The following is a 215,094-nucleotide window of genomic DNA, read 5'->3' on the forward strand; positions in this document are numbered from 1 at the left end:
CGAGGTCACCGTCACCCTCAACTGGGTGCCCTACGGCGAGCACGCGCCGTTCTACTACGGCGTCGAGCAGGGGATCTTCGAGGAGGAGGGGATCGACCTCACGATCCAGCCGGGCAACGGCTCGGGGAACACGGTCCAGCAGGTCGCGCAGCGCAACACCGACTTCGGCTGGGCCGACACCCCGCCGCTCGCGAACGCCATCAGCTCGGGCATGCCGGTGCGCAGCGTCGGTGTGTTCCTCCAGACCGGGCCGAGCTCGGTGGAGTTCTTCGCCGAGCAGGGCATCACCGAGCCCGCCGACCTGGTGGGCAAGACGGTCGGCGGCACGCCGGGAGACGCGATGTACGGGACGTTCCCGGCCTGGCTGGAGCTCAACGGCGTCGACCCGGCGGACGTGACCGTGGTCAACGTGGACGCGGCGGGCAAGATCGCCGCGCTCATCGAGGGCAAGGTCGACGCGATCCAGGGCTTCCACCACGACCAGGCGCCGACGATCGAGAACCAGACCGGCGAGGAGGTCGACGCGCTGCCCTTCGCGGACTTCGGCATGAACCTGCTCGGCACCGGGCTGGTGGCCAACGAGAAGCTCATCGCGGACGACCCCGAGCTCGTCGAGGCGATGGTGCGCGCGACGTCCCGCTCGTTCCTCGCCGCGTCCGAGGACCCGGACGCCGCCGTCGCGGCGATGGCCGCGGGTGCCGAGCAGGCGCCCGACGAGGCGGTCCTGGCGGCCCAGCTCGCCGCGACGATCGAGCTGCTCAACCTCGCGGACGCGCCCGCCCCCGGCGTGAACACCGAGGAGCAGTGGACGGACACCCTGACGTTCCTGTCTGAGAACACGGACTTCGACGGCGGCACGAACCCCGCCGACTTCTGGGACGGCGCGTTCGGGGCGGACCTGTGACCGCGACCGAGCTCGCGGCCCCCGCCGACGCGGTCGCCACGGAACCCATCATCGAGGTCCGGGACCTCACGATGCGCTTCACGTCGAAGCGGTCGGAGACCGTGGCGCTCGACGACGTCTCCCTGAGCGTCCAGCCGGGCGAGTTCGTCACGATCGTCGGGCCGTCCGGCTGCGGCAAGTCGACGCTGCTGAAGATCGTCGCGGGCCTCACGGCCTACACCGAGGGCGAGGTGCGCCTGTACGGGCAGCCCGTCACGCGGCCGCAGCGCGACATCGGGTTCGCGTTCCAGCGCTCGGCGCTGCTGGAGTGGCGCGGGGTGCGCAAGAACATCCTGCTCCAGGCGGAGATGCGGGGCATGGACAAGCGCCGGGCGCAGGAGCGCGCGGACGCGCTCATCGCGCTGACCGGGCTCACCGGCTTCGAGAAGGCCCTGCCGCACGAGCTGTCCGGCGGCATGCAGCAGCGCGTCGCGCTGTGCCGGGCCCTGCTGCACGAGCCGCGCGTCCTGCTCATGGACGAGCCGTTCGGAGCGCTCGACGCGCTCACGCGCGAGCAGATGAACATCGAGATGAACCGCATCTGGCGCGAGACCGGCACGACGATCGTGCTCGTCACGCACTCCGTGCCCGAGGCGGTGTTCCTGGGGAGCCGGATCGTCGTCATGAGCCCGCGCCCCGGACGGATCGTCGAGACCCTCGAGCCCGGGCTGCCCGACGAGCGCGACTACGGCACGACGCTCGTCGACCCCCGGTTCACGGGTGCCGCCGAGCGGCTGCGCGACCTGCTCGGCGCCAGCCACGTCGCCGAGTGAGCGCGTCCGTGCGGTCGGCCCCGGGGGGCACCGGTCCCGGCGTCGGCGTCGGGATCGTCGGGATGGGCAGCATCGGCGTGCTGCACGCGCGGGCGCTGCGCGACCTGGCGCCGCGGGCGCGGCTCGTCGCGTACAGCGGGGGCGCGGGCCTCGACGACGACGTGACGCCGTCGGGACCCGCGGCGCACCTGGCGCCGGACGAGGTGGTGCGCCATGAGGACGTCGACGTCGTGGCGGTCTGCACGCCGAGCGGGAGCCACGCGCGCCTCGCGCTCGCGGCGCTCGAGGCGGGCAAGCACGTGGTCGTGGAGAAGCCGCTCGCGGTGACCGTCGAGGACGCGCTCCGCGTCGAGCGCGCGGCGCGCGAGCGGGGCCTGGTGGTCTCGATGGTCTCGCAGCGCCGCTTCGAGCCCCAGCACCAGGCGCTCCGGCGCGCGCTCGACGACGGCGCCCTCGGCGAGCTGCGCCTCGTCGCGACGCACGTGCCATGGTACCGCGACGACGGCTACTACGCCGCGGCACGGTGGCGGTCGTCCACCGCGGAGGGCGGCGGGTCGCTCATGAACCAGGGCGTGCACAACGTCGACCTCCTGCGCTGGCTGTGCGGGCCGGTCGAGTCGGTCACCGCCCAGGCGGGGACGCTCGCGCGTGCGTCGGACCCCGGGCCGGGCGCCGCCGGCGACACCGCCGAGGACACCACGGTCGCGACGCTGCGCCTCGCGTCGGGTGCGCTCGGCGTCGTCACGACGACGACGGCCACGCCCCCGGGGTTCCCCGCCACCCTCGCGCTCCACGGGTCGCACGGGTCGGTGGAGCTCGCGCAGGACGAGGTGCTCCGCTGGGACGTGCCGGGCGTCCCGGCGCCCACGTCGGGGACCTCGACGGGCGGCGCGGCCGACCCGCTCGCGATCGGTCACGCCGGTCATCGCGTGCAGTGGGAGCAGGTGCTCGCGGCCCTGGACGGCACGGCACCGCCCCCGGTCGACGCCGCCGACGCGGTGGAGACGGTCCGGCTCCTGTGCGCGATCCGCGAGGCCGCCGCGACCGGCCGGGCCGTCCGCCCGAGCGACCTCGCGGTGCGAGGGGCGGCGACGCCGGCGCGGTGACGCCGTCGGCACGCCCACGATCGGTGCGCTCGGGTCTGCGAACGTTTGCACCCCCATCCTCCTTGACTCATGGACACCAGTAATCCAATGGTTACAATCGTTCGCACAACCAGTTCGGGGCCCAGTCCCCAGCCGACCGCCGGCGACCCCGTCGCCGACCGACACCCGCAGGAGGTCGCGTGACCGCCCCGACCGACGTCCCGAGCCGACCCGGCCCGACGTCATCCGCCGCGACGCCGGCCGACGCCGCACGGTCGGCGCGACCGCGCCTGCGCCGCGACGCCCACCCCGCGTTCCCGCCGGCGCCCGTCCGCCCGACGCAGGTCGGGATCGTCCACCTCGGGATCGGCGCGTTCCACCGTGCGCACCAGGCGGTCGTCACCGAGGACGCCGCGCGCGCCACGGGCGAGACGCGCTGGGGCATCCTCGGCGTGACGCAGCGTTCCGCGTCGGTGCGCGACCACCTCCGGCCGCAGGGCGGGGTCTACACCGTGCTGACGGTCGGGCCGGACGGGGCGTCCCCGCGCGTCGTGGGGTCGGTGACCGACGTCGCGTGGCCGGCCGAGGAGACGGCGCGCGTCCTCGCGGCGCTCGCCGCGCCGACGACGCACGTCGTGACGCTCACCGTCACGGAGAAGGGGTACGCGCGTCGCGCCGAGGGGCACCTCGACGTCGACGCCGTCGCGGGCGACCTCGACCTGCTGCGCCGCGAGGAGGCGGCCACGGGCTCTCCGGGCGCGGACGCGCCGGACGCGGGCCTCCCGGCCGGCGCGGAGGACGTCGCCGACGCCGACGCGGCGACCAGCGCCGTCGGGCTCCTCGTGCGCGGCCTCGCGGCACGCCGTCGGGCCGGGGGAGCGCCCCTGACCGTGCTGAGCTGCGACAACCTCGCCGACAACGGGCACGTGCTCGCGCGGCTCGTGAGCGAGGCGGTCGACGCCGCGCTCCCGGGCGCCGAGGGTGACGCGCTGCGCGCCTGGCTCGCCGCGTCGGTGACCTTCCCGTGCAGCATGGTCGACCGCATCGTGCCCGCGACCACGCCCGCGCAGCGCGACGAGGTCGAGACGCTGCTCGGCGCGCGCGACGAGGGCCTGGTGGTGGCGGAGCCGTTCCTGCAGTGGGTGATCGAGGACCGCTTCGCCGGGCCGCGCCCCGCGTGGGAGCGGGGCGGGGCGACCCTCACGAGCGACGTCGCTCCGTACGAGCGCGCGAAGCTGCGCCTGCTCAACGGCGCGCACTCCTACCTCGCCTATGCGGGCTCGCTCGCGGGGCACGCGACGATCGCCGCGGCCGTCGCGGACCCGGCGCTCGCCGCGGGGGCGCGGGCCCTGCAGGCCGACGCGCTCGCGACGCTGGACGCGCCCGACGGCGTCGACCTCGCCGCGTACGCCGAGACGCTGCTCGCGCGGTTCGCGAACCCCGCGACGGGGCACACGACGCGCCAGGTCGCGATGGACGGGACGCAGAAGATCCCGTTCCGCTGGGGTGCGACGCTCGCCGACCTCCTCGCGGCTCGGCCGGAGGCCCCGGCCCCGCAGGGCGTCGTGGCGGCGCTCGCCGCGTGGGCCGGGTACGTCGTCGCGGAGGCCCGGGCGGGGCGCACGGTGGACGACCCGCGCGGCGACGAGCTGCGCGCGGTCGTCGGGGGTGCCCCCGACGACGACTCGGCCGTCCGCGCGCTCGTCTTCCTCCCCGGCCTGCTGCCCGGGGTCCCGGACGGGCGGCTGGACGAGGTCGCCGACGGGGCCGTCGCCGCGGCCGTCGGCGCGAGCGCGACGGGCACGACCGGCACGACGAACGAGGAGGCTGCGCCGTGAAGATGGGGTTCCGCTGGTACGGGGAGGGGAACGACACGGTCACGCTCGACCACGTCCGCCAGGTCCCCGGCGTCGAGACGATCGTGTGGAGCCTGCACGACAAGCAGGCGGGCGAGGTGTGGGAGCAGGCGGAGATCGACGCCGAGGTCGCGAAGATCACCGGCCTGAGCGACGAGGCGAGGGCGCGCGGGATCACCCGGACGTTCGACGCGGAGGTGGTCGAGTCCGTCAACGTGCACGAGTCGATCAAGCTCGGCAAGACCGTCCTCGGGCGCAGCCGCGACGAGGCGATCGAGAACTACGTGACGACGATCCGCCGGCTCGGTCGGGCCGGGGTGAAGGTCGTCTGCTACAACTTCATGCCCGTCTTCGACTGGCTGCGCACCGACCTGTGGCACCCGCTGCCCGACGGCTCGACCGCGCTGTTCTTCGAGCGCGCCGTCGTGGACGCGACGTCGCCGCAGAGCCTCATCGCGGACATGGAGGCGAACACGCACGGGCTCACGCTGCCCGGCTGGGAGCCCGAGCGGCTCGCGAGCTTCGCCGAGCTCGACGCCGCCTACGAGGGCGTGACGCGCGAGGACATGTACGCCCACTACCGGTACTTCCTCGACGCGGTGATCCCCGCGTGCGAGGAGGCCGACGTCAAGCTGGGCGTGCACCCCGACGACCCGCCCTACGACGTCTTCGGCTGGCCGCGCGTCGTCTCGACCAAGGACGACCTGGCGCGCGTTCTGTCCCTCCACGACAGCCCGTACCACGGCCTGACCCTGTGCCTCGGCAGCTTCTCCGCGAACCCCGAGCAGGACGCGGTCGACGCCGTGCGCACGTTCATGGACCGCATCCACTTCACGCACGTGCGCAACATCAAGCACCTGGGGAACGGCGACTTCACCGAGGTCGCGCACCGCGCGTGCGAGGGCAGCGTGGACACGACGGGCATCATGCGCGCGTACGCCGAGGCGGGCTACCAGGGCTACGTGCGCCCCGACCACGGCCGGCACCTGTGGGACGAGAACACGACCAACAAGCCCCGCCCCGGCTACGGCCTGTACGACCGCGCGCTCGGCATCCAGTACCTGCTCGGCGCCTGGGACGCGTTCCGCTACGACGCCTGACGGCGGGCCGCTGCCCGGGGGTGCAAGCTACGCGTCCCCGGCGGCGGCCTTCGCCTCGCCCCAGCCGTACCAGCGCTCGACCTCGATCCACGCGCTGACGCGCGGGCTGTGCCGGTTCGCGTACTCGTGCCCCGTGTAGTGGCGCGAGATCCGGTCGATGTCGGCCAGGCCCTCGTCGGCGCGCAGCTCCGCGACGCGCCCGATGAGCGTCACGTGCGTGTACCAGTTCTCGTCGAGCACGGTGAGCGAGACGCGCGGGTCGTTCCGCAGGTGCTGGAGCCGCACGCGGGACTCGTCGAGGTTGACGAGCACGCGACCGTCGTCCTCCCAGACGTACCAGGTCGCCGCGGTGACGGGGGCGCCGTCGGACCGCACGGTCGCCATGACGGCGGCGTTCGGGCGGCGCAGCAGCTCGACGAGACGGGACGGCAGCGGGGGTCGGGACATGACGGTTCCTCCAGGCGCAGGACGGCGGGACGTCCCGACGCTACGTCACCCGGGCTCGGCGCGCCGACCGGGCCGCGACGGTTCAGCGCGTCCAGGGCGCGCCGAGCTCGGTGAACGTCCGGGCCGTGCGCGCGGCCTCCTCGCACCACCGCGCGACGTCGGCGACGACGGGGCGGCGGTCGTCGCCCTCGCCCGTCCACGTCACGGCCGCCGGGTCGAGGGGCCGCGGGTCCGCGGCCGTCCGCACGGCCTCCATGACGCGCATGAACGCGCCGGTGTCGCGCACGTCGCACGCGAGCCGGCGCTCGGGGTCGCGGCGTGCGGCGAGGAGGTCCTCCAGGAGCCCGGTGCGGCCGTACGTCTTCTCCACGTGCGCCCGGGGGGTGCGGACCAGCACGCGGTCGTGCTCGTACTCGAGCGTGACCTCACCGTCCGTCCCGAGCACGAGCACGCGGGCCGGGGTGCGCTCGGGCGCGCAGAGCGTGAGCCCGAACCCGTAGGGCAGGCCGTCGCGCGCGACCACGCGCAGCGAGGACGTGTCGTCCGCCTCGATCGGGTTGGCGCGCCAGAGGTCGGTCACGACGTGGGCCACGTCGTCGGACGTGCGGGCGCCGCCGATGCGCAGCGCGGTCGCGACCGCGTGGGCGAGCGGGTTGGTGACCACGCCGTCCACGACGTCGCGCCCGTCGAGCCGGCGTCGGCCCGCCCACGGCGCGCGCCGCCAGTAGCCGGTGGTCCGCACCCACGTGCCGACGGCGCCGATGCCCACGACGTCGCCGATCTCGCCGTCCGCGACGAGCTCGGCGACCGCGTCCACCGCGTGCGAGCCGAAGGTCTGGAAGCCCACCTGGCACCGGCGGCGCGTGCGCTCGGCCACCTCCACGAGCGCGAGGTGCTCCGCGAGGGACGCGGCGGTCGGCTTCTCGAGCAGGACGTCGGCGCCCGCCTCCATCGCGGCGCGCGCGAGCGGGAGGTGGGTCGGGATCGGGGTCGAGATCACGACGACCTCGGGTCGGACGGCCGCGTCGGACGACGAGAGCAGGTCGCCCAGCGTGGGGAACCAGGGCGCGGGGGCGTCGTCGGGGCGGCGCGGGTCGACGACCGCGCTCAGCCGGACGCGGCCCTGCTCCGCGAGCGCGGCGACCGTGCGCAGGTGGGACCCGCCGTGGCCGTGGACCCCGACGACGGCGACCGGGACGGCCGCCTGCGCCCGGTCGAGCACGTGGTTCGTCCCGGAGGCCGCCCGGGGCGAACCGGTCACCGGACCCGCTCCGCGAGCGCCGCGGCCTCGTCGAGGTCGAGCCCGCGGTCGACGAGCACGGCGCGCGCGCCCGTCTCGAGCGTGCCGCCCGCCGGGATGGTCCGGGGCGCGTCCCAGGCCAGGGCCGGGCCGGCCCCGGGGTACTCGGCGGCACGGAGGAACCACGGCACCGTCTCGCCCTGCTGGACCAGGAGCAGCGTCGTCGTGTGGGAGGGGTGCTCCTGCACGAACGCGACCCACGGGGACGTGCTGCCGTGAGCGCTCTCCTCGCCACGCCCGTGCGCGCTGAGCACGCTCGTCGAGGCGGCGGTGCGCAGGCGCCAGAAGAAGCCGCCGTACCCGGCGCCGGGGCGGCCGTTGGTCGCGGGCGACCCGAGGACGAGCGCCCCGCGCTCGGCGCGCAGGGTCGAGCGCCAGTCGAGGACCCAGGTCTCGTCGTCGAGCACCCACGCGTCGAGGCGGCGGTCCTCCTCGAGCTGGGGGACGCCCTGCTCGTCGTGCCAGCGGACGCCGTCGTGCAGGAGGTGCTGCTCCACGGGGTCGACGGCGAGCGCGTGGCTCACCTGGCGGCCGTGGTTGGGCAGGAGGGTCGGACCGACGTCGGCGACGAACGTGCGGCCGCCCCAGTAGGAGGTGCCGTTGACGTCGGCGACGGCCATGGAGGCGCCGTAGTGGTGGCGGTGGTCGACGGGGCCGGCGTCGGTGAGCGGGACGCCCGCGAGGGTGTGGACCGGGTGCAGGTAGGACCGCGGCGCGTGCACGGCCGGGATGCGGTCGCCCTGCTGGTAGCGGGCCAGGCGCAGGTCGCCGGCGCGCAGGACGACGGCCTCCCCGTCGGGGGCCCAGCGGACCTCCCGAGGCACGGGCTGGTCGGCGGGTCCGGCTCCGGCGCTCTCGACGACGACAGTGCCGGCGGGCTCGGCCGACGGGACCGCGCGGGCCCGGGCCACCTGGCGCGGGACGGGCCCCGTCGTGGCGCGGACCTCGAGCCGCGGCTCGAAGCGGGTCGTGCGGGACGCGGACGCGGAGTCGTCGATCAGGGCGGAGAGCTCCTTCCAGGCGTGCCGGCCGAGCTCGGCCTGCGGCACGGCGACCGTCGTGAGCGACGGTGTCGCGTAGCGCGCGAGGTCGATGTCGTCGAAGCCGACGACCGACATGTCCTTGGGCACCGCGACGCCCGCCTCGTTGAGCCCGGCGAGCAGGCCGAACGCGACGAGGTCGTTGAACGCGACGACGGCGGTCGGCCGGGCGGTGAGGACCTCGTCGACGGCGGCGTGGCCGGCGGCGATGTCGGGCCCGGCGGGGAGCTCGACGAGCTCGAGGTCGGGCGTGCGGTCGAGCACGCGCCGCAGCCCGGTGCGCCGGAGCGCGTCGGACGCGCTGCCGGGCGGGCCGGCGAGGTAGGCGACCCGGCGGTGGCCGAGGGAGAGCAGGTGCTCGAGCACCTGGGCCGCGGCGTCGGCGTAGTCGACGACGAGCGACGGCACGGCCGTCTCGCCCGGGTGCGCGAGCTCGCGGTTGACGAGCACGACGGGGGAGACGTCGGGGACGAGCAGCGCGAGCTCGGCCGCGGGCATGCGCGGGGAGACGAGCACGAGCGCGTCGCAGCGCAGCCGGGCCTCGAGCGCGATCGCGGCCTCCTCTGTGGGGTCCTCGGCGGTGTCCGCGACCAGGACGCGGTACCCGGCCGGGGCGGCGGCCGAGGTGACGCCGCGCAGGATCTGCTGGAAGACCGGGTTGCCCAGGTCCGGGACGACGAGCGCGACCGTGTTGGTCCGTCCGAGCGACAGGCTCCGCGCGACGTTGCTGGGCCGGTAGCTCAGGTCGGCGGCCGCCTGGCGGACGCGCGCGCTGATCTCCGGATCGACCGTCGCGCGGCCGTTCATGACGCGCGACACCGTCGCCCGGGAGACGCCCGCGGCGGTCGCCACGTCGGCGATCGTCACCCCGCCTCGCCGTGTGCTCACGCTTGCCATCGTTCTCCCTCGAGTCGTGGTTCGCGCGCCGCGGGCACGCACGACTGCGTGGTGCCTGCGCTCGCCGGGGTCGGCCGGTGCCGCGCGATGACCTGACCGTACACCATGGGAAACCGGTTCCACATGTGCTACGGTCCTCACCCAGCAACCGGTTTCCCCGCGACGGAGGAACGCCGGACTACCGATCGACGACGACCGGAGGGTGACGGATGACCGGCACGAGGTGCGAGGAGGGTCTCGCATGGCGGTGACCGAGCTCGCGCGAGGGACCGCCGCGCGGCGGCCCGCACGCAAGAAGGGGGACGGCAGGGCGGCGGCGCTCTTCCTCGCCCCCTGGTTCGTGGGCCTCGCGCTCATCACGGCGGGACCCATGGTCGCGTCGCTGTACCTGTCCTTCACGGACTACAACCTGCTCCAGGCGCCGAGCTGGATCGGGTGGGACAACTACGAGCGGATGTTCGCCGACCCGCGGCTGCTCAACTCGCTCCAGGTGACGTTCACGTACGTGTTCGTCTCCGTGCCGCTCCAGCTCGCCGCGGCGCTCGGTCTGGCGCTCCTGCTCGACAAGGGCCTGCGCGGGCTCGCGGTCTACCGCTCGATCTACTACCTGCCCTCCCTGCTCGGCGGGAGCGTGGCGATCGCGATCCTGTGGCGCCAGGTCTTCGGCGCCGACGGGCTCATCAACCAGGTCCTCGCGCTCGTCGGGATCGAGGGGCAGGGCTGGGTCTCGCACCCGGACTACGCGCTGGGCACGCTCGTCGCCCTCAACGTGTGGACGTTCGGGGCACCGATGATCATCTTCCTCGCCGGGCTGCGCCAGATCCCGCGCATGTACTACGAGGCGGCCTCGATCGACGGTGCGGGCCGGTGGCGCCAGTTCCGCTCGATCACGGTGCCGATGCTCACGCCGATCATCTTCTTCAACCTCGTGCTGCAGCTCATCAACGCGTTCCAGTCGTTCACGCAGGCGTTCGTCGTGAGCGGCGGGACCGGCGGGCCGGCGGACTCGACGATGTTCTACACGCTCTACCTCTACCTCAAGGGCTTCGGCTCCCTCGAGATGGGCTACGCGTCGGCGATGGCCTGGTTCCTGCTCCTGATCATCGGCGGGATGACGTTCGTCAACTTCCTCGCCTCGAAGTACTGGGTCTTCTACGATGACTGACACCACGCACCCCGCCACGGGGACCCCCACCGACGCCGTCGTCACCGAGGACGCGGCCCCCGGGACCCGCTCCCGGTCGACGCTCTCCCAGCTCGCGGCCGACGCGCCGCCCACCGCTCCGCGACCCCGGCGTCGGGCGCAGTCCGCGCGGGTCCGGTCCGTGCTCAAGCACGTGCTGCTCATCGCGTTCGGGCTCGTCATGCTGTACCCGCTGCTGTGGATGCTCGCGAGCTCGTTCAAGCCCTCGGCGCTGATCTTCCGCGAGCCGGGCCTCATCCCGTCCGCGGTCGACCTCGGCAACTACACCGACGGGTGGAACGCCCTCACGCACCCGTTCGGCCACTACCTGCTCAACTCCGCGATCGTGGTGCTCGGGTCGGTGCTCGGCAACCTCGTCTCGTGCTCGCTCGCGGCCTACGCGTTCGCCCGCCTGCAGTTCCGGGGCCGCGGGGTCTGGTTCGCGATCATGCTCATGTCGATCATGCTGCCGATCCACGTCGTGATCGTGCCGCAGTACGTGCTGTTCTCCTCCCTGGAGTGGATCAACACGTTCCTGCCGCTCATCGTGCCGAAGCTGCTCGCGACGGACGCGTTCTTCATCTTCCTCATGGTCCAGTTCTTCCGCGGGATCCCCAAGGAGCTCGACGAGGCCGCGCGGCTCGACGGCTGCGGGCACGGGCGGATCTACCTGCGCATCATGATGCCGCTCGCGCTGCCGGCGCTCGCGACCACCGCGATCTTCACCTTCATCTGGACCTGGAACGACTTCTTCAGCCAGCTCATCTTCCTGACCAAGCCGGACATGTACACGGTCCCGATCGCGCTGCGCACGTTCGTCGACGCCACGGGCCAGAGCTCGTGGGGGCCGATGTTCGCCATGTCGATCGTCTCCCTGGTCCCCGTGTTCCTCGTCTTCCTCTTCGGTCAGAAGTACCTCGTCAAGGGCATCGCCACGACGGGGATCAAGTAGCTCCTCCCGCTCGCGGGCGCCGCCCGCGGGTCTCCCGGTGCCGTCCGGCACCGCTCCGCACGACAGAACGACGACGTCCCGTCACGCACAAGGAGAGTCATGAACACCTCGATCCACCGCTCGCGTCGGCCCGGCACGCGCCGCGCGGCGCTGGCTGCCGCACTGACCGTCGGTGCCCTCGCCCTGACCGCCTGCAGCGGCGACGGCGGCGTCGCGAACCCGGGCGGCGACGACGAGTCGTCCGCCGCGGAGTCCGGGCCCGTCGAGATCCGCTTCTCGTGGTGGGGGTCGGACACCCGCCACCAGACGACGCAGCAGATCATCGACCTCTTCGAGGAGGAGAACCCCGACATCCAGGTCGTCCCCGACTACACCGACTGGGGCGGGTACTGGGACAAGCTCGCGACGTCGGTCGCCGCCGGCGACGCGCCCGACGTCATCACGCAGGAGGAGCGCTACCTCGCGGACTACGCCTCGCGCGGCGTCCTCGCGGACCTCGGGTCGCTCGACATCGACACGAGCACGATCGACGAGTCGGTCGTGGGCTCCGGCGAGACGGGCGGCGCGCTCTACGGCATCCCCACCGGCGTGAACGCCTACGCGGTGCTCGCCGACCCGCAGGTGTTCGCCGACGCGGGCGTCGAGGTCCCGGACGACTCCACGTGGACCTGGGAGGACTACGTCGCGGTCTCGAACGCGGTGAGCGCGGGCGCGACGGACGGCATCTACGGCACGCAGGACTACGGCTTCAACGAGGCCGGCCTGTCGATCCTCGCGCGGCAGCGCGGCGAGGCGCTGTACACGCCCGAGGGCGAGCTCGGCGTCTCCGCGGAGACCGTCGCGGACTTCTTCCAGCTCTCCCTCGACCTCCAGGCGGGCGGTGGCCAGCCCGACGCCGCGCGGTCCGTCGAGCTGGAGGGTGCCGGTCCGGAGGGCTCGCTCCTCGGGACGAACCAGGGCGCGATGGGCATGTGGTGGACCAACCAGCTCGGCGCCATCAGCACGGCGTCGGGTCGCGACCTGCAGCTCCTGCGCCTCCCGGGCGAGTCCGAGGGCGAGCGCACGGGCATGTACTTCAAGCCCGCGATGTACTACTCGGTCGCCAAGACGTCCGAGCACCCCGAGGCGGCCGCCAAGTTCGTGGACTTCCTGCTCAACGACCCCGAGGCCGGCGCCCTCATGCTCTCCGACCGCGGCCTGCCCGCGAACACCGAGGTGCGCGCGGCCGTGAAGGACAGCCTGTCCCCGGCCGACAAGCAGGCCGCGGACTTCCTCGAGGCGCTCGGCTCCGAGATCGTCGACGGCCCTCCGGTCCCGCCGCAGGGCGCCGGGGACGTCGTCGAGATCCTCAAGCGCATCAACACCGAGGTGCTCTTCGAGCAGAAGTCGCCGCAGGACGCCGCGACGCAGTTCCTCGACGAGGTGGGCGCGGCCATCGGGCAGTAGCCCCGCCGTGGTCTCCCGCCACCCCTGACCGGCCGGGCCGGCCCGTCGCCCCACGGGCCGGCCCGGCCGCACCTCCGCAGCTCTCCACCGCGCCGCCCACCCCGCCCTGACCCAGGACCCCGAGAGGACCGCAGACCCGTGCACCACCCCGGCACCATCCCGACCGAGCCCGCGCCGACCCACCGTCCGCGCCGCTACGCCCTCGCCGGCACCGGGCACCGCGCGCGCATGTTCGTCGACGCGCTGCTCGGCGAGCACCGCCCGGACGGGCACCTGGTCGCGTGGTGCGAGCCGAACCCCGTGCGCGCCGCCTGGTACGACCGTCGCCTGGAGGCCGCGGGCCTCGCGCCGCTGCCCCGCTACGAGCCGTCCGACCTCGGCCGGATGCTCGCGGAGCAGGCGGTGGACGCGCTGATCGTGACGACGCCCGATCACGCCCACGCGGACTACGTCGTCGCGGCGCTCGGGGCCGGCGTCGACGTCGTGTGCGAGAAGCCGCTCACGACCGACGCCGCCGGGATGGCGCGCATCCGTGCCGCGGCCGAGCGCTCGTCGGCCACGCTCACCGTGACGTTCAACTACCGGTACTCGCCGCGCAACACCGCGCTGCGGCGCGTCATCGCGTCGGGCGAGATCGGCGACGTCGTCTCCGTGCACTTCGAGTGGCTGCTGGACACCGTGCACGGGGCCGACTACTTCCGCCGCTGGCACCGCGACAAGGCCGCCTCGGGCGGGCTCGCCGTGCACAAGGCGAGCCACCACTTCGACCTCGTCAACTGGTGGCTCGACGACATCCCCGAGACCGTCGTCGCACGCGGCGGGCTCCGCTTCTACGGGGACGACGGCGCGGGGCGGCCCGCCGGAGAGCGACCCGGCCTGGGCCGCGACGCCGGTCCCGACGACCCGTTCGGGATCGACCTCGCCGCGGACGACACGTTGCGCGCGCTCTACCTCGACGCGGAGGCCGAGGACGGCTACGTCCGCGACCGCGACGTGTTCGCGCCGGGCGTCACCATCGAGGACACGATCGGCGCGCTCGTCGGCTACCGGCGCGGCGCGACCCTCACCTACTCCCTGACCGCGCACAGCCCGTGGGAGGGGTACCGCGTCGCGGTCAACGGGACGCGCGGCCGGGCCGAGCTCGACGTCGTCGAGCGGGCCCACGTCGAGTCCGGACGCGCGGCGGAGGACCTGGGCCCGGACGGCAAGCGCCGCCCCGCCGTCGACCCGAGCGCCGTGCACGACCCCCGGGCGAGCGACGTCCGACCCTACGGCGCGCGCCTCGTCGTGCAGCGGCACTGGGAGCCAGCGCGCGAGGTCGTCATCGAGGAGGGCGAGGGCTCCCACGGCGGCGGCGACCGCCTCCTCCTCGCCGACGTGTTCCGCGGTCCGGGCGAGGACCCGCTCGGGCGGGCCGCGGGCTACGTCGACGGCCTGCGCAGCGTCGCCGTCGGCGTGGCCGCGAACCGCTCGCTCGAGACGGGGCAGGTCGTGCGCACCGCCGACCTCGGGGTGTCGCTCGAGCGTCCCGGGGCGGCGACCGCCACCCCGACGTCGGCGGTGCGGTCGTGACCGCGACGGCGCGCGCGGCCGACGTGCTCGTCCTGCGGCCCGAGGACGACGTCGCCGTCGCGACGCGCGACCTCGCGCCGGGCGACGCCGTCGACCTCCCCGCGGGCGGCACGGTCACGGTGGCCGACGCCGTCCCGCGCGGGCACAAGGTCGCGCTGCGGGACGTCCCCGCGGGCGACCCCGTGCACAAGTACGGGCAGGTGATCGGCGTCGCGACGCGCGACGTCCGCGCCGGCCAGCACGTGCACACGCAGAACCTCGGGTACGCACCGGGGGAGCGCGAGCACGAGCTCGCCACCGTGCGCACCGCGCTGGACGTGCCGCCCGGACCGCGCCCGACCTTCCGCGGCTACCGGCGTGCGAACGGGAGGACCGGCACGCGCAGCTACGTCGCGATCCTCACGTCGGTCAACTGCTCCGCGAGCACGGCGCGCATGATCGCGGACCAGTTCCGCGGGCCCGCGCTCGACGCGTACGAGGACGTCGACGGCGTCGTCGCCCTCACGCACCAGTCGGGGTGCGGCCTCGTGCCGACCAGCGAGGGCGCGCAGGTGCTCCTGCGCACGCTGCGCGGGTACGCCGCCCACCCCAACGTCACGGGAGTGCTCGTGCTCGGGCTCGGCTGCGAGATGATCGCCGTCGACACGGTCCTCGCGGGGGCGGACCTGTCGCCGGACACGGTGGTGCGCACGCTGACCATCCAGGAGACGGGCGGCGTGCGGGCCACCGTCCGTGCGGGCGTCGCGGCGGTGCGCGAGATGGTGGCGGAGATCGACGCACGCTGGGAGCGCACCGACCGCGACGTGTCCGAGCTCGTGCTCGGCCTCAACTGCGGCGGCTCCGACGGGTACTCCGGCATCACCGCGAACCCGGCGCTCGGCATCGCGTCCGACCGCCTCGTCGCCTACGGCGGGACGTCGGCGCTCGCGGAGACGCCCGAGGTGTTCGGCGCCGAGCACCTGCTCACGCGCCGGGCGGTCACGCCGGAGGTCGGGCAGCGCCTGCTCGACCGGCTCGAGTGGTGGCAGGGCTACGCCGAGGCCGGGGGAGGCACGCTCGACAACAACCCCTCGCCCGGCAACAAGGCCGGTGGCCTGACGACGATCCTCGAGAAGTCGCTCGGCGCCGTCGCCAAGGGCGGGCAGGCCGACCTCGCCGCCGTGCACGAGTACGCCGAGCCGCTCGACACCCCGGGCTTCGTGTTCATGGACACCCCCGGCTACGACCCCGTCTCCGTCACCGGGCTCGTCGCGGGCGGGGCGACGGTCGTGTGCTTCACGACGGGTCGCGGGTCGGTGTTCGGCTGCAAGCCCACCCCGAGCATCAAGCTCGGGACCAACAGCGAGCTCTACGCGCGCATGGGCGACGACGTGGACATCGACTGCGGGCGGGTCGTCGACGGCGTCGCGACCCTCGAGGAGGTGGGCGACGAGATCTTCGCGCGCATCCTCGCGGTCGCCTCGGGGGAGGAGACGGCGAGCGAGGAGCTCGACCTCGGCGGCGAGGAGTTCGTCCCGTGGCAGCTCGGCACGGTCACCTGACCCCGCGAGGTAGAGCTCCGCCAGGCCGAGGTAGAGCCCTGGTCGCGGCTCAGGAGCCGCTCGCGGACTCCTCCCGCGCGAACGCCGCGGCGTCGGGGTCGTAGGCCACGGGACGGGACTGGTCGAGCTCGACGAGCACGAGGTCGAGGATCCAGCGGTTCGGGCCCCGCTCGCGGCCCCGGGTCGAGGGACCGGGGGGCGCGGCGTCCGCGTCGTCGCGCACCTCGTGCACGACGACGACCGGCGCACCGGGCAGGGGCACGCGGTCCTGCGGCGCGACGAGCAGGACCTCGACCGGTCGCTCGGCCCCGGGCGGGCCGTAGGTGACGCTCGCGTCGAACCGGGGCCGCCCGTCGTCGGTCCACGCACCCTGGTACCGCCGGTCCACCAGCGTGCCCGGGGTGCGGACCCCGTCCCGGCGCAGCGCGCGCAGGCGCTCCTGGACGGCTCGAGCCTCGAGCTGCGCCTCGGCCGTCGCGAGGACGGCGACCACGCCGCACGCCAGCGCCCCGACGGCGACGCCGGCGAGCGCGAGGAGCGGCTCGAGCTCGAGGTCCCGGGCGAGCGGGTGAGCGACGCCGGCCAGGTCCAGCCCGACGACGGTCCCCGTCCCCAGCGCGAGCGCGAGGAGCGCGGTGGCCCACGTCAGGCGCGAGGCCACGCGCGCCGAGCCGCTCGCACCGTGGGAGACGGTGTGGACGCCCAGCAGGAGGACGCACGCGGGGAGCGCGACGACGGCGAGCGCGACCACGAGCCACCACGGCGCGGGGCGGCCGCCCTGCAGCGCGCCCGGGCCGAGCAGGTGACCGGCGAGCAGAGCCACGGCGACCCCGCCGACGACCGCCACGAGCACGCCGGAGCCGAGGACCAGCCGGGTCAGGTAGCGCGTCTGGGCGCGCGGCGAGAGCGGGGTCTCGACGACGGCCCGGCCGCGCCGGTCGCGCACGGCGAACGCCGGGACGCCGGGGCTGAGGAACCCCGGGTTGCCGGGCAGGCCCGTCAGCCCGGCGGCCGGCTCCGAGGCCGACCCCCAGCCCGGGTCGTCCACCGGCGGGGCGGCGGTCGGTCCGTCGAGGTCGTCGCGCGATGCGGTCATGACGACCCTCCCCTCTGGTCAAGAGAACGTCAAGTGCAGGGTAGGGGATGGCGGGCGTGATGTCACCGGTCCGGTGCGCGGCGGGGTCCTTCCGCGACGCGTGACGAGGTCGTTCGGGCGCGGCGACGCGTGACATGATCGACCTCATGCTCACTCCCGCCACCGGCGCGGCCGGGTCGCGCATCGCCGGCCTCGGTCACTTCCAGCCCGAGAAGACGCTGACGAACGACGACATCGCGCAGCTCGTCGAGACCAACGACGAGTGGATCCGCTCGCGCACCGGGATCGTCACGCGGCACGTCGCCGACGACGACACGACGGTCGCCGACATGGCCACCGCGGCCGCGCGCCACGCGCTCACCGACGCCGGGGTCGACCCCGCCGAGGTCGACCTCGTGATCGTCGCCACCGCCACCGCGACCGACCGCTCGCCCAATACCGCGGGCCGCGTCGCCTACCACCTGCGCACCGGCGTCATGCCCGGGCAGTCCACGCCCGAGGAGGCGTCCGAGCTCGACCTGCGCGGCGTCGTCGGGCCCGCCGTGCTCGACGTCAACGTCGCGTGCTCCGGGTTCGCCCACTCCGTCGGCCTCGCCGACCAGGCGATCCGCGCCGGCTCCGCCCGCACCGCCGTCGTCATCGGCGCGGAGAAGCTCACCGCGTTCACCGACTGGACCGACCGCAGCACGTGCATCCTCACCGCCGACGGCGCGGGCGCGGCCGTGCTGCGCGCGACGGACGAACCCGGCGTCGGGCCCGTCACCTGGGGCTCCGAACCCGACCTCACGCCCGCCGTGCTCATCGAGTCGCCCGCGGACAAGTTCGCCCAGGACGGCCGCGCCGTCTTCAAGTGGGCCATCACGCGCGCCGCCGACCGCGCGCGCTCCGTCGTGGAACGGTCCGGCGTCTCGCTCGACGACATCGAGGTCCTCGTCGCGCACCAGGCGAACCTGCGCATCATCGAGCCGCTCGCGAAGTCGCTCGGGCTCGAGTCCAAGATCGTCGTCACCGACATCGTCGAGTCCGGCAACACGTCCGCCGCGTCCATCCCGCTCGGGCTCTCCAAGTGGTGGCACGCCGGCAAGATCCCCGCCGGCGTCCCGGCGCTGCTCTTCGGCTTCGGCGGCGGGTTCGCCTGGGCCGGCCAGGTCGTGGAGACCCCGACCCGCTGACACCGGTTCGCGCCGCACCTGGCCCGGCCCGACGACGAGATGCGAGTCGTTGCCCTCTCCTCCGTCCGTGGAGGGGCAACGACTCGCATCTCGTCAGCCGTCGGCGGTGACAGTCCGGTGAGGTCGCCGTCGACCCGGCCCCTGCACCGGGTGGAGGGTGACTGCCGTGACTGCCCGATACCGGCTGCGCGGCTTTCCCTACGGGTAGCTGACGACCTTCGCCGGGACGGTCTCGACGCCGCTGGCGCGGGGGCCGACGCCGTTGATGACGTGCTCGTACGTGCCCACCCCGCCGAGCGAGACGGTCAGCAGCGAGTGCATCTTGACGCCCGGGGTGATCGGGACCTCGAACCCGTTGTCGGACACGATCGACGCGTCGGACGTGAACACGCAGTAGGAGCCCAGGCCCCAGGCCTCGTGGTTGCGCACGTGGTCCGCGACCTTGTACGCGGCCCACCCGCGGATGCCGTCGTGGTTCCACGCGGCCTGGTTCGGCGGGTCGTACGGGAGCTCGTTCTGGTAGAAGATCGTGCGCCCCCGCTCGCCGTTCCACAGGGTGTTGTACTTCTGGTAGTGCTCGACGAAGAGCCCGTAGCCGTCGACGTCGTCGCCGTTGACCACGAGGCCGTAGTCGGCGGTGTTGACGTCCCAGCCGATGCCCTCGCCGTGGTCGCCGCGCCAGGACCAGATGTGGTCGACGATCGTGTCGTCCGCGTTGATGACGATCGCGCTGTCCACCTTGCCCGCGTGCGCGCCGCCGACGCGCACGAACACGTCGTGGATCGAGATCGGGTCGTCGGCGTGGTCCGCGCTCGAGCCCTCCGTGCCCACGGTGAGCATGCTCGGGGACTCGGCCGCTCCGGCGTCGAACAGGACGCTGGCGACCCGGACGCCGTCGACGTCGCCGACCTGCAGCGCGGTCTGCCCGGCGGTCGGCACGATGGTCGCGTAGCCGAGCCCCAGCACGACCGTGTCGGCGCGGTTCACCTCGATCGTCTCGTCGAGGTTGTAGACGCCGGGCGTGAGCAGGAGGTGGAGCCCCTGGTCCAGCGCGGCGTTGATGTGCTCGGCGGTGTCGCCCGGGTGCGCGACGTAGAAGTCGTCGAGCGGGATCGACGTGCCGGGCGTGGAGCCGTTCTTCCAGGTCGCGCCCCGCGTCCCCTCGCGCAGCGACGGGACGAAGACGGCGTAGTCGTCGCCGTCGAGGTAAAGGTACGGCTTCTCCCGGATCGTGCCCGTGGTGTCGAGCGTGGTGACCGCGGGCTCGGGGAACGTCGTCGGCGGGGCGTTCTCGGTGCCGGAGAACACCATGTTCCACAGCGTGCCGTCCCAGCCGCCCGTGAGCGTCGAGTCGCGCGTGTACCACTGCTGCTGCGTGTAGCCGCGGACCTGGCCGTCGACGATGGAGTCGGCCGTGAAGCCGCCCGACGCCCAGCCGTAGCGCGACGAGTGCAGCATGAGGTTGCCCTTGACGTGGATGCGCCGCATCGGGGCCGCCTGCGAGACGGCCCAGCGCATGTCACCGCCGGTCGGGGTGACGGCGAGGTTCTCGATGGAGCGCCAGAAGTTCTGCGTCGCGTTCCCCTCGAACCACTCCGCGTCGGCCCAGACGCCGCCCGTGATGTTCACGTCGTCGGGGTTCTTGCCGAGGCCGTTGACCGCGGTGTTGAAGCCGACGTTGACGTGCACCGGGTACGTGCCGGGCTCGAAGAGGAACTGGTCGCGGCGCAGGCCGAACTGGCTCTCCTCCTGCGCGGCGTACGCCGCGTCGACGGCGGACTGGATGTCGGCGACCGGGGTGCTGGGGCCGAACACGTGCACGTTCGGCCCGAGGTCCCCGCCCCCCTCGATCGGCTCGCCCGTGCCTGGGTTCCCGGTCCCGTCGCCCGTGGTCAGCACGCGCAGCTCCCAGATCGAGTAGCCCCAGCCGGTCCCGCGCTCGGTCCCGACGAGCCGGACGTAGCGGCCCGAGCCGGTGACGTCGAGGGCCTGCTTCCCGCCCGTCCCGTCGGTCACGGTGCGCAGCGTGCGCCACAGGGCGCCGTCGTCGGACGTCTCGACGCGGAAGCCCTTGCCGTAGGCGCCCTCCCAGTCGATCTCGATCCCGCAGACGGGCTTGATCGCGCCCAGGTCGACCTGGAGCCACTGCGCGTCGGAGAAGTCGCTGCTCCAGCGCGTGTCGGCCTTGCCGTCCACCGCGAGGCCCGCGGCGTACGCGCCCTCGGCGGACGACGCCGTCGCCGCCTTCCCGAGCGCGGCGTTCGCCGCGCAGTCGTCGGCCGGGTCGCCGGGGCCGCCCGGGTCGACCGGGCCGCCGTCGGTCCCGGGTGTGCCGAACACCTGGAGCTCCCACAGCGAGTAGCCGTAGCCGGTGCCGCGCTCGGTGCCGAGCAGGCGCACGTAGCGCCCGGTCCCGGACACGGGCAGCGTCTGCTGCCCGCCCGCGCCGTCGGTGACGGTCCGCAGCGTGCGCCAGGTCGTGCCGTCGTCGGACGCCTCGATGCGGAAGCCCTTGCCGTACGCGCCCTCCCAGCTCAGGGCGACGGACGAGAGCGTCGAGACCTGGCCGAGGTCGACCTGGAGCCACTGGCCCTCGGCGAACTCGCTGCCCCAGCGGGTGTTCAGGTCGCCGTCGACGGCCCGTGCGGCGGCGTAGTCGCCCTGCACGCTCGACGCGGTCGCGGGCTTGCCCTGGGAGAGGTTGACGGGTTCCGCCGCGGCCGCGGCGGGCGCCGCGGCGGCGACGAGCGGCGCCGCGACGCACGTCGCGGTCAGCCCCGCGGCGAGGGAGGCCAGGCGGAGCCTGGCCGTGGGTCGGAGATGCATGGTCCTGCCTTCTTCGGGTCGGTGGGTCGTGCCACGGGCACGACCGTGCCCCGGGTGCGGCGCCGTCGTGGTCGACGACGCCGCACCCGTCGGGCGGTGGGGTGTCAGCCGACGAGCTGGTAGTTCTCGTCGAGGACGGTGCCGCGGTGCGGCTTGTAGAGGTCGTACCCGCGCGGGTTGCACTGGAGCCCGCCGTTGATGCAGTGCTCCACGAGGCGCTCCAGCACCTCGGGCTCCCAGCCGTTGATGAAGTCGTAGTGCCACGACTGGTCGGAGCCGCTCACGAGTCTCACGTCGGACATGTCACCGCTCACGGGCCACGCGATCTTGAACTCGATCATCGGGACCGCGATCGGGTTCGTCATGGGGCACTGCCCGTCCACGGGGTACGCCATGTGCTTGCCGTGACCCATGTGCGACGCCGCGTCGGGAGACAGGTGCATGCCGTCCCAGCAGCTCGGGGCCTGGTAGCGGATGTTCAGCTCGGTGCCCTCGGGGCAGTAGGCCGGGATGTCCCAGCTCTTCGAGATGTCGCCGCACTCCCAGCCCTCGACGGCGCCCGGCGCGGTCCGGAACTCGTCGTACGTCGCCATCATGTCGCCCGCGACGAACCGCAGTCCCGGCGGGAACGGCTGGACCTTCGTGTAGTCGTCGATCCCCGACTTGTAGTAGATCGTCATGGGGATGTCGGGCTCGATCGGCACGCCGTTCTTCTCGATCGCCGGGAACCAGTACGACGAGTGGTCCTGCGGCACCGTGCACGTGGACTCGGTGTCCTCGAACAGGTCCTCCGGCACCGTGAACGCGTCCGTCACGCGGTTGCCGACGAACGTGTGCAGGTGCGACTTCCCGGGCTGACCGGGAAAGACGATCGGGTCGTCGGGCAGGAAGTGCGAGAACGAGCAGTTCGCCTGGAACTCGTGGTGCGTGACCTCGTCGTCCCACTCCGGCGGCTCCTCGGGGTCCGGCGCGTCGCCGTCGCCGAACACCTGGAGCTCGTACAGCGAGTAGCCGTACTGGGTGCCGCGCTCCGTGCCGACGACCTGGACGTAGCGTCCCGCCACGTCGACGTCGAACGACTGCACGCCGCCCGTCCCGTCGGCGACGGTCGCGACGGTCGTCCAGGACTGGCCATCCTGCGACACCTGGACCGTGAAGTCCTTGCCGTACGCCGCCTCCCAGTCGAGGACGACGCGGTCGAGGTCGTGCGCCGCACCGAGGTCGACGCGGAACCACTGGTCGTCGCTCGGCTGGCTCGCCCAGCGGGTGGCCCGGTCGCCGTCGACCGCGAACCGGGGCCCGAGGCCGCCGGACTCGGAGCTCGACGCCGAGGTGAGCGCGCCCTGGGAGAGCAGGGTGTCCGGGGCGGCCGCGGCGCTCGTCGTGACGACCACCGAGGTCGACGCGACGAGGACGCCCGTCATCGTCGCGGCGATCCGACGTCGGCGTGTCCCGGCGCGGCGTCTGCCGTGCCGGGGAGGCGATAGCGTGGTGGTGCGTGTCGTGCCGTGCATGCTTCCTCCTTCGAGGGTCGTCGCGCGCTGCGGAGCCTCTCGGGCAGGAGCGCGCGACGCTGCGCGGATGATGGGCACGCCCGGCGTCTGTCACCGGGCGCCGTGCCGGGTGGGGGCGGTTGCCGCCGCCCCCACCCGGACGTCTGTGGTGTCAGCGCTGGTAGACGCCGAGCTCGAACAGCGAGTAGCCCCACGCGGTGCCGCGCGCGTCGAGCTGGAGCCGCACGTAGCGGCCGGTGCCCGCGACGTCGAGGCTGTCGACCCCGCCGTCGCCGTCCGTCACCGTGCGGACCGTCGTCCAGGACTGGCCGTCGTTCGAGGTCTGGATCCGGTAGGCCTTGCCGAACGCCGCCTCCCAGACGAGCTGGACGTGCTGGAACGCCTGGACCGAGCCGAGGTCGACCGTCAGCCACTCGTCGTCGTTCCAGTTGCTCGCCCAGCGCGTGCCCTGGTCGCCGTCGGTCGCCTGGCCGGGCGACCAGTTGCCGTTCCAGGGGTCGAAGCTCGACGCGGTCGTGGTCTTGCCCTGCGCGATGTTCGTCCCGGCGACCGGCGGTGCGACGACGCGGAACGACCGCGTCTCGACCCCGACGTTCCCCTTCCCGTCCTCGGCCCAGACGTAGAGCTTCCACACGCCGAGCCGCGACGGGGCGGTGACCGAGAACTTCCCCTGGCCCTTGCTCGTGAGCTCGGTCCAGGCGAGGCCCCCGGCGCCGTCGACGTACTTGCTGTTGAAGAACGCGACGTAGTTGATCGGGTCGCCGTCGGGGTCCGTCGCGGCGAGGTCGAAGTCCAGCGTGGCGCCGGCGGTCTCGGCCGTCGAGCCCGGGATCGCCATGCCGGTGATGCGCGGGGCGGTGTTCACGCCCGCGAGGTCGACGCCCCACGTCTTGGCGATCGCGTGGTAGCCGAGGCGCTTGTTGTTGCCGGGCGTGATGTTGAACCACACGCCGCCGAAGTCGCCCTCGACGCCGTAGTGGAAGAACGTCGCGCCGAGCGCCTTGCCCTCGTGCTCCATGAGGCACTTCCACGACAGCGGCAGCGCGCGGCTCTTCTCGATGTCGGTGGGCTCGTCCGGGACGCCGTTCACGTCGTCCGGCACCTCCCACTCGCCGGCCGCGCCACCCTCGGTGAGGACGTACGGCTTGCCGTAGTTCCCGGCCTCCCACGCGCTCGCGATGCTGCACACGTCGCCGTAGGCGTTGATGGAGAGCAGGTCCAGGTCGGGCGCGTTGTCGCGGATGTACGGCCAGGCGCCGGTCCACGCGTCGGTGTTCGACGTCGGGTGGTTCGGGTCGATCGCGTGGATCGCGACGCTCACCTCGTTGACGAACGACGCGTACGCCTTGCGGATCTCCTCCAGGTCGGTGCCCGAGTAGCAGTTCTGCAGGCCGAGGATCGCCTCGTTGCCGATGTTCCACATGAGGACCGCGGGGTGGTTCTTGTACTCCTGGACCCAGCGCAGGATGTCGGCCTTGGTGTCGTTCTTGTAGGTCGTGTCGGTGCGGTAGTCGATGCAGCCTCCCGACCCCGGCCCGCCGCCGGGCATGAGCCAGAAGCCCGCGATGACGCGGACGTCGTGCTCGGCCGCGGCGTCGAAGATCGCGCGCGAGTCGGCGCCCGTGCCCCAGGTGCGGGTCGTGTTGCCGTTGATGTCGGCGAGGCCCTGCATGCGCGGGCCGGTCTCCTCGGCGCTCGTGCCGCCCCACGTGAACCCGCGCACGGTGTACGGCTGCCCGTCCACCTGGAGGTCCCAGTCGCCGTTGCCGCCGACGACCTTCACGACGCTCGGGCCCGAGTCCTTGACCGGGACCGTCGGGTGGCCCGGGTGCACGTAGTCGGGGAACGGGTCGGTCGGGTCACCGGGGTCGGTCGGGTCGACCGGCCCCGAGCCGCCCGCCTCGCCAAAGACGCGGAACTCGTAGAGCGAGTGCCCGTACCCGCCCGGGCGCGCGGTCGAGAGCACGCGCACGTAGCGACCCTCGCCGTCCACGTCGAGCACGTCGGTGCCGCCGTCGCCCTGGGTCGTGGAGTAGAGCGTGCGCCACGTGGAGGCGTCGTCGGAGGCCTGGACCTGGTACGCGGACGAGTAGGCGCCCTCCCAGACGAGCTCGACGCGGTCGACGCTCGCGTCCTGCTGGAGGTCGACCTGGAGCCACTGGGGGTCGCTCCAGGCGCTGGACCAGCGCGTGCCGAGGTCGCCGTCGACGGCGTTGCTCGCGGCGTACCCGGCCCAGTCGTCCTGGACGGACGACGCGGTGGCGGGCTTGCCCTGGGACAGGAGCGCCGGCTCGGCGCTCGCGGTCGCCGCCGGCACGACCAGCGCCGCTCCCGCGAGCGCGCCGGAGGCCAGCGTCGCGAGCGCGGCGCGGGCCGCTCGGCGTCTGCGGGGTCGCCCGGGGGCGGTGGGGGATGTGGTGCGCATCGTGTTCGTCTACCTCTCCGTCCGCCCCAGGTCTGCGTCGACCCGGGGCACAGTTCGTCGTCGAGCCGTGCCCTCAGCCGCGGCGCCGCGGCTGAGGTGTGAAGCAGGGGAGAGCGCTCTTACCCGCGGCCCGAGTTTTCACCCGCTCATGGGGGCTGTCAAGCGCACCGGCGGTTCGATCTGCGGGGAATATAGGTCTAAACACGTCTAAAACGGGCACTAACTCTGACGAACTGGTCAGTAAGAATTGGGTCCGAGCGCTTGGGTCGATGGCGTCCCGGGTGTCACCGGGAAAGCGCTCTTACCCCTGCTATCGTCGGACGTGTGAGCGAAGACGTGCAGCACCGGGCGCCGACGCTCGACGACGTCGCCCGGGTGGCAGGCGTCTCGCGCGCGACGGTCTCGCGCGTCGTCAACGGCAAGCGCAAGGTCGCCCCCGCGGTCCAGGAGGTCGTCCTCGAGGCCGTGGCGACGACCGGATACGTGCCCAACCGGGCCGCCCGATCGCTCGTCACGCGGCGGACCGGGACGGTCGCGGTCGTCGTCTCCGGTGCCGAGCCCGTTCCCGACGACGGCCTGCACCTCCCGCGCCTGCTGGCCGACCCGTTCTTCGGCCGCGTCGTGGGGTCGTTCGTGCGGTCGCTGCGGCCGCACGACGTCCACCCCGTGCTCATGCTCGCCGACGGTGACGAGGCGAGGCGGCAGGTCGTGTCCTACCTGCGGTTCGGCAACGCCGACGGCGCGCTCCTGGTCTCCACCCACGCCGACGACCCGCTCCCCGAGCAGCTCCTCGCGACGGGCCGCCCCACCGTGCTCTTCGCCCGACCACCGCACCCGATGCCGGTGAGCTACGTCGACGTCGCGAACGCCGACGGGGCGCGCCTCGCCGCGCACCACCTGCTGGACCGCGGCTGTCGGTCGGTCGGCGTCGTCTCGGGCCCGCTCGACGTGCTCGCCGCCCGGGACCGCCTCGACGGCTTCCGCGACGCGATGGCTCGGCGGGGCCACGCCTACGTCCCGAGCGTCGAGGGCAACTTCACGGTGGAGAGCGGCGAGGCCGCGATGCTCGAGCTGCTGCGTACCGCACCCGGGCTCGACGGCGTCTTCGTCTCGAACGACGTCATGGCGCAGGGGGCGGTCCACGCGCTGCGCGAGCAGGGGCGCCGGGTGCCCGACGACGTCGCCGTCGTGGGGTTCGACGACAGCCCCGCCGGCACGCTGACCCGCCCGGCCCTCACCACGGTGCGGCAGCCCGTGGAGGAGATGGCGGCCGAGATGGCGCGCCTCCTGCTGGAGCAGGTGGAGACCGGCGAGCCGCGGGTCACGTCGCGGATCTTCGACCCCGTGCTCGTCGTGCGCGACTCGGCGTAGCCCCACGGCGCCGGAGGGGCAGAATGGGGCCATGCCTCTCGCCCCGCGCTACGTCGCCGCCGACGACCGTTACGACACCATGACCTACCGCCGGACGGGGCGCAGCGGCCTCGACCTGCCCGCGATCTCGCTCGGGCTGTGGCACAACTTCGGCGACGTCAACCCGTTCGAGACGCAGCGCGCCGTGCTGCGCCGCGCCTTCGACCTCGGGATCACGCACTTCGACCTGGCCAACAACTACGGCCCGCCGTACGGCTCCGCGGAGGAGAACTTCGGCCGCCACCTCGCCCGAGACCTCGGCGCCTACCGCGACGAGCTCGTCATCTCCTCCAAGGCGGGGTACGACATGTGGCCCGGCCCGTACGGCGACGGCGGCTCGCGCAAGTACCTCCTGTCGTCGCTCGACCAGTCGCTGACGCGCATGGGCCTCGACTACGTCGACGTCTTCTACCACCACCGCCCGGACCCGAGCACGCCGCTCGAGGAGTCCATGCGGGCGTTGCACGACGCCGTCCAGCAGGGCAAGGCGCTCTACGTCGGCGTCTCGAACTACTCGCCGTCCCGCACGCGCGAGGCCGCCGCGATCCTCGCCGACCTCGGCACCCCGCTGCTCATCCACCAGCCCAGCTACTCGATGCTCAACCGCCACGTCGAGGACCCGGCGCACGAGGACCCGTACGACGGCGTCCAGAGCGAGTCGCTGCTCGACGTCGTCGGCGACCTCGGTGTCGGCACCATCGTGTTCTCGCCGCTCCAGCAGGGCCTGCTCACCGACCGCTACCTCTCCGGCTCCGCGCCCGAGGGGTCGCGCGCCGCACGCCCCGACTCCCCGTTCCTGTCCGAGCAGAACCTCGACGAGTCCTACCTCGAGAAGGCTCGCGCGCTGAACGAGATCGCCGCAGGCCGCGGCCAGACCCTCGCCCAGCTCGCCCTCGCCTGGGTGCTCCGCGACGACCGCGTCACGTCCGCGCTCATCGGCGCGAGCAGCGTGCGCCAGCTCGAGAACAACGTCGCGGCGCTCTCGGCGCCCCCGCTCACCCCCGACGAGACGGACGCGATCGAGTCCGTCCTCGCGAGGTAGAACCGCCGGTCGCGAGGTAGAGCTCGCGGGGCTCTACCTCGGGTCCGGAGGTTCTACCTCGCGACCAGGGGCGGGGTGCGGGTCGGCGGACGACGACGCGGCGGCGGACCGCTCCAGGAGGAGCTGGCGCTCGTGGCGGGTCGGGGCCAGGGCCGCGGCACGTTCGAGGACGTCGGCGGCCTCGGCGTGGCGGCCGAGCCGGGTGAGGAGGTCGCCGCGCACCGCGCCGTAGAGGTGGTGGCGGGCGAGGCGCGGGTCGTCCGCGACGGCGTCGAGCACGACGAGCGCGGCCTCGGGGCCGTCCGCGTAGCCCACGGCCACGGCGCGGTTGAGCTCGACCACGGGGGAGGGGGCGACCGACGCCAGCGCGTCGTAGAGCGCGACGATCGCCTCCCAGTCGGTGTCCGCCCAGGTCGTGGCGCGTGCGTGGCACGCGGCGATCGCGGCCTGGAGCGAGTAGGGGCCGAGCGCCTTCCCGGCGCGGGTGCCGAGCGCGAGCGCGCGGTCGAGCGCGGCGAGGCCGTGCCGGACCAGGAGCCGGTCCCAGCGGGCACGGTCCTGGTCCTGGAGCAGCACCGGCTCGCCGTCGGGTCCGGACCGGGCCGCGAACCGGGACGCCTGGAGCTCCATGAGCGCGACGAGACCGTGCACCTCCGGCTCTCCCGGCAGCAGCCCGGCGAGCACGCGGCCGAGCCGCATGGCGTCCTCCGCGAGCTCGCGCCGCACCCACGTGTCACCCGACGTCGCGGCGTACCCCTCGGTGAAGACGAGGTACACGACCTCGAGCGCGGCGGGCACGCGGGCGGCGAGCTCGTCGGCCTGCGGGACGTCGAACGGGACGTTCGCCTCGGCGAGCGTCCGCTTGGCGCGGGAGATGCGCTGCCCGACGGTCGCGGACGGGACGAGGAACGCGCGCGCGATCTCGTCCGTCGTCAGGCCTCCCACGAGCCGCAGGGTGAGCGCGACGCGGGAGTCGCGCGGGAGCACGGGGTGACAGGCGACGAGGACGAGCGCGAGCAGGTCGTCGCCGACGGGGTCCTCGACGATCGCGTCGGGGGACGGGACCGACCCCACGAGGACCGCGCCGCCGTCGCCGGGGTGCGCGACCGCCGTCGTGGCCCCGCCGGACCCCGTACCGGGCGCGGCGAGGTCCGCCGCGAGCCGCGCGTACTTCTCGTCGCGCGTGCGCTCGCGGCGGACCAGGTCGACGGCGCGGCGGCGCGCGACGGTCGTCAGCCACGCGCCGGGGTTGTCCGGGACGCCCTGCTCGGGCCACTGCTCGAGCGCGGCGACGAACGCCTCCTGGGCGACCTCCTCGGCGAGGCCGACGTCCCGCAGGGTCCGGGCCAGGCCCGCGACGAGCCGTGGCGACTCGATGCGCCACACCGCCTCGACGGTGCGGGAGACGTCGGTCATCGTCGTACCCCTGTCATACCCCTGCCGGAGCAGGGGCTCAGGAGCCCTGCTGCGCGCGGATCTGCTCGGCGAGGCGCTCGTCCTTCTCGCGCTGCTCGGGCGTGTACTCGGCGCCGAAGTCCTCGACCTCGAAGATCGGCCGGATCTCGAGGACCTCCTCGAGCTCGGAGCTCGGGTCGCTGGGGCACCTGCGCGCCCACTCGACGGCCTCCTCGAGCGAGGAGACCTGCCAGATCCAGTACCCGGCGACGATCTCCTTGGACTCGGTGAACGGCCCGTCGACGACCGACGTCTCGCCCCCGCTGAACACGACGCGCGCGGCCTTGGCGGTGGGCTGCAGGCCCTGCCCGTCGAGCATGATGCCCGCCTTGACGAGCTCCTCGTTGTACGCGCCCATCTGGGCGAGCATCTCCTGCGTGGGGGCGATCTTGTCCTCGTCGGCCCCGTTGCCCGTGATCATGACCATGACTCGCATGACTGCCTCCTCGGTGAGTGCCTCCTCGACCCTAGTGTCGTGGAGGCGCGTTCACCTTCACGTCGGACGGCGAACGCGGTTTTCGACACGCGCCGCCGACGAGTCTTCGGAGAGCGTCAGCGGAAGCGCTGGGCGGCGAGCGGGGCGGCCTCGGCGAGCCCACGCACCGAGGGGTGGTCGGCGCCGGGGGCGGTCCCGGCGAAGACGTCGCGCAGCGCCCCGGAGGCGACGAACGTCCCGTCGGCGAGCACGTGCACGGTGGGGCACAGGCGCTCGACGAGCTCCAGGTCGTGCGAGACGAGCAGCACCGCGGTGCCGAGCTCGGCCGTCGCGTCGCTGAGGCGTCGCACGACGTCGCCGCGCATCGCCGGGTCGACGGCGGTGAGCGGCTCGTCGAGGAGCAGGGCGCGCGGGCGCGTGGCGAGCGCTACGGCGAGCGCGACCCGCTGCTTCTCGCCCCCGGAGAGGGAGTGGATCGTGCGCGGCGCGTACCGGGCATCGAGCGCGACGTCGCCGAGCAGGTCCTCGACGGACCGTCCGCTCGGGCGACCGGCGCGTCGCGCGTCCTTGAGCGCGGCGGACAGCGTGCGGTCGACGGTCCAGCGCGGGTCGATGCCGATCCCGGCGAGGCCGTCCTGGGAGACGCGGCGGACGTCGGCGGTGAACTGCTTCTTGTCGCGGCGCGAGAGCTTGGTGACCGTGCGACCGGCGTAGGTGACGTGCCCCGCGGTAGGGCGCACGAGCCCGACGAGCGCCCGCACGACCGTGGACTTGCCGGCCCCCGACTCGCCGACGATCCCGACCGGCGGGGCGCCGGGCACGACGTCGAGGTCGATGCCGTGCACGACGTCGGGCCCTCCGTAGCCGGCCGCGAGGCCGGTGGCGCGCAGGATCGGGGTCGTCGTCGTGCTCATGGGTCACCTTCTGGTCGTCGGGGCCGGGCGGGCGGTCCGGGGCCCCGCTCGTCCGACGAACGACGCTACCGCGGAGTTCCGTGGCGTCGCTCACGCAGGGCGTCCTGGCCGATCTCGCCCGGACGGAACGGCCGGGCCGGGGCACCGGGCGCGGTAGCCTGGGGCACTCGACCCGGATCCTCGAGCCCAGGTGGTCCGTCGACCCGCACGCGGCATCCTGCCTGAGTGCGGCGACCCGGACGGAGGACCACGTGACCAGGACGGTCGACGAACCGGAGCTGCTGGCGCCCGGCGAGGCGGTGGACCTCGACAACTGCGCGCGCGAGCCCATCCACGTGCCCGGCATGATCCAACCTCGCGGCGTGCTGCTCGTCGTGCGGGAGCACGACGGCGTGCTGCTCCAGTCGTCGGCGAACGTCGCGCGGCACCTGGGCGTCACCGCCGAGGAGCTGGTCGGCCGGCCGCTCTCGGACGCGCTGGGCGCCGACCCGGCACGCCGGGTGCTCGACCACGCCGCGAACGTCGGTGACCTCGCCACGCGCAACCCGGTCACGCTGACCCTCGAGCGCTGGGACGGGGCGCCCCTCGCCGTGGACGCGGTGCTCCACCGCCCCCCGCTGCCCGCGGACGGGCCGGAGACCGAGGCGGTGCTCGTCGTCGAGCTCGAGACCGCGGCGGGGGCACGACCCCTGACGTTCCCCAACACGTATCTCGCCGTGCGGCACGCGCTGCGGGACCTCGAGCGCGCCGCGACCCTCGACGAGCTCTACGACGACGCGGCCCGGCACGTGCGCGAGCTCACCGGGTTCGACCGCGTGATGATCTACCGCTTCGACGCCGCGTACAACGGCGAGGTGGTCGCGGAGGCGCGCCGCGAGGACCTCAACGCGTTCCTCGGTCTGCACTACCCGGCGTCGGACATCCCGCCGCAGGCCCGGGCGCTGTACGAGAAGAACTGGATCCGGCTCATCGCGGACGTGGACTACGCGCCGCAGCCGATCGTGCCGACGCTGCTGCCGACGACGGGCGCGCCCCTCGACCTCACGTACTCCACGCTGCGCAGCGTCTCGCCGATCCACCTCGAGTACCTGCGCAACATGGGCGTGCGCGCGTCGATGTCGATCTCGCTGCTGCGCGAGGGCAGGCTGTGGGGGCTCATCGCGTGCCACCACTACGCCGGACCGCACGAGCCGCCGTACGAGGTGCGCACGGCCGCGGAGTTCCTCGGGTCGGCGCTCTCGGTCCGCCTCGTCGCGCAGGCGGAGGACGAGCGCGAGGCCGAGGTGCGGCGCGCGGAGGGCGTCCTCGCCCACCTCGCCGCCGACAGCCGCGACGAGAGCGTCCCGATCGGCACCGCGCTCACCCGCTCGGGGTGGCTGCGCCGCCTCGTCCAGGCCGACGGCGCGGTCGTCGTCGCGGAGGGCGGCCTCATCAAGGTCGGCAACGTGCCCGACGAGGACGGGTGCCGCGCGCTCGTGGCGTGGGTGCTGGGCCACGGCGAGGACCTCGTCGCGACCGAGGCGCTGAGCCGCGACGCGCCCGAGGTGGCGGCGCTCGCGCCCGACGTCGCCGGGGTGCTGGGCATCGTGCTCCCCGAGGGGCAGGTCGTCGTGTGGGTTCGCGACGAGGTGCTGCGGCACGTCGACTGGGGCGGCGACCCGTACAACAAGGCGATCGCGCAGCGCGAGGGCGAGACGGTCCGGCTCAGCCCGCGCAAGTCCTTCGAGCGTTGGCGCGAGGTCGTGCGCGGCCACAGCGCGCCGTGGACGTCGGACCAGACCGACGCCGCGACGTCGTTGCGCGGCCATCTCGTGGAGGCGCTGTACCTGCGCGGGCGCAAGGCCGTGCGGGCGACGGAGGAGCTCCAGCGCAGCCTCCTGCCGGCGCTCCTGCCCGACGTCCCGGGCTGGGCCCTCCAGTCGCGCTACGAGTCCGCCGGCACGGGCCTGGTGGGCGGCGACTGGTACGACGCCCTCGTGCTCCCCTCGGGCCGGCTCGCGCTCGTGGTCGGCGACGTCACGGGGCACGGGCTCCAGGCGGCCGCGACGATGGGCCAGCTCGGCACGACGCTGCGCGCGGCGCTCGTGAGCACGGGATCGGCGGTCGAGGCGGTGGCGCGGCTGGGCGAGGTCGCCCGCTGGACGCTCCCGGGCGAGGTCGCGACGCTCGCGGTCGCGCTCCTGGACCCGGAGAGCGGCGTCGTCGAGCACGTGTCGGTGGGTCACCCGCCGCTGCTCGTCGTCGGGCCGGACGGCACGACGACGTGGGCCGAGCGCGCGAGCGCACCCCCGTTGGGGATCGTGGACCGCGCCCCGACCGCGCACGTGCTCCAGGTGCCGCGCGGGGGAGCGCTCGTGCTCTACAGCGACGGGCTCGTCGAGCGGCGCGGCGAGTCGATCCGGGACGGGCTGAGGCGCCTCGCCGGGGTCTTCAGGGCGGGACCGGACGTGGACGTCGACGGCATCGTCACCGCGGCGCGCGACCCGCGCTCCGCCGACGACGCGACGCTGCTCCTGGTGCGTCGCGACGCCTGAGGCGGTCCGGTCGGGTCGGCGGTCAGCCGACCGGGAGGAGCGCGCTGCGCACCGAGGCCCCGGCGCGGAAGACCGGGACGTCGAACCGCGCCCACACGTGCTTCTCGCCGGTGCCGGTCCGGCACCAGCCGACCGCCGTCGACGCCCGCTGCGCGAGCACGAGGCCGAACCCGCCCGCGCCCGGCGAGCGCCGCCCGGCGACCACCGGCGCGTCCGGCGAGTGGTCGACGACGTCGACGACGAGCTCGCGCCCGTCGCTGAGCAGCCGGACGCGCGTGGGCGGCAGGCCGTGGCGCAGGGCGTTGGTGGCGAGCTCGCTCGCGACGAGGACGACGCGCTCCGGCGTCGCCTCGAGCGCGCGGTCGGGTGGGAGCGGACTGCCGGTGAGCAGGCGGTGCAGACCCTCGCGCAGCGTCGCGAGGTCGCCCAGGCCCCGCAGCGGCCAGGAGCCGATCTCGACGAAGCCGACGGGGACCGCGGCGTGCTCGACGCTCACGCGCCGTCCTCGTCGGTCGGGTCGTCCGCGAGCTCGAAGAGGTCGACGACCCCGCTGAGCTCCAGCAGGTCGCGGACGCGACGCGGGACGCGTTCCAGGACGGGGGCTCCCGAGCCCGCGGTCGCGGCGTGGTAGAGCAGCCGCAGGCCGCCCGAGTCCATGAAGGTCACGTCGCCGAGGTCGACGTGGATGCGCTCGTTCGCGGACTGTGCCAGCCGCAGCAGCTCGTCCTCGCGCCGCGCCTGGACCGCGGCGTCGATCTCGCCCCGCATCGTCCAGCGTGTGCCGCCGCTCGTCGTCAGGACGTCGCCGCTCGTCGTCGGGGTCACCGTGGTGCGCTCCTCCTCGTCCCGGCACGGTGCCGGGCACCCGGGACACGGTACGCGGACCTGCCGACGCTCGCCCTGCGATCCGCCGCGTGGCGCGGATCTCTCGTGGCCGGACCCGGACCGGGCGTCGGCCCGTCGGACGGCGACGGGCCCGGTCGACGTCGCGGACGACGTCGACCGGGCCCGTGGTGGGGCCGGACGGCTCAGCAGGTGCGCGCGTCGAACGCGACCTCGACGGGCTCGAACCCGTCGACCGTCACGACGGCCGTCCCGTCCGGGACGGACGCCGCACGCGACGCGAACGATTGGTACGCGCTCGCGCCCGGGGCGACGCCGGCGAACGTGCGCGAGCCGTACGGCGTCGCGAGCGTCACGTCGAGCGGCGCATCGCCGTCGTTCGTGGCGCGGACCGCGACGTAGACCTTGCCGGCGAGGCACCGCGTCTCGGCGACGGCCGTCACGGGTGCCGTCCCGGCGTGGGCCGTCCAGCGCAGGTCGTACGCCTGCTCCGTGCCGTCCTCGGCGGTGACGCGCACCGTCGTCGTCCCCGGGACGCCGTCGGCGGCCTCGACCGCGACCGTCGCGTACGGATCGTGCGCGACCGCCACGACGGAGGGCACCGCGCCGGTGACGGGCACGTCGTACGCCGGCACCGCGGGGTCGAACCCGGCGAGGGGCTCGCCGTCCACGGTGATGCCCGACGCCGTGGCGTCGGTCCCCGTGCCCGGCACCTTGGCGAGGACCTCGATCTCGGAGACCACCAGGTGGGTGTTCGCCCGCGCCGTGAGGACGACGCGCACGGACGACGTCCGCACGTCCGCGGGGACATCGACCGCCGGCGCGGGGCCGTCGGGCGAGGCGTCCACCGCGACCGGTGCGCCGACGTCGGTCCACGTGCCGCCCACGAGGGCCTGGAGCCGGACGGACTGCGCCCAGCTCGCGCTGGACCCGTCCTTCCAGAACCGCGTCACGACGCCCGTGACGTCCCGGTCGGCGGGGAGCGTGACCGTGAGCGTGTCGGACGTCCGCTTGGTGCCGGACACCCAGTTCGACCACGCCTTGTCCGTGAGGTTGCCGTTCACGACGCCCCCGACGGCGTAGCCCGGCTCGGTGAACGTCGCGCTCGCGGTCGTGCCCGCGGCGAGCGCGCCGTTGGCGGACGAGGCCTCGGTGACCTGGACGCGGACGGTGGCCGGGAGCGTGGCGCCCGCCCCGGCGTCGGCCGTGCCCGTGAGCTCGACGACCCCGACGGCGTCGTATGCGCCCGCGGGGGCGTCGTCCCAGACCACCGGGCGCTGCACCTCCGCGCCGCGCGCGGCGACCGCCGTGACGGTCGCGGGCAGGGCCGGGCCACCGCCCGCGTACGCCTTGGCGCGCGCGGGGAGCGTGGAGGTGAGCTCGTCGACGACGACGGTCGCCGTCGCGGGAACCTCGCCGCCGGTCGGCGTCGCCACCGTCCCCGCCACCTCGACGGTGCCGGGCTCGGCCCACGCGCCGTCGCCCGGGACGTCCCAGGTCACGGGGAGCGACCCCCGCGCGCCGTCGCGGTAGACCGGCGTGACGGCCGAGGGCAGCTCCGGAGCGGTGCCCGGGGTCGTGAACGCCTGGACCGGCTCGGTGCCCAGGACCGTCTCGTCGACGATCCGCCAGCGCTGGTTCACGCCGGAGTTCGCGAGGTAGGTGCCCACGGGGGACCCGTCGGCCGTGGCCTGGCCGCCGACCTCGAGGAGGGTCTTCGAGGACGCGTTGACGAGCGTGAAGGTGCCGTCGCCGGTCGTCGAGAGGATCCACTGCGCGGCGAGCGGGGTGTCGGCGACGTCGGCCGGGGCGGCCTGGAGGACGGCGGACGTGTCGGCCGCGACGGCGAGCTGGCGGCCCGTCGCCGCGTTCGTCACGGCGTAGCGCTCGCGGTGCGTGCCGGAGCCCTCGGGGGCGCCGAGCGCCGTGAGCTCCCACGCCTGCTCCGCGACCGGCGCGTCGGTGCGGATCACGACGCCCGTGCCCGACGCCGACGGTGCGAGCGAGCGGTCCGCCTGCACGCCGTCGAGACGGTAGGCGTGACCGTCCTGGACGAGCGCGGCGTCGTCCGCGACGCCGGAGACGCCGTCGACGACGAACGTCGTCACGGACTCGGCGGGCACGACGAGAGTGGCGCTGGGGCCGGCGTCGGCGCTCGCGGGCGTGACGGCGACCGGCTCGCCCTCGACGAGGTACCCGGCCGTGCTCGTGACCACGGGGGTGACGGTCGCATCGGACCCGACCGCACCGAACCTCGACAGGTCGAGCGTCACGGCGCGCTCGGCCTTCGTGGCATTGACGTGCACGACCGTCGCGGACGTGCCGTCGGCCGACACCGCGGCCGTGCTGCTCGCGTCGTCCGAGCGGATCAGCGAGTCGCCCGGCTCGATGTAGTGCGTGAAGTTCTGGGTCGCCCAGTACTTCGTGTTCGTGTAGATCGGGCACGTCTCGAGCGTGTCCTCGGCCGTGCAGTCGAACGGGATCTGGATCTCGCCCCAGTTCATGCCGTTCGCGCTCTCGCCGCCGGGCGCCATGTTGGCGTAGTCCTCGACCGGCTGCCAGAACACCCACGCGCTCGGCTCGAGCTCGCGCAGGTCGTCGACGATGTGCTGGGCGCTGCCCAGGCCGGACTCCATGGTCTCGAAGTCCTGGCCGGTCGAGCTCCAGTTGCCGCCGACCTCGCTCATCCACAGCGGCTTGTCCTCGCCCTTGGCGATGTCGCGGACCGTCGTGCGCTGGCCCGTGCCGTAGGTGTGGACGTTGAGCTGCGAGACCTGGTCGCGGACAGCCTGGGGGTACGCGTTCCAGTTGGTCGCGAACGTGCCGGGGTTCGTCTCGTCCATCGCCGAGATCACGGCGTCGGTCGAGGAGCCGTCGAGCGCCGCGGCGAGCGCCGGGACGACCTTCGCCTGGAGCGCCGGGCCCATGTGGGCGCCCTCCTGGCGGCCCCCGGTCGGGTTGCCGTCGCCACCGAGCTGCGTGCCCCAGTAGTTGGTGTTGGGCTCGTTGAACGGGTCGATCGTGTCGACCTCGATGCCGTGCGCGTCCTCGAGGCGCTCGGTCACGCCGACCAGGTAGGCCGCGAAGTCGTCGATGCTCTCCGTCTTGAGCTGGTCCGCGGTCGAGCTGAAGCCGCCGGAGACGTATCCGCTCACGGTCATGAACCAGGGCGGGGAGTTGCTGAAGGTCTCCCAGTGCGTGACGTCGTCCTTGATGCGGTCGACCCACCAGCGCTGCGTCGCGTCGGCGTCCGCGTCCCAGTGGTCCGGGTTCTCGGGGTCCCACCAGTCGACGTCGGTGCGCGTCGTGCCCTCGGGCGCCTTCCACCAGCCGTCGACGGCGCCGCCGGCGCGCAGGTAGTCCGGCACGTCGGGCGCGTTGCCGCCGCCGACGTTGTAGCGCGCGATGTTGAGGTTGAGGCCCTCGCCGCCGAACACCATGTCCGCGAGCCGGTCGCGGATCTCGTCCGGGTAGCCGCCCGTGGCGTTGGCGAACCACACGAGGCTCGTCCCCCAGCCCTCGAACGGCGCGCCCGCGTACGACGGGTCGGGCGTCACGGTGACGCCCGCGACGTCGGCCGCGGCCGACGCCGTGCCGCTCGTCGCCGCGCCGAGCGGCGAGGCCTGCGCGGGGAGCGCGGCGAGCGCGCAGCCCGCGACGAGCGCCCCGGCGCCGAGGCCCGCCACGACGCGGGCCCCCGTCCGGCGGGCGGCCGGGCCGCCCGGGCTCGTGCGGCGAGGACCGGGTGGTCCACCCCGCGTGGTCGTGTCGGTGTCGGTCGGGCTCATCCCTGAGCCACCTCCTTCGCGTCGCTGCGAACCGGCGGGGTGCACCGGGTGCGGGTCGTTCCCGCGGGGACTGTCGTGCCGAGGTAGAGCCCTGGTCCGCCGAGGTAGAGGCGTGGTCTCGACGACCGGGACCACTGCCTCCAGCTCGGCGGTACCAGGCCTCTACCTCGCGGTACCGGGGTTCTTCCTCGGCGGGGTCGGGTCGGCCGGGCGGCGGACGACGGCGACGCCGCGCGGCTCGAGCAGGAGCGCGCCGTCCGCCGTGCCGGACGGTGCGAGGCGACGGCCCGCGAGGACGTCGCCCGCGACGTCGGGCACCTCGACCGGGCGGGCGGTCCGGTTGACGAGGAACCAGAAGTCGTCGGTCCCGTCCGTGCGCACGGCGAGCTCGACGTCGCCGCGGACGGCGGCGGGCAGCTCGCTGCGCACGCCCGCGTCGTCGAGCAGGCGCGCGAGCACGGGGACGAGTCCGAGGCGGCCGAACCGCGTGGAGACGTAGGCGGCGGACCCCGCGCTGTCGCCGGACCGGACCGTCCGGCGGGTCACCGCCGCGCGCCCGGCCTGCTCGCCGGTCTTGTACCAGCCCAGCACGTCGACGTCGGGGTCCACGACGTCGACCGGCTCGGTCCACAGCGTCCCCTCGAGCTGCTCGCCCGCGACCTCGACGGTCGCGCTCTCGCCGTCCAGGAGCGGGGCGAACTCCTCGACGCGGATGCCGAGCAGGTCGCGCAGCGCACCGGGGTAGCCGCCGAGCCACGCGTGGTCGTCCTGGTCGACGACGCCCGAGAAGTAGGTCGTCACGAGGTGGCCGCCGCCCTCGACGAACGCCGTGAGGCGGTCGCGCAGGTCGGCGGGGACGACGTGCAGCACGGGCGCCACGACGACGTCGTACCCCGCGAGGTCCGTCGCCGTCGGCACGACGTCGGCGCGCACGCCGAGCGCGAGGAACGCCGAGTACCAGTCGAGCGCCTCCTGGCGGTAGCGCAGCCGGTCCGTGGGGTGGGAGTCGAGCTCGCTCGTCCACCACGAGTCCCAGTCGAAGACGATCGCGGCGCGTGCGGGCTTCTGCTCGCTGCCCGCGACGGGCGCGAGGTCGCGCAGCGTCGCACCGAGCGCGACGACGTCGCGGAACAGACGTGAGCGCTCACCTGCGTGCGGGAGCATGCCCGAGTGGTACTTCTCGGCGCCCGCCGCGGACTGGCGCCACTGGAAGTAGCAGACCGCGTCGGCGCCGTGCGCGACGTGCGTGAGCGAGTCGCGTGCGAGCTCGCCCGGCTTCTTCGCGACGTTGACGGGCTGCCAGTTCACCGCGCTCGTCGAGTGCTCCATGAGGAACCAGGGCCGGTGCCGGGCGATGCCGCCGGTGAGGTTCGCGGAGAACGAGAGCTCGTCCAGGGCCTGCGGGCCGGGGAGCACGTAGTGGTCGTTGGAGACGAAGTCGAGCTCGTCCGCCCACGCGGCGTAGTCCATGCCCTTCGTCTCGCCCATGACCATGAAGTTCGTCGTCACCGGGACGTCGGGCGTCGTGCGGCGCAGGATCGCGGCCTCCGCGCGCAGGTACTGGCGCAGCGCGTCGGACGAGAAGCGCTTGAAGTCGAGCTGCTGGGTGGGGTTCGGGTGCGACGCCGCGAGACGCGGCGGCAGGATCTGCTCCCATGCGCTGTACCGCTGCGACCAGAACGCCGTGCCCCATGCGTCGTTGAGCGCGTCGAGGGTCGTGTAGCGCTCGCGCAGCCACGTGCGGAAGGCCGCGGCGGCGTCGTCGGAGTAGTCGTCGACGTTGTGGCAGCCGAGCTCGTTCGAGACGTGCCACGCGACGAGCGCCGGGTGGTCGCCGTAGCGCTCGGCCATGCGCTCCACGAGGCGCAGCGCGTGCTCACGGAAGACCGGCGACGTCGGGCGCCACTGCTGGCGCGCGCCGGGCCACAGCGTCTCGCCCGTGCGCGTCTGCGGCAGGATCTCCGGGTGCTTCGTCGTGAGCCACGGCGGCGGCGAGGCCGTCGCCGTCGCGAGGTCGACCGTGATGCCGTTCGCGTGGAGCAGGTCCATGATCTCGTCGAGCCACGCGAAGTCCCACGTGTGCTCCGTCGGCTGGATCCGCGCCCACGAGAAGATCGCGAGCGAGACCACCGTCACGCCCGCCTCGCGCATGAGGCGCACGTCCTCGTCCCAGACCTCGCGCGGCCACTGGTCCGGGTTGTAGTCCGCGCCGTAGGACAGGCCCGACGGCGCGTACGCGTCGGTCGGTCCGACGGCCGCGGCCGTCGTGCCCGGCGGCGTGTGCGGCCCGGGGCGGCGCAGCCAGCGGAACGGGGTGGGGGTGGACATGCAGGCTCCTCAGGTGCTCGCAGAGCGGTGGACGGCGCGGTGCGTCGCCGGTGGTGGCCGCGTGGTCGTGCCGGGGGCACGACCACGCGACCGTGGGGCAGGTCGCCGGGCACCCCGGCAGGTGCCCGGCGGGATCGGGTCACTCGTTGACGGTGAAGCCCTGCTCCGTGCCGTACTTCGCGGACGCGTCCTGCCAGGCCTTCAGGCCGTCGGCGAGGGTCGTGCCCGAGACGTACGCCTGGCCGACCGTGTCGTTGAAGATCGAGTTCGCGTAGACCTGGAACGGCAGGTAGGACCAGCCCTCGACGACGTCGGAGGCCGACTGCGCGAGGACCTCGTTGATCTTCTGGCCGCCGAAGTACTCGGACTCGTAGCCCTGGAACTCGTCCGACCCGAGCTCGGCCGTCGTGGCCGGGAACGCGCCGCCGTCGACGCGCGCCTGCACGCCGTCGCCCGCGTTCGCGTACTCGAGGAAGCCGTAGGCGAGCGCCTGCTGCGAGCTCGCGGCGGTCACGGACAGGGCGGAGCCGCCGTTCTCCGAGCTGGCCGACGCGCCCTCCTCCCACTGCGGGAGCGGGGCGACGCGCCACTTGCCGGCACCGTCGGGCACGCCGGACTCGAGGTTCGCGGGCATCCACGCGCCGATCGCGAGCGTCGCGATCGTGCCGTTGCCGAGGCCCTGGTACCACTCGTCGCTCCACGAGCTGACCGGCGCGAGCAGGTCCTCGTCGATGAGCGTCTGCCAGGTCTCGGCGAACTGCGTGCTGCCCTCGTCCGCGAGGTCGATGGTCACGTCCGTGCCGTCGACCTGGAACGGCTGGCCGCCGGCCTGCCAGATGAGCGAGGTCGTGAAGCCCGCGTCACCGGTGTCGTTGGTGATGTAGACGTTCGGGTCCGCGGCGTGCAGCGCGCGGGCCGCCTCGACGAAGCCGTCCCACGTCGTCGGCACCTCGATGCCGTGCTGCGTGAAGACCTCCTCGTTGTAGAACAGGGCCATCGGGCCGGAGTCCATGGGGAGGCCGAAGATGCCCTCGCCCTGCTGGACGGCGCTCCACGGTCCCGGCGTGAACGTGCCGTCGAGCTCGTCCGCGCCGAGCGAGGAGAGGTCGGCGAGCGCGTCGGAGAGCGCGAACTGGGGGAGCGCGTAGTACTCGACCTGCGCGACGTCGGGCACGCCCTTGCCGGCCGCGATCGCGTTCTGGAGCGCCGTGTACTGGTCGTTGCCGGTGCCCGCGTTGACGAGCTCGACGTCGACGTTCGGGTACTTCGCCTCGAAGTCGGTGACGACCTGCTCGAGCGTGGGCTCCCAGGCCCACACCGTGAGGCTGCCGCCCTCCTCGAGAGCCGCCGCGACGTCGTCGGCCGAGCCGGCGTCCGCGCCGGAGTCGTTGCCGCCGCCGGAGCTGCAGGCGGCCAGGGCGAGGGCGACGACGCCGGTGGCGGCGACGGCGCGCAGGGCGCGGGTGGTGCGGATGGACATGAGGGTTCCTCTCACTTCGTCGTCAGACGGATCGGGCGGGGTGGGTGTGTCTGGTTGGTGCGGGGCGTGGAGACGACGCGGGTGCGCGTCACTCCTTGACGGACCCGGCCGCGAGGCCGGACTGCCAGTAGCGCTGGAGGAGCAGGAAGGCGGCGACGAGCGGGAGGATCGTCAGCAGCGAGCCGGTGATGACGAGGTCGAAGATCGCCTCGCCGCCGGCGGTCGCGGCCTGCGCGTTCCACGCGTTGAGGCCGAGGGTCAGGGGGTACCAGTCGGGGTCCTTGAGCATGATCAGCGGCAGGAAGTAGTTGTTCCAGGTCGCGACCATGGTGAAGAGCAGGACCGTGACGATCCCGGGCGCGAGCAGCGGCAGCGAGACCTGGAAGAACGTGCGGCCCTCGCTCGACCCGTCCACGCGCGCCGCCTCGAGCAGCTCCGTCGGGATCGACTCGGCGGCGAACACCCACATGAGGTAGAGGCCGAACGGCGAGATGAGCGACGGGATGATGACGGCCCACGGGGTGTTGGTGAGGCCCATCTGGCTGAACATGAGGAAGGTCGGGACGGCGAGCGCGGTGCCGGGGACGGCGACCGCGCCGATGACCGTCGCGAAGACGCCGCGCTTGCCCGGGAAGTCGAACTTGGCGAGCGCGTAGCCGCCGAGGACGGCGAGGAACGTCGCACCGCCGGCGCCGAGCACGACGTACAGGAGGGTGTTGGCGAACCAGCGGCCGAAGATGCCGTCGTCGTAGGTGAGCGTGCGTGCGATGTTGTCGAACAGCGCGAAGTCGCCGCTGAACCACAGGCCGAACGAGCTGAACAGGCTCGACTGCGTCTTGGACGCGTTGACGACGAGCCAGAACAGCGGAACGAGCGCGTAGAGCAGGACGATCCCGGCGAGGACGGTCATGAGGACGCTGCGGCGCGGGCGGGCCACGCTGTGCGGGGCGCGCGAGCGCAGGCGCACGGGCTTGCGCGTCGTGGCGCTCGTCGTCGTGCGGGACGCGGCGGGGACCGCCGGGGTCGAGGGGGTCGTGGCGGTCATCGTCAGGCCTCCTTGCGCATGCCGCGCAGCTGGACGACGTAGGCCACGATCATCGTGAGGACGCCCATGATGATGGCGACGGTCGCCGAGTAGTTGTACTGCTGGCCGGAGAAGGACAGCGAGTACGCGTACAGGTTCGGGGTGAAGTACGTCGTGATGGCGTTCGGCGCGAGGCTCTGCAGGATGCTCGGCTCGTTGAACAGCTGGAAGGAGCCGATGATCGAGAAGATCGTCGCGATCACGAGCGAGCCGCGGATCGCGGGGATCTTGATGGCCCGCACGACCTGCCACTGGGACGCGCCGTCGAGCTCGGCCGCCTCGTAGAGCGAGGTGGGCACGACGCGCAGCGCCGAGTAGAAGATGAGCATGTTGTAGCCCACGAACTCCCAGGTCACGATGTTGCCGATCGACAGCAGCACCCAGTCGGGGGAGAGCGGGTTGGGGATCGACGTGCCGAGCGCGTCGTTGAGGTTGGCGACGAGGCCGAACCGCGTCCCGTACATGAACCCCCACATGAGCGTCGCGACGACGGCCGGGACGGCGTAGGGCAGGAAGATCGAGATCCGGAAGAAGTTGCGCCCGTACAGGCGCCCCGAGTCGATCGCGAGGGCGACGAGCAGCGCGATGCCGAGCATGATCGGCACCTGGACCACGAGGAACAGCCCGACGCGCGACACGCCCGACCAGAACTGCGGGTCGGAGAACGCTCGCGCGTAGTTCTCAAGCCCGACGAACTGCGTGCCGCCCACCATCTGGGTGCGGAACAGGCTGAGGTAGATCGAGTACGCGATCGGCGCGAGGAAGACGAGCGCGAAGACCGCCATGAACGGCCCCACGAAGCCCCAGCCGGTCCACGAGCGCCGTCGGCGCCGCGCCGGGAGGGACGAAGGAGCGCCGACCGGTGGCCGGTGCCCTGCCACGGGTGGGGACGTCGTCGTCATGCTGGGGGTCCTCGTCATCGGGGGACGGCGACGTCGGTCGTCGCCGGTGTTTGCGTAAACATGAGCATGGCACGAGGTTCGGTGTTTACGCAAACATCGCCTACGCTGGTCCGTGACCGGCCACGACGTCGGTCCGGCCCAGGTACTGTGCCGACACCACGAGGACGAGGACGCCATGACCGACGGGCTCGACGACGAGACCCCCGCCCTGACGCGCACCGGGGGAGCTGCCGTCCGCACGGCACGGCGCGTCTCGATGGCCGACGTCGCGCGCGTCGCCGGGGTCTCCGCGCAGACCGTCTCCCGCGTCTCCAACGGCCACCCGGGCGTCGTCGAGGCGACGCGCTCGCGCGTCCTCGAGGCCATGACCGAGCTCGGCTACCGACCCAACAGCGCCGCCCGCGCGCTCAAGAGCGGGTCCTTCCGCACCATCGGCGTGATCCTCTTCTCGCTCGCGACCACGGGCAACGTCCGCACGCTCGAGGCCATCGCGACGTCCGCCGCCGCCGAGGGCTACGCCATCACCGTCATCCCCGTCGCCGCGCCCACGCAGGACGGCGTGCACGGCGCGTTCACTCGCCTGGGCGAGCTCGCCGTCGACGCGATCATCCTGCTCATGGAGGTCCACCTCCTCGACGTCGCGCGGGTCAGCCTCCCGCCCGGCGTCCAGGTCGTCGTCGCGGACTCTGACGCCGGCGAGAGCTACGCCGTCGTGGACACCGACCAGGCCGACGGCACGCGCCAGGCCGTGCAGCACCTGCTCGACCTGGGCCACGAGACCGTGCACCACCTCGCCGGTCCCGCGCTCTCGTTCGCGGCCGAGCGCCGCACCTCCGCCTGGCGCGCGACGCTCGAGGAGGCGGGGCGCGACGTGCCGCCCATCGAGCGGGGCGACTGGTCGCCGTCGTCCGGCTACGAGGCCGGGCTGCGTCTCGCGCAGCGCGACGACGTGACCGCCGTGTTCGTCGCGAACGACCAGATGGCCCTCGGGCTCGTGCGCGCCCTCCACGACGCGGGCCGGCGCGTGCCCGAGGACGTGAGCGTCGTCGGGTTCGACGACCTGCCCGAGTCGAGCGAGTTCCTGCCCCCGCTCACGACGGTCCACCAGGACTTCGCCGAGGTCGGGCGCCGGCTCGTCGCGCAGGTGCTCCGCCAGGTCCGCGAGGGTGTCCACGAGGCCGGCACCCGCCTCGTCCCGACCCGCCTCGTCGAGCGCGCGAGCACCGCCCCGCCCCCGCGATAGACCCGCTCCGGGGCGCCGAGCACGGGGTCGTCGCCCGGTCTCGGAGGCTCACGGGCCGTAGCCGCATGCTCGGAGGGTGTCAGTCCTCGGCGACCCAGGCGCTCGGGTCCTCGACGACGCCGCGCAGGACCTCGCGCGCGCCACCCGTGAGCGCCGCGTGGTCGCCGACGGGGGCCGGGAGCAGCACGACGTCCGTCCACGGAGCGGCGAGGACGCGGACGCGCAGCTCGGCCTCGGCCGCGCTGCGCAGGTAGGGCAGGAGCGCGGGGTAGATGCCGCCGAGGAGGACGGTGTCGATGTCGACGAGGTTCACGTAGTCGGCGAGCGCGCTGCCGAGGGCGGTCCCGGCCTGCTCGACGGCGGCGAGCGCGGCGGGCTCGGCGGCGTCGAGCGCGGCGACGAGCGCCTCGGTGGGGGCGTCGACGGGCAGCCCGGCCCCGCGCAGGAGCGCGTCCTTGCCCGCGTACTGCTCGAGGCAGCCGGTCGCGCCGCAGCGGCAGCGCGGGCCGCGCGGGTCGACGACGACGTGCCCGACCTCGCCCGTCCACCCGTGGCGCCCGTGGAACAGGCGGCGGTCGACGACGATCGCGGACCCGATGCCGACGTCGCCCGAGACGTAGAGGTAGGTCGAGGGCGCCGGGTCGGACGCGTCGTCGGGCACGACGCCGTGGCTCGCCTGGGCGAGCGCGGCGAGCTTGGCCTCGTTGCCGATCTCGACGGGGACGTCGGGGCCGAGCCCGAGGAGGGGGCCGGGGTCGAGGTGGGACCAGCCGAGGTTGGGGGCGACCTCGAGGCGGCCCGCGCGCGTGTCGACGAGGCCGGGCAGGGCGAGACGGGCGCCCGCGACGGTCATGCCGTCGGCGCGGACGGTCGCGAGGAGGTCCTGCGCGATGCGTCCGAGCCGCGCGAGCACCTCGGTGGGGTCGCTGTCGTGGAGGTCGTCCGGGTCGACGTGCTCGGCGACGACGGCGCCGGTGAGGTCGAGCACGCGGCCGCCGAGGTAGTCGACGTTGACCTCGAGCCCGAGCCCGACGAGCGAGCGCGGCGCGGGCGCGAGGGGGACCGCGGGCCGGCCGGCGCGCTGCGGGGTCGCGGGCGGGAGCTCCGCGACGATGGCCGCGGCGACGAGGCGGTCGACGAGCGTCGAGACGGTCGCGCGCGTGAGGCCGCTGGACGCGGCGATGTCGGCGCGCGAGCACGGCTGGGCGGACTCGAAGACCGCGCGGGCGACGAGGGCGAGGTTGTGCTCGCGCAGCGTGGCCTGCCGGGCTGCTGGGGGACCCGTGCGGGTCGCGACGCTGCGGTTCACGGTCTTGACCTTACCGACCCGGGCGGATAAGTTCATCCGTACGACATAAATAGGCCGTCGGCGCGAGGATCGCGTCACGGCCCTCTCGACGAGGAGACCACCGTGGCCGACGAGACCACCCGACACGACGCAGACATCAACTTCTCCTTCGGTCTGTGGACCGTGGGCTGGACCGCGCAGGACCAGTTCGGCAGCGCGAGCCGTCCCGCGCTCGACCCGGCCGACTCCGTGCGCCGCCTGGCCGACCTCGGCGCGTGGGGCTTCACCTTCCACGACGACGACGTCGTGCCGTTCGGCGCCGACGACGCCGAGCGCACCAAGCGCCTCGACTCCGTGCGCCAGGCGGCGCAGGACACGGGCCTGGTCATCGAGATGGTGACGACCAACCTGTTCAGCCACCCCGTGTTCAAGGACGGCGGCCTCACGTCGAACGACCGCGGCGTGCGTCGCTACGCGCTGCGCAAGGTGCTGCGCAACGTCGACCTCACGGCCGAGCTGGGCGCCAAGACGTTCGTCATGTGGGGCGGGCGCGAGGGTACCGAGTACGACGGCGCCAAGGACCTGCACTCCGCGCACGAGCGCTACGCCGAGGGCCTCGACCTCACCGCGGCGTACATCAAGGAGAAGGGCTACGACCTCAAGATCGCGCTCGAGCCCAAGCCGAACGAGCCCCGCGGCGACATCTTCCTGCCGACGATCGGCCACGCGCTCGGCCTCATCTCGAGGCTCGACAACGGCGACATCGTGGGCCTCAACCCGGAGACGGGCCACGAGCAGATGGCGGGCCTCAACTACACGCACGGCCTCGCGCAGGCGCTGTGGGCGGGCAAGCTCTTCCACATCGACCTCAACGGCCAGCGCTCGATCAAGTTCGACCAGGACCTCGTGTTCGGCCACGGCGACCTGCTCTCCGCGTTCTTCACGGTCGACCTGCTCGAGAACGGCTTCCCGAACGGCGGCCCCACGTACACGGGCCCGCGCCACTTCGACTACAAGCCGTCGCGCACGGAGAACGAGGTCGGCGTGTGGGACTCCGCACGCGCCAACATGGAGACCTACCGCCTGCTCGCGCGCAAGGCCGCGGCGTACCGCGCCGACTCCCGCGTCCAGGAGGCGTTCGCGCACTCCGGCGTGTTCGAGCTCGGCCAGTCCACGCTGGGCGAGGGCGAGTCCGTGGCGGACCTGCTCGCGGACCGCAGCGCGTACGAGGAGTTCGACGTCGACGCCGCGGCGAACCGCGACTTCGGCTTCGTGCGCCTCAACCAGCTCGCGCTCGAGCACCTGATCGGCTGAGGTGACGACCGACTCCAGGACGTCCGACGCCGGCGGCGAGCGCACGCTCGTCGCCGGCGTCGACACGTCCACGCAGTCCTGCAAGGTCGTCGTGCGCGACGCCGCGACGGGCGCGCTCGTCCGCACCGGGTCGGCCAAGCACCCCGACGGCACGGAGGTCCACCCCGACGCGTGGTGGGCCGCGTTCCGCGAGGCCGCGTCCGCGGCGGGCGGGCTCGACGACGTCGCGGCGCTCGCCGTCGGCAGCCAGCAGCACGGGCTCGTCGCGCTCGACGCGGACGGGAACGTCGTGCGCGACGCGCTCCTGTGGAACGACACGCGCTCGGCGCCCGCGGCGCGCGACCTGATCCGTGAGCTCGGCGAGGCCCGCCTCGCCGAGGGCGTCCCGGATGCCCACGACCGGGTCGAGTCCGCGACCGAGGCCGGCGCGCAGGCGTGGGCGGACGCGATCGGCTCCGTGCCGGTCGCCTCGCTCACGGTGACCAAGCTGCGCTGGCTGCGCGACGCAGAACCGGAGAACGCGGCGCGCGTCGCCGCCGTCGCGCTGCCGCACGACTGGCTCACCTGGCGCGTCGCGGGGTACGGCCCGGCGGGCGACGAGTCCGCGCCGCTCGGCCCGGACCTCGACGCGCTCGTCACCGACGCGTCCGACGCGTCGGGCACGGGCTACTACGACGCGACCCGCGACGACGGGGACGACGGCCGGGGTGCGTACCGCCTCGACCTGCTCGAGCTCGCGTTCGGCCGGACGGACGTCGTGCTGCCGCGCGTCGTCGCACCCTCGGCCGTGGCGGGCGTCGCGCACGCGTCGGTCGCCGGCAGCGCGGTCGAGGGCGGCACGCTGCTCGGCCCCGGCGCGGGCGACAACGCCGGGGCCGCGCTCGGCCTCGGCATGGTCGCGGGCGACGTGGCGGTGTCGATCGGGACGTCGGGCGTCGTGTCCGCCGTGACCGACGACCGCACGACGGACGGCTCCGGGCTCGTCAACGGGTTCTCCGACGCGACGGGCCGGTACCTGCTGCTCGCGGTGACGCTCAACGCGAGCCGCGTGCTCGACGCGGCGCGCGCCGTCCTCGGCGTCGACCACGCGGGCCTGTCGCGGCTCGCGCTCCAGGCGCCCCCCGGCGCGGACGGGCTCGTGCTCGTGCCGTACCTGGAGGGCGAGCGCATGCCCAACCGCCCCGACGCGTCGGGCACGCTGCACGGCATCCGGCTCGGCACGTCGACCCCGGAGCACCTGGCGCGCGCGTACGTCGAGGGCATGCTGTGCGGCCTCGCGGACGGGCTCGACGCGCTGCGGGCGCTCGGCGTCCGGGTCGAGCGCGTGCAGCTCATCGGGGGTGGTGCGCAGTCCGAGGCGGTCCGGCGCATCGCGCCGCAGGTCCTCGGCCTGCCCGTCACGGTCCCCGAGCCCGGCGAGTACGTCGCCGACGGCGCCGCGCGCCAGGCGGCGTGGGTCCTCGCCGCGCACGAGGCGGGCGGCTCCGGGGCGGACGTCGCCCCGCCCACGTGGGCCGCGACGTCGGCCACGGTGGTCGAGGCCGACCCGGTCCCGGCTGTCCGCGAGCAGTACGCGGCGGTCCGCGACCTCGTCTGACACGACCTCGCGACAGCAGGGAAGGGCCCGGCCCCCGTGAGGGGGTCGGGCCCTTCGTGCGCCCACGACGGTGGGCCGGAGCGGTCAGAGCACGCGGACGACGGGGCCTGTCACGCCGGCCTTGCGGCCGACCGCGGCGGCCCCGGTGACGCCCCAGACCGGCCCGGCGATCTCCACCGACGCGACGGTCGTGGTCGAGATCGAGCGGTTGAGGTTCATCCCGTACGCGTTGCCGTAGACCTCGAGCAGCACCCAGTCGCACGTGCCCGCGCTGACGGTGAAGACGTTCCCGGTCCGGGTCACGTCGAACGAGCACACGCCGCCGTCGTAGGGGGCGGCGCTCGCCGAGGGTGCGATCGCGACGGCAGCGGCAGCGAGGGCGGACACGGCCAGGGCGCGCAGTCGGGTGGTTCGCATGGAGCTCCTTTGCTCAGGTGTGGGGGGCCGGGATCGGCCCGGCCACAGTCCACCGTGGCGCGGCCCTGGCAGCAACTCGAGGACTACGTAACTTTGACCTCCACCAGGTACGTGCTTTCCCTTATGCGCCGCCGGCGAAGCCCGTCTGTCGCCATGCCTCGTAGACGGCGATCGACGCCGCGTTGGTGAGGTTGAGCGAGCGGCGCCCGGGCAGCATGGGGATCTTGAGCTGGTCCGTGATGCGCTCGTGGGCGAGCACGTCGTCGGGCAGGCCCGTGGGCTCGGGGCCGAACAGCAGGACGTCGTCCGGCCGGTAGGTCACGTCGGTGAACGACGTCGTCGCGCGCGTCGTGAACGCGAACACCCGGCCCGGCAGGGTCGCGAGCGCGGCGTCCAGGTCCGCGTGGACCTCCACGCTCGCGAGGTCGTGGTAGTCGAGGCCTGCGCGGCGCAGCTTGGGCTCGTCCAGGTCGAAGCCGAGCGGCTCGACGAGGTGCAGGCGCGCCCCGGTCACCGCGGCGAGGCGGATCGCGTTGCCCGTGTTGCCGGGGATGCGCGGCTCGTAGAACACCACGTGGGGCAGGGTCGACGGCGGTCGGGCAGCCGGGTCGGCGACGTGCGGTCGCCAGTCGGTGCCGGGGTCGGGGGTCTCGCTCACCCCCCGATTCTCGCAGCGTCGGGGGAGGGGTAGCGTCGGACGGGTCGACGACGACCGACCGAGGGGGACCTGTGCCCGAGACGTCCAGCGCGAGGCCGTGACGGCCTGGGTCGCGGCGTACGAGGAGGCGTGGCGGGCGAGCGACACGACCGCCGTCGAGCGGCTGTTCACCCCGGACGCGACGTACCTGCGCTCGCCCTACGACGACGAGCCGCTGCGCGGTCACGACGCGATCCGGGGGTTCTGGACCGCGGACCAGGGCGCGGTCTTCACCGTGACCGCCGAGCCGGTCGCGGTCGAGGGCCCCGACGCCGTCGTGCGTCTCGAGGTCCGCTACCTCGCGCCCCAGGGGCAGGAGTACCGCGACCTGTGGGTGCTCCGGTTCGCCCCGGACGGGCGCGTCGAGCGCTTCGAGGAGTGGCCGTACTGGCCCGGCAGGTCGTACACGGCGTCCGACGGGTCGTAGCGCGTCACGCCCCGAGCGCGGCCGCCTTGCGGCGCAGCAGGTCCTGCTCGCGCGCGTTGGGGCACAGCCGCACGGCGAGCTCGTACTCCGCGCGCGCCTCCTCGACGCGCCCGAGGCGCCCGAGCAGCTCGGCGCGCACGCTCGGCAGGAGGTGGAACCCGGGCAGGCGGTCGGTCGCGACGAGCTCGTCGACGATCCGCAGCGCCGCCGCCGGGCCGTGCGCCATCGCGACGGCGACGGCCCGGTTGAGCGCCACGACGGGTGACGGCGCGAGGCGTCCGAGCGCCTCGTAGAGGAGGACGACGCGGTCCCAGTCCGTCTCTTCGACCGACGCCGCCACCGCGTGGCACTCGGCGATCGCCGCCTGCAGGCCGTACGCGCCGCGGCCGTGGCCCGGCGCCCCGACCGCGTCGGCGCGTGCGAGCGCCGCGCGGCCGCGCCGGATCGCGGACCGGTCCCAGCGCCGTCGGTCCTGGTCGGCGAGCAGCACGGGGTCGCCGTCGGGCGTGGTGCGGGCCGGGAACCGCGCGGCGGTGAGCTCGAGGAGCGCGACGAGCGAGTGGGCCTCGTGCTCGTCGGGGACCAGTCCCGCGAGGACGCGCGCGAGCCGGGTCGCCTCGTGCGCGAGGTCGGGGCGCAGCCAGTCCTCGCCGGTCGTGGCCGTGGACCCCTCCGTGAAGATCACGTACAGCACGTGGAGCACGGAGCCGAGGCGCTCGCGGCGCTCGTCGGCCGGGGGCACGCCGAACGGCACGCCCGCCGCGGCGAGCGTCTTCTTGGCGCGGGTGATGCGTGCCTGGACCGTCGCGGTGGGCACGAGGAACGCCCGCGCGACCTCGTCGCTCGAGAGGCCGCCGACCACGCGCAGGGTGAGCGCGACGCGCGCCTCGGGCGAGAGCACCGGGTGGCACGCGACGAACATGAGGGCCAGCACGTCGTCGTCGACCTGGTCGGGGTCCCAGAGGAGGTCCGCGCCCGTCCCGTCCACGGTGCCCGACGACGGCCCGCCGGTCACGACGCCGCCCTCGCCCAGGCCGTGGGCGAGGGCCGCGTAGCGCTCGTCGAGGGCGGCGCGGCGGCGGAACGCGTCGATCGCGCGGCGCCTGCCGACCGTGAGGAGCCACCCCGCGGGCTGGCGCGGCACGCCGTCGCGGGGCCAGGCGACGAGCGCCTCGGCGAGCGCCTCCTGGGCGACGTCCTCGGCGAGCGCGAAGTCGCCGGTGTACCGGGCGAGCGCGCCGACGATCCGTGCCGACTCGATGCGCCACACGGCCTCGACCGCGCGCCGGCCCGGGTCGGTCGGCTGACTCTCACCGACACCCGGACCGGCGCCCGCGTCGGGCGCGCTCACAGCTGGCCGGTCGCCTCGCGCCACTCCCGCTCCTTGCGGATCCACTCGTTGTCCTGCGGGAACTCGTCGATGGTCGTGACGCGGCGGACCTCGACCTTGGCGCCGGGGCCGGAGTACGGGAGCCGCTTGGCCCACTCGACGGCCTCCTCCTTGGACGCGACGTCGAGGACGTAGTAGCCGCCGAACAGCTCCTTGGTCTCCCCGTACGGGCCGTCGGTCACGACGGGCACGTCGGCCGAGAGGTCGACGACCACGCCCTGCCCGGCGTCGTCCAGGCCCTCGGCTGCGAGCAGGACGCCCGCCCGGATGAGCTCGTCGTTGAACCGCCCGATGGTCTCGAGCATCTCGTCGAACGAGACGTCCTCGAACGCCGCCTGGCTCTCGTCGCTGCCACGCATGATGAGCATGTACTTCATCGTCGTCTCCTGGTGTCGGCGGGCCGGACCTCCCGACCCTCTCATCCTCAGGTCGAACGGGATCCCGCGAGATCGACACGCGCGCCCGCGACGTCGTGCAGCGTGTCGAGGACGGCCCGGGCCGGGGGCGTGCCCACGACGGCGTCGCGCAGCACGGCGTGGATCGAGCGCACCGGTGCGGGCCGGACCACGGGGACGGCGAGCAGACCGGGCGGCAGGTGCGCGGCGCCGAGCGCGGGCAGGACCGTGGCCCCGACCCCGGCGCCGACGAACGCGATCGCCGTGGGGTAGTCGTGCGCCTCGACGTGGAACGGCGGGCTGAACCCGGCGGCCGTGCACGCCTCGACGAGATTGCGGCGGCACCAGCCGCGCGCGAAGTCGTTGTCCACCCAGCGCTCGTCGCGCAGCTCGGCGAGCTCGACCTCGTCGCGGTGCGCCAGGTGGTGGTCGTCGCGCAGCACGACGACGTACGGGTCGTCGAGCAGGTGGTGCGCCCGGAAGCCGCCACCCGGGTCGAACCCGCGCGGGGCGACGACGAGCTGCACGTCCGCGCGCGCGTCGGCGTCGTCGGGGATGGTCTCGCGCAGCTCCAGGTCGAGCCGGACGCCGGGGAAGTCCGCCGTGAGCCGGCGCACGACCTGCGGCAGCCACGCGGCGCCCACCGACGCGAAGTAGGCGAGCGAGAGCGAGCCGGTGCGGCCGGCGCGCAGGTCCGCGACGACGGCCTCCGCCTCGCCGAGGCGCGCGAGGACGCCGTCGGCCTGGGCGGCGAGCGCGAGCCCCGACGCGGTGGGCCGCACGCCGCGGCCGGCTCGTTCGAGCAGCGTGAGGCCGGTCTCGCGCTGGAGCGCGGTGACGTGCTGGCTCACGGCGGACGGGGTGTACCCGAGCGCGCCCGCGGCGGCCTGGACCGACCCGCTCGCGACGACGGAGCGGAAGACGCGCAGGCGATGGACGTCCAACATCCGTCCACGATACAGCGAGACTGAATCGAGAGGTAGGAAGTCTCGCTGGTGCTGAACAGTGGGTCGGGGCGACGATCGACGCGTGACCGCACCCGAGACCCCGACGACCGCGCCCGTCGATGCTCCCCGGCCCGCCGCCCTCGCGGCGACCCCCGCCCGGTCGGGCCCGCCCCCCGCTCACGGGTCGGCCCGCCGTGCCGCGACGCCCGTCGTCCTCGCCGTGGCCGTGACCGTCCTGCTGTGGGCGTCGGCGTTCATCGGCGTCCGGGCCGCCGGCCACGACTACGAGCCCGGGGCCCTCGCGCTCGGCCGCCAGCTCGCCGGCAGCGTCGGCCTCACGGCGATCGTCGCCGTCCGGTGGCTGCGCAGCGGTGCGCGACCCGTGCTCCCCCGCGGTCGCGTGCTCGTCGCCGTCCTCGCGTGGGGCGTGGGGTGGTTCAGCCTCTACAACCTCGCGCTCAACGCCGCCGAGCAGCACCTCGACGCGGGGACGACGGCGCTGCTCGTCAACGTCGCGCCCGTCCTCGTCGCGGTCCTCGCGGGTCTGCTGCTCGGGGAGGGCTTCCCGCGCCGCCTCCTCGTGGGCATGGCCGCGGCGTTCACGGGCGTGGCCGTCATCGCCGCGGCGACGTCCTCGGGGGAGCGCGACGTCGTCGGGGTCGCGCTCGGGCTCGCCGCCGCCGTCCTCTACGCGGGTGCCGCGACGTCGCAGAAGCGGCTGCTCGCGCGCGTCGACGCCCTGACGATGACGTGGGTCGGGTGCCTCGCGGGCACGGTCGCCCTCCTGCCGTTCGCCCCGGCGCTCGCCGCCGACGCGGGGTCGGCTCCCGCGTCGTCCACGTGGGCCGTCGTGCTCCTCGGGCTCGGTCCGACGGCCGTCGCGTTCACGACGTGGGGGTACGCGCTCTCGCGCCTGAGCGCGGGCAGGGCCGCCGCGACGACGTACCTCGTGCCGCCGATCGTCGTGGTGCTCTCCTGGCTCGTGCTCGCCGAGGTCCCGGCCGCCGTCACGCTCGCGGGCGGCGCGCTGTGCCTCGCCGGGGTCGCGGTCGCGACCCTCCCTCGGCGGCGGGTCGGCCCGGCGCCGAGGGTGCCGGACGCCGGAGCCTGACCCGCCCCGGCACTCTCCCGGCGGACTCAGCCCATGCGGTCGAGGTCGGCCTCGCGGACCTCGTGGACCAGCGGCTCCCCGGCGCGGAAGCGGGCGAGCTCGTCGACGACGATCGCGCCCTGCGCGAGGCGGCCCTGCACGGTCGCGGCGGCGTGGTGCGGCGTGAGGAGGACGTTGCGCAGCCGCCGCAGCGGGTGGTCCTCGGGCAGCGGCTCGGCGTCGTAGACGTCGAGCGCGGCGCTGATGCGCCCGCTCGCGAGCTCGCGGAGGAGGGCGTCCTCGTCCGTGAGCCACGACCGTGCGGTGTTGACCAGCCCGGCGTGGTCGGGCAGGAGCGCGAGCTCGCGCGCGCCCAGCAGGTGGTGGGTCTCGGGCAGGACGGGCGCGTGCAGCATCGTCACGCGGCTCGTCGCGAGGAGCTCGTCGAGCCCGACGAGCGTCGCGCCGAGCGGGGTCGCCTCGGCGGGGGAGAGGGTCGGGTCGGCGACGACGACCTCCGCGCCGAGCGCGCGCAGCATCGCGATCGCCGCGCGCCCGGTGCGCGACGCCCCGACGACGCCGACGCGCGTGCCCGCGATCTCGTACCGCGGGGGTGCCGCCTCGGCGTCGGCCCACGGGACGCCGTCGTGCAGGGCGTTGTGGAACGCGGGGACCTGGTGCAGCAGGGCGAGCGCGAACGTCACGGAGACCTCCGCGACCGGGCGCGCCATCGCCTGGCCCGCCTGCGTCACGCGGACCCCGCGCGCCCACAGGTCCGGCGTGACGAACGGCTTGACCGAGGCGCCGGTGTGCGCGACGAGCCGCAGCCCGGGGAGCCGGTCCAGGAGGTCGGCGTCCAGCGGCGGCGTCCCCCAGGAGATGACGAGCGCGTCGACGCGCTCGCGCACCGCGGGGCTCAGCCGGTCGAGGGCGGCGCCGAGCGCCCGCGGGTCGTCGACGACGTCGAACGGTCCCGCCGCCGCCATGCGCTCCCAGGCGTCCGGGGCGAACAGCTCGGCGCGCAGCCACGGCGCGACCGCGACGACCGCACGGACCGTCCCGGTTCCCGGGCCGGTCTCCGCGCCGGGCGCGCGGGTCATCGCAGCCAGTCCTCGAGGTGCTCCGCGACGAGCGCGTCGTCCGCGGCCGCGAGCCACGGGTACGACGACGTCACGCGCGTCAGCTCGTCGGCCTGCCCGGGGGAGAGGGTCTCGTCCGGGTCGAGGCACCAGATGCCGTCGAGCAGTCCCTGGCGGCGCAGCACCTCGTGCACGCCCGCGATGACGCCCGCGAAGTCGTGCGCCGCGTCGAAGACGGCGGCGTTCGCGTCGGTGAGCCCGGCCGCGCGCGCGGTGAGCGTCGCGAGGGCGGCGGCGTCGGGCACGGTGGCCCCGCCGTCGGGGCTGATGCCGTGCGCGGCGTGCGCGAGTGCCAGCGTCTCGACCGCGCCCCGGGTCCAGACCGCCCACTGCCCGAGCAGGCCGCCCACGAACCGGGCCGTGAAGGTCGAGGCGCGCCCCTCGGCGTCGGTCACCGGGACGTCGAGGCGCTGCGTGAGGTCCGCGACGATCGCGTCGTCGTTGCCCGTGTACAGCGCGATCTCGTCGCCGCGACCCGACGCGGCGACGCCGCGCAGCACGTCGAGCGTCCGGTAGCGGTGGAACGGCGCGGCCTTGATCGCGACGACCGCCTCGATCGACGCGTACTCGCGCCAGAAGCCGACGGACAGGCGCGGGCCGCCGATCGCCTCCTGGAGGTAGAACCCGATGACGGGAAGCACCTCCCCGACCGCACGGGCGCGGTCGAGCAGCACGCGCTCGACCTCCTCGCGCGACCCCGTGAGGCCGGGCACGCGCGGGGCGAGCAGGACGGCGTCGTACCCGAGCTCCGCGGCGAGCTCCGCCTCCGCGACGGCCTGGCGCACGTCGCCGGCGGCGCCCGCGACCTGGACGAGCGGGCGGGGCCCGGCGTGCAGCGAGCCCGCGGGCGCGTCGCCCGCGATCGTCGCGCGCGACACCTCGGCCGCGAGCTCGAGCACGGGCCGCAGGAGCCCGTGCTCGCGGATCTCGAACTGCGTCGTGTGGACGCCGACGGCCACGCCGCCCGCGCCCGCCGCGTGGTAGTACCGCGTGAGCGCGCGCTGGCGGCGCTCGTCGAGGCGGCGGTCGGCGTCGAGCGCGAGGGGCTGCGCCGGGATGACGGTCCCCGCGCGCAGCCGCGCGGCGACGTCGTCGGCGAGGCGCGGGGTCGCCGGCGCCGCGGCGGGGGTGGTGGAGGGGGCCGTCATCAGAACGCCCCGTCGCGCACGGCGAACTTCGTCGGCTTGCCGCTCGTCGGCAGCCCGGCCGCGAGCCACTGCGCCTGCCAGTCCACGAGCGTGCGCAGCGGCACCTGCGGGTAGCCGAACAGCTCGTGGCAGCGCGTCGCGTCGTTGAGCAGGGCCGTCGGGGCGGGCTCGCCCGTGAACGACACCTCGCGGTCGAGGCCGCGACCGAGGAGCTCCGCGAGGCGCCGCACCGACGCCATCTCCGGGCCGGTGAGGTTGATCGCCGTGGCGGGCGACGACGCGAGGCCCAGCGAGCGCAGGGCGACCTCGTTCGCGTACCCCTGCCAGACGACGTTGACGTGCCCGGTCGTGAGGTCGACGGGCTCGCCCGCGAGGATGGGCGACGCGACGTCGAACAGCACGCCGTAGCGCAGGTCGACCGCGTAGTTGAGGCGGATCGTCACGACCTTCGTGCCGCGCGAGAGCGCGGCGTGCTGGAGCACGCGCTCGCGGCCGAGGCAGCTCATCGCGTACTCGCCGACCGGCCCGACGGGGTGCTCCTCGGAGCACCCGCCGGACTCGACGGGGACGAGCGGGTAGACGTTCCCGGTGGAGAACGCGGCGATGGTCGAGTCGGCGTAGCGGCGGGCGACGTCGTGCACGAGCGCCGCGTTCGCGGCCCACGCGAGCGACGGTGCGGACGACGTGCCGAACTTGGCGCCGACCATGTAGACGACGTCGGCGCCGTCGGGGAGGGACGCGAGGTCGGCGTCGGGCGCGAGCAGGTCGGCCGCGACGACGTTCACCCCGGCGTCGCGCAGACGCTCTGCCTGCGCGGCGTCGGACCACCGCGAGACGGCGTGCACGGCGTCGCCCGTGCGCCCGGCCGCGTCGAGCGCACGGCGCGCGAGGACGGTGAGGCTCGGGCCCATCTTGCCGCCCGCGCCGAGGATGACGAGGTCACCCGAGCGGGCGGCGAGGTCCTCCACGAGTGCCGGCGACGGCGTCGTGAGCAGCTCCTCGAGCTCCGCGACGGACGTCGGGGCCTCGAGGGTGGCCGGGGCGGTGGTGCTGGTCTGCGTGGTCATGTGGTGAGTCATCCCTTGATGCCGGACGAGGTGACGCCCTCGACGAAGAAGCGCTGGGCCACGAGGTACGAGGCGAAGATCGGAACGAACGAGATGGTGGCGCCCGCGAGCACCATGTTGAGCGGCACGTCCTGCTGCTGGAGCGAGGCGATGCCGACGGTCAGCGTCCAGTGGTCGGTGCCCTGGCCGATGATGAGCGGCCACAGGAAGTCGTTCCAGTGCCACAGGAAGACGAACGTGCCGAGCGTCGCGAGGATCGGCTTGCACAGCGGCAGCACGATGCGCAGGAAGATGCGCCACTCCGAGGCGCCGTCGAGCTTGGCCGCCTCGAACAGCTCGTCGGGCAGGTCGAGGATGAACTGCCGCATGAGGAACACGGCCTGCGCGTTCGCGAGCGTCGGCAGGATCAGGCCCCAGTACGTGTCGAGCCCGCCCGCCTGCGCGATGAGGATGAACGTCGGGATGAGGGTCACGTGGTACGGGACCATGACCATCGCGAGGAACGACCAGAACATCGCCTCGCGCCCGGGGAACTTCTTCTTCGCGAACGCGTAGCCGGCCATCGACGCGAGCAGCAGCACCGCGACGACGGACACGACCGAGTACACGAGCGTGTTGACGAGCCAGGTGCCGATGTTGCCCGCGCCGAGCACGCGGTCGTAGGCCTCGGTCGTGAGGTTCGTCGGCAGGAGCGACGCGGGGAAGTCGATCGCGGCGGCCGGCTTCAGCGAGAGCACGACCATCGCGTAGAACGGGAAGATCGTCACGACGGCGGCGAGCGAGAGCACGACGTAGCGCAGCACCTTGCCGCGCAGCGACAGGTCGCTCGCGCCCTTGCGGCCGCGCCGGCGGCGCGTCGCGGTGGGGCGCACCGGCAGCGCGGCCCCCTCGAGCACGCGCTCGGTGGTGGTGGGGTCGGCGGCGGTCACTTGTCCCTCCCGATGGCGTAGCGCTGGATGAGGGCGACGACGAGCGTGACGACGAACAGGGCGACGCCGAGCGCGCTCGCGTAGCCGAGGTCGAAGTACTTGAAGCCCTGGTCGTAGATGTAGAAGACGAGGTTGTAGCTCGCCCGGGCGGGGCCGCCCGCCGTCATCACGTAGACGAGGTCGAAGATCTGGAACGACGCCGTCGTCTCGATGACGGCGAGGAAGAAGAGCGTGGGCTTGAGCTGCGGCGCGATGATGAACCAGAACCGCTTCCACGGTCCGGCGCCGTCGATCGCGGCGGCCTCCTCGAGCTCGCGCGGCAGGTCCTGCATGCGGGCGAGGAGGATGAGCATCCCGTACCCGAAGCGCGACCAGATCGCGACCATCGCGAGCGCGGGGAGCACGAGCAGCGTGTCGCCGAGCCACGAGTCGGTCGAGAACCCGAGCGCGCCCATGAGCTTGGACCACGGGCCGTTCGTCGAGAACACCCACGTGAACACGGTCGCGGCGAGCACGAGGCTCGTGACGACGGGCAGGAAGAACACCGACCGGTAGAAGCCGGAGCCGCGGAACGAGCGGCGCACCATGAGCGCCATGAACGTCGAGATCGCGAGCGACACCGGCACGATGAGCAGGCTCAGCACGACCGTGACGCGCAGCGCCGACCAGAAGATCGGGTCGTCGACCATGCGCCGGAAGTTCTCGACGCCCGTCCACTCGGCGCCGACGCCGATGGTGTAGTCGAAGAAGCTCAGCGCGACGCCCGCGATGGCGGGGCCGAACCGGAACAGCAGGAACAGCAGGAACGCGGGGAGGGCGAACAGCAGGCCGATCCTCGCCTCACGGCGCTCCAGGACGCGGCGGGTGCCGCCGCGCGGGGGCTTCGGCGCCGGGCGCCGGTCGGCCCCGTCGGCGGTGAGCCCGTCCGAGGTGGGGGCGGTCGCGGTCATGGGTTCTCCTCTCGTACCGCGAGGGGTGCCGCGGCGCGGGCGGCCAGGGGGGAGGCCGCCCGCGCCGCGACGTCGGTCAGCCGAGCAGCGGGTCTGCCGCCGCGGCCGCGTCCTTCAGGGCCTGCTCCGGCGTCTTCTCGCCGATGAGCGCCGCCTGGATCTCCGGGGCGAGCACGCCCATGACCTCACGGGACTTCTCGTTGACCTCGCCCGCGGTCGTGTACTGGAGCGTGTCCTCGAGCGCCGAGAGCACCGGGTCGTCGGCGTAGAGGCCCGACTCGCTCTCGTACGGCGAGAACCAGCCCGCCGCCTTCGCGTACTCGGTGCTCACCGCGGGGGAGGTCGCGAACGCGGCCCACTTGCCCGCGGCGTCGAGGTTCTCCGCCGTCTTCAGCACGGACAGCGAGCCGACCGTGCCGAACGCGACCGCCTCGGCCTGCTTGAGCGGCGGGAGCACGACGACGTTCTCCTCGCCCCAGAAGCCCGCGACGTCGGCTGGCCCCTGCTGCCAGGTGCACGCGATCTTGCCCTTGGCGGTGTTGGTCTGCTCGAACGCGGGGATCGTCGTCAGCAGGTCCTTCTCGATGTACCCGCCCTCGGCGAGGTCCACCGCGAACTGGAGTGCCTCGGTGCCCTCCGGCGAGTCGAACGCGACCGACGAGCCGTCCTCGGAGAAGACGGAGCCGCCCGCCTGCCACAGCAGCGGGTAGAAGGACTCGTTGAGCGTCGCGTCGACCGAGCCCCAGTAGTTGGTGACGTCGTAGCCGGCGGCCTGGAACGTCGGCGCGAGCGCCATGAGGTCGTCCCACGTCTCCGGGTAGTTGCCGGCCTCGCCGACGGCCTCGAACGCCGCGGCGTTGCACACGAGCGGCTTGCTGTTCATGATCAGCGGCGAGCCGAGCATCGCGCCGTCGACGGTGACGGCCTTCGACGCGTTCTCGCGCAGGTCGCCCACCTGGTCCGTGACGTAGTTGTCCACGGCGGCGAGGGACTTGCCGTACTTCGGGATCTGGTCCGGGATGAGGTAGACGACGTCGGGGCCCTTGTTGCCCGCGATGGCCGTCGCGAGGGTCTCGTCGCGGCCGGCCCACGGGTAGATCTCGACCTTGACGTCGACGTCGGGGTTCTCCTCCTGGAACGCGGCGATCTGCTCGTCCCAGAACGCCTTGTGGGCGGCCTCGTCGGCGATGACGGGGTACGTCCACATGGTCACGGAGCCGGACGCGGCGCCGTCCTCGGGGGTGGGGGTGGAGCTGCCGGCGCCGGCACCGCCGGCGCAGGCGCTCAGCGCGCCGAGCGTGCCGACCGCGAGAGCGGCGGTCCAGAGGCGCTTCGTCGTGCGCAGGGTCATCGACGTGTCTCCTTGGTGAGGTCCCGCCGGGGTCGGCGGGTGGGGGATGGGTGATGCTGTGCGGTGTGGTGCTGTGGAGGTGCGGGGTGGTGCGGTCGTCGCGCCGGACGCGTCAGCGGGCCGGGACGTCGACGACGGTGCGCCGGTGGCGCGACTCCTCGGCCGCGAACACGGCGAGGTGGCTCTGGAGGGACTCGACGGCGCCCGACCGGACGTGGCTCGGGTCGCCCGTGGCGACGGCGCGCACGAACGCGTCCATCACGCCCGAGTCGCCGCCCCCGTGGTCGTCGGCGGCGTTGGTGGCGCCGTGGTGGCCGCCGTCGTGCACGGTGACGCTGCCGTCGCGGAAGTCGGTGACGCGGACCTTCTCGCCGTCGCCGTCGAGGCACCCGTGGGTGCCGAAGATCTGGGTCTTGCGGTGGTCCTGCTCCGAGAACGCCGTCATGGTGAACGTCGCCGCGCCGCCGCCCTCGAGCTCCATGGCGACGACCTGGTGGTCGACGACGTCGTTGTCGGAGTCGTAGACGCAGCGGCCGTAGTCGGTCGTGCGCAGGGCCTCGACGACGCCCGCCTCGTCGGTCGCGTCCGTGATCACGGAGACGGGCCAGATCGGGCCCTGCTCGCGCAGCGTCGTGAGGTAGAGACGCGGCGCCGAGTACGGGCACGTGGGCTCGAGCGGGCAGTCCAGGCAGCGGTCCGCCGCGCCCGCGGGGCGCTCCTCGGGCCGGAAGTGCTTGAGGGAGCCGAAGCTCGCGACCGTCGTGATCCGCTTGCCGGTGACGTAGCGGATCCAGTCGAGGTCATGGCTCGACTTCGCGAGCAGCATCGGGCTCGACGTCTTCTCCGAGCGCCACGGCCCGCGGACATACGAGTGGGCGTCGTGCCACCAGCCGACGGGCTCGAGGTGCTGGACGTTGACGATCTCGCCCAGGACGCCCGAGTCGACGACCGACTTCACGAGGTCCGTGTACGGCATGTAGCGCATCACGTGGCAGACGCCGAAGAGCACGCCCGACGCCTCGACCGCGTCCACGACGTCCCGGCACTCTTCGGGGCTCGGCGCGAGCGGCTTCTCGACGAGGATCGCGTACCCCTGCGGCGCGAGCGCGACGACGGGGTCGCGGTGCTCGCGGTCCTGCGTCGCGACGATGACCATGTCCGCGAGCCGGCCCGTGCCCCCTGCGGCCCGGTCGGCGTCGCCCGCGGCGACGAGGTCCTGCCAGCCGGCGAACTCCGCGACCTGCGGGAGCTCGACTCGCGGTTCGACAGCGAGCGCCGCGCCCGACTCGGTGCCCGAGGCGAGGGCGTGGGCTGCGGAGAAGCCGGCCTGCGCCGCGACGGCCTGGTCGACGACGAGCCCGCGCTGGTGGGGTCGGGGGTCGGCGACGGCGACGAGCCGGGCACGGTCGGGGTGCTCGGCGATCCAGCGCGCGTACGTCTGACCACGGTTCCCGGCGCCGACGAGGGCGACGGTGACAGGCTGGGGGTTCGGGGTCACGTGTGCGGTCCTTGCTCCGTTGCGATGGTCCTGCGGGGCGGGGGTCTCCCGGCCCTGGCAGGCCTCGTTTGCTATTTGCTATAGCAAGCCTGCCATGCCGATGTTACGCCAGATCGGCGCTCGTGTTAACTCGCGCACGACGCGATGCGGAGTTGTGACCTTCGCGCCGCGGCTCCCTCCGGCTGCCGAACCTGGGATCGCTCCCCAGGGTGAAGGCGTCCTGGGGAGCGATCCCGGGTTCGGCGGGTGGGGCCGTCGGGCTGGTGTCAGACGACGAGGTTGCCCGTCGTGACGACGCGGTCGCCGTCCTCGGGGAACGCCGTGCGGGTGACGCCCTGCTCGACGTTGCCGCTGTGCAGGGCGTACGACTCGCCGCCCAGCGCGGACGGCGCGAGCGCGAGGGTCCCGCCCGCGAAGGTCGAGCCCGTGGCGGACCACTTGTTGATACCGGCGTCTAGGTTCACGTGTCCAGTGTCACCCGACGGCGCGGTGCTCCGGACGCCGTCGAGCGCCCACGTGACCGGCTTGTCCGACTTCGCCCGGCGCAGGAAGCTGCCGCCGGCGGGCTTCCCTTCCAGCCGGGCACCGCCGTCGAGCCGGATCGTCTGCTCCGCGGCGCCCGCCGCGACGATCGCGACGTTGCGCACGACGCCGCCGTGCACCGTGAGGTCGCCGCTGGCCGTGACGGTGCCCTCGCCCTCGGCCGCCTCGAGCGTGCACGCGTCGAGCACGACCTGGCCCTTCCCGGTGAACGAGGCGTTCTTCAGCCCGTTCAGGGTCGTGCGCACGAGGTGCACCGGGTTCGTGACGTTCGCCTGGGTGATCGCGGTGTCCGGCAGGACCGCGAAGCGCGACCCCTCGATGACGTTGGGCCGCTTCGACAGCGCCGACGCCTGCGAGACGATCAGCGTGTCGTCGGCCTGGCAGCCGCGGAGCTGCACGCCGTCGGCGTTGACCCACAGCATCCCGGAGCCCGCGAGGCCGTCCTTGCGGATCACCTGGACGTCCTCGAGCGTGAGGTCGGTGACCTTGACCCGGGCGACGAACCACGAGCACACGTGCCGCGTCACCGTGATGCGCTTGGCCGCTCCGCCCCAGGCCGCGCCCGAGTTGGCGAACGTCATGAGGCCCGAGTTCCCCACGTAGGTGAGGTCGTGCTCGTACTGGCCGTGCGTGACGAACGGGCCCTGGTCGTCGCCGTCGCCGTGGCAGTTCTCCACGAGCCCGTACGACGACGCGGTCCAGTCGTTGAGGTGCCGCGCGTTGGTCGTGTGGCAGTCGACGACGTGCCCGTAGTTGCAGTAGATCTGCTGCGTCAGGTACCCCGCGCCGCCCCACGTGACCGACGCCGGGTTGGTCAGCGAGCAGCCCGCGGTGCGGAAGAACGTGCTCCACCGGCGCATGACGAGCGGCCAGAAGGTCGCGACGCCGTGCACGTTCTCCACGTCGCAGCGGACCGCGTACTCGTAGGCGATCGGGTGCGAGCCCGTGTACTGGTCGCCGTCGGGCCGGCCGCGGAACGCGAGGTTGCGCACGTGCACCTGCTCGACGGGCTCGACGCGCGTCCACGTGAGCGTCCGGCCCTTCGCGAGCGACCAGCCCGCCTTGTAGTTGACGCGCACGTGAGTGGCGTCCACGATCTGCGTGATCTGGACGAGGCGCTGGAGCTCGCGCTCCCACCGGCCGGCGAGCGCGTTGACCTCGACCGCGTACCACTGGCCCACCTCGAACGTCGAGGAGTCCGCCACCTCGTAGTCGTCGCGCAGCTCCGGCATCGTCGCCGTGAGGGTGTTCGTCCGGACGTCGTCCGTGACCTTCCCGCGGAAGAACAGCACGGCCGCGAACGGGTCGTCCTGCCCGGCATTCTCGATGCCCTCGGTGGTCATGAGGTGGTTGCCGAAGTCGAGCTCGAGGTTCGAGCGCGTGAACGTGTGGCGGCGGGTGAAGTTGAGGTCGGTGTGAGCCTCGATGCGGGTGACGCTGGGGTCGTCGACGAGGGCGTCGAGGGCGTCGTCGGCGGGGTTCTCGGGGCCGAAGAGGCCGAACCAGCGGAAGTCGGCGGTGCCGGTGTGCAGGGTGTGCCAGCGGCCCTTGGTTCCGGCGTCCTGCGGGGCGAGGACGGTGCCGCCGTTGGGGGCGGCGGCAGACTTGGCGTCGTAGCGCACGAGGCGGGCGGCGCCGTCTCCGGGGGTCGCGTGGCCGAGGAGCTGGGCGACGGTGCCGTCGTCGAGCTTCTTGGCCTTCCAGCCCGTGAGCTCGGCGACGGTGGTGGCGACGAGGACCTCGGCGTCGGGCTTGTCGTTCTTGCCCGTGGGGAGCGCTCCGGCGAGGGGCGCCGCGTGGGCGCTGCCGCTGCCGAGGGCGACGGCGCCCGCGGCGAGGGAGGCGATGCCGGCGACGCGCAGCAGGTTGCGCCGCGAGGGCGGCTGGGCGGCCTCGCCCGGCGCCGCCGTGGTCGGCTCGGTCGTGGTGTCGAGGGTCATGGGTGTCCTTTCGTCGGCCCGTGCACGACGGCGCGGGTGTCGGTGGGGAGGAAGGTTCGGGTGCCCGGGTGGTCGCCCGGGTGGGTCACACGACGAGGTTCGCGTCGACGAGCACGCCGTCGCCGGACGTCGGGAGCCCGGTGCGGTCGACGCCGGTCTCGACGTTGCGGGCATGGAGGACGCGCGCGCCGTCGGGCAGGCCGAGGCGGCCGCCCGTGAACCGCGACCCGGTCGCGGCGTAGCGGTCGCCCGCCCGCAGCGCGACGTGCGCGGTGTCGTCGGTCGCCCGCAGGTCGGCGCCGCGGAGTGTGACGTCCACGGCGCCCGCGCCGGTGCCGCGCGAGACGAGCGCGCCGGCCGTCGTCGTGCCTGCGGCCCGGACGCCGTCGAGCACGAGCCGCTGGTCGCGCGCGCCGCTGAGCCGCACGCCCACGCCCCGCCACGACCCGCCCGTGACGGTGACGTCCGCGGAGCCGAGGTCGACCGGGGCGGCGGGCGCGTCGTCCGTGCCGCCGACGAGCTCGCAGTCGGTGAACGTCACGGGACCGGCGCCGCGCAGGATCGTGCCGTCCACGCCCGTGATGCGGGTGCGGACGAAGTGCACGGGGTTCGTCACCGGCGTCTGGTGCAGCACGGACCCCGCGGGCAGCGCGAACGCGCAGTCCTCGACGACCGTCGGGCGCCGCGACAGCGACGACCGCTGCCCGACGGCGAAGAAGCCGGCCGTGCAGCCGCGCACCTGCGCGCCGTCGGCGTTGATCGTGAGCGTCGCCTGCGGGTCGAACGTCGAGCGGGCGACGACGTGCACGTCCTCGAGCGTGAGGTCCGTGATCTTGGTGCCCGCGACGAACCACGAGCACGTGTGGTGCTTGACCGTGATGCGCTTGGCCGCCGTGCCCCACTGGCCGCCCGAGTTGGCGATGTCCATGAGCCCGCTGTTGCCGACGAACACGAGGTCGTGCTCGTACTGGCCGTGGGTCGTGAACGGGTTGCCGCCCTGGTCGTCGCCGTCGCCGTGGCAGTTCTCGACCAGGCAGTACGCCGACGCCGTGAGGTCGTTGAGGTGCCGCGCGTTGTGGCTCGTGCAGTCGGAGACCCGCCCGTACAGGCAGTAGATCTGCTGGGTGAGGTAGCCGGCGCCGCCGTAGAAGACCGTCGGCGGGTTGGCGACCGAGCACCGCTCGGTGACGAAGTGGGTGTTCCAGCGCCGCATGATCACCGGCCACCACGTGCGGTGGCCGTGAACGTCCGAGACGTCGCAGCGCACCGCGTACTCGAACGCGACGGGGTGCGAGCCGGTCATCTCCCGGTCGTCGGGCAGCTCGCCGTTCGCGGGGCCGTCGAACGGACCGGAGCCGTGGAACGTCATCGCGCGCACGTGCACCTGCTCGACGGGCTCGACCCGCGTCCAGGTGAGCACGCGCCCGGCGGGCAGCTCCCAGCCGTTCTTGTAGTCCACGCGCACGTGCGTGGCGTCGAGCACCTGCGTGACCTGGACGAGGCGCTGGAGCTCGCGCTCGTCGCCCCCGCCCCCGGGACGCTCGTCCGATCGCAGCGCCCACCACTGCCCGACGGCGAACGCGCCCGCGTCCGCGACCTCGAAGACGTCGGCGAGGTCGGGGAGCGTCGCGGCGAGGGTGCGCTGCTGCGTCTCGTCGGTCACGCGCCCCTGGAAGAACAGCACCGCGCCGAACGGGTTGTCGTGCGCGTTGCGCTCGATGCCCTCGCTCGTGACCGTGTGCCCGCCGAAGTCGAGCTCGAGGTTCGAGCGCGTGTAGGTGTGGCGACGGGTGAAGTTGAGGTCGGTGCGGGCCTCGATGCGCGTGATGCTGGGGTCGTCGACGAGGGCGTCGAGGGCGTCGTCGGCGGGGTCCTCCGGGCCGAGGAGGCCGAACCAGCGGAAGTCTCCGGTGCCGGTGTGCAGGGTGTGCCAGCGCCCCTTGGCTCCCGCGTCCTGCGGGGCGAGGACGGTTCCACCGTTGGCGGCGGCGGTGGACTTCGCGTCGTAGCGCACGAGGCGGGCGGCGCCGTCTCCGGGGGTGGCGTGGCCGAGGAGCTGGGCGACGGTGCCGTCGTCGAGCTTCTTCGCCTTCCAGCCGGTGAGGTCGGCGACGGTGGTGGCGACGAGGACCTCGGCGTCGGGCGTGTCGTTCTTGCCCGTGGCGAGCGGGGCGCCGTGGAGGGTGGTGGCGCCGGCGCTGCCGCTGCCGAGGGCGACGGCTCCTGCGGCGAGGGAGGCGATGCCGGCCACGCGGAGCAGGTTGCGCCGTGACGGCGGCAGCGAGGTTGCCGCGTGCTCGGCTGCGACGACGCTCGGGTCGTCGGCCGGCGAGGTGGGGCGGAACGGGGATCGGGGAGTGGAGGAGGACAACTCGGGCACCCTTCGGGACGTCGGGAGGACGCCGTGCGGGCGGGCGACGCGAAGGCTCCGGCGGCCCGGGGCTGCGGGATGTTCCGGGGGAGCGGTGCTGCGGGGTCGTGCGGTTCCGGTGCTGGGTCGGGGTCAGCGGGTTCGTGCGCGTCGTTGCGACGGTGAACCGGACTTTCGGAGAGTAGCGGGATGCTATGGCATCGTCAAGAGGAGCAAGGAGAACGTCGACGCAGGTCAGACGGGATCTCGGGCAATCGGGATTGCCATAGCAAACGCCGTTCGGCGGAGGCTGGCACACGCCAGGCCCACCACGGCTCTGCCTCGCGCGACCGGGAGCCGACCTCGCGTGACCAGGTCTCTAGCTCGGTGAACCGGGGCTCTACCACGTCGGTGGTCAGAGGTAGTCGCCCGGCCAGTGGAAGCCCACCCCGGCCGCGGTGGCCTCGCGCAGACCGGCGACGACGTCGGCCCCCGTGCGGACCGGGCGGAGCATCCCGGTCGTGTCCGTCCCCGGCGTCGGCGCGTCGAGGACGGCCGCGGCGAAGCGCTCGGTGAGCGGGTGTGCGGGCAGTCGGACCTCGACGACGGGGGAGTCGTGGTGGCGCGCCCGCTGGAGCGTCGTGCGCGCCAGGGCGTCGACGACCTCGCCGGCGCGCTCCGCCGCCGGGTCGACGCCGAGCTCGCGGACCTTCAGGGGGTCTCGCCCGGGCTCGAGGACGAGGTAGCCCACGACCTCCCCGCTGGCAGCCCGCGCGGTGAACACCTCGGCGCCGGAGTACCAGAGCGGGATGCGGCGCTCCCAGTGCTCGGCGGCGCGCCGGGTGGCGAGGGGTCGCGGGCCACCAGAAGCGACGTCGAACGCGCCGTGCAGCCTGGCGAGCTGCTCCCACCCGAGCGCGACGGACCATGCCGGCCAGGGGACGCCGGGCAGGCGGTCGGTGCGGACGGTCAGGGGTGCGTCGTCCGCCGCGCCCGACGGCGGAGCGCCCGGCTCGGACGGCGCGTCGCCCGGGGCGTGGGGGCGGGACGACTCGGCGGCGAGGCCGTCCACCGCGCGGGTCGCGGCGTCGCGGAGCGTCCGAGGGGCGCCGCGCCGGAGCGGGACGTCGAACGTCTCGAAGCCGCTCGACCGGTAGACGTCGGGGGTGCCGGTGAACAGCAGCGCGACGTCCGTGCCGTCCCGCCCCATCTGCTCGACGGCCCGGGAGAGCAGCGTGCGGACGAGGCCCCGGCCGCGCGCCTCGGGGGCGGTCGCGACGTTGGCGACGCCGCCGGCCCGGAGCGTGTCGCAGTCCGGCCCGCCGACCTCGCGCGGCGTCCAGTACACCGAGCCGACCACCCCGCCGTGGAGCGGGTCGACGGCGACGTGCGTGCGGTCGAGCCGACCGTCGTCGGTCTCGTAGACCGGCACCATGAGCGGCGCGTCGAACGCGCGGTCCCACAGGTCGTAGAGGGAGGGGACGTCGTCGGGCGTGGCGGTGCGCAGGTGCATGGCCGTCCAGGGTCGCGAGCCGGTGTTGACGGGATGCTATAGCAAAAGTAGGGTCGCGGGACGACCGTCGGCGTGCGACGCGACGGACCGTGCGGGCCGGGCTGGGCACGCACGACACCCCGGGCGGCGGCGTGCCGCCACCCGGGGTGCACCGTCAGGCTGCCTGCGCGGCGAGCCAGTCCTCCAGGCGCGTCCCGAAGATCTGCGCGCCGTCCACGGCCACGAGCGTGCGGTCCTCGATCCGCGCCCCGAAGTACGGCGCGTCGTCCGCCGTGACCACCTCGCGCCCGTGGCCCTGCGCCGCGAGGGTCCGGCGCACGAGGTCGCCGATCGCGAGGACCTCCGGGCCGGCGATCTCGACGTCGCCCACGTGCTCCCCGGCGGCGATCCGCGCGACGGCGGTCGCGACGTCCTCGGCGGCGATCGGCTGGATCGACGCCGACGACACCCGCACGGTGTCCCCGTGCGCCGCCGTGCCGATGATCGCGGGGGTGAACTCGAAGAACTGGGTCGCGTGGACGAGCGAGTACGGCACTCCCGACTCGCGGACGACGCGCTCCTGCTCGGCCTTGCCGTGGAAGTAGCCGATGCCCTGCGGGCGGTCGGTGCCCACGATGGTGAGCGCGACGTGGTGGCGGACGCCCGCCGCCTGCTCCGCCGCGACGAGGTTCGCGGTCGACGTGGCGAAGTACTCCCGGACCTCGTCGGGGACGTACGACGGCGCCTGGGTGGTGTCGACGACGACGTCGGCGCCGGCCAGCGCCTCCGTCAGCCCCGCGCCGGTGTACGCGTCGACGCCCGTGCGGCGTGATGCGGCGACGGCGTCGTGCCCGTGCGCGGTGAGCTTCTCGACGACGCGCGAGCCGACGTGCCCGGTGCCGCCGACGACGATGATGCGAGCCATGTGGTGCCTCCCTGAGATCGGTGGATGCGGGTGCATCCTCCTCAGGTCGACCGGGAGTCGCGCCGGGCTGTGACTGCCGGTCGCGACGCGCCACCGGCGGGCGGCGCGGGCTCAGGCCCCGACGGAGGGCTCCGCCTCGTCCTCGGTGTGGCTCGCGAGGCGGGCCGCAGCCTCGCCGATGTGCTCGGCCATGACGCGCTGCGCCGCCTCTGGGTCGCCGCCCGCGATGGCGTCGACGATGAGCTCGTGGGTGCGGGCGTGCGCGACGCGCGCCTCGGGCTCGAGCGCGGCGTTCGCGGCGCGCAGGAAGCCGGTGATGCGGCTGCGGAGCTGCGCGTTGAGCGTCATGAGCATGCGGTGGTCGGCCATCTCCCAGAGCTGCTCGTGGAAGCGCCGGTCGAGCTCGAAGACGCGCGCGTTGCTGCCCTTCTCCGCCGCCTGGACCATCTGCTGCACGGTCTTGCGCAGCCTCGCCTCCTTGGCAGGGTCCCACGCGTCCTGGACCCGCACGACGGCGAACTGCTCCAGCAGCGTGCGCAGGCTCGAGATCTCCTCGAGGTCCCGGCTCGTGAGGGCGGCGACGCGCGCGCCGCGGTGCGGGAGCCGCTCGACGAGGCCCTCCTGCGTGAGCCGCGTGAGCGCCTCGCGGACGGGGATGTGGCTCGTGCCGAGGCGCTCGGCGAGCTTGCGCTCGACGAGCCGCTCGCCCGGCGCGAGGTCGCCGCTGAAGATCGCCTCGCGCAGCTCGACCGTCACCCGGTCGGCGACGTTCTGGTCCGGCACGCTCTTGAGCGCCATGGCTTCTCCGTGGTGTCGTGGGGGCGGCGGGCTCGGATCGTCGTCGGTCGACGCCCCGAAGGATAGCGGCCACGGCGCCGTCCCTGGTCGGGCGTACCGACCGAGCAACATGCTATAGCATCGGCACTCCCGAGCCCAGAGGAGGTGCGATGGTCGCCCTGCACACGCGGGCCCCCGTCCCCGCGTTCGTCGGCCTGGCGGGCGTCGCCGTCCGCGACGTGACGCCCGCCCCGGGGGTCCGGGCGCGCAACTGGGGCCCGGCGGACTGGGACGTCTCCGAGGGCGCGCACCGCGCCATGACGCTCACGGCGGTCGCGCTCGCGGAGGAGCGCACCACCGCTGACGAGGCCGCCGACCCGCTCGTCCTCGTGACGGTCGACGGCACGTGGTGGCGCCGGGTCGACGACGAGGCGACGCTCCGCGCGACCGTCCTCGACGCGACCGGCCTGCCCGTCGAGCGAGTGCTCGTCTCGCTCTCGCACACCCACGCCGGACCCGTCCTGTGCTCGGGCGACGCCGACCTCCCGGGCGGCGACCGCGGCGTCGAGTACCTGCGCGACCTCGCGCGCGCCGCGGCCGACGCCGCCGTGGAGGCGATCGCGTCGCTCCGGCCCGCGACGCTCGAGTGGACCACGGGCCGCTGCGGCCTCGCGTCGAACCGCGAGGCGCTGCTCGACGGCTGCGCGGGCGGGCACGCGGGCACGAGCACGGGAGCCGCTGCGGAGAGCGCGTCCCGGCCGCTCGTCGGCTTCAACCCCGACGCCGGCACCCCGCGCTCGCCCGGCGCCGACCCCGCGGACGACACGGTCGTCGTCGGGCGCCTCACGACGCGCCCCGCGTTCGTCGCCGGGGAGTCGCGGCCCGACGGCGTCGCGCACTCGGGCGAGCCCGTCACCCTCGCGACGATCGTCAACTATGCGTGCCACCCGACGACGCTCGCGTGGCAGAACCGGCTCGTCTCGCCCGACTACGTGGGCGCGATGCGCGACCTCGTCGAGCGGGAGACGGGCGCCCCCGTCGCGTTCCTCCAGGGCGCGTCGGGCGAGCTCGCCCCGCGCGAGCAGTACACGGGCGACACCGCGGTCGCGGACCGGCACGGCACGTCGCTCGGCCATGCGGTGCTCGCCGCGCTCGCCGAGCTCCCGCCGCCGGGCACGGAGCTGGAGCTGACCCACGTCGTCGAGTCCGGCGCGCCGCTCGCGGTCTGGGAGCCCGCGCCGTCGGCCGCGCTCCCCGGCACCGGCACCGATGCCCGTCCCGACGCCAGCACGCTCGCCGCCGTCGAGGAGCCCGTCACGCTCGACCTGCGCGACCTCCCGACGTGGGACGAGCTCGAGGCCGAGTGGGCGAGCATCGACCCGCGCTCGCGCGAGGAGCGACTGCGTCGCGCGCGGAACCTGCGCGACGGCTACGTCACCGGTCCCACCGTGCCGCACCCCACGTGGGTGTGGCGCGTGGGCGAGGCGCTGCTCGTCGCGCACCCCGGCGAGGCGTACTCGCGCCTCCAGCGCACCGTGCGCGCCCACGCCGGGGCGCGGCCCGTCGTCGTCGCCAACCTCACCAACGGCCCCGGCTTCGTCTACCTGCCCACGCGCGAGGCGTACGACGTCGGCGCCTACCAGGCCTGGCAGTCGCCGCTCGCGCCGGGCTCGCTCGAACGCCTGGAGCGGCACGCGTGCGCCGTCGTCGACGACGTGCTCGCCGGCACCGCGGCCTGGCCCCCCGGCGCGGTCGCACCACCGCACGCCGCACCCGCGACCCCGATCCGTCCCGTCCCCGAGGAGGACCAGTGACCAGCCCCGCCCCCGACGCCCCGCGCGTCCCGCTCGCCGTCGTCACCGGGGGAGCGGCCGGCATCGGCCGCGCCGTCGCCGAGCGCCTCGCGGCCGACGGGTTCCGCGTCGTGTGCGCGGACGTCGTGCAGCACGACCTCTCTGCGCTCGACCTCGGCGCAATCCCCGACGCGCCCGAGCTCGTGTGGGCCCCGCTCGACGTCACGGACCACGCCGCCGTGCGCGCCGCGTTCGACGACCTCGCGGACGCGTTCGGCGGGATCGACGCGCTCGTCAACAACGCGGGTATCCAGCGCCACCGCGCGCTCGAGGACCTCACCTGGGACGAGTGGTCGGCCGTCGTGGACGTCAACCTGCACGGCGTCTTCGCGTGCCTCCAGGCCGCGGGTCGCCACATGCTCGCGGCGGGCCGTGGTGCCGTCGTCAACATCTCGTCCGTCTCGGCCCGTGGCTCCGCGGGCCGGGCGCCCTACTCGACGACCAAGGCCGCCGTCATCGGGCTCACCGCGACCGCGGGCGCCGAGTGGGCCGCGCGCGGCGTGCGGGTCAACGCCGTCGCCCCCGGGTACATCGACACGGGGGTGTTCCGCCAGGGCGTCGCGCAGGGCACGCTCTCGGAGGAGACGATCCTCGCTCGCATCCCCGCGCGCCGGCTCGCGCAGCCGGAGGAGATCGGCAACGCGGTGAGCTGGCTCGTCTCCGACCAGGCCGCGTACATGGTCGGCCAGACCGTCTACGTCGACGGCGGGTTCCTCGTCGACTACGGCGTGCCGCTCGCCAAGAAGCCGGAGTGAGCGTGGGGCCCGCCGCGCGCGTCGTCGCCGTCCGCACCGCGACGACGGTCGTCCCGCTGCCGCAGCCGTTGCGCCTCGGCGCGATGACGGTCGAGCGCCGCGAGTACGTCGGCGTCCGCGTCGTCGCCGAGACGGACGACGGCCGAACGATCGCGGGGGAGTCGTACGCGCTCACGCGCGAGGCGCCCATGGCCGAGCTCGTGGACCGCCTCGTCGCGCCGCACGTGCTGGGCCGCGAGGTCGTGGCGTCCGACGGCGTCGCCGCGCGCCAGAGCGTCGGCGCCGCGTGGGACGCGGCCCTGCGCGGGTCCGCGATCGTCGGCCGCGTCGGCCTCGTGCGGCGCGCGATCGGCCTGGTCGACGTCGCGCTGTGGGACCTCGCGGGACGGCTCGCCGGGCGTCCCGTGTGGTCCCTGCTCGACGACGGCGCGGACCTCGCCGGGTCCGCGGAGCCCGGTGTCGGCGGCGACAGGGGCGTTCCGTCACGTGCCGTCGCCGGGAGTCCCGGCGACGTCTCATCCGGGGCGGCCGTCGCCGTGCCACGCCCCGCGATCCTCGTCGCGGCGTACCCGACGCCGGGCCGCACCGCGCGCGACGTCGCGGACGAGGTGCTCGCGCACGCGCGTGCGGGGTGGCCGCTGCTGAAGATCTCGCGCTCGCCCGACCGCGCCCTCATGCGCGACCTGCTCGCGATCCTGCGCGCCGAGCTGCCTGAGGTCACGGGCCGGCCGACCGTCGCGGGGCGCAGCGGCGTCGTCGTCGACGTGGGCTTCGGCTGGCGCGACGCGGACGAGGCGCTCGCGGACCTCGACGCGTGGGGCGTCACGGGCGCGGCGGGACAGCCCGGCGACGCCGAGCCCGCGCTCGCGTGGCTCGAGGACCCGCTGCTCCCCGAGGACGCGGTCGGCGCCGCGCGCGTGCGCGACGCGTCCGGGCTGCCGCTGTCCGTGGGCGACGAGGTGACCGACCCCGAGGTCTTCGCGCACCTGGCGATGCTGGGCGCGCTCGACGTGCCGCGCGTCGACGTCGTCGCGATCGGCGGCATCACGGTCGCCGACCCGCTCGTGCGCGCGTGGGCCGCGCGCGGCATGGTGGTGTCCAGCCACGTGTATCCCGAGGTCAGCGTGCACCTGGGCGGGGCGACGGGCATCGGCGTCGAGACGTTCGACCGTTCGCCGGAGGGCAACCTGTACGACCCCGCGCCGCTGCTCGTGCGCGGCGGTCCGGTGTTCGACGGCGGCCACGCCACCCCGCCCGACGCGCCCGGCCTGGGCTTCATGCTCGACCCGGACCGCTTCGACCTGGAGGGACTCTCGTGACGGAACGCAGCGTCGTCGTCACCGGCAGCGGCAAGGGCATCGGCCGCGCCGTGGCCGCGCGCCTCACCGCCGACGGGTGGACCGTCGTCGGGCTGGAGCGCACCCCGGGCTCGGGGACGGTCGAGGAGGGGGTGTGCGCCGCCGTCGTGCTGGGCGACTCGCGCGACCGCGAGGCCCACCGCGAGGCGGCGCAGGCCGCGCGCGACCTCGCCCCGATGGGGGGATGGGTCAACAACGCGGGCATCACCGTCCGCACGCCGCTGCACGCGCTCGCCGACCCGGAGCGGGCGGCACGGGTCGAGCAGGACGCGCGCGACGTCGTCGAGATCAACGGCCTCGGCTACCTGTGGGGCTGCGCCGCCGCCGTCGAGGCGTTCACGGACCAGGTGAGCGGCGGGTCGATCGTCAACATCGGCTCGATCCACGGCCGCGCGGCGTTCGCCGACCACGCCGCCTACGAGCTGACCAAGGGCGGCATCGACGCGCTCGCGCGCTCCGTCGCCGTGACCTACGGGCGCTACGGCATCCGCGCCAACACCGTCGCGCCGGGCGGGGTGCGCACCCCGCACCTCGACGCGCAGATCGCCCGCGCCGCCGACCCGGCCGCCGAGGAGCGCGCGCTCGCGGAGGGACCGCCGCTCGGGCGCATCGCCGAGTCCGCGGAGATCGCCGCGCTCGTCGCGTTCCTGCTGTCCGACGAGGCGGGCTACGTCTCCGGCCAGTCGATCGCCGCCGACGGCGCGTGGACCGCGTCCTTCGGCCGCCCGCCCCACGACCCCGACCTCGACGCGCGGTACGGCCTCACCTGAACCCGGCGCACGAGCACCCGTCGGTCCCTAGCCCCTCCTGACCAGCCACAGCGTCTCGTCGCCGTCGTCGTCGACCCAGGACCCGGCGTCGACGTACCCGAGCCGACGCAGGAGGCGCAGGGAGCCCTCGTTCTCCGGGGCGACGGTGGCGTGGACGGCGTCCAGCCCGAGCGTCTCCAGGCCGTGCTTCGTGATGCCCTCCGCGATCTCGGTGCCGAGGCCACGGCCCCACGCGTCCGGAACGAGGGCATAGACCAGCTCGTGGCCGTCGACGTGCGGGTCAGGGCTCGGCTTGAGCTCGCCATGGCCGACGTAGCCGCCGTCCGCCCAGATCGCCCAGATGTCCCAGGCGGGCTCCGCGGCGACGACCGAGCGAAAGACCTCGCGGAGCGGCCGGGCGGGAACGCCCATCCAGCGGGTGACCACGGGGTCGCCGAGGAGCCCGGTGAAGTTGTCCTCGTCCTCGGGCGCGTAGGCGCGGAGCACGAGGCGGTCGGTGACGACGTCGGTCATGGTCGGACGGTACCGCTCGCGCCTCGCCGCGGTCCCGCGGATTCTCCTCGGACGGCTCCGGCCCGGTGGCGGGAGGATGCGGCGGCGAGGAGTCGAGCGTCGCGCCAGGTGCGTGTGGGCGTCAGCCCTTGACCATGCTCGCGCGGGTGATGAGGCCGTCGCGGACCTCGAACGTCGCGATGGTCTCGCCGGTGCCGTTCGACGTCGTGACGAGCTCGCGCGCGACGAGCCAGCGGTCGCCGAACGTCACGGACGCGTCGATGACGCAGCGCAGCGCGGTGTCCTCGAACCGGCTCGCGTAGAACGCGCGCAGGGCGTCGCGGCCGACGATGGGCTCGGGCGTCACGCCGGTCACGACGGCGTCGAGCGCGTAGGTCGCGCAGAACGCGTCGAGGTCGCGGACGTTGAAGGCGTCGACCTGGGCGGTGACGACGGCGGACGGAGTGGTGGTCACGGGTGCCTCCTCGGCGGGGGAACGGGGAACGCTCGGCCTCGCGCGGAGGCCGAGCCGGGGAGCGGCTGCCGCGTGCCGCGGCGCGCCAGGAGCGTCAGTCGATCCGGACGCCGCCGTTGACGTCGTACGTCGCGCCCGTGACGAACCCGGCCCGCGGGGAGGCGAGGGACGCGACGACCCACGCGACGTCGTCGGGCGCGCCGAAGTCCCCGAGGGGGATGGACGCGGTGAGCCCGGCGCGGGCGTCGGGGGCGAGCTGGTCGGTGATCGCGCTCGTCACGGGGCCCGGCGTCACGGCGTTCACGCGGATGCCCTCGCTCGCGAGGATGCGCGCGAACGAGCGCGTGATGGCGAGGATCGCGGCCTTGCTCGCGGCGTAGTGCACGCCGGTCTTGAGCGCGCCCTGCTCGCCCGCGATGGACGAGAGGTTGACGATCGCGCGGTCGCGCGCGGTCCGCTCGTCGGGCGTGACCGTGGCGCCGGCGGGCGACGGACGGCCCGCGCGCAGCAGCGGGAGCGCGGCGCGCGACAGCATGAACGTGCCGCGCGCGTTGGTCTCCATGACGAGGTCCCACTCGTCGAGCTCGATGTCGTCGAGCGCGCGGTAGGGGCACACGCCGCCGTTGTTGACGAGCACGTCGAGGCGCCCCCAGGCGTCGGTCACCTCCGCGACGAGCGCCTCGACGGACGCGGTGTCGCGCAGGTCGAGGCGCGAGACGCGCGTCGCGGCGCCCGCCTCCTCGCACCGGGCGGCCGTGGCGCGCGCGCCGGCCTCGCCGCCGGTGTACGTGAGCCAGACGTCGTGCCCGTCGCGCGCGAGCTGGAGGGCGGTGGCGGCGCCGATTCCGGAGCTGGCGCCGGTGACGAGGGCGAGGCGGCGCCGGGCGCCGTCCGAGGCAAGGGTCATGAGCCCACGCTATAGCATCCGACCGGCCCGAGGGTTGGTCGAGGGTGCTATTTGCTATAGCATTCCTCGCATGACAGCCGACACCGTCGTCATCACCGACTGCGACCTGCCCGGGACCGCGTGCGAGGACACCCTGACCGCCGCCGGGCTGCGGGCCGTGCGCGCCGCCGCGCGCACCGAGGACGAGGTGATCGCCGCCGTCGAGGAGGCCGCCGCGAACGGGTCCGCGGCCTCCGCGCTCGTCGTGCAGTGGGCCCCGATCACCGCGCGCGTGCTCGACGCCGTCGCCGGGCCGGGCGGGGTGCGCATGGTCTCGCGCATGGGCATCGGCTACGACATGGTCGACGTCGCGGCCGCCACCGAGCGCGGCGTCGCCGTCGCGAACACCCCGACCTACTGCATCGAGGAGGTCGCGAGCCACACGGTCGCGATGATCCTCACGCTCGACCGCGGCCTCGTCGCCTACGACCGCGCGCTGCGCGCCGGCACGTGGGCCCCGACGGCGCAGCACGCCGCGCGCCTGTCCAGCACCGTCGTCGCCGTGATCGGGTACGGGCGGATCGGCTCCGAGGTCGCGCGCTCCGCCCGCGCGCTCGGCTACCGCGTGCTCGTGCACGACCCGTTCGTCGACCCGCAGGCCGTGGAGTCCGACGGGCACGAGGTCGTGGGGATCGACGAGGCCGTCGCTCGCGCCGACGTCATCACGCTCCACGCGCCGCTCACCGACACGACCCGCCACCTGCTCGACGCCCGCACGCTCGCCGCCGCGAAGCCGGGCGTGCGGGTCGTCAACACGTGTCGCGGGCCGCTGATCGACGAGGACGCGCTCGCCGACGCGCTCGCGTCCGGCCACGTGGGCTCGGCCGCGCTCGACGTCTACGCGACCGAGCCGCTGCGCGCCGACTCGCGCCTGCGCACGCTCGACAACGTGCTGCTCACCCCGCACGCCGCGTGGTTTTCGCCCGAGGCCATGCAGGACCTCCCCGTGCACACCGCGCGCAACGCCGTGGACTTCCTCGCGGGCCGGCCCGTGCCGTCGATCGTGAACCCGGACCACGCGCGCGCCCTCGCCTGAGAACGCGCACACTGCTCTCGCACCCCGGCGCTCCGCAGCACGCGCCGCGGTCAGCCCGAACCCTACCTAGGAGACCCACCCGTGCAGCTCGTCCGACTCGGCCCCCTCGGCCAGGAGCGCCCCGCCGTCCGCGAGGACGGGGTCGTGTACTCCCTCGACCCGCTCACCCGCGACATCGACGGCGCGTTCCTCGCGGCCGACGGCGTCGGCCGGGTCCGCGCGGCGCTCGCCGCGGGCGCGCTGCCCGTGCTCGACGGCGCCGACGACCTGCGCGTCGGCGCACCGGTCGCGCGGCCCACGGCCGTCGTCTGCATCGGGATGAACTACGCGGAGCACGCCGCCGAGTCCGGCTCGACGCCGCCCGACGTCCCGATCGTCTTCTGGAAGCACTCGAACACCGTCGTCGGCCCGTACGACGACGTCCTCGTGCCGCCCGGTGCGACGACCGTCGACTGGGAGGTCGAGCTCGGCGTCGTGATCGGCCGCCGGGCGCGCTACCTGTCGTCGCCGGAGGAGGCGCTCGACCACGTCGCGGGCTACGTCCTGTCGCACGACGTCTCCGAGCGCGACTACCAGATGAAGGTCTCCGGCGGGCAGTGGTCCAAGGGCAAGAGCTGCGAGACGTTCAACCCGCTCGGCCCGTGGCTCGTGCCCGCCGACGAGGTGGACGTCCAGAACCTCGGGCTCCGGTCCTGGGTCAACGGCGAGGCCCGCCAGGACTCGACGACGGCCGACATGATCTTCGACGTCGCGTACCTCGTGCACCACCTGTCGCAGTACATGGTCCTCGAGCCCGGTGACCTCATCAACACCGGCACGCCCCAGGGCGTCGCGCTCTCGGGGCGCTTCCCGTACCTGCGCGACGGCGACGTCGTCGCGCTGGAGATCGACGGCCTGGGCCGCGCGGAGCAGCGCGTGCGCGACGCCGTGCGCTGAGCCTCGACGGCCGCCTGCCCGCGCCCGGCCCTCGCGCTCAGCCGGCGAAGGGGAGCGCGGGCAGGCCGCGCACCCCGGGTCGCGCGACGAACAGCGACCCCGACGCGGCCTCGTCCGGGTCGGGCGTCCCGAAGCCCTGGCGCGACGTCGTGACGTACAGCTCGTCGAGCCCGTCGCCGCCGAACGTGCACGCGCTGACCTGCGACACCGGGAGCGGGACGACGGCGTCGAGCGTGCCGTCGGGGGAGTAGCGCCGGACGGCGGCGCCGCCCCAGAGCGCGACCCAGACGCCGCCCTCGGCGTCGACAGCGATCCCGTCAGGCAGGCCGTCGGCGGGGTCCACCGCGGCGAAGGGTCGGCGTCGCACGAGCCCGCGCGGGTCCTCCGCGGCCGGAACCACGTCGAGCACGTCGATGCGGTGCGTGAGCGAGTCCGTCCAGTAGGCGCGCGACCCGTCGGGGGAGAAGGCGAGCCCGTTCGCGCACGTCACGTCCTCGACGACGACGCCCGACGACCCGTCCGCCTCGACGCGGAACAGCGCACTGGCTCCCGGCCGCGCGCCGTCGGCCATGCCGCCCGCGTAGAAGGCGCCGTCGGGGCCGGCCGCGCCCTCGTTGAGGCGGACCGTCGGGTCGTCGAAGAGCGCCGGGAGCGCCCGCACGGGGGAGTCGTCCGAGTCCGCGACCGCGAGCCCGCGTGCGAGCCCGACGACGAACCCGCCGCCGGTCCGCGGCCGCACCACGGCCGCGTGGTCGCCCACGTGGAGACGGTCGACGGCGCCGTCCGTGCGGAGCGTGAGCAGGTCGCCCGCGAGCATGTCGAGCCAGCGGAGCCCGCCCCACGTCGGCGACCACACCGGCCCCTCACCGTGGTGGGCGACGGGGCCGGTGACGTTCTCCACGGTGATCTGGGGCACCGGAACATCTTCCCCGACGCGCGCGGTCACGCAGGACGCCGAGGGCTCACGACCGCCCGAGCTCGACCGGCTCCGTGACCACGTCGACCATCGCCTCGCCGCGCAGCACGGTGATCTCGAGGCGACGCCCGATCGCCTCGTCGAGCATGAGGCGCTGGAGCGACTGCGCCTCGACGGTGTCGGTGCCGCCCGCACGGATCATCAGGTCGCCGACGCGCAGCCCGGCCGTGTCGGCGGGGCTGCCGGGGACGACGTGGACCACGCGGAGCGCCCGGTCGTGGCCCGTGCGCCCTGCGAGGTCGGGCGCGACGGCGACCGGCTGGCTCGCGACCCCCAGGTACGCGCGCCGCACCCGCCCGTCCCGGACGAGCGCGTCGACGATGCGCCGGCTCGTCGCGTTCATGGGGACCGCCAGCCCGAGCCCGACGCCCGCGACCGCCGTGCTGATTCCGACGACGCGGGCGTCCGACGTCGCGAGCGCGCCGCCCGAGCTGCCCGGGTTGAGTGCGGCGTCGGTCTGGATCACGTCCTCGACGATCCGCGCCGCTGTGCCGTCCCGCGTCGGCAGCGAGCGCCCCAGCGCGCTCACGACCCCGGCCGTCACAGTCCCGGAGAGTCCCAGGGGGCTCCCGATCGCCACGACGAGCTGCCCGACCACCAGCTCGTCCGCATCGCCCAGCGACACCGGATCCGGCGTCTCGCCCCGGGCGCGCACGACCGCCAGGTCCGAGAGCGAGTCCGTGCCGACGACGTCGAACGGGCGCGTGGTGCCGTCCGAGAACGCCGCGGTGCCGCCCGTTGCGGGGCCGACCACGTGGGCGTTCGTCAGGAGCAGACCGTCGGACGTCATCACCACGGCCGAGCCGCCCGCCTCCCGCGCTCCGTGCCGCAGGCGGAGCGCCGCCACCGCAGGCATGACCCGCGCCGCGACGCCCGAGACGGTCCGCGAGTAGTCGTCGAGAGGTCCCATGTCGGGTCAACGCCGGGGGACACGGTGACCGTCCGGCGTTCACCGTCGGCGGACGGGGGCACCGCCCCGACAGGCGTAGGGTGAGGCGCATGATCACGCAGAGCTGGTGGTGGCTGCCCCCGCAGCCGTGACCAGTCCTGCCCACGTCCCGAGCTGCGCGCCGCAGCCGGGACGTCGTCATGTCCGGGCCGTTCCGGTCCTCGACCGGGCGTGGTGCGTGGCTCCCCACCGAAGGAGAGCACCATGACCACGACCCTCGCACCGACCGAGACGACCCGCCCGTCCGCCACCGCGCCGTCGGCAGGTTCCTCGTCCGTACCGCCGTCCTCGACGGCGTCCGTCGCCGCCGCCCGCGAGCGGTCGGCCCAGATCGAGGAGCGCCTCGCGACCGACCCGTCCGGGTTCCGCGTCCTCACGGGCGACCGCCCGACCGGCGCGCTGCACCTCGGCCACTACCTCGGCACCCTCGCCAACCGCGTCCGGCTCCAGGACGACGGCGTGGAGGTCGTGCTCGTCGTCGCCGACTACCAGGTCATCACCGACCGCGACGACGCCGGCGACCTGCCCGCGACGGTGCGGGAGGTCGTCCTCGACTACCTCGCGGCGGGGATCGACCCTGCGCGCACGACGATCTTCACGCACTCGGCGGTGCCCGCGCTCAACCAGCTCCTGCTGCCGTTCCTCAGCCTCGTCACGACGGCCGAGATCGAGCGCAACCCGACGGTGAAGGCCGAGGCGGTCGCCGCGGCGGCCCGGCAGGGCCGGCCCATGAGCGGCCTGCTCTTCACCTATCCCGTGCACCAGGCCGCCGACATCCTGTTCTGCCACGGCAACCTCGTGCCCGGCGGGCAGGACCAGCTCCCGCACGTGGAGATCACCCGCACGATCGCCCGGCGCTTCAACCAGCGCTACGCCGCCGCGCAGCCGTACTTCCCCGAGCCCGACGTCCTGCTCGCCCCCGCCCCCACCGTCCTCGGCACGGACGGGCGCAAGATGAGCAAGTCCGCGGGGAACGCGCTCGAGCTGCGCGACGACGAGGACACGACGGCACGCTTCGTCCGCCGCCACCGCACCGACTCCGAGCGGCACGTCACCTACGAGCCCGAGCGGCGCCCGGAGGTGGCCAACCTCCTGACTCTCGGCGCGTTCGCCGCCGGGACGACGCCGGAGGCGCTCGCGGACGAGGTCGGCGCCGCTGGGGCGGGCCGCCTCAAGCACGTGGTGACCGAGGCGCTCGTCGAGCACCTGCGGCCCCTGCGCGCCCGGAGGCGAGCCCTCGCCGCCGGCGACGGCCCCGACCCCCTCGACGTGCTCCGCGAGGGCAACGCCCGCGCGAACGCGACCGCCGACCGCACCCTCGCCGACGTCCGCGACCTCATGGGCACGTCGTACTGACACCATCGTCCGGGCGACGTCCGGTGGGCTGGGGCTACGCGCCGAGGCGGTCCCGCAGCCGGGCGAGCTGCGCCCACAGCTCGTCGGGGACGCGGTTGCCGAACGTGTCGAAGAACTCGGCGGTCAGCTCGGCCTCGGCGAGCCACTGCTCGGGCGAGACGTCGAACAGGGCATCGAGGTCGCCGTCGTCCATGTGGAGGCCGCCGAGCTCGAGGGCACCGGCGGCGGGGAGCAGGCCGACGGGGCTCTTGACGGCGCCGCAGTCGGTGCGCACGCCGCGCGAGCGGTCGACCTGCGCCGCGATCCACGCGATGACGCGCGAGTTCTCGCCGAACCCGGGCCACAGGAAGCGGCCGTCGGCGTCCTTGCGGAACCAGTTGACCTGGAAGACCTTCGGTCGCTTGTCGGGGTCGAGCGACGCCCCGACTCGCAGCCAGTGCGCCCAGTGGTCGGCCATGTTGTAGCCGCAGAAGGGCAGCATGGCGAACGGGTCGCGGCGCAGCGCGCCGACGGTGCCCTCGGCGGCGGCCGTCTGCTCGGAGGAGATGGTCGCGCCCATGAAGACGCCGTGCTCCCACCCGTACGCCTGCGCGACGAGAGGGACGTTCGTCGCGCGGCGCCCGCCGAACACGATCGCGTCGATCGGCACGCCCTCGGGGTCCTCCCACGAGTCGGCGATCGTCGGGCACTGCGCGGCGGAGACGGTGAACCGCGAGTTCGGGTGCGCGGCGGGGCGGCCGGAGTCGGGAGTCCAGTCCTCACCGGTCCAGTCGATCAGGTGCGCGGGCGGCTCGGGCGTCAGGCCCTCCCACCACACGTCGCCGTCGTCGGTGAGCGCCACGTTGGTGAAGATCGTGTCGCGCGCGAACGTCTCGACCGCGGCGGGGTTGGTCTCGGCGCCGGTGCCGGGCGCGACGCCGAAGAAGCCCGCCTCGGGGTTGATGGCGCGCAGGCGGCCGTCGGGACCGGGGCGCAGCCACGCGATGTCGTCCCCGATCGTCTCGACCGTCCAGCCGGGGATCGTGGGGCGCAGCATCGCGAGGTTCGTCTTGCCGCACGCCGACGGGAACGCGGCGGCGAGGTGGTAGGCGCGGCCCTCGGGCGACGTCGCGCGGACGAGCAGCATGTGCTCGGCGAGCCAGCCCTCGTCGCGCGCCATGACTGACGCGATGCGCAGCGCGAAGCACTTCTTGCCGAGCAGTGCGTTGCCGCCGTAGCCGGAGCCGTACGACCAGATCTCGCGCGTCTCGGGGAACTGGACGATGTACTTGGTGTCGTTGCACGGCCACGGCACGTCGTCCGCGACCGCGCCGGTGTCGTCGACGAGCGGGGCGCCGACCGAGTGCACGGCCGGGACGAACGGGGCGCCGGCGTCGATGAGGTCCATGACCTCCTGGCCGACGCGCGTCATGATCCCCATGCTCACCACGACGTAGGGCGAGTCGGTGACCTCGATGCCGACCTGCGAGATCGGCCCGCCCACCGGGCCCATCGAGAACGGGACGACGTACATGGTCCTCCCGCGCATGGAGCCCTCGAAGACGTCGCGCAGCTCGGCGCGCATGGCCTCGGGCTCGCGCCAGTTGTTCGTGGGTCCGGCGTCGACCTCGGCACGCGAGCAGATGAACGTGCGCGACTCGACGCGCGCGACGTCGCTCGGGTCGGACCGCGCGAGGTAGCTGCCCGGCCGCAGCTCCGGGTCGAGGGGGAGCAGCGTCCCGGCGTCGACGAGCAGGTCGGTCAGCCGCTGCTTCTCCGCCACCGAGCCGTCGCACCACACGATCGCGTCCGGCTCGGTGAGGTTCGCGATCTCCCGGACCCACGCGCGGGGGTCACGCGGGCGCGGGTCGTCGCTCCCGAACGCGGAGGCCGAGCCGGACGTCGCGCGCAGCCCGACGAGGTCGGTCTCGACGTCGTCGAGCAGGGCGGCGGACCGCGTGCGGCGCGGGTGGACGGTGCGGGCGGCTGTGCTCATCGGGGGCGCTCCCAAGGGTCGGCGGTGGCCTCGTGCTCCTTCCACCCTCACGCCGCGGTGGTCGAGATTTCCAACCAGATGGCTGTGAAGAATCGTTGATCTTGACATATCGTCAAGCCATGGCTACTTCACCGCCTCTGGAGACCCCGGGCGGACCGCACCGCGGTGGGGCCCGGGAGGTGACACCGCCCGGGCCGCAGGCGGACCTCATCACCCTCGGTCGCCGCCTGCGCCACTTCCGCACGACCCGCGGCCTCACGCTCGACGCGCTCGGAGCGGCGGTCGGGACCGCCCCCAGCCTGCTGTCGATGATCGAGAACGGGCGTCGCGAGCCGCGCCTGTCGCTCCTGCAGCACCTCGCCCAGGCGCTCGACGTCCCGCTGACGGACCTGCTCACCGACGAGCCGCCGTCGCGCCGCGCCGCCCTGGAGATCGCGCTGGACCGCGCGCAGCGGGGGCCGCTGTTCGCCGGGCTGGGCCTGCCGTCGGTGAAGGCGAGCCAGAAGCTCCCGCTGCCCGTCCTCGAGAACCTCGTCGGCCTGCACGCCGAGCTCCAGCGCCGCGCGACCGAGGCCGTCGCGACCCCCGAGGAAGCGCGTCGCGCCAACACGGAGCTGCGCCTCGAACGGCAGGGGCGGGACAACTACTACCCGGAGATCGAGGAGCTCGCCGAGGACATGGCGCGCGCGGCCGGGTACACGGTCGGCGCGCTCACGCACCGGACCGTCGCGCGCATGGCCGAGCAGCTCGGCTTCACCATCTGGCACGTCGACGACCTGCCGCACTCGACCCGCACCGTCACCGACCTGGAGAACGGGCGCATCTACCTGCCGCCCGCGTCCATCCCCGGCGGCCACGGGCTGCGCTCGCTCGCGCTCCAGGCGATCGCACACCGGGTCCTCGGGCACGAGCGGCCGCGCTCGTACGCGGAGTTCCTGCGCCAGCGCGTCGAGATCACCTACTTCGCGGCGTGCTGCCTCATCCCGCAGTCCGCAGCGGTCGAGTTCCTCGAGCGGCGCAAGCGCGAGAAGGACCTCGCGGTCGAGGACCTCCGCGACGCGTTCGGCGTGACGCACGAGGCCGCGGCGCAGCGCTTCACCAACCTCGCGACCGTGCACCTCGGCATCCCGCTGCACTTCCTGCGCGTCGGGGACGACGGCGCCCTGTTCCGCGGCTACGAGAACGACGGCCTGCCCCTGCCCGCCGACGTGACGGGCGCGATCGAGGGCCAGATGGTCTGCCGCAGGTGGGCCGTCCGGGAAGCGTTCACGCGGCGCGACCGCGCGCAGGAGTCGTACCAGTACACCGACACCCCCGCCGGGACGTTCTGGTGCTCGACCCAGACCGGCACGACGACGACCGGCCAGTTCTCGATCGCCGTCGGCGTGCCGTTCGCGTCGGCCAAGTGGTTCCGCGGCCGCGACACGACCGTGCGGCGTCAGTCGTCGTGCCCGGACGAGCAGTGCTGCCGCCGTCCCGCCGCCGACGCGGCGACGCGCTGGGAGGACGCCTCCTGGCCGAGCGCCCGCATGCACCAGCACGTGCTCTCCGCGCTCCCGTCCGGCGCGTTCCCGGGCGTCGACGCGACAGAGGTCTACGCGTTCCTGGCCAAGCACGCCCCGTCGTGACCCTCTCACCTGCTGTGGGCGTGAAATGGGCCTGGTTGAAGCGCTTCAGCCGAGCCCATTTCACGCCCACAGCAGACGGAGGGTCACGTGGGGAGGGGGCCGCCTCGGGCGGCTAGACGGTCTTGCAGGCGGGTCAGGACGTCGCCCGTGCGGAGGCCGTCGTGCTCGAACTCGTTGGTCACCCACGTGCGGACGTTGCCCACATGCGCGGCGGTCTCGAGCGACAGGCCGACGTCGACGAACATGTCGTCGAAGTACACCGCCGCCTCGACGGGCACCTCGTTGCGGGCGAGCACGTCGAGGTCGTACAGGTCGCCCCAGTCCTCGCGCGCAGCGAGCGCCTCCGCCGCGGGGCGGAAGGGACGCAGCGCCGCGACCTCGTCGAACATCCAGGGGTAGATCATCTCGCCCGTGAGCAGCGGCGGCCGGGCCGCCGGGTCGAACGCGGGGTCCTCGGCACGCACCGCCTCGGCTGCCCAAGCCGTGGGTCCGGTGCCGGACTGCGCGTAGATCGACTCGTGCAGGACGGCGTAGAGCGGGTTGGTGCGGAACGACGTCGCCGCGGCGACCTCGGCGAGGAACGTGTCGGTGAGCTCGTCGGGCGCGTCGGCGTCGAACGCCTCGTCGACGGCCCAGTGGATCCGCTCGGGTCCCGGCTTCATGCCGAGGTCCATGCCGAGCGACTGGAGCCGGCGGACGGAGAGCACGTCGCCGTCGGGCAGGCGCACGTCGCCCACGGCCAGGCGGTCCGCGGCGTGCGCGAGCCGGGCCGCGTCGTCGGGGTAGCGCTCGCGGTAGGAGGCGTTCTTCGCGACGACGCGCGGCTGGGTGCGGCGGTAGACCTCGCGCGCGTCCGCCGTCAGGCCCGGCAGGCCGCCCGTCACGTAGCACGCGTCGAGGGCCTCGGGCGCCCGGGACAGGTAGGTCATGGTGAGGAACCCGCCGTACGACTGCCCGAGCGACGACCAGCGCCTGCCGCCGTAGACCGTGCGCCGCACGTGCTCCGCGTCGGCGACGATCGCGTCGGCGCGGAAGTGCGACAGGTAGTCGGCCTGGGCGGCGCCCGTCCCGCGGGCCGCGAGCGCCGCGCCGCGCACGGCCGACGAGCGCCCGGTGCCCCGCTGGTCGAGCAGCACGACGCGGTGGGTCTCGAGCGCCGTGCCGACCCAGCCGTCGGGGCCGGTGGGGCGCGGTCCCTTGCCGCCCGGGCCGCCCTGGAGGAAGACGAGCAGCGGCAGGTCCTCGCGGCGGCGCACCGGGTCGACGAGCTCGCGCACGAACACGGTCAGGCGGCGCGGGTCGGTGTCGTCGCCCCAGACGAGCGGCACCGCGAGCTCGCGGTCGGTGACGTGGATCCCGGGGACGGTGTAGCTGGTCTCGCGCACGACGCTCACGCGCACCACCCTAGCCAGCGGCGTCGCCCACGGTGACGACGACCTTCCCGAGGGCGCGTCCCTCACCGTGCAGCGTGAGCGCGGCGGGCACGTCCGCGAAGGGGAACGTGCGGTCGACGTGGATCTCGACGTCGCCCGCGGCACACAGGTCGGCGAGCGGCGCGAAGTGGCGCGGGCCCTGCCGCACGAAGAGCACGCCGAGCCGTGCCCCGGTCAGAGCGCCCAGGACGGGCCCGACGGTGAGCATGCGGAGCAGCGTCCGCAGGGTTCCCCCGACCATGAGGCACCGGCCACGTCGGGCGAGCGCGCGGCGGTAGGCGAACACCGACCGGTGCGCGACGAGGTCGACCACGAGGTCGTACGGGCCGGTCCGCGTGAAGTCGGTCCGCCGATAGTCGATCACGTCGTGCGCGCCCAGCCGTCTGAGGAAGTCGAGCTTGCCCGCGTTGTCCACCGCGGTGACGTGCAGGCCCCGCGCGACCGCGAGCTGGACCAGGAGGCTCCCGGAACCCCCGCCGGCGCCGTTGACCAGCACGCGAGCCCCCGGCGTCGCCGACGCGAGGGCCTGGAGCGCGATGGAGCCCGCCTGGGGGAGGGCGGACGCCTGGGCGAAGGTCAGCGCCGCCGGCTTGTGCGCCACCGCCGTCTCCGGCATCACCACGTACTCCGCGAACCCGCCCCGGCGCGGGAGGTTGTCGCCGTAGACCTCGTCTCCCGGACGGAAGCGGGTGACGCCGTCCCCGACCGCGACGACGCGACCGGCGACGTCGGACCCCAGGACGTGGGTGCGCGGCGCGCGGAGACCGTCGAGCCGGGCGTAGCCCGGGCTGCCCCGCAGCGCCTCCCAGTCCGACAGGTTCACGGACGTCGCGACGACCTCGACGAGCAGCTCTCCCCTCGTCGGCGCAGGCTGCGGCACGTCACGGAGCCGCAGCTCGTCGACGCCGCCGTACCGCTCGTAGACCCACGCCCGCACGCGACCACCGTAGGGAATCCCGCGGGCGGGAGCGAGCGCGGCGGCGCAGGAACGTGCTGGTCCGGTCGGGTCCGCGGGGCTACCGTGCCGAGATGCTCCTCTTCACCCGGGCGGTGACCGCCCTGCAGGACGCCGTGGATGCGCTTGCCGACGAGGACTGGGAGCGGCCGTCGGGCTGCACCGGCTGGCTGGTGCGCGACCTCGTGTGCCACCTGACCATCGGCGCGCAGGACGTCCTCATCACCCTCGTGACCCCGGAGGACGCGGAGCCGACCGTCGACGCGGTCGCGTACTGGCGTGCGGGCGACGCGGATGAGCACCCCGACCCTCACGGTCGCCTCGTGGCGCGGCTGGCGGCGGCGTACGGGCCGCCGGGCGCGCTACGGCACCACGTGGACGACCTCCTCGCTGCCGCGGGCCGGGCAGCCGAGCTCGCGGACCCGGAGGCGCGCGTCGGGACGCAGGGCGAGACCCTCACCGTCCGCGACCTCCTCGACGCGTACGTCCTGGAGTGGACCGTGCACCACCTCGACCTCGTCGCGCACCTGCCTGCCGCCGCCGGACCACCCGCGGCGACGCTCGCGGCGTCGCGCACGATGGTCGAGGCCCTCCTGGGTGCGCCGGTCCCGCCGTCCCTCGCCGACCCGGACGCGCTGCGCGTCGTGACGGGACGGCGCGCCCCCACGGCCGCGGAGCGCGCCGCCCTGGGCCCCGTGGCCGCGCGCCTCCCGATGAGCCTCGGCTGACTGCGACACCGGGGAGGACGACGGAGGGGCGGTGCGCACCCGGCGCTCCGCCCCTCCCCACGTGTCGCGTCCCGCGCGGGACGCGACGACGGGTCTACTGCTCGACGTCCTCGTCCACCCACTCGAACGTCTTGGTCACGGCCTTCTTCCAGTTCCGGTAGAGGCGCTCGCGCTCGGAGTCGTCCATCGACGGGCTCCACCGCTTGTCCTCGGCCCAGTTGTCGATGACGTCCTGCTCGCCCTTCCAGAACCCGACGGCGATGCCCGCGGCGTACGCGGCGCCGAGCGCCGTGGTCTCGGCGACCTTGGGGCGCACGACGTCCACGCCGAGCTGGTCGGCCTGGAACTGCATGAGCAGCTCGTTGGCGACCATGCCGCCGTCGACGCGCAGCTCGGTGAGGTCGACGCCGGAGTCGGCGTTCATCGCGTCGAGCACCTCGCGCGTCTGGTACGCGGTCGCCTCGAGCGCTGCGCGCGCGATGTGGTTGCGGTTGACGTACCGCGTGAGGCCGACGAGCGCGCCGCGCGCGTCCGAGCGCCAGTACGGGGCGAAGAGTCCGGAGAAGGCGGGCACGAAGTACGCGCCGCCGTTGTCCTCGACCTTGCCGGCGAGCCACTCGACGTCGGGCGCGTCCTCGAACATGCCGAGGTTGTCGCGGAGCCACTGGATGAGCGAGCCCGTGACGGCGATCGATCCCTCGAGCGCGTAGCGGACGGGCTGGTCGCCGATCTTGTAGCAGACGGTCGTGAGCAGGCCGTTCTGGCTCATGACCTTCTCGGTACCCGTGTTGAGCAGCATGAAGTTGCCCGTGCCGTACGTGTTCTTGGCCTGCCCGACCTCGAAGCACGCCTGGCCGAACGTCGCCGCCTGCTGGTCGCCGAGGATGCCCGCGATCGGGACGCCGGGGAGCAGGCCCTGCTGGCGGCCGTGCCCGTAGACCTCGGAGGAGGACTTGATCTCGGGGAGCATGGACAGCGGGATGCCCATGTCCGCCGCGATGTCCTCGCGCCAGGAGAGCGTGTCGAGGTCCATGAGCATGGTGCGCGACGCGTTGGTCACGTCGGTGACGTGCACGCCGCCGTTGACGCCGCCCGTGAGGTTCCACAGCGTCCACGTGTCGGTGTTGCCGAACAGCAGGTCGCCGGCCTCGGCCTTCTCGCGTGCACCCTCGACGTTGTCGAGGATCCACTTGACCTTGGGGCCGGAGAAGTAGGTCGCGAGCGGGAGACCCACGATCGACTTGTACTTCTCGGGACCGTCGGAGCCGCCCAGCTCGTCGACGATCTTCTGGGTGCGGGTGTCCTGCCAGACGATCGCGTTGTAGACCGGCTTGCCCGTGGTCTTGTCCCACACGACCGCGGTCTCGCGCTGGTTGGTGATGCCGACCGCCGCGATGTCGTTGTGCGTCACGTTGGCGCGGGTGAGCGCGAGGCCCACGGCCTCGCGGACGTTGTTCCAGATCTGCTCCGGGTTGTGCTCCACCCACCCTGCGCGCGGGAAGATCTGGTCGTGCTCGAGCTGGCCGGTGGAGACGATCTCCCCGGAGTGGTTGAAGACGATGGCCCGGGAGCTCGTGGTCCCCTGGTCGATGGCGAGAACGTAGTCGGCCATGGTGCGTTCAGTCCTTCACGTCGGTGTGGGTTCGGGTTGCGTGGTGGGTGCCCGGCCGCCCGACGGCGGCGGGTCGCGTGACCGGGGAGGCCCCCGGCTCCCCGGTCACGCGGGGGAGATGGTCCTGGCGTCGTGGCGGGTCAGACCCAGGCCGCCCCGAGCAGGCCGGCGAGCACGCCGCCGACCAGCGGACCGGCGACGGGGACCCAGGAGTAGGCCCAGTCGCTGGAGCCCTTGCCGCGGATCGGCAGCAGCGCGTGCGCGATGCGGGGGCCGAGGTCGCGGGCAGGGTTGATGGCGTACCCGGTGGGACCACCGAGGCTGGCGCCGATGCCGACCACGATGAGCGCGACGGCGAGCGGCCCGAGGCCGGACGGCGTCTTGCCGGACGCCACGACGAAGAACACGAGCACGAAGGTCGCCAGGACCTCCGTGACGAAGTTCCACGCGTAGGAGCGGATCTCGGGGCCGGTGGAGAAGACGGCGAGCTTGGTCGCGCCCGGGGCGTCCTCGTCGAAGTGCTTCTTGTACGCCAGGAACGCGAGCACGGCACCGATGAAGGCACCGATCATCTGCGCGCCCCAGTACATGAACATGTTGCCCACGGTGGGCTCGATCGTCGCCGTCACGAGTCCTTCCGGACCGGTGACGGAGTAGAACGGCTCTTGAGCCGTGTAGAGGCCGATCGTCACGGCGGGGTTGAGGTGCGCGCCCGACTTGAAGGCGACGTACACGCCGGCGAAGACCGCGAGGCCCCATCCGAAGTTGATGAGGAGCCAGCCGCCGTTGAAGCCCTTGGTCCTCGGCAGGATGACGTTCGCGACGACGCCCGCACCGAGGAGGATCAGGGTCGCCGTGCCGAGGATCTCGGACCAGAAGGCGTTCATGAGGAGTTGATCCATCGTGCTCTCTCTTTCGTGGTGGACTTCTCTGTCTCAACCGTCCCGGCGCGCCTGAGCGCCGGGTCCTCGGGTCGGCCCGCCGACGGCGTGTGCGCCCCGTGAGGTCGGTGTGCGAGGGCCGGTCGGGCGCCGTCCCCTGCCGGACGGCGCCCGAGGCGCGCTCGCGAGCGGTGTTCTGCTGTCAGGTGGTGCGGAGCGGCTGCAGGGGCGACACGTCGTCGACCTCCAGCCGGGTGCGCTCGGCGGAGGCGTCGTCGGGCTCCTGCTCGGCGGCGGCCTCCGCGTTCGCGCGGTCGGTGTAGCTGGCGATCTCGGCGGCGCGGGTCGCGTCGTCCCACCCGAGGAGCTCGGCGACGAGGTCGGCGATCTCGGGAAGCGCGGCGAGGCCGCGGTCGGCGACCTCGTAGTTGAGCCGGGTGCGGTGCAGGAGCAGGTCCTCGAGGTGCAGGGCACCCTCGTGGGAGACGCCGTACGCGATCTCGGCGCGCAGGTACGCGGGCGCGTGCTCCAGCGGCTTCGCGAGGTCCGGACGGGCCTCGCACAGCTCGACGATCTCGCGGAGGTTGGACCCGTACCGGTGCAGCAGGTGGTCGACGAGCGCGGGCGTCCAGCCGTAGCGCGAGGCCCACGGCCGCGCCTGCCGCCGGACGGCGTCGAGGCCGACGGCGCCCAGGAGCGGGATCTTCTGCGTGATCGACGGCAGGGCGCTCGCGCGCTGACCGATCGCGAAGTCGACGGCGTCCTTGGCCATCACGCGGTAGGTCGTGAGCTTGCCGCCGGCGATGACGGTCAGCCCCGGGGTCGGGGAGGCGACGGTGTGCTCGCGCGAGACCTTCGCGGAGCTGGTGCCCTCCTTGGTGCCCGGCTGCAGGAGCGGGCGGAGCCCCGCGTACGTGCCGATGATGTCGTCGCGCGTGAGCGGGTGCGCGAGCACCGCGTTCGCGTGGTCGAGCACGTAGTCGATGTCGGCCGACGTCGCGACAGGGTGCTGGAAGTCCTGCTCCCACGGGGTGTCCGTGGTGCCGATGATCCAGTAGCGCGACCACGGGATGATGAACAGCACCGACTTCTCGGTCTGCAGGATCAGCCCGACCTGGCCCTTGATGCGCTCGCGCGGGACGACGATGTGCACGCCCTTGGACGCGAGGACCCGCAGCCCGCCCTCGCTGCCGGCGAGCGCCTCGGTGTCCTCGGTCCAGACGCCGGTCGCGTTGATGACGGCGCGGGCCCGGACGGTGATCTCGGCCCCGGTCTCGAGGTCCTGGAGCACGGCGCCGTTCACCGCGCCCGTCGACCCCTTGGTGAGGGAGACGACCTGGGTGCGCGAGGCGGCGTGCGCGCCGTAGGACGCGGCCGTGCGCACGAGCGTGGTGACCAGGCGCGCGTCGTCGACGGAGGCGTCCCAGTACTGCACGGCGCCGATGGCGGCGTCGTGGGCGAGGTCCGGGAACTTCTTCTCCATGCGGCTGCGCGAGAGGTGCCGGTGGATCGGCATGGCGCGCTTGCCGGGGGCGAGGCTCGCGAGCGTGTCGTAGAGCGCGATGCCCGCGCCCACGTAGGCGCGCTCCCACACGCGGTGCTCGAGCGGGTAGAGGAACGGGACGGGCCGCACGAGGTGCGGGGCGATGTCCTTGAGCAGGAGGTCGCGCTCGGTGAGCGCCTCCTTGACGAGGTGGAAGTCGAGCATCTGCAGGTAGCGCAGGCCGCCGTGGACGAGCTTGCTCGACCGGCTCGAGGTCCCGGCCGCCCAGTCCTGCGCCTCGACGATCGCCGTCGACAGCCCGCGCGTCACGGCGTCGAGCGCGATCCCCGCGCCCGTGACGCCGCCGCCGATCACGAGGACGTCGAGCTCCGCGTCAGGGGTCGTGCTGGCCTCGAGCGCGGCGAGCGCCTGCCGGCGCGACTCCGCGGTGAGTCTCGTGGATGCCATCCGTCTTCCTCTCTCGTCCCTCGGTGCTGCGGGCACGCCGCGGGACGATGCGCCCACGGTGCGCTCACAGCGACGGTCCCACGCCCGACCAGGGTGCGCGAGCGGTAACCGTCGTGCGCGCGCCGGGGTCCCGGCGCGATGGCACGCCCTCCAGACCACCACGCCCCGAACGGACGCGCAACCGTGGTGCACGAACGTGCAGAATGGAGGTCGAGCGGAGGGAGAGCGACATGGTGGACCGGGAGCAGGACGTCCTGCGGGCGGCGTCGATGTACTACCTGCAGGACATGAAGATGGAGGCCATCGCCAAGCACCTGCACACGTCGCGGTCGACCGTGTCGCGGCTCGTGAAGCGGGCCCGGGACACGGGGCTGGTCGAGATCTCGCTGCGGCCCGCGCGGAGCCGCGGCCCGGGGCTGGGCCAGCACCTCGCGAGCACGTGGGGGATCGACGCGTACGTCGTCCCGGTGCCGGACCAGGCCCCGCAGGTCGAGCGGCTGGAGCAGGTCGCCCTGACGACCGCGCGCCTGCTGTCGACGTGGTTCGACTCCGACATGATCCTCGGCATCGCGTGGGGGACGACGCTCTCGGCCATCTCCCGGCACCTGCCGCGCAAGCCGACGCGGGGGAGCGCCGTCGTCCAGCTCAACGGCGCGGCCAACACGCGCACGTCGGGCGTGCACTACGCGGGCGACCTCATCGCGGGCTTCGGCACCGCGTTCGACGCGCACGTGCACCATTTCCCAGTGCCCGCGTTCTTCGACTACGCCGAGACCAAGCGGGCGATGTGGCGCGAGCGGTCGGTGCGGCGCGTGCTCGACGTGCAGCACCGGGCGGACATCGCGCTCTTCTCCGTCGGGGCCGTCGCGGGCGGCGTGCCGTCCCACGTGTACTCGGCGGGATATCTCGAGCCGGACGACATCGCGGTCCTCGACGCCGAGGGGGTCGTCGGCGACGTCTGCACGGTGTTCCTGCGCGCGGACGGCACCTACCGCGACATCGCGCTCAACGAGCGGGCGACGGGGCCCGGACCTGACGAGCTGCGCCGCGTCCCCCGGCGCGTGTGCGCCGTGGCGGGCGACAACAAGGTGGCGCCGCTGCGCGCGGCCCTGCGCGCCGGCGTCGTCACGGACCTCGTCGTGGACGAGATCACGGCGTCCCGCCTGGTCGGAGGCGGGTGAGCGGGTCCGCGCACGTATGCGCTCGACTGCATGAATATACAAACCCGGTCGGATCCGCGTACAGTGACGCGGTGCCCACGACCTCCGCCGTCCGCGTCCGTCCCGCCCTGCCCGCGGACGTGCGCGCGGTGCGCGCGCTCGTGCAGCCGTACGCGGAGGCGCGGATCCTCCTGGCCAAGGAGATGGTCGGGTACTACGAGGCCGTGCAGGAGTTCGTCGTCGCCGAGGTGGAGCCGGGTGCCACCGGCGAGCCCGACGGCGGGGGCGCACCGCTCGTCGTCGGGTGCGGCGCGCTGCACGTCATGTGGGACGACCTCGCCGAGATCCGCACCCTCGCCGTCGACCCCGCGTGGCGCGGGCACCGCGTGGGGCACGCGCTCGTCGTCGAGCTCCTGGCGCGGGCGCGCGCGCTCGGGCTCCGCCGGGTCTTCTGCCTGACGTTCGAGGTCGACTTCTTCCGGGCGCACGGCTTCCGAGCGATCGAGGGGACCCCCGTCTCGCACGAGGTGTACGCCGAGCTCCTGCGCTCGCACGACGACGGCGTCGCCGAGTTCCTCGACCTCGCGCGCGTGAAGCCCAACACGCTCGGCAACACGCGCATGCTGCTCGACCTCGACGACCTCGACGGCGGCGCCGCGGACGCGTCGCTCAGCTGATCGGCACCGTCGAGGCGCGCGTCACGACGCGGCACGGGAGCTCTTCGGCACCCGGGCGCACGGTGCCGTCGATCGCGGCGAAGAGCCGCTGCGCGGCGACGCGCCCGAGCCGCTCGAGGTTCATGTCGACGCTCGTGAGCTGGGGGCGCGCGTTGGTCGTCAGCACCTCCCAGTTGTCGAACCCGATGACCGACACCTCGCCGGGCACGTCGCGGCCCAGCTCGCGCAGCGCGTCGAGCACGCCGCGCGCGATCTGGTCGGAGCCGCAGAAGAAGGCGTCGACGTCGCCGTGCTGCTCGACGATCATGCGTGCCGCCCCGCGGCCCCACCCTTCGCTCCACGAGCCGAAGTAGGTCTGGCCGCCCACGAGCTCCAGGCCGGCGGCCGCGACCGCGGCCTGGGCGCCCGCGGCGCGGTCCTGCGCGGCCTTGTAGGCGGGGTCGCCCGAGACGTGGGCGACGCGTCGGCGCCCGCACGAGAGCAGGTGCTCGACGGCGAGGCGTCCCGCCCCGACGTTGTCCGCCGTGATCGAGACGTCCGAGGGGTCCTCGGAGGGCGCGTACGCGTAGACGACGGGGACGGGGATGTCCGCGCTGAGCGGCGGCCGCGGGTCGGTGCGCGAGCCGACGACGATGAGCCCGTCGACACGCCGCGACAGCAGGGCGCGCACGTGGTGCTGCTCGCGGATGGCGTCGCCCCGCGCGTCGCACAGGAAGACCGACACGCGGCCCGCGCCGAACGCGTCCTCGGCGCCCATGAGGACGGGGATCGAGAAGCGTCCCTCGAGGTCGCTCGTGAGCAGCCCGACCGTACCGGTGCGGCCCTTGAGCAGCCCGCGCGCGAGCGCGTTGGGCGCGAAGGACAGCCGCTCGGCGGCCTCCAGGACGCGCAGGCGCGTCTCCGCCTTGACCTGGTCGCGCCCGTTGATCGCCTTGGACGCGGTCGCGATGGACACGCCCGCGAGGCGTGCGACGTCGGTGAGGGTCGCCGCGCGCGGCGTGGCGCTCCCGCTCTGGGTCGTCATGAGGCCGTTCCCCCTCCTGCCGGTGCGCTGCGCCGCGCCCTCGACGATCGAGCCGTGATCGAACTGTAACCCGCTGCCCTGCTTGACGAGACTACCGCGCTGCCATACATTCAGAAAACCTTTTCGGTTAGTTTCGGTGCTGGCGACGTCGCGAGCACGTGGCTCAGGGATGACGCCAGGACATCGAACACTAGCCGCCTGAGGGGAGGGTCGGCTACGTGGAGCGCGCTGCAGCGCGACACGGAGACCGAAAACGTGTTCGCCCCCAGCGCGGGCACGGGGCACAGGTGCAACGGCTCGAAGACGAGTACGAGGAGACACGAGATGAAGAACCACCGCGGGGCCTCGTGGAAGAGGTCCGTGGCCACGACGACGCTCGCCGGCCTCGTCGCGCTCGGGCTCGCCGCGTGCGGCGGGTCCGGATCCGGCGGCGACGACGACGCGACGGGCGGGACGGGAGAGGGCGGCGTCGAGGGGGTCGACGACGGCAGCACGCTCACGCTGTGGACGCGCGCGCCGCTCGAGAAGCAGGCGAAGCTGCTCGTGGACGCGTACAACGCGAGCCACGAGAACCAGGTCGAGCTCACGATCGTCCCCAACGACGACTACGTCGCGAAGGTCGGGGCCGCCGCGGGCAGCGGCGGGCTGCCGGACCTGTTCGCGGCCGACATCGTGTACGTGCCGAACTGGGTCGAGCAGGGTCTCTACCAGGACGTCACCGACCGCATCGACCAGCTCGACTTCGCGGACCAGATCAACCAGGGCCACCTCGAGGCCGGCACGTACGAGGACGAGGAGTACGTCCTCCCGTTCGTGCTCGACATCTCGGTCCTCTTCTACAACAAGGACCTCTACGAGCAGGCCGGCCTCGACCCGGAGGCCGGGCCGACGTCGCTCGAGGAGTTCGCCGAGCAGGCGAAGGCGGTCGACGCGCTCGGCGGCGGCGTCGACGGCACCTTCTTCGGCGGCAACTGCGGCGGGTGCCTCGTGTTCACGTGGTTCCCGTCGGTCTGGGCCGCGGACGAGGACGTGCTCAGCGCGGACGGCACCGAGTCGCTCCTCGCGAGCGACACCGCGCAGGACGTCTACGCCGTGTACAAGGACCTCGTCGACTCCGACGCCGTGGGCGCCGGCACGCGGGACGAGACCGGCGCGACCTGGGTCGCCCCCTTCCAGGAGGGCAAGATCGGCGTCATGCCGTACCCGGCGACGCTCCTGTCGACGGCGGACGAGACGGTGGACGTCGGCGTCGCACCCATCCCGGGGCCGGGCGGCGGCGAGTCGACGTTCGTCGGCGGCGACGGCATCGGCATCTCCAAGGACAGCGAGCAGTCCGACCAGGCATGGAACTTCCTCTCCTGGATGATGTCCGAGGACGCCCAGGTCGAGGTGCTCGCCAAGAACGGCGACGTCGTCTCGCGCGCCGACCTGGTCGACAACGAGTACTCGTCGGCCGACCCGCGCGTCGTGACGATCAACGAGATCGCGAGCAAGGGCCGCACGCCCGTCGCCCGCAACTTCCAGCAGGCGTTCAACGCGCCGAACAGCCCGTGGCTCACGCTCGTGCGCAACGCGGTGTTCGGCGACGCCTCGAGCATCGAGCCGGACAACGAGGAGATCACCGCGGTCCTCTCGCAGTGACCGGTCCGGCGTGATCGCCCCGAGCGACCACCACCGCGTGACCACAGCGCCCGCCGCCGCGCCCACCCGTGCGGCGGCGGGCCGGGTCCGGCTTCCCTCGCCCTGTTCCAGGAGACCTCTCATGTCCGTGCAGTCCGCGTCCTCGACGCCGCCCTCGCCCGCGCCGCACGGCGCGGCGTCGCCGGGCCCCGCCGCGAGCGACCACCGACCGCCCCGCGGCACCCTGGCCGCGAGCGCCGTCCGGCGCCGCCGTCGGCCGGGGCGCTCGCAGGCCGCCCGCGGGTGGGCCTACGCCGCACCCACCGCGGTGTTCGTGCTCGTGTTCTTCGTCCTCCCCGTCCTGCTCGTCGGCCAGATGTCGGTGTCCGACTGGCCGCTGCTCGCCGGCAACCGGGGCCCCAACTTCCCCGACAACTTCCGCGACGCCGTCGACAACCGGTTCTTCTGGGACTCGATCGTCTTCACGCTGAAGTACACCGTGATCGCGACCGTGCTCCTCATCGCCCTGGGGCTCGGCTTCGCGCTCCTGGTGCAGGAGTCGAGCCGGTGGAAGAGCTTCCTGCGCACGTCGATCCTCGTGCCGAGCGCGCTGGGTCTCGCGTCCGCGTCGCTGCTCTTCTACGCGCTGTACTCGCCGCAGGTCGGGCCGATCTCCCCGCTCCTGGAGCGGCTGGGGATCGTCGACGAGCCGGTGTCGTTCCTCGGCTCGCCCGAGGGGGCGCTGTGGTCGACGGTCTTCCTCATCGTCTGGCGCTTCGCCGGGTTCTACATGCTCCTGCTCATGGTGGGGCTGCAGGGGATCCCGCACGAGGTCTACGAGGCCGCTCGCATGGACGGCGCGAACCGCTGGCAGACGTTCGGGCGCGTGACGCTCCCGCTGCTGCGCCCGTCGCTCGCGCTGTGCACGATCATGTGCGTCACCGGCTCGCTGCTCGCGTTCGACCAGTTCTACATCCTCACCAAGGGCGGTCCGGACAACAGCACGATCACCGTGGTCCAGCTCATCTACAACATCGCCTTCCAGGGCCAGAACGACCTGGGCGTGGCCGCCGCGCTGTCGATCATCGTGCTCGCCGCCCTCGTGCTCATCAACGTCGCGCAGGTCCGTGGCATGCGCGCACCCGAGGAGAAGTGACATGACCGTCACCGCACCCGCTCCCGCACCCGCGGCGCGACCCGCTCCCACCGGCCGGCCGGCCCCGCGCGCCCGCATCGCCGGCGTCCTCACCCGTACCCCGTACTGGGTGCTCACCGGGGGCCTCGCCATCGTCTTCCTCTTCCCGCTGATCTGGGCGGGCGTCGCCTCGGTCTCGCCGCAGCCCGGCAGCAACCAGGTCGACGGCTGGGGCTTCGGGAACTACGTCACCCTGGCGAACTACCAGGCCGGCATCGGGCAGTACCTCCTGAACTCCGTGGTCGTGTCCGGGCTCACGGTGCTCTTCACGCTCGGGGTGTCGCTGCTCGGCGGCTTCGCGTTCGCGCGGTTCCGCTTCCCCGGCCGCGACGTGCTGTTCCTCGTGACGCTCGCGATCCTCATGGTCCCGTACGCGACGCTGCTCATCCCGCTCTACGTGCTCCTCAACACCATCGGGCTGCAGAACTCGCTGCTCGGCCTCGCGCTGGTGCTCACGATGTTCCAGCTCCCGTTCGCGACGTTCATGATGCGCATCGCGTTCGAGTCGGTGCCGCGCGAGCTGGACGAGGCCGCGATGGTCGACGGGTGCTCGTCGTTCGGCGCGCTGTGGCGGGTCCTGCTGCCGGCGGTGAAGCCGGGGCTCATCACCGTCGGGCTGTTCGCGTTCCTCGCCGCGTGGAACGACTTCGTGGCACCTCTGATCCTCATCACCGACTCGACGAAGGCGCCCCTGCCGCTCGCCGTGGCGAACATGCGCCAGCAGGTCATGGGCATCGTCGACTACGGCGCTACCCAGGCGGGCGTCGTCGTCCTCGCGGCCCCGTGCATCGTCCTGTTCCTGCTCCTGCAGCGCCACTACGTGCGCGGCTTCATGTCCGGGGCGCTGAAGGGATGACGACCCACGCCCCCGACCCGACCCCCGTCCGACCGACCGACCCCACGACGCCCGGCGTCGTCCCACCACGACGACCCGACGAACCACGAGGCGACGCCGTCGCCTCCGGAGGTGCTGCCATGACCACGACCCCGACCGTGCCCCGGACGACGGGGACCGGCGCCCGCCCCACGGACGGGGGACGGCCGGTCGTCCCCGCGACCGGGCGGCTGCAGCCGCTCGGGCTGGCGCAGGTGCGCATCACGGGCGGGTTCTGGGCCGAGCGCCAGGAGGTGAACCGTGCCGCGACCCTCGCGCACATCGAGCACTGGCTCGAGGCCGAGGGCTGGCTGCCGAACTTCGACGCCGTCGTGCGCGGCGACGTCGCGGCGACCCGCCGCGGCCGGGAGTTCAGCGACTCCGAGGTGTACAAGCTGCTGGAGGCGATGGCGTGGGAGCTCGGCCGCCGCCCCGACGACGACCTCGAGCGTCGCTTCGCCGCGATCGTGCGGCGCGTCGCGGCGGCGCAGGCGCCGGACGGCTACCTCTGCACGCGGTTCGGCAGCCCCGGTCAGGACGCCCGGTACACGGACCTCGAGTGGGGCCACGAGCTGTACGTCCAGGGGCACCTCCTGCAGGCCGCCGTCGCGCGGGCCCGCACCGGCCACCCTGAGGACCTGCTGGTCGAGGTCGCGCGGCGGTCGGCGGACCACGTGTGCGAGACGTTCGGGCCCGACGGCATCCAGGGGGTGTGCGGGCACGCCGAGGTCGAGGTGGCGCTCGCGGAGCTCGGCCGGGCGCTCGACGAGCCCCGGTACGTGCGGCAGGCGGCGCTGTTCGTCGAGCGCCGCGGGCACGGGACCCTCGCGGACATCGAGTGGGGCCGCGCGTACTACCAGGACGACGTCCCGGTGCGCGAGGCCACGGTCTTCCGCGGTCACGCCGTGCGCGCCAACTACCTCGCCGCGGGTGCGATCGACGTCGCCGTCGAGACGGGCGACGACGAGCTCGTGGCCGCGGTCGCGCGGCAGTGGGAGCGGACGCAGGCCGCGCGCACCTACGTCACGGGCGGGCAGGGCTCGCACCACCAGGACGAGGCGTTCGGCGACGACTTCGTGCTCCCGCCCGACCGCGCGTACTCGGAGACCTGTGCGTCGATCGGCTCGGTCATGGTGGCGTGGCGCCTCCTGCTCGCGCAGGGCGACCCGCGCTACGCCGACGTCGTCGAGCGCACGCTCTTCAACGTCGTCGCGACGTCGCCCGCGCACGACGGCCGGGCCTTCTACTACGCGAACACGCTGCACCAGCGCGTCCCGGGCGAGCCCGCCGCCCCGGACCAGGTGAGCAAGCGCGCCGAGTCGTCGCTGCGAGCGCCGTGGTTCGAGGTGTCGTGCTGCCCGCCCAACGTCGCGCGCACGTTCGCCAGCCTCGCGGGGTATCTCGCGACGGTCGACGACGGGGGCGTGCAGCTCCACCAGTACGCGCCGAGCGAGGTCCGTGCGACGCTGCCGTCGGGCGAGCCGGTCGCGCTCGACGTCGAGACCGGCTACCCCGCGGACGGGCGCGTGCGCGTGCGCGTCGTGGAGGCGCCCGAGCGCTGGGCGCTCACGTTGCGCGTGCCCGCGTGGTCGGGGTCCGCGCGGCTCGTGGTCGACGACGGCCCGGCCCGCCAGGTGCCCGCCGGGACCGTCGCGGTGCCCGACCTGCGCGCGGGCAGCGTCGTGACGCTCGACCTCGACGTCGCGCCGCGGTTCCTCGTGCCCGACGAGCGCGTGGACGCCGTGCGCGGGTGCGTCGCCGTCCAGCGCGGTCCCGAGGTCCTGTGCGTGGAGTCCGTCGACCTGCCGGACGGGCGCGACGTCGCCGACCTGCGCGTCGACGTGGCCGTGCCCCCGCGCGAGGAGGACGGGCGCGTCGTCGTGCGCGGGCTGCTCGTGGACCCGGCGACGGCCCCGTGGCCGTACACGCCGCTCCGGGGCGGCGCGCCCGGGCGGACGGGCGCCGGTCGCGGCGCGGAGCCGGTCGCGACGTCGGCAGAGGTCGCCGTCGACGTCCGGCTCGTGCCGTACCACGACTGGGCCGAGCGTGGCCCGTCGACGATGCGGGTCTGGCTGCCGACCGTCTGACCCGGCGCCGGAGCCGCTCGCCCCGTCGCCCGCGGCGGGTCAGGCGGGGAGCCGGTAGAGGTCGTCGACCTGCTCGACGAGCCCGTCCTCGACGAGGCTCGCGACGCAGCGGTCGAGCTGCGCGGCGTCGTGCCACACGTCGGTCACGACGCCGCGCGGCACCGGTCCCGACGCGTCGCGCAGCACGGCCATGACCCGCCCCCGCACCTGCCGGTCGGTGCCCGCCCAGGCCTGCGTGCGCCGTCGTCCCGCGTGCTCGTCGCCCGGGCGCCCGGCGAGGCGCCACGCGCACGCGTCGCGGACGGGGCAGACGCCGCAGCGCGGCGTCCGGGCCGTGCACACGAGTGCGCCGAGCTCCATCGAGGCGGCGGCCCAGAGCACCGCGTCCGCGTCGTCCGCCGGGGCGAGCGCGGCCGCCGTCGCGCGCTCGGCGGCCGTGTACGACGGCGCGGGCAGTGCGTTCCCCCCGACCGCCCGGGCGAGGACGCGGCGCACGTTCGTGTCGACGACGACGGCCTGCCGGCCGTGCGCGAACGCGGTGACCGCCGCGGCGGTGTACTCGCCGACGCCCGGCAGCGCGCGCAGGGCCTTCTCGCCGTGCGGGACCTGGCCGCCGTGCCGCTCGACGACCGCACGGGCGCACTCCTGCAGGCGCAGCGCGCGGCGGGGGTAGCCGAGGCGGCCCCACGCGCGCAGCACGTCCGCGGTGGGCGCCGCCGCCAGGTCCGCGGGCTCCGGCCAACGCTCCATCCACGCGCGCCACGCGGGCTCGACCCGGACCACCGGCGTCTGCTGGAGCATGACCTCGCTCACGAGGACGCCCCACGCGGTGCGGTCCGCGGCGCGCCAGGGCAGGTCGCGCGCGGTCGCGCCGAACCAGCGCCCGACGGCGTCGCGCAGGTCGGCGTGCGGGTCCGGCCCCGGCGCGGTGACGGGAGGTCGGGCCGGGCGCGCGGCCGGGGCGGTCATGACGGCGGTCGTCCCTCTCGGTCGTCGGTGGGCCCCGCGCCGTCGTGCCGGCCGGCGCTCGTGCCGTGGAGGGCGCCGACGGTCGGGGGAGGGACCCATTCTGCCCCGACCTGGGCGGTCGTCGGCGCGGCAGCACCGGGCCGGGCCCCGGTCGCCGCTACCGTGGTCGCGACCAGCACCTGCACGACGGAGGACCCGTGAGCACGCCGCGGACCGACCGCGCCCCGAGGCCGGGCGCCAGCCCCCGCAGCGGGCCGGGCGACCGGCCCACGCGCGGGGCCCTGCTCCGACGCCGCCTCGTCGCGCTCGCGCTGCTCGTCGGCCTCGTGGTCGGTCTCGTCCTGCTCGGGCAGGTCGTCGTGCGAGCGGTCCAGCCGCTGCTCGCCGGCGACGAGACGGCGCAGGAGGGCAAGTCCGCGCCGCCCACCCCGGAGGCCGCCGGCCCGCCCCAGGACTGCACGGCCGCGTCCCTCGAGCTCGGCCTGACGGCGAGCGCGGCGGAGTACGAGCCCGGCCGTGCCGTCCAGCTCACCGTGACGCTCCGTCAGTCGAGCGGCCGGCCCTGCCTCGTCGACGGCTCCGACGCCGGGCGCCAGGTGCTCGTCTACTCCGGCGAGGAGCTCGTCTGGTCGTCGGCCGACTGCGGCACCACGGAGCGGCTGCTGCTCATGAGCACCGGTGACGAGGACCCCTCGAAGCTCGTGCGCTGGGACCGGCACCGCTCGGCCGAGGGCTGCGCGCCCGACCAGCCGGAGGTCGGACCGGGCACGTACACCGCGGTCCTGAGCATCGCGGGCGTCGACGGTGCGACGAGCGAGCCCGTGACGTTCACCCTGCTCGAGCCGCCCCCGCCGACGCCGGACCCGGCGGACGCCACCACGCCGCCCGCCGACGGGACCGTCCCGCCCGCCGACGGGACGGCGCCGCCCGCCGACGGCGCCTGACCGTCCGTCGCGGTCTCCGGCCACGGCTCCGGGCTGCGGGGTCGCCGCGCGCCGCGTCCGTGCCCTGGCCGCCGCTGCGGTCGGGCGCCGAGCGTGACCCCGCACGCCCCCTCCCGTCGAGGGGGCACGTCCTACCGCTCCGCGTGCCTTCGTTGAAGGAAAGCGATGGACAGGTCATTTCGGTAGCGCCGTGGCTGCGGAATCGTCCGTGGGCGTGAGATTGCGTCGCACCTCGCGAGAATGGCGTTATCGCAACGAGAAGGCGCCGCTCGCGGCGTCGCAGGAGGGCCGAGGGGCGGGGCAAAGTCGAGACCGAAAACCATTGCGGTCGACCTCTCGTGGCTGGTTGACTGGCTCGCGTCTGGCGACCTCACCGCGGAGGGTGCCCGGGGCTCACGGCCCCGGGTGCGAGAGCTCCGGGGTGCGGCGCGAGCCGGCACGACGATCAGGGTCCCGCGTCCCGCAGCGGGGCGGGCGGACGAGGCAGTCCGCCCGTGCGAGGCGAGGCCCGTCGTCGTCCCGAAACCTGTTTTCCGGTTCCCGATGGAGAGGACTTGGTGATGTCGGGGAGAGCGTTGAGAAGGGTCGTCGCGTCGGCGATGACAGGTGCGATGGCCGTGACCGGCGTCGCGCTGGCACCGGGGGCGCAGGCCGACGTGGTGCCGGGCAACGAGAGCGACGTCGGCGTGTACACCGACGGCACGACCGACTCGATGGACATCGGTGACCCGGTCTACTCGAACCTGGACCAGGTCGCCGCGGCGCTGGAGCCCGGGGTCCCGTGGACCGCGGGCTCGATGCACGGGTCGATCTTCGAGAAGGACCGCGCGGCGGGCGGCACGGACTACTACCTGGACCGCGTTCTCGGGGTGAGCGGGACGTCGGGCAACAACGTGCTGCAGACGCGCGGCCGCTCGCTGTACCTGCGGGGCAACAGCAACTGGGCGGTCATGGGCTTCGCGGGCTCCGCGTTCGCGGGCGGGCCCAACAACCTGGGCAACCTCTACACCGTGACCGTCCCGGGGCAGACGATCACCGAGGTCGGGGCGCAGCGCTTCAACGCGCCGAGCCACGCGAAGGCGCGGTACACGGTCGGGACGACGGGCGTCACGGCCGACCTCAAGAAGCTCATCACGTACGACAACGTGGCGCTGTCGGCGATCACGTTCACCAACCCCGGCGCGAGCGACGTGACGTTCACGGTGCGCGCGGCGTCTCCGCTGGCGACCACGTCGACGGACGCGGCCGACGAGCTCACCGGGACGCGGACCCTGACGAGCGGCGCGAACAACGGGCTCGTCGACACCCCGTGGTCCGACGTCACGGTCGGTCTCAAGGCGCCCGGGTTCGAGCGCGTGGGCACGAACCTCGACCGCGAGGTGACCGTCCCGGCGGGCGGGTCGGTCGACCTGTCCGTCCTCGGCGTGCTGTCCAGCGACACGCTCCCCGAGTCGGTCGAGAGCTTCCACGAGTACGCCGCGCTGTCGCCCGCGGACGCTTTCCGCACCGGCGTGACGGAGTTCAACCGGCAGTGGGCGCAGGACATCCCGTACCTGGACGTGCCCGACGCCGCGATCGAGAAGGCGATCGTGTACCGCTGGTGGGGCGAGCGGTACAACAGCCTCGACGCGAACGAGCCGGGCTACGTCTACCAGTACCCGACGACGATCGAGGGCGTGAACCTCTACCAGAACTCGGTGGCGCTCACGCAGCCCATGCACCTGCAGGACACCAAGTGGATCCGCAACCCGTACCTCGGGTACGGCCAGATCCTCAACATCGGTGAGCTGTCCGGGTCGTCGGCGTTCCTCGACAGCCCGGGCCACACGAGCTGGAACAACCACTACTCGCAGTACCTCGGCACCGCGGGCCTCGAGGCGTACAACGTGCACGGCGGCGGTCCGGCGGTCGCCGAGCGCTTCGCGACGTACTTCGAGGGCGACGGCGTCGGCCAGCTCGAGCACTACGACGGCAACGACGACAAGCTCATCGCCTACGACACCAACTACATGCCCGGCAACGACGCCGACGCGATCAGCTTCGGCTACCCCAAGGTGAACGCCGGGGCACCAGGCGCGCGGACGATCGAGCGCCCGGAGTCCGCGTACGTGTGGGGCGCGTTCGACGCCGCCCGCCAGCTCTACGCGATGGCGGGGGCCGACCCGGCGAAGGTCGCCGAGATGGGAACAGCGGCCGACGAGATCCGGGACGCGATCCTCGGCCGGCTGTGGAGCGAGGAGACGCGCATGTTCCTCGCGGGCACGTCGCACGGCGCGACGTCGGGCGGGAACCAGAACCCGCTCAGCGCCGCCGAGCGCGACCTCATCCCGGCGAAGGAGTCGAACCTCTACGACGTCTACGCCGAGAACCTCATCCCGTTCGAGGACGCCGACCAGTACGTCGACGGCTTCCGCTTCCTGCGGTACGGCGACAACTTCCCGATCTTCCCGTTCTACACGGCCAACCAGTACGACCGGGCGAAGTTCGGGATCGGCGGCTCGAACAACTTCTCCAACATCAACTTCACGGTCCAGTACCGCGGCGTGCGGTCCGCGCTGCGGCACTACGACCCCGACCACACGTACGTCACGCCCGAGTACGCCGCGAAGCTCCTCGACTGGATGGCGTGGAGCATCTACCCGAACGGCAACGCGCTGGTCCCGAACCAGGCCGAGTACTACTCGAACTGGAACGCGAGCACGCAGACGTTCAACCGCAACAACCCGAACCACGTGATGCTCGGCAACATGAACTACATCTACGTCGAGGACATGGGCGGCATCCAGCCGCGGTCCGACGACAAGATCGAGCTCTGGCCGATCGACCTCGGGTACGACCACTTCATGGTCAACAACCTGCGGTACCACGGCAAGGACGTCACGATCGTCTGGGACGAGGACGGCTCGCACTACGGGCTCGGCGAGGGCTACAGCCTGTTCGTCGACGGCGAGCGCAAGGCCGCGGCCGACGGTCTCGGCCGGTTCGTGTACGACCCGGCGGCCAACGAGGTCGTCGAGTCCGACGAGGGGCTGGCCGTCGAGGTCGTGGACGACCAGGGCGCCGACCTGCCGACCGCGGTCGACACCCCGATCGAGGACGAGCGCGTCGTGTCCTACCTGAAGACCGCGGGCATCGACCTCACGGAGGACGCGGGCAACCTCGCGCGCGGGGCGGAGCTCTCGTCGTCGGCCACCCAGCAGGGTGTGCGCCCGACGCCGTGGCGCCAGTTCCACACGCCGGGCTGGAGCACGGGCTCGATGAACTACACGCCGGGCGCCGTCCAGGAGACCGAGCGTCCCGTGTCCCTCGACGCGGTCACCGACGGCACGACGGTCAACGAGCCCTATTGGGGCAACTACGGGACCGAGGGCGACACGGGGTACGTGGAGCTCGACCTCGGCGAGCCCACGACGTTCGACAACGTCAAGGTCTGGTTCGTCAGCGACCGGCAGGCGGGCGGGTACCGCGAGCCGGTCCGGTACTCGATCCAGGTGCCTGACGGCTCGGGCGGCTGGACCTCGGTCCCCGACGCGTTCAAGGCCCCGAAGATCCCCGGCCCCAAGTTCAACGAGGCGCTCTTCGAGGCCGTGACGACCGACAAGGTCCGCGTCGCGTTCACGAACACGCCGAGCTACTGGACGGCGATCTCGGAGATCCAGGTCTTCGACTCCGGCCGCGAGGTCCCCGAGGTCGTCAACGACGCCCCGACGGTCACCGTGAACGTCGACCGGTCCAAGGACGGCAACCTGTCCACGACGCTCGTCGGCACCGTGACCGACGACGGCATCCCCGACGACGGCACCCTCACCTCCGGGTGGACGACCGTCGCCGCACCCGACGGCGCGAGCGTCATCTTCGGCGACGCCGACGCCCTGACCACGACGGTGACGGGCACGGTGGCGGGGGAGTACACGTTCCGCCTCACCGCGTCCGACGGCGAGCTCACGACCGAGCGCGACGTCCAGGTCGAGCTGACCGAGAAGGCGACGTCCGCCGAGTTCGGCGCGCTCGCGACGATCACGACGAGCGGGTCGGCGTCGTGGGAGAACCCGCTGCGCGTCAACGAGTCCTCGACGCCCGCGAGCTCCAACCCCGGCGCGGGCAACGGCTGGGGAACCTGGGGCCAGCCCGCGAACGGGACGAGCCCGCAGACGGCGGCCTGGATCCGGTACGCCTGGGAGTCCCCGGTGCTCCTCGCGTCGACCGACCTCTACTGGTACGACGACAACGGCGGGACGCGCACGCCGCGCGCGGACACCTACACCGTCGAGTACTCGCAGGACGGCACCGGCTGGACGCCCGTCACCCTGACCGACGGCTCGACGTACGCGGGCGCGCTCCAGCGCAACACGTACAACCACCTGGAGTTCGAGCCCGTCGAGGCCAGCTACCTCCGCGTGCGGATCACCGGCGTGCAGACCGGCGGTGCCGGCACCGGCGTCCTGCGGTGGCGCGTCAACGGCGACACCGTCGACTCCGTGGCGAGCCCCGTGATCGTCCGGACCGTCACGGGCGAGGTCCCGACGCTCCCCGCGTCGCTCGACGTCGTCTACTCGAGCGGTCGCCGCGGCGCGGTCGACTTCACCTGGCAGCCGATCACGCCGGCCATGGTGGCGGAGACCAACGTCGAGCCGTTCACCGTCTACGGCACGAACACGACCTACGGGCTGATCGCCGAGGCCCAGGTCTACGTACGGCCGGAGAGCTCGACGGGCGGCATCTCGATCCAGGGTGCCGAGCAGTTCGAGCAGAGCGTCGACGTCGGCGAGCAGCCGTGGCTGCCGACCAAGGTCCTCGTCTCGTACAACGACGGCTCGCGCGACAACCAGGCGATCGGCGTCGAGTGGGACTACGACGAGTCCGTCGTCGAGACGCCGGGCGTCTACGTGATCCGGGGCGACCTCGTCCTCCCGGACTACGTGAGCACCGCCGGCACCACGACGACGACGCTCACCCTCACGGTGGGCGACGGCGTCCCGGCGGGCCCGGCGGTCACCGTCACGGCGGAGACCCGCTGCCTCGCCGGCAAGGTCTACGTCGCGGTCCGGGCGCTCAACGACGACGACGTCCCGCTCACCGTCCGACTCGACACCCCGTTCGGGACCAAGACGTTCAACGGCGTCGAGCCCGGCAAGAACGCCTACCAGTCGTTCGCGTCGCGCACGACGTCGGTCGAGGCCGGCGAGGTCACGGTCGTGGCCACCGACGCCGAGGGGAGGTCGACGACCGTCACCGCGCAGTACGACGCCGCCACCTGCGGCTGACCCGCACCCTGGCGCGTCGCACCACGTCTCGCCCCGGTCCGTCCCCACGGACCGGGGCGAGACCCGTCTGCGCGCGGGCGGGCCCTGCCCCGCGAGGTCGAACCTCGGCCGGGCGGGAGTGCGTCAGCGGCGGGCCAGGGCCCAGCGGAAGGCGTTGCGCAGGAGGTAGGAGCCGTCGGGGCGGCGGAAGGGGCGGGCGGCGGCGAGGACGTCCGGGCGGAGCTCGGTGCGCAGGTCGTCCGACTCGCCGAACATGATCGCGGCGACGACCTCGTCCGCGTCCGCGAGCACCATCGGCGCGTCCGCGACGCCCTCCGCGACGACCGTGAAGCCGTGCTCGGCGAGGAGCGTGCCGAGACGGCCCTCCTCGCGGCTCTCGTCGCTCGGCTCGTGGTCCTCGCCGGCGACGGCCCGCTCGAGGACGGTGAGGTCGTTGCGGTCGTCCTCGGCCCAGGTCGCGACGGCGACCAGGTCGCCGACGCGCCGGCACTCGCTCAGCGTCTTGGCGACGTCCGTGAACGCGAGGGCGTTGACGAGGGTGACGAGGTCGAACGCGTCGTCGGGCCAGGGGAGGCGCTCGGCCTGGGCGACGCGCAGGTCGGCGCCAGGGCTTCGCCGGCGCGCGACGTCGATCATCCCGGCGGCGGCGTCGCAGCCCGTCGCGTCCGCGCCGCGGGCGAGGGCCATGGCGACGAGCTCGCCGGTGCCGCACCCGACGTCGAGCACGCGCGAGCCGGGCCCGACGCCAGCGGCGTCGAGGATCGCCTGCTGGGCCGGGGCCGCGGCGGGTGCCCACCAGCGTGCCCAGGCGTCGGCCAGTGCCGACCACTCGTCGACGTGGTCCACGGTCCCCCTCCGTGCGGGCTCGTCGGTCGGACGGTCAGGTGGGTCAGACGTAGCGCTCGAGGATGCTCGACTCCGCGAGCCGCGACAGCCCCTCGCGCACCGCGCGGGCGCGCTGCTCGCCGACGCCGTCGACGGTCATGAGGTCGTCGATGCTCGCGGCAAGGAGCTTCTGGAGCCCGCCGAAGTGGGCGACGAGCCGGTCGATGATCGTCGCGGGCAGGCGCGGCACCTTCGACAGGAGGCGGTACCCGTGCGGCGCGACGGCCGCGTCGAGCGCGTCGCCGCCGCCGGGGAGGTCGAGCACGCGGCCGATCTGACCGAGGTCGAGCAGCTGGGTCGAGTCGAGGCCGCCGAGCGACTTCTGGACCTCGGCGAGCGAGCGGTCCTTGCGGCCGAGGTCGACGTAGTCGCGGATGACGAACTCGCGGTCCGAGCCGATGCCGCCGATGAGCTCGTCGAGCTGGAGCGCGAGGAGGCGGCCGTCGGTGCCGAGCTCGATGACGTACCCGGCGATCTCCTCGGAGATGCGGGCGACCATCTCGAGGCGCTGCACGACCGCGCACACGTCACGGACGGTGACGAGGTCCTCGATCTCGAGCGCGGAGAGCGTGCCGGACACCTCGTCGAGGCGGGCGCGGTAGCGCTCGAGCGTGGCGAGCGCCTGGTTGGCGCGCGACAGGATGGTGTCGGAGTCCTCGAGCACGTGGCGCTGGCCGCCGACGTACAGGGCGACGATCCGCATGGACTGGCTCACGGAGATGACGGGGAACCCGCTCTGCTTGGCGACGCGCTCCGCCGTGCGGTGCCGCGTCCCGGACTCGGTGGTCTCGATGGTCGGGTCCGGCAGGAGCTGCACGGCCGCGCGCAGGATGCGGTTGGCGTCGCGGTCGAGCACGACCGCTCCGTCCATCTTCGACAGCTCGCGCAGGCGGGTCGCGGAGAAGCCGACGTCGAGGACGAACCCGCCGGAGCACATCTCCTCGACGACCTTGTCCAGACCGAGGACGATGAGCGCGCCGGTCCGGCCGCGGAGGATGCGTTCGAGGCCGTCACGGAGCTCGGTCCCGGGTGCCACGGCGGCAAGGGTCTCCCGGAGCATCTCGTCGGGGTGCGCGGGGGAGTTGGCCACGGAGGAATCCTACGCTGTGAGCCCTTTCCCACCTCCGGGAACCCGCGGGGGCGCGCCTCAAACTGGTCACGATCCGGTCTCGACGCGGTCCGCGCCGTCGGCCCCGGTGAGCGGCGCTGCCGAGCGCGCTCACGCAGGGAGCACGCGGACGTGCTCGCGCAGCGCGCGCACGACGTCCGACGCGGGGTCGGCGTCCGTGACGACGCCGGCGACGTCGTCGAACCCGACGACGCGGAACGGCGACGCCGCCCCGACCTTCTCCGACGAGCCCAGCACGTACGTCTCCGCCGCGCGCGCGGTGAGGGCCCGCTTCGTCGCCGCCTCGTCCGGGTCGCCCGTGGTGAGCCCGGCGTCCGGGTGGATGCCGGTGACGCCGAGCAGGAACAGGTCGGCCGACACGTGCTGCGCGGCCTCGACCGTCGCCGCCCCGCTGGTCACCGCCGAGTGCTTGAAGAGCCGGCCGCCGAGGACGATCACGTCGGCGAACGGGTGCTCGACGAGCGCCGTCGCGACCGTCGGGCTGTGGGTCACCACCGTGCAGCGCAGGTCCGGCGGCAGCGCCGCCGCGACGGCGAGGGCGGTGGTACCGCCGTCGAGGATGACGGTGCTCCCGGGGTCGATCAGCCGGACGGCGGCGGCCGCCACCCGCTCCTTGCCCGCGACGGCGACCTGTCGGCGTCCCGCGTAGTCGGCGACGGCCGGCGAGACCGGCAGCGCCCCGCCGTACACGCGCTGGCAGAGCCCCTCGGCGGCCAGCTCGCGCAGGTCCCTGCGGATGCTGTCCTCCGAGAGCCCGAGCTCCGCCGCCGCGGTCTTCGCGACGATCTTGCCGTCGCGGCGGAGGGTCGCGAGCAGGAGGTCACGTCTCTCGGCGGCCAGCATGGTTCTCCTTGTTAGTTCTCGATGATGCACGTTCATGCCTATTCTAGGCCCATGAACCGACCTCTGCTCGTCCTCATCGCCGGCCCGTACCGCTCCGGTACCGACGGCGACCACGCCGCCATGGAGGCCAACCTGCGCCGCCTCGAGGAGGCGGCCTGGCCCGTCTTCGCCGCGGGGCACGTCCCCCTGATCGGCGAGTGGGTCGCGCTCCCGGTCCTGCGCTCCGCGGGCGCCACGGTGGACGACGACCTGGCGGCGGACGTGCTCTACCCGACCGCGCAGCGTCTCCTGGAGCACTGCGACGCCGTGCTGCGCCTGCCCGGCGAGTCGGCGGGGGCCGACCAGGACGTCGCGATCGCCACGGCCCGTGGCCTCCCCGTCTACCACGACGTCTCCGAGCTGCCCCGCCACGACGAGGCCTCATCCGTGAGCGCCCGGTGAGCGGCGTCCCCGGGGTCGACGTGCCCGACCACCGCGGCCGCACCGGTCTCGACCAGACAGGTCGCGGGCTGCGGCGCAACCCGGACGTCGTCGTCCGCGACGTCGAGCTCACGTCGCAGGGGTGGCACGTGCTGCGCCGCACGACCTTCGACCTCCGGCGCCGGGACGGGCGCTGGCAGTCGCTCCAGCGCGAGACCTACGACCGCGGGGACGGGGCGACGATCCTGCTCCACGACGCGGCGCGGTCGACCGTCCTGCTCACGCGGCAGTTCCGCTTCCCGGCGTACGTGAACGACCACGCGGACGGCATGCTCCTCGAGACGGCCGCCGGCCTGCTGGACGACGACGACCCCGAGACCGCGATCCGGCGCGAGGTCGCCGAGGAGCTGGGGGTGACCGTCGGGCCGGTCTCCCGCGTCTTCACCGCCTACATGAGCCCGGGCTCCGTCACCGAGAAGGTGCACTTCTTCGCGGCGCCCTACACGCCGCGCGACCGCACGGGCACCGGTGGAGGGGTGGCGGCCGAGGGTGAGGACATCGAGGTCGTGGAGCTCGCACTGGACGACGCGCTCGCGATGATCGGCGACGGCCGCATCGTCGACGGCAAGACCATCATGCTGCTGCAGTGGTGGGCCCTCGCGGGCCGACGGTCGGGCGCCTGACCGCCCCCGACCGCGCCCTCAGGTCCGCGCGAGCTCGACGGCCTCGCCGAGGTGGCGCGCGGGGAGGATCGTCATGCCCTCCACCGGGCGCGGGAACGACCCCCGCGGCACGACGGCGCGCGTGAAGCCGAGGCGCGCGGCCTCCGCCAGTCGGCGGTCGAGGCCTGTGACGGGTCGGATGTCGCCCGCGAGGCCGACCTCGCCGAACGCGACGGTGCCCTGGGGCAGCGCCTCGTCCTCGCGCGCGGAGAGCACGGCGAGCGCGATCGTGAGGTCGGCGGCGGGCTCGGTGACCTTGGCGCCGCCCACGGTCGACGCGTACACGTCCTGGTCGACGAGCCGCACCCCCGCGTGGCGGTGCATGACGGCGAGGATCATCGCGAGGCGGCTCGAGTCCACGCCGCTCGTGGTGCGGCGCGGGTTGGTCAGCGAGCTGGGCACCACGAGCGACTGGATCTCGAGCGCGAGCGGGCGCCGCCCCTCGAGCGTCACGGTGACGCACGTGCCGGGGGACCCGGCGCCCGTGTGCGAGAGGAACAGCCCGCTCGGGTCGGCGAGGCCGACGATGCCGTTCTCCGTGAGGTCGAAGCAGCCGACCTCGTCCGTCGGGCCGTAGCGGTTCTTGACGGCCCGGACGAGCCGCAGGCGCGAGTGCCGGTCCCCCTCGAACTGGCACACGACGTCGACCAGGTGCTCGAGCGTGCGCGGCCCAGCGACGGAGCCGTCCTTGGTGACGTGCCCGACGAGGATGACCGGGAGGTCGCGGGCCTTCGCCGCCGCGATGAGCGACGCCGCGACCTCGCGGACCTGGCTCACGCCGCCGGGCGCACCCTCCACCTGGGCGGACGCGATGGTCTGCACGGAGTCCACGACGAGCAGGTCGGGGTCGGTCGCCTCGATGTGCCCGAGGACGGTCGCCAGGTCGGTCTCGGACGCGAGGAGGAGGCCCGGCGCGAGGGCGCCGACGCGCTCGGCCCGCAGCCGGACCTGCCCCGCCGACTCCTCGCCGGTGATGTAGAGGACGCGTCGCGGCGTCGGGGCCGGGCGGGCGGTGGCGGTGGCGCGGTCACCGACCGGGCGCACCATCGGCAGGTCCGACCCGCCGGCCGCGACGTTGCTCGCGACGGCGAGCAGGAGCGTCGACTTGCCGACGCCCGGCTCCCCGGCGAGCAGCACCACCGCGCCCGGCACGATGCCGCCGCCGAGCACACGGTCGAACTCCGAGACGCCCGTGGGCGTGGCGCGCGCCGCCTCGACGCTGATCTCCCCGATCGGCCGCGCGGGGGAGCGCGTCGGCGAGACCGCGGTGGTGCGCGGGCCGGAGGCCGCCGGGGCGTCCTCGGTCACCGTGCCCCACTCCTGGCACTCCCCGCAGCGGCCCACCCACTTGGCCGTGGTCCAGCCGCACTCGGAGCAGCGGTAGGCGGGGCGGGAGCGCTTGGCGGCCGCGGAGCGGGCCGCGGTGGTCGACGACGTCACGCGCCCAACCTAGCCACGACCGCCGACACCGGCGCGACGCCGCGACGGGAACGCCCTCGCGCGGGATGCTGGGCGCATGCGCAGGCTCCCGCACGACAGCCCGTGGTGGACGCTCATCCTCACGGTCGCCTCCACGACGGCGTGCCTCACGGTCTACTACGGGGTCCCGCTGCCGACCGACGAGGCCCCGGAGGTCGTCCAGGTCGTGGTGTTCGCCGTCGGGCTGGCGCTGCTGTGCGCGCTCCTCGTGGTCCAGGTGCGCCGCCAGCTCCGCGCGTGGGGGACGCCGAGCGTCCGGGTCCAGTCGGTCATGGGGCTGCTCCTGCCGGTGGTCACGTTCTTCGCCCTCGCCTACTACCTCATGGCCGACCAGTTCGTCGGCATCGAGAACCGCACCGACGCGCTGTACTTCGCGGTGGTGACGCTCGGGACCGTCGGGTACGGCGACGTCCACCCGGTCGGTGAGGCGGCGAAGATCGTGGCGATGGTCCAGATCGTGCTCGACCTCGTCGTGGTCGGTGTGCTCGTCTCGATCGCCACGTCGCGCGCCCGCGCCCGGGCGGAGCACCGGCACGAGCACGGGCCGCGCACCGAAAACCGGGCGGACTGACTTTCTCCCATCGCGCAGCGGCCGGCACCGGCCCGAACCCGCCGGGGCGCAGCATCCTGCGGTTCGCAGCGCTCGGTGGAGGCGCACTCGCACCGACGTGCGAGGATGCCGGCAGCCGGATGACCGAAAACCATTGCGATAACGTTTCTGTCTGTGGCATGGTCGGCACCGGACGACCGGCTCGACGACGAGAGGTGCACGCCCGTGACGACGCGAGCGCGACGACGGCCCGCGCACGGCACCCCTGAGGTGCGCGCCGCCGTCGGCCCGCCCGGCACGGCCCCCACCCCGCGCACGACGACGGTGCCGTGACGACGGCGGTGACGCGTCCGACCCCCGCTCGCGGGGGCGTCACCGCCCGTCAGCCGGGCACACGGCCGACCTGCCCGCCGGCACGGGCTCCACGACCGTGCGCCCCGGGGGCCGAGGGAACTCCCGGGGTGCACGACCTCCACGCAGGAACCGCCGGCCCGCGCCGTGCTGGTACGACGCTGGCCCGACCGTCAGGAGAGCAGCCCATGACCGACAGACCGACCACCCGACCGTCGCCCGGGCGCAGCCCTGCCCGCGGCGCGATCGCGAGCGTGCTCAGCGCCGGCCTCGCGCTCACCGGGCTCGCGGCCACCGCAGCCCCGGCCGCCGCCGCGGAGCCGTACACCTTCACGAGCACCGAGAACCCGATCCTCGGCGACGGCAGCTACTACTCGGCCGACCCGGCGCCGCTCGTCGTCCCCGCGGGCGCGCCGGGCAACGAGACGGGCGAGGACGAGCTCTACGTCTACACGGGTCACGACGAGGCGGGCCCGACGCGCAACGACTTCGTCATGAACGAGTGGGGCGCGTTCGTGACGAGCGACGTCGACGCGGGGGAGTGGACGCACCACCCGTCGCTCATGCGGCCCGAGGACGTCTTCGACTGGGCGACGCCGGGCCGCGCGTACGCGGGGCAGGTCGTCCAGGGAGTCGACGGGCGCTACTACTGGTACGTCCCGGTGAACGAGGCGGACAGCACGGCGAGCGACGCGTTCGGCATCGGCGTCGCGGTCTCCGACACCCCGACCGGCCCGTGGACCGACCACGTCGGCGGGCCGATCATCTCGCAGCGCGTCCCGACCCCGAACACGATCCACAACATCGACCCCACGATCCTGGTGGACGGCGAGGGCGACGACGCCCGCGTCTACGTCTGGTGGGGCAGCTTCTCCAACCTGCGCATGCTCGAGCTCGCGCAGGACATGAAGACCCCCGTCGGTCAGGTCCGCACGGTCACCGGGCTCACCGGGTTCTTCGAGGCCGCGTGGGCGTTCGAGCGGAACGGCACCTACTACATGGCGTACGCGGGGAACAACGCCGGGCCGACGTCGGCCTGCACCCCGGCGAACTACCACGCGTGCATCGCGTACGGGACGGCGTCGTCCCCCGAGGGGCCGTGGACGTACCGCGGGACGGTCCTCGCGCCGGTCTCGTCCACCACGAGCCACCCGGGCATCCTCGAGTTCGACGGCGAGTGGTGGATCGCGTACCACACGGCCGACGCCGAGGGCGGGAACCACTTCCGGCGCTCGGTCGCGATCGACCGCGTCGAGTGGGACGACACGCAGTCACCGCCCCGCATGAAGCAGGTCGTCACGACGCCCGCGAAGGTCAAGGACACGACGCCGCGCGCGAACGTCGCGCAAGAGGCGACGGTCACCGTCTCCAACGAGCCCGTCCCGACCCAGTACTGGAAGAAGGCGCTCAACGACGAGATCGTGCGGCCCAACCCGCTGCCCCCGGACATGTGGGGCACGTGGACGGGGAACAACCCGCCGCAGCAGTGGGTGCAGTACACGTGGGACCAGCCGATGCGTCTCGCCGGCTCGCAGATCGAGTTCTGGAACGACCAGCCGCAGGGCACGGGCGTCGGCGTCGCCGCCCCGGCGTCGTGGCGCATCCAGTACTGGGACGCGTCCGACGGCGGCGCGTGGGTCGACGTGGCGAACCCCAGCGCCTACGGCACCGGGACGAGCGGGTTCCAGACCACGACGTTCGACCCCGTGACGACGACGCAGGTGCGCGCCGTCCTCGACGCCTCGACGAACGGCAGCACGTACTCCGCCGTGGCCGTCGAGGAGTGGAAGGTCCTGGCCGAGCAGCCCGCCGCCGTCGAGCCGCCCGGGGTGACGGTCGAGGTCGGGGAGACCGACCTGCCGGGCACGGTGCCCGTGACGTTCCCCGGCGGGGAGACGCTGCAGGTCCCCGCCTTCTGGGACGAGGTGGCCGCGGACGACGTCGCCGCCCCCGGCACGTTCGCCGTCGAGGGGTCCGTGCTCGGCTACGCGGGCGGTCGCGTGAGCACGGAGGTCACCGTGGTCCCGGCCGAGGCGGCCGACGGCGACGAGACCGCGCCGACCGTGACGCTCACGCCGCTGGGCAGCGCGGGCAGCGACGGCTGGTTCCGCTCCGACGTGCGCGTGCGCGTCGACGGCGCCGACGACTCCGGCGGGCGCGTGGTCCTCGCGACGACCGTCGACGACGGCGAGCCCGTCGCCACGGAGCCGACCCGCACGACCGAGGTGCCGGTGGCGGGCGACGGCGAGCACCGGGTCGTCGCGACGGCCGCGGACCGCGCGGGCAACGTCTCGCCGGAGGCGGTCCTCGACGTCCGGATCGACCGCGTGGCGCCGGTCAGCACGGGCGTCCTCGACCCGGCGGCGCGCACGGTGACGGTCACCGCGACCGACGCGACCTCCGGGGTCGCGCGCGTCGAGTACGCGATCGGGACCGGCGCGTGGCAGCCGTACGGCGGTCCCGTGGCCGCCCCGGACGCGAACCAGCACCGGGTGTCGTTCCGCGCGGTCGACGCCGCGGGCAACGCCGAGACGCCGAAGGTCGTGACGGTCCCCGCGGACGTCTCCGGACCGCTCACGGGCAACGTCGCGCCGATCGCCACGGCGAGCGCGTCGTACACCGCCGGGTGGAACAGCGTCGGCGCCCTCAACGACGGCGCCGACCCGGCGAACCCGAGCCAGGCCCAGATCTGGGGCACGTGGTCCGGGACGCGGCCGGCGACGCAGTGGGTCCGGTACGACTGGTCGCGCCCGATCCGGCTCACGGGCGCGGAGCTGAAGTTCTGGCGGGACTCGGACCCGGGGAGCGGGGACGGCGTCGTCCGCCCGGACTCCTGGGTGCTGGAGTACTGGGACGACACGGCGCAGGCCTGGGCCCCCGTGGCGAACCCGTCCGGGTACGGCACGAGCACGACCGCCTTCAACACCGTGACGTTCGACCCGGTCACCACGTCGCGCCTCCGGGCGACCTTCGCGGCGAACGGCAACGGGACGACGTACTCGGCGGTCGCCGTCACCGAGTGGCGCGCGTTCGCGGACGACCCGGGCACGGGCGGCCCGGAGCCCCAGCTCCCGGTCACCGTCACCGTGCAGGCGCGCTGCCTCGCGGGCAAGGCGTACGTCGCCGTGGTCGCGACCCACGACCACGACGCGCCCGTCGACCTTGTCGTCGAGACGCCGTACGGGACACGGTCGTTCCCGGCGGTGGCGCCCGGGAAGAGCGCCTACCAGTCGTTCGCCGTCCGCGCGGCGACCGTCGAGGCGGGCGCCGTGGCCGTGCGCGCGACCGGCACGGTCGACGGCACGGAGGTGACGACGGAGACCGGGGCGGAGTACGCCGCCCTGGGCTGCGGGTGACGATCCCGACCCCGCCCGGGCGATGACGGGCGGGTGAACCCGTCCGCGCGTGCCCGACACCCCGCGTCAGCGCGAGGGGTCGGGCACGCGCGCGTCCTACTCTTGGCCGCAGAGCCCCGGCCGAGAGGACCGGGCCCGCGAGGACCGAGAGCAGCGGAGGTAGGCGCGATGAGCCAGTCGCCCGGCGGGAGCCCGACGGGACGAGCGCCCGCACCCGCGCGACCGGGGCAGGGCCCGGCCGCGCGCCGCCCCGGCGACGCGGTGGGCGCGAGCGACCGCCGACACTCGCGGCCGTCCTCGGCGGCCGTGTACCGCCGCCGGCGGCTCGTCGTGCTCGTCGCCCTGGTGCTCGTCGTCGGGCTCGTGGTCGCGCTGCTCGCCTGGGTCTGGCCGGGGTTCGCCCGCGCCGACGCGGAGCCCGCGCCCACGGTGACCGTGACGGCGGACCCGCCGACCCCGACGCTCGAGCCCGTCGCGCGCACCGGGACGACCGCGTTCGCGCAGGCGCTCCCGGACACGGTGCTCGACCTGGTGCTGCGCAGCGACTCGGCGACGGACGCGTGGTCCACGGAGCGGGCCCTCGAGGCGTACGAGCTCGTGTACGCCGACGGCGAGGGCGAGGACGCCACGACGGTCACGGTGGTCGCCGGGCAGTGGCCGACCGTCGCAGAGGCGGAGACGGCCGCGAGCGACCTCGTCGCCGCGGCGGGTGAGCCCACGGACACGGGCGACGTCGAGGTCGCGGGCGAGGTCGCCGGCACCTATGCCGTGACGCCCGCGGCCGACGGGCGGTCGACCGTCACCTGGCGCAACGGCACCGCGGTCCTCCAGGCCACGGGGCCCGCCGACGTCGTCACCGACGTGTACTCCGCCTACCCGCTGTGACCCCGCGCTGACGCCGCCCCGACGCTGTGCGAGCGCCCTCCCCGGGGCGCGTGGCGCGGCGGCGGCCGTCCCGCGGTCCCGCGCACGCGCCGGGTGCGCGAGAATGCCCTCACCGACCACCGGGAGCTGATCGCCCATGACCGACCGTCCGACCCCGTCCGTCCCTGCGCGCCCGCTCGCCGTCCTCGGCACGGGCGTCATGGGCGAGACCGTCCTCGCGGGCGCGCTCGCGTCGGGCTGGGACCCCGCCGACGTCGTCGCGACGGTGCGCCGACCGGAGCGCGCCGAGGAGCTCGTGGCGCGCCACGGAGTCAGGACGACGCAGGACAACGTCGAGGCCGTGCGCGGCGCCGGCGTGGTGGTCGTCGCGGTCAAGCCGAAGGACGTCGCCGCGCTGCTCGACGAGGTCCACGACGCCGTCGGCGCGGGGACCGTCGTGGTGAGCGTCGTCGTCGGGCTCCCCACGTCCTTCTACGAGGACCGGCTCCCGGCGGGCACCGCCGTCGTGCGGGTCATGCCGAACACGCCGTCGGTCGTGGGCGCCGGGGTGAGCGCCGTGAGCGGCGGTGCCGCCGCGGACGACGACGACGTCGCGCTCGTCGAGCGCCTGCTGTCCGCGACAGGGCTCGTCGTGCGCGTCGCGGAGAAGGACCAGGACGCGGTCGGGGCGCTCTCGGGCTCCGGCCCGGCCTACGTCTTCTACGTGATCGACGCGCTCGCCGAGGCGGGCGTCCTGCTGGGCCTGACGCGCGCCACGGCTCTCGAGCTCGCGACCGCCACGGTGCACGGCGCCGCGACGATGCTGCGCGAGACCGGAGAGCACCCGGCGATCGCGCGCGAGAAGGTCTCCTCGCCCGGCGGGACGACCGTCGCCGCGCTGCGCCGCCTCGACGCGGGCGGCGTGCGCGCCGCGTTCCTCGACGCGCTCGAGGCCGCGCGCGACCGGTCGGCCGAGCTCGCCGCGGCGCTCGCGGCCACGCCCGCGCCGCGTCGCGACCCCGAGGGGACCGGGTCGTGAGCGACGGGCCGTCGCCGCGCACCCGCCCGCCCGCGATGTCCGACGTCGCGCGGCTCGCCGGCGTGTCGCACCAGACGGTCTCGCGCGTGCTCAACGACCACCCCAGCGTGCGGCCGGAGACCCGCGACCGGGTCCTCGACGCGATCGCGACGCTCGGGTACCGCCGCAACAGCGCGGCCCGTGCGCTCGTCACGATGCGCTCGGGGACGATCGGCGTCGTGACGACGGGCTCCGCGCTGTACGGGCCGACGTCGACCCTCATCGCGGTCGAGGAGGCGGCGCGCGAGCAGGGGTACTTCGTGAGCGTCGCGACCATCCGGCGCTACGACGCGGACACGATGCACCGCGTGCTCGAGCACTTCATGGACCAGGGCGTCGAGGGCATCGTCGTCATCGCGCCGCAGACCGACGTCGCGGCGGCGGTCGACTCGTTCCGCGCGCCGGTGCCGGTCATCATGATCGCGGCGCGCGACCATCCGGGCGAGGGCGAGGCCGCGGAGGTCGTGCGCCCGAGCGCCGGGGCGCTGGGCGCCCCGGGCGCGATCCTCGCGATCGCGGTCGACCAGCGGCTCGGCGCCCGGCTCGCCACCGAGCACCTGCTCGACCTGGGCCACCGCACGGTGCTGCACCTGTCCGGCCCGCTCGACTGGTTCGACGCGCGCGAGCGCGAGACGGGCTGGCGCGCGGCGCTGGAGGAGCGCGGCGCTCCCGTTCCGGAGCCGGTGCGCGGCGACTGGTCCTCCGACCGCGGCTACGCCGTCGGGAAGGAGCTCGCGGACGCGGTCCGCGCGGGCGACGGGCCGACCGCGGTCTTCGCCGGCAACGACCAGCTCGCGCTCGGCCTGCTCCGGGCCTTCTGGGAGCAGGGCGTGCGGGTGCCGTCGGACGTCTCGGTCGTCGGGTTCGACGACGTCGCGGGCGCGGGGCACTTCATCCCGCCGCTGACGACGGTGCGCCAGCCGTTCGGCTCGCTCGGGCGGCGGTGCATGGGGATGATGATCGACGCCCTGTCCGGCGCGACCGTCCGGCCCGTCTCCATCCCGCCCGAGCTCATGGTCCGCGAGAGCACGGCGACGCCACGCGGCTGACGTCGCGCTCCCACCCGCGAGACCTCTGCGAGAACCCGCGCCGGGGGAGTTGGCCTCACCGGTTGTGAGCGCTAACATTCGAGAAGACAGTCACGACCGAGGCGCGACGCCGCGACGAGGAGAAGCAGCAATGGTGCAGCAGGACGAGGTCGGTCGCCGTCGGGCGGCCGTCGTGGCAGGGGAGACCGCGCTCGGGATCGAGCTCGGGTCGACGCGGATCAAGGCGTGCCTCGTGGACGCCGACGGCACGCCGCTCGCGAGCGGGAGCCACGCCTGGGAGAACCAGCTCGAGGACGGCACGTGGACGTACTCGCTGGACGCCGTCGAGGCCGGGCTGCGCGACTGCTACGCGCGCCTCGTCGACGACGTCGAGGAGCGGTACGGCGTGCGGCCCACGACCTACGGCGCCCTCGGCGTGTCCGCGATGATGCACGGCTACCTCGCGTTCGACGCCGCCGGCGAGCTGCTCGTCCCCTTCCGCACGTGGCGCAACACCTCGACGGGGCCGGCCGCCGCCGAGCTCACCGGGCTGCTCGCGTACAACGTCCCGCTGCGCTGGTCGGTCGCGCACTGGTACCAGGCGATCCTCGACGCCGAGCCGCACGCCGCGCAGGTCGCGTCGCTCACGACGCTCGCCGGGTACGTCCACCGGCGGCTCACCGGGCGGCACGTGCTCGGCGTGGGCGACGCGTCGGGCATGTTCCCCGTCGACCCGTCGACGCGCGACTACGACCACGCGCTCCTCGCGCTCGTCGACGAGCGTGCCGCGACGCACCGCGCGGGTCCGAAGCTCGCGGAGCTCCTCCCCGAGGTCCTCGTGGCCGGCGACGACGCGGGCCGGCTCACGGCCGAGGGCGCGGCCTGGCTCGACCCGTCGGGCGCGCTGGTCCCCGGGGTGCTGCTGTGCCCGCCCGAGGGCGACGCCGGCACGGGCATGGTCGCCACCAACGCCGTCGCGCCGCGCACCGGCAACGTCAGCGCGGGCACGAGCATCTTCGCGATGGTCGTGCTCGAGCGCCCGCTCGGCAGCGTGCACCACGAGCTCGACCTCGTCACGACGCCCGCGGGCGACCTCGTCGCGATGGTCCACTGCAACAACGGCGCGAGCGAGCTCGACGCGTGGGCGGGCCTGCTCGGCGAGCTGGCCGCTGCCGTCGGCAGCGACGCGGGCCCTGACGACGTGTTCGGCGCGCTCTTCCGCGCCGCGCTGGACGGCGACGCCGACGGCGGCGGGCTCCTGGCCTACAACTACCTCGCGGGAGAGCCGATCACGGGGCTCGCGGAGGGGCGGCCGCTCGTCGTGCGCACGCCCGGGAGCCGCCTGACGCTCGCCAACTTCGCGCGCACCCAGGTCTACGGCGCGTTCGGGACGCTCGCGCTCGGGATGCGCGTCCTCGCGGGCGAGGGCGTCCGGCTCGACGGGATGCTCGCGCACGGGGGCATGTTCCGTACCGCGGGCGTCGCGCAGCGGTTGCTCGCCGCGGCGATCGACGCACCGGTGAGCGTCGGGCGCACGGCAGGCGAGGGCGGCGCGTGGGGCATCGCGGTCCTCGCCGGGTTCGCGCGCGACCGGGCGTCGTCGGGCACCGCGTCCGGGCCCACGGGCGGCGGCGCCGCCCGCGACCTCGGCGCGTACCTGCGCGACCACGTGTTCGCGTCGGCCCAGGTCGAGACCGTCGCGCCCGACCCGGTGGACGTCGCCGGGTTCGCGGCCTACCTCGACCGCTACGCCGCGGGGCTCGCCGTCGAGCGAGCCGCCGTGACCGCGCTGCCCGCCCGCACCGAAGGAGAGGACCCCGCATGACCACGCCCACCCCGGCCGCGGACGTCGCGGCACCCGCTGAGCCCACGGTGCCCGCCGTGCCCGCCCACCTGCGCGACGCCGTCGACGCCGCCAAGGAGCGCGTCGCCGCGCTGCACGCCGAGCTCCCGCGGTGGGAGCTCGTCGTGTGGACCGCGGGCAACGTGTCCGAGCGGGTCCGCGACACCACCCGACCCGACGGCTCGGGCGACCTGCTCGTCATCAAGCCGTCCGGCGTCGCGTACGACGACATCACTCCCGAGGCGATGGTCGTGTGCGACCTCGACGCGGCGCTCGTCGAGGGCGACCGGTCGCCGTCGTCCGACACGGCGGCGCACGCCTACGTGTACCGGCACCTGCCCGAGGTGGGCGGGGTCGTGCACACCCACTCGACGTACGCGACCGCCTGGGCGGCGCGCGGCGAGCCCGTCCCGTGCGTCCTGACGATGATGGCCGACGAGTTCGGCGGCGACATCCCCGTCGGGCCGTTCGCGCTCATCGGCGACGACTCGATCGGGCGCGGCATCGTGGAGACGCTGCGGGAGTCCCGCAGCCCCGCGGTCCTCATGCGCAACCACGGCCCGTTCACGATCGGCACCGACGCGCGCGCGGCCGTCAAGGCGGCCGTCATGTGCGAGGAGGTCGCCCGGACCGTGCACGTCAGCCGCCAGCTCGGCGAGCCCACGCGCATCGCGCAGGACGACGTCGACTCGCTCTACGCGCGGTACCAGCACGTCTACGGGCAGCAGCCCGCGCCCGGCCCGCGCTGACCACGGGTCGGTGCCGCCCCCTGGCGGTCTCGGCTCCCACGGCACCCGCGGCGCGCCGCGCACCGGGCACGTGGAGCACGACGCAGCACGACAGCAGCACGACCACCCGGGACGGGACCGCAGCGGTGCGGCGCCCGCCTCACGACACGAGAGATGGACCGACATGAGCAAGCCCTACGCGGACCGCGAGATCTGGTTCCTCACCGGGAGCCAGGACCTGTACGGAGAGGAGACGCTCCGGCAGGTCGCCGAGCAGTCCCAGGAGGTCGCGCGCGCGCTCGACGCGTCCCCCGACGTCCCGGCGAACGTGGTCTGGAAGCCCGTGCTCAAGGACGCCGGCTCGATCCGGCGCGCGATGCTCGACGCCAACGCGGACGACCGCGTGCTGGGCGTCGTGACGTGGATGCACACGTTCAGCCCGGCGAAGATGTGGATCGGGGGCCTCGACCAGCTGCGCAAGCCGCTGCTGCACCTGCATACGCAGGCCAACGTCGAGCTGCCGTGGGACACCATCGACTTCGACTTCATGAACCTCAACCAGGCCGCGCACGGCGACCGCGAGTACGCGTACGTCGCGACGCGCCTGGGGGTCGCGCGCACGACGGTCGTCGGGCACGTGTCGAACCCCGCCGTGACGGCGCGCGTGGGGTCGTGGGTGCGCGGCGCCGCCGGCTGGGCCGCGACGCACGAGCTGCGCCTGGCCCGCTTCGGCGACAACATGCGCAACGTCGCGGTCACCGAGGGCGACAAGACCGAGGCGGAGCTCCGGTTCGGGGTGAGCGTGAACACGTGGGGCGTGAACGACCTCGTGCGCGCGGTCGAGGAGGTCTCCGAGGCCGACGTCGACGCGCTCGTCGCGGAGTACGAGGACCTCTACGACGTGGTCCCCGAGCTCCGCAAGGACGGCGACCGGCACGCGTCCCTGCGGTACGCGGCCCGCCAGGAGATCGCGCTCGAGACGTTCCTCGAGTCGGTCGGCGCCAAGGCGTTCACGACGAACTTCGAGGACCTCGGCGACCTGCGCCAGCTCCCCGGCATCGCCGTCCAGCGCCTCATGTCCAAGGGCTACGGGTTCGGCGCCGAGGGCGACTGGAAGACGGCCGTCCTCGTGCGCGCCGCGAAGGTCATGGGCGCGGGCCTGCCCGGTGGGGCGTCGCTGATGGAGGACTACACCTACGACCTCACGCCCGGCAGCGAGAAGATCCTCGGCGCGCACATGCTCGAGATCTGCCCGTCGCTCACGACCTCGACGCCGCGGGTCGAGATCCACCCGCTCGGCATCGGCGGCAAGGAGGACCCCGTCCGCATGGTGTTCGACGCCGACCCGGGCGTCGGCGTCGTCGTGTCCCTCGCGGACATGCGCGACCGGTTCCGCCTCACCGCCAACGTGGTCGACGTCGTCGCGCCCAGCGCGCCGCTGCCGCACCTGCCCGTGGCGCGGGCGGTGTGGGAGCCGCGCCCCGACTTCGCGACCTCCGCAGAGGCGTGGCTCACCGCGGGCGGCGCGCACCACACGGTGCTCTCCACCGCGGCGGGCATCGACGCGTTCGAGGTGTTCGCCGACATCGCGCGCACCGAGCTCCTGGTCATCGACGAGGGCACGACGCGCCGTGGGTTCCGCGACCAGGTGCGGTGGAACCAGGTGTTCTACCGCGTCGCGCAGGGCCTCTGACGGGCTCGGGGGAGCCGTCTGCGCAGGTCCGAGCGCGGCCCGGTGGCCGTGACCGAACCGTGACGGGTGGCGGCTTCCCCTCCGCGCGTGTGAGCGCTAACATCGTCTCTCGGGAGGGTGTGAGCGATCACATCCGCAGGTCTGGGGCTCACGGCCTCGGCAGGCTCCGCACGGACGGCACGCCGCGGTGTCGGGCGGTGACCACAACGGTTACCGAACGGTTATGCGGAATGTCAGGTCGGGACTTGCGGGAGGGGCACTGACACCGCTAGACATTGACACAAGCAAACATGTATCAACAAGAGTCAACAGTCCGATGGTGGACTGGCACGACCCGACGACCCTCGGCACGGCGCCGAGGTCGCATCTCAAGGAGGAGAGCATGTTCAGCACGACCAAGGCGCGCACGCGTCTGACGGGTGTCCTCGCCGGCGTGGCGGTCCTCGCGCTCGCGGCGTGCAGCAGCGGGGGCGGCAGCACGGACGACAGCAGCAACGACGCGGGTGGCGACGGCGGCAGCGGCGACGCGATCGTCGTCGGCTTCTCGCAGGTGGGCGCCGAGTCCGGCTGGCGCGCGGCGAACACCAAGTCCATCCAGGACACGCTCACGGCCGAGAACGGGTTCGACCTCAAGTTCTCCGACGCGCAGCAGAAGCAGGAGAACCAGATCCAGGCGATCCGCTCCTACATCGCGCAGGGCGTCGACGTCATCGCGTTCTCCCCGGTCGTCGAGTCCGGCTGGGACGCGGTGCTCGAGGAGGCCCGCGACGCCGGGATCCCCGTGATCCTCACGGACCGCGCGGTCGACTCCGAGGACGAGACGCTGTACGAGTCGTTCATCGGCTCGGACTTCATCCTCGAGGGCGAGATGGCCGGCGACTGGGTCTCCGAGGCCGCCACGGAGCCGATGAACGTCGTCGAGCTCCAGGGCACCACCGGTGCGGCGCCCGCGATCGACCGCAAGACCGGGTTCGAGAACGCCACGAAGGACAACCCGAACGTCACGATCATCGACTCCCAGACGGGCAACTTCACGCGCGCCGAGGGCAAGACGGTCATGGAGGGCTTCCTCCAGGCGCACGACGACATCGACCTCGTCTACGCGCACAACGACGACATGGGCCTCGGCGCCATCGAGGCCATCGAGGCCGCGGGCCTCGTCCCGGGCGAGGACATCCAGATCGTCACCGTCGACGCGGTCAAGGACGGCATGCAGGCGCTCGCCGACGGCAAGATCAACTTCATCGTCGAGTGCAACCCGCTCCTCGGCCCGGACCTGGCGGAGATCATCAAGAAGGTCGTCGCGGGCGAGGAGGTCGAGAAGCGCATCGTCGTGGAGGACCAGTCCTTCACGCAGGAGCAGGCCGTCGAGGCGCTCCCGACGCGCGAGTACTGACCGGCGCCGAGCGGCCGTCCCGGAGCGATCCGGGACGGCCGCCCGCCCGGCGGTCCGGTCGACGCCGACCGGCCCGCCACCACGGACGGGTCGCGCGCCGGGAGAGCACGTCTCCCCGGCGCGCGGCCGACGCACCACCGCCGGCATGCCGACGTCGCCGGCGTCCTGAGGCGCCCCGGGGCCCGGCAGCCCCGTCGCCACCGCTGCACGGAAGGTCACCCATGACTACCGCCGTCCCCGACGGTCGACCCGTCGTCGAGATGACCGGGATCTCGATCGAGTTCCCGGGCGTCAAGGCGCTCGACGGAGTCGACCTCACGCTCCGGCCCGGAGAGGTCCACGCCCTCATGGGCGAGAACGGCGCCGGCAAGTCGACGCTCATCAAGGCGCTCACCGGCGTCTACTCGATCGACTCCGGTCGCATCGTCGTCGACGGCGCCGAGCACACGTTCTCGGGCCCGGGCGAGGCCCAGGCCGCCGGTGTCTCGCCGGTGTACCAGGAGGTCAACCTCTGCGAGAACCTCTCGGTCGCCGAGAACATCATGCTCGGCCACGAGCCGCGCCGGCTCGGCGCGATCGACTGGCGCGCGACCCGCCGCCGCGCGGGCGAGATGCTCGCCCGCCTCAACCTCGACATCGACCCGGCCTCGTCGCTCGCGGCCCACTCGCTCGCCGTCCAGCAGCTCGTCGCGATCTGCCGCGCGCTCGTCGTCGAGTGCAAGGTCCTCATCCTCGACGAGCCGACCTCGAGCCTCGACGCGGACGAGGTCGCCCAGCTCTTCGCCGTCGTGCGGCGGCTGCGCGACGAGGGCGTCGCGATCCTCTTCGTCTCGCACTTCCTCGAGCAGGTCTACGAGATCTCCGACCGCATGACGGTCCTGCGCAACGGGAAGCTCGTCGGCGAGTACGTCACCGCCGAGCTCCCGCGGCTCGAGCTCGTCTCCAAGATGATCGGCACCTCGCTCGAGGTGCTCGAGGAGCTCGAGGAGGCGCCCAAGCGCTCGGTGGCCGACCGCGAGGCGACGCCGTTCGTCCAGGCTCTCGGCGTCGGTCGCAAGGGCTCGGTGCAGCCGTTCGACCTCGACGTGTACCCGGGCGAGGTCGTGGGCCTCGCCGGCCTGCTCGGCTCGGGCCGCACCGAGCTCGCGCGCCTGCTCGCCGGCGCGGACCGCGCCGACTCCGGCCAGGTGCGCGTGGGCGGCGCGCCCGCGCGCCTGCGCACGCCGCGCAGCGCGATGCAGCACAAGATCGCGTTCTCCTCGGAGCACCGCAAGGCCGAGGGCATCGTGGGCGACCTGACGATCCGCGAGAACATCGTGCTCGGCCTCCAGGCGGAGCGCGGCTGGGCGCGACGCCTGCCGAAGAAGCAGGTCGACGAGATCGTCGAGACCTACATCAAGGCACTCGCGATCCGCCCCGGCAACCCGGACGCGCTCATCAAGAACCTCTCGGGCGGCAACCAGCAGAAGGTGCTCCTCGCGCGCTGGCTCGCGACGGCGCCCAAGCTGCTCATCCTCGACGAGCCCACGCGCGGCATCGATGTCGGCGCCAAGGCCGAGATCCAGAAGCTCGTGGCCCAGCTCGCGGGCGAGGGCATGTCGGTCGTGTTCATCTCGGCCGAGCTCGAGGAGGTGCTGCGGCTCAGCCACCGCATCGCCGTCATGCGCGACCGCGTCAAGGTCGCGGAGATCACCAACGACGAGGACGTCACCGTCGAGGACGTCGTCGAGCTCATCGCGAGCGGAGGGCAGGAGTCATGAGCACCACGGCACCCGCCTGGCAGCGCGCCGTCCAGCACCGGCTCTTCTGGCCGATCGTCGCGCTGGTCGTGCTGCTGGCGGTCAACACCATCAACCGGCCGAGCTTCCTGTCGATCCGGCTCCAGGACGGCCACCTGTTCGGCTCGCTCGTCAACCTGCTGAAGAACGGCGCGCCGCTGCTGCTCGTCGCGCTCGGCATGACGCTCGTCATCGCGACGCGGGGCATCGACCTGTCGGTCGGCGCGGTCGTCGCGATCTCCGGCGCCGTCGCGCTGAGCTTCATCGCGTCGTCGCCCTCGCCCGACAGCCTGACGACCGTCCTGGTCGCCGCGGGGATCGCGCTCGCGCTGTCCTTCGTCCTCGGCGTGTGGAACGGCTTCCTGGTCTCGGTCCTCGGGATCCAGCCCATCATCGCGACGCTCGTGCTCATGACCGCGGGCCGCGGCGTCGCGATGCTCATCACGGGCGGCCAGATCACGACGGTCAACAGCGCGCCGTTCAAGGCGATCGGCTCCGGCTTCTGGTTGGGGATCCCCGTGGCGGTCGTGCTCGCGGGCCTGGTGTTCGCCGCGGTCGCGCTGCTCACGCGCCGCACCGCGCTCGGCATGCTCATCGAGTCCGTCGGCATCAACCCCGAGGCGAGCCGCCTCGCGGGCGTCAAGTCCCGCAGCATCATCTGGACCGTGTACGCGGTGTGCGCGCTGTTCGCGGGCCTCGCGGGTCTCATGATCTCGTCGAGCACCATGGCGGCCGACGCCAACAACGCGGGTCTCTTCATCGAGCTCGACGCGATCCTCGCCGTCGTCATCGGCGGCACGTCGCTCGCGGGCGGCAAGTTCTCGCTCTCGGGCACCCTGGTCGGCGTCCTCATCATCCAGACGCTCACGCTCACGGTGACGATGCTCGGCATCTCGCCGTCCGTCACGCCTCTGTTCAAGGCGATCGTCGTCATCGCGGTCTGCCTCGCGCAGTCCCCGAAGGTGCGCGACGTGGTCGCCGCCCGACGACGTCGCGCGGCCCCGACGGCCGCCGCGGCCGCGGAGGTGAGCGCCTGATGTCCGCCGTGCAGACCCCTGCCCCGACCTCGCCCCCCGACCCCCGGGGCGCCGAGACCGTCACCCCCGGAGGCCCGAGAATGACCGAGCGTCTCACGAGCCGCTTCCGCCTCGACCGGCGCTACCTCCCGGTCCTGGGCACGTTCGCGGTGCTCGCGCTCATGCTGGTGGTGGGCGGCAGCCGGTACGAGAACTTCCTCTCGGCCCGCGTCATCTCGAACCTCTTCATCAACAACTCGTTCCTCATCGTGCTCGCGGTCGGGATGACCTTCGTCATCCTCACGGGCGGCATCGACCTGTCGGTCGGCGCGGTGGTCGCGCTCTCGGGCATCACGACGGCGTCCCTGCTCCAGAGCGGCTGGCCCGTCGCCGTCGTGCTCCTCATCTCGGTCCTCATCGGGACCGTCCTCGGCCTCGCGGTCGGGTTGATGGTGCACGTCTTCGACATCCAGCCGTTCATCGCGACGCTCGCCGCGATGTTCCTCGCGCGCGGTCTCTGCTACGTGATCTCGCTCCAGTCGATCCCGATCACCGACGAGTCGTTCGTCGCCCTGGCGGGCTGGAGCCAGCAGTTCGGCGACGGGTGGCGCATCACGACCGCGGTCATCATCTCCCTCGTCGTCGTCGCCGTCGCCTTCTACGTGCTGCACTACACGCAGTTCGGGCGCACCGTGTACGCGATCGGCGGCGGCGAGCAGTCCGCGATGCTCATGGGCCTGCCCGTCGCCCGCACCAAGGTGCTCGTGTACGTGGTGAGCGGCACGTGCGCCGGCATCGGCGGCCTGCTGTTCGCGATGTTCTCGCGGTCCGGCTACTCGCTCACCGGCGTGGGCATGGAGCTCGACGCGATCGCCGCGGTCGTCATCGGCGGCACGCTGCTCACGGGCGGCACGGGCTTCGTGCTCGGGTCCGTCCTGGGCGTGCTCGTGCTCGGCCTCATCCAGACGATCATCACCTTCGAGGGCACGCTGAGCTCGTGGTGGACCAAGATCGTCATCGGCGTGCTGCTCCTGGTCTTCGTGATCCTGCAGCGCGTGCTCGTCGTCAGGCGGAGGTGAGCCGGTGGTGCCCGGCCCGGCTGGCGCGTCGTCCTCGTGACGCCGCACCGGCCGGGCCCGGCACCACGGCCGTCTGCCCGGGCGGCTCGCCCGGGGATCACCGGAGCTGGACGGGGGCCGGCACCCCTGGGTCGGTCGGGCGCGTGCTCGACCGGCGGTGTGTCACGACATGACCCTTGTCGAATGTGAGCGTTCACACTAGGCTCGGCCACGATCCTGTTAACGCTCACACGCAACGGTGCGTGTCTCTCGACGATGAGAGGAAGCCCATGGATACGTCCCTTCACCCGCCACGGCACCGAGCGGTCCGCCGCCGACGCACGGTCGCGCTCGCGGTCGTGACCGGCCTGGTCGGCGCGGTCGCGCTCGCGACGTCGGTGCCTGCCTCCGCCGCGGAGCCCGACCTGCCCGACGGCGCTCAGGTCGACGCGTTCGACGGCGCCGCGCTCGGCGCGGACTGGACCGTCGTCAACCCTGTGCCCGAGGCGCTCGCCGTCTCCGGCGGCGCGCTCCGGCTCACGTCCCAGCCGGGCGACACCTACCAGGACGCGAACAGCGCCAAGAACGTCGTGCTGCTCGACGTGCCCGCCGGCGACTTCACGGTCGTCACCCACCTCGAGGCGCCCGTCGCCACGGTGTACCAGGGTGCGGGGCTCGTCGCATGGCAGGACATGGACAACTACGTCCGGTCCGGCCTGACGTTCGTCGGCAGCCTGTCGCCGTCGGGCCGGGCGATCGAGAACGACGTCGAGAGCGGCGGCGTCTTCACCGCGGCCGCGTTCACCGACCGCCCGGGGTCCACGGGCGAGACGCTGCGCATGCAGCGGACCGGCGACACCATCGCGACGTCCTACTGGGACGGCACCGCGTGGCAGCCGGCGGGCTCCGTGACCGTGGACTTCCCGACGACGCAGGTCGGCCTCTACGCGCTCGCCGCGCAGAACGGCGCGTCGCACACGGCGGCCTTCGACTACGTCGCGCTCCAGACCGCGGAGGGCGCGGACCAGGTGCCCGACGGCGCGTTCACGCTCGCGGGCCCGGGCGACGCCCGGTACCTCGTGGCGACCGACGACGGCCTCGCCCTCGACGACGAGCGCCCCGCGACGACGGTCGCCCTCGACGCGACGGCGGCCGACGGCGCCGAGGGCACGTCCCCGGTGACGCTCGCCGTCGACGACCGGCCCGTCGTCGTCTCCGGCGCGTCCCGGCTCTCCCTCGGAGCCGCGGGCGAGGACGCCGCGACCCTGCGGCTCACCGACGCGGGCGGCGGGAAGGTCTGGCTGCGCGACGCGGCCGACCCCGAGCGGTACGCCGGCGTGCGCGCGGAGGACGGTGCGCTCGTGCTGGGCGCGCGCGACGCGGCCACGAAGCTGACGATCACGCCCGCCGCGAGCGCGGACCACGAGATCACCGTGGACCTCGCCGGCGAGCGCACCGCGACGAGCGACGAGCTGTACGGCATCTTCTACGAGGACATCAACTACGCGGCCGACGGCGGCCTGTACGCCGAGCTTGTGCGCAACCGGTCGTTCGAGTTCAACAACCAGGACAACGGGTCGTTCACCGGGCTCACCGCGTGGAGCGCCGCGAACCGCGGCGGCGCGACGGCCACGACGCAGGTCGTGAACGACGCCGGGCGGCTCAACGCGACGAACCGGAACTACCTCAACCTCACGACGACCGCGGCGGGCGCCGGCGTGCGCAACGCCGGGTACAACACGGGCCTGTTCGTCGAGGAGGGGGAGTCGTACGACTTCTCCGTCTGGGCGCGGTCGGCGACGGCGCAGACGGTCACCGTCCGGGTCGAGGACAACGCCGGGACCACGGCATACGCGACCGGCCAGGTCGCCGTCGACGGCTCCGACGTGTGGAAGAAGTACGACGTCACGCTCACCGCGACTGGCACGACGAACGCCGGGCGCCTCGCGCTGCTCTCCGGCGCGGCGGGCACGCTCGCCCTCGACCAGGTCTCGCTCTTCCCGCAGGACACGTGGGTCGGCCCGGTCAACGGCCCGTCGGTGCTCCGCAAGGACCTCGCCGAGAAGATCGACGCGCTCGACCCGCAGTTCCTGCGCTTCCCCGGCGGCTGCGTGACGAACGTCGGCACGTTCCGCACGTACGAGGAGTCGAACTTCACCGACCGTCGCCGCACGTACCAGTGGAAGGAGACGATCGGCCCGGTCGAGGAGCGCGCGACCAACTGGAACTTCTGGGGCTACAACCAGTCGTACGGCATCGGGTACCTCGAGTACTTCCTCTTCGCCGAGGACCTCGGCGCGACGCCGCTGCCCGTGGTGTCGGTCGGGGCCAACGGCTGCGGCAGCACGATCCCGGAAATGACGGACCCCGCGCAGATCCAGCGCTGGGTCGACGACACGGTCGACCTGATCGAGTTCGCCAACGGTGACGTCACGACCGAGTGGGGCGCCGTGCGCGCCGAGCTCGGGCACCCCGAGCCGTTCGGCCTGAAGTACCTCGGCCTCGGCAACGAGGAGAACACGAAGACGTTCGAGGCCAACTTCCCGGCGTTCCGTGACGCCATCGCGGCCGCCTACCCGGACGTCCAGATCATCTCGAACTCCGGGCCGGACGACACGGGCCAGCGCTTCGACGAGCTGTGGGAGTTCAACCGCGCGCAGGACGTCGACCTCGTCGACGAGCACTACTACAACGACCCGCAGTGGTTCCTGGAGAACGACGAGCGCTACGACACCTACGACCGCGAGGGGCCGCACGTGTTCCTCGGCGAGTACGCGTCGCGCGGCAACACGTTCGCCAACGCGCTCGCGGAGGCCTCGTTCATGACCGGCCTGGAGCGCAACTCCGACGTCGTGCGGCTCGCGTCGTACGCGCCGCTGCTCGCCAACGAGTCGTACGTCCAGTGGTCGCCCGACGCGATCTGGTTCGACAACGACGAGTCCTGGGGCTCGGTGAACTACTACGTCCAGCAGCTGTTCTCCGCGAACGCGGGCGACGAGGTCGTGCCCAGCACGCACGCCGGCCCGGCGCCCGCCGACGCGACGCTCGACGGCGGCGTGTTCCTCTCCACGTGGAACACGGCCGCGCAGTACGACAACGTGCGCGTCACCGACAACGCGAGCGGCGACGTGCTCTTCTCGGACGACTTCGAGTCCGGCGCGTCGCAGTGGGAGCCGCAGTCGGGCACGTGGGCGGCGCAGGACGGCGCCTACGTCCAGTCGGCGACGAACGTCACCGACGCCCGGTCGATCGTCTCCGGCGCGTACGCGAAGGACTGGTCGAGCTACACGCTCGAGCTCGACGCGCGCAAGACGTCGGGCGCCGAGGGCTTCCTCGTCGGCTTCGCCGCCGGCGGACCCAACGACTACTACTGGTGGAACCTCGGCGGGTGGAACAACTCGCGCCAGGCGCTCCAGCGCGCGTCGGGCGGGAGCGCCAACGAGGTGAAGGCGGTCGAGAACCACAGCATCGAGGCCGGTCAGCCGTACCACGTCAAGGTCGTCGTCGAGGGATCGACCATCGAGCTGTACCTCGACGGCGAGCTCCAGATGTCCTACGAGCAGCCGTCGACCAAGTCGCTCTACCAGGTCGTCACGCGCGACGACGACACGGGCGACGTCGTCGTCAAGGTCGTCAACCCCACCGCGACCGCGGCGCGCACGCAGGTGCACGTCGAGGGGCTCGAGGCCGGCACGGGCATCGCGCCCGACGCGACGGTCACGGAGATGGTGGGCGCGCCGTCGGACACCAACACCAAGGCCGACCCCGAGCGGGTCGTCCCGGTGGAGCGGACGCTGACGGGCGTGGGGGAGGAGTTCTCCTACGAGTTCCCCGCGCACTCGATCACGTTCGTCCGGCTGCACGCGTCCGACGCGGCGCCCGAGCTCGACCTCGCGGTCGAAGTCGCGCCGCGCTGCCTCGCGGGCAAGGCCTACGTCGCGGTCCGCGCGACGAACGGCGAGGACGTCCCGGTCTCGGTGACGCTCACGACGCCGTTCGGGCAGAAGACGTTCGCGGACGTCGCGCCGGGCAAGAACGCGTACCAGTCGTTCGCGACGCGCGCGACGTCGGCCCCGGCGGCCGTCGCGACGGTGACGGGCACGGCGACGCTCGACGGCGAGCAGGTCACCACGACCGCCGACGTCGCCTACGACGCGCTCGACTGCGGCTGAACGATGCCGAGATAGAACCGCAGGTCGCGAGGTAGAAGCCTCCGCGCTCTACCTCGCGACCGCCGGTTCTACCTCGCGAGAGCCGCTTCCCTCGTGGCCGGTCCGGCGGGCCACGAGGGCGCGGCCCGCGCCACCCGCGCGGGCCGCCACCGCACGACACCGCACGTCTCGACGCGCGGGCGACGACGCCCGCGCGCGACCCTGAGGAGCAACGATGCACCCCCGACCGACCGACGGCGTCCGCCGTCGACCCGGCGGCGCGGCCCGGCTGGCCGCCGTGGCGACTGCCGCCGCTCTCGCCCTCACCGCGTGGGCGCCGTCCGCCGTCGCGGCCGACGCGCTGCCCGCGCCCGTTCTCGACCTCGCGTTCGACGGCGACGTCGCCGACGCGAGCCCCCTCGCCCACCCCGTGGCCCTGCGCGGCCATACCGGCTCCGCGCCGACCGGCTACTCCTACGTCGACGGCGTCGACGGGGCGGGGCAGGCCCTGCGCCTGAGCGGCAGCACGTACCTCGATCTCGGGTCGTCGACCGCGCTCCAGCCCGAGGACCTGACGCTCTCGTTCTGGGTCGAGCCCAGCGGGAAGCTGTCCGGCGAGCACGTCATCACGTGGAACAAGCGGGCCTACAACTCCGACGGCTGGTACCTGTCGTCCGAGTCGGACACGGTGCCGCTCGCGCTGTCGGTGGGCCCGGCGTCGGGCCAGCCCTACAAGGTGCGGGTCGCGAGCTCCGACCGCGCGGCGTTCTTCCCCGCGGACGAGTGGACGCACGTCGTCGTCACCTACGACCACGCGACGAAGGACGTGGCGTTCTACCGCAACGGCGAGAAGGTCCCGTCCACGGTGGCGAACGCCGTCGGCGGCGACGCGACGGGCGTCCTGGGCTCGGACCCGGCGCTGCCCAAGACGATCGGGTTCAACGGGCCGCAGTACAACGGCGCCTACCTCAAGGCCGCGCTCGACGACTACCGCCTGTACGACGCCGTGGCGGACCTGGGCGACGTCGTCGGGCTCTACGAGGCGAGCGGGCGCACGGTGGACCGCGACGCGATCGCCCAGGACGACGCCGACGCGCTGTCGCTGCCCGAGCGCGCGACCGTCGCGCTCGTGCTGCCGACGACGGGCTCGCGCGGCTCGACCGTGACGTGGCGGTCGTCGCACCCTGAGATCGTCGGGACCGACGGGACCGTGGTCCGGCCGGCGGTCGGCGAGGACGACGCGCACGTCACGCTCACCGCGACCGTGCGCTACCTGGACGGCGAGCCCGTGACGCGCGACCTGGAGGTCGTCGTGCCCGCGCTCGTCGACGAGACGCCGCTGGAGGACACCGCGCTGTCGTCCGTGCTGCTCTCCGACGACTTCCTCCAGAACGCCGCGGCGAAGGAGCACGAGTACCTGCTGAGCCTCGACTCCGAGACGTTCCTCTACGAGTTCTACAAGGTCGGCGGGCTCACCCCGACCACCGCCGCCGGGTACGGCGGCTGGGAGCGCAGCAACGCCGTGAACTTCCGCGGCCACGCGTTCGGGCACTACCTCTCGGCGCTCGCGATGTCGTGGTCCTCGACGCAGGACGAGGCGACCAAGGCCGCGCTGTTCACCGAGATCGAGGAGGGCGTGGGCGGGCTCGCGCGCGTGCAGGACGCCTACGCCGCCGCGCACCCCGGCTCGGCCGGGTACGTCTCCGCGTTCCGCGAGTCGATCCTCGACCAGGTGCAGGGCACCGGGACGTCGGACGAGAACGTCATCGTGCCCTGGTACAACCTGCACAAGGTGCTCGCCGGTCTGCTCGACGTCGCCGAGCACGTCGACGGCCCCGTCGGGGACCAGGCGCTCGCCGTCGCGACCGAGTTCGGGCTCTACGTGCAGGGGCGCGTGGCGAAGCTCCCGAACACGGACGTCATGCTGCGTACCGAGTACGGCGGCATGAACGAGGCGCTGTACGAGCTGTTCGACCTCACGGGCGACGTGCGCATCAAGGAGGCGGCCGAGGCGTTCGACGAGGTGACGTTCTTCCGCCAGCTCGCCGCGGGCCGGGACGTGCTGCCGGGCAAGCACGCCAACACGCAGATCCCCAAGTTGCTCGGCGCGCTCAAGCGCTACCAGGTGTTCACGCAGAACCCCGAGTACTACGACCTGCTCACGCCTGCCGAGAAGGACGAGCTGCCGATGTACCTCGCGGCGGCGGAGAACTTCTTCGACATCGTGGTGCGCGACCACACGTACGTCACCGGCGCGAACAGCCAGGCGGAGCACTTCCACGCGCCCGGCTCGCTGCACGAGCGCGCCGACGAGCAGGGCACGGCACGCAACGCCGAGACGGCCGAGACGTGCAACGAGTACAACATGCTCAAGCTCGCGCGCGAGCTGTTCACGCTGAGCAAGGACGTGCGGTACGCGGACTACTACGAGAACGCGTTCATCAACACGATCCTCGCGTCGCAGAACCCCGAGACCGGGACGACGACGTACTTCAACCCCATGGCGTCGGGCTACCACCGCGTCTACAACCTGCCGTTCACCGAGTTCTGGTGCTGCACCGGGACCGGCATGGAGAGCTTCTCCAAGCTCGGCGACTCGATCTACTTCACCGGCCAGGGCTCGGTGTGGGTCAACATGTTCTTCTCCTCGACGGTCGAGCACGCCGAGCAGAACCTGCGGCTCACGCAGGAGGCGAACCTGCCGAACGAGGACACCGTGACCTTCCGCGTCGACGCGCTCGACGGCGGTGCGGTCGCCGAGGACGCGACGCTGCGCCTGCGCGTGCCGTCGTGGATCGCGGGCGACCCGGGCCTGGAGGTGAACGGGGCCGCCGTCGAGCCGGTCGTGTCGCGCGGGTACGTCGTGCTGCCCGTCGCCGCGGGCGACGTGGTCCGGTACACGATGCCGATGGCGGCGTCCGTCGTCGACACCCCGGACAACCCGTACTTCGTGGCCTTCCGGTACGGGCCGGTCGTGCTCTCCGCGACGCTCGGCGAGGTCCCCGAGCCGGCGTGGCAGGGCACGGGCATCCTCGTCCGCTCCGCCACGCGCGACGCCGACGCGCAGACCACCATCACGGCGGCGAACATGGGCGCCGACGAGTGGAAGGAGCGCATCGCCGAGAACCTCGTGCGGGTCGAGGACGACGCCGAGGGCCGGGTCCAGCTCGAGCTGCGCAACACCGCGGACGGCGGCGACCTCGTCTTCACGCCCCACCACACCAACTGGGACGTGACCTACGGGCTCTACCTCAACCTCGACGAGCCGGACTCCGCGGCGTCGCAGGAGCGCATCCTGCGCGCCAAGGAGGCGCTGCGCGACGCCGACCGCACCGTCGACAGCCTGACCAGCTTCGACAACAACAACTTCGAGAACGCGAAGAACCTCCAGCAGAGCGGGTCGTCGGTCGGGGCGTTCTCCGGACGCCAGTTCCGCCACGCGAACGGCACGGGCTGGTTCAGCTACGACCTCATGGTCGACCCGGCCTCGGCGTCGAACCACCTGGGCGTCACGCTCTACTCCGGCGACCAGGGCCGCGTGTTCGACGTGTACGTCAACGACGAGAGGCTCAAGACGATCACCACGGTCGCGAACGCCCCGACCAAGGACGAGCAGGGGTTCTACGTCGACACGACGCAGCTCCCCGCCAAGTACCTCGAGATCGGGGAGGGGACGCGCTGGAAGGTCGACAGCGCGGGCGAGTACGTGCTCGACGAGGACGGCGCGCGCATCCCCGTGGTCACCGTCCGCTTCCAGGCGACAGGCGGCTGGGCCGGAGGCGTGTTCGGCGTCCAGGTCGACCGCGCGGCGTCGTACGACGCGACGCCCGGGCTCGCGGCGCTCGCGTTCGACACCGGGTCGCTCGCCCCCGCGTTCGACCCGGCGGTGACGGACTACACCCTCACCGTGCCCGCGGGCACGACGAACGTCGTGCTCGACGCCGACCCCCACGTGCCCAGCGGCCTCGTGCGCGTCGACGGCGTGCTCGTCGACGACACGCAGGGTCGGGTCGTGCCGCTCCCCGCGGACGGGTCGGGGCGGACCGTGGAGGTCGTCGGCGTCGCGCAGGACCACGAGACGGCCACGACCTACCGGGTCGAGATCGTGCCGGGCACGACGGCCGTCGTCCCGCTCGACGTCGAGGTCTCGTCGCGCTGTCTCGCCGGCAAGGTCTACGTGGCGGTCCGCGCGACGAACACGGGCGCCACGCCGGTGGACGTCACCCTGTCGACGCCGTACGGGGAGAGGTCGTTCACGGCCGTCGCCCCGGGCGCGAACGCCTACCAGTCGTTCGCGTCGCGCACGACGACGGTCCCCGCCGGCACCGCGACGGTCTCGGCGACGGCGGTGCTCGACGGCGCCCCGGTCACCACGACCCACGACGTCGACGTCGAGCCGCGCGCCTGCGGCTGAGCCCGGACGCTGCGACGGCGTCCTCACGGCCCGGTCCGACAGGCCGCGAGGACGCCGGTCGCAGCGTCGCGGCGTTCGTCGATATCGGTACCGACATCGATACACCAGCAGGACCCCGAACCGGCAGGACCTCGACGAGGAGGATGGACATGAGCAGGCACCGGAGAAGACATGCCGCGGCGACGATCGTGGCGGGCGCGCTCGCGCTCGGCGGGGCCATCCCCGCGGCGCACGCCACGGCGACGGCCGACGGCGAACCCCCGGCGGCGACCGCCCTCACCGGGCTGACGACCACCGACCACGGTGACGGGACGTACGGCGTCCCGCTGCTGGGCAGCGACGTGCCCGACATCTCGGTGGCACGCGTCCCCGCGGCCGAGAGCGACGAGGGGCGCGACGTCTACTACATGATCAGCACCACGATGCACCTCGCACCGGGTGCGCCGATCATGAAGTCGTTCGACCTCGTGAACTGGGAGATCATCGGGTACGTCTACGACCGGCTCGGCGTGGGCGACGTGTCGTCGCTGCGCAACGGGCAGAACGGCTACGGCAACGGGCAGTGGGCGTCGTCGTTGCGCTACCGCGACGGCACGTTCTACGTGGTGTTCAACACCAACGACCTCGGAGGGTCGTACCTCTTCCGCACGGACGACGTCGAGCACGGCGTGTGGGAGCGCACCGCGCTGGGCCGGGGGTTCCACGACCCGTCGCTCTTCTTCGACGAGGCCGACGGGGGGACGCCGTACATCTTCTACGGCTCGGGCGCGACGAGCGCGGTCCGGCTGAACGAAGACCTCACCGCGATCGATGCCGACTTCCCGAACATCTTCCGCGCCGAGGACTACGCGGGCGAGCCGTTCGTCGGGGGCCTGTTCGAGGGTGCGCAGGTGCACTACATCGACGGCGAGTACTACGTCGCGATCATCACGTGGCCCAGCGGCCAGAACCGGCAGGAGGTGCTGTTCCGCTCGCCGCACCTGCTGGGCCGCTACGAGACCGCCGACGGGTCGAACCCGTACGAGGCGCGCAGCGCGCTGAACTCCGACGGCTTCGCCCAGGGCGGGCTCGTCGAGGTGCCCGACGGCGCGGGCGGCTACGAGTGGTGGGGCATGTTCTTCCGCGACACCTACCCCCTCGGCCGCATCCCCGCGCTCATCCCCGCGACGTGGGAGGGCGGCTGGCCGACGTTCGGCGACGACGGCGTCGTGCGCGTCGGCGACACGTTCGCCAAGCCGATCGTGCTGGACCCGGCGACGGAGCGCCGGGAGCGGCTGAAGAGCATCGTCGCCTCCGACGACTTCGCGAACGACGCCGAGCACCGCGCGTTCAGCGACACCGTCTGGGAGGTCCCCGACGCGCCCACGTACGACGAGTCGCTGCTCGGCGTCGAGCTCGTCGCCAACCCGGGCTTCGAGGACGCCGGGACAGCCCCGTGGGCCGCGCAGTTCGGGGCGACGCTGTCGCGCGAGACGAGCGGCGCGGCGTCGGGCGCGGGCGCGCTGCGCGTGGCGGGCCGGACGCTCAACGGCTCCGGGCCGAACCAGCAGCTCGGCGGGAAGATCCAGGCCGGCGTGACGTACGAGGTCTCGGCCCGGGTCCGCTACGCCTCCGGGCCGGCGCAGGTCCGCTTCAACCTCGTCGGGGACTGGGGCGCGGGCGTCACCACGCTCGCGTGGGCGAACGCCTCGCCGGGGGAGTGGACGACCGTGCGGGGCACCTACACCGTCCCGCAGGACGCCGACGTCCGAACCTTCAAGCTCGCGGTCGAGACGCCGTGGGGCAACCCGCAGCCGCCGTCGTCGAGCGTCGAGTACCTGCTCGACGACGTCTCCGTGGTCGGCCGCGCGCCGGACGTCGAGACGCCCACGCTCGAGGAGGTGTCGTACAACGGCTCGGACCTCGACCTCGCCTGGCAGTGGAACCACGCGCCGGACAACCGGTACTGGTCGCTCACCGAGCGCGACGGCTGGCTGCGCCTGACCAACGGGCACGTCGTGACCGGCGAGGCGGAGTACACCAAGGCGCCCGGGCGCGACCTCACCTATCTCGAGGAGGCGCGCAACACCCTCGGCCAGCGCACGTTCGGCCCGACGTCGTCGGCCCAGACGAGGCTGGACGTCTCCGGCATGCTCGACGGCGACGTCGCCGGCCTCGCCGTCTACGGGCGCAGCTTCGCGTACGCGGGGATCCAGCAGGTCGACGGCGAGCGCACGCTCGGTCTCGTCACCCGGCTCCAGCCGTTCACCGACACGATCGACCGCGAGGCGGTCGAGTCGTTCGTCCCCGGGTCGCAGGTCCCGCTGGGCGAGCACGCGGACGTGCACCTCAAGGCGGACGCGGACTTCGCCTCGCCGAACGGCCAGCTCTGGGTGCAGTACTCCTACAGCCTCGACGGGCGGACCTGGCAGCCGCTCGGTGCGCGCCAGGGGCCGCTCGTCATGGACTGGAGCCTGTCCCACTTCATGGGGTACCGGTTCGGCCTCTTCTCCTACGCCAAGGAGCAGACCGGCGGGCACGTCGACGTCGACCACTTCCTCCTCAGCGACGTGCTCGACGCCGACGGGGGCGCGGATCGCTCCGCGCTCGACGCCGTCGTCACCGAGGCCGAGGGGCTCGACCCGGCGGACTACACGGCGGAGTCGTGGTCCACCGTCGCGAAGGAGCTCGCGGTGGCACGGGCCACGACCGCGCCGTCGACGCAGAACGAGGCGGACGCACCCGCGCGGGCGCTCGCGCTCGCCGTCGCGTCCCTCGTACGGGCAGACACCGCCGAGGTCGCGTTCACGGCCGAGGCGAGCGTGCGCGCGCTCGCCGGGAAGGACTACGTCGCCGTGCGCGTGACGAACGACGAGGACGTGCCCGTCGACGTCGTCGTCACGACGCCCTACGGCAGCCGGTCGTTCGCCGACGTCGAGCCGGGCCGCAACGCGTACCAGGCGTTCGCGAGCCGCCTCACGAGCGTCCCGGCGGGCGAGGTGACGGTCTCGGTCACCCGTTCGACCGACGGGTCCACCGCGACCCGCACGGTCGCGTACGGCGGCTGACCCGCCGCCGACCCGCCGGCGGGTCGCCCGGGCGGCCCGCCGGTGCCGGACGAGAGGAGGACGCAGGACGACGGCGCGACACCGCCGTCGGGGGCACGACCGTCCGCGCGAGGTGCGCGGACACGCAGGACACCCACATCGATCGAGGAGGATCCATGGACACGCACCACCGCAGACGACGTCGCCTGCGCGGCGCCGTCGCCGGGGCCGCGCTCGCGACGCTGCTCTCCGCGTCGCTCGCCGCGCTGCCGTCGTACGCCGCGGACGAGGAGCTGGTCGTCAACGGCGGCTTCGAGGACGGCACGACCGGCTGGTTCGTCAACAACGGCAACGCGACCGACAAGGCCGTGCTGTCGACCACCGACCAGGCGTTCGCGGGCGAGGCCGCGGCCCTGACCACCGAGCGTGCGACGACCGGCTCCGGTCCGATGCAGGACCTCAGCGGCAAGGTCCGGGCGGGCGAGACGTACGAGCTCACCGCGAGGATCCGGTACGACGCCGCCGCGGCACCGGCTACCAAGCAGTTCTTCGCCACGATGCACTACGGCGGCGGGACGTACACGAACCTGGTGAGCGTCACCGCCACCAAGGGCCAGTGGGCGACGTTCGACGGCCGGTTCACGATCCCGGCCGACCAGAACGTCAGCACGGCGCGGCTGTTCTTCGAGACGCCGTGGACGAGCAACCCGTCGGCCGACCCGGCGACGCACCTCATGGACTTCGTGCTCGACGACGTCTCCGTCGTCGGCGCGGCCCCGCCCGGGCCGCCCTCGAAGACGATCGAGGTGCTCGGCAAGGTGCCCGGCGAGCACAACCCGCTGATCTCCCACAAGTTCGGGGCCGACGGGTTCGGGTTCGTCGAGGACGGTCGCGTGTACATGTACATGACGAACGACACCCAGGGCTACGCGCCCGACCCGGTGACGGGCGTCTCGCCGCAGATCAACTACGGCAGCATCAACCAGATCACGCTCATCTCGTCCGAGGACCTCGTGAACTGGACGGACCACGGCGAGATCCAGGTCGCGGGTCCGCAGGGCGTCGCGCCCTTCACGAACAACTCGTGGGCGCCGGGCATGGCGAAGAAGACGGTCGACGGCGTCGACAAGTACTTCCTCTACTACGCCAACGGCGGCGGGTCGTCGAACGTCATCACGGGCGCCTCGCCGCTCGGGCCGTGGACGAGCGAGCGCGACAGCACGCTCATCGACGGGCGCACCCCGGGCGCCGAGGCCGTGGCCTGGAAGTTCGACCCGGCGCCGCTCGTCACCGACGACGGCGCGTACCTCTACTTCGGCGGCGGCCCGGCGTCGACGTCGATGCCCGCGGCGGAGCGGTTCAACAACCCGAAGAACATCCGCGTCATCGAGCTCGGCGACGACATGGTCTCGACGCAGGGCACGGCGGCCGTCGTGGACGCGCCCGTGGCGTTCGAGGCGGCGCAGGTCTTCGAGCGCGACGGGAAGTACTACCTGTCGTACTCGTCGCACTTCGGCGGCAACGACTTCGGCGGCAACCAGGCCACGCTCCCGGGGTACCCGGGCGGCGGGCAGATCGGCTACATGATCTCCGACGACCCGATGTCGTTCCCCAAGGAGACGTACGCCGGCGTGATGTTCCCGAACCAGTCGCAGTTCTTCGGCGCGGGCACGGGCGGCAACAACCACCAGTCGGTGTTCGAGCTGGACGGCAAGTACTACTTCACGTACCACGCGCCCACGCTCAACAAGCGCATCAACGGGAACACCACGCAGGGCTACCGCAGCCCGCACATCCAGGAGCTGACGTTCAACGCGGACGGCACGGTCCAGCAGGTCGTGGGCGACTACGCGGGCGTGGACCAGGTCAAGGACCTCGACCCGTTCCAGGTGCTCGAGGCGGAGACGTTCGCGTGGCAGCAGGGGCTCACCACGGCGAAGGTCGACGGCGGCTCGGCGCAGTTCGGCGCCCAGGCGCCGAACCTCGTCGTCCGCGACGTCGACGCCGGCGACTGGTCGGCGCTGTCGTCGGTCGACTTCGGCGACGGTGCCGCGAGCGTCACGGCGCGCGTCAAGCCGCTCGTCGACGGCGCGGCCGTCGAGGTGCGCCTCGACGACCGCGAGGGTGCCGTCGTCGGGACGCTCGACCTCGACACCCCCGTCGGCGAGTGGGCGGACGTGACCGCCGCCCTGGAGGGCGTGAGCGGCGTCCACGACGTGTACTTCACGTTCGCCGGCCCCGCGGGCGCCGACCTCGTCGAGGTGGACACGTGGGAGTTCGCGGCCGACGCCGCCGGCCCGGCGGTCGAGCTCGACGTCACCGCGTCTTCCCGCTGCCTCGCGGGCAAGGCCTACGTCGCGGTCCGCGCGACGAACCTGGGCGACGTCCCGGCCGACGTCGCGCTCGCCACCCCGTTCGGCACGCGCGTCGTGGCCGACGTCGCGCCGGGTGCGAACGCGTACCAGTCGTTCGCGGCACGGTCCACGTCGCTCGCGGCCGGGGTCGCGACCGTCACCGGCACGGCGCCGGTCGACGGCGCCGACGTCAGCACGCCGTACGAGGTCGCGTTCGACGCGCTCGCCTGCGGGGGCTGAGGACGGACGGGCGCACGAAGCGCCCGGACGTCCCGTGAGCGGGTCGGCGTCGCGGACGCCGGCCCGCTCTGCCGTTGCATCGCCAGCGTGCGTCGAGTGATGCGCTTCCGATCGAGTGATGCACGTCTACGCGCATCGCTCGATCGGAAACGCATCGTTCGCCCCGGACGGCTCCTCGGACGAAACTCGATAACGGTTTCGGTGGAGTTGATCGCCTCCGACCCTCGCCATGTTTGCGCTCACATGTTAGCGTTCACACGCGCGTCCGACGGCGGACCTGCGACCGGCGCTGCCGCCGGGCACGACGACGAGGAGTCACCGATGACCTCACGCCACGAACCACCCCCGACGCTCGCGGAGCCCCGCGCCCGACGCCGGCGCCGCTCGCTCGCGGCGCTCCTCGGGCTCGCGCTGGTCGCACCGCTCGCGCCCGTGGGCGCGGCGGCCGCCGGCCCGATGCCTGCGGCACCCGCGCCGGTCCCGGCCGCGGCCGAGCCGAGCGCGGAGGGGCTCCGGCTCTGGCTCCCGCTCGACGAGACCGCCGGTACCGTCGCGCACGACGCGTCCGGCAACGGGATGGACGGGACCCTCACGGGCTCCGGCGGCGGTTGGCAGCCCGGTCAGGGCCTGACCTTCGGCGGGTCGAACCACGTCGACCTCCCCGACGACCTCCTGGCCGGCTACGACGCCGTGACGGTGAGCGCCGACGTGTGGGTCGACGCGTCGCTGAGCGGCAACTACTTCTTCTACACCCTCGGCAACCCGGCGGTCGGCAGCCCGCAGTCGGGGAACGGCTACCTGTTCTCGACGGGCAACGCGAACTTCCGCGCGACGATCTCCGACCTCGCGTGGGGCCGCGAGCAGAACACCGCCAAGGCCCCCGCGGGCGCGCTCCAGCGCGGAGTCTGGAAGACGATCACGTACACCCTCGGCGGCGGCACCGCGCGGCTGTACGAGGACGGCACCCAGGTCGGGCAGAACGCGGCCGTGACCATCACGCCCGGCGCGATCGGCGGCGGCACCACGACCGCGAACGCGCTCGGGAAGTCGGCCTACGCGGCCGACAACCTCTTCAAGGGCCGCATGAAGGACTTCCGGCTCTACGACCGCGCGCTCACCGCGCAGGAGGTCGCCGACCTCGCGTCCGCCGCCGCGCAGGACGCCGTCGCGGCCGATGCGGCCGCGCTCGACCTCGGCGACACGACCGCCGTCGTCACGGACCTCGCGCTCCCCGCGAAGGGCGTCGGCGGCTCGGCGGTGACCTGGGCGAGCTCCGACGAGGCCGTCGTCTCCGCGAGCGGCGCGGTCACGCGCCCCGCGAGCGACGAGCCCGCGACCGCGACCCTCACCGCGACGGTGACGCTGCGCGGGGCGACCGAGACCCGCACGTTCGACGTCACGGTCCTCCCGGGCGACGGCGACCAGGCCAGGGCCGACGCCGCGGCCGCCGCGCTCGAGGTGGCGAACCTCGACGACGTGCGCGGCAACCTGACCTTGCCCACCGCCGGGCTGCACGGCGCGAGCGTGGCCTGGGCCGCGTCGTCGGGCACGATCGCCCCCACGGGCGAGGTGACCCGGCCGGCCCACGGCGAGGACGCCGAGACCGTGACGCTCACCGCGACGGTGACGGTCGGCGCGGCCACCGCGACGCGCGAGCTCGAGGCGCACGTGCCGCCGCTGCCCGAGCAGGAGGAGCTCGCGGGATACCTGTTCTCGTACTTCGTCGGCGAGGGCACGGCGACGGGCGAGCAGGTCTACTTCGGCCTCAGCCAGGGCAACGACCCGCTGAAGTACCAGAACCTCAACGACAACCAGCCCGTCCTCACGTCGGAGCTGGGGGAGAAGGGCCTGCGGGACCCGTTCATCATCCGCTCGCCCGAGGGCGACAAGTTCTACCAGATCGCGACCGACCTCAAGATCTACGGCAACGGGAACTGGGACGCGTCCCAGCGCACGGGCTCGAAGTCGATCATGGTGTGGGAGTCCACGGACCTCGTGACCTGGACCGACCAGCGCCTCGTCCAGGTCTCGCCCGACACCGCGGGCAACACGTGGGCGCCGGAGGCGTACTACGACGAGAGCATCGGCGCGTACGTCGTCTTCTGGGCGTCCAAGCTCTACGCCGAGGACGACCCGAACCACACGGGCAACACCTACAACCGCATGATGTACGCCACGACGCGCGACTTCGTGACGTTCAGCGAGGCGCAGGTGTGGGTCGACCCGGGCTACTCGGTCATCGACTCGACCGTGACGCTGCACGACGGCCAGTACTACCGCTTCACCAAGGACGAGCGGAACAACACGTCGTCCACGCCGTGCTCCAAGTTCATCCTCGGCGAGAAGTCGGCCGAGCTGCGCTCGACCGACTACGAGTTCATCACCGACTGCATCGGCAAGGCGAACTCCCTCGGCGGCGGGATCAACCAGGGCGAGGGCCCGACGATCTTCAAGTCGAACACCGAGGAGAAGTGGTACCTCTTCATCGACGAGTTCGGCGGGCGCGGCTACGTGCCGTTCGAGTCGACCTCGCTCGACGCGGCCGAGTGGACCATGTCCACCAACTACGAGATGCCGTCGCGCCCGCGCCACGGCACGGTGCTCCCGGTGACGCAGGCCGAGTACGACCGCCTGCTGAGCACCTACCAGCCCGACGCGTTCGTCGAGTCCGTCGACGTCGTCGCGGTCACGGTGCAGACGGGCTCCGCGCCCGTGCTGCCCGCCACCGTCACCGCCCACTACGCCGACGGGTCGACCGGCCCGGCCGACGTCACGTGGGACGCGGTCGACCCGGCGTCGTACGCGCAGGCCGGCTCGTTCGAGGTCGCCGGCACGCTGGGCGGCGGGGTGAGCGTCCGCGCCCGCGCGGTCGTCACCGTGACCGACGACGTCGTCCCCGTCGAGGGCCTGAGCGTCACCCCCGCGTCGCTCCAGGTGGGCGTCGGCGGGACGCGGCAGCTCACCGCCACCGTCACGCCCGCCAACGCGACGGCGCGTGCCGTCACGTGGGCGTCCGACGACGCGGACGTCGCCACGGTCTCGGCCGACGGCGTCGTCACCGGCGTCGGCGAGGGCCACGCGCTCGTCACGGCGACGACCGCGGACGGGTCGCACACGGCGTACGTCGCGGTCGAGGTGACCACGGAGATCCCGGGCCTCGTCGTGCGGTACGCGCTCGACGAGACGAGCGGGACGTCGGCGGCGAACACCGCGCCGGGGTCGTCGTTCGGCCCGGCGACGCTGACCAACGGCGCGGCGTTCTCCGGCACGGGCGAGGGCGTGACGCTCGACGGGACGGACGACTACGTCGACCTGCCCGACCACCTGCTCGCCGGGCTCACCGACGTCACGGTCGGGCTCGACGTCAAGGTCGCGACGGACCAGGCCACGCCGTACTTCATCTACGGCCTGGGCAACACGAGCGGCACTGCGGGGAACGGGTACCTGTTCACCACGGGCAACGCGTACCGCACGTCGATCGCGACGGGGAACTGGACGACCGAGCAGACGGTCACCAAGAACGCGAACCTCCAGCGCGGGGTGTGGAAGCACCTCACGTACACGCTGTCCGGGACGACGGCCGTGCTCTACGAGGACGGCGTCGAGGTGGGCCGCCAGACCGGCGTCACCATCGACCCGAAGGACATCGGCAACGGCTCGACGCTCGCCAACTACCTCGGCCGCTCGCTCTACTCGGGCGACCGCTACCTCAAGGGCTCGGTGCGCGACTTCCGGATCTACGACCGCGCGCTCACGGCCGACGAGGTCTACCAGGTCGGGGCCGACCACACGGCGGTCACCGGGGCGGAGCTCGACACGCTCAAGGTGCCGGCGATCGTGGACGGCGCGAGCTCGACCGTCACCCTCCCCGTCGTGCCGGGCACGGACGTGTCGGCACTCGCGCCGGTGCTCACCGTGTCGCCACGTGCGACGGTAACGCCCGCGAACGGCTCGGTGCAGGACCTCACGCAGCCCGTGGAGTACACCGTGACCGGCCCGGACGGGTCGTCGCGCACGTGGACCGTGCAGGCGAAGCAGATGGGCAGCCCCGTGCTGCCCGGGACGTACGCGGACCCGAACATCGCGCAGTTCGGCGACACGTTCTACCTCTACGCCACGACCGACGGCACGCCGGGCTGGGGCGGCAAGGACTTCTACGTGTGGAAGTCGACCGACCTCGTGACGTGGGAGCGCTCGGAGCAGCCGTTCCTCACGCTCGACGGCGCGAACGGGAACGTCCCGTGGGCGACCGGCAACGCGTGGGCGCCCACGATCATCGAGCGGGACGGGAAGTACTACTTCTACTTCTCCGGCCACAACCCGACGTACAACCGCAAGACGATCGGCGTCGCGGTGGCCGACAACCCCGAGGGCCCGTTCACCGCGCAGCCGACGGCGATGATCACGAACGGCGAGGCGGTCACCTCGGGACAGGCCATCGACCCGGCCGCGTTCCGTGACCCGGAGACCGGGAAGTACTGGCTCCTGTGGGGCAACGGCGGGCCGTCGAACGGCCCGGTCATGGCGGAGCTGAACGACGACATGACGTCGATCAAGCAGGACACGCTGCGGCGCATCCCCGGCCTGACCGACTTCCGCGAGGGCCTGTTCCTCAACTACCGGGACGGGACGTACCACCTCACGTACTCGATCGACGACACGGGGTCGGAGAACTACCGCGTCGGCTACGCGACGTCGGACAGCATCGACGGACCGTGGACGTACCGCGGCGTGATCCTCGAGAAGGACGCCTCGCAGGGCATTCTCGGGACGGGGCACAGCTCGATCCTCCACGTCGAGGGCACGGACGACTGGTACATCGCGTACCACCGGTTCGCGATCCCCGGCGGCAACGGGACGAACCGCGAGACGACGATCGACCGGCTCACGTTCGGCGAGGACGGCCTCATCCAGAAGGTGGTGCCGACGCTCGAGAGCGTGGACCCGGTCGACGTCTCGCCCGCCCCGGTGGTCGAGCTGACCGTCGAGGCCACCCCGCGGTGCCTCGCGGGCAAGGTCTACGTCGCGGTGCGGGCGACGAACGCGGGCGACGTGCCCGCCGACGTCACCCTCACGACCCCGTACGGCACGAAGACGTTCGCGGGCGTGGCCCCGGGGGCGAACGCGTACCAGTCGTTCGCGACCCGCGCGACGTCGGTCGAGGCCGGGACGGCGACCGTCACCGGCACGGCGACGCTCGACGGCACCCCGGCCACGACGACGTACGACGTCGCGTACGCCGCGCACACCTGCGGCTGACCCCACCCCGCCGAGGTAGAGCCGCACGTCGCGAGGTAGAGCTCTCGGAGCTCTACCTCGCGACCGCGGGTTCTATCTCGCGAGCACGACCTGCATCTCGACGAGGAGAGGAACCCCATGGACCTGACACACCGAGCACGCTCGGCGCTCGCCGCCGGACTGGTGGGGGCGCTCGCCGTCTCCACGTTCGCCACCGCGACGGCGGCACCCGCCGCGGCGGACGTCGGCGGTCCCACCGACGACGGGCTCGTCGCGTGGTACCCGCTCGACGCCGCGAGCACGACCGGCGGCACGACGGCGAACCGCGCCGAGGGGTCGGCGTTCGGCCCGGCGACGCTGGTGGGCGGCAAGGCGACCGCCGACGGCACGACGCTCGACGGCACGGACGACTACGTCGACCTGCCCGACCACCTGCTCGCCGGGCTCACCGACGCCACGGTGAGCCTCGACGTGCTCGTGAGCCAGGACCAGGGCACGCCGTACTTCGTCTACGGGCTCGGCAACTCGAGCGGGACCGCGGGCAACGGCTACCTGTTCACGACCGGCAACGCCTACCGGACCTCGATCGCCACCGGGAACTGGTCCACCGAGCAGACCGTGACCAAGGGCACTAACCTGCAGCGCGGCGTCTGGAAGACCCTCACGTACACGCTCACCGGCACGACGGCGACGCTCTACGAGGACGGCGTGCAGGTCAAGCAGGCCACGAACGTCACGACCGACCCCGGCCAGATCGGCGGCGGGCAGACGACCGCGAACTACGTCGGCCGCTCGCTCTACTCCGGCGACCGCTACCTCAAGGGCCAGGTGCGCGACTTCCGCCTCTACGACCGTGCGCTGAGCCCGGCCGAAGCGGCCGAGCTCGCGGTCGGGACGTCGTCGGCCGCCGCGGACGCCGACCTCGCCGTGCTCGACCTCGGCGACACGAGCGCCGTCACCGCGGACCTGGTGCTGCCCACCACGGGCGCGCAGGGCTCCCTCGTCACCTGGACGTCGTCCGCCCCGGGCGTCGTCAGCGCGGCCGGCAAGGTCACCCGGCCCGCCGCCGGGGAGGACGACGCGACCGTGACGCTCACCGCGCTCGTCACGCGCGGCGCCGTCGCGCGCACCGCGCAGTTCGACGTCACGGTCCTCGCCCACCTCGCGCCCGCCGACGCGGTGGCGTGGGACGCGAGCCACGTCGTCGTGCCGCACCTCGACGACGTCCGCGGCAACCTGGCGCTGCCCGCCGAGGGCGCGAACGGCTCGACCCTCGCCTGGGCGAGCTCCGACCCCGCGGTCGTCTCCGCCACGGGAGAGGTGACGCGGCCCGCCCACGGCGAGCCGGCCGCCGTCGTGCGGCTCACCGCGACGGCGACCAAGGACGGCGCGACCGCGACGCACACCTACGACGCGACGGTCCGCCCGCTGCCCGCCGCGGCCGACTACGAGGGCTACTTCTTCCCGTACTTCGAGGGGGAGAGCACCGCGGACGGCGAGTCGGTGTACTTCAGCGCGAGCAACGGGAACGACCCGCTCGACTGGGTCGAGCTGAACGACGGCGAGCCGGTGCTCACGTCGACGCTCGGCGAGAAGGGCCTGCGCGACCCGTTCATCATCCGCTCGCCCGAGGGCGACCGGTTCTTCCTCCTCGCGACCGACCTGCGCATCTACGGCGGCAACAACTTCGGCAACGCGCAGGAGCGAGGGTCGCGTGCCCTGATGATCTGGGAGTCGACCGACCTGGTGCACTGGTCCGACCAGCGCATGGTCACGGTGTCGAGCGCCTACGCGGGCAACACCTGGGCGCCCGAGGCGTTCTGGGACGCGCAGCGCGGGGAGTACATCGTCTACTGGGCCTCGGCGCTCTACCCGACGACGTCGACCGACGGCCGCCGCATCGCCGATTCCTACCAGCGCATGATGTACGCCACGACGCGCGACTTCGTGACGTTCTCCGAGCCGCAGGTGTGGATCGACGAGAAGCGCGGCAATGGGCTCGGGATGATCGACTCCTCGATCGTCGAGCACGAGGGCACGTACTACCGGTTCACCAAGGACGAGGCGTACATGATCCCGCGCCTCGAGAGGTCGACGGACCTGCGCTCGACCGACTGGGACCTCGTCGCCGAGAAGATCGGCTACGGCCAGCCCAACCCGTGGGGCGGCACGCTCACCGCGGGCGAGGGGCCGACCGTGTTCAAGTCGAACACCGAGGAGAAGTGGTACCTCTTCGTCGACCAGCCGAGCTACCACGGCGGCCAGGGCTACCTCCCGCTCGAGTCCACCGACCTCGACTCGGGCGTGTGGACGTCGGTCGACGCCCACCTGCCGAGCAGCCCGCGGCACGGCACGGTCCTGCCGATCACGGCCGCCGAGCACGCCGCGCTGCTCGCTGCCTACGGCGAGCAGCCCCCGGCGCCCGAGCTCGACCTCGCGGTCGAGGCGACGTCGCGGTGCCTCGCCGGCAAGGCGTACGTCGCGGTCCGCGCCACGAACGGCGAGGACGTCCCCGTCACCGTGACGCTCACGACGCCGTACGGCGAGAAGGCGTTCGCCGACGTCGCGCCGGGCAAGAACGCGTACCAGTCGTTCGCGGCGCGCGCCACGGCGGTCCCTGCCGGGACCGTCACGGTGACCGGCGTCGCGACCCTCGACGGGAAGGAGGTGACGACCACGCGCGAGGCGCAGGTCGACGCGCTCGACTGCGCCTGACACCCGCGAGGTCGCACCCCGCCGAGGGAGAGGCGAGGTACCGCGAGGGAGAGGCGTGGTCACGACCACGCCTCTCCCTCGACGGACCAGAGCTCCCTCGGCGACGTGGCGGCCGGGCGGAACCAGCACGAGCGTCGGACGCGGGGCTTCCCTCCTTGCCGCCGACGACGCTTCCACCACTCGACGACGAGTGAGAAGGAGCGACAGCTCATGCACGTGCACGACTCCAGCTATTCGCGGCGGGCCGTCCTGCGGCTCGGGGCGCTGGCCGCCGGGGCGACCGGCGCCGTCGCGCTCGCGGGCGGCGGCAGCGCCCTCGCCGCACCCCCGGCCCCGGCCCTGGCGGTCCCGAGCGGACCGCCCGTCAGCCGGGCATTCCTGCGGTCGCTCGACCGCTCGGTCACGCTCGACGGCTGGGCCGCCGAGCCGTTCCCGATGTCCGACGTGACGCTCGCCCCGAGCGTCGCGACGCGCTCGCAGGACCAGATCCTGCACCTCGCGCGCGAGTACCCCGTGGACCGCGTCCTCGCGGTGTTCCGGCGCAACGCCGGGCTCGACACGAAGGGCGCGTCCGCGCCCGGCGGCTGGGAGGGCTTCGGCCACGCCAACGAGCAGCCGTGGGGCCCGGACGACTACCCGGGCCGCGCGAACACCCAGACCGCGAACCTCCTGCGCGGCCACTACGGCGGGCACTTCCTGTCCATGGTGTCGCTCGCGTACGCGAGCACGGGCGAGACGGTGTTCCGCGACAAGGTGGACCAGATCGTCGAGGGTCTGGCGGAGGTCCAGTCGGCGCTCGCGGCCATGGGCCGGTTCAGCCACCCCGGCTTCCTCGCGGCGTACGGCGAGTGGCAGTTCAGCCAGCTCGAGAAGTACGCGCCGTACGGCGAGATCTGGGCGCCGTACTACACGTGCCACAAGATCATGGCCGGTCTGCTCGAGGCGTACCGCCTCGCGGGCAGCGACCAGGCGCTCGAGCTCGCGTCGTCGATGGCCGCGTGGGTGCACAGCCGGCTGTCGGTGCTGCCGCAGGCGCAGCTCGACCGGATGTGGGGCATCTACATCGCGGGCGAGTACGGCGGCATGAACGAGGTGCTGGCCGACATCGCGTCGATCACGGGCGACGACACGTACGTCGCCACGGCGAGGCTGTTCGACCTCAACACGCTCGTGGACGCGAGCGCCGCGGGCACGGACACGCTCAACGGCAAGCACGCGAACCAGCACATCCCGCAGTTCCCGGGGTACCTCAAGGTCTACGACCTCACGGGCGAGGAGCGGTACCTCCGGGCGGTCGAGGGCTTCTGGGGCATGGTCGTGCCCGGGCGCACCTACGCGCACGGCGGCCACGGCGAGGGCGAGCTGTTCGGCCCGCCGAACACGGTCGCGGGCGACATCGGCGCGCGCAACGCCGAGACGTGCGGCACGTACAACATGCTCAAGCTCTCGCGGCTGCTGTACTTCCACTCGCTCGACCCGAAGTACATGGAGTTCTACGAGCGCGGGCTGCTCAACCACGTCGTCGGCTCCAAGAAGAACACGCAGTCCACGACGAGCCCCGACGTCACGTACATGTACGGCGTCAACCCGGGCACACGTCGCGAGTACGGCAACACCGGCACGTGCTGCGGCGGCACGGGGCTCGAGAACCACGTCAAGTACCGCGACTCGGTCTACTTCCGGTCGGTCGACGGCGAGGTGCTCTACGTCAACCTCTACCTCGCCTCCACCCTGACGTGGGAGGAGAAGGGCTTCGAGGTCGTGCAGGAGACGCAGTACCCGAAGGTGGGAGCGACCCGCCTCACGGTGAACGGCTCCGGGCAGCTCGACCTGCGCCTGCGCGTGCCCGGGTGGGTGCGCAAGGGGTTCGTCGTGACGGTCAACGGGGTGGAGCAGGAGCTCGACGCCGTGCCGGGGACGTACGTGAGCGTGTCGCGCTCGTGGTCGCCCGGCGACGTCGTCGAGGTGACGATGCCGCTGAGCATCCGGGCCGTGCCGACGATCGACAACCCCGCGATCCAGAGCATCGAGAACGGGCCGACGGTCCTGCTCGCGCGCAGCGCGTCGCGCGAGTACCTCAAGCTCTCGCTCTACGCCCACATGGGCCTGGACGGCACGCTCGAGGGCGCGTTCACGGACGCCGGGGACGGGTACTTCCGCCTCGGGGACCTCACGTTCGAGCCCGCGTGGTCGGGCGACGACACGCAGTACCACATGTACGTCGAGCGCTCCGAGCCGCGCGTCGTCTTCGCGGGGCTCGACAGCGGCGTCGCCAACACCGCGCGGCCCAACGGGACGACGTTCCTCGACGTCGTGTGGGGCGACGGCGGCTTCGCCGATCGCGCCGCCTTCCTCCAGAAGGTCCAGCGCACGGTCGAGCAGTTCACCGCGGAGGGCCTCCTGAGCCGCCGCGACGGTCAGAAGGTCCTGGTCACGGCGGGGAAGGCGAGGCTGGCATGAGCGCGCGCACCAACTCATCGCGGGGCGCGGGCTCGGCCGTGCTCATCCCGCTCGGGCACGAGCCGGGGACACCCCGGGCCCGACGGCGCGTGGTCGCCACGGCGACCGCGCTCGCCCTGGCCCTCACGGGCGCGGGTGTCGGGGCGTGGGCCGCGACCTCGGGCCCCGTCGGCGAGGTCCTGGCGGCGGCCGACGAGGCGCCGTCGAACGTGGCGCTCCTCGGCACGCCCGAGGCGAGCTACACCGCGTCGTGGAACAAGGTCGAGGCCGTGAACGACGGCGCGGGCGTGAGCACCGGGGGAGCGCACGACGCGACGTGGGCGACGTGGAGCGGGGACCGCCCCGCGACGCAGTGGCTCGAGTACTCGTGGCCCGCGCCGGTCACGGTGGACCGGTCCGTCGTCCGGTTCTGGTCCGACGGCACGGACGCGAACGGCGACAACGTGCGCGTCCCGGCGTCCTGGAAGCTCCAGTACTGGGACGCGGACGCCGGCGCGTTCGTCGACGTCCCGAACCCGAGCGGCTACCCGACCGAGCGCCTCACGACCAACGAGACGACCTTCGACGCGGTGACGACGACGCGCCTGCGCGCGACGTTCGACGCGCTGCGGGGCACCACGGCGACGACGTACTCGGCCGTCGGGGTCTCCGAGTGGGAGGTCTGGGGCACGGGCGGCGTAGAGGAGCCGGAGCCGGTCGACCCGAACGGGCCGATCGATCACTCGCCGGTCCACATCCCGACCGACGTCGGCGTCCTGCCCGACCTGCCCGCCGAGATCGACGCGATCTTCACCGACGGTCGCGTGGAGACGGTCCCCGTGGACTGGGAGGACGTGACGGCCGACGACGTCGCCGCCGCGGGGGCGTTCGAGGTCACCGGGACGTCGGACGAGCTCGTCGAGCCGGTGAGCGGCACGGTGCACGTGCGCGACGGCGAGCCAGGCGCGATCACGGCCGTCGACAACGTGAGCGTCGTGACCCTCGCGGGCTCCGCCCCCCGGCTCCCCGCGACGGTGACCGCCGAGTACGAGGACGAGTCCCAGGACAGCCGCATCCCCGTGACCTGGGACGCGGTCGACCCGGCCGACTACGCCGAGCCCGACGGGCTGTTCTTCGTCGACGGCGACGTCGAGGGGACGGACGTCCCGGCCGAGGCCGTCGTGTTCGTCGTCGCGCCGGACACCGGCGAGGACACGACGCCGCCCACGGTGACCGTCACGGCTCAGCCGGGCGCGGCGACGTCGGGCTGGTACGTCCAGCACCCGACCGTCACGGTCGTGGCCTCCGACAACCGCGACCCGGCCCCGGCGGTCGAGGTCTCGGTCGACGGCGGCGCGTCGGCCCCGTACGACGGGCCGTTCGCGCTCGACGAGGACGGCGTGCGCACCGTCGAGGTGCGCGCCACCGACGCGGCGGGCAACGTCGGCACGGGCTCGCGCGAGCTCCGCGTCGACACGGTCGCGCCGGTGACGGTCGCGACGCTGCGCGAGGTCGGCAGCAGCGTCGAGATCACGCTCGCAGCCACCGACGCGGGCTCGGGCGTGGACAAGGTGCAGTGGGAGGGCCCTGGGACGTTCTGGGGCACGTACACCGAGCCGTTCACGCGCGCGCTCACCGACGAGCCGCAGGTCATCGAGTTCGCCGCGACCGACGCGGCGGGCAACGAGGAGGTGCGCCAGCAGGTCGTCCTCCCCGCGCTCGGCGACGAGCCGGAGCTCGACGTCGCGGTCGAGGTCGCGCCGCGCTGCCTCGCGGGCAAGGCGTACGTCGCCGTGCGCGTCACGAACGGCGAGGACGTCCCGGTGTCGGTGTCGCTCTCGACGCCGTACGGCGAGAAGGCGTTCGCGGACGTGGCGCCCGGCAAGAACGCCTACCAGTCGTTCGCGACGCGCACGACGTCGGCCCCGGCCGGCACCGCGACCGTCACGGGGACCGCCACGGTCGACGGCCCCGACGGAGCTCAGGAGGTGACCGCCACGTTCGACGCGCCGTTCGACGCGCTCGACTGCGGCTGACGCCGAGGTAGAGCCTCGGTCGCCACGGTGGTGACCACAGACCCCCGGGCGGTGTGCCGGCACCGTCCGGGTCCGGCTCGGCCCCCGTCGCTCCTCGGAGCGGCGGGGGCCGAGCTTCGTGCTGCCGGAGGGGGGCGAGCCGACGACGGCCGGGTGAACAACCTGGACGGATGTTCAGTTCGAGCGTCCAAGATGGCAAGATGATCGCGGCTGGACGATCGTCCAGCCGGGTTCGGGGGGACCCAGCAGCGCCCACCCCGGGCCGGACGAAGAGGTTCATCGCGTGACGACCACCCGCAGGCTGCTCGCCGCCCTCGTGATCGCCGGCTCCCTCGTCGTCCCCGCCGGCGCCGCCTCGGCCACCGCGCTGACGGCCGCCGTCCCCGACCCGGCCGAGGGCGTGCGCGTGAGCGTCGAGATCACCGAGCGGGAGGTGCCCGCAGGGCCACGCGTCGTCGTCGTGGGCGACGGCCCGTTCGTCGTCGGCGGCGAGCTCGTGGTCCGCGGGACCGGCCTCGCGCCGCACACCACGTACGAGGTCTGGCTCGAGAGCGAGCCCGTGCTGCTCGGCACGGTCACGACCGACGCCGACGGCGCGTTCGAGCTCGTGACGACGATCCCCGTCGGGACGGCCCCGGGCGAGCACCACATCCGCCTCGTCGCCCCGGGCGAGGGCGACGACGTGCTGTCCGAGCCGTTCGTCGTGCTCGCCGCGCCGGGCGAGCCCGAGGAGCCGGGCGGCACGCCGTCTACCGGCACGGGCGGCACGACCGGGGGCGGGACGTCCGCCTCCCCACGCCCGGGCGGCCTCGCCACGACCGGCACGGGGCTCGTCGGGGCCGCCGTGCTCGCCGGGCTGGCCGTCGCGGCCGGTGCCGCGCTGCGCCGTCGGGCGCACCGGGGCCAGCCCGCCGCCTGAGCGCGGCGGTCCTACTCCTCGGCGGCCGCGTCCGCCGCGGGCTCGCTCTCCCGGAGCACGTCGCGCTCGTCGGCTTCGCGCTCGGCGGCGTCCATCGCGCGGTCGTCGACGACGAGCATGCCCAGAAGCGTCGCGGCCGACACCGCCGCCATGACGACGAACACGGTCCGCAGCCCGAAGACCTCGCCGAGCAGCCCTCCGGCGGCCGCGCCGAGCGGCATCGTCCCCCACGCGACCAGCCGGTAGCAGGAGTTGAGCCGGCCGAGCAGCGCGTCGGGCGTGATGCGCTGCCGCAGCGAGAGCGTGACGACGTTCCACACCGCGATGCCCGCGCCGCCCACCACGTTGACGACGCCGATCACCCAGGGGCTCGTCGTCACCGCGGGGACGCCGATCAGGGCGGCGGTGGTGAGCACGGTCAGCGTGAGCACCCGCGCCCGGCCGACGAACGCGACGACCCGTTCGGCGACGAACGACCCGGCGAACGCGCCGACCGCCATCGTCGTGAGCAGGACGCCGTACGCGGGCTCCGACAGGCCCAGGGGGGAGTCGGGGCCGACGGCGTAGAGCACGAAGACCGCGAACGCGGCGTTGCTCGCGAAGTTGCTGGCACCGACCATCAGGGCGAGCGTGCGCAGGAGCCGGTCGCGCCACAGGAAGCGCAGGCCCTCGCCGATGTCGGCGCGCAGCGTCGTGCGGGTCGTGCGCTCGGGGCGGAACGACCCGGGCAGGCCCACGAGCAGCCCGACGGCGAGCGCCCAGAGCGCGCCCGGGAGCCCGAACGCCACCGCCGCGCCCGCCGCGACGAGCAGCCCCCCGAGCGGCGGCCCGACGAACTGGTTCGCGGTGAGCTCCGCGGCGTACAGGCGCCCGTTCGCCCGGGGGAGCGCGGTGCGTGGCACGACCTGCGGCAGGATCGACTGTGCCGACGTGTCGTAGAGCGTCTCGGTGACGCCGACGCCGAACGCGACGACGTAGAGCACGGCGACGCTCCCGGCGTCGGGCACGAGCGCGACGGCGGCGAGCGCGACCACGAGCAGCGCCCGCGCCACGTTGGCGCCGATCATCGCGTGGCGCCGGTCGAGCCGGTCGGCGAGCGCGCCCGCGGGCAGGGCGAAGAGGAGCCAGGGCAGCGTGAGGGCGAACGTCAGCCCGGCGACGAGGGCGGGCGAGTCGGTGTACCGGACCGCGACGAGCGGCAGCGCGACCTTGAGCACGCCGTCGGCGAGGTTGGAGACCGTCGACGCGGCCCAGAGGCGTCGGAACGGCGCGCCGAGCGGGGTTCCGGCGGGGCGTCGTCGGCGGGGTGCGGAGCGCATGCGGCCCAGCATGGCACAGTGATCGAGAAATCCCAATCGATCGGCGGTTCTCGATCGGAGGTCGTACGATGGGAGCCATGAGCGCCGAGCCCCTGTCGCAGGACCCCGCACCGGCCCCCGACGCGACGGCGCCCGCGGTCCCCGGCCGTCGCCCGCCCACGGCGCTCGAGGCCAAGGCCCTCGCGCACCCGCTGCGCCAGCGCATCGTGCGGCAGTGCGGCACGCGCGAGATGACGAACAAGGAGCTCGCGGACCACCTCGGCGTCGCGCCGGGCACCGCGCTCCACCACGTGCGCCTCCTCGTCCGAGCGGGGCTGCTCGAGCCCGCCGACGTGCGCACCGGCGCCGGGGGAGCGCTCGAGCGCCCCTACCGCGCGACCGGTGCGACCTGGTGGCTCGACGACCCGCTCGGCGGGACCGCGCCCGACGTCCGGTTCGGCCCCGTCGCCGCCGCCCTCGACGACGCGCTCGCCGCCGGGCCCGACGCGACCTCGGCCTGGGCGGCCTTCCGCCTCCACCTCTCCGAGGACGACGTCGCCGAGCTCGACCGACGCATCCTCGCCGTCCTCGACGAGTACGTCGCGACCGACGACCAGCGCCTCGACCGCCCTCTCCACCGCGGTCTCTTCCTCCTGCACCGCCCGGCCTGACCTTCGGCCGGGTCGTGGACCCGACTCGACCGACCGGGACGCACCCGGCTCAGGGGCGGGCCGCGAAGCGCTCCAGGAGGTCGGCGTGGCCCGAGACGATGAGGAGGTCGTTGGCGCTGATGCGGGTCTCGGGGGTCGCGTAGAGGAAGTCCTCGCCGGGGGACTTCACGCCGATGACGGTGACGCCGTAGCGCTCGCGGACCTTGGACTGCGTGAGCGTGAAGCCCTGGACCTCCTTGGGCGGGCGCATCTTGACGATCGTGAACCCGTCCTCGACCTCGATGTAGTCGAGCAGCTTGCCGGAGACCAGGTGCGCGACGCGGGAGCCGGCGTCGGCCTCGGGGAACACGACGTGGTGCGCGCCGATGCGCTGGAGGATGCGCCCGTGCTCGGCGGAGATCGCCTTGGCCCAGATCTGGGGCGTGCCCATGTCGACGAGGTTCCCCGTGATGAGCACGCTCGCCTCGAGCGACGTGCCCACGCCGACGACCGCGACGGGGAAGTCGCGCGCGCCGAGCTGCTCGAGCGCGACGGGGTTGGACGCGTCGGCCTCGACGAGGGGGAGCTGACCGCTCCACTGGGCCACGAGCTCGGGGTCGCGCTCGACGGCGAGCACGTCCTGGCCGAGGCGGTCGAGCGTCGCCGCGATGGCCGTCCCGAAGCGCCCGAGACCGATGACGAGCACGCCGGCGTCCTTGCGGGGCGCCTTCGCCTCGTCGCGGCGGGAGCGCTCGGCGCGTCCGCGCTCGACGATGCGCCGCGCGACGGGGTCTGCCGTCAGGGCGTCCCTCCCGGTCGCCGGCGCGGGGCTCGGGTCGGCGCCGCGGGAGAAGGGGTCGGTCACGGTGGGGCCTCTCGTGTGGTCGGGGAGGGTCGGTGGCGGTGCCCGACGGCGTACGGCGCGGCGGGCGGGCCGCTCACCCGATGATGGGGCGCTCCTCGGGGTAGCGCACGATGCGGCGACGGTCGCGCAGCGCGAGCGCCGCGGCGAACGTCATGGTCCCGGTGCGCCCGACGAACATGAGCAGGACGAGCACGTACTTGCCCATGTCGGGCAGGTCGGGCGTGATGCCGGTGCTGAGACCGACGGTCGCGAACGCGGAGATCGTCTCGAACAGGATGACGTCGAGCGACTCGCCGGTGATCTCGAGGAGCAGCAGGCTGGACAGCAGGACCGCCGTCGCGCCGACGAACGAGACGGCGACGGCGAGCCGGAGGGTGTCGCGGGGGATGCGCCGCCCGAACGCCTCCATGTCCCGGTCGCCGCGCGCCTCGGAGACGATCGCGATGACCATGACGGCGAGGGTCGTGACCTTGATGCCGCCGGCGGTGGACGCCGAGCCGCCACCGACGAACATGAGCGCGTCGGTGATGAGCCAGCTCGCCTCGTGCATCTGCCCGGTGTCCACGGTCGAGAACCCCGCGGACCGCGGCATGACGCCCGCGAACAGCGACGCGAGGAGCTTCTCGCCGAGCGACAGGGGGCCGAGCGTCCCGTCGTTCGTCCACTCGAACGCCGCGAAGAGGATCGTGGCGACGACGACGAGGATCGCGCTCGTCGTGAGCGTGAGCTTGGTGTGCAGGCTCCACTTCGACACGCGCTTGCGGTTGCGCATGACGTTGAGGATCACGGGGAAGCCGAGGGAGCCGATGAACACGCCCAGGATGATCGGCAGGCACAGCATCCAGTCGCCGACGTACGGCATGAGGCCCTGCTCGGTCGGGATGAACCCGGCGTTGTTGAAGGCGGAGATGCCGTAGAAGATGCCGTGCCACGCCGCCTCCCCGAACGTCTCCTCGAGGACGATGAAGCGGGGCAGCAGGAGCAGCGCGATGAGGAGCTCGAGCGACGTCGAGGTGATGATGACGACCCGCACGAGCGACCCGACCTCGCCGAGCCGCGTCGTCTTGGTCTCGGACGCCGTGAGGAGCTTCTGCGTGAGGCCGATGCGCCGCGACACCGCCATGCCGAGGATCGACGCGAGCGTCATGACGCCGAGGCCGCCGATCTTGATGCCGAGCAGGATGACGACCTGCCCGTACGTCGACCAGTACGTGCCGGTCGGGACGACGACGAGGCCCGTGACGCACACCGCCGACGTCGCGGTGAACAGCGCGTCGACGAAGGGCGCGGCCCGACCGCTCACCGTCGCCCAGGGCGCCATGAGGAGGGCGGTGAAGACCGCGATGACAGCGGCGAACACGGTGACGGCGAGGCGTGCGGGCGACTGCCGGGCGAGGCGGTCGACGATCTCCCGCCCCTTGAACAGGCGCCCGGTCATGCTCGTCGGCATGGAGCCTCCCTCACCACTCGCGTCACTCTGCCACGGGCCCGGTGGCCCGTCATGTCGCCGCTCCGGCGCCGGGACATCATGCCGCCTCCGGGGCTCGCGCGCCGCACCGGGGTCCGGCGCCCGGACCGTCGGGGCGGGCGCGCGCCGTCGGGCGCTACCGTGAGCCATGCCCACGACCGACCCCACGTCGTCGCCCGCCCCGACCGGTTCGGGCGCCGCGGCGCCCGGATCCTGCGTCGTGTGGAGCCCCGAGCTCCTCGGGTACGACTTCGGCCCCGGGCACCCCATGGCCCCGGCCCGGCTCGACCTGACGATGGGCCTGGTGCGCGCGCTCGGCCTGCTCGACGGCGACGGTGCGCCTCGAGGCGCGCCTCGCGTCGTCCGGCCGGAGCCCGCGAGCGACGCGGTCCTCGGGCTCGTGCACGAGCCGGCGTACGTCGCGGCCGTGCGGGCCGCGTCCGAGCACGGCACGCCCGACCCGCGCCGAGGGCTCGGCACCGAGGACGACCCGGTCTTCCCCGGGATGCACGAGGCCGCGGCCCGGATCGTCGCGGGCTCCTACGAGGCCGCGGGGGAGATCGCCGCGGGGCGCGTCGGGCACGCGGTGAACGTCGCGGGGGGCATGCACCATGCGAAGGCGGGCGCGGCGTCGGGCTTCTGCGTCTACAACGACGCGGCCGTCGCGATCCGCCGCCTCCTGGACGACGGCGTCGCGCGCGTCGCGTACGTCGACCTCGACGCCCACCACGGCGACGGCGTCGAGGAGGCGTTCTGGGACGACCCGCGAGTCCTCACCGTGTCCGTCCACCAGAGCGGGACGACGCTCTTCCCCGGCACGGGGCACCCGACCGACGTCGGGGGCGCGGGCGCCGAGGGCACCGCGGTCAACGTCGGGCTCCCGCGCCGCACGGACGGCGCGCGCTGGCTGCGCGCGGTCGACGCCGTCGTGCCGCCGGTGCTGCGCGCGTTCCGGCCCGAGGTCCTGGTCACGCAGCACGGGTGCGACGCGCACGGCGAGGACCCGCTCTCCGACCTCGACGTGTCCGTCGACGCGCAGCGCACCGCCCTGGCCTGGGTGCACGACCTCGCGCACGAGCTCACCGACGGACGCTGGCTCGCGCTCGGCGGCGGCGGGTACGCGATCGCGCGCGTCGTGCCGCTCGTGTGGACGGCGGTCGTGGGGGAGGTCGTCCACCGGCCCGTGACGGCGGGCGAGCCGCTCCCCGAGGAGTGGCGCGCCCGCGTCGCCGAGGTCGCCGGGTTCGACGCCCCGCTCGCGTTCGGCCCGCCCGTCGACGTGCGGCGCTGGAGCAGCGGCTACGACCCCGACGACGACGTCGACCGCGCCGTCGCGGCCACGCGCCGCGCCGTGTTCCCGCTGCTCGGCCTCGACCCGCACTTCGACTGACGTGGTCGACTCCCTCGACCCCGGGGGCCTCGCGCGAGCCCGCGCGGCGGGCGGCGTACCGGGGCACGAGCGCGAGCGGGTAGTCTAGGGGGCGGATTTCTCTCGTGTTGGTCGGCTCGCGGCGCCCTCGTGGTCGCCGGGGCGCCCCGATCAACCGTGGACCACACGCGGCCGGTCGACCGGTCGCCGACCGACACGCCGCTCGAGCATTGCGAGGACCGTATGGGCTCCGTCATCAAGAAGCGCCGCAAGCGCATGGCCAAGAAGAAGCACCGCAAGCTGCTTCGCAAGACGCGTCACCAGCGTCGCAACAAGAAGTGACGTCGCGCGCGTCCTGACGCGCCGACCCGTCGTCGAGCCCGGCCCCTCCCGAGGGACCGGGCTCGACGCGTGTCCGGGGCGGCCGGTGCAGCGAGCGCCGAGGTGCTCAGAGGCGGGTGATGCGGCGGTCGACGGCGCGGCGGACCGACCGCAGGACGAGCGCGGCCGCCCACGCGGCTCCGGCCCAGCTCGCGGTGCGGACGCTGCTGCGGGCGACGCGGCGGCGTCGACCCCGGAACTCGCGGATGGGCCAGCCGACGTCCTGCGCGTGCCGGCGCAGGCGCGCGTCGGGGTTGATGGGGCACGGGTGGCCGACCGTCTCCATCATGGTGACGTCGTTGAGCGAGTCGCCGTAGGCGTAGGACGCCGCGAGGTCGATGTCCTCGCGCTCGGCGAGCGCGCGCACCCCGGCGGCCTTGGCGCGACCGTGCATCATGTCGCCCACGAGGCGGCCGGTGTAGAAGCCGTCCTCGTGCTCCGCGACGGTGCCGAGGGCACCGGTCGTGCCGAGGCGGCGGGCGATGAGCTCGCCGATCTCGACCGGTGTCGCGGAGACGAGCCACACCTGGTGGCCGGCGGCGAGGTGCTCGTCGAGCAGGCGGCGCGTGCCGGGGTAGATGCGCAGCGAGAGGACGGTGTCGTAGACCTCCTCGCCGATCGCGGTGACCTCGGCGACGGAGCGCCCCGCGATGAGGGCGAGCGCGCGCGACCGGATGCGGTCGATCTGCTGCTTGTTCTCGCCGAACAGGAGGTAGCGCGCCTGGTGCACGGCGAAGCGCACGATGTCGAGCGTCGAGAAGAACTGCCGCTGGTACAGGGCGCGGGCGAGGTGGAACGACGACGCGCCGCGGATGATGGTGTTGTCGACGTCGAAGAAGGCGGCCGTGCGGTGCGCGGGAGCGGGCGGCGTGCGCCCGGCGGTGGGTGCGTCCTCGGGGTCCGTCGACCCGGGGGTCGGGACGGGGCCCGGACCGGAAGACGTCGCCATGACCCCACTCTAGGCGGTCGCCGGACCGTGCCGGGGGCGGTCCCTCGTACCCTGGGAGTCGTGACCACCTCTGACGCCCCCGCACCTCCCGTCGTCCTCTACGGCCGCGCGGGGTGCCACCTGTGCGACGACGCGCGGGCCGTCGTCGAGGCGGTGTGCGCCGAGGCGGGGGTCGCGTGGGCGGAGGTGGACGTGGACGCGCCGGGCGCGGACCCGGCGCTGCGCGAGCAGTACGGCGAGTACGTCCCGGTCGTCACGGTGGGGGGTGTCCAGCAGGGGTTCTGGCGGGTGGACGCGCGCCGGCTCGCTCGAGCGGTGGGTCGGATTTCGACGGCGCGCGCGGACCTGGGATGATTCGTCGCGGTGGAGCGCGACCGTCGACGAGGACGGTCCCAGGACGACGGGGTGACGGGTGGCTGAGCAGGTAGTCGGTGAGGTGACGGCGCCGGGGATCCCGAGCGCGACGGTGGCGCGGCTGCCCTCCTACCTCCGCGCGCTGCGGGACCTCGTGGCCCGGGGTGTCGCGACGACGTCGTCGGTCGAGCTCGCGGAGCTCTCCGGCGTCGGTCCGGCGCAGCTCCGCAAGGACCTGTCCTTCCTGGGCTCCTTCGGCACGCGCGGCGTCGGCTACGACGTGGACTCGCTCGCGCAGTACATCACCGAGGCGCTGGGGCTCGTGGACGAGCACCGGATCGCGATCGTCGGGATCGGCAACCTGGGGCACGCGCTCGCGAACTACTCGGGGTACGAGCAGCGCGGCTTCCACGTCGCGGCACTGCTCGACGCGTCGCCGGAGGTCGTCGGGACCCGGGCCGCGGGTCTCGTCGTCGAGCACGTCGACGCGCTGGAGGAGGTCGTGGCGCGCGAGGAGGTGTCGATCGTGGTCCTCGCGACGCCGGCGGCGCACGCGCAGTCCGTCGCGGACCGGGTCGTCGCGGCGGGCGTGCGGGAGATCCTCAACTTCGCGCCGCGCGCGCTGCAGGTGCCCGCGGACGTCGACGTGCGTGGCGTGGACGTCGGCAGCGAGCTGCAGATCCTCGCGTTCCACTCCCAGGCCCGCGCGCTCGCGGAGGCCCAGGACCGCTGACGACGAGGGGCCGCGTGCTCGCGCACGCGGCCCCTCGGGCGGCACCCCTGCCGGTGGGTGCAGTGTTCCGGGAAAAGGCCCCGGAAAGGGGGTCCCGGGGACGGTCGTCAGGCCTGCTTGATGGCCGAGACGTCGAGGGCGATCTTGATCTTGTCGCCGACGAGCACGCCGCCGGTCTCGAGCGCGGCGTTCCAGGTGAGGCCGAACTCCTTGCGGGAGATCTCGGTCTTCGCCTCGAACCCGGCGCGCGGGTTGCCGAACGGGTCGGTCGCGGTGCCCGCGAACTCGGTCTCGAGCTCGACCGGCTTGGTCACGCCGTTGATGGTCAGGTCGCCCGCCACGACGAAGTCGTCGCCGTCGCCCGAGATGCTGGTCGACGTGAAGGTCCACGTCGGCTTGTTCTCGGCGTCCCAGAAGTCCGCGCTGCGCAGGTGGTTGTCGCGGTTCGCGTCGCCCGTGCTCACGGACGCCGCGTCGAGCTCGGCGGTCACGGTGGTCGACTCGAGGTCGTCGCCCACGGTGATGGTGCCGGCCGTGATGGCGAGCGTGCCGCGCACCTTGGAGATGCCGGCGTGGCGAACCGTGAAGGCCGCCTGCGAGTGGGACGAGTCGAGGGCGTAGGTACCGGCGTTGAGCCCGGCGGGCAGCGGCGTGGCCATGGGTGCTCCTGAAGGGGTCGAGGTCCCGGAGGACCGAACTTGGTTGAAGGTTCAACTTCGTACGAGCGTATCAACAGCAGGGGGTGATCCGTCTATTCCCGGTGGGATGGAACAATGTTCGGCGTGGTTCCACCCCTGAACCCGCCCCCGTCCGCCAGCGCCCGAGGACCTATGACCAGCAACGACGTCGACGCCCAGCCGACGACGACCGCCCGCAGCACCGCCGCGACCGCGAGCGAGGAGCCCCGCTGGCTCGATCCCGAGCAGCAGCGGTTGTGGCGCGCCTACCTCGACGGGACCGTGCGCTTCATCGAGTCGCTGGGGCGCGACCACGAGGAGCGGTCGGACGTGTCGCTCAACGAGTACGAGCTGCTCGTACGGCTCTCGGAGAGCCCGGACCACACGCTGCGCATGTCCGCGCTCGCGGACGGGCTGGCCCGGTCCCGGAGCCGCGTCACCCACACCGTGGCGCGCATGGAGGCACGCGGCCTCGTCCGGCGCTCGGCGAGCACGGGCGACCGCCGCGGGGTCAACTGCGAGATGACGGCCGAGGGCTACCGCGTGCTCGTGGCGTCCGCGCCGGCGCACGTGGCCGCCGTGCGCCGGTTCATGGTCGACGTGCTCACGCCGGAGCAGTTCCGCGCGCTCGGCGAGGCGATGGCGGTCGTCGCGGCGGCGTGCAAGGCGGAACGCGACTCCTGACGCCCGCGGTCGCCCCGGGCCGCCCGGGGCGTGTCCCGGGAGCGTCTCGGGGCGACCGGCCCGCCGGTGCGGGTCCGGGTCCCCAAGTGCGGGACACTGGTGCGCATGGTCTCCACCATCGTCCACCTCCTGCGCCACGGCGAGGTCCACAACCCCGACGGCGTCCTCTACGGCCGCATCCCCGGCTATCACCTCTCCGAGCGGGGCCACGAGATGGCCCGCCGCGTCGCCGCGCACCTCGCGGGCGAGCCCGGGCCCGACGGCGCGTCACGCCCACGCGCGGACCTCGCCGTCGTCGTCGCGTCGCCGCTCCAGCGCGCGCAGGAGACGGCCACGCCGGCTGCCGAGGCGTTCGGGCTCGAGCTCGGCACCGACGACCGGCTCATCGAGGCCGCGAACCACTTCGAGGGCATGACCTTCGGCGTCGGGGACGGGTCCCTGCGCCACCCGCAGCACTGGCGCTTCCTGTGGAACCCGTTCCGGCCGTCCTGGGGCGAGCCGTACACCGAGCAGGTCGCGCGCATGCGCGCCGCGGTCGCCGACGCCCGGGACAAGGCCGCGGGCCACGAGGCCCTCCTCGTGAGCCACCAGCTCCCCGTGTGGCTCACGCGCCTGAGCTTCGAGAACCGCCGCCTGTGGCACGACCCGCGCAAGCGGCAGTGCTCGCTCGCGTCGCTCACGTCGCTGCACTTCGAGGACGACCGTCTCGTCGGCCTGCACTACTCCGAGCCGGTCGCCGACCTCCTCCCGGGTGCCGCGACCGTCGCGGGGGCGTGACGTCGGTCATGTCTCGCCCCGTCGGCGCCGTCCGGACGCCCGAACCGTCCCGTTCGGGAGTGGCGGAGGTCACGTCTCCCAGGTGGCGTCCAGGAACCCCGGGCAGGGTGCCTCCCGTGATGCCGCTGTGACCGCCAGCTCGCGCGCGCGTGACGCGCGCGCCCTCCCGCCCCTCCGTCGCGCGCTCACGGCGGGCGTCGTGCTCGCCGCGACGCTCGGCCTCGCGGCCTGCGCCCAGGACTCCGGGGCGACGACCGACGTCGTCGGGCAGGGCTACGTCTCCGGCGACGGTTCGGTCCGCACCTGGGACGCGGGCGAACGGGGGGACGTCGTCGCGCTCACCGGCACCGACTACGAGGGCGAGGCGGTCGACACGAGCGCCTGGCTGGGCGACGTCGTCGTGCTCAACACCTGGTACGCCGCCTGCGCGCCGTGCCGGGCGGAGGCGCCCGACCTCGTGGCCCTGGCGAACGACCGCGCCGCCTACGGCGTGCAGGTGCTCGGCATCAACACGACCGACGAGGCGGGCGCCGCACAGGCGTTCCAGCGCCGGTTCGAGGTGCCGTACCCGTCGATCGACGACCGCAGCGGGGAGGTCGTCGCGGCGCTCTCCGGCACCGTGCCGCTCCAGGCGGTCCCGTCGACCGTCGTGCTCGACCGCGAGGGCCGCGTCGCGGCGCGCGTCATCGGGCTCGCCGAGGGTTCGACCCTGAACGCGCTCGTCGACGACGTGCTCGCCGAGGACGAGGCGGCCGGCTGACCGTGGTCACCCTCGCGCCCCTCGCCGTCGCCGCCACGGCCCCTGCCGCGACCGGCGTTGGCGACACGTTCGCCACGACGGTCTGGAGCGGGTCGATGCTGCTGGCGGTCCCGGTGGCGGTCCTCGCAGGGCTCGTCTCCTTCGCGTCGCCGTGCGTGCTGCCGCTCGTGCCCGGGTACGTGGGCTACGTCTCCGGCATGGCCGCGGCCAACGCCGGGAACGCTCGCGGCGCGTCCGGGGGGACGACGACGGCCACCCGGGTTGCGGCACCGAGCCGCGGCCGGGTCCTCGCGGGGGTCGGGCTCTTCGTCGCCGGGTTCACGCTCGTGTTCGTCGCGCTCATGTTCGCCGCCGGGGCGATCGGCGTGCACCTGGTCCGCTGGGAGGACGTCATCACGCGCGTGCTCGGCGTGGTCGTGATCCTCATGGGCCTCGCGTTCATGGGCGCTGTCCCGTTCCTGCAGCGCGAGCGGCGCCTGCACCTGAGCCCGCAGGCCGGGCTCTGGGGCGCGCCGCTGCTCGGCGTCGTGTTCGGGCTCGGCTGGACGCCGTGCCTCGGCCCGACCCTCGTCGCGGTGCAGGCGCTCTCGCTGAGCGAGGCGTCGGCGGGGCGCGGCGCGGTCCTCGGGGTCGCCTACTGCCTCGGGCTGGGCGTGCCGTTCCTGCTCATCGCGCTCGGGCTGCAGAGCTCGCAGCGCATGCTCGGCTTCCTGCGCCGGCACCGCCTCGCGATCATGCGGATCGGCGGCGGGCTGCTGGTGCTCATCGGCCTCGCGCTGGTCACGGGCCTGTGGACGACGTGGACGACGTCGCTGCAGGGCTGGATCGGCGGATACGTGACGGTGGTGTGAGATGACCGAGCGGACCGACAAGGCCGAGAAGACGGGGAACCAGGCCGGCGGGCCGGCGGGCTACCACCCCGAGGGCATCGACGACGCGTTCTCCACGGGCGGTGACGACGGCGGTCGTCGGAACCCGGGCGACGGGGCACCCGGTGCGGCCCCGGCGCTCCCGAGGCTCGGGTGGCGCGGCACGCTGCGCTGGACCTGGCGCCAGCTCACGAGCATGCGCGTCGCGCTCATGCTGCTCATGCTGCTCGCGGTCGCGGCGGTGCCCGGCTCCGTCCTGCCGCAGCGCCCCCAGGACCCGGCGGCCGTGCTGCGCTACCTGCAGGAGAACCCGACGACGGGGGAGTGGCTCGACCGGCTCGGGTTCTTCGACGTCTACGCCTCGGTGTGGTTCTCCGCGATCTACATCCTGCTGTTCGTCTCGCTCGTCGGGTGCATCCTGCCGCGCACGAAGGCGCACTGGCAGGCCCTGCGCACGCGCCCCCCGCGCACGCCGCGGCGCTTCGACCGCTTCCCCGCGCAGGCGCGCGCCGTCACGGACGCCTCCCCGGACGAGGTCGTGGCGGCGGCGAGCACCCACCTGCGCGGCCGCCTGCGCTGGCTGCCGACGTTCCGCGTCGACACGGGCACCGAGGAGGCGGCCCCGGCACGGGGCCGCGCCGCCGCGCGGCCCGCGGCACGCACCGTGTCCGCGGAGCGCGGCTACGTGCGCGAGACCGGCAACCTGCTGTTCCACCTGTCGCTCGTCGGCCTCCTGGTCGCCGTCGCGACGGGCCAGCTCCTCCACTACCGCGGCCAGGCGATCGTCACCGAGGGGCGCGGGTTCGCGAACGCGGTCGTCGACTACGACACGTTCGAGAACGGCGCGTGGTTCCGCCCGTCGTCCCTCGTCCCGTTCTCGATGACGCTCGACGCGTTCGAGTCGGAGTTCGCCCAGGACTCCGTCGCGTTCGCGCAGTCGCGCGACTTCACCGCGACGGTCACCGTGCGCGACCCCGACGGCACGACCCACGAGGAGACCATCAAGGTCAACCACCCGCTCACCGCGGGCGGCGCCAAGATCTACCTGCAGGGCAACGGGTTCGCGCCCGAGGTCACGGTGCACGACGCCGACGGCGAGGTCGCGTTCTCCGGCCGCGTGCCGTTCCTGCCCGAGGACACGATGTACACCTCGCGCGGCGTCATCAAGGTGCCCGACGTGTCGTCCGGCCTGGACCAGATCGGCCTCGTCGGGTACTTCCTGCCGACGGCCCAGCTCAGCGAGGACGGCGAGACCGCGGCGTCGGTGTACCCGCAGCCGATCAACCCCCTGCTCGTGCTCGAGGTCTACCGGGGCGACCTGGGCCTCGACGAGGGCCTGCCCCAGAACGTCTACCGCCTCGACACCGACGACCTCACGCCGTCGGTCGACGAGGACGGCGACCGCGTGAAGCTGCTCGTCGCCCCGGGCGAGACGGTCGACCTGCCCGACGGCCTCGGCACGATCACGTTCGACTCGCTGCCGCGCTACGTCGCGCTCGACCTGCGCCACGACCCGTCGCTCACGTGGGTGCTCGTGTTCGCGCTCGGCGCGCTCACCGGCCTCGCCGTCTCGCTGTTCACCCCGCGCCGCCGCGTGTGGGTGCGCGCGTGGCGCGAGGAGGTGCCCGGGACGGGCGAGGACGCCCCGCGCGAGCGCACCGTCGTCGCCGTCGCGGGCCTCGCCCGCGGGGACGACGCCGGGCTCCAGGGCGAGGTGGACTCGCTTCTCGCCGCGCTCCCGGGCGTGGCACCATCGGGTGAGGGTGACCTCACCTCGTCGCCGGGACGCGCACCGGCCGACCGCACCCGTCCCACCGCGCGTCCCGCACAGGACCCGACCGCGCGACCGCGCACGAAAGGCTGACCGATGACCGTAGCCGAGCTGAGCCAGGACCTCGTCTGGGCCGCGGCGACCGCGCTGACCGTGGCGCTGGTGGCGTTCGCGATCGACCTCGCGCGCCTCGCCGGACGCGTGGACGCCGAGCAGACGACCGTGCGCGCCGGCGAGCGGGCCGACGCCCGGGTGCAGGACGCCGACCGCGCCGAGGTGCTCGCGGGCGCCGGCGCGTCGTCCGCCTCGCCGTACGGCCCGGACGCGTCCGGCACCGCCGACGACGCGGTGGCCGACGCGCCGGCGCCCGAGCCGTCGCGCAAGGCGGCGAACATCGGGATCTCGCTGACGTGGCTCGGGACGGCGCTGCTGCTCGTCGCGATCGTCACGCGGGGGATCGCCGCGGGCCGCACGCCGTGGGCCAACATGTACGAGTTCACGCTCGTGGGTGCGTTCGTCGCGCTCGCGGTGTTCCTCGCCGTGTCGCTCAAGCGGGACGTGCGCTTCCTCGGGTCGTTCGTCACCGGCCTCGCCGTGCTCTTCCTCGTGCTCGCGCAGAACGCGTTCTTCGTCGCCGCGACCGGCGTGCAGCCCGCGCTCCAGTCCTACTGGCTTGTCATCCACGTCGGGGTCGCGATCATCGCGACGGGCATCTTCACCGTCGCGTTCGTCACGTCGGTGCTCCAGCTCCTGCGCGACTCGCGCGACTCCGGGAACGCGTTCCTCGGCACCCGCGGCTGGCGGTGGCTCGACTCGACGCCCGGACCGCTGCAGCTCGAGGCGCTGAGCTTCCGCCTCAACGCGGTCGCGTTCGTGCTGTGGACGTTCACCATCATCGGCGGCGCGATCTGGGCCGAGCACGCCTGGGGCCGCTACTGGGGCTGGGACCCCAAGGAGGTCTGGAGCTTCGTCGTCTGGATCGTGTACGCGGCGTACCTGCACGCGCGCACGACCCGCGGCTGGTCCGGGCGCCGGGCGGCGTACTTCGTGATCGTCGGCTACGCGTGCGTGCTCTTCAACTTCACGGGTGTGAACCTGCTCTTCAACGGCAAGCACTCGTACTCGGGCCTCAACCCGGGCGACTGACCCGGTCCGGCACCGAGCCTCACCGAGCGCTGCGTCCCCGCGCGAGCGCTGCGTCCAGACGCGCAGCGCTCGACCGCGGACGCAGCGCTCGACCTGTGCGCGGTGGGTCGGTCAGCGGGCGGTGTCGTCGCCGTCGTCGGAACCGTTGCTCGCACCGGGGCGGCGTGCGTCGCCGTCGTCCTCGGTCCGGCCGTCGTCCGTCGTGTCCCCGGCCGCCGGGGGAGCGTCGTCCGTGGCGGGCGACGGCGCATCGTCCCGCGCCTGGCGGCGCTGCTGCTGCTCGAGCCGCCAGAGGAACTCGGGGTCGTCGTCGGGCGCGACGGGGGCGTTGCGGCGCCGGCGCGCGCCGCCGTTCGACGAGCCGCCCGACGGGCGTCCGGCCGCGTACCGCGAGCCCGAGCGCCCCGCGGAGCGCTTGACGAGGATCCAGGCGATCGGGCCGAGGAACGGCAGCAGGATGATGAGGACGATCCACAGCCCCTTGGGGATGCCGCCGCGCTCCTCCTCGTCGCTCGAGGCGAGGTCGACGAGCGCGTAGACCGCGAGGCCGACGGCGATGAGGGGGAGCAGCACGCGAAGCATGGCTCCAGCCTACGGGCCGTACCCTGGAGTCGTGCCTGTCGTGATCTACTCCGTCCTGCGTCTGCTGCTCTTCGCCGCCGCGCTGGGCGTGCTCTGGTTCGCCGGCCTCCGGGGCTGGCTGCTCGTCCTCGTCGCCGCGGTCGTCGCGCTCATGCTGTCGTACCTGACCCTGCGCAGGCCCCGTGAGGCGGCGTCGCGCTACCTCGCGGAGCGGGCCGAGCACCGCGCCCGGACGGGCGAGCGGTTCTCGCGCGAGATCGAGGACGACGCCGCGGCCGAGGACGCGGCCCTCGACGCGCAGGAGGACGCGGCCTCGTCCGGCGCGGACGCGACGTCGACCGAGCAGCCCGGGGCGCCGTCGGCCCGCTGAGCCCCCCGGAGCCCTCCGGAGCAGGCTCGGCCGTGCTCAGAGCGCGAGCCCGACCCCCAGGAGCACGCCGTACGCGAGCTCGAACAGCCCGGTCCCGGCGAGCACCGGCACGAGGAGCGGCCCGCGCGCGCCCGCGATCACCGGGACCGTGAGCAGCACCGCGGGCAGCAGGAGCAGCAGGACGGCGAGCGACCAGGGCGCCGCGAACGCGCACACGACCGCCAGCAGCAGCGGGACCCAGATCATCGCGACGTAGGCCCGGCGGGCGCGGAAGTCGCCGAGCCGGACCGCGAGGGTCCGCTTGCCCGCGACGACGTCGGTCGGGATGTCGCGGATGTTGTTCACCATGAGGATCGCGCACGCGAGCAGGCCCACCGCGACCGCGCCGACGGCCGACGGCCACGTGACCACGCCCGCCTGGGTGTAGGTGGTGCCGAGCGTGGCCACGAGGCCGAAGAACAGGAACACCCCGACCTCGCCGAGGCCCCGGTAGCCGTAGGGGTTGCGGCCGCCCGTGTAGTACCAGCCCGCGAGGATCGCGAGCGCGCCCACGGCGATCAGCCACCAGTGGCCGGTCACCGCGCAGAGCACGAGCCCGAGCACGGCGGCGACGCCGAACGCGCCGAACGCCGCGGCGCGCACCTGGCCCGGCCGTGCCGCGCCGGTCGCCGTGAGGCGCATCGGGCCGACGCGGTCGAGGTCGGTTCCCCGCACGCCGTCGGAGTAGTCGTTGGCGTAGTTCACGCCCACCTGGAGCGCGAGCGCGACGCCGAGGGCGAGCAGCGCGGGCCAGAACGCGAAGCCGTCCACCTGGGCCGCGGCGCCGGACCCGACGATGACGGGCGTGGCGGCGGCGGGGAGGGTGCGCGGGCGCGCGCCCGCGACCCACTCGGTGGTGCTGGCCATGGTGCTCCGTCTCGGTCGTGCGGGTCGTGCAGGGGGGGGTGGGACCGCGCGGCTCAACCAGGGGAGACCTGGAGGTGCCCGACGGCGAGCCGCGTCACCGCGGCGCGGTCCACCTTGCCGGGCCCGCGGCGCGGGAGCTCCGCGACGACGAGCACGCGACGCGGTGCGGCCGCGCGCTCCAGCCTATCCGCGACGCGGTCCCGGACGGCGGCGACGAGCGCGGCCGGGGCGTCCGCGACCGCGTCCCCGGCGACGTGCCCGGGGCCGAGGGGCGTCGTCCCGGCGGTCGTGACGACCGCGACGACCTCCTGCCCCCACTCCGGGTGCGGCACGCCGACGACGCACGCCTCGCCCACGCCGTCCACCTCGCCGACGAGGGCCTCGACCGCCGCCGGCGCGACGTTGACGCCGCCCGAGACGACGACGTCGTCCGCCCGGCCGAGCACGGTGAGCGTCGGCCGGTCCGGCGGCTCGTCGAGCCGGCCGAGGTCGCTGGTGCGGAACCAGCGCGTGCCGTCGTCGTCGGTGCGGAACGCGTGCCCGGTCGCGTCGGGGTCACCGAGGTAGCCGTCCGCGAGGACGGGCCCGGCCAGCTCGACGACGCCCGCGGTCCCTCCCGGGGCGTCCGTCCCCTCCTGCCGCGCGCCGAGCCGCACGCGCACCCCCGCGAGCGGGACGCCGTCGTACACGCACCCGCCGCTCGTCTCCGTCATGCCGTACGTGGTCACGACGCGGGCGCCTGCCGCCCGCGCGCGGCGCAGCAGGGCCGGAGGCGTGGCGGCCCCGCCCAGCAGGACCGCGTCGAGGCCGCAGAGCGCGTCGAGGCCCGCCGTGCCGCCGTCGGAGCCCGCGTCCGCCGCGGCGAGGAGGCGGTGGAGCTGCGTGGGGACGAGCGAGACGTACCGGCGCTCGGCGGGCGGGGTGCGGCCGACGAGCGCCGCGAAGCCGGCGGGCGTGAAGGGTTCGTCCGGCGGCGCGACCGTGAGGCCCCGCCCGGCCGCGTGCGCACGGGCGACGACCTGCACGCCCGCCACGTGCGTCGGGGGGAGCGTGAGGAGCCAGTGTCCCGGGCCGCCGAGGCGCTCGTGCGTCGCGGCGCCCGAGGCCCGCAGCGCGGCCGCGGACAGCACGACCTCGCGCGGCTCGCCCGTCGAGCCCGACGTGCGCAGGACGAGCGCGGTGCCCGGGGGGACGTCGGCGCGCCCGGGCCGGGGGAGCAGCGCGACGGGCGCGACCGGGGGCCCCGCGCCGTCGAGCGCGGCGCCGACGGCCGAGACCAGGGCGTCGAGATCGGCGGGGACGACGGCGCGGTTCACCGGATCAGCGTAGGCCGGGCCGTAGGGTGGCCGGGAAACGCACGTCCGTCGCAGGGGCTGCCCCAGGACCGGGTCCTGGGCCGACGGGAAGGTCGAGGATGACGAGGACGGGACGAGGGTCCGGCGCGCTCCGGGCGGGGCTGGTCGCCGCGCTCGCCGCGGCGACGGTCCTGCTCGCGGGGTGCTCCGGCGAACCGGCCGCACCCACCACGGAGACGGTCGACGCGGACGTGTCCGCGGACAAGGGGGCGCCGCCGACTCCGGAGGTGCCGCTCGTCTGGCCGCTCACCGGGGTCGCGGCCGAGGAGGTCGCCGACCGGCCGGCGCTCGCGGTGAAGATCGAGAACGCGCCCCAGGCGCGCCCGCAGACCGGCCTGGAGCAGGCCGACGTCGTGTGGGAGGAGGTCGTCGAGGGCGGCATCACGCGCTTCGTCGCCGTCTACCACTCGCAGGTCCCCGAGCGCGTGGGACCCGTCCGGTCGGTCCGGCCCATGGACCCCGCGATCGTCGGGCCGCTGCACGGGATCCTCGCGTACACCGGCGGCCAGGAGCCCTTCGTCGACGCCGTCGGCGCGGCGGGCATCCAGTCGGTCGTCATGGACCACGGCGACGACGGGTTCACCACGACCCGGGCGCGCCGGGCGCCGCACAACGTGTACGGCAGCCCGGAGGAGTTCTGGGCCCAGGCCGACGGCGACCGCACCTCGCCCCCGCCCGCCCAGCTCGTCTTCGCCCGGGAGCCGGGGACCGCGACGGCCACCGTGGCGGGCGCGCCCGCGACGCGACTCGACGTCCGGCTCACGCACGCGAGCCGCGCCGTGTGGGAGTGGAACGCCGACGAGGGGCGCTACGTGCGCAGCGAGGGCGACACCCCGGCCGTGTCGTCGGACGAGGTGCGGCTCGCGGCGACGAACGTCGTGCTGCTCGCCGCGACGATGGAGAACACCCCGTTCAAGGACCCCGCCGGCGTGCCCGTCCCGGAGACGAAGCTCGTCGGGACCGGCGAGGGCGTCGTCGCGAGCGGCGGCAAGCAGGTGGCGGTGTCGTGGTCCAAGGAGGCGGTCGACGCCCCGCTCGTGCTCACCGGGGCGGACGGCGCACCGGTCGAGCTCGAGCCCGGTGCCTCGTGGATCGAGCTCGTGCCGATCGGGTCGGGGAGCTGGGAGATCTCCTGACGGCCGCTCTCGTCCGGCGGCGGCCGCCCCGGGTCCTCCCCACGGCGTACGACCGCTCCGCCCCGAGGGGGACCGGCGGGCACGCAGGTCGAGCCGCGGGGCCGACGCGCCGACGGGGTCCTGGGCGGCACCGTGGAGTCATGGCAACCGTCGTCCCGCACCCCGTCCACCCGTCCCAGCCCGGCGAGGGCGCCCCGCAGCGCTCGACCGAGGGCCAGCTCCCGCCGTCCTACGCGCCGCGCACGCCGCGCGACGACGAGCCCGGCGTCGCCCGCTCGGCCGCGCCCGTCGCGATCTCGGTCGGGCTCCTGTTCGGCCTCGCCGTCGCCGCGGCGTTCGTCGGCCGCGGCCTCATCGAGATGCTGACGAGCCTCGTCGGCGGCTCCTGACCCGCAGGTCAGAACGCGTAGCCGAACCGGCCCCAGTCCGGGTCGCGCCGCTCGAGGAACGCGTCGCGCCCCTCCACGGCCTCGTCCGTGAGGTACGCCAGCCGCGTCGCCTCGCCCGCGAAGACCTGCTGGCCCATGAGCCCGTCGTCCGCGAGGTTGAACGCGAACTTGAGCATCCGGATCGCCTGCGGCGACTTTGTCGCGATCGTGCGCGCGTAGTCCAGCGCGAGCGCCTCGAGGTCCGCGTGGTCCGCGACCTCGTTCACCGCCCCCCACTCGTACGCGTCCTGCGCCGAGTACTCCCGCGCGAGGAAGAAGATCTCCCGCGCCCGCTTCTGCCCCACCTGCCGTGCCAGGTACGCCGAGCCGTAGCCCCCGTCGAACGAGCCGACGTTCGCGTCGGTCTGCTTGAACCGCGCGTGCTCGCGGCTCGCGATCGACAGGTCCGCGACGACGTGCAGCGAGTGCCCGCCGCCGGCCGCCCACCCGTTGACGACCGCGACCACGACCTTGGGCATCGTCCGGATCAGCCGCTGCACCTCGAGGATGTGCAGGCGCCCCGCACGCCCCGGGTCGACGGCGTCGCGCGTGTGCACCTCGCCGCCGCCGTCGGGCGCGGTCGTGTACTGGTAGCCGGAGCGCCCGCGGATCCGCTGGTCGCCGCCCGAGCAGAACGCCCATCCGCCGTCCTTGGGCGAGGGCCCGTTGCCCGTGAGGAGCACGGTCCCGACGTCGGACGTCATGCGCGCGTGGTCGAGCACGCGGTACAGCTCGTCCACGGTGTGGGGGCGGAACGCGTTGCGCACCTCGGGCCGGTCGAACGCGACGCGCACGACGGGCAGGTCGCGCACGACGGCGCCGTCCGCATCACGCTCCACGCCCCGGTGGTAGGTGACGTCGGTCAGCTCCTCGAACCCCGCGACGTCGCGCCACGCGCTCGGGTCGAACGTCTCGGACACCTGGCGGGGGAGCGCTCGCGGGCGGGGGTCGTCGGCGGGGGCGGCGGGGGTCGGGTCGGTGCTGCTCACGACCGTCACGGTAGCCGCTGCGGGGCGAGGCCCGCGCCCTGCGCGGGCGCCCGCTGCGCGGCGCGGGGCGAGGGCGCCGGGTCGTCGGCTCCCCGCGGCGGTGCCGCGAGGCCGAGGACGAGGCCGGCCCCGACGACGAGCGTCCCGACCAGGGAGCGGGCGTCGAGCGCCTCGAACCCGAGGGCGACCGAGGCGGCGAGCGCCGCGACGGGCAGGAGGCCCGCGAACAGCCCGGCCCGGGCCGGGCCGATCGTGGCGAGCCCGGAGTACCAGAGCAGGAACGCCACGGCCGTGACGACGACGGCGAGGTACGCGAGCGCGGCGAGCTCGGCGGCGTCGGGCGCGACGAGGAACGGCTGCCCCGTGACCTGCTGCCGGACGAGGCCGAGCAGGGCGAGCTGCGGGACGGCCAGGACGCACGCGTACGCGGAGACGCGCAGCGCGCCGAGCGTCGGCAGGAGCGGCACGGCGAGCAGCGAGAAGCACACCTCGCACGCGAGCGCGCCGAGCGCGAGCGCGACGCCGACCGGGTCGCCGGCGCCGCCGCCCTCCACGACCACGACGCCGGCCGTCACCACGACGGCCGCTGCGAGGGTCCGGACCGCGACGCGGCGGGCCCGGAGCGCGGCGGCCGCGGCGAGCACGACGGGCGAGGCACCGACGACCGCTCCGACGAGGGACGGGTCCGCGCGGCCCGCGCTCTCGACGACGAGGACGCTGAAGCCCACGAGCCCGGTCGCGGCGAGCGCGAGGAGGCGCAGCAGCGCGCGCGGCGACGGCAGGAGCCACGGTGTGCGGCGTACGGCGAGGACGGCGAGCAGGACGAGCGCCGCGACGGCGTAGCGCGCGGCCTGCCCGCCGAGCACCGGGAAGTCGGCGAGGGCGGCGGACGCGACGAACGACGAGCCGACGATCACCATGCCGACGGCGCACCGGAGGTCGCCGGACCGGGGCGGGCCGGGGCGGTCGGGCACGCGGCCGCCGTCGTCGGACGGGACGCCGTGGGGAGAGCGAGGGGCGGGGAGGGTCATGCGTCGACCGTAGGGACGTCTCTGGTCCAGGGTGCAGGTCCAGATCGTGCCTGCTTCACTGGGCCAGATGACGACCCGGATCGAGCCCGACGCGCTGCTGCTCGCCCTCGGCCCGCGACCGGGGCGTGACGTCGGCCGCTGGCTCCACGACGGTCTGCGCGCGGCCGTGGTGGACGGGCGGCTCGAGGCGGGTGCGGTGCTCCCCTCGAGCCGCGACACCGCGGCGGTGCTCGGCGTCTCGCGCGGCACGGTCACGACCGTCGTCGACGTGCTCGTCGGCGAGGGCCTGCTCGTGTCCCGGCCTCGGTCGGGGGTGTCGGTGGCGGCGCTGCCCGCGCCGCCGTCGGGCCGGGCGGCGACGGCGACGACCACGCCCGTGGGCGTCGAGCGCGGTGCCGCGCCGGGCGACGGACTGGACGACGGGGCGGGTGGCGAGCCCCGTGCGCTGCCCGGGACCGAGCGCCGCCCGGCGTCGACGACCCGGCCCGTGAGCGTCGGCACGCCCGACCCCGCGCTCTTCCCCCGTGCCGCGTGGGCGCGCGCCGTGCGCGACGGGGTGCGAGGGCTGGCCGACGCCGACCTGGGCTACCCGGACCCGCAGGGGCTGCCGGCCCTGCGCGAGGCGCTCGCGGTCCACCTGCGCCGCGCGCGCGGCGCCCACGTCGCGGCGGAGGACGTGGTCGTGGTGAGCGGGGTCGCGCAGGCGCTGTCCCTCCTCGCCCGGCTGCTCGCCGCGGGCCGGGTCGCGGGCGCGCGACCGGCGGAGCCCGTGCGCGTCGCGGTCGAGGACCCGTCGTCGCGCGGGGCGCTCGAGCTGCTGCGCGACGCGGGCCTGCGCACGGTCGGCGTGCCCGTGGACGCCGACGGTCTGCGCGCGGACCTGCTGCCCGACGACGCGCGCGCCGTCCTCGTGACGCCGGCTCACCAGTTCCCGCTCGGGGTCGTGCTCGCCCCGGCGCGACGGCGTGCCCTGCTCGCCTGGGCCGCGGCGGGCGAGCGCCTCGTCCTCGAGGACGACTACGACGCCGAGCTGCGGTACGACCGGCAGCCGGTCGCCTCGGTGCAGGCCCTGGACCCGGAGCGCGTGGTGCTGCTCGGCTCGGTGTCGAAGCTGCTCTCGCCCGCGCTGCGGCTCGGCTGGGTCGTGGCCCCACCACGTGTCGTCGGGCCGTTGGTGGAGGCGAAGCGGCACGCGGACCTCGGGACGTCCGTGCCCGAGCAGGCGGCCCTCGCGGCGCTGCTCGGGTCAGGCGCCTACCAGCGTCACCTGCGCCGGGCCCGGCTCGTGTACCAGCGGCGTCGTCGTGCGCTGCTCGACACGCTCCGCCACGCGCTGCCGGGCGTCGAGGTCGGGGGAGTGGCCGCGGGCCTGCACCTCGTCGTCCCGCTGCCCGGCCCTGCCGCCGAGCGTGCCGCGCTCGACGGGCTGCACGCGGCAGGGGTGCCGGCCGAGCCGTTGAGCGGGACGGTGGTGGACCGGGCGGAGCCGGGCGTCGTCGTCGGGACGGCGCGCGTCCGCGAGACCGAGGTCGCGCGCGTCGTGGAGGTCCTCCGGGCCGCCGTCTTGACGGGCGACCACAAACTGGTACGTTAGTACCAGTTCTGCGCACGACGGCGGGCCCTGCCACCCGGTGCGTCGACCCGAGGGAGTCTCCCCATGGCATGGATCGTCCTCATCGTGTCCGGCATGCTCGAGGCCGGCTGGGCCCTGAGCCTCAAGGCGTCGCACGGCTTCACCAAGCTCTGGCCGAGCGTCGCGTTCGTCGTCATGCTCGTCCTGAGCATGGTCGGCCTGAGCATCGCGCTGAAGTCCCTGCCCGTCGGCGTGGCCTACGGTGTCTGGGTGGGGATCGGTGCCTCGCTGACCGCAGTCCTCGCCGTCGTCCTGTTCGACGAGCCCGTCACGATCCTCAAGGTGATCTCCCTCGTGCTGATCGTCGCGGGGGTCGTCGGGCTCAACCTCTCCGGGGGAGGGCACTGACACCCATGCCGACCGAGACCGTCGACCCGCGACCCGCGCCGCGTCGCCAGGCGCGCGGCGTGGCGCGCCGTGACGCGATCGTCCGCGCCGCCGCGGACCTCATCCTCCAGGAGGGGCCCGCCGCGGTGACCCACCGGGCCGTCGCGTCCCGGGCCGACGTCCCGCTCGCCGCCACGACGTACTACTTCACCGGCCTCGACGACCTCATCGGCGCGGCTGGCGAGGTCGTCGTCGCCGGGTGGGCCGCCCACGCGCGCGGCGCGGCCGAACGGGCCGCGCGCGGCGCGGACCGCGCGCGCCTGGACGCGCACGTGCTCGTCGACGCCGTCCTGCCGCCCGGGGGCGAGAGCGAGCTGCGCGGCTTCTACGAGCACCTCGTGGGCGCGGGCCGCTACCCGGCGCTCGCCCGTGCCTACGGCGAGGGCAGGCAGGGGCTCGACGACGCCGTCGGTCAGCTGCTCGCGGTGCGTGGTCTCGCGAGCGTGCCGCCCGGGCTGCTCATCGCCGTGGTGGACGGCGCCGCGGTGAGCGCGCTGAGCGAGGGCCACGACGTGCGCGCGCTCGCCGTGCAGCTCGTCGGCGAGCTCGTGGGCCACCCTCGCGCGAGCTGACGGCCCACCCCGGCGACGTGGGACCGCCCGCGGTGGCCTAGCCTGGAACGCGTGCCCGACCCTCTCGAGACCGTCGTCTACCGCACCCCTCTGACCACGCGGTTCCGCGGGCTCGACGCGCGCGACGGCGTGCTGCTGCGCGGCGAGGCCGGCTGGGGCGAGTTCTCCCCGTTCTGGGACTACGACGACGCCGAGTCGGCCGCCTGGCTGCGCGCGGCGCACGAGGCCGCGCACGAGGGCTGGCCGGACGCCGTGCGCGACCGCGTGCCCGTCAACGCCACCGTCCCCGCGGTCGGGCCCGACCGCGCGCGCGAGCTCGTCGCCGCGTCCGGGGGGTGCCGCACCGCGAAGGTCAAGGTCGCGCAGCACGGGCCAGACGGCGCGCTCGAACCCCTGGGAGCCGAGGTCGCGCGCCTCGAGGCCGTGCGCGACGCGCTCGGCCCGGGCGGGCGCGTGCGGATCGACGCCAACGGGGCGTGGGACGTCGACGAGGCCCTGCGGCGCCTACCCCTCCTCGACCGCGCGGCGGGCGGGCTGGAGTACGTCGAGCAGCCGTGCGCCGACGTCGCGGGGCTCGCGGCCGTGCGGCGCGGGCAGCGGGGCGACGCCGCGGTGCCGGTCGCTGCCGACGAGTCGATCCGCCGGGCCGCGGACCCCCTCGCCGTGGTGCGCGCCGACGCCGCGGACGTCGTCGTCCTCAAGGTCCAGCCCCTCGGCGGCGTGCGCGCGTGCCTCGACCTCGCCGAGCAGGTCGGGCTCCCCGTCGTCGTGTCGTCCGCGCTCGAGTCGTCCGTGGGCATCGCCGCGGGCGTCGCGCTCGCGGCCGCGCTCCCCACGCTGCCCTACGCGTGCGGGCTCGCGACCGTCAACCTCTTCGTCGCCGACGTGGCCGACCCGCCCCTCGTGCCCGTCGACGGTGCGCTTCCCGTCGTCCGCCCCGCGCCCTCCGCCGCGGCGCTCGCGGCCACCGCGGCGGACGACGAGACCGACCGGCGCTGGCGCGAACGGCTCGATCGCGTCGCCGGCCTGGCGCTCACGGGGGGTGCGCGATGAGCGCGCCCGCCGGCGCACCGGGCCCCGGCGCCGCCGCACCGCGCGACGGCGCGACCGCGTTCGACCCGCTGCTCGACGGCATGGACGCGCAACCGCCCGCGGTGCGCAGCGCGTTCGCCCTCGTGCACCGCCTCGCGCTCGCGGGCGTCGCCGACGTGGTCCTCGCGCCGGGGTCGCGCAGCGCACCGCTCGCCTACGCGCTCGCGGCGGCGTCCGACCTCGGGCACCTCACGCTGCACGTGCGGGTCGACGAGCGCGCGGCCGGCTTCCTCGCCGTCGGCCTCTCGCGCGGCGCGGGGCCGGTCGTGCACGGCGGCGTCGCGCTGCCCCGGCCGGTCGCGATCGTCACGACCTCCGGGACGGCCGTCGCGAACCTGCACCCCGCGGTGCTGGAGGCGCACCACACGGGCGTCCCGCTGGTGCTCCTCACCGCCGACCGGCCGCACGAGCTGCGGGGCACGGGCGCGAACCAGACGACGCACCAGGCCGGGTTCTTCGGACCGGCCGTGCGGTTCGCCGCGGACGTCCCCGCTCCTGACGGCCGCCCGGGCGAGGTGCGCGACCTCCTCGCCGTCGCGACGCGCGCGCTCGCCGAGGCGGTCGGCGCACGCTCGGGGCACCCCGGCCCGGTCCACCTCGACCTCGCGTACCGCGAGCCCCTCGTCCCCGTCGCCGCGGCCGGCGTCGACGCGCTCGCCGCACCGGGTCCCGACCCGCGCGGCGTCCGCGCGGCCGCCGTGCTGACCACCGCCGTGCCGTCGGGCCCGCAGCCGCGCGACGACGCCGCGCTCGTCGGCGCGTCGGTCGTGCCCGTCCCCGTGCCCGTCGCCGTGCCTGTCGCCGTGCCCGTCCCCGGCGTGCGGACCGTCGTCGTCGCGGGCGACGGGGCGGGCCGCGTCGCCCGCGACCTCGCCGAGGCGCGCGGCTGGCCGCTGCTCGCGGAGCCGTCGTCGGGGGCGGCGGGCGGCCCGAACCTGGTCGTCGCGCACGCGCTCGTGCTCGGGGTCGACGCGCTCGTGGACGGCGTCGAGCACGTCGTCGTGCTCGGCCGCCCGACGCTCTCGCGGCCCGTGCAGCGCCTGCTCGGGCGGCCCGACGTCGAGGTGAGCGTCGTCTCGCCGGGCGCCGGCCCGTGGCCCGACGCCGCGCGCAACGCGTCGACGGTCCTGACGGCGGTACCCGAGCGGTGGCTCGACCCGCGCCCGGGTACCCCGGACCCGTCCGAGCCCGCGCCAGGGCCGGCGTCGGGCCACGCGACCGACGCGGGGTGGCTCGCGCGCTGGCGCGGGGCGTCGGCAGCGGCCGCGGAGGTCGTCGCCGCGGCGACCGACGGGTCGCGGACCGACGGCCCGAGCGTGGCGCGCGCCGTCGTCGGAGGATGCGGGCCGGACGACCTCCTCGTGGTGGGGTCGTCCAACCCGGTGCGGGACCTGGCCCTCGTGCTCGGCCTCGACGCCGACGCGCCGCGCGTCCTGGCGAACCGCGGCCTCGCCGGGATCGACGGCACCGTGTCCACGGCGCTCGGGGCGGCGGTCGCCACGGCCCGCCCGCACCGGCGCACGTGCGCGCTGCTCGGCGACCTCACGTTCCTCCACGACGCGGGCGGCCTGCTGCGGGGCCCGCACGAGCCGCACGTCGACCTGCAGCTCGTCGTGGTGAACGACGACGGCGGCTCGATCTTCGCGGGGCTCGAGCCGGGCGGGCTCGGGGAGACGTCGGAGGCGGCGGGCCGCGCGTTCGAGCGGGTCTTCGCGACCCCGCACGGGGCGAACCTCGCCCAGCTCTGCGCCGGGTACGGCGTGGACCACCAGCTCGTGCAGGACGTCCCGTCGTTGCGGCACGCGCTGGCCGCACCGAGCCACGGCGTCCAGGTGCTCGAGGTGCGCGTCCCCCGCGCCGACCGGCGCGCGGCGGGCCAGCGTCTCGCCGGGCGCGTCCACGAGGCGGTGCGCGCGGCGCTCGCCTGAACTCGCAGCAAACTCCCAGGCTCGTTCAAGCGTCGTTCAAGCGCGCGGGTGTGAAGTAGTGGGCAGAAACGAGGAGGCCCACCATGACCCACACCCCGGGCACCGAGCCCACCCCCACCACGCCGACCACCGACGCACCGGTCGCCGCGGCGCCCACGACGCCTGCGCCCGCGACCCCTACGACGACGCCCGCCGCCGCGGAGCGCGCCGCGACGATCGCCGTCGAGACGCCCACGCAGCCGCTCGCCCCGGTCGGCGCGACGCAGCCGCTGCCCGCGGCGACGAACCCCGTCACGACGCCGACCCCGAGCCCGGCCCCGGCCGCCGCCGGTGAGCAGGCGCCCGCGCACCCCATCACGCACCCGACGCAGCCGCTCGCCGCGCCGCAGCACGTGCAGCACGTCGCGCCGCCCCGGCCCGTGCCGTCCGGACACGCGGCCGCGACGCCGATGCCCAACCCCTACGCACGACCCGCCCAGGGCACCCCCGCCGGCCCGCACGCGCCGTCGGGCGCCTACGGCCCGCCGCCCGCGCCGCCGGTCCCGACCGCCCAGGACGGGGCGGAGTCCCCGAAGCGTCGACGCACGTGGGTGCCGGTCGTGAGCGCGGCGGCTGCGGCCGCGGTCCTCGCGAGCGTCGGCACGGCCGGTCTCACCGGTGCGTTCAGCCCCGACCAGGACACCGCGTCGCTCGCCGACGTCGGCCAGCACCAGGAGAACACGGCCGCGCCCGTCTCCGACTCGTCCTCGCAGAACCCGAACTGGGAGTCCGTGACGAAGGCCGTCTCCCCGTCGGTCGTCGCGATCCAGGTGCAGACCCAGCAGGGCGGCGCCGAGGGGTCGGGCGTCATCATCGACGACAAGGGCCACGTCCTGACGAACAACCACGTCGTGTCCGGCGCGGAGAACGACACCGTCCAGGTGACGCTCAGCGACGGCCGCCTCTTCGAGGCGAAGATCGTCGGGCTCGACCCGGCGACGGACCTCGCCGTCGTGCAGCTCGTCGACGCGCCCGACGACCTCCAGCCCGCGACGCTCGGCGACTCCGACGACGTGAGCGTCGGCGAGTCGGTCCTCGCGGTCGGCAACCCGCTGGGACTCGCGAACACCGCGACGACCGGCATCGTGTCGGCCGTGGACCGCCCGGTCTCCGCGTCGGGCGAGGACGGCGGCACGTCCGTCGTGACGAACGCCATCCAGATCGACGCCGCGATCAACCCCGGCAACTCCGGCGGCCCGCTGTTCGACGCGCAGGGTCGCGTCATCGGCATCACGTCGTCGATCGCGACGCTGTCGGGCGGAGGCACCCAGTCCGGCTCGATCGGCCTCGGGTTCGCCATCCCCGTGAACCTCGCGAAGTCGATCAGCGAGCAGCTCATCGAGAACGGCACCGCCGAGCACGCGTTCCTCGGCGTGACGCTCGCGGACGCCACCGCGACCGCCGACGGCGTCACGCGCCGCGGCGCCGAGGTCCAGGAGGTGACCGACGGGTCGCCCGCGGCCGACGCCGGCATCCGGTCCGGCGACGTGATCGTCGAGATCGACGGTCACGCGGTCGGCGGCGCGGAGTCGCTCACGGCCTTCGTCCGCGAGCGCGCCGCGGGCGCGAAGTCCACGCTGACCGTGGTGCGCGACGGCAAGACGCTCGAGCTCGACGTCACCCTCGCGACGCGCCCCGCGGACGACGAGACCACCGGCCAGGGCTCGCAGGACGGTCAGGGCCAGCTCCCGGGCCAGGGCGGCAGCCAGGACGGCCAGGGCCAGCTCCCCGGCCAGGGTGACCAGGGCGGCGACCAGGGTCAGCAGACCGACCCGACCGACCCGGGCAACGTGCCGAACCCGTTCGACTGGTTCTTCGGCGGCCAGGGCTGACCCTGACGGGCGCCCCGCGAGGGGCGCCCCCGATCTGCGGGGGCGGGTCGTCGTGCCGGCACGCGCGACCCGCACCCCGCGCCACGTCCCGTCGCGACCTCTGACCGCGACGGGCGGGTGGCCGGACCGCGGACGTCCCCCCACGGTCGGGCCATCGCACGAGCGGCCGGCACGGATCCCCGTGCCGGCCGCTCGTCGTCGGTGGTGCCCCGCTCAGTCGGTGGCCGCGACGTTCGGTGCCCACGGCGCGGCGTCGCCCGACGCGGCCGGCGACGACGGTGCCTCCACGCGCTTGGTGAAGAAGCCGGCGGTCTCGGCGTAGCCGCCGGAGACGTAGAACTCCTTGGAGAGCCCGGTGGCGAGGCCGACGCGGCGCGCGCCCACCTCCGCCGCCCACTCCTCGGCACTCTCGAGGAGGAGGCGGCCGATGCCCTGGCGGCGGTGCGACGGGAGGACGGCGACCTCCTCGACCCGGCAGACGACGCCGCTGGACGCGAAGGTCAGGTGCCGGTTCGCGAGCAGGTACCCCACCACGCCGTGGTCGGGCAGCTCCGCCACGGCGAAGTACGTGTCGAGCGCGGCGAGCAGCGGTCCGAAGGACCGCTCGAACGCGTCCCGCTCGGGGTCGTGGCGGGGCAGCTCGAGGACGAGCGGCCACACGGCGTCACGGTCGGCGACGACGGCCCGACGGACGAGCACGCCGGACGGGGCGGTGGAGCGGGGACGGGAAAACTGGGAGGAGTCGGACACCTCCCGAAACTAGCAGCGCCGAGGGCGCCGGGCCTGGTCGTCCGGGTGGCGGTCGAAAGTCGGCGGGGGTGACGTTCCGCACGCCCGCGGGCCCGCGCAGGGCACCGCGGCCGTCAGGCCTCGCCGAGCGCGTAGCGCATCGGCTCGAGCTTCGCCTCCGACTCGGCGACCTCGGCCGCCGGGTCGGACGCGGCGACGATCCCGCAGCCGGCGAACAGCCGCACCGACCGGGGGTCCGTCGCCGAGAGCTCCGCCGAGCGCAGCGCGATGCCCCACTCGCCGTCGCCGTCCGCGCCGAGCCACCCGACCGGCCCGGCGTACCGACCGCGGTCCATGCCCTCGATCTCGCGGATCACGTCGCGCGCGACGCTCGTCGGCGTGCCGCACACGGCCGCCGACGGGTGCAGGGCCGCGGCGAGCGCGAGGCTCGTCGGCCCGGCCGCCGCACCGCCCGACGAGCCCGGGGCGACCGCTCCCCGTGCGAGGACCGCGGTCACGTCCGACGCGAGGTGCATGACGTTCGGCAGGTGCAGCACGAACGGCGCGTCGGGGACGTTCATCGACGAGCAGAACGGCGCGAGCGCCTGCGCGACCGACCGCACCGCGTACTCGTGCTCCTCGAGGTCCTTCGACGACCGGGCGAGCTGCGCCGCCCGCAGGAGCGCCTCGTCGTCGGACAGCCCGCCGCGGCGGATCGTCCCCGCGAGCACGCGCGACGTGACGAGTCCCTTCTCGCTGCGGACCAGGAGCTCGGGCGTCGCGCCCACGAGACCGTCGACGGAGAACGTCCAGCACGCCTCGTACGCCGTCGCCAGGCGCGCGAGCAGCCAGCGCGGGTCGACCGGCTCCGCCGTGTGCGCGACGACGTCCCGCGCCAGGACGACCTTCTCGAGCGCGCCCGAGCGGATGCGCTCGACGCCCTCCGCCACGACCGCGGCCCAGTCGTCGGCCCGCAGCGCGCCGTCGTGCCACGCCACCTCGCCGGGCGACGTGACGGGCGTGCGGGGCGTGCGGCGCAGCGCGTCCGTCGGGGAGGACGAGAGCGACCCGGCGGTGTCGACGGTGGTGAGCCACGCCCGGCCGTCGCGCCGGCCGACGACGACGCGCGGCACGACGAGCACCCCGCCCGCGCGGACCGGGTCGTGGGCGTCGTCGCCGGGCGCGGAGTCGTCGAACGCGAACGAGCCGAACGCGACCGGCCCCGTTCCCGGGAGACCGACCTCGTCGCGCACGACGGCGCGCGCGAGCGTCTCGTGCCACGCGGACTCGGCGTCGGCGAACCGGCCGGGCCCCCACGTCTCGAGCCGCAGCGCCTCGCCCCAGCCCACGATCCCGTCGCCCCGCCGCACCCAGGCGAGGGGCCGCACGTCGGGCAGGAGGTCGACGAGGGCGTCCAGTCCGCCGGGCAGGTCGGGGATCCGGGTGGTCCGCACGACGATGCTCGGCCTGGGGTGGGGCTGTGCGGCCGTGGCCGACGGTTCTGCAGTCATCGCCTCCCAGCGTAAGCCGCGCACGCGGGTGCGCCCTGCGGTGCGGGGACGTGGAAGCATGGGCGGCATGCCCCGCGCCAACCTGGACAAGAAGCCCTCCGAGGTCGCGTCGATGTTCGACGGGATCGCCTCGCGCTACGACCTGACGAACGACATCATGTCGTTCGGCCAGGACCGTGCCTGGCGACGGGCGACGGTGCGCGCGGTCGGCGCGCTGCCGGGGGAGAAGGTCCTCGACCTCGCGGCCGGGACCGGGACGTCGTCCGAGCCGTTCGCCGACGACGGGGTACGGGTCGTGCCCTGCGACTTCTCGCTCGGCATGCTCCAGGTCGGCAAGGAGCGCCGGCCCGACCTGCCGTTCGTCGCCGGTGACGCGACGCGCCTGCCGTTCGCGGACGGGACGTTCGACGCCGTGACGATCTCGTTCGGGCTGCGCAACGTCGTCGACACCGAGGGCGCGCTGCGCGAGATGCTGCGCGTCGTGCGCCCGGGCGGGCGGGTCGTGATCTGCGAGTTCTCGACCCCGACGTGGGCACCGTTCCGGGTCCTGTACCAGGAGTACCTCGTGCAGGCGCTGCCCCGCATCGCCGCCGCCGTGACGCGCGAGGGCGGCTCGTACGAGTACCTCGCGGAGTCCATCGCGGCCTGGCCCGACCAGGTCGGGCTCGGCCGGCACCTGCTCCGCGCGGGCTGGGAGAAGGTCGCCTACCGCAACCTCTCCGGCGGGATCGTCGCGCTCCACCGGGGCACGCGCCCCGCCTGACGCCGTCGCCGGAGCGGTCCTGACGACGCCGAATTCACCCGTCCCGCGCGGTGGCTCCCCATGCCGGTCCGCGCCGTCCGGCCTACCGTCGAGGGACGAGCGCGGCCGAAGGGGGCCCGCGCGCGGCATGACGGGGGCACGACATGGAACGCCTGACCAAGGGTGCGCTGGCGATCGGGGCGGGGGCGCTCCTCCTCCTCGGAGGGGCCGGGACCTATGCGCTGTGGTCCGACTCGCAGGCCGTCGCGGAGGCGGGGGACATCAGCTCCGGCGACCTGGACCTCGCGCTGGGGACGGCCGCCTGGACGCTCAACGGGACCGCGGTCGCGGACGTCACGGCCGTCCGCATCGTCCCGGGCGACGTGCTGGCGCTCAGCCAGCCGATCACGGTGACCGCGATCGGCGACTCGCTGCAGTCGACGCTCGCCGTGAGCGGCACGGACGGCCTCACGGGCGACCAGGCGCTCGTCGACGCGCTCGACGTGGCGTTCGCGCTCGACGGGCCGCCGGCGTGGGCCACCGCCAACGGTGACGGGACCTACGAGGTCGCGCCGTCGACGGCCGCCTACCCGGCGGTCGACGCCGACGTCACGCTGACGTTCGACGCGGCCACGGCCGGCCAGGTCGCGACGAGCTCCGTGGTGAACCTCTCGAGCCTGACGTTCACGCTCGAGCAGCACCTCTGAGAGGAGCGCGGTGGGCGTCGACCTGTCCCGCCGCCGCGCCCGGGTCGCACGTCGTCGCGCCCGACCCGGTCCGGGCGGCACGGGCGGACGCGTCGCGCACGGGCGGCGCGGTGCCGTGCGCGCCGTGGTCGTGCTCGCGCTCGCCGCGCTGCCGCTCTCCGCGGGTGCGGCGTGGGCGACGTGGTCGGCGTCGCGGCCCGTGAGCGGTGCGGACGTGCGGTCGGGCTCGTTCGGCGTCGAGACGTCGTGGCAGTCCTTCCCCGACCTCTCGGCGATGCTGCCGGGCCAGTCCCGCGACGGCGTGGTCGCCGTCACCCACACGGGCGACGGCACGTGGCGCTACCGGCTCGCGGTGGCCTACGAGGGGGCCGTGCGGCCCACCGTCGCGTTCTACCCCGGGGCGACGTGCACGGGGACGGCCCTGCCCGCGGGGGCCCTCAGCCCGCAGACGTACGCGCGGGGCGCGACGACGCAGGTGTGCGTCCGCTACACGCTGCCCGCGGGGAGCCCGAGCGACTGGCAGGGCCAGAGCGCCCAGGTCGCGGTGACGGTCACGCTCGAGAGCAGGCCGTCGTGACGCGCGGCGCCCGGCTCCGGGTCGTCGCGGCGCTGTCCGTGGCGCTCGCGCTCGTCGGCGCCCCGGCCGTCGCGTGGTGGGCGGCGAGCGGGTCGCTCTGGACGACGGCGTCGGCGGGGACGATCCCCGCCCCGACCGGGACCACGTGCACGACGACGGGCACCAACCTCGCGCGGAGCGCGACCGTGCGGTGGACCGCGCCGACGCCCGCCCCGGCCCGCTACCGCGTGACGATCGCGGGAGGCGGGCAGTCCACGACCACCGAGACCACGGCGACGCAGCTCGTCGTCACCGAGTCGCTGCTCGGCGGGCTCCTCCAGTCGATCCTCGACCTGCTGCTGGGCGGCACGACCCTGCAGGTCAGCGTCCAGTCCGTGCACGCGTCGGGATGGGTCTCGGTCCCGAGCAACGCGGTCGCGGTCCGCGGCGCGCTCCTCGCGGGCACCGGGCTCTCGGGGGTCTCCTGTGGCTGAGCGGCCTCGCGGCGGGCAGCACCGCGAGCGCGGCACGACGCGGCGGCACGGGCCGCTCGCCCGGGCGCTCGGCGTGCTCGCGCTCGGGTGCGCCGTCGCGCTCGCGCTCGTGGGGGTCGTCGTGCCGCTCGTGCTGGGGGCGACGCCGTACACGGTGCTCACCGGGTCCATGCGACCGACGTACGCGCCCGGGACGATGGTCGTCGTGCGGCCGGTCGACGTCGCGCACGTCGCGCCGGGGGACGTGGTCACGTACCAGCTCGTGTCGGGTCGGCCGGAGGTCGTCACCCACCGGGTCGTCGCCGTCGGGGTGGGGGCCGACGACGAGCGGGTGCTCACGACGCAGGGCGACGCCAACGCGGCCCCTGACCCGGTGCCGGTCCGCCCCGTGCAGGTCCGCGGCACGGTCGTCTACGCGGTCCCGCTGCTGGGGTGGGTGAGCTCCGCGGTGTCGGGGGACACGCGCCGCACCGTCGCCGTCGTGGCCGCAGCCGGGCTCCTCGGGTGGGGCGCGTGGCAGGTCGCGGCGGGACTGCGCGAGCGCTCACGCCGCCGGGCGTCGCCAGCGGTGACCCCGTGAGGCGGGACCGGGGCCGAGGGCCGCTCCACGCACTTGCCGGGGTGCTGCTCGCGGTCGTGCTCGCCGGGCCGGGCCAGGCCGCGGTGGGAGCGACGGCGCGTGCCGCGGCGGGGCCCGCGGTGGGGGTGGCGGCGGGCACGGGCGCGGTGTCGGGGGAGGAGGACGCGCTCCGGCTGAGCGCCGACGGCGCCACGTGGGCACCCGGGCTCCCGGCGTCGCTCTTCGGGCCGGACGCGCTCGTCGTGCCGGGCGCGACGGTCGCGCGCGACCTGTGGGTCCGCAACGACGGCCCGACGGCGGCGCGCGTCCTCGTCGACCTCGCGCCCGACGTCGACCCGACGGCCGCGCGGACGGGGCTCGGCGCATGGCTCGACGTCCGGCTGGACGGCGCGGTGCCGGGCGCCGCGACCTGGGAGGGGCCCGTGCTCGACCCCGGGGAGGTGGGCCGGGTGGAGGTCAGCGTCGCGATGTCCGCGGCCGCCCCGTCGTCCACGCGCCGCTCGGTCGCCGGGGTGCTGGAGACCGTGCACCTCGTGGGCGTCGCGGACGCCGCCCCGCCGATCGTCCCGGGGGAGCCGCCGTCGACCGGTCCCGGGCTGGCGCGCACCGGGGCGGACGCGTGGGGGCTTGCAGTCGCCGCGGCGCTCGCGGCCGGTGCCGGGCTGGTGCTCGCCCGACTCGGGCGGCGGCGCACGGCGTCGTCCGGCGGACGCTGACCTGCGGCGACACGAACCGGCCGCGCGCTCCGGGACCCGGGGCGGCGCGGAGAGGCTAGGCCATCGACGGGTCGGGCCCCTTGCCCGCCGGTCCTGAGCCACAGGGCCGGGAGTCGTCGGGCCCGAGGACCTTCGTCACACAATCTCCCAGGGAAGGGTCGCCTTGCTACACATCCCGCGCCGGGAGTGACTAAAGTGGCGATGTCCATTGTGACCGACTTCACAAGGACCGTGGGTGCGCCGTGTCCCGACCCGGGTCACGGTGGACCACCAGGAGATGTCCCGACGACCGGACGGTGAGGTGAGCACGGTGGGCGCGAGGCTCGACGACGCCGACGTCATCGTCGTGGGCGCGGGTCCGGCGGGCTCCGCGGCGGCCCACTACTGCGCCGCCGCCGGGCTGAGCGTCCTCCTGCTGGAGAAGTCCTCGTTCCCGCGCGACAAGATCTGCGGCGACGGTCTGACGCCCCGCGCGGTCGCCGAGCTCGTGCGCATGGGCGTCCCGACGCGCGCCGAGGACGGCTGGATCCGCAACGAGGGCCTGCGCGTCGTCGCGAGCGGCCGCTCGTGGGAGCTCGCGTGGCCCGACCTCGCGTCCTACCCGAGCTACGGCATGGCCCGCGCGCGCCACTCGTTCGACCGGACCCTCGCCGAGCACGCGCAGCGCACGGGGGCCAAGCTCCTGGAGCGCACCGCCGTCACGGGCCCCGTGCTCGACGAGCGCACCGGCCGCGTCGTCGGCGTCACCGCGCGACCCGTGGACGACAAGGGACGGCGCGCGGGCGACGAGGTCACCTACCGCGCGCCCGTCGTCATCGCCGCCGACGGCGTCTCGTCGCGCTTCGCGCTCGCGCTCGGCCTCGCGCGCCGCGAGGACCGCCCGATCGGCGTCGCCGTCCGCACCTACTTCCGCACCCCCCGTCACGACGACCCGTGGATGGAGTCGCACCTCGAGCTGTGGGACGGCAAGCCCCGCGAGTCCAACCTGCTGCCCGGCTACGGCTGGATCTTCTCGCTCGGCGACGGGACCGCGAACGTCGGGCTCGGCTCGGTGAGCTCGACCCCGGCGCGCCAGTCGGCGGCGAACGTCGACTACAAGGACCTCTTCGCCACCTGGATGCGCAACGCGCCCGAGGAGTGGGAGTTCACCGAGGAGAACCGGCTCGCGCCCGTGCGCGGCGCGGCGCTCCCCATGGGCTTCAACCGGTCGCCGCTGTACACGCGCGGCGTGCTCCTCGTGGGCGACTCGGGCGGCATGGTCAGCCCGTTCAACGGCGAGGGCATCGCGTACGCGATGCAGGCCGGGCGGGCGGCGGCCGACGTCGTCGCCCAGTCGCGCGTGCGGCTCACCGACGGCGGCCGTGAGCGCGCGCTGCAGACCTACCCGCGGATCATGCGCCGCGAGCTGGGTGGCTACTACACGCTCGGTCGGTACTTCGTGAAGCTCATCGAGCACCCCGAGATCATGCGGATCTGCACGCGCTACGGGCTCCCGCGCCCGGTCGTCATGCGGTTCGTCCTCAAGCTCCTGTCCGACTGCTACGAGCCCCGCGGCGGCGACTGGGTCGACCGCGTCATCGCGGGGCTGACGAGGGTGGTGCCCTCGTCATGAGCCCACGAGGTGGGCCCGCAACGACGCGGGCGCTCGCACCACCTGCAGGTCTTCCCGGGCACCGCCCGGGCGTCCCCGTCCCGAGCCCCCACTCGAGGAGTACGCGATGACCAACCCGTACGTACCGCTTCTCGTCCTCATGGGCGTGGCCGCCGTGCTGGCTCTCGGCGGCGTCGCCGCGAGCGCGGTCATCGGCCCCAAGCGGTACAACCGCGCCAAGCTCGACGCCTACGAGTGCGGCATCGAGCCCACGCCCCACGCGATCGGCGGCGGGCGCTTCCCGATCAAGTACTACCTCGTCGCCATGACGTTCATCGTCTTCGACATCGAGGTCGTCTTCCTCTACCCGTGGGCGGTCGACTTCGCGACGCTCGCGACCTTCGGCCTCGTCGCGATGCTCGCGTTCCTGGCGCTCATCACCGTCCCGTTCGTCTACGAGTGGCGCCGGGGTGGTCTCGAGTGGGACTGAGCGTGCGACCGACCGTCCGCGCCAGCGGGCTCCGGCGAGAGAACTAGGAGAACACCATGGGGATCGAGGAGGCTCCCTCGGGCTTCTTGCTCACCACGATCGAGGACCTCGCGGGATACCTGCGCAAGGCGTCGCTGTGGCCCGTGACGTTCGGGCTCGCGTGCTGCGCCATCGAGATGATGGCCGCCGGCGCGTCGCGGTTCGACCTGTCGCGCTTCGGCATGGAGGTCTTCCGGGCCTCGCCGCGCCAGGCGGACCTCATGATCGTGGCCGGGCGCGTGAGCCAGAAGATGGCGCCGGTCGTGCGGCAGGTCTACGACCAGATGAGCGAGCCCAAGTGGGTGCTGTCGATGGGCGTCTGCGCGTCCAGCGGCGGCATGTTCAACAACTACGCGATCGTGCAGGGCGTCGACCACATCGTGCCCGTGGACATCTACCTCCCGGGCTGCCCGCCGCGGCCGGAGATGCTCATCAACGCGATCCTCGCGCTGCACGACCAGATCCAGCACGAGCCGCTCGGCGTGAACCGCAAGGAGGCGGCGCGCGCCGCCGAGGCGGCGGCGCTCGAGGCGACGCCCACGTTCCAGATGAAGGGGCTGCTGCGGTGACGGACGAGAAGACGGGCGGCGGCACGCCCGTGCCGCAGCCCGAGGAGGTCTCCGGACCGCGGTCGGGCGACCTGGTGACCGGGGCGGGCGCGCCGCGCACGCTCGAGGTCGTCGAGGTGCGCGAGGGCATGTTCGGCGTCCACGGCTCGGGCGACACGTCGGGGTACGGCGGGCTCGTCCAGCCGGTCGCGATGCCCGGCGCGAGCCCGCGGCCCTACGGCGGGTGGTTCGACGAGGTCGTCGACGTCCTCGCGGAGGTCCTCGCCGAGGGCGGCACGCGGTTCGAGGCCGCGGTGGAGCGCGTCGTCGTGGACCCGCCGGGCGCGCACGCCGAGCTGACGATCCACGTGCACCGCGACCACCTCGTCGACGTGTGCCGCGCGCTGCGCGACGACCAGGACCTGCGGTTCGAGCTGAGCCTGGGCGTGAGCGGCGTGCACTTCCCGCACGACGTCGGCCGCGAGCTGCACGCCGTGTACCACCTCACGTCGATCACGCACGGGCGTCGGCTGCGTCTCGAGGTGTCGGTGCCCGACGCCGACCCGCACGTCCCGACCACGACGTCCGTCTACCCGACGAACGACTGGCACGAGCGCGAGACGTGGGACTTCTTCGGCATCGTCTTCGACGGCCACCCGTCGCTCGCGCGCATCGAGATGCCCGACGACTGGCCGGGCCACCCGCAGCGCAAGGACTACCCGCTCGGCGGGATCCCCGTCGAGTACAAGGGCGCGACCGTGCCCCCGCCCGACACGAGGAGGTCGTACTCGTGAGCACGCACACCACCGGCGCCCCCGGCGCCGCCCCGCACTCGACCCGCCCGCCCGTCGGGGACTTCGACGAGGGCGTCCCGAGCTTCGAGGCGTCGGGAGGCGACTGGGCGGACATCGCCGAGAGCGCCGTCGCGGCGGCCGCGCTCGGCGAGGAGCGCATCGTCGTCAACATGGGGCCGCAGCACCCGTCCACGCACGGCGTGCTCCGCCTCATGCTCGAGATCGACGGCGAGACCGTCACCGAGGCGCGGTGCGGCATCGGCTACCTGCACACCGGCATCGAGAAGAACATGGAGTACCGGACGTGGACGCAGGGCGTCACGTTCTGCACCCGCATGGACTACCTCGCGCCGCTGTTCCAGGAGACGGCGTACTGCCTCGCGGTCGAGAAGCTGCTCGGCATCACGGACGACGTCCCCGAGCGCGCGAGCGTCATCCGCGTGCTCATGATGGAGCTCAACCGGATCGCGTCCCACCTCGTGTGTCTCGGCACGGGCGGCAACGAGATGGGCGCGACGACCGTCATGACCATCGCGTTCACCGCGCGCGAGGAGATCCTGCGGATCTTCGAGGCCGTGACGGGTCTGCGCATGAACAACGCCTACGTGCGTCCCGGCGGCGTCGCGCAGGACGTGCCACCGGACCTCGTCGAGCAGGTCCGCAAGGCCGACCCGCTCATCCGCCGGTACCTCGGGCAGCTCGGCGACCTCATGCTCGCCAACCCGATCTTCAAGGGCCGCCTCGTCGGCGTCGGGCACCTCAACCTCGCGGGCTGCATGGCGCTCGGCATCACCGGTCCGGTGCTCCGCTCGACCGGTCACCCGTACGACGTGCGCAAGTCCGACCCGTACTGCGGGTACGAGACGTACGACTTCGACGTCCCGACCGCGACCGGCGCCGACTGCTACGACCGCGTCGTGCTGCGGCTCGAGGAGTGCTACCAGTCGCTGCACATCGTCGAGCAGTGCCTCGAGCGCCTCGAGAGGACTGCCGGGCAGCCCGTCATGGTGGGCGACCGCAAGATCGCGTGGCCGGCGCAGCTCGCGATCGGCAGCGACGGCCAGGGCAACTCGCTCGACCACATCAAGGAGATCATGGGCACCTCCATGGAGGCCCTGATCCACCACTTCAAGCTCGTCACCGAGGGCTTCCGCGTCCCGGTCGGGCAGGCGTGGCAGACCGTGGAGCACCCGCGCGGCGAGCTCGGGGTGCACCTCGTCTCCGACGGCGGCACGCGCCCCTACCGGGCGCACTTCCGCGACCCGTCGTTCAACAACCTCCAGGCCGTGGCGGCGATGTGCGAGGGCGGCCAGGTGGCCGACGTCGTGGTCGCCGTCGCGTCGCTGGACCCCGTGCTGGGAGGGGTGGACCGATGACCATCGACGCCGGACCTGCGACGAACGGCTCGCCCGCCGGCGGGCCGCCCCGCCCCGGGTACGACGCGGAGACGACGGCGCGCCTCGCCGCCGACGCCGCGCAGATCGTCTCCCGCTACCCCGAGTCGCGCTCGGCGCTGCTGCCGATGCTGCACCTCGTGCAGTCCGAGGACGGCTACGTCTCGCGCGACGGCATCCTCTTCTGCGCGGAGCAGCTCGGCCTCACCGCGGCGGAGGTCTCCGCCGTCGCGACGTTCTACACGCAGTACAAGCGCCACCCCAACGGGACGTACACCGTGGGCGTCTGCACCAACACCCTGTGCGCGATCATGGGCGGCGACGCGATCTTCGACGAGCTCTCCGACCACCTCGGCGTCGGCCACGACGAGACGACCGAGGACGGGGCGATCACGCTCGAGCGCGTCGAGTGCAACGCGGCCTGCGACTACGCGCCGGTCATGATGGTCAACTGGGAGTTCTTCGACAACCAGACGCCCGGCTCGGCGACCGACGTCGTCGACCGCCTCCGGGCGGGCGAGCCCGTCGCCCCGACCCGCGGCGCCGCGAGCGTGTGCTCCTTCAAGCAGATGAGCCGCATCCTCGCGGGCTTCCCCGACGGTCGTGCCGACGAGGGCGTCGGCGCGGGCGAGCCGACCCTCGCCGGTCTCCGTCTCGCTCGCGAGCAGGGCTGGACAGCCCCCGGCACCGACCAGGCCTCGACCTCGCCGGACCAGTCCTCCGCCTCGGCAGGGGGGCAGGACGCCGGAGGCGAGGGCGCGCCCGAGAAGCCGGTCACCGGTGGCGAGCAGTCGAGCGCCGAGCGCACGCCGACGACCGACGCCGACGTCGACCCCGGCGGCAAGGCCGAGTCTCCCGGCACCCAGCCCGACCCGTCGAAGGGAGCGGACGCATGAGCGAGCAGCAGGGCACCGTGGCTCGGACGACCCCGGACCCGCTGACCCCCGTCCTGTCGGACACGTGGGACGCGGACCGGTCCTGGACGCTGGCGTCGTACGTGGACCGCGGTGGGTACGCGGGCCTGCGCGCGGCGCTCGCCCAGGACCCGGCGGACGTCGTCGCGACGGTCAAAACGTCGGGCCTGCGCGGCCGCGGCGGCGCGGGCTTCCCGACGGGCATGAAGTGGGGCTTCCTGCCCGCGCCGGACGGCGGGCCGCGCTACCTCGTCGTCAACGCGGACGAGTCCGAGCCGGGGACGTGCAAGGACATCCCGCTGATGCTCGCGAGCCCGCAGGCGCTCGTGGAGGGCGTGGCGATCACGTCGTACGCGATCGGGTGCGACCACGCGTTCATCTACGTGCGTGGCGAGGTGCTGCACGTATACCGCCGCCTGTTGCGCGCGGTCGAGGAGGCGTACGAGGCCGGGTTCCTGGGCAAGAACGTCCAGGGCTCGGGCTTCGACCTGGACGTCACGGTCCACGCCGGGGCGGGCGCGTACATCTGCGGCGAGGAGACGGCGCTGCTCGACTCGCTCGAGGGGCGCCGCGGGCAGCCGCGGCTCAAGCCGCCGTTCCCGGCGGTCGCGGGCCTGTACGCGCGCCCGACGGTCGTCAACAACGTCGAGTCGATCGCGAGCGTGCCGTCGATCGTCGCGCGCGGCGCGGACTGGTTCACGTCGATGGGGACCGAGCGCTCGGCCGGGTTCGGCCTGTTCTCGCTGTCCGGTCACGTGACGCGCCCCGGGCAGTACGAGGCGCCGCTCGGCACGACGCTGCGCGAGCTGCTCGACCTCGCCGGCGGGATGCGCGGCGGCAAGGCGCTGAAGTTCTGGACGCCGGGGGGCTCGTCGACGCCGCTGTTCACGGACGCGCACCTCGACACGCCCCTCGACTACGAGTCGGTCGCGGCGGCGGGCTCGATGCTCGGCACGCGCGCGCTGCAGCTCTTCGACGAGACGACGTGCGTCGTGCGGGCCGTGAGCCGGTGGACGGACTTCTACGCGCACGAGTCGTGCGGCAAGTGCACCCCGTGCCGCGAGGGCACGTACTGGATGAAGCAGGTCCTGGCGCGCATCGAGGCGGGCCAGGGCACGGAGTCCGACCTCGACCTGCTCCTCGACACGTGCGACAACATCCTGGGCCGCGCGTTCTGCGCGCTCGGCGACGGCGCCACGTCGCCGGTGACGAGCAGCATCGAGCTGTTCCGCGACGAGTACGAGGCGCACATCACGGAGCACCGCTGCCCGTTCGACCCCGCGGCAGCGGCCCTCTTCGACTACACGCCCCGCCCGGCCCGCGTCCTGACGGCAGGAGTGCACTGATGACGACCACGACCCCCGCCCCGGGCACCGGCTCAGCGGCCGCTCCCACGGGTGGCGCGGCCAAGCCCCCGGTCCCCGCGGACCACGTGACGTTCACGATCGACGACGTCGAGATGTCGGTGCCGAAGGGCACGCTCGTGATCCGCGCGGCCGAGCAGATCGGGATCCAGATCCCGCGGTTCTGCGACCACCCGCTGCTCGAGCCCGCGGGCGCGTGCCGCCAGTGCCTCGTCGAGGTGGCGACGCCGGACCGTGAGGGCAACGTCCGGCCGATGCCGAAGCCCCAGGCGTCGTGCACGCTCGAGGCGACGCCCGGCATGGTGGTCAAGACGCAGCGCACGAGCCCGGTCGCCGACAAGGCGCAGCACGGGATCATGGAGCTGCTGCTCATCAACCACCCGCTCGACTGCCCGGTGTGCGACAAGGGCGGCGAGTGCCCGCTGCAGAACCAGGCGATGAGCAACGGCCGCGCGACGAGCCGGTTCGTCGACGTCAAGCGCACGTTCCCCAAGCCGATCGCCGTCTCGACGACGATCCTGCTCGACCGCGAGCGCTGCGTCCTGTGCCAGCGCTGCACGCGCTTCTCGCAGGAGATCGCGGGCGACGCGTTCATCGACCTGCAGAAGCGCGGGGCCGCGCAGCAGATCGGCCGGTTCGACGAGGCGGTGCTGGACTTCGCTCCGCCGTCGGGTCAGGCGCCGGGCGACCGCCCGGTCGGGCTCGCGCTCAAGGACGAGTCGGGGCTGCCGTTCGCGTCGTACTTCTCGGGCAACACGGTGCAGATCTGCCCGGTGGGCGCGCTCACGGGCGCGGCGTACCGGTTCCGGTCGCGCCCGTTCGACCTGGTCTCGACCCCCGGGGTCTCCGAGCACGACTCGTCGGGCTCGGCGATCCGTGTCGACCACCGCCGCGGCGTCGTGCTGCGCCGCCTCGCGGGCGCGGACCCGCTGGTCAACGAGGAGTGGATCACCGACCGGGACCGCTTCGCGTTCACGTGGCAGTCCGCGCCGGACCGCCTCACGCACCCGCTCGTGCGCGACCGCGAGGTCGCCCCGGACGGGTCGGTGACGCGCGGCGAGCTGCGCCCCGCCTCGTGGGCGGAGGCGCTCGAGGTCGCGGCCGACGCCCTGACCCGGGCACGTGACGCCGGAGGCGTCGGCGTCCTGCCGGGCGGGCGCCTCACGGTCGAGGACGCGTACGCGTACGCGAAGCTCGCCCGGACCTGGCTGCGCACGAACGACGTCGACCACCGCGCCCGCGCCCACAGCGCGGAGGAGGCGGACTTCCTCGCGCACGCCGTCGCGGGGCGCGCCGTCGGCCACGCCGGCGGGGTGACGTTCACCGACCTCGAGAAGGCGCCTGCCGTCCTCCTCGTCGGCCTGGAGGCCGAGGAGGAGGCGGGCGTGACCTTCCTGCGCCTGCGCAAGGGCGCCGTGCGGAACGGGGTGCGGGTGTTCTCCGTCGCGCCGTTCGCGACGCGCGGCGTCCAGCGCGTGCACGGCACGCTGCTCCCGGCGGCGCCGGGCACCGAGTCCGAGTGGCTCGACGGCATCGCCGCCGGCGACCAGGTCCGCACGCTCGACGAGGCCGAGGGCACCGATCTCCTCGCCGAGGTCAGCGACGCGCTCCGGGCGCCGGGCGCCGTGATCCTCGTCGGCGAGCGGCTCGCCGCGACGCGCGGCGGGTACAGCGCGCTGCTCCGGGCGGTCGCCGCGACGGGCGCGCGGCTCGCGTGGGTCCCGCGCCGCGCTGGCGAGCGCGGCGGCGTCGAGGCCGGCACCCTGCCGAACCTCCTGCCGGGCGGGCGTCCGGTCGCCGACGCGGCGGCCCGCGTCGACGTCGCGACCGTCTGGGGCGTGACCGCCACCGACGCGCAGCCGACGGGGCTGCCCGCCACGGCGGGCCGCGACGTCGGGGAGATGCTCGACGCCCTGTCCGTCGGCCAGCTCGCGGGCGTGCTCGTCGGCGGTCTCGAGCTCGACGACCTGCCGGACCCCGCGCACGCGCGCCGTGCGCTCGAGGCGGCGGACGTCGTCGTCTCGCTCGAGGTGCGGCGTTCGGCGGTGACCGAGCTGGCGGACGTCGTGCTTCCCGTGGCGCCGCCCGTCGAGCGCGAGGGCGCGTTCGTGAGCTGGGAGGGGCGCGTGCGCAAGTTCCCGGCGGCGCTCGCCTCCACGGCCATGACCGACCACCGCGTGCTCGACGCGCTGGCCGACGCCGCGGGCGTGCCGCTCGGCCTCGCGACCACCGAGTCGGTGCGTGCCGAGCTGGACCAGCTCGTGGGCGACGGCGCGTGGGACGGCGAGCGCGCCGCCGCGCCGGACGTCGAGAGCACCGAGCCGCCCGCCGTCGCACCCGGGACCGCGGTCCTCGCGAGCTGGCGGCTCCTGCTCGACGACGCGCGCGGCCAGGACGGCGAGCGCTACCTCGCGGGGACGGCGAAGCGCCCGGTGGCGCGGCTGTCCGCGACGACGGCCGCCGCGGTCGACGTGTTCGACGGCGACCTCGTGCGCGTCTCGACGGACCGGGGTGCGGTCACGCTCCCGGTGGTGGTGACCGACATGGTCGACCACGTGGTGTGGCTGCCGCTGCGGTCACCGGGGTCGTCCGTGCACGCGGCGCTCGGCGCCGTGCCGGGCGACGTCGTCCGGCTCGGGCCTGGGAGCACCGACGGAGGGGAGGGCGCATGAGCGGCGGGTACCTGATCCAGGCGCTCGCGGCCGAGACCCCGGGCGTGCCGGGGATCACCGCGAACTTCTCGCAGGACAACGGCTGGACCTACCTCGTGAAGGCCGTCCTCATCCTCGTCTTCCTGCTGACGAGCGTGCTGTTCGCGATCTGGTTCGAGCGCAAGGTCGTGGCGCGCATGCAGGTGCGCCCCGGCCCCAACTGGCACGGCCCGTTCGGCCTGCTCCAGTCGCTCGCCGACGCGATGAAGCTCCTGCTCAAGGAGGACATCACCGTCAAGGCGGCGGACAAGTTCGTCTACCTGCTCGCGCCGATGATCTCCGTGTTCTGCGCGCTGCTGGTGTTCGCGGTCATCCCGTTCGGGCCCGAGGTGCAGATCCCGTTCACGGACTACGTGACGCCGGCGCAGCTCACCGACTTCCCGGTCGCGACGCTCTACATCCTCGCGTGCGCGTCGCTGGGCGTGTACGGGATCGTGCTCGGGGGCTGGTCGTCCGGGTCGACGTACCCGCTGCTCGGGTCGGTCCGCTCGACGGCCCAGGTCATCAGCTACGAGCTCGCGATGGGCCTCTCGCTCGTCTCGGTCTTCCTCATGGCGGGGTCGATGTCGACCTCGCGCATCGTCGACTCGCAGACGCAGCTCTGGTGGTTCCTCCCGCTCCTGCCGGCGTTCGTCATCTACGTCATCTCGATGGTCGGCGAGACGAACCGCCTGCCGTTCGACCTCCCCGAGGCCGAGGGCGAGCTCGTGTCGGGGTACATGACCGAGTACTCGTCGATGAAGTTCGCGTGGTTCTTCCTCGCGGAGTACATCAACATGCTCAACGTCTCCGCCGTCGCGACGACGCTGTTCCTCGGCGGGTGGCGCGCCCCGTGGCCGCTGTCCGCGATCAACGACGGGATGTTCAACGAGGGCTGGTGGCCCATCCTCTGGTTCCTGGTCAAGGTCTGGGCCGTCATGTTCTTCTTCGTGTGGGTCCGTGGCACGCTGCTGCGCCTGCGCTACGACCAGTTCATGCGGTTCGGCTGGAAGGTCCTCATCCCGTTCGCGCTCGCGTGGCTCGTGCTGCTCGCCGTCGCGCAGGCCGTGCGCCAGTTCCTCGACGTCGACCTCCGGGTCTTCGTCGGCATCGCCGTCGCGCTCGCCCTCGTGGTGGTGGTCGTCGTGTGGTTCTGGCCCGAGAAGAAGGCGCCACCCGGCGCGACGCCCCGCGCCGCGGGTACCGGTCCCGAGCCGTTCGACGCGTTCGCGGGCGGGTTCCCCGTCCCACCGCTGCCGGGGCAGTCGCTCCCGCCCTCGCCCCGCCGTCGTGCCCTGGTGCCCGACGACGCACGCTCGCCCGGGGCGTCCGGCTCGCCGGGCGCCGGTGCCCCCCGAGACACACCGCACGACAAGGAGGTCGACCGTGGCTGACGAGCAGAAGCCGACCCGGCCCGGCGAGTACGAGGTCCGGCGTCCCCAGGCGAAGGGGCTGCGCGAGGCGCTCGCGCCCGTCGCCGGGTTCGGCGTGACCTTCTCCTCGATGTTCCGGCCGACGGTCACCGAGCAGTACCCGCGCCAGAAGGTGCCGACGAAGCCGCGGTACCACGGGCGCCATCAGCTCAACCGGTACCCCGACGGGCTCGAGAAGTGCATCGGCTGCGAGCTGTGCGCGTGGGCGTGCCCCGCGGACGCGATCTACGTCGAGGGCGCGGACAACGCGGACCTGCCCGACGGCGGCCACATGTCGCCGGGCGAGCGGTACGGGCGCGTCTACCAGATCAACTACCTGCGCTGCATCTTCTGCGGGCTGTGCATCGAGGCGTGCCCCACGCGCGCGCTGACGATGACCAACGAGTACGAGCTCGCCGGGCCGACGCGCGAGGGCATGATCTGGGAGAAGCAGGACCTGCTCGCGCCGCTCCAGGAGCGGATGCTCGCCGCGCCGCACCCGATGGTGCCCGGGACCTCGGACACCGAGTACTACCGCGGGGAGGTGAGCGGCCCGGTGGCCGAGCAGGTGGACTGGGTGCGCGAGCACCGGCCGGACGACCCGACCCTCCCGCCGGAGCCCACAGGGCCGCCGCCGGAGGTCCGGCGGGTCACGCCGACCTCGGGGCGGTCCGCCGGCGCGTCGGCCCGGAAGGCCGCCCGGTGACCGCGAGCGGCGGCGAGGCGGTCCTCTTCTGGGTCCTCGCCCCCCTCATGGTCCTCGCGGCGCTCTCGCTGCTCTTCGCGCGCAAGGCGGTGCACGCCGCCATCGCGGTCATGTTCGTCATGGTCGACCTCGCGATCCTCTACATCGCGCAGGAGGCGTCGTTCCTCGGCGTCGTCCAGGTGGTCGTGTACACGGGCGCGGTGATGATGCTGTTCCTCTTCGTGCTCATGCTCGTCGGGGTCGACGCGTCGGACTCGCTCGTGGAGACGATCCGCGGTCAGCGCTGGGTCGGCGTGCTCCTCGGGCTCGGGCTCGGCGTCGTGCTGGTGGGCGTGGTCGCGCAGGCGACGTTCCCGCCGTCGGTGGGCCTCGAGCTCGCCAACGCGGCGACCAACCCGGTCGCGCTCGCGCGCGTGCTCTTCGCGGACTACGTGTTCGCGATGGAGGTCGTGGGCATCCTGCTCATCACCGCCGCGGTCTCGGCGCTCGTGCTCACGCACCGGCGCCGGCTCACCCCGAAGGTGGGTCAGCGCGAGCAGGCCGACGCGAAGGTCGCGGCGCTGCCCGCGGGCGGCCGGCTCACGCCGCTCGCCGCCCCCGGCGTGTACGCGCAGAACAACGCCATGGACACCCCGGCGCTCGACGCGCAGGGCCGGCCCATCGAGGAGTCGGTCTCCCGCATCCTGCGCATCCGCGGCCAGGAGCGGTCGGCCGGGACGATCCTCGAGGCCGAGCGCGAGGTGCTCGTCGAGCACGAGCCGCTGCGGGCGCTGCCCGCGCTGCGGGCCCAGGACGCGAACGAGCGCACGGTGCAGACCGCGACCGCCGACCAGCCCGAGGGCGAGGCGCCCGCGGGGGACGTCGCCGGACCCGACGACCCGGGCCGGTCCCGGGTCCCCGGTGACGCTCGCGGGACCGAGCGAGGAGAGGACTGATGGAGCTCACCAACTACCTCGTGCTCGCGGCGATCCTGTTCTCGATCGGCGCCGCGACCGTGCTGCTGCGGCGCAACGCGATCATCGTGTTCATGGGCATCGAGCTCATGCTCAACGCGACCAACCTCGCGTTCGTCACCTTCGCCCGGATGCACGGCGACGTGACCGGGCAGGTGCTCGCGTTCTTCGTCATGGTCGTCGCGGCGGCGGAGGTCGTCGTCGGCCTCGCGATCATCGTGTCCATCTTCCGCACCCGTCGGTCCGCCTCGGTCGACGACGTCAACCTGCTCAAGAGCTGAGGGGCCGGCACCGATGACGACGCTCCTTCCCGCCCTGCCCACGGCGAGCGGACTGCTGGCCGCGACCGACGTCGTGCCCGCGTCCGAGACCGTGCCGGGCGCGTTCCTCGTGGCACCGTTCCTGGTGCTGCTCCCGCTCCTCGGGGCGGCCGTCCTCCTCCTCGCCGGGCGCCGCAGCGACCGCTGGGGCGCGTGGTTCGGCGTGCTCATGTCCGGCGCCGCGTTCGTGGTGGGCCTGGTCCTCTTCCTCGTGATGCTGGGCCTGCCCGTCGACGAGCGCGTGGTCGACTTCCGCATCGGCGACTGGATCGTGTCCGGGGGCCTCGACCTGGCGATGGGGCTGCGGATCGACCCGCTGTCCCTGACGTTCGTCCTCCTCGTGACGTTCGTCGGCACGCTGATCCACGTCTACGCGGTCGCCTACATGGCGCACGACCGCGACCGGCGGCGGTTCTTCGCCTACCTCAACCTGTTCGTCGCGGCGATGCTCGTGCTCGTCCTCGCCGACTCCTACCTGCTGCTGTTCGTCGGTTGGGAGGGCGTGGGCCTGGCGTCGTACCTGCTCATCGGGTTCTGGAACCACAACCGCGCGTACGCGGTCGCGGCCAAGAAGGCGTTCGTCATGAACCGCGTGGGCGACATCGGCCTCATCGTCGCCCTCATGCTGATGTTCGCGACGTTCGGCGCGGTCGACTTCACCACCGTGTTCGCGCAGGTGCCCGAGGCGTCGACCGCGCTGCTCACCGCGACGAGCATCGCGCTCCTGCTCGCCGCGTGCGGCAAGTCGGCGCAGTTCCCCCTCCAGGCCTGGCTCGGGGACGCCATGGCCGGCCCGACGCCGGTCTCCGCCCTCATCCACGCGGCCACCATGGTCACGGCGGGCGTCTACCTCGTCGTCCGGTCGGCCCCGATCTTCGAGGGAGCGCCCACCGCGCAGCTCGTCGTCGTGATCGTCGGCGCGGTGACGCTCCTCTTCGGGGCGATCGTCGGCTGCGCGAAGGACGACATCAAGAAGGCGCTCGCGGCGTCGACCATGTCCCAGATCGGGTACATGATCCTCGCGGCCGGGCTCGGCCCGATCGGGTACGCGTTCGCGATCTTCCACCTGGTGACGCACGGCTTCTTCAAGGCCGGGATGTTCCTCGGCGCGGGGTCGGTCATGCACGGCATGGACGACCAGGTCGACATGCGCCGGTTCGGCGGCCTCGCGCGCTACATGAAGGTCACCTGGATCACGTTCATGATGGGCTGGCTCGCGATCCTCGGGATCCCGCCGTTCTCCGGCTTCTGGAGCAAGGACAAGATCATCGAGGCCGCCTTCGTCCCCGTCGACGGCGAGCCGTGGCGGGCGTGGGTCTTCGGCGGCGTCGCGCTGCTGGGCGCCGGGATCACCGCGTTCTACATGTCGCGCCTGTTCTTCATGACGTTCTCCGGGCGCCGTCGCTGGAACGACGGCAGCGGCTCGGCGGACGGGCTCGGCCCGCAGGACGGCCCGGTCCAGCACCCGCACGAGTCCCCGCGGCTCATGACGTGGCCGATGATCGTCCTGGCGGTCGGCTCCGTGGCCCTCGGCGGCATCCTCGCCGCGGGCTCACGGTTCGTCACGTGGCTCGAGCCCGTCACCGGGCACGCCGAGCACCACGAGCCGGTCCTGCCGGTGTGGTCGCTCATCACCCTGACGCTCCTGCTCGTCCTCGCGGGTGCGGCGCTCGCGTGGCGCCAGTACGCGATGTCGAGCGTCCCGGTCCGTGCGCCGCGGGGCTCCGTGCTCACGCGGGCCGCCCGCCGCGACCTGTACCAGGACGACGTCAACGAGGCCGTGTTCATGCGGCCCGGCCAGTACCTCACGCGCTCGCTCGTCTACGCCGACAAGGAGATGGTCGACGGCGGCTGGATGGGCCTCGCCGGCCTGGTCGGCCGGATCGGGGAGTGGCTGCGCGGGTGGCAGAACGGCTACGTGCGCTCGTACGGCGCGACGATGCTCGGCGGCCTCGTGGTCATCGTCGCCGTCGTCCTCGCCCTGACCACCGGCTCCGCGAGCTGAGAGGGAGACAACCATGACTACCTCCGTCCCCTGGCTGTCCCTGCTCGTCGCCTGGCCCCTGGTGGGGGCCGCGGCGGTGTGGCTCACGGCCGCGGCCCGCACCCGCGGCGTCGGCGCGGGCGCCCTGCGCACGGTGCGCGGCATCGCCCTCGGCGCCGCGCTCGTCGAGCTGGGCCTGCTCGTCGGCGCGTTCACCGCGTTCGACACGTCGACGGCCGGCACGCACCAGCTCGCCGAGACGTACCGCTGGATCCCGCAGATCGGCGCGAGCTACGCGGTGGGCGCCGACGGCGTCGCGCTCGCGCTCGTCGCGCTGTCGGTCCTGCTCGTCCCGCTCGTCGTGCTGGCCGCGTGGAAGGAGCAGGACGGCGACGTGCGCCGCCTGCGCCACTACCTCGCGCTCGTCCTGCTGCTCGAGGCGTTCATGGTCGCGGTGTTCGTCGCGCGCGACGTGTTCCTCTTCTACGTGCTGTTCGAGGCGATGCTCATCCCGGTCTACTTCATGATCGGCGGGTTCGGCGTCGGGGCGCGGCGACGGTACGCGGCGGTGAAGTTCCTGCTGTTCTCGCTCGCGGGCGGGCTCATCATGCTCGCGGCGGTCATCGCCCTGTACGTGCAGGTGCCGATCGACCCGGCGACGGGCGCACGCCCCGAGGACGCGTTCCTCACCGCGAACCTCGTCGAGACGTTCGCCGCGTCGCCCATGCCCGTCGCGACCGAGCGGCTGCTGTTCCTCGGGTTCTTCCTCGCGTTCGCCATCAAGGCGCCGCTCTTCCCCGTCCACACCTGGCTGCCCGACGCCGCGCAGCACGCGCCCGCGGGCACGTCCACGCTCCTCGTCGGCGTGCTGGACAAGGTCGGCACGTTCGGGATGCTCACGCTGTGCCTCCCGCTCTTCCCGCACGCGAGCGCGTGGGCGGCCCCGGTCGTGATCGTCCTGGCGGTCGTGTCGATCCTCTACGGCGCGCTCATGGCGATCGGCCAGAGCGACCTCATGCGACTCATCGCCTACACGTCGGTGTCCCACTTCGGGTTCATCGTGCTCGGCATCTTCGCGTTCACGTCGCTCAGCGTGTCCGGGTCGTCGCTGTACATGGTCAACCACGGGATCTCGACGGGCGCGCTGTTCCTCCTCGCGGGCTTCCTGATCGCTCGCCACCCGGAGCGCTCGCAGCGCATCGCGGACTACGGCGGCCTGCAGAAGGTCGTCCCCGTGCTGGCCGGGACGTTCCTCGTGGCCGGCCTCTCCGCGCTGTCGCTGCCCGGCCTGTCGACGTTCGTCAGCGAGATCATGGTGCTCGTCGGCACGTTCGCGCGCAGCCCGTGGGCGGCGCTCGTCGCGGTGCTCGGCGTCGTGCTGGCCGCGCTCTACGTGCTGCTGACCTACCAGCGGATCTTCACGGGCGGGACCCGCGAGGGGCTCGACCAGCTCCCGGACCTCGGTGCGCGCGAGAAGTGGGTCGTCGCGCCGCTGATCACGGTCCTCCTCGTCCTCGGCTTCTACCCGGCGCCCGCGCTCGACCTCGTGCGCGAGCCCGCGGAGGTCACCCTGTCCGACCTCGCGGTCGCCGGCGTCGAGGACCCGCCGCGCTCCGACCCGTTCGCCGAGGGGGCCGAGCAGGCCGCCCTCGAGAGCCAGGGGTCGTCCGTCTCTCGTAGCTCCGACGAAGGGAGCGAGTCGTGAACGACTCCTTCGTGGCCCCCACGGTCGACTGGCTCTACCTCGCCCCGATCCTCGTCGTGCTCGGCGCCGGCGTCGTCGGCGTGCTGATCGAGGCGTTCGTCCCGGCCCGCGTGCGGCGGACGGTCCAGGTCGTCCTCGCGCTCCTCGCGACGGCCGCGGCGTTCGCGCTCGTCGTCGTGCTGTGGCGCGACCCCGCCGTCCAGGGCGCCGACGGCGCACCGTACGGGGTGCGGGTGCTCGGCGGGTCGATGGTGATCGACCCGTTCGGGCTCGCGATCCAGGGGATCGTCGTCCTGCTCGCGTTCCTCGCGATCCTCGTGATTGCCGACAAGACGTCGACCGGCCAGGACGCGTTCGCGCCGTCCGCGGCGGCTGTCCCGGGCTCGCCGTACGAGGACCTCACGCGGCGCAAGGGCCTCGAGCAGACCGAGGTCTACCCGCTCGTGCTCTTCGCCGTGGGCGGCATGATGATCTTCCCCGCGACGGGCAACCTCCTCGTGATGTTCGTCGCGCTCGAGGTGCTCTCGCTCCCGCTCTACGTGCTCTCGGCGATGGCCCGCCGCCGTCGCCTGCTCTCGCAGGAGGCGTCGTTCAAGTACTTCCTCCTCGGGGCGTTTGCCTCCGCCCTGTTCGTGTTCGGCGTGGCGCTCGTGTACGGCTTCGCGGGCTCGGTCGACCTCGTCGAGGTCTACCAGTCGCTCGCGAACCCCGCCGGGCCGCTCGCGAGCATGCCCGGTCTCGTCGTCGTGGGCGTCCTGCTCGTCCTCGCGGGCCTGCTCTTCAAGATCGGCGCCGCGCCGTTCCACGCGTGGACGCCCGACGTCTACCAGGGCGCCCCGACGCCCATCACGGGCTTCATGACCGCGTGCACCAAGGCGGCGGCGTTCGGCGCTCTGCTGCGCGTCCTGTACGTCGTGAGCCTGGGGCTCGCGCAGTCCTCGCCCACGGCGCGCGAGGACCTGTTCGTCGCGCTGTGGGTCGTCACGCTGCTCACGATGGTCGTCGGGACCGTCGTCGGTGCCGTGCAGACCGACGTCAAGCGGCTGCTCGCGTACTCGTCGATCGCGCACGCGGGCTTCATCCTCGTGGGCGTCGTCGGGTTCTCGCAGCTCTCGCTGCGCGCGACCGTCTTCTACCTGCTCGTCTACGGCCTCGCGACGGTCGGCGCGTTCGCCGTCGTCACGCTGGTGCGCGAGACCACCCCGGTGCGCGAGCGCGTGCCCGTGGCGGTGGGTGCGGGGGCGGCAGGGACCGACGCGACGGGCGACGCCGCGGACAACGCGACGGGCGGGGCGACGGAGCAGCCGGTCGCCGTCCTCGGCGAGGCGACGCACCTCGCCCAGTGGGCGGGGCTCGGACGCCGGAGCCCGTGGCTCGCGGGCGTGTTCTCCCTCTTCCTCCTCTCCATGGCGGGCATCCCGCTCACGGCCGGCTTCGTGGCGAAGTTCACCGCGTTCGGCGCGGCCATCGCCGGGCCCGACGGCCAGGGTGGGGGATCGACGTGGGTGCTCGCCGTGGTCGGCGTCCTCGCGTCGGCCGTCGCGGTGTTCTTCTACGTCCGCATCATCGTCCTGATGTTCTTCACCGCGCCCTCCGGGGGCCCCGCGGACGGGGCGGACGACGACGGTGCCACGGTCGAGGGGCCGGGCGTGACGGTCGTCCGGTCGACCGGGCCGACGACGGTCGCGATCGCCGTGTGCGCGCTCGGGGTGCTCCTCCTCGGTGTGTTCCCGTCCCCGGTTCTCGATCTGGCGGCCGAGGCGGTTAAGTTCGTCCCGTGACCTCTGTTCCTCCCGTGCCGCGCGAGCGGACCGCGCCCGTGACGACCACCGCGATCCCGATCTCGGACCCCGAGCTTGCCGCCGCCCTCACCGAGCGGCTCGCCGGGGTCGAGGCTCGGCTGCGTGACGCCGTCGCGCACGCCGACCCGCTCGCCGACACCGCGTCCCGCCACCTCGTCAACGCGGGGGGCAAGCGGCTGCGGCCGCTGCTCACCCTGCTCGCCGCCGAGCTCGGGGACGGGACGCGCCCGGAGGTCGTGGAGTCCGCGGTCGTCGTCGAGCTCACGCACCTCGCGTCGCTCTACCACGACGACGTCATGGACTCCGCGCCGGTGCGCCGGGGCGCTCCGTCCGCGCACGCCGTGTGGGGGAACTCGGTCGCGATCATGGTCGGCGACCTGCTCTTCGCGCGCGCGGCATCGACCGTCGCGGCGCTCGGACCCGAGGCCGTGCTCATCCAGGCGCGCACGTTCGAGCGGCTGTGCCTGGGCCAGCTCCACGAGACGATCGGTCCGGGGGAGGGCGACGACCCCGTCGAGCACTACCTCGAGGTGCTCGCCGACAAGACGGCCTCGCTCCTGTCGACGTCCGCGCGGCTCGGTGCCATGTTCGCGGGGTGCCCGACGGCCGTCGTCGACACCGTGGCGGCCTACGGGGAGCGGCTCGGGGTCGCGTTCCAGCTGGCCGACGACGTCCTCGACCTGGCGTCGTCGGGCGACGAGTCGGGCAAGACGCCGGGCACGGACCTGCGCGAGAAGGTGCCGACCATGCCGGTCCTGCTGCTCCGCGCCCGGGTGGCGAACGGGACCGCGAGCGAGGCGGACGCCGGGCTCGTCGCGCTCCTCGACTCCGACCTGACGGACGACGCCGCGCTCGCCGCGGCCGTGGCCGCGCTGCGACGCCACGAGGTGCTCGGGGAGACACGTGCGCTGGCGGTGCGCTGGGCGCGCTCCGCCGTGGAGGAGCTCGACGCGCTCCCCGCGGGGCCGGTCACCGACGCACTGCGATCCTTCGCGGAGGCGCTCGCCGACCGCGCCTCCTGACCGTCGCGTGGGGTGATCTTTTCCCGGCCCGTGACGGCCGGGAGCACCGGTGCGCCCGGGGCGACATCGTTGCCCCCGTCATCGAGTTGACCTGCTCGGACGCCCTGGTCGTGGAGGCGGCGACCGCCGTGACCCGGTGCTCGGGGAGCGCCGGGTGGGGAGTGCTCCCCATGGGACGGGTGTCGGTTTTCACCCGGTCTCCCGCTATCCTCAGGTGCGCGATCGGTGGGGCCGCCTGGTATGTGCGAGATCGAGGGGGCTGGAGAAGGGGGCCGGTCGTCTCCCGATCCAACTCTTCGGAGGACCTGTGGGTTTCCTGGCGCGTCTGAACGAGCACCGCCGCACCGTCGCGTCGGTGAGCACCGTGTCGGTGTTCTCGACGGCACTCGTCGGGATGGCGTTCTTGTACGACGGCGAGGCCACGGCGGACGTGGACCTGAACGACTCGGGCGTGTGGGTGACGAAGTCGTCGGCCGGGTTGCTGGGACGGTTCAACTACGAGTCGCAGGCGATGGACGGGACGTTGAACGCGGGCAGCGCGTCGTTCGACGTGCAGCAGGACGCGGGCCGGGTGCTCCTCGACGACACGAGCACCGGTACGGCGTCCCCTGTCGACGTCGCGCACCTGAAGCTGGACGGGCAGATCCGACTTCCGGCGGGCGCGCAGGTGGTCTCCGGTGGTGCGACGACGGCGATCCTCGACGGCGAGGAGGGGCTGTTGTGGGTGCTGCCGTTCGACGGCGCGGCCTCGTTCGACGCCGAGAAGACCGACCCGACCGCGGAGGTCGAGGGCGGGGGCGACCTCACCGTGTCGCAGGACGGGACGGTGTTCGCGGCGATCCCGTCGACGGGGACGTTGTGGACGGTGTCGACGACGTCCAAGGGGACGGCGGACGGTGACCCGTCGTCGTCCTCGCTCCCCGTGGGCAAGGGCGCCGAGGTCGAGGTGACCGCGGTGGGCGACAAGCCGGTCGTGCTCGACCGGTCGGCGTCCCAGCTCGTGCTCCCGGGTGGCAAGACCGTGGCGCTGGAGGACGGCGCCGAGGCGCGTCTGCAGCAGCCCTCCGCGGGCTCGGCGAACGTCGTCGTGGCGACGAGCGGGGGACTGGTCACGCAGCCTCTGAAGGGCGGGGACGCCCTGCGGCGCTCGGCCGAGGGGCGTCCGGGCGCACCGGTGCAGCTCGGCGGCTGCACGTACGGGGCGTGGGCCTCGACGGGCCAGGTGGTCCGTGACTGCGAGGGTACCGACCGCGACCTGGACACCCGACTGGAAGGGATCGACCCCCAGTCGCGTCTGGAGTACCGGGTGAACCGGCACGTGATCGTGCTGAACGACCTGTCGGCGGGGACGTTGTGGATGGCGGCGGACGAGTA

Annotated in this window: 165 protein-coding genes and 1 pseudogene (1 of these 166 cut by a window edge); 102 read left to right on the plus strand and 64 right to left on the minus strand. The window is 73.9% G+C overall.

Annotated features, from left to right (window positions below):
- The 5 genes from NF338_RS12285 to NF338_RS12305 all read left to right on the plus strand — a co-directional run.
- Positions 1 to 904, plus strand: the 3' portion of a protein-coding gene (locus NF338_RS12285; RefSeq protein WP_264031044.1) for an ABC transporter substrate-binding protein. It extends 119 nt beyond the left edge of the window; only the last 904 of its 1,023 coding nucleotides appear in the window; its start codon lies beyond the left edge, outside the window; the stop codon is at positions 902 to 904.
- Positions 901 to 1,716 (plus strand): ABC transporter ATP-binding protein, encoded by an 816-nt coding sequence (locus NF338_RS12290; protein WP_264031045.1) that lies wholly within the window; start codon positions 901 to 903, stop codon positions 1,714 to 1,716. Before NF338_RS12285 ends, NF338_RS12290 begins: the two co-directional genes overlap by 4 nt.
- A gap of 8 nt (positions 1,717 to 1,724) precedes the next feature.
- On the plus strand, positions 1,725 to 2,822 hold the full coding sequence (locus tag NF338_RS12295) for a Gfo/Idh/MocA family protein (RefSeq protein WP_264031182.1): 1,098 nt from the start codon (positions 1,725 to 1,727) through the stop codon (positions 2,820 to 2,822).
- Between the two features lie 179 nt (positions 2,823 to 3,001).
- Complete coding sequence (locus NF338_RS12300) at positions 3,002 to 4,639, plus strand: mannitol dehydrogenase family protein (RefSeq protein WP_264031046.1); 1,638 nt, start codon at positions 3,002 to 3,004, stop codon at positions 4,637 to 4,639.
- A gap of 2 nt (positions 4,640 to 4,641) precedes the next feature.
- Entirely contained in the window at positions 4,642 to 5,757 is a 1,116-nt protein-coding gene (locus NF338_RS12305; protein ID WP_264031183.1) for a mannonate dehydratase, read from the plus strand.
- Between the two features lie 27 nt (positions 5,758 to 5,784).
- On the opposite strand, the gene NF338_RS12310 is transcribed toward NF338_RS12305, so the two are convergent.
- The 3 genes from NF338_RS12310 to NF338_RS12320 form a co-directional block, all read right to left on the minus strand.
- Positions 5,785 to 6,204 carry a TIGR03618 family F420-dependent PPOX class oxidoreductase gene (locus tag NF338_RS12310; RefSeq protein ID WP_264031047.1) on the minus strand — a complete coding sequence of 140 codons (420 nt, stop codon included), beginning with the start codon at positions 6,202 to 6,204 and terminating at the stop codon, positions 5,785 to 5,787.
- Positions 6,205 to 6,286: 82 nt separating this feature from the next.
- Positions 6,287 to 7,465 (minus strand): Gfo/Idh/MocA family protein, encoded by a 1,179-nt coding sequence (locus NF338_RS12315; RefSeq protein ID WP_264031048.1) that lies wholly within the window; start codon positions 7,463 to 7,465, stop codon positions 6,287 to 6,289.
- The gene (locus NF338_RS12320; protein ID WP_412846730.1) at positions 7,462 to 9,441 is read right to left on the minus strand and encodes a DUF6807 family protein; all 1,980 of its coding nucleotides are present in this window, start codon (positions 9,439 to 9,441) and stop codon (positions 7,462 to 7,464) included. Before NF338_RS12320 ends, NF338_RS12315 begins: the two co-directional genes overlap by 4 nt.
- Positions 9,442 to 9,682: 241 nt before the next feature.
- Between NF338_RS12320 and NF338_RS12325 the strand changes: the two genes are divergently transcribed.
- The 5 genes from NF338_RS12325 (at position 9,683) to NF338_RS12345 (ending at position 16,135) form a co-directional block, all read left to right on the plus strand.
- On the plus strand, positions 9,683 to 10,606 hold the full coding sequence (locus NF338_RS12325) for a carbohydrate ABC transporter permease (RefSeq protein WP_087471145.1): 924 nt from the start codon (positions 9,683 to 9,685) through the stop codon (positions 10,604 to 10,606).
- Positions 10,599 to 11,576 (plus strand): carbohydrate ABC transporter permease, encoded by a 978-nt coding sequence (locus tag NF338_RS12330; RefSeq protein ID WP_264031050.1) that lies wholly within the window; start codon positions 10,599 to 10,601, stop codon positions 11,574 to 11,576. The genes NF338_RS12325 and NF338_RS12330 overlap by 8 nt, the downstream gene beginning before the upstream one ends.
- A 99-nt stretch (positions 11,577 to 11,675) precedes the next feature.
- Positions 11,676 to 13,022, plus strand: coding sequence for an ABC transporter substrate-binding protein (locus NF338_RS12335; RefSeq protein WP_087471147.1), 1,347 nt, complete (start codon positions 11,676 to 11,678; stop codon positions 13,020 to 13,022).
- Between the two features lie 138 nt (positions 13,023 to 13,160).
- Positions 13,161 to 14,594 carry a Gfo/Idh/MocA family oxidoreductase gene (locus NF338_RS12340; RefSeq protein WP_264031051.1) on the plus strand — a complete coding sequence of 478 codons (1,434 nt, stop codon included), beginning with the start codon at positions 13,161 to 13,163 and terminating at the stop codon, positions 14,592 to 14,594.
- Positions 14,591 to 16,135 (plus strand): UxaA family hydrolase, encoded by a 1,545-nt coding sequence (locus NF338_RS12345; RefSeq protein WP_264031052.1) that lies wholly within the window; start codon positions 14,591 to 14,593, stop codon positions 16,133 to 16,135. The genes NF338_RS12340 and NF338_RS12345 overlap by 4 nt, the downstream gene beginning before the upstream one ends.
- A 49-nt stretch (positions 16,136 to 16,184) precedes the next feature.
- Here NF338_RS12345 and NF338_RS12350 read toward each other — a convergent pair whose 3' ends face one another.
- Positions 16,185 to 17,231 carry a hypothetical protein gene (locus NF338_RS12350; RefSeq protein ID WP_264031053.1) on the minus strand — a complete coding sequence of 349 codons (1,047 nt, stop codon included), beginning with the start codon at positions 17,229 to 17,231 and terminating at the stop codon, positions 16,185 to 16,187.
- A gap of 146 nt (positions 17,232 to 17,377) precedes the next feature.
- On the opposite strand from NF338_RS12350, the gene NF338_RS12355 reads away from it, so the two are divergent.
- Entirely contained in the window at positions 17,378 to 18,403 is a 1,026-nt protein-coding gene (locus NF338_RS12355; protein WP_264031054.1) for a 3-oxoacyl-[acyl-carrier-protein] synthase III C-terminal domain-containing protein, read from the plus strand.
- Between the two features lie 198 nt (positions 18,404 to 18,601).
- Here the strand turns inward: NF338_RS12355 and NF338_RS12360 are convergent, their stop codons facing one another.
- The 3 genes from NF338_RS12360 to NF338_RS12370 all read right to left on the minus strand — a co-directional run bounded on the left by NF338_RS12360 (position 18,602) and on the right by NF338_RS12370 (position 25,168).
- The gene (locus NF338_RS12360) at positions 18,602 to 21,229 is read right to left on the minus strand and encodes a discoidin domain-containing protein (RefSeq protein ID WP_264031055.1); all 2,628 of its coding nucleotides are present in this window, start codon (positions 21,227 to 21,229) and stop codon (positions 18,602 to 18,604) included.
- Between the two features lie 104 nt (positions 21,230 to 21,333).
- Positions 21,334 to 22,653: a DUF1996 domain-containing protein gene (locus tag NF338_RS12365; protein ID WP_264031056.1), complete on the minus strand. Its 1,320-nt coding sequence runs from the start codon at positions 22,651 to 22,653 to the stop codon at positions 21,334 to 21,336.
- Between the two features lie 241 nt (positions 22,654 to 22,894).
- Positions 22,895 to 25,168: a discoidin domain-containing protein gene (locus NF338_RS12370; protein ID WP_264031057.1), complete on the minus strand. Its 2,274-nt coding sequence runs from the start codon at positions 25,166 to 25,168 to the stop codon at positions 22,895 to 22,897.
- 324 nt (positions 25,169 to 25,492) lie between these two features.
- On the opposite strand from NF338_RS12370, the gene NF338_RS12375 reads away from it, so the two are divergent.
- Positions 25,493 to 26,539: a LacI family DNA-binding transcriptional regulator gene (locus tag NF338_RS12375; protein ID WP_264031058.1), complete on the plus strand. Its 1,047-nt coding sequence runs from the start codon at positions 25,493 to 25,495 to the stop codon at positions 26,537 to 26,539.
- A gap of 31 nt (positions 26,540 to 26,570) precedes the next feature.
- Entirely contained in the window at positions 26,571 to 27,620 is a 1,050-nt protein-coding gene (locus NF338_RS12380; RefSeq protein WP_264031059.1) for an aldo/keto reductase, read from the plus strand.
- A 33-nt stretch (positions 27,621 to 27,653) separates the two neighbouring features.
- On the opposite strand, the gene NF338_RS12385 is transcribed toward NF338_RS12380, so the two are convergent.
- The 3 genes from NF338_RS12385 to NF338_RS12395 form a co-directional block, all read right to left on the minus strand.
- A complete protein-coding gene (locus NF338_RS12385) occupies positions 27,654 to 29,036 on the minus strand; it encodes an RNA polymerase sigma factor (protein ID WP_264031061.1) in 1,383 nt (460 codons plus the stop codon).
- Between the two features lie 37 nt (positions 29,037 to 29,073).
- Entirely contained in the window at positions 29,074 to 29,511 is a 438-nt protein-coding gene (locus NF338_RS12390) for a YciI family protein (RefSeq protein WP_264031063.1), read from the minus strand.
- A gap of 116 nt (positions 29,512 to 29,627) precedes the next feature.
- Complete coding sequence (locus NF338_RS12395; RefSeq protein WP_264031064.1) at positions 29,628 to 30,425, minus strand: ABC transporter ATP-binding protein; 798 nt, start codon at positions 30,423 to 30,425, stop codon at positions 29,628 to 29,630.
- A 251-nt stretch (positions 30,426 to 30,676) separates the two neighbouring features.
- Here NF338_RS12395 and NF338_RS12400 point away from each other — a divergent pair, with 251 nt between their 5' ends.
- Positions 30,677 to 32,959: a SpoIIE family protein phosphatase gene (locus NF338_RS12400; RefSeq protein WP_264031065.1), complete on the plus strand. Its 2,283-nt coding sequence runs from the start codon at positions 30,677 to 30,679 to the stop codon at positions 32,957 to 32,959.
- A gap of 22 nt (positions 32,960 to 32,981) precedes the next feature.
- Here the strand turns inward: NF338_RS12400 and NF338_RS12405 are convergent, their stop codons facing one another.
- The 7 genes from NF338_RS12405 to NF338_RS12435 form a co-directional block, all read right to left on the minus strand.
- Positions 32,982 to 33,455, minus strand: coding sequence for an ATP-binding protein (locus NF338_RS12405; protein ID WP_208863343.1), 474 nt, complete (start codon positions 33,453 to 33,455; stop codon positions 32,982 to 32,984).
- Positions 33,452 to 33,784 (minus strand): STAS domain-containing protein, encoded by a 333-nt coding sequence (locus NF338_RS12410; RefSeq protein ID WP_264031066.1) that lies wholly within the window; start codon positions 33,782 to 33,784, stop codon positions 33,452 to 33,454. The genes NF338_RS12405 and NF338_RS12410 overlap by 4 nt, the downstream gene beginning before the upstream one ends.
- A gap of 203 nt (positions 33,785 to 33,987) precedes the next feature.
- Positions 33,988 to 37,590, minus strand: coding sequence for an RICIN domain-containing protein (locus NF338_RS12415; RefSeq protein ID WP_264031067.1), 3,603 nt, complete (start codon positions 37,588 to 37,590; stop codon positions 33,988 to 33,990).
- Positions 37,591 to 37,752: 162 nt separating this feature from the next.
- Positions 37,753 to 39,918, minus strand: coding sequence for a beta-galactosidase (locus tag NF338_RS12420; protein WP_264031068.1), 2,166 nt, complete (start codon positions 39,916 to 39,918; stop codon positions 37,753 to 37,755).
- A 139-nt stretch (positions 39,919 to 40,057) separates the two neighbouring features.
- The gene (locus tag NF338_RS12425; protein ID WP_264031069.1) at positions 40,058 to 41,398 is read right to left on the minus strand and encodes an ABC transporter substrate-binding protein; all 1,341 of its coding nucleotides are present in this window, start codon (positions 41,396 to 41,398) and stop codon (positions 40,058 to 40,060) included.
- Between the two features lie 88 nt (positions 41,399 to 41,486).
- Positions 41,487 to 42,443: a carbohydrate ABC transporter permease gene (locus NF338_RS12430; RefSeq protein ID WP_412846740.1), complete on the minus strand. Its 957-nt coding sequence runs from the start codon at positions 42,441 to 42,443 to the stop codon at positions 41,487 to 41,489.
- 2 nt (positions 42,444 to 42,445) lie between these two features.
- On the minus strand, positions 42,446 to 43,384 hold the full coding sequence (locus NF338_RS12435) for a carbohydrate ABC transporter permease (RefSeq protein WP_264031070.1): 939 nt from the start codon (positions 43,382 to 43,384) through the stop codon (positions 42,446 to 42,448).
- 175 nt (positions 43,385 to 43,559) lie between these two features.
- Here NF338_RS12435 and NF338_RS12440 point away from each other — a divergent pair, with 175 nt between their 5' ends.
- Positions 43,560 to 44,627 carry a LacI family DNA-binding transcriptional regulator gene (locus NF338_RS12440; protein WP_264031071.1) on the plus strand — a complete coding sequence of 356 codons (1,068 nt, stop codon included), beginning with the start codon at positions 43,560 to 43,562 and terminating at the stop codon, positions 44,625 to 44,627.
- Positions 44,628 to 44,706: 79 nt separating this feature from the next.
- Here the strand turns inward: NF338_RS12440 and NF338_RS12445 are convergent, their stop codons facing one another.
- Entirely contained in the window at positions 44,707 to 45,936 is a 1,230-nt protein-coding gene (locus NF338_RS12445; RefSeq protein WP_264031072.1) for an ROK family protein, read from the minus strand.
- Positions 45,937 to 46,038: 102 nt separating this feature from the next.
- Between NF338_RS12445 and xylA the strand changes: the two genes are divergently transcribed.
- The gene (xylA, locus tag NF338_RS12450) at positions 46,039 to 47,229 is read left to right on the plus strand and encodes a xylose isomerase (protein ID WP_264031073.1); all 1,191 of its coding nucleotides are present in this window, start codon (positions 46,039 to 46,041) and stop codon (positions 47,227 to 47,229) included.
- A 1-nt stretch (position 47,230) separates the two neighbouring features.
- Positions 47,231 to 48,826, plus strand: a complete 1,596-nt coding sequence (locus NF338_RS12455; protein ID WP_264031074.1) for a xylulokinase — start codon at positions 47,231 to 47,233, stop codon at positions 48,824 to 48,826.
- 84 nt (positions 48,827 to 48,910) lie between these two features.
- Here NF338_RS12455 and NF338_RS12460 read toward each other — a convergent pair whose 3' ends face one another.
- Positions 48,911 to 49,243, minus strand: a complete 333-nt coding sequence (locus NF338_RS12460) for a hypothetical protein (protein WP_264031075.1) — start codon at positions 49,241 to 49,243, stop codon at positions 48,911 to 48,913.
- Positions 49,244 to 49,364: 121 nt separating this feature from the next.
- Positions 49,365 to 49,826, minus strand: a complete 462-nt coding sequence (locus tag NF338_RS12465) for a tRNA (cytidine(34)-2'-O)-methyltransferase (protein ID WP_264031185.1) — start codon at positions 49,824 to 49,826, stop codon at positions 49,365 to 49,367.
- Between the two features lie 172 nt (positions 49,827 to 49,998).
- On the opposite strand from NF338_RS12465, the gene NF338_RS12470 reads away from it, so the two are divergent.
- Positions 49,999 to 50,367 carry a nuclear transport factor 2 family protein gene (locus NF338_RS12470; protein ID WP_264031076.1) on the plus strand — a complete coding sequence of 123 codons (369 nt, stop codon included), beginning with the start codon at positions 49,999 to 50,001 and terminating at the stop codon, positions 50,365 to 50,367.
- Positions 50,368 to 50,371: 4 nt separating this feature from the next.
- Here the strand turns inward: NF338_RS12470 and NF338_RS12475 are convergent, their stop codons facing one another.
- Genes NF338_RS12475 through NF338_RS12485 form a run of 3 tightly spaced genes read right to left on the minus strand, consistent with a single transcriptional unit; the run spans position 50,372 to position 53,099 of the window.
- A complete protein-coding gene (locus tag NF338_RS12475; protein ID WP_412846745.1) occupies positions 50,372 to 51,718 on the minus strand; it encodes an RNA polymerase sigma factor in 1,347 nt (448 codons plus the stop codon).
- Positions 51,715 to 52,134, minus strand: coding sequence for a YciI family protein (locus NF338_RS12480; RefSeq protein ID WP_264031077.1), 420 nt, complete (start codon positions 52,132 to 52,134; stop codon positions 51,715 to 51,717). Before NF338_RS12480 ends, NF338_RS12475 begins: the two co-directional genes overlap by 4 nt.
- 47 nt (positions 52,135 to 52,181) lie before the next feature.
- On the minus strand, positions 52,182 to 53,099 hold the full coding sequence (locus NF338_RS12485; protein WP_264031078.1) for a LysR family transcriptional regulator: 918 nt from the start codon (positions 53,097 to 53,099) through the stop codon (positions 52,182 to 52,184).
- Positions 53,100 to 53,181: 82 nt separating this feature from the next.
- Here NF338_RS12485 and NF338_RS12490 point away from each other — a divergent pair, with 82 nt between their 5' ends.
- Positions 53,182 to 54,210, plus strand: a complete 1,029-nt coding sequence (locus NF338_RS12490) for a DMT family transporter (RefSeq protein WP_264031079.1) — start codon at positions 53,182 to 53,184, stop codon at positions 54,208 to 54,210.
- Between the two features lie 26 nt (positions 54,211 to 54,236).
- Here the strand turns inward: NF338_RS12490 and NF338_RS12495 are convergent, their stop codons facing one another.
- The 12 genes from NF338_RS12495 to NF338_RS12550 all read right to left on the minus strand — a co-directional run bounded on the left by NF338_RS12495 (position 54,237) and on the right by NF338_RS12550 (position 70,319).
- Positions 54,237 to 55,289, minus strand: a complete 1,053-nt coding sequence (locus NF338_RS12495; protein WP_264031080.1) for a hydroxyacid dehydrogenase — start codon at positions 55,287 to 55,289, stop codon at positions 54,237 to 54,239.
- Positions 55,286 to 56,476, minus strand: a complete 1,191-nt coding sequence (locus NF338_RS12500) for a dihydrodipicolinate synthase family protein (protein ID WP_264031081.1) — start codon at positions 56,474 to 56,476, stop codon at positions 55,286 to 55,288. The genes NF338_RS12495 and NF338_RS12500 overlap by 4 nt, the downstream gene beginning before the upstream one ends.
- Complete coding sequence (locus NF338_RS12505) at positions 56,476 to 57,543, minus strand: NAD-dependent epimerase/dehydratase family protein (RefSeq protein WP_264031082.1); 1,068 nt, start codon at positions 57,541 to 57,543, stop codon at positions 56,476 to 56,478. Before NF338_RS12505 ends, NF338_RS12500 begins: the two co-directional genes overlap by 1 nt.
- A gap of 8 nt (positions 57,544 to 57,551) precedes the next feature.
- Complete coding sequence (locus NF338_RS12510) at positions 57,552 to 58,472, minus strand: carbohydrate ABC transporter permease (protein WP_264031083.1); 921 nt, start codon at positions 58,470 to 58,472, stop codon at positions 57,552 to 57,554.
- Positions 58,469 to 59,422 carry a carbohydrate ABC transporter permease gene (locus tag NF338_RS12515; protein WP_082140951.1) on the minus strand — a complete coding sequence of 318 codons (954 nt, stop codon included), beginning with the start codon at positions 59,420 to 59,422 and terminating at the stop codon, positions 58,469 to 58,471. The genes NF338_RS12510 and NF338_RS12515 overlap by 4 nt, the downstream gene beginning before the upstream one ends.
- A gap of 76 nt (positions 59,423 to 59,498) precedes the next feature.
- Positions 59,499 to 60,773 carry an ABC transporter substrate-binding protein gene (locus tag NF338_RS12520; RefSeq protein WP_264031084.1) on the minus strand — a complete coding sequence of 425 codons (1,275 nt, stop codon included), beginning with the start codon at positions 60,771 to 60,773 and terminating at the stop codon, positions 59,499 to 59,501.
- A 112-nt stretch (positions 60,774 to 60,885) separates the two neighbouring features.
- Positions 60,886 to 62,271: a Gfo/Idh/MocA family protein gene (locus tag NF338_RS12525; RefSeq protein WP_264031085.1), complete on the minus strand. Its 1,386-nt coding sequence runs from the start codon at positions 62,269 to 62,271 to the stop codon at positions 60,886 to 60,888.
- Positions 62,272 to 62,537: 266 nt separating this feature from the next.
- A complete protein-coding gene (locus tag NF338_RS12530; RefSeq protein WP_264031086.1) occupies positions 62,538 to 64,754 on the minus strand; it encodes a peptidase C14 in 2,217 nt (738 codons plus the stop codon).
- An 85-nt stretch (positions 64,755 to 64,839) separates the two neighbouring features.
- Positions 64,840 to 67,005, minus strand: a complete 2,166-nt coding sequence (locus NF338_RS12535) for a peptidase C14 (protein WP_264031087.1) — start codon at positions 67,003 to 67,005, stop codon at positions 64,840 to 64,842.
- 514 nt (positions 67,006 to 67,519) lie between these two features.
- Positions 67,520 to 68,617, minus strand: coding sequence for a GNAT family N-acetyltransferase (locus NF338_RS12540; RefSeq protein WP_264031088.1), 1,098 nt, complete (start codon positions 68,615 to 68,617; stop codon positions 67,520 to 67,522).
- Between the two features lie 154 nt (positions 68,618 to 68,771).
- On the minus strand, positions 68,772 to 69,521 hold the full coding sequence (locus tag NF338_RS12545; protein WP_264031089.1) for an SDR family oxidoreductase: 750 nt from the start codon (positions 69,519 to 69,521) through the stop codon (positions 68,772 to 68,774).
- Positions 69,522 to 69,632: 111 nt separating this feature from the next.
- Positions 69,633 to 70,319, minus strand: a complete 687-nt coding sequence (locus NF338_RS12550) for a GntR family transcriptional regulator (RefSeq protein ID WP_264031090.1) — start codon at positions 70,317 to 70,319, stop codon at positions 69,633 to 69,635.
- Positions 70,320 to 70,468: 149 nt separating this feature from the next.
- Here NF338_RS12550 and NF338_RS12555 point away from each other — a divergent pair, with 149 nt between their 5' ends.
- Genes NF338_RS12555 through NF338_RS12570 form a run of 4 tightly spaced genes read left to right on the plus strand, consistent with a single transcriptional unit; the run spans position 70,469 to position 75,034 of the window.
- Positions 70,469 to 72,112 carry a hypothetical protein gene (locus tag NF338_RS12555; RefSeq protein WP_264031091.1) on the plus strand — a complete coding sequence of 548 codons (1,644 nt, stop codon included), beginning with the start codon at positions 70,469 to 70,471 and terminating at the stop codon, positions 72,110 to 72,112.
- A complete protein-coding gene (locus tag NF338_RS12560) occupies positions 72,109 to 72,906 on the plus strand; it encodes an SDR family NAD(P)-dependent oxidoreductase (RefSeq protein WP_264031092.1) in 798 nt (265 codons plus the stop codon). The genes NF338_RS12555 and NF338_RS12560 overlap by 4 nt, the downstream gene beginning before the upstream one ends.
- Entirely contained in the window at positions 72,903 to 74,225 is a 1,323-nt protein-coding gene (locus tag NF338_RS12565; RefSeq protein ID WP_264031093.1) for an enolase C-terminal domain-like protein, read from the plus strand. The genes NF338_RS12560 and NF338_RS12565 overlap by 4 nt, the downstream gene beginning before the upstream one ends.
- Entirely contained in the window at positions 74,222 to 75,034 is an 813-nt protein-coding gene (locus NF338_RS12570) for an SDR family NAD(P)-dependent oxidoreductase (RefSeq protein ID WP_264031094.1), read from the plus strand. The genes NF338_RS12565 and NF338_RS12570 overlap by 4 nt, the downstream gene beginning before the upstream one ends.
- Positions 75,035 to 75,061: 27 nt before the next feature.
- Here NF338_RS12570 and NF338_RS12575 read toward each other — a convergent pair whose 3' ends face one another.
- The 3 genes from NF338_RS12575 to NF338_RS12585 form a co-directional block, all read right to left on the minus strand.
- On the minus strand, positions 75,062 to 75,547 hold the full coding sequence (locus NF338_RS12575; protein ID WP_264031095.1) for a GNAT family N-acetyltransferase: 486 nt from the start codon (positions 75,545 to 75,547) through the stop codon (positions 75,062 to 75,064).
- A 121-nt stretch (positions 75,548 to 75,668) separates the two neighbouring features.
- A complete protein-coding gene (locus NF338_RS12580) occupies positions 75,669 to 76,001 on the minus strand; it encodes a nuclear transport factor 2 family protein (RefSeq protein WP_264031096.1) in 333 nt (110 codons plus the stop codon).
- Positions 76,002 to 76,095: 94 nt separating this feature from the next.
- Entirely contained in the window at positions 76,096 to 76,908 is an 813-nt protein-coding gene (locus NF338_RS12585) for an SDR family NAD(P)-dependent oxidoreductase (RefSeq protein ID WP_264031097.1), read from the minus strand.
- A gap of 70 nt (positions 76,909 to 76,978) precedes the next feature.
- Here NF338_RS12585 and NF338_RS12590 point away from each other — a divergent pair, with 70 nt between their 5' ends.
- Positions 76,979 to 77,983, plus strand: a complete 1,005-nt coding sequence (locus tag NF338_RS12590; RefSeq protein WP_264031098.1) for a C-terminal binding protein — start codon at positions 76,979 to 76,981, stop codon at positions 77,981 to 77,983.
- 81 nt (positions 77,984 to 78,064) lie between these two features.
- Positions 78,065 to 78,919, plus strand: a complete 855-nt coding sequence (locus tag NF338_RS12595) for a fumarylacetoacetate hydrolase family protein (RefSeq protein WP_264031099.1) — start codon at positions 78,065 to 78,067, stop codon at positions 78,917 to 78,919.
- A 37-nt stretch (positions 78,920 to 78,956) separates the two neighbouring features.
- Here the strand turns inward: NF338_RS12595 and NF338_RS12600 are convergent, their stop codons facing one another.
- Both NF338_RS12600 and NF338_RS12605 read right to left on the minus strand, forming a co-directional pair.
- Complete coding sequence (locus NF338_RS12600; RefSeq protein ID WP_318783066.1) at positions 78,957 to 79,835, minus strand: SMP-30/gluconolactonase/LRE family protein; 879 nt, start codon at positions 79,833 to 79,835, stop codon at positions 78,957 to 78,959.
- A gap of 46 nt (positions 79,836 to 79,881) precedes the next feature.
- Positions 79,882 to 80,805 (minus strand): S1C family serine protease, encoded by a 924-nt coding sequence (locus NF338_RS12605; protein WP_264031100.1) that lies wholly within the window; start codon positions 80,803 to 80,805, stop codon positions 79,882 to 79,884.
- Positions 80,806 to 81,048: 243 nt separating this feature from the next.
- Between NF338_RS12605 and trpS the strand changes: the two genes are divergently transcribed.
- On the plus strand, positions 81,049 to 82,200 hold the full coding sequence (gene trpS, locus NF338_RS12610; protein ID WP_264031101.1) for a tryptophan--tRNA ligase: 1,152 nt from the start codon (positions 81,049 to 81,051) through the stop codon (positions 82,198 to 82,200).
- A gap of 34 nt (positions 82,201 to 82,234) precedes the next feature.
- On the opposite strand, the gene NF338_RS12615 is transcribed toward trpS, so the two are convergent.
- The gene (locus tag NF338_RS12615; protein WP_264031102.1) at positions 82,235 to 84,175 is read right to left on the minus strand and encodes a phosphoenolpyruvate carboxykinase (GTP); all 1,941 of its coding nucleotides are present in this window, start codon (positions 84,173 to 84,175) and stop codon (positions 82,235 to 82,237) included.
- A gap of 119 nt (positions 84,176 to 84,294) precedes the next feature.
- Between NF338_RS12615 and NF338_RS12620 the strand changes: the two genes are divergently transcribed.
- Positions 84,295 to 85,803 (plus strand): XRE family transcriptional regulator, encoded by a 1,509-nt coding sequence (locus tag NF338_RS12620; RefSeq protein WP_264031103.1) that lies wholly within the window; start codon positions 84,295 to 84,297, stop codon positions 85,801 to 85,803.
- A gap of 83 nt (positions 85,804 to 85,886) precedes the next feature.
- On the opposite strand, the gene NF338_RS12625 is transcribed toward NF338_RS12620, so the two are convergent.
- Together NF338_RS12625 and NF338_RS12630 are read right to left on the minus strand one after the other, a co-directional pair.
- Positions 85,887 to 87,188 carry an alpha/beta hydrolase gene (locus NF338_RS12625; protein ID WP_264031189.1) on the minus strand — a complete coding sequence of 434 codons (1,302 nt, stop codon included), beginning with the start codon at positions 87,186 to 87,188 and terminating at the stop codon, positions 85,887 to 85,889.
- A 19-nt stretch (positions 87,189 to 87,207) separates the two neighbouring features.
- Entirely contained in the window at positions 87,208 to 88,173 is a 966-nt protein-coding gene (locus NF338_RS12630; protein WP_264031104.1) for an NAD(P)-dependent alcohol dehydrogenase, read from the minus strand.
- A 92-nt stretch (positions 88,174 to 88,265) separates the two neighbouring features.
- Here NF338_RS12630 and NF338_RS12635 point away from each other — a divergent pair, with 92 nt between their 5' ends.
- Complete coding sequence (locus NF338_RS12635; RefSeq protein ID WP_264031105.1) at positions 88,266 to 88,919, plus strand: maleylpyruvate isomerase N-terminal domain-containing protein; 654 nt, start codon at positions 88,266 to 88,268, stop codon at positions 88,917 to 88,919.
- A 94-nt stretch (positions 88,920 to 89,013) separates the two neighbouring features.
- Here the strand turns inward: NF338_RS12635 and glpK are convergent, their stop codons facing one another.
- The 3 genes from glpK to NF338_RS12650 all read right to left on the minus strand — a co-directional run bounded on the left by glpK (position 89,014) and on the right by NF338_RS12650 (position 93,363).
- Entirely contained in the window at positions 89,014 to 90,531 is a 1,518-nt protein-coding gene (gene glpK / locus NF338_RS12640) for a glycerol kinase GlpK (protein WP_237841811.1), read from the minus strand.
- 140 nt (positions 90,532 to 90,671) lie between these two features.
- On the minus strand, positions 90,672 to 91,418 hold the full coding sequence (locus tag NF338_RS12645; RefSeq protein WP_264031106.1) for an MIP/aquaporin family protein: 747 nt from the start codon (positions 91,416 to 91,418) through the stop codon (positions 90,672 to 90,674).
- 196 nt (positions 91,419 to 91,614) lie between these two features.
- Positions 91,615 to 93,363 (minus strand): glycerol-3-phosphate dehydrogenase/oxidase, encoded by a 1,749-nt coding sequence (locus tag NF338_RS12650; protein WP_264031107.1) that lies wholly within the window; start codon positions 93,361 to 93,363, stop codon positions 91,615 to 91,617.
- 230 nt (positions 93,364 to 93,593) lie between these two features.
- Between NF338_RS12650 and NF338_RS12655 the strand changes: the two genes are divergently transcribed.
- Positions 93,594 to 94,544, plus strand: a complete 951-nt coding sequence (locus NF338_RS12655) for a sugar-binding transcriptional regulator (RefSeq protein WP_264031108.1) — start codon at positions 93,594 to 93,596, stop codon at positions 94,542 to 94,544.
- Between the two features lie 71 nt (positions 94,545 to 94,615).
- A complete protein-coding gene (locus NF338_RS12660; RefSeq protein WP_264031109.1) occupies positions 94,616 to 95,200 on the plus strand; it encodes an amino-acid N-acetyltransferase in 585 nt (194 codons plus the stop codon).
- On the opposite strand, the gene NF338_RS12665 is transcribed toward NF338_RS12660, so the two are convergent.
- Positions 95,193 to 96,224: a LacI family DNA-binding transcriptional regulator gene (locus NF338_RS12665; protein ID WP_264031110.1), complete on the minus strand. Its 1,032-nt coding sequence runs from the start codon at positions 96,222 to 96,224 to the stop codon at positions 95,193 to 95,195. The genes NF338_RS12660 and NF338_RS12665 overlap by 8 nt on opposite strands.
- Positions 96,225 to 96,548: 324 nt before the next feature.
- Here NF338_RS12665 and NF338_RS12670 point away from each other — a divergent pair, with 324 nt between their 5' ends.
- The 4 genes from NF338_RS12670 to NF338_RS12685 all read left to right on the plus strand — a co-directional run bounded on the left by NF338_RS12670 (position 96,549) and on the right by NF338_RS12685 (position 102,000).
- On the plus strand, positions 96,549 to 97,865 hold the full coding sequence (locus NF338_RS12670) for an ABC transporter substrate-binding protein (protein WP_264031111.1): 1,317 nt from the start codon (positions 96,549 to 96,551) through the stop codon (positions 97,863 to 97,865).
- A 121-nt stretch (positions 97,866 to 97,986) separates the two neighbouring features.
- Positions 97,987 to 99,000, plus strand: a complete 1,014-nt coding sequence (locus NF338_RS12675) for a carbohydrate ABC transporter permease (protein WP_264031112.1) — start codon at positions 97,987 to 97,989, stop codon at positions 98,998 to 99,000.
- Position 99,001: 1 nt separating this feature from the next.
- A complete protein-coding gene (locus NF338_RS12680; protein ID WP_087471204.1) occupies positions 99,002 to 99,895 on the plus strand; it encodes a carbohydrate ABC transporter permease in 894 nt (297 codons plus the stop codon).
- A 119-nt stretch (positions 99,896 to 100,014) separates the two neighbouring features.
- On the plus strand, positions 100,015 to 102,000 hold the full coding sequence (locus NF338_RS12685; RefSeq protein WP_264031113.1) for a glycoside hydrolase family 127 protein: 1,986 nt from the start codon (positions 100,015 to 100,017) through the stop codon (positions 101,998 to 102,000).
- A 39-nt stretch (positions 102,001 to 102,039) separates the two neighbouring features.
- Here NF338_RS12685 and NF338_RS12690 read toward each other — a convergent pair whose 3' ends face one another.
- The gene (locus tag NF338_RS12690) at positions 102,040 to 102,969 is read right to left on the minus strand and encodes an A/G-specific adenine glycosylase (protein WP_264031114.1); all 930 of its coding nucleotides are present in this window, start codon (positions 102,967 to 102,969) and stop codon (positions 102,040 to 102,042) included.
- A 197-nt stretch (positions 102,970 to 103,166) separates the two neighbouring features.
- On the opposite strand from NF338_RS12690, the gene NF338_RS12695 reads away from it, so the two are divergent.
- Both NF338_RS12695 and NF338_RS12700 read left to right on the plus strand, forming a co-directional pair.
- Complete coding sequence (locus NF338_RS12695; protein WP_264031115.1) at positions 103,167 to 103,913, plus strand: hypothetical protein; 747 nt, start codon at positions 103,167 to 103,169, stop codon at positions 103,911 to 103,913.
- Between the two features lie 611 nt (positions 103,914 to 104,524).
- Entirely contained in the window at positions 104,525 to 109,177 is a 4,653-nt protein-coding gene (locus NF338_RS12700) for a discoidin domain-containing protein (RefSeq protein ID WP_264031116.1), read from the plus strand.
- A 123-nt stretch (positions 109,178 to 109,300) separates the two neighbouring features.
- Here the strand turns inward: NF338_RS12700 and NF338_RS12705 are convergent, their stop codons facing one another.
- The 3 genes from NF338_RS12705 to NF338_RS12715 all read right to left on the minus strand — a co-directional run bounded on the left by NF338_RS12705 (position 109,301) and on the right by NF338_RS12715 (position 112,034).
- Positions 109,301 to 110,023, minus strand: a complete 723-nt coding sequence (locus NF338_RS12705) for a class I SAM-dependent methyltransferase (RefSeq protein ID WP_264031117.1) — start codon at positions 110,021 to 110,023, stop codon at positions 109,301 to 109,303.
- Between the two features lie 43 nt (positions 110,024 to 110,066).
- Positions 110,067 to 111,152, minus strand: coding sequence for a DNA integrity scanning diadenylate cyclase DisA (disA, locus tag NF338_RS12710; RefSeq protein ID WP_087471208.1), 1,086 nt, complete (start codon positions 111,150 to 111,152; stop codon positions 110,067 to 110,069).
- Between the two features lie 129 nt (positions 111,153 to 111,281).
- The gene (locus tag NF338_RS12715) at positions 111,282 to 112,034 is read right to left on the minus strand and encodes a DeoR/GlpR family DNA-binding transcription regulator (RefSeq protein ID WP_264031118.1); all 753 of its coding nucleotides are present in this window, start codon (positions 112,032 to 112,034) and stop codon (positions 111,282 to 111,284) included.
- Between the two features lie 51 nt (positions 112,035 to 112,085).
- Between NF338_RS12715 and NF338_RS12720 the strand changes: the two genes are divergently transcribed.
- On the plus strand, positions 112,086 to 112,475 hold the full coding sequence (locus NF338_RS12720) for a DUF4406 domain-containing protein (protein ID WP_264031119.1): 390 nt from the start codon (positions 112,086 to 112,088) through the stop codon (positions 112,473 to 112,475).
- On the plus strand, positions 112,472 to 113,137 hold the full coding sequence (locus NF338_RS12725) for an NUDIX domain-containing protein (RefSeq protein ID WP_264031120.1): 666 nt from the start codon (positions 112,472 to 112,474) through the stop codon (positions 113,135 to 113,137). The genes NF338_RS12720 and NF338_RS12725 overlap by 4 nt, the downstream gene beginning before the upstream one ends.
- Positions 113,138 to 113,155: 18 nt before the next feature.
- Here NF338_RS12725 and NF338_RS12730 read toward each other — a convergent pair whose 3' ends face one another.
- A complete protein-coding gene (locus tag NF338_RS12730) occupies positions 113,156 to 114,616 on the minus strand; it encodes a DNA repair protein RadA (RefSeq protein ID WP_264031121.1) in 1,461 nt (486 codons plus the stop codon).
- Between the two features lie 76 nt (positions 114,617 to 114,692).
- Between NF338_RS12730 and NF338_RS12735 the strand changes: the two genes are divergently transcribed.
- From NF338_RS12735 to NF338_RS12835, 21 genes are all read left to right on the plus strand, one after another.
- Positions 114,693 to 115,226 carry a potassium channel family protein gene (locus tag NF338_RS12735; RefSeq protein ID WP_264031122.1) on the plus strand — a complete coding sequence of 178 codons (534 nt, stop codon included), beginning with the start codon at positions 114,693 to 114,695 and terminating at the stop codon, positions 115,224 to 115,226.
- A 518-nt stretch (positions 115,227 to 115,744) separates the two neighbouring features.
- Positions 115,745 to 118,912 carry a family 43 glycosylhydrolase gene (locus NF338_RS12740; RefSeq protein WP_264031123.1) on the plus strand — a complete coding sequence of 1,056 codons (3,168 nt, stop codon included), beginning with the start codon at positions 115,745 to 115,747 and terminating at the stop codon, positions 118,910 to 118,912.
- Positions 118,913 to 119,080: 168 nt separating this feature from the next.
- Positions 119,081 to 119,797, plus strand: coding sequence for a hypothetical protein (locus tag NF338_RS12745; protein ID WP_264031124.1), 717 nt, complete (start codon positions 119,081 to 119,083; stop codon positions 119,795 to 119,797).
- Between the two features lie 136 nt (positions 119,798 to 119,933).
- Positions 119,934 to 120,815, plus strand: coding sequence for a pyrroline-5-carboxylate reductase (gene proC, locus NF338_RS12750; protein ID WP_264031125.1), 882 nt, complete (start codon positions 119,934 to 119,936; stop codon positions 120,813 to 120,815).
- 35 nt (positions 120,816 to 120,850) lie between these two features.
- Entirely contained in the window at positions 120,851 to 121,903 is a 1,053-nt protein-coding gene (locus NF338_RS12755; RefSeq protein ID WP_087472797.1) for a LacI family DNA-binding transcriptional regulator, read from the plus strand.
- Positions 121,904 to 122,033: 130 nt separating this feature from the next.
- Positions 122,034 to 123,707, plus strand: a complete 1,674-nt coding sequence (locus tag NF338_RS12760) for a xylulokinase (RefSeq protein ID WP_264031126.1) — start codon at positions 122,034 to 122,036, stop codon at positions 123,705 to 123,707.
- Positions 123,704 to 124,474, plus strand: a complete 771-nt coding sequence (locus NF338_RS12765; RefSeq protein ID WP_264031127.1) for an L-ribulose-5-phosphate 4-epimerase — start codon at positions 123,704 to 123,706, stop codon at positions 124,472 to 124,474. The genes NF338_RS12760 and NF338_RS12765 overlap by 4 nt, the downstream gene beginning before the upstream one ends.
- Before the next feature lie 163 nt (positions 124,475 to 124,637).
- Positions 124,638 to 126,146: an L-arabinose isomerase gene (araA, locus tag NF338_RS12770; protein ID WP_087472798.1), complete on the plus strand. Its 1,509-nt coding sequence runs from the start codon at positions 124,638 to 124,640 to the stop codon at positions 126,144 to 126,146.
- A 382-nt stretch (positions 126,147 to 126,528) separates the two neighbouring features.
- Positions 126,529 to 127,542 carry an ABC transporter substrate-binding protein gene (locus NF338_RS12775; protein WP_264031128.1) on the plus strand — a complete coding sequence of 338 codons (1,014 nt, stop codon included), beginning with the start codon at positions 126,529 to 126,531 and terminating at the stop codon, positions 127,540 to 127,542.
- 221 nt (positions 127,543 to 127,763) lie between these two features.
- Complete coding sequence (locus NF338_RS12780; protein ID WP_264031129.1) at positions 127,764 to 129,302, plus strand: sugar ABC transporter ATP-binding protein; 1,539 nt, start codon at positions 127,764 to 127,766, stop codon at positions 129,300 to 129,302.
- Positions 129,299 to 130,357 (plus strand): ABC transporter permease, encoded by a 1,059-nt coding sequence (locus NF338_RS12785; protein ID WP_204540067.1) that lies wholly within the window; start codon positions 129,299 to 129,301, stop codon positions 130,355 to 130,357. Before NF338_RS12780 ends, NF338_RS12785 begins: the two co-directional genes overlap by 4 nt.
- An 80-nt stretch (positions 130,358 to 130,437) precedes the next feature.
- Positions 130,438 to 131,415: a galactofuranose ABC transporter, permease protein YjfF gene (yjfF, locus tag NF338_RS12790; RefSeq protein WP_264031130.1), complete on the plus strand. Its 978-nt coding sequence runs from the start codon at positions 130,438 to 130,440 to the stop codon at positions 131,413 to 131,415.
- Between the two features lie 269 nt (positions 131,416 to 131,684).
- Complete coding sequence (locus NF338_RS12795) at positions 131,685 to 135,566, plus strand: alpha-L-arabinofuranosidase C-terminal domain-containing protein (RefSeq protein WP_264031131.1); 3,882 nt, start codon at positions 131,685 to 131,687, stop codon at positions 135,564 to 135,566.
- A 214-nt stretch (positions 135,567 to 135,780) separates the two neighbouring features.
- Positions 135,781 to 139,959: a beta-L-arabinofuranosidase domain-containing protein gene (locus NF338_RS12800; RefSeq protein WP_264031132.1), complete on the plus strand. Its 4,179-nt coding sequence runs from the start codon at positions 135,781 to 135,783 to the stop codon at positions 139,957 to 139,959.
- A 149-nt stretch (positions 139,960 to 140,108) separates the two neighbouring features.
- Positions 140,109 to 143,006 carry a family 43 glycosylhydrolase gene (locus NF338_RS12805; RefSeq protein WP_264031133.1) on the plus strand — a complete coding sequence of 966 codons (2,898 nt, stop codon included), beginning with the start codon at positions 140,109 to 140,111 and terminating at the stop codon, positions 143,004 to 143,006.
- A 155-nt stretch (positions 143,007 to 143,161) separates the two neighbouring features.
- Entirely contained in the window at positions 143,162 to 145,579 is a 2,418-nt protein-coding gene (locus NF338_RS12810) for a family 43 glycosylhydrolase (protein WP_264031134.1), read from the plus strand.
- A 321-nt stretch (positions 145,580 to 145,900) separates the two neighbouring features.
- Positions 145,901 to 150,838, plus strand: coding sequence for a family 43 glycosylhydrolase (locus NF338_RS12815; protein WP_264031135.1), 4,938 nt, complete (start codon positions 145,901 to 145,903; stop codon positions 150,836 to 150,838).
- A 117-nt stretch (positions 150,839 to 150,955) separates the two neighbouring features.
- On the plus strand, positions 150,956 to 153,532 hold the full coding sequence (locus NF338_RS12820; protein WP_264031136.1) for an immunoglobulin-like domain-containing protein: 2,577 nt from the start codon (positions 150,956 to 150,958) through the stop codon (positions 153,530 to 153,532).
- A gap of 210 nt (positions 153,533 to 153,742) precedes the next feature.
- Positions 153,743 to 155,992, plus strand: a complete 2,250-nt coding sequence (locus tag NF338_RS12825) for a glycoside hydrolase family 127 protein (RefSeq protein WP_264031137.1) — start codon at positions 153,743 to 153,745, stop codon at positions 155,990 to 155,992.
- Positions 155,989 to 158,007, plus strand: coding sequence for an Ig-like domain-containing protein (locus NF338_RS12830; protein WP_264031138.1), 2,019 nt, complete (start codon positions 155,989 to 155,991; stop codon positions 158,005 to 158,007). Before NF338_RS12825 ends, NF338_RS12830 begins: the two co-directional genes overlap by 4 nt.
- Positions 158,008 to 158,290: 283 nt before the next feature.
- Entirely contained in the window at positions 158,291 to 158,926 is a 636-nt protein-coding gene (locus NF338_RS12835) for a hypothetical protein (protein ID WP_264031139.1), read from the plus strand.
- Positions 158,927 to 158,937: 11 nt separating this feature from the next.
- On the opposite strand, the gene NF338_RS12840 is transcribed toward NF338_RS12835, so the two are convergent.
- Entirely contained in the window at positions 158,938 to 160,245 is a 1,308-nt protein-coding gene (locus tag NF338_RS12840) for an MFS transporter (RefSeq protein WP_264031141.1), read from the minus strand.
- 77 nt (positions 160,246 to 160,322) lie between these two features.
- Between NF338_RS12840 and NF338_RS12845 the strand changes: the two genes are divergently transcribed.
- The gene (locus NF338_RS12845; protein ID WP_264031142.1) at positions 160,323 to 160,895 is read left to right on the plus strand and encodes an ArsR/SmtB family transcription factor; all 573 of its coding nucleotides are present in this window, start codon (positions 160,323 to 160,325) and stop codon (positions 160,893 to 160,895) included.
- 49 nt (positions 160,896 to 160,944) lie between these two features.
- Here the strand turns inward: NF338_RS12845 and NF338_RS12850 are convergent, their stop codons facing one another.
- Entirely contained in the window at positions 160,945 to 161,649 is a 705-nt protein-coding gene (locus NF338_RS12850; RefSeq protein ID WP_087472801.1) for a potassium channel family protein, read from the minus strand.
- Positions 161,650 to 161,812: 163 nt separating this feature from the next.
- On the minus strand, positions 161,813 to 163,189 hold the full coding sequence (locus tag NF338_RS12855) for a TrkH family potassium uptake protein (RefSeq protein ID WP_087471229.1): 1,377 nt from the start codon (positions 163,187 to 163,189) through the stop codon (positions 161,813 to 161,815).
- A gap of 166 nt (positions 163,190 to 163,355) precedes the next feature.
- On the opposite strand from NF338_RS12855, the gene NF338_RS12860 reads away from it, so the two are divergent.
- Both NF338_RS12860 and NF338_RS12865 read left to right on the plus strand, forming a co-directional pair.
- On the plus strand, positions 163,356 to 164,597 hold the full coding sequence (locus NF338_RS12860) for an acetoin utilization protein AcuC (RefSeq protein ID WP_264031143.1): 1,242 nt from the start codon (positions 163,356 to 163,358) through the stop codon (positions 164,595 to 164,597).
- A gap of 222 nt (positions 164,598 to 164,819) precedes the next feature.
- Positions 164,820 to 164,918: a 30S ribosomal protein bS22 gene (locus tag NF338_RS12865; RefSeq protein ID WP_003792170.1), complete on the plus strand. Its 99-nt coding sequence runs from the start codon at positions 164,820 to 164,822 to the stop codon at positions 164,916 to 164,918.
- A gap of 106 nt (positions 164,919 to 165,024) precedes the next feature.
- Here NF338_RS12865 and NF338_RS12870 read toward each other — a convergent pair whose 3' ends face one another.
- Positions 165,025 to 165,906, minus strand: coding sequence for an HAD family hydrolase (locus NF338_RS12870; RefSeq protein WP_264031144.1), 882 nt, complete (start codon positions 165,904 to 165,906; stop codon positions 165,025 to 165,027).
- Between the two features lie 60 nt (positions 165,907 to 165,966).
- On the opposite strand from NF338_RS12870, the gene NF338_RS12875 reads away from it, so the two are divergent.
- Together NF338_RS12875 and NF338_RS12880 are read left to right on the plus strand one after the other, a co-directional pair.
- Entirely contained in the window at positions 165,967 to 166,260 is a 294-nt protein-coding gene (locus NF338_RS12875; RefSeq protein WP_412846775.1) for a glutaredoxin family protein, read from the plus strand.
- A 58-nt stretch (positions 166,261 to 166,318) separates the two neighbouring features.
- Positions 166,319 to 166,993: a redox-sensing transcriptional repressor Rex gene (locus NF338_RS12880; RefSeq protein WP_204540098.1), complete on the plus strand. Its 675-nt coding sequence runs from the start codon at positions 166,319 to 166,321 to the stop codon at positions 166,991 to 166,993.
- 107 nt (positions 166,994 to 167,100) lie between these two features.
- Here NF338_RS12880 and NF338_RS12885 read toward each other — a convergent pair whose 3' ends face one another.
- Complete coding sequence (locus NF338_RS12885; protein WP_264031145.1) at positions 167,101 to 167,652, minus strand: YceI family protein; 552 nt, start codon at positions 167,650 to 167,652, stop codon at positions 167,101 to 167,103.
- A gap of 171 nt (positions 167,653 to 167,823) precedes the next feature.
- Here NF338_RS12885 and NF338_RS12890 point away from each other — a divergent pair, with 171 nt between their 5' ends.
- The 6 genes from NF338_RS12890 to ccsB all read left to right on the plus strand — a co-directional run bounded on the left by NF338_RS12890 (position 167,824) and on the right by ccsB (position 173,677).
- Positions 167,824 to 168,354 carry a MarR family winged helix-turn-helix transcriptional regulator gene (locus tag NF338_RS12890; RefSeq protein ID WP_264031146.1) on the plus strand — a complete coding sequence of 177 codons (531 nt, stop codon included), beginning with the start codon at positions 167,824 to 167,826 and terminating at the stop codon, positions 168,352 to 168,354.
- Positions 168,355 to 168,459: 105 nt separating this feature from the next.
- Positions 168,460 to 169,131: a histidine phosphatase family protein gene (locus NF338_RS12895; RefSeq protein WP_253055050.1), complete on the plus strand. Its 672-nt coding sequence runs from the start codon at positions 168,460 to 168,462 to the stop codon at positions 169,129 to 169,131.
- Positions 169,132 to 169,258: 127 nt separating this feature from the next.
- Positions 169,259 to 169,891 (plus strand): TlpA family protein disulfide reductase, encoded by a 633-nt coding sequence (locus NF338_RS12900; RefSeq protein ID WP_264031147.1) that lies wholly within the window; start codon positions 169,259 to 169,261, stop codon positions 169,889 to 169,891.
- 95 nt (positions 169,892 to 169,986) lie between these two features.
- A complete protein-coding gene (locus NF338_RS12905) occupies positions 169,987 to 170,742 on the plus strand; it encodes a cytochrome c biogenesis CcdA family protein (RefSeq protein WP_087472802.1) in 756 nt (251 codons plus the stop codon).
- A 1-nt stretch (position 170,743) separates the two neighbouring features.
- Entirely contained in the window at positions 170,744 to 172,624 is a 1,881-nt protein-coding gene (locus NF338_RS12910; protein ID WP_264031148.1) for a cytochrome c biogenesis protein ResB, read from the plus strand.
- Positions 172,625 to 172,627: 3 nt separating this feature from the next.
- Positions 172,628 to 173,677, plus strand: a complete 1,050-nt coding sequence (gene ccsB / locus NF338_RS12915; RefSeq protein ID WP_264031149.1) for a c-type cytochrome biogenesis protein CcsB — start codon at positions 172,628 to 172,630, stop codon at positions 173,675 to 173,677.
- A 111-nt stretch (positions 173,678 to 173,788) separates the two neighbouring features.
- Here ccsB and NF338_RS12920 read toward each other — a convergent pair whose 3' ends face one another.
- On the minus strand, positions 173,789 to 174,259 hold the full coding sequence (locus NF338_RS12920; protein ID WP_264031150.1) for a PLD nuclease N-terminal domain-containing protein: 471 nt from the start codon (positions 174,257 to 174,259) through the stop codon (positions 173,789 to 173,791).
- Between the two features lie 31 nt (positions 174,260 to 174,290).
- On the opposite strand from NF338_RS12920, the gene NF338_RS12925 reads away from it, so the two are divergent.
- Positions 174,291 to 174,629 carry a DUF4229 domain-containing protein gene (locus NF338_RS12925; RefSeq protein WP_264031151.1) on the plus strand — a complete coding sequence of 113 codons (339 nt, stop codon included), beginning with the start codon at positions 174,291 to 174,293 and terminating at the stop codon, positions 174,627 to 174,629.
- A gap of 36 nt (positions 174,630 to 174,665) precedes the next feature.
- Here the strand turns inward: NF338_RS12925 and NF338_RS12930 are convergent, their stop codons facing one another.
- Both NF338_RS12930 and NF338_RS12935 read right to left on the minus strand, forming a co-directional pair.
- Complete coding sequence (locus tag NF338_RS12930) at positions 174,666 to 175,535, minus strand: 1,4-dihydroxy-2-naphthoate polyprenyltransferase (RefSeq protein ID WP_087471241.1); 870 nt, start codon at positions 175,533 to 175,535, stop codon at positions 174,666 to 174,668.
- Positions 175,536 to 175,588: 53 nt separating this feature from the next.
- Positions 175,589 to 176,851, minus strand: a complete 1,263-nt coding sequence (locus NF338_RS12935) for an AMP-binding protein (RefSeq protein ID WP_264031152.1) — start codon at positions 176,849 to 176,851, stop codon at positions 175,589 to 175,591.
- A 98-nt stretch (positions 176,852 to 176,949) separates the two neighbouring features.
- Between NF338_RS12935 and NF338_RS12940 the strand changes: the two genes are divergently transcribed.
- On the plus strand, positions 176,950 to 178,026 hold the full coding sequence (locus NF338_RS12940; protein ID WP_264031153.1) for a DUF3048 domain-containing protein: 1,077 nt from the start codon (positions 176,950 to 176,952) through the stop codon (positions 178,024 to 178,026).
- 140 nt (positions 178,027 to 178,166) lie between these two features.
- The gene (locus NF338_RS12945; RefSeq protein ID WP_264031154.1) at positions 178,167 to 178,415 is read left to right on the plus strand and encodes a hypothetical protein; all 249 of its coding nucleotides are present in this window, start codon (positions 178,167 to 178,169) and stop codon (positions 178,413 to 178,415) included.
- An 8-nt stretch (positions 178,416 to 178,423) separates the two neighbouring features.
- On the opposite strand, the gene NF338_RS12950 is transcribed toward NF338_RS12945, so the two are convergent.
- The gene (locus NF338_RS12950) at positions 178,424 to 179,443 is read right to left on the minus strand and encodes a 1,4-dihydroxy-2-naphthoyl-CoA synthase (RefSeq protein ID WP_264031155.1); all 1,020 of its coding nucleotides are present in this window, start codon (positions 179,441 to 179,443) and stop codon (positions 178,424 to 178,426) included.
- Between the two features lie 5 nt (positions 179,444 to 179,448).
- Positions 179,449 to 180,474 carry an EamA family transporter gene (locus tag NF338_RS12955; protein ID WP_264031156.1) on the minus strand — a complete coding sequence of 342 codons (1,026 nt, stop codon included), beginning with the start codon at positions 180,472 to 180,474 and terminating at the stop codon, positions 179,449 to 179,451.
- A 67-nt stretch (positions 180,475 to 180,541) separates the two neighbouring features.
- On the opposite strand from NF338_RS12955, the gene NF338_RS12960 reads away from it, so the two are divergent.
- The 6 genes from NF338_RS12960 to NF338_RS12985 all read left to right on the plus strand — a co-directional run bounded on the left by NF338_RS12960 (position 180,542) and on the right by NF338_RS12985 (position 187,957).
- Positions 180,542 to 182,068: a PLP-dependent aminotransferase family protein gene (locus NF338_RS12960; protein ID WP_264031157.1), complete on the plus strand. Its 1,527-nt coding sequence runs from the start codon at positions 180,542 to 180,544 to the stop codon at positions 182,066 to 182,068.
- Positions 182,069 to 182,131: 63 nt separating this feature from the next.
- Positions 182,132 to 182,455 (plus strand): DMT family transporter, encoded by a 324-nt coding sequence (locus NF338_RS12965; protein WP_264031158.1) that lies wholly within the window; start codon positions 182,132 to 182,134, stop codon positions 182,453 to 182,455.
- 5 nt (positions 182,456 to 182,460) lie between these two features.
- Complete coding sequence (locus tag NF338_RS12970; protein WP_264031159.1) at positions 182,461 to 183,066, plus strand: TetR/AcrR family transcriptional regulator; 606 nt, start codon at positions 182,461 to 182,463, stop codon at positions 183,064 to 183,066.
- 51 nt (positions 183,067 to 183,117) lie between these two features.
- Positions 183,118 to 184,119: an o-succinylbenzoate synthase gene (locus NF338_RS12975; RefSeq protein WP_412846784.1), complete on the plus strand. Its 1,002-nt coding sequence runs from the start codon at positions 183,118 to 183,120 to the stop codon at positions 184,117 to 184,119.
- Complete coding sequence (gene menD, locus NF338_RS12980; RefSeq protein ID WP_318783070.1) at positions 184,116 to 186,086, plus strand: 2-succinyl-5-enolpyruvyl-6-hydroxy-3-cyclohexene-1-carboxylic-acid synthase; 1,971 nt, start codon at positions 184,116 to 184,118, stop codon at positions 186,084 to 186,086. Before NF338_RS12975 ends, menD begins: the two co-directional genes overlap by 4 nt.
- 83 nt (positions 186,087 to 186,169) lie before the next feature.
- Positions 186,170 to 187,957, plus strand: coding sequence for a S1C family serine protease (locus NF338_RS12985; protein WP_264031160.1), 1,788 nt, complete (start codon positions 186,170 to 186,172; stop codon positions 187,955 to 187,957).
- A 213-nt stretch (positions 187,958 to 188,170) separates the two neighbouring features.
- Here the strand turns inward: NF338_RS12985 and NF338_RS12990 are convergent, their stop codons facing one another.
- Positions 188,171 to 188,707, minus strand: a complete 537-nt coding sequence (locus NF338_RS12990) for a GNAT family N-acetyltransferase (protein WP_264031162.1) — start codon at positions 188,705 to 188,707, stop codon at positions 188,171 to 188,173.
- A 113-nt stretch (positions 188,708 to 188,820) separates the two neighbouring features.
- Positions 188,821 to 190,197, minus strand: coding sequence for an isochorismate synthase MenF (locus NF338_RS12995; RefSeq protein WP_264031163.1), 1,377 nt, complete (start codon positions 190,195 to 190,197; stop codon positions 188,821 to 188,823).
- A 67-nt stretch (positions 190,198 to 190,264) separates the two neighbouring features.
- Between NF338_RS12995 and NF338_RS13000 the strand changes: the two genes are divergently transcribed.
- The 23 genes and pseudogenes from NF338_RS13000 to NF338_RS13110 all read left to right on the plus strand — a co-directional run.
- Positions 190,265 to 190,960: a demethylmenaquinone methyltransferase gene (locus NF338_RS13000; protein ID WP_264031164.1), complete on the plus strand. Its 696-nt coding sequence runs from the start codon at positions 190,265 to 190,267 to the stop codon at positions 190,958 to 190,960.
- 143 nt (positions 190,961 to 191,103) lie between these two features.
- Positions 191,104 to 191,646: an alternate-type signal peptide domain-containing protein gene (locus NF338_RS13005; protein WP_264031165.1), complete on the plus strand. Its 543-nt coding sequence runs from the start codon at positions 191,104 to 191,106 to the stop codon at positions 191,644 to 191,646.
- A gap of 10 nt (positions 191,647 to 191,656) precedes the next feature.
- Positions 191,657 to 192,223, plus strand: a complete 567-nt coding sequence (locus NF338_RS13010; protein ID WP_264031166.1) for a hypothetical protein — start codon at positions 191,657 to 191,659, stop codon at positions 192,221 to 192,223.
- Complete coding sequence (locus tag NF338_RS13015; RefSeq protein ID WP_264031168.1) at positions 192,220 to 192,696, plus strand: hypothetical protein; 477 nt, start codon at positions 192,220 to 192,222, stop codon at positions 192,694 to 192,696. The genes NF338_RS13010 and NF338_RS13015 overlap by 4 nt, the downstream gene beginning before the upstream one ends.
- Positions 192,689 to 193,276, plus strand: a complete 588-nt coding sequence (locus NF338_RS13020) for a signal peptidase I (protein ID WP_264031169.1) — start codon at positions 192,689 to 192,691, stop codon at positions 193,274 to 193,276. Before NF338_RS13015 ends, NF338_RS13020 begins: the two co-directional genes overlap by 8 nt.
- A gap of 41 nt (positions 193,277 to 193,317) precedes the next feature.
- Positions 193,318 to 193,992 carry a hypothetical protein gene (locus tag NF338_RS13025; RefSeq protein ID WP_264031170.1) on the plus strand — a complete coding sequence of 225 codons (675 nt, stop codon included), beginning with the start codon at positions 193,318 to 193,320 and terminating at the stop codon, positions 193,990 to 193,992.
- Between the two features lie 277 nt (positions 193,993 to 194,269).
- Complete coding sequence (locus NF338_RS13030) at positions 194,270 to 195,604, plus strand: geranylgeranyl reductase family protein (protein WP_087472805.1); 1,335 nt, start codon at positions 194,270 to 194,272, stop codon at positions 195,602 to 195,604.
- A gap of 106 nt (positions 195,605 to 195,710) precedes the next feature.
- On the plus strand, positions 195,711 to 196,073 hold the full coding sequence (locus tag NF338_RS13035; RefSeq protein WP_047234407.1) for an NADH-quinone oxidoreductase subunit A: 363 nt from the start codon (positions 195,711 to 195,713) through the stop codon (positions 196,071 to 196,073).
- Between the two features lie 56 nt (positions 196,074 to 196,129).
- Positions 196,130 to 196,681 carry a NuoB/complex I 20 kDa subunit family protein gene (locus NF338_RS13040; protein ID WP_047234408.1) on the plus strand — a complete coding sequence of 184 codons (552 nt, stop codon included), beginning with the start codon at positions 196,130 to 196,132 and terminating at the stop codon, positions 196,679 to 196,681.
- A 71-nt stretch (positions 196,682 to 196,752) separates the two neighbouring features.
- On the plus strand, positions 196,753 to 197,454 hold the full coding sequence (locus NF338_RS13045; RefSeq protein WP_237843823.1) for an NADH-quinone oxidoreductase subunit C: 702 nt from the start codon (positions 196,753 to 196,755) through the stop codon (positions 197,452 to 197,454).
- Complete coding sequence (locus tag NF338_RS13050) at positions 197,451 to 198,830, plus strand: NADH-quinone oxidoreductase subunit D (RefSeq protein ID WP_412846790.1); 1,380 nt, start codon at positions 197,451 to 197,453, stop codon at positions 198,828 to 198,830. Before NF338_RS13045 ends, NF338_RS13050 begins: the two co-directional genes overlap by 4 nt.
- Positions 198,827 to 199,744: an NADH-quinone oxidoreductase subunit NuoE gene (gene nuoE, locus NF338_RS13055; protein ID WP_264031171.1), complete on the plus strand. Its 918-nt coding sequence runs from the start codon at positions 198,827 to 198,829 to the stop codon at positions 199,742 to 199,744. The genes NF338_RS13050 and nuoE overlap by 4 nt, the downstream gene beginning before the upstream one ends.
- Positions 199,741 to 201,108 (plus strand): NADH-quinone oxidoreductase subunit NuoF, encoded by a 1,368-nt coding sequence (gene nuoF, locus NF338_RS13060; RefSeq protein WP_264031172.1) that lies wholly within the window; start codon positions 199,741 to 199,743, stop codon positions 201,106 to 201,108. The genes nuoE and nuoF overlap by 4 nt, the downstream gene beginning before the upstream one ends.
- Positions 201,108 to 203,798, plus strand: a complete 2,691-nt coding sequence (locus NF338_RS13065) for an NADH-quinone oxidoreductase subunit G (protein WP_264031173.1) — start codon at positions 201,108 to 201,110, stop codon at positions 203,796 to 203,798. The genes nuoF and NF338_RS13065 overlap by 1 nt, the downstream gene beginning before the upstream one ends.
- The gene (nuoH, locus tag NF338_RS13070; protein WP_264031174.1) at positions 203,795 to 205,210 is read left to right on the plus strand and encodes an NADH-quinone oxidoreductase subunit NuoH; all 1,416 of its coding nucleotides are present in this window, start codon (positions 203,795 to 203,797) and stop codon (positions 205,208 to 205,210) included. Before NF338_RS13065 ends, nuoH begins: the two co-directional genes overlap by 4 nt.
- Complete coding sequence (gene nuoI / locus NF338_RS13075; RefSeq protein ID WP_141389605.1) at positions 205,203 to 205,934, plus strand: NADH-quinone oxidoreductase subunit NuoI; 732 nt, start codon at positions 205,203 to 205,205, stop codon at positions 205,932 to 205,934. Before nuoH ends, nuoI begins: the two co-directional genes overlap by 8 nt.
- Positions 205,931 to 206,869 carry an NADH-quinone oxidoreductase subunit J gene (locus NF338_RS13080; protein ID WP_412846794.1) on the plus strand — a complete coding sequence of 313 codons (939 nt, stop codon included), beginning with the start codon at positions 205,931 to 205,933 and terminating at the stop codon, positions 206,867 to 206,869. Before nuoI ends, NF338_RS13080 begins: the two co-directional genes overlap by 4 nt.
- Positions 206,869 to 207,168 carry an NADH-quinone oxidoreductase subunit NuoK gene (nuoK, locus tag NF338_RS13085; RefSeq protein WP_047234414.1) on the plus strand — a complete coding sequence of 100 codons (300 nt, stop codon included), beginning with the start codon at positions 206,869 to 206,871 and terminating at the stop codon, positions 207,166 to 207,168. The genes NF338_RS13080 and nuoK overlap by 1 nt, the downstream gene beginning before the upstream one ends.
- 13 nt (positions 207,169 to 207,181) lie before the next feature.
- Positions 207,182 to 209,212 carry an NADH-quinone oxidoreductase subunit L gene (gene nuoL, locus NF338_RS13090; protein WP_087471269.1) on the plus strand — a complete coding sequence of 677 codons (2,031 nt, stop codon included), beginning with the start codon at positions 207,182 to 207,184 and terminating at the stop codon, positions 209,210 to 209,212.
- Between the two features lie 13 nt (positions 209,213 to 209,225).
- Positions 209,226 to 210,896, plus strand: coding sequence for an NADH-quinone oxidoreductase subunit M (locus NF338_RS13095; protein WP_264031175.1), 1,671 nt, complete (start codon positions 209,226 to 209,228; stop codon positions 210,894 to 210,896).
- Positions 210,893 to 212,677, plus strand: a complete 1,785-nt coding sequence (gene nuoN, locus NF338_RS13100; protein WP_264031176.1) for an NADH-quinone oxidoreductase subunit NuoN — start codon at positions 210,893 to 210,895, stop codon at positions 212,675 to 212,677. Before NF338_RS13095 ends, nuoN begins: the two co-directional genes overlap by 4 nt.
- 38 nt (positions 212,678 to 212,715) lie before the next feature.
- Positions 212,716 to 213,720 (plus strand): polyprenyl synthetase family protein, encoded by a 1,005-nt coding sequence (locus tag NF338_RS13105; RefSeq protein ID WP_264031195.1) that lies wholly within the window; start codon positions 212,716 to 212,718, stop codon positions 213,718 to 213,720.
- A gap of 355 nt (positions 213,721 to 214,075) precedes the next feature.
- Positions 214,076 to 215,094 (plus strand): annotated as a pseudogene (locus NF338_RS13110) (fibronectin type III domain-containing protein); the annotation flags it as partial.

It is taken from the genome of Cellulosimicrobium sp. SH8 (assembly GCF_025818875.1).
GTDB lineage: Bacteria > Actinomycetota > Actinomycetes > Actinomycetales > Cellulomonadaceae > Cellulosimicrobium > Cellulosimicrobium cellulans_D.

Coding starts and splice junctions, on each gene's coding strand:
- NF338_RS12690 (WP_264031114.1), bottom strand. CDS start 102,969: ATGACCGCCCCGGCCGCGCGCCCGGCCCGACCTCCCGTCACCGCGCCG.
- NF338_RS12605 (WP_264031100.1), bottom strand. CDS start 80,805: ATGGGACCTCTCGACGACTACTCGCGGACCGTCTCGGGCGTCGCGGCG.
- nuoE (WP_264031171.1), top strand. CDS start 198,827: ATGACCATCGACGCCGGACCTGCGACGAACGGCTCGCCCGCCGGCGGG.
- NF338_RS12365 (WP_264031056.1), bottom strand. CDS start 22,653: ATGACGGGCGTCCTCGTCGCGTCGACCTCGGTGGTCGTCACGACGAGC.
- NF338_RS12385 (WP_264031061.1), bottom strand. CDS start 29,036: ATGACCGACGTCTCCCGCACCGTCGAGGCGGTGTGGCGCATCGAGTCG.
- NF338_RS12740 (WP_264031123.1), top strand. CDS start 115,745: ATGACCGACAGACCGACCACCCGACCGTCGCCCGGGCGCAGCCCTGCC.
- NF338_RS12985 (WP_264031160.1), top strand. CDS start 186,170: ATGACCCACACCCCGGGCACCGAGCCCACCCCCACCACGCCGACCACC.
- NF338_RS12680 (WP_087471204.1), top strand. CDS start 99,002: ATGACCGTCACCGCACCCGCTCCCGCACCCGCGGCGCGACCCGCTCCC.
- NF338_RS12890 (WP_264031146.1), top strand. CDS start 167,824: ATGACCAGCAACGACGTCGACGCCCAGCCGACGACGACCGCCCGCAGC.
- NF338_RS12745 (WP_264031124.1), top strand. CDS start 119,081: ATGAGCCAGTCGCCCGGCGGGAGCCCGACGGGACGAGCGCCCGCACCC.
- araA (WP_087472798.1), top strand. CDS start 124,638: ATGAGCAAGCCCTACGCGGACCGCGAGATCTGGTTCCTCACCGGGAGC.
- NF338_RS12540 (WP_264031088.1), bottom strand. CDS start 68,617: ATGCACCTGCGCACCGCCACGCCCGACGACGTCCCCTCCCTCTACGAC.
- NF338_RS12355 (WP_264031054.1), top strand. CDS start 17,378: ATGCTCACTCCCGCCACCGGCGCGGCCGGGTCGCGCATCGCCGGCCTC.
- trpS (WP_264031101.1), top strand. CDS start 81,049: ATGACCACGACCCTCGCACCGACCGAGACGACCCGCCCGTCCGCCACC.
- NF338_RS12760 (WP_264031126.1), top strand. CDS start 122,034: ATGGTGCAGCAGGACGAGGTCGGTCGCCGTCGGGCGGCCGTCGTGGCA.
- yjfF (WP_264031130.1), top strand. CDS start 130,438: ATGACCGAGCGTCTCACGAGCCGCTTCCGCCTCGACCGGCGCTACCTC.
- NF338_RS12585 (WP_264031097.1), bottom strand. CDS start 76,908: ATGACCCTTGCCTCGGACGGCGCCCGGCGCCGCCTCGCCCTCGTCACC.
- NF338_RS12800 (WP_264031132.1), top strand. CDS start 135,781: ATGCACCCCCGACCGACCGACGGCGTCCGCCGTCGACCCGGCGGCGCG.
- NF338_RS12910 (WP_264031148.1), top strand. CDS start 170,744: ATGACCGAGCGGACCGACAAGGCCGAGAAGACGGGGAACCAGGCCGGC.
- NF338_RS13040 (WP_047234408.1), top strand. CDS start 196,130: ATGGGGATCGAGGAGGCTCCCTCGGGCTTCTTGCTCACCACGATCGAG.
- NF338_RS12415 (WP_264031067.1), bottom strand. CDS start 37,590: ATGAGCCCGACCGACACCGACACGACCACGCGGGGTGGACCACCCGGT.
- NF338_RS12765 (WP_264031127.1), top strand. CDS start 123,704: ATGACCACGCCCACCCCGGCCGCGGACGTCGCGGCACCCGCTGAGCCC.
- NF338_RS12820 (WP_264031136.1), top strand. CDS start 150,956: ATGGACCTGACACACCGAGCACGCTCGGCGCTCGCCGCCGGACTGGTG.
- NF338_RS12655 (WP_264031108.1), top strand. CDS start 93,594: ATGGTGGACCGGGAGCAGGACGTCCTGCGGGCGGCGTCGATGTACTAC.
- NF338_RS12810 (WP_264031134.1), top strand. CDS start 143,162: ATGGACACGCACCACCGCAGACGACGTCGCCTGCGCGGCGCCGTCGCC.
- NF338_RS12895 (WP_253055050.1), top strand. CDS start 168,460: ATGGTCTCCACCATCGTCCACCTCCTGCGCCACGGCGAGGTCCACAAC.
- NF338_RS12480 (WP_264031077.1), bottom strand. CDS start 52,134: ATGAAGTACATGCTCATCATGCGTGGCAGCGACGAGAGCCAGGCGGCG.
- NF338_RS12305 (WP_264031183.1), top strand. CDS start 4,642: ATGGGGTTCCGCTGGTACGGGGAGGGGAACGACACGGTCACGCTCGAC.
- NF338_RS12715 (WP_264031118.1), bottom strand. CDS start 112,034: ATGCTGGCCGCCGAGAGACGTGACCTCCTGCTCGCGACCCTCCGCCGC.
- NF338_RS12780 (WP_264031129.1), top strand. CDS start 127,764: ATGACTACCGCCGTCCCCGACGGTCGACCCGTCGTCGAGATGACCGGG.
- ccsB (WP_264031149.1), top strand. CDS start 172,628: ATGACCGTAGCCGAGCTGAGCCAGGACCTCGTCTGGGCCGCGGCGACC.
- NF338_RS12840 (WP_264031141.1), bottom strand. CDS start 160,245: ATGCGCTCCGCACCCCGCCGACGACGCCCCGCCGGAACCCCGCTCGGC.
- NF338_RS12505 (WP_264031082.1), bottom strand. CDS start 57,543: ATGACCACGCAGACCAGCACCACCGCCCCGGCCACCCTCGAGGCCCCG.
- NF338_RS12700 (WP_264031116.1), top strand. CDS start 104,525: ATGGCCGTGACCGGCGTCGCGCTGGCACCGGGGGCGCAGGCCGACGTG.
- NF338_RS12755 (WP_087472797.1), top strand. CDS start 120,851: ATGTCCGACGTCGCGCGGCTCGCCGGCGTGTCGCACCAGACGGTCTCG.
- NF338_RS12530 (WP_264031086.1), bottom strand. CDS start 64,754: ATGACCCTCGACACCACGACCGAGCCGACCACGGCGGCGCCGGGCGAG.
- NF338_RS12430 (WP_412846740.1), bottom strand. CDS start 42,443: ATGACCGCCACGACCCCCTCGACCCCGGCGGTCCCCGCCGCGTCCCGC.
- NF338_RS12955 (WP_264031156.1), bottom strand. CDS start 180,474: ATGACCCTCCCCGCCCCTCGCTCTCCCCACGGCGTCCCGTCCGACGAC.
- NF338_RS12905 (WP_087472802.1), top strand. CDS start 169,987: ATGCTGCTGGCGGTCCCGGTGGCGGTCCTCGCAGGGCTCGTCTCCTTC.
- NF338_RS12940 (WP_264031153.1), top strand. CDS start 176,950: ATGACGAGGACGGGACGAGGGTCCGGCGCGCTCCGGGCGGGGCTGGTC.
- NF338_RS12645 (WP_264031106.1), bottom strand. CDS start 91,418: ATGAACGCCTTCTGGTCCGAGATCCTCGGCACGGCGACCCTGATCCTC.
- NF338_RS12795 (WP_264031131.1), top strand. CDS start 131,685: ATGGATACGTCCCTTCACCCGCCACGGCACCGAGCGGTCCGCCGCCGA.
- nuoH (WP_264031174.1), top strand. CDS start 203,795: ATGAGCGGCGGGTACCTGATCCAGGCGCTCGCGGCCGAGACCCCGGGC.
- NF338_RS12440 (WP_264031071.1), top strand. CDS start 43,560: ATGACCGACGGGCTCGACGACGAGACCCCCGCCCTGACGCGCACCGGG.
- NF338_RS12650 (WP_264031107.1), bottom strand. CDS start 93,363: ATGGCATCCACGAGACTCACCGCGGAGTCGCGCCGGCAGGCGCTCGCC.
- NF338_RS12520 (WP_264031084.1), bottom strand. CDS start 60,773: ATGACCCTGCGCACGACGAAGCGCCTCTGGACCGCCGCTCTCGCGGTC.
- NF338_RS12555 (WP_264031091.1), top strand. CDS start 70,469: ATGGTCGCCCTGCACACGCGGGCCCCCGTCCCCGCGTTCGTCGGCCTG.
- NF338_RS12330 (WP_264031050.1), top strand. CDS start 10,599: ATGACTGACACCACGCACCCCGCCACGGGGACCCCCACCGACGCCGTC.
- NF338_RS12845 (WP_264031142.1), top strand. CDS start 160,323: ATGAGCGCCGAGCCCCTGTCGCAGGACCCCGCACCGGCCCCCGACGCG.
- NF338_RS12855 (WP_087471229.1), bottom strand. CDS start 163,189: ATGCCGACGAGCATGACCGGGCGCCTGTTCAAGGGGCGGGAGATCGTC.
- NF338_RS12500 (WP_264031081.1), bottom strand. CDS start 56,476: ATGACGGCCCCCTCCACCACCCCCGCCGCGGCGCCGGCGACCCCGCGC.
- NF338_RS12310 (WP_264031047.1), bottom strand. CDS start 6,204: ATGTCCCGACCCCCGCTGCCGTCCCGTCTCGTCGAGCTGCTGCGCCGC.
- NF338_RS12320 (WP_412846730.1), bottom strand. CDS start 9,441: ATGGCAAGCGTGAGCACACGGCGAGGCGGGGTGACGATCGCCGACGTG.
- NF338_RS12550 (WP_264031090.1), bottom strand. CDS start 70,319: ATGGCGCTCAAGAGCGTGCCGGACCAGAACGTCGCCGACCGGGTGACG.
- NF338_RS12825 (WP_264031137.1), top strand. CDS start 153,743: ATGCACGTGCACGACTCCAGCTATTCGCGGCGGGCCGTCCTGCGGCTC.
- NF338_RS13005 (WP_264031165.1), top strand. CDS start 191,104: ATGGAACGCCTGACCAAGGGTGCGCTGGCGATCGGGGCGGGGGCGCTC.
- NF338_RS12785 (WP_204540067.1), top strand. CDS start 129,299: ATGAGCACCACGGCACCCGCCTGGCAGCGCGCCGTCCAGCACCGGCTC.
- NF338_RS12420 (WP_264031068.1), bottom strand. CDS start 39,918: ATGTCCACCCCCACCCCGTTCCGCTGGCTGCGCCGCCCCGGGCCGCAC.
- NF338_RS12575 (WP_264031095.1), bottom strand. CDS start 75,547: ATGACCGACGTCGTCACCGACCGCCTCGTGCTCCGCGCCTACGCGCCC.
- NF338_RS12635 (WP_264031105.1), top strand. CDS start 88,266: ATGCTCCTCTTCACCCGGGCGGTGACCGCCCTGCAGGACGCCGTGGAT.
- NF338_RS12805 (WP_264031133.1), top strand. CDS start 140,109: ATGAGCAGGCACCGGAGAAGACATGCCGCGGCGACGATCGTGGCGGGC.
- NF338_RS12325 (WP_087471145.1), top strand. CDS start 9,683: ATGGCGGTGACCGAGCTCGCGCGAGGGACCGCCGCGCGGCGGCCCGCA.
- NF338_RS12425 (WP_264031069.1), bottom strand. CDS start 41,398: ATGTCCATCCGCACCACCCGCGCCCTGCGCGCCGTCGCCGCCACCGGC.
- NF338_RS13035 (WP_047234407.1), top strand. CDS start 195,711: ATGACCAACCCGTACGTACCGCTTCTCGTCCTCATGGGCGTGGCCGCC.
- NF338_RS12515 (WP_082140951.1), bottom strand. CDS start 59,422: ATGACCGCGACCGCCCCCACCTCGGACGGGCTCACCGCCGACGGGGCC.
- NF338_RS12870 (WP_264031144.1), bottom strand. CDS start 165,906: ATGGCGACGTCTTCCGGTCCGGGCCCCGTCCCGACCCCCGGGTCGACG.
- glpK (WP_237841811.1), bottom strand. CDS start 90,531: ATGGCCGACTACGTTCTCGCCATCGACCAGGGGACCACGAGCTCCCGG.
- NF338_RS12615 (WP_264031102.1), bottom strand. CDS start 84,175: ATGAGCACAGCCGCCCGCACCGTCCACCCGCGCCGCACGCGGTCCGCC.
- NF338_RS12815 (WP_264031135.1), top strand. CDS start 145,901: ATGACCTCACGCCACGAACCACCCCCGACGCTCGCGGAGCCCCGCGCC.
- NF338_RS12685 (WP_264031113.1), top strand. CDS start 100,015: ATGACCACGACCCCGACCGTGCCCCGGACGACGGGGACCGGCGCCCGC.
- NF338_RS12970 (WP_264031159.1), top strand. CDS start 182,461: ATGCCGACCGAGACCGTCGACCCGCGACCCGCGCCGCGTCGCCAGGCG.
- menD (WP_318783070.1), top strand. CDS start 184,116: ATGAGCGCGCCCGCCGGCGCACCGGGCCCCGGCGCCGCCGCACCGCGC.
- NF338_RS12995 (WP_264031163.1), bottom strand. CDS start 190,197: ATGACTGCAGAACCGTCGGCCACGGCCGCACAGCCCCACCCCAGGCCG.
- NF338_RS12380 (WP_264031059.1), top strand. CDS start 26,571: ATGCCTCTCGCCCCGCGCTACGTCGCCGCCGACGACCGTTACGACACC.
- NF338_RS12485 (WP_264031078.1), bottom strand. CDS start 53,099: ATGTTGGACGTCCATCGCCTGCGCGTCTTCCGCTCCGTCGTCGCGAGC.
- NF338_RS12960 (WP_264031157.1), top strand. CDS start 180,542: ATGACGACCCGGATCGAGCCCGACGCGCTGCTGCTCGCCCTCGGCCCG.
- NF338_RS12335 (WP_087471147.1), top strand. CDS start 11,676: ATGAACACCTCGATCCACCGCTCGCGTCGGCCCGGCACGCGCCGCGCG.
- NF338_RS13000 (WP_264031164.1), top strand. CDS start 190,265: ATGCCCCGCGCCAACCTGGACAAGAAGCCCTCCGAGGTCGCGTCGATG.
- NF338_RS12665 (WP_264031110.1), bottom strand. CDS start 96,224: ATGACGACCCAGAGCGGGAGCGCCACGCCGCGCGCGGCGACCCTCACC.
- NF338_RS12885 (WP_264031145.1), bottom strand. CDS start 167,652: ATGGCCACGCCGCTGCCCGCCGGGCTCAACGCCGGTACCTACGCCCTC.
- NF338_RS12945 (WP_264031154.1), top strand. CDS start 178,167: ATGGCAACCGTCGTCCCGCACCCCGTCCACCCGTCCCAGCCCGGCGAG.
- NF338_RS13065 (WP_264031173.1), top strand. CDS start 201,108: ATGACGACCACGACCCCCGCCCCGGGCACCGGCTCAGCGGCCGCTCCC.
- NF338_RS12395 (WP_264031064.1), bottom strand. CDS start 30,425: ATGAGCACGACGACGACCCCGATCCTGCGCGCCACCGGCCTCGCGGCC.
- NF338_RS12435 (WP_264031070.1), bottom strand. CDS start 43,384: ATGACGACGACGTCCCCACCCGTGGCAGGGCACCGGCCACCGGTCGGC.
- NF338_RS12460 (WP_264031075.1), bottom strand. CDS start 49,243: ATGCGAACCACCCGACTGCGCGCCCTGGCCGTGTCCGCCCTCGCTGCC.
- NF338_RS12350 (WP_264031053.1), bottom strand. CDS start 17,231: ATGACCGCATCGCGCGACGACCTCGACGGACCGACCGCCGCCCCGCCG.
- NF338_RS12370 (WP_264031057.1), bottom strand. CDS start 25,168: ATGCGCACCACATCCCCCACCGCCCCCGGGCGACCCCGCAGACGCCGA.
- NF338_RS12590 (WP_264031098.1), top strand. CDS start 76,979: ATGACAGCCGACACCGTCGTCATCACCGACTGCGACCTGCCCGGGACC.
- NF338_RS12720 (WP_264031119.1), top strand. CDS start 112,086: ATGAACCGACCTCTGCTCGTCCTCATCGCCGGCCCGTACCGCTCCGGT.
- nuoL (WP_087471269.1), top strand. CDS start 207,182: ATGACGACGCTCCTTCCCGCCCTGCCCACGGCGAGCGGACTGCTGGCC.
- NF338_RS12735 (WP_264031122.1), top strand. CDS start 114,693: ATGCGCAGGCTCCCGCACGACAGCCCGTGGTGGACGCTCATCCTCACG.
- NF338_RS12860 (WP_264031143.1), top strand. CDS start 163,356: ATGCCCACGACCGACCCCACGTCGTCGCCCGCCCCGACCGGTTCGGGC.
- NF338_RS12830 (WP_264031138.1), top strand. CDS start 155,989: ATGAGCGCGCGCACCAACTCATCGCGGGGCGCGGGCTCGGCCGTGCTC.
- NF338_RS12965 (WP_264031158.1), top strand. CDS start 182,132: ATGGCATGGATCGTCCTCATCGTGTCCGGCATGCTCGAGGCCGGCTGG.
- nuoF (WP_264031172.1), top strand. CDS start 199,741: ATGAGCGAGCAGCAGGGCACCGTGGCTCGGACGACCCCGGACCCGCTG.
- NF338_RS12390 (WP_264031063.1), bottom strand. CDS start 29,511: ATGCGAGTCATGGTCATGATCACGGGCAACGGGGCCGACGAGGACAAG.
- NF338_RS12620 (WP_264031103.1), top strand. CDS start 84,295: ATGGCTACTTCACCGCCTCTGGAGACCCCGGGCGGACCGCACCGCGGT.
- NF338_RS12775 (WP_264031128.1), top strand. CDS start 126,529: ATGTTCAGCACGACCAAGGCGCGCACGCGTCTGACGGGTGTCCTCGCC.
- NF338_RS12675 (WP_264031112.1), top strand. CDS start 97,987: ATGTCCGTGCAGTCCGCGTCCTCGACGCCGCCCTCGCCCGCGCCGCAC.
- NF338_RS13095 (WP_264031175.1), top strand. CDS start 209,226: ATGACTACCTCCGTCCCCTGGCTGTCCCTGCTCGTCGCCTGGCCCCTG.
- NF338_RS12545 (WP_264031089.1), bottom strand. CDS start 69,521: ATGGCTCGCATCATCGTCGTCGGCGGCACCGGGCACGTCGGCTCGCGC.
- NF338_RS12360 (WP_264031055.1), bottom strand. CDS start 21,229: ATGCATCTCCGACCCACGGCCAGGCTCCGCCTGGCCTCCCTCGCCGCG.
- NF338_RS12670 (WP_264031111.1), top strand. CDS start 96,549: ATGAAGAACCACCGCGGGGCCTCGTGGAAGAGGTCCGTGGCCACGACG.
- NF338_RS12495 (WP_264031080.1), bottom strand. CDS start 55,289: ATGACCCGCGCGCCCGGCGCGGAGACCGGCCCGGGAACCGGGACGGTC.
- proC (WP_264031125.1), top strand. CDS start 119,934: ATGACCGACCGTCCGACCCCGTCCGTCCCTGCGCGCCCGCTCGCCGTC.
- NF338_RS12865 (WP_003792170.1), top strand. CDS start 164,820: ATGGGCTCCGTCATCAAGAAGCGCCGCAAGCGCATGGCCAAGAAGAAG.
- NF338_RS12930 (WP_087471241.1), bottom strand. CDS start 175,535: ATGGCCAGCACCACCGAGTGGGTCGCGGGCGCGCGCCCGCGCACCCTC.
- nuoK (WP_047234414.1), top strand. CDS start 206,869: ATGGAGCTCACCAACTACCTCGTGCTCGCGGCGATCCTGTTCTCGATC.
- NF338_RS12920 (WP_264031150.1), bottom strand. CDS start 174,259: ATGCTTCGCGTGCTGCTCCCCCTCATCGCCGTCGGCCTCGCGGTCTAC.
- NF338_RS13030 (WP_087472805.1), top strand. CDS start 194,270: ATGTCCCGACGACCGGACGGTGAGGTGAGCACGGTGGGCGCGAGGCTC.